The 222,255-nt window shown below is 66.3% G+C and carries 215 protein-coding genes, 1 tRNA gene and 1 pseudogene (1 of these 217 only partly in view); 116 read left to right on the top strand and 101 right to left on the bottom strand.

The annotated features are described in order from the left end of the window. A protein-coding gene (locus AC1RP5_RS20575; RefSeq protein WP_493113792.1) for a hypothetical protein crosses the window boundary here: on the top strand, positions 1 to 1,672 show its 3' portion. 170 nt of this gene lie to the left of the window's left edge; the window shows 1,672 of its 1,842 coding nt (coding positions 171–1,842); the start codon falls outside the window, past its left edge; the stop codon is at positions 1,670 to 1,672. 68 nt (positions 1,673 to 1,740) lie between these two features. On the opposite strand, the gene AC1RP5_RS20570 is transcribed toward AC1RP5_RS20575, so the two are convergent. Continuing rightward, positions 1,741 to 2,475 carry a class I SAM-dependent methyltransferase gene (locus AC1RP5_RS20570; RefSeq protein WP_493113790.1) on the bottom strand — a complete coding sequence of 245 codons (735 nt, stop codon included), beginning with the start codon at positions 2,473 to 2,475 and terminating at the stop codon, positions 1,741 to 1,743. A 180-nt stretch (positions 2,476 to 2,655) separates the two neighbouring features. On the opposite strand from AC1RP5_RS20570, the gene AC1RP5_RS20565 reads away from it, so the two are divergent. From AC1RP5_RS20565 to AC1RP5_RS20535, 7 genes are all read left to right on the top strand, one after another. Next, positions 2,656 to 3,129, top strand: coding sequence for an RrF2 family transcriptional regulator (locus AC1RP5_RS20565; protein ID WP_493113788.1), 474 nt, complete (start codon positions 2,656 to 2,658; stop codon positions 3,127 to 3,129). A 137-nt stretch (positions 3,130 to 3,266) separates the two neighbouring features. Then, on the top strand, positions 3,267 to 4,313 hold the full coding sequence (locus tag AC1RP5_RS20560) for a sulfate ABC transporter substrate-binding protein (RefSeq protein ID WP_493113786.1): 1,047 nt from the start codon (positions 3,267 to 3,269) through the stop codon (positions 4,311 to 4,313). Next, entirely contained in the window at positions 4,310 to 5,170 is an 861-nt protein-coding gene (gene cysT / locus AC1RP5_RS20555; protein ID WP_493113785.1) for a sulfate ABC transporter permease subunit CysT, read from the top strand. The genes AC1RP5_RS20560 and cysT overlap by 4 nt, the downstream gene beginning before the upstream one ends. Beyond that, on the top strand, positions 5,163 to 6,005 hold the full coding sequence (gene cysW, locus AC1RP5_RS20550; RefSeq protein WP_493113783.1) for a sulfate ABC transporter permease subunit CysW: 843 nt from the start codon (positions 5,163 to 5,165) through the stop codon (positions 6,003 to 6,005). The genes cysT and cysW overlap by 8 nt, the downstream gene beginning before the upstream one ends. Before the next feature lie 40 nt (positions 6,006 to 6,045). Beyond that, complete coding sequence (locus AC1RP5_RS20545) at positions 6,046 to 7,086, top strand: sulfate/molybdate ABC transporter ATP-binding protein (protein ID WP_493115231.1); 1,041 nt, start codon at positions 6,046 to 6,048, stop codon at positions 7,084 to 7,086. A gap of 59 nt (positions 7,087 to 7,145) precedes the next feature. Continuing rightward, positions 7,146 to 8,528: an FAD/NAD(P)-binding protein gene (locus AC1RP5_RS20540; protein ID WP_493113781.1), complete on the top strand. Its 1,383-nt coding sequence runs from the start codon at positions 7,146 to 7,148 to the stop codon at positions 8,526 to 8,528. A 25-nt stretch (positions 8,529 to 8,553) separates the two neighbouring features. Next, the gene (locus AC1RP5_RS20535) at positions 8,554 to 9,144 is read left to right on the top strand and encodes an NUDIX domain-containing protein (protein ID WP_493113780.1); all 591 of its coding nucleotides are present in this window, start codon (positions 8,554 to 8,556) and stop codon (positions 9,142 to 9,144) included. Here the strand turns inward: AC1RP5_RS20535 and rfbB are convergent. Further along, positions 9,137 to 10,201, bottom strand: coding sequence for a dTDP-glucose 4,6-dehydratase (gene rfbB, locus AC1RP5_RS20530; protein WP_493113778.1), 1,065 nt, complete (start codon positions 10,199 to 10,201; stop codon positions 9,137 to 9,139). The genes AC1RP5_RS20535 and rfbB overlap by 8 nt on opposite strands. A gap of 168 nt (positions 10,202 to 10,369) precedes the next feature. Here rfbB and yghU point away from each other — a divergent pair, with 168 nt between their 5' ends. From yghU to AC1RP5_RS20465, 13 genes are all read left to right on the top strand, one after another. After that, positions 10,370 to 11,245 (top strand): glutathione-dependent disulfide-bond oxidoreductase, encoded by an 876-nt coding sequence (yghU, locus tag AC1RP5_RS20525; RefSeq protein ID WP_493113776.1) that lies wholly within the window; start codon positions 10,370 to 10,372, stop codon positions 11,243 to 11,245. Positions 11,246 to 11,349: 104 nt separating this feature from the next. Continuing rightward, complete coding sequence (locus tag AC1RP5_RS20520) at positions 11,350 to 12,357, top strand: asparaginase (protein ID WP_493113774.1); 1,008 nt, start codon at positions 11,350 to 11,352, stop codon at positions 12,355 to 12,357. Between the two features lie 34 nt (positions 12,358 to 12,391). Continuing rightward, a complete protein-coding gene (locus AC1RP5_RS20515; RefSeq protein WP_493113770.1) occupies positions 12,392 to 13,294 on the top strand; it encodes a LysR family transcriptional regulator in 903 nt (300 codons plus the stop codon). A 131-nt stretch (positions 13,295 to 13,425) separates the two neighbouring features. After that, positions 13,426 to 14,409, top strand: coding sequence for a Bug family tripartite tricarboxylate transporter substrate binding protein (locus tag AC1RP5_RS20510; protein WP_493113768.1), 984 nt, complete (start codon positions 13,426 to 13,428; stop codon positions 14,407 to 14,409). A gap of 15 nt (positions 14,410 to 14,424) precedes the next feature. After that, positions 14,425 to 15,510, top strand: a complete 1,086-nt coding sequence (locus AC1RP5_RS20505) for a hypothetical protein (RefSeq protein WP_493113766.1) — start codon at positions 14,425 to 14,427, stop codon at positions 15,508 to 15,510. Between the two features lie 16 nt (positions 15,511 to 15,526). After that, positions 15,527 to 16,045, top strand: a complete 519-nt coding sequence (locus tag AC1RP5_RS20500; RefSeq protein WP_493113765.1) for a UGSC family (seleno)protein — start codon at positions 15,527 to 15,529, stop codon at positions 16,043 to 16,045. Between the two features lie 66 nt (positions 16,046 to 16,111). Then, positions 16,112 to 16,441, top strand: a complete 330-nt coding sequence (locus AC1RP5_RS20495; RefSeq protein WP_493113763.1) for an ArsR/SmtB family transcription factor — start codon at positions 16,112 to 16,114, stop codon at positions 16,439 to 16,441. Beyond that, on the top strand, positions 16,438 to 16,926 hold the full coding sequence (locus tag AC1RP5_RS20490) for an SRPBCC family protein (protein WP_493113761.1): 489 nt from the start codon (positions 16,438 to 16,440) through the stop codon (positions 16,924 to 16,926). Before AC1RP5_RS20495 ends, AC1RP5_RS20490 begins: the two co-directional genes overlap by 4 nt. A 12-nt stretch (positions 16,927 to 16,938) precedes the next feature. After that, positions 16,939 to 17,700, top strand: coding sequence for a DUF899 domain-containing protein (locus AC1RP5_RS20485; protein ID WP_493113760.1), 762 nt, complete (start codon positions 16,939 to 16,941; stop codon positions 17,698 to 17,700). A gap of 66 nt (positions 17,701 to 17,766) precedes the next feature. Beyond that, complete coding sequence (locus tag AC1RP5_RS20480; protein WP_493113758.1) at positions 17,767 to 18,744, top strand: tripartite tricarboxylate transporter substrate binding protein; 978 nt, start codon at positions 17,767 to 17,769, stop codon at positions 18,742 to 18,744. An 8-nt stretch (positions 18,745 to 18,752) separates the two neighbouring features. Further along, the gene (locus tag AC1RP5_RS20475; protein ID WP_493113756.1) at positions 18,753 to 19,286 is read left to right on the top strand and encodes a hypothetical protein; all 534 of its coding nucleotides are present in this window, start codon (positions 18,753 to 18,755) and stop codon (positions 19,284 to 19,286) included. Between the two features lie 77 nt (positions 19,287 to 19,363). Further along, positions 19,364 to 19,717 (top strand): ArsR/SmtB family transcription factor, encoded by a 354-nt coding sequence (locus AC1RP5_RS20470; protein WP_493113754.1) that lies wholly within the window; start codon positions 19,364 to 19,366, stop codon positions 19,715 to 19,717. Further along, entirely contained in the window at positions 19,692 to 20,183 is a 492-nt protein-coding gene (locus AC1RP5_RS20465; protein WP_493113753.1) for an SRPBCC domain-containing protein, read from the top strand. Before AC1RP5_RS20470 ends, AC1RP5_RS20465 begins: the two co-directional genes overlap by 26 nt. 9 nt (positions 20,184 to 20,192) lie before the next feature. On the opposite strand, the gene ogt is transcribed toward AC1RP5_RS20465, so the two are convergent. Both ogt and AC1RP5_RS20455 read right to left on the bottom strand, forming a co-directional pair. Next, positions 20,193 to 20,711 carry a methylated-DNA--[protein]-cysteine S-methyltransferase gene (gene ogt, locus AC1RP5_RS20460; protein ID WP_493113751.1) on the bottom strand — a complete coding sequence of 173 codons (519 nt, stop codon included), beginning with the start codon at positions 20,709 to 20,711 and terminating at the stop codon, positions 20,193 to 20,195. Further along, positions 20,704 to 21,756, bottom strand: coding sequence for a bifunctional transcriptional activator/DNA repair enzyme AdaA (locus tag AC1RP5_RS20455; RefSeq protein WP_493113749.1), 1,053 nt, complete (start codon positions 21,754 to 21,756; stop codon positions 20,704 to 20,706). The genes ogt and AC1RP5_RS20455 overlap by 8 nt, the downstream gene beginning before the upstream one ends. Before the next feature lie 126 nt (positions 21,757 to 21,882). Between AC1RP5_RS20455 and AC1RP5_RS20450 the strand changes: the two genes are divergently transcribed. The 5 genes and pseudogenes from AC1RP5_RS20450 to AC1RP5_RS20430 all read left to right on the top strand — a co-directional run bounded on the left by AC1RP5_RS20450 (position 21,883) and on the right by AC1RP5_RS20430 (position 26,802). Further along, the gene (locus AC1RP5_RS20450; protein WP_493113747.1) at positions 21,883 to 23,298 is read left to right on the top strand and encodes an MFS transporter; all 1,416 of its coding nucleotides are present in this window, start codon (positions 21,883 to 21,885) and stop codon (positions 23,296 to 23,298) included. After that, positions 23,298 to 24,359: pseudogene (locus AC1RP5_RS20445) on the top strand (serine hydrolase domain-containing protein); the annotation flags it as partial. The gene AC1RP5_RS20450 and the pseudogene AC1RP5_RS20445, both read left to right, overlap by 1 nt. A gap of 157 nt (positions 24,360 to 24,516) precedes the next feature. After that, the gene (locus AC1RP5_RS20440) at positions 24,517 to 24,846 is read left to right on the top strand and encodes a DUF3471 domain-containing protein (RefSeq protein WP_493115229.1); all 330 of its coding nucleotides are present in this window, start codon (positions 24,517 to 24,519) and stop codon (positions 24,844 to 24,846) included. A gap of 77 nt (positions 24,847 to 24,923) precedes the next feature. Then, positions 24,924 to 26,393, top strand: coding sequence for a DUF2252 domain-containing protein (locus tag AC1RP5_RS20435; protein WP_493115227.1), 1,470 nt, complete (start codon positions 24,924 to 24,926; stop codon positions 26,391 to 26,393). Positions 26,394 to 26,478: 85 nt separating this feature from the next. Further along, a complete protein-coding gene (locus tag AC1RP5_RS20430) occupies positions 26,479 to 26,802 on the top strand; it encodes a putative quinol monooxygenase (protein WP_493113746.1) in 324 nt (107 codons plus the stop codon). Positions 26,803 to 26,834: 32 nt separating this feature from the next. Here AC1RP5_RS20430 and AC1RP5_RS20425 read toward each other — a convergent pair whose 3' ends face one another. Together AC1RP5_RS20425 and rpmE are read right to left on the bottom strand one after the other, a co-directional pair. Next, positions 26,835 to 28,877 carry a molybdopterin-containing oxidoreductase family protein gene (locus AC1RP5_RS20425; RefSeq protein ID WP_493113744.1) on the bottom strand — a complete coding sequence of 681 codons (2,043 nt, stop codon included), beginning with the start codon at positions 28,875 to 28,877 and terminating at the stop codon, positions 26,835 to 26,837. Between the two features lie 63 nt (positions 28,878 to 28,940). Further along, positions 28,941 to 29,204: a 50S ribosomal protein L31 gene (rpmE, locus tag AC1RP5_RS20420; RefSeq protein ID WP_493113743.1), complete on the bottom strand. Its 264-nt coding sequence runs from the start codon at positions 29,202 to 29,204 to the stop codon at positions 28,941 to 28,943. A gap of 129 nt (positions 29,205 to 29,333) precedes the next feature. On the opposite strand from rpmE, the gene cyaY reads away from it, so the two are divergent. Both cyaY and AC1RP5_RS20410 read left to right on the top strand, forming a co-directional pair. Next, complete coding sequence (gene cyaY / locus AC1RP5_RS20415) at positions 29,334 to 29,639, top strand: iron donor protein CyaY (RefSeq protein WP_493113742.1); 306 nt, start codon at positions 29,334 to 29,336, stop codon at positions 29,637 to 29,639. Continuing rightward, complete coding sequence (locus AC1RP5_RS20410; protein WP_493113740.1) at positions 29,636 to 31,390, top strand: ABC transporter transmembrane domain-containing protein; 1,755 nt, start codon at positions 29,636 to 29,638, stop codon at positions 31,388 to 31,390. The genes cyaY and AC1RP5_RS20410 overlap by 4 nt, the downstream gene beginning before the upstream one ends. A 211-nt stretch (positions 31,391 to 31,601) precedes the next feature. On the opposite strand, the gene AC1RP5_RS20405 is transcribed toward AC1RP5_RS20410, so the two are convergent. After that, positions 31,602 to 33,239, bottom strand: a complete 1,638-nt coding sequence (locus AC1RP5_RS20405) for an AMP-binding protein (RefSeq protein ID WP_493113738.1) — start codon at positions 33,237 to 33,239, stop codon at positions 31,602 to 31,604. A gap of 71 nt (positions 33,240 to 33,310) precedes the next feature. On the opposite strand from AC1RP5_RS20405, the gene AC1RP5_RS20400 reads away from it, so the two are divergent. After that, the gene (locus AC1RP5_RS20400) at positions 33,311 to 33,877 is read left to right on the top strand and encodes a D-sedoheptulose-7-phosphate isomerase (protein WP_493113736.1); all 567 of its coding nucleotides are present in this window, start codon (positions 33,311 to 33,313) and stop codon (positions 33,875 to 33,877) included. Here the strand turns inward: AC1RP5_RS20400 and AC1RP5_RS20395 are convergent. Continuing rightward, positions 33,874 to 34,515 carry a D-glycero-alpha-D-manno-heptose-1,7-bisphosphate 7-phosphatase gene (locus AC1RP5_RS20395; RefSeq protein WP_493113734.1) on the bottom strand — a complete coding sequence of 214 codons (642 nt, stop codon included), beginning with the start codon at positions 34,513 to 34,515 and terminating at the stop codon, positions 33,874 to 33,876. The two genes, AC1RP5_RS20400 and AC1RP5_RS20395, sit on opposite strands and share 4 nt — an antisense overlap. Positions 34,516 to 34,527: 12 nt before the next feature. After that, the gene (locus AC1RP5_RS20390) at positions 34,528 to 35,796 is read right to left on the bottom strand and encodes a hypothetical protein (RefSeq protein ID WP_493113733.1); all 1,269 of its coding nucleotides are present in this window, start codon (positions 35,794 to 35,796) and stop codon (positions 34,528 to 34,530) included. Positions 35,797 to 35,876: 80 nt separating this feature from the next. On the opposite strand from AC1RP5_RS20390, the gene AC1RP5_RS20385 reads away from it, so the two are divergent. Continuing rightward, positions 35,877 to 37,988, top strand: coding sequence for a molybdopterin-containing oxidoreductase family protein (locus tag AC1RP5_RS20385; RefSeq protein ID WP_493113731.1), 2,112 nt, complete (start codon positions 35,877 to 35,879; stop codon positions 37,986 to 37,988). Continuing rightward, complete coding sequence (locus tag AC1RP5_RS20380) at positions 37,985 to 38,923, top strand: division plane positioning ATPase MipZ (RefSeq protein WP_493113730.1); 939 nt, start codon at positions 37,985 to 37,987, stop codon at positions 38,921 to 38,923. The genes AC1RP5_RS20385 and AC1RP5_RS20380 overlap by 4 nt, the downstream gene beginning before the upstream one ends. On the opposite strand, the gene AC1RP5_RS20375 is transcribed toward AC1RP5_RS20380, so the two are convergent. Then, entirely contained in the window at positions 38,841 to 40,097 is a 1,257-nt protein-coding gene (locus AC1RP5_RS20375) for an MFS transporter (RefSeq protein ID WP_493113728.1), read from the bottom strand. The two genes, AC1RP5_RS20380 and AC1RP5_RS20375, sit on opposite strands and share 83 nt — an antisense overlap. Before the next feature lie 63 nt (positions 40,098 to 40,160). Between AC1RP5_RS20375 and AC1RP5_RS20370 the strand changes: the two genes are divergently transcribed. The 3 genes from AC1RP5_RS20370 to AC1RP5_RS20360 are packed head-to-tail and all read left to right on the top strand — an operon-like array spanning position 40,161 to position 43,343. Further along, on the top strand, positions 40,161 to 40,865 hold the full coding sequence (locus AC1RP5_RS20370; protein WP_493113727.1) for a VWA domain-containing protein: 705 nt from the start codon (positions 40,161 to 40,163) through the stop codon (positions 40,863 to 40,865). Continuing rightward, positions 40,862 to 42,061, top strand: a complete 1,200-nt coding sequence (locus AC1RP5_RS20365; RefSeq protein ID WP_493113725.1) for an acyl-CoA dehydrogenase family protein — start codon at positions 40,862 to 40,864, stop codon at positions 42,059 to 42,061. Before AC1RP5_RS20370 ends, AC1RP5_RS20365 begins: the two co-directional genes overlap by 4 nt. After that, complete coding sequence (locus AC1RP5_RS20360; RefSeq protein ID WP_493113724.1) at positions 42,054 to 43,343, top strand: alginate O-acetyltransferase AlgX-related protein; 1,290 nt, start codon at positions 42,054 to 42,056, stop codon at positions 43,341 to 43,343. The genes AC1RP5_RS20365 and AC1RP5_RS20360 overlap by 8 nt, the downstream gene beginning before the upstream one ends. Here AC1RP5_RS20360 and AC1RP5_RS20355 read toward each other — a convergent pair. Then, a complete protein-coding gene (locus tag AC1RP5_RS20355) occupies positions 43,340 to 44,101 on the bottom strand; it encodes an SDR family NAD(P)-dependent oxidoreductase (protein WP_493113723.1) in 762 nt (253 codons plus the stop codon). The genes AC1RP5_RS20360 and AC1RP5_RS20355 overlap by 4 nt on opposite strands. A 2-nt stretch (positions 44,102 to 44,103) precedes the next feature. Further along, the gene (locus tag AC1RP5_RS20350) at positions 44,104 to 45,354 is read right to left on the bottom strand and encodes a hypothetical protein (protein WP_493113721.1); all 1,251 of its coding nucleotides are present in this window, start codon (positions 45,352 to 45,354) and stop codon (positions 44,104 to 44,106) included. Between the two features lie 99 nt (positions 45,355 to 45,453). Here AC1RP5_RS20350 and AC1RP5_RS20345 point away from each other — a divergent pair, with 99 nt between their 5' ends. Next, positions 45,454 to 46,338 carry a YicC/YloC family endoribonuclease gene (locus AC1RP5_RS20345; protein WP_493113720.1) on the top strand — a complete coding sequence of 295 codons (885 nt, stop codon included), beginning with the start codon at positions 45,454 to 45,456 and terminating at the stop codon, positions 46,336 to 46,338. Next, the gene (gene gmk, locus AC1RP5_RS20340) at positions 46,328 to 46,978 is read left to right on the top strand and encodes a guanylate kinase (RefSeq protein WP_493113719.1); all 651 of its coding nucleotides are present in this window, start codon (positions 46,328 to 46,330) and stop codon (positions 46,976 to 46,978) included. Before AC1RP5_RS20345 ends, gmk begins: the two co-directional genes overlap by 11 nt. Here the strand turns inward: gmk and AC1RP5_RS20335 are convergent. From AC1RP5_RS20335 to AC1RP5_RS20320, 4 genes are read right to left on the bottom strand one after another with little or no spacing between them, the layout of a single operon-like run. Continuing rightward, positions 46,953 to 47,756 (bottom strand): lysophospholipid acyltransferase family protein, encoded by an 804-nt coding sequence (locus tag AC1RP5_RS20335; protein WP_493113717.1) that lies wholly within the window; start codon positions 47,754 to 47,756, stop codon positions 46,953 to 46,955. The genes gmk and AC1RP5_RS20335 overlap by 26 nt on opposite strands. A 21-nt stretch (positions 47,757 to 47,777) precedes the next feature. Continuing rightward, the gene (rsmA, locus tag AC1RP5_RS20330; RefSeq protein WP_493113716.1) at positions 47,778 to 48,611 is read right to left on the bottom strand and encodes a 16S rRNA (adenine(1518)-N(6)/adenine(1519)-N(6))-dimethyltransferase RsmA; all 834 of its coding nucleotides are present in this window, start codon (positions 48,609 to 48,611) and stop codon (positions 47,778 to 47,780) included. A gap of 2 nt (positions 48,612 to 48,613) precedes the next feature. Beyond that, positions 48,614 to 49,612, bottom strand: coding sequence for a 4-hydroxythreonine-4-phosphate dehydrogenase PdxA (gene pdxA / locus AC1RP5_RS20325; protein WP_493113714.1), 999 nt, complete (start codon positions 49,610 to 49,612; stop codon positions 48,614 to 48,616). 10 nt (positions 49,613 to 49,622) lie between these two features. Further along, complete coding sequence (locus AC1RP5_RS20320; protein ID WP_493113712.1) at positions 49,623 to 50,954, bottom strand: peptidylprolyl isomerase; 1,332 nt, start codon at positions 50,952 to 50,954, stop codon at positions 49,623 to 49,625. 162 nt (positions 50,955 to 51,116) lie between these two features. Between AC1RP5_RS20320 and AC1RP5_RS20315 the strand changes: the two genes are divergently transcribed. After that, a complete protein-coding gene (locus tag AC1RP5_RS20315; RefSeq protein ID WP_493113710.1) occupies positions 51,117 to 52,157 on the top strand; it encodes an FkbM family methyltransferase in 1,041 nt (346 codons plus the stop codon). A gap of 15 nt (positions 52,158 to 52,172) precedes the next feature. On the opposite strand, the gene AC1RP5_RS20310 is transcribed toward AC1RP5_RS20315, so the two are convergent. Both AC1RP5_RS20310 and AC1RP5_RS20305 read right to left on the bottom strand, forming a co-directional pair. After that, complete coding sequence (locus AC1RP5_RS20310; RefSeq protein ID WP_493113708.1) at positions 52,173 to 53,441, bottom strand: FkbM family methyltransferase; 1,269 nt, start codon at positions 53,439 to 53,441, stop codon at positions 52,173 to 52,175. Positions 53,442 to 53,458: 17 nt separating this feature from the next. Further along, on the bottom strand, positions 53,459 to 54,604 hold the full coding sequence (locus tag AC1RP5_RS20305; RefSeq protein ID WP_493113707.1) for a class I SAM-dependent methyltransferase: 1,146 nt from the start codon (positions 54,602 to 54,604) through the stop codon (positions 53,459 to 53,461). 244 nt (positions 54,605 to 54,848) lie between these two features. Here AC1RP5_RS20305 and AC1RP5_RS20300 point away from each other — a divergent pair, with 244 nt between their 5' ends. From AC1RP5_RS20300 to AC1RP5_RS20285, 4 genes are all read left to right on the top strand, one after another. Then, positions 54,849 to 55,982 carry an FkbM family methyltransferase gene (locus AC1RP5_RS20300; protein ID WP_493113705.1) on the top strand — a complete coding sequence of 378 codons (1,134 nt, stop codon included), beginning with the start codon at positions 54,849 to 54,851 and terminating at the stop codon, positions 55,980 to 55,982. Between the two features lie 160 nt (positions 55,983 to 56,142). After that, entirely contained in the window at positions 56,143 to 57,279 is a 1,137-nt protein-coding gene (locus AC1RP5_RS20295; RefSeq protein ID WP_493113704.1) for a tetratricopeptide repeat protein, read from the top strand. A 33-nt stretch (positions 57,280 to 57,312) separates the two neighbouring features. Next, on the top strand, positions 57,313 to 58,890 hold the full coding sequence (locus AC1RP5_RS20290; protein WP_493113703.1) for a hypothetical protein: 1,578 nt from the start codon (positions 57,313 to 57,315) through the stop codon (positions 58,888 to 58,890). Between the two features lie 77 nt (positions 58,891 to 58,967). Next, positions 58,968 to 60,023, top strand: coding sequence for a radical SAM family protein (locus AC1RP5_RS20285; RefSeq protein ID WP_493113702.1), 1,056 nt, complete (start codon positions 58,968 to 58,970; stop codon positions 60,021 to 60,023). A 17-nt stretch (positions 60,024 to 60,040) separates the two neighbouring features. Here the strand turns inward: AC1RP5_RS20285 and AC1RP5_RS20280 are convergent, their stop codons facing one another. The 3 genes from AC1RP5_RS20280 to AC1RP5_RS20270 form a co-directional block, all read right to left on the bottom strand. Further along, positions 60,041 to 61,759, bottom strand: coding sequence for a hypothetical protein (locus AC1RP5_RS20280; RefSeq protein ID WP_493113700.1), 1,719 nt, complete (start codon positions 61,757 to 61,759; stop codon positions 60,041 to 60,043). Positions 61,760 to 61,810: 51 nt separating this feature from the next. Continuing rightward, positions 61,811 to 63,535, bottom strand: coding sequence for a DUF1295 domain-containing protein (locus tag AC1RP5_RS20275; protein WP_493113698.1), 1,725 nt, complete (start codon positions 63,533 to 63,535; stop codon positions 61,811 to 61,813). A 97-nt stretch (positions 63,536 to 63,632) separates the two neighbouring features. Then, complete coding sequence (locus AC1RP5_RS20270) at positions 63,633 to 64,964, bottom strand: UDP-glucose dehydrogenase family protein (protein WP_493113696.1); 1,332 nt, start codon at positions 64,962 to 64,964, stop codon at positions 63,633 to 63,635. A 155-nt stretch (positions 64,965 to 65,119) separates the two neighbouring features. Here AC1RP5_RS20270 and AC1RP5_RS20265 point away from each other — a divergent pair, with 155 nt between their 5' ends. Then, positions 65,120 to 66,610: a leucyl aminopeptidase gene (locus AC1RP5_RS20265; RefSeq protein ID WP_493113694.1), complete on the top strand. Its 1,491-nt coding sequence runs from the start codon at positions 65,120 to 65,122 to the stop codon at positions 66,608 to 66,610. Between the two features lie 7 nt (positions 66,611 to 66,617). Then, positions 66,618 to 67,070, top strand: a complete 453-nt coding sequence (locus AC1RP5_RS20260; protein ID WP_493113693.1) for a DNA polymerase III subunit chi — start codon at positions 66,618 to 66,620, stop codon at positions 67,068 to 67,070. On the opposite strand, the gene AC1RP5_RS20255 is transcribed toward AC1RP5_RS20260, so the two are convergent. Beyond that, positions 67,067 to 68,152 carry a class I SAM-dependent methyltransferase gene (locus AC1RP5_RS20255; protein WP_493113691.1) on the bottom strand — a complete coding sequence of 362 codons (1,086 nt, stop codon included), beginning with the start codon at positions 68,150 to 68,152 and terminating at the stop codon, positions 67,067 to 67,069. The two genes, AC1RP5_RS20260 and AC1RP5_RS20255, sit on opposite strands and share 4 nt — an antisense overlap. 13 nt (positions 68,153 to 68,165) lie before the next feature. Next, positions 68,166 to 69,203, bottom strand: coding sequence for a cyclase family protein (locus AC1RP5_RS20250; protein ID WP_493113689.1), 1,038 nt, complete (start codon positions 69,201 to 69,203; stop codon positions 68,166 to 68,168). Between the two features lie 136 nt (positions 69,204 to 69,339). Here AC1RP5_RS20250 and AC1RP5_RS20245 point away from each other — a divergent pair, with 136 nt between their 5' ends. Continuing rightward, positions 69,340 to 70,569, top strand: a complete 1,230-nt coding sequence (locus AC1RP5_RS20245) for an MFS transporter (protein ID WP_493113687.1) — start codon at positions 69,340 to 69,342, stop codon at positions 70,567 to 70,569. Between the two features lie 3 nt (positions 70,570 to 70,572). On the opposite strand, the gene AC1RP5_RS20240 is transcribed toward AC1RP5_RS20245, so the two are convergent. Further along, positions 70,573 to 72,450 (bottom strand): ATP-binding cassette domain-containing protein, encoded by a 1,878-nt coding sequence (locus AC1RP5_RS20240; protein ID WP_493113685.1) that lies wholly within the window; start codon positions 72,448 to 72,450, stop codon positions 70,573 to 70,575. 126 nt (positions 72,451 to 72,576) lie between these two features. On the opposite strand from AC1RP5_RS20240, the gene ndk reads away from it, so the two are divergent. Next, the gene (ndk, locus tag AC1RP5_RS20235) at positions 72,577 to 72,999 is read left to right on the top strand and encodes a nucleoside-diphosphate kinase (protein ID WP_493113683.1); all 423 of its coding nucleotides are present in this window, start codon (positions 72,577 to 72,579) and stop codon (positions 72,997 to 72,999) included. Positions 73,000 to 73,072: 73 nt separating this feature from the next. Here the strand turns inward: ndk and AC1RP5_RS20230 are convergent, their stop codons facing one another. The 3 genes from AC1RP5_RS20230 to purM are packed head-to-tail and all read right to left on the bottom strand — an operon-like array spanning position 73,073 to position 75,062. Further along, positions 73,073 to 73,276: an aa3-type cytochrome c oxidase subunit IV gene (locus tag AC1RP5_RS20230; RefSeq protein ID WP_493113682.1), complete on the bottom strand. Its 204-nt coding sequence runs from the start codon at positions 73,274 to 73,276 to the stop codon at positions 73,073 to 73,075. A 41-nt stretch (positions 73,277 to 73,317) separates the two neighbouring features. Then, positions 73,318 to 73,968, bottom strand: a complete 651-nt coding sequence (purN, locus tag AC1RP5_RS20225) for a phosphoribosylglycinamide formyltransferase (RefSeq protein WP_493113680.1) — start codon at positions 73,966 to 73,968, stop codon at positions 73,318 to 73,320. Further along, the gene (gene purM / locus AC1RP5_RS20220; protein WP_493113678.1) at positions 73,956 to 75,062 is read right to left on the bottom strand and encodes a phosphoribosylformylglycinamidine cyclo-ligase; all 1,107 of its coding nucleotides are present in this window, start codon (positions 75,060 to 75,062) and stop codon (positions 73,956 to 73,958) included. The genes purN and purM overlap by 13 nt, the downstream gene beginning before the upstream one ends. Before the next feature lie 44 nt (positions 75,063 to 75,106). On the opposite strand from purM, the gene AC1RP5_RS20215 reads away from it, so the two are divergent. The 5 genes from AC1RP5_RS20215 to AC1RP5_RS20195 are packed head-to-tail and all read left to right on the top strand — an operon-like array spanning position 75,107 to position 79,260. After that, positions 75,107 to 76,195: a hypothetical protein gene (locus AC1RP5_RS20215; RefSeq protein ID WP_493113676.1), complete on the top strand. Its 1,089-nt coding sequence runs from the start codon at positions 75,107 to 75,109 to the stop codon at positions 76,193 to 76,195. A 23-nt stretch (positions 76,196 to 76,218) separates the two neighbouring features. After that, positions 76,219 to 77,301, top strand: coding sequence for an AI-2E family transporter (locus tag AC1RP5_RS20210; RefSeq protein WP_493113674.1), 1,083 nt, complete (start codon positions 76,219 to 76,221; stop codon positions 77,299 to 77,301). Between the two features lie 8 nt (positions 77,302 to 77,309). Further along, positions 77,310 to 77,993 (top strand): P-loop NTPase family protein, encoded by a 684-nt coding sequence (locus AC1RP5_RS20205; RefSeq protein ID WP_493113673.1) that lies wholly within the window; start codon positions 77,310 to 77,312, stop codon positions 77,991 to 77,993. A gap of 13 nt (positions 77,994 to 78,006) precedes the next feature. Then, complete coding sequence (locus AC1RP5_RS20200; RefSeq protein ID WP_493113671.1) at positions 78,007 to 78,465, top strand: DUF2147 domain-containing protein; 459 nt, start codon at positions 78,007 to 78,009, stop codon at positions 78,463 to 78,465. A gap of 15 nt (positions 78,466 to 78,480) precedes the next feature. After that, positions 78,481 to 79,260, top strand: coding sequence for an SDR family oxidoreductase (locus AC1RP5_RS20195; RefSeq protein ID WP_493113669.1), 780 nt, complete (start codon positions 78,481 to 78,483; stop codon positions 79,258 to 79,260). A 4-nt stretch (positions 79,261 to 79,264) separates the two neighbouring features. On the opposite strand, the gene AC1RP5_RS20190 is transcribed toward AC1RP5_RS20195, so the two are convergent. Further along, positions 79,265 to 79,798 carry a SixA phosphatase family protein gene (locus tag AC1RP5_RS20190; protein WP_493113668.1) on the bottom strand — a complete coding sequence of 178 codons (534 nt, stop codon included), beginning with the start codon at positions 79,796 to 79,798 and terminating at the stop codon, positions 79,265 to 79,267. Positions 79,799 to 79,905: 107 nt separating this feature from the next. On the opposite strand from AC1RP5_RS20190, the gene AC1RP5_RS20185 reads away from it, so the two are divergent. Next, the gene (locus AC1RP5_RS20185; RefSeq protein WP_493113667.1) at positions 79,906 to 82,065 is read left to right on the top strand and encodes an RNA degradosome polyphosphate kinase; all 2,160 of its coding nucleotides are present in this window, start codon (positions 79,906 to 79,908) and stop codon (positions 82,063 to 82,065) included. Between the two features lie 73 nt (positions 82,066 to 82,138). Next, positions 82,139 to 83,644, top strand: coding sequence for a Ppx/GppA phosphatase family protein (locus AC1RP5_RS20180; protein ID WP_493113665.1), 1,506 nt, complete (start codon positions 82,139 to 82,141; stop codon positions 83,642 to 83,644). Between the two features lie 152 nt (positions 83,645 to 83,796). On the opposite strand, the gene rnd is transcribed toward AC1RP5_RS20180, so the two are convergent. Beyond that, positions 83,797 to 84,963 (bottom strand): ribonuclease D, encoded by a 1,167-nt coding sequence (gene rnd, locus AC1RP5_RS20175; protein WP_493113663.1) that lies wholly within the window; start codon positions 84,961 to 84,963, stop codon positions 83,797 to 83,799. A gap of 125 nt (positions 84,964 to 85,088) precedes the next feature. Here rnd and aspS point away from each other — a divergent pair, with 125 nt between their 5' ends. Continuing rightward, entirely contained in the window at positions 85,089 to 86,894 is a 1,806-nt protein-coding gene (gene aspS / locus AC1RP5_RS20170) for an aspartate--tRNA ligase (RefSeq protein WP_493113661.1), read from the top strand. A gap of 142 nt (positions 86,895 to 87,036) precedes the next feature. Next, positions 87,037 to 87,519 carry a hypothetical protein gene (locus AC1RP5_RS20165; protein WP_493113659.1) on the top strand — a complete coding sequence of 161 codons (483 nt, stop codon included), beginning with the start codon at positions 87,037 to 87,039 and terminating at the stop codon, positions 87,517 to 87,519. Here the strand turns inward: AC1RP5_RS20165 and AC1RP5_RS20160 are convergent. Further along, entirely contained in the window at positions 87,479 to 88,456 is a 978-nt protein-coding gene (locus AC1RP5_RS20160) for a 2-hydroxyacid dehydrogenase (RefSeq protein ID WP_493113658.1), read from the bottom strand. The two genes, AC1RP5_RS20165 and AC1RP5_RS20160, sit on opposite strands and share 41 nt — an antisense overlap. A 58-nt stretch (positions 88,457 to 88,514) precedes the next feature. On the opposite strand from AC1RP5_RS20160, the gene AC1RP5_RS20155 reads away from it, so the two are divergent. Further along, the gene (locus AC1RP5_RS20155; protein WP_493113656.1) at positions 88,515 to 89,429 is read left to right on the top strand and encodes an EipB family protein; all 915 of its coding nucleotides are present in this window, start codon (positions 88,515 to 88,517) and stop codon (positions 89,427 to 89,429) included. Continuing rightward, positions 89,423 to 90,232: an EipB family protein gene (locus AC1RP5_RS20150; protein WP_493113654.1), complete on the top strand. Its 810-nt coding sequence runs from the start codon at positions 89,423 to 89,425 to the stop codon at positions 90,230 to 90,232. The genes AC1RP5_RS20155 and AC1RP5_RS20150 overlap by 7 nt, the downstream gene beginning before the upstream one ends. Positions 90,233 to 90,356: 124 nt before the next feature. Here the strand turns inward: AC1RP5_RS20150 and AC1RP5_RS20145 are convergent, their stop codons facing one another. Genes AC1RP5_RS20145 through AC1RP5_RS20135 form a run of 3 tightly spaced genes read right to left on the bottom strand, consistent with a single transcriptional unit; the run spans position 90,357 to position 93,431 of the window. Continuing rightward, entirely contained in the window at positions 90,357 to 91,262 is a 906-nt protein-coding gene (locus tag AC1RP5_RS20145) for an ROK family protein (RefSeq protein ID WP_493113653.1), read from the bottom strand. Positions 91,263 to 91,266: 4 nt separating this feature from the next. Next, the gene (locus AC1RP5_RS20140) at positions 91,267 to 92,367 is read right to left on the bottom strand and encodes a linear amide C-N hydrolase (protein ID WP_493113651.1); all 1,101 of its coding nucleotides are present in this window, start codon (positions 92,365 to 92,367) and stop codon (positions 91,267 to 91,269) included. Positions 92,368 to 92,405: 38 nt separating this feature from the next. Next, on the bottom strand, positions 92,406 to 93,431 hold the full coding sequence (locus tag AC1RP5_RS20135) for a patatin-like phospholipase family protein (RefSeq protein ID WP_493113650.1): 1,026 nt from the start codon (positions 93,429 to 93,431) through the stop codon (positions 92,406 to 92,408). Between the two features lie 130 nt (positions 93,432 to 93,561). Between AC1RP5_RS20135 and AC1RP5_RS20130 the strand changes: the two genes are divergently transcribed. Together AC1RP5_RS20130 and AC1RP5_RS20125 are read left to right on the top strand one after the other, a co-directional pair. Continuing rightward, positions 93,562 to 94,731, top strand: coding sequence for an MFS transporter (locus tag AC1RP5_RS20130; RefSeq protein ID WP_493113648.1), 1,170 nt, complete (start codon positions 93,562 to 93,564; stop codon positions 94,729 to 94,731). A 67-nt stretch (positions 94,732 to 94,798) separates the two neighbouring features. After that, the gene (locus tag AC1RP5_RS20125; RefSeq protein ID WP_493113647.1) at positions 94,799 to 95,530 is read left to right on the top strand and encodes a tellurite resistance TerB family protein; all 732 of its coding nucleotides are present in this window, start codon (positions 94,799 to 94,801) and stop codon (positions 95,528 to 95,530) included. A 19-nt stretch (positions 95,531 to 95,549) separates the two neighbouring features. Here the strand turns inward: AC1RP5_RS20125 and AC1RP5_RS20120 are convergent, their stop codons facing one another. After that, complete coding sequence (locus tag AC1RP5_RS20120) at positions 95,550 to 96,656, bottom strand: LLM class flavin-dependent oxidoreductase (RefSeq protein WP_493113645.1); 1,107 nt, start codon at positions 96,654 to 96,656, stop codon at positions 95,550 to 95,552. 144 nt (positions 96,657 to 96,800) lie between these two features. Between AC1RP5_RS20120 and AC1RP5_RS20115 the strand changes: the two genes are divergently transcribed. After that, a complete protein-coding gene (locus tag AC1RP5_RS20115; RefSeq protein WP_493113644.1) occupies positions 96,801 to 98,375 on the top strand; it encodes a bifunctional AfsR/SARP family transcriptional regulator/alpha/beta hydrolase in 1,575 nt (524 codons plus the stop codon). 12 nt (positions 98,376 to 98,387) lie between these two features. Here the strand turns inward: AC1RP5_RS20115 and AC1RP5_RS20110 are convergent, their stop codons facing one another. After that, entirely contained in the window at positions 98,388 to 98,960 is a 573-nt protein-coding gene (locus AC1RP5_RS20110) for an OsmC family protein (RefSeq protein ID WP_493113642.1), read from the bottom strand. 41 nt (positions 98,961 to 99,001) lie between these two features. Beyond that, positions 99,002 to 99,958 carry a hypothetical protein gene (locus AC1RP5_RS20105; protein WP_493113641.1) on the bottom strand — a complete coding sequence of 319 codons (957 nt, stop codon included), beginning with the start codon at positions 99,956 to 99,958 and terminating at the stop codon, positions 99,002 to 99,004. A gap of 142 nt (positions 99,959 to 100,100) precedes the next feature. Between AC1RP5_RS20105 and AC1RP5_RS20100 the strand changes: the two genes are divergently transcribed. Then, the gene (locus tag AC1RP5_RS20100; protein ID WP_493113639.1) at positions 100,101 to 100,667 is read left to right on the top strand and encodes a cysteine hydrolase family protein; all 567 of its coding nucleotides are present in this window, start codon (positions 100,101 to 100,103) and stop codon (positions 100,665 to 100,667) included. A 5-nt stretch (positions 100,668 to 100,672) separates the two neighbouring features. Here AC1RP5_RS20100 and AC1RP5_RS20095 read toward each other — a convergent pair whose 3' ends face one another. The 9 genes from AC1RP5_RS20095 to AC1RP5_RS20055 all read right to left on the bottom strand — a co-directional run bounded on the left by AC1RP5_RS20095 (position 100,673) and on the right by AC1RP5_RS20055 (position 112,869). Next, a complete protein-coding gene (locus tag AC1RP5_RS20095) occupies positions 100,673 to 101,479 on the bottom strand; it encodes a transglutaminase-like domain-containing protein (protein ID WP_493113638.1) in 807 nt (268 codons plus the stop codon). Between the two features lie 145 nt (positions 101,480 to 101,624). Next, positions 101,625 to 103,124, bottom strand: coding sequence for an aldehyde dehydrogenase (locus AC1RP5_RS20090; RefSeq protein WP_493113637.1), 1,500 nt, complete (start codon positions 103,122 to 103,124; stop codon positions 101,625 to 101,627). Positions 103,125 to 103,223: 99 nt separating this feature from the next. After that, a complete protein-coding gene (gene rpmG / locus AC1RP5_RS20085) occupies positions 103,224 to 103,391 on the bottom strand; it encodes a 50S ribosomal protein L33 (protein ID WP_020696277.1) in 168 nt (55 codons plus the stop codon). An 81-nt stretch (positions 103,392 to 103,472) separates the two neighbouring features. Then, entirely contained in the window at positions 103,473 to 105,011 is a 1,539-nt protein-coding gene (locus AC1RP5_RS20080) for a S41 family peptidase (protein WP_493113635.1), read from the bottom strand. Between the two features lie 110 nt (positions 105,012 to 105,121). Next, positions 105,122 to 105,526: a DUF983 domain-containing protein gene (locus AC1RP5_RS20075; protein ID WP_493113633.1), complete on the bottom strand. Its 405-nt coding sequence runs from the start codon at positions 105,524 to 105,526 to the stop codon at positions 105,122 to 105,124. Between the two features lie 23 nt (positions 105,527 to 105,549). After that, a complete protein-coding gene (rnr, locus tag AC1RP5_RS20070; protein ID WP_493113632.1) occupies positions 105,550 to 107,823 on the bottom strand; it encodes a ribonuclease R in 2,274 nt (757 codons plus the stop codon). Further along, positions 107,816 to 110,515 carry a type I DNA topoisomerase gene (topA, locus tag AC1RP5_RS20065; RefSeq protein WP_493113630.1) on the bottom strand — a complete coding sequence of 900 codons (2,700 nt, stop codon included), beginning with the start codon at positions 110,513 to 110,515 and terminating at the stop codon, positions 107,816 to 107,818. Before topA ends, rnr begins: the two co-directional genes overlap by 8 nt. A gap of 52 nt (positions 110,516 to 110,567) precedes the next feature. After that, the gene (dprA, locus tag AC1RP5_RS20060; protein WP_493113629.1) at positions 110,568 to 111,623 is read right to left on the bottom strand and encodes a DNA-processing protein DprA; all 1,056 of its coding nucleotides are present in this window, start codon (positions 111,621 to 111,623) and stop codon (positions 110,568 to 110,570) included. A gap of 67 nt (positions 111,624 to 111,690) precedes the next feature. Further along, on the bottom strand, positions 111,691 to 112,869 hold the full coding sequence (locus AC1RP5_RS20055; RefSeq protein WP_493113628.1) for an MFS transporter: 1,179 nt from the start codon (positions 112,867 to 112,869) through the stop codon (positions 111,691 to 111,693). Between AC1RP5_RS20055 and AC1RP5_RS20050 the strand changes: the two genes are divergently transcribed. After that, positions 112,868 to 113,977: a putative 2-aminoethylphosphonate ABC transporter substrate-binding protein gene (locus AC1RP5_RS20050; protein ID WP_493113626.1), complete on the top strand. Its 1,110-nt coding sequence runs from the start codon at positions 112,868 to 112,870 to the stop codon at positions 113,975 to 113,977. The two genes, AC1RP5_RS20055 and AC1RP5_RS20050, sit on opposite strands and share 2 nt — an antisense overlap. Here AC1RP5_RS20050 and plsY read toward each other — a convergent pair whose 3' ends face one another. The 6 genes from plsY to AC1RP5_RS20020 form a co-directional block, all read right to left on the bottom strand. Next, positions 113,978 to 114,586, bottom strand: a complete 609-nt coding sequence (plsY, locus tag AC1RP5_RS20045) for a glycerol-3-phosphate 1-O-acyltransferase PlsY (protein WP_493113624.1) — start codon at positions 114,584 to 114,586, stop codon at positions 113,978 to 113,980. 9 nt (positions 114,587 to 114,595) lie between these two features. Further along, positions 114,596 to 115,387 carry a hypothetical protein gene (locus AC1RP5_RS20040; RefSeq protein WP_493113622.1) on the bottom strand — a complete coding sequence of 264 codons (792 nt, stop codon included), beginning with the start codon at positions 115,385 to 115,387 and terminating at the stop codon, positions 114,596 to 114,598. Positions 115,388 to 115,451: 64 nt separating this feature from the next. Beyond that, complete coding sequence (gene pyrC / locus AC1RP5_RS20035) at positions 115,452 to 116,798, bottom strand: dihydroorotase (protein WP_493113620.1); 1,347 nt, start codon at positions 116,796 to 116,798, stop codon at positions 115,452 to 115,454. Further along, entirely contained in the window at positions 116,795 to 117,760 is a 966-nt protein-coding gene (locus AC1RP5_RS20030) for an aspartate carbamoyltransferase catalytic subunit (RefSeq protein ID WP_493113618.1), read from the bottom strand. Before AC1RP5_RS20030 ends, pyrC begins: the two co-directional genes overlap by 4 nt. Positions 117,761 to 117,834: 74 nt before the next feature. After that, the gene (locus AC1RP5_RS20025) at positions 117,835 to 118,374 is read right to left on the bottom strand and encodes a cysteine hydrolase family protein (protein ID WP_493113617.1); all 540 of its coding nucleotides are present in this window, start codon (positions 118,372 to 118,374) and stop codon (positions 117,835 to 117,837) included. A gap of 11 nt (positions 118,375 to 118,385) precedes the next feature. Then, entirely contained in the window at positions 118,386 to 119,591 is a 1,206-nt protein-coding gene (locus AC1RP5_RS20020; RefSeq protein WP_493113615.1) for a citrate synthase, read from the bottom strand. A gap of 83 nt (positions 119,592 to 119,674) precedes the next feature. Between AC1RP5_RS20020 and AC1RP5_RS20015 the strand changes: the two genes are divergently transcribed. After that, a complete protein-coding gene (locus AC1RP5_RS20015; protein ID WP_493113614.1) occupies positions 119,675 to 120,757 on the top strand; it encodes a citrate synthase/methylcitrate synthase in 1,083 nt (360 codons plus the stop codon). 9 nt (positions 120,758 to 120,766) lie between these two features. Here AC1RP5_RS20015 and AC1RP5_RS20010 read toward each other — a convergent pair whose 3' ends face one another. Both AC1RP5_RS20010 and AC1RP5_RS20005 read right to left on the bottom strand, forming a co-directional pair. Continuing rightward, positions 120,767 to 121,321, bottom strand: a complete 555-nt coding sequence (locus AC1RP5_RS20010; protein WP_493113612.1) for a hypothetical protein — start codon at positions 121,319 to 121,321, stop codon at positions 120,767 to 120,769. A gap of 30 nt (positions 121,322 to 121,351) precedes the next feature. After that, entirely contained in the window at positions 121,352 to 122,242 is an 891-nt protein-coding gene (locus AC1RP5_RS20005) for a phytanoyl-CoA dioxygenase family protein (RefSeq protein ID WP_493113611.1), read from the bottom strand. Positions 122,243 to 122,288: 46 nt separating this feature from the next. Between AC1RP5_RS20005 and AC1RP5_RS20000 the strand changes: the two genes are divergently transcribed. Genes AC1RP5_RS20000 through AC1RP5_RS19985 form a run of 4 tightly spaced genes read left to right on the top strand, consistent with a single transcriptional unit; the run spans position 122,289 to position 125,310 of the window. Next, complete coding sequence (locus tag AC1RP5_RS20000; RefSeq protein ID WP_493113610.1) at positions 122,289 to 122,921, top strand: TIGR02466 family protein; 633 nt, start codon at positions 122,289 to 122,291, stop codon at positions 122,919 to 122,921. Positions 122,922 to 122,930: 9 nt separating this feature from the next. Beyond that, a complete protein-coding gene (locus AC1RP5_RS19995) occupies positions 122,931 to 123,743 on the top strand; it encodes an amidohydrolase family protein (protein ID WP_493113608.1) in 813 nt (270 codons plus the stop codon). Further along, a complete protein-coding gene (locus tag AC1RP5_RS19990; RefSeq protein ID WP_493113606.1) occupies positions 123,740 to 124,141 on the top strand; it encodes a hypothetical protein in 402 nt (133 codons plus the stop codon). The genes AC1RP5_RS19995 and AC1RP5_RS19990 overlap by 4 nt, the downstream gene beginning before the upstream one ends. Next, complete coding sequence (locus tag AC1RP5_RS19985) at positions 124,138 to 125,310, top strand: cytochrome-c peroxidase (protein WP_493113605.1); 1,173 nt, start codon at positions 124,138 to 124,140, stop codon at positions 125,308 to 125,310. Before AC1RP5_RS19990 ends, AC1RP5_RS19985 begins: the two co-directional genes overlap by 4 nt. On the opposite strand, the gene ruvX is transcribed toward AC1RP5_RS19985, so the two are convergent. Both ruvX and AC1RP5_RS19975 read right to left on the bottom strand, forming a co-directional pair. Further along, a complete protein-coding gene (gene ruvX / locus AC1RP5_RS19980; protein ID WP_493113603.1) occupies positions 125,307 to 125,783 on the bottom strand; it encodes a Holliday junction resolvase RuvX in 477 nt (158 codons plus the stop codon). The genes AC1RP5_RS19985 and ruvX overlap by 4 nt on opposite strands. After that, entirely contained in the window at positions 125,784 to 126,542 is a 759-nt protein-coding gene (locus tag AC1RP5_RS19975; RefSeq protein ID WP_493113602.1) for an alpha/beta hydrolase, read from the bottom strand. Between the two features lie 74 nt (positions 126,543 to 126,616). Here AC1RP5_RS19975 and AC1RP5_RS19970 point away from each other — a divergent pair, with 74 nt between their 5' ends. The 5 genes from AC1RP5_RS19970 to AC1RP5_RS19950 all read left to right on the top strand — a co-directional run bounded on the left by AC1RP5_RS19970 (position 126,617) and on the right by AC1RP5_RS19950 (position 132,651). Then, a complete protein-coding gene (locus tag AC1RP5_RS19970; RefSeq protein WP_493113600.1) occupies positions 126,617 to 129,130 on the top strand; it encodes a cation:proton antiporter in 2,514 nt (837 codons plus the stop codon). Between the two features lie 77 nt (positions 129,131 to 129,207). Further along, entirely contained in the window at positions 129,208 to 129,525 is a 318-nt protein-coding gene (gene gatC, locus AC1RP5_RS19965; RefSeq protein WP_493113598.1) for an Asp-tRNA(Asn)/Glu-tRNA(Gln) amidotransferase subunit GatC, read from the top strand. Positions 129,526 to 129,528: 3 nt separating this feature from the next. After that, on the top strand, positions 129,529 to 131,001 hold the full coding sequence (gene gatA, locus AC1RP5_RS19960; RefSeq protein ID WP_493113597.1) for an Asp-tRNA(Asn)/Glu-tRNA(Gln) amidotransferase subunit GatA: 1,473 nt from the start codon (positions 129,529 to 129,531) through the stop codon (positions 130,999 to 131,001). Positions 131,002 to 131,017: 16 nt separating this feature from the next. Further along, the gene (locus AC1RP5_RS19955) at positions 131,018 to 132,514 is read left to right on the top strand and encodes a glycosyltransferase family 2 protein (RefSeq protein WP_493113595.1); all 1,497 of its coding nucleotides are present in this window, start codon (positions 131,018 to 131,020) and stop codon (positions 132,512 to 132,514) included. Next, entirely contained in the window at positions 132,511 to 132,651 is a 141-nt protein-coding gene (locus AC1RP5_RS19950; RefSeq protein WP_493113593.1) for a hypothetical protein, read from the top strand. Before AC1RP5_RS19955 ends, AC1RP5_RS19950 begins: the two co-directional genes overlap by 4 nt. Here the strand turns inward: AC1RP5_RS19950 and AC1RP5_RS19945 are convergent. From AC1RP5_RS19945 to AC1RP5_RS19930, 4 genes are read right to left on the bottom strand one after another with little or no spacing between them, the layout of a single operon-like run. Continuing rightward, entirely contained in the window at positions 132,627 to 133,247 is a 621-nt protein-coding gene (locus tag AC1RP5_RS19945; protein WP_493113591.1) for a histidine phosphatase family protein, read from the bottom strand. The genes AC1RP5_RS19950 and AC1RP5_RS19945 overlap by 25 nt on opposite strands. After that, a complete protein-coding gene (locus AC1RP5_RS19940; protein WP_493113590.1) occupies positions 133,235 to 134,203 on the bottom strand; it encodes an ATP-grasp domain-containing protein in 969 nt (322 codons plus the stop codon). The genes AC1RP5_RS19945 and AC1RP5_RS19940 overlap by 13 nt, the downstream gene beginning before the upstream one ends. A gap of 49 nt (positions 134,204 to 134,252) precedes the next feature. Continuing rightward, a complete protein-coding gene (locus AC1RP5_RS19935; protein ID WP_493113589.1) occupies positions 134,253 to 135,371 on the bottom strand; it encodes a PIG-L family deacetylase in 1,119 nt (372 codons plus the stop codon). A 7-nt stretch (positions 135,372 to 135,378) separates the two neighbouring features. Further along, positions 135,379 to 136,650 (bottom strand): tetratricopeptide repeat protein, encoded by a 1,272-nt coding sequence (locus AC1RP5_RS19930; RefSeq protein WP_493113587.1) that lies wholly within the window; start codon positions 136,648 to 136,650, stop codon positions 135,379 to 135,381. Between the two features lie 300 nt (positions 136,651 to 136,950). On the opposite strand from AC1RP5_RS19930, the gene AC1RP5_RS19925 reads away from it, so the two are divergent. Together AC1RP5_RS19925 and AC1RP5_RS19920 are read left to right on the top strand one after the other, a co-directional pair. Next, positions 136,951 to 137,907: a Bug family tripartite tricarboxylate transporter substrate binding protein gene (locus tag AC1RP5_RS19925; protein WP_493113585.1), complete on the top strand. Its 957-nt coding sequence runs from the start codon at positions 136,951 to 136,953 to the stop codon at positions 137,905 to 137,907. Positions 137,908 to 137,959: 52 nt separating this feature from the next. Next, positions 137,960 to 139,675: an N-acyl-D-amino-acid deacylase family protein gene (locus tag AC1RP5_RS19920; protein WP_493113584.1), complete on the top strand. Its 1,716-nt coding sequence runs from the start codon at positions 137,960 to 137,962 to the stop codon at positions 139,673 to 139,675. A 34-nt stretch (positions 139,676 to 139,709) separates the two neighbouring features. Here AC1RP5_RS19920 and AC1RP5_RS19915 read toward each other — a convergent pair whose 3' ends face one another. The 4 genes from AC1RP5_RS19915 to AC1RP5_RS19900 form a co-directional block, all read right to left on the bottom strand. Next, positions 139,710 to 140,672 (bottom strand): Bug family tripartite tricarboxylate transporter substrate binding protein, encoded by a 963-nt coding sequence (locus tag AC1RP5_RS19915; RefSeq protein ID WP_493113582.1) that lies wholly within the window; start codon positions 140,670 to 140,672, stop codon positions 139,710 to 139,712. A 3-nt stretch (positions 140,673 to 140,675) separates the two neighbouring features. Beyond that, entirely contained in the window at positions 140,676 to 141,659 is a 984-nt protein-coding gene (locus AC1RP5_RS19910; RefSeq protein WP_493113581.1) for a Bug family tripartite tricarboxylate transporter substrate binding protein, read from the bottom strand. A gap of 66 nt (positions 141,660 to 141,725) precedes the next feature. Continuing rightward, complete coding sequence (locus tag AC1RP5_RS19905; protein WP_493113580.1) at positions 141,726 to 142,199, bottom strand: GNAT family N-acetyltransferase; 474 nt, start codon at positions 142,197 to 142,199, stop codon at positions 141,726 to 141,728. Further along, complete coding sequence (locus tag AC1RP5_RS19900; protein WP_493113578.1) at positions 142,196 to 142,522, bottom strand: VOC family protein; 327 nt, start codon at positions 142,520 to 142,522, stop codon at positions 142,196 to 142,198. Before AC1RP5_RS19900 ends, AC1RP5_RS19905 begins: the two co-directional genes overlap by 4 nt. Before the next feature lie 91 nt (positions 142,523 to 142,613). Between AC1RP5_RS19900 and gatB the strand changes: the two genes are divergently transcribed. Both gatB and AC1RP5_RS19890 read left to right on the top strand, forming a co-directional pair. Next, a complete protein-coding gene (gatB, locus tag AC1RP5_RS19895; protein WP_493113577.1) occupies positions 142,614 to 144,062 on the top strand; it encodes an Asp-tRNA(Asn)/Glu-tRNA(Gln) amidotransferase subunit GatB in 1,449 nt (482 codons plus the stop codon). Positions 144,063 to 144,064: 2 nt separating this feature from the next. Next, a complete protein-coding gene (locus tag AC1RP5_RS19890) occupies positions 144,065 to 144,832 on the top strand; it encodes an N-acyl homoserine lactonase family protein (RefSeq protein ID WP_493113575.1) in 768 nt (255 codons plus the stop codon). A 2-nt stretch (positions 144,833 to 144,834) separates the two neighbouring features. On the opposite strand, the gene AC1RP5_RS19885 is transcribed toward AC1RP5_RS19890, so the two are convergent. The 3 genes from AC1RP5_RS19885 to AC1RP5_RS19875 form a co-directional block, all read right to left on the bottom strand. Then, complete coding sequence (locus AC1RP5_RS19885; protein WP_493113574.1) at positions 144,835 to 145,938, bottom strand: hypothetical protein; 1,104 nt, start codon at positions 145,936 to 145,938, stop codon at positions 144,835 to 144,837. Next, positions 145,935 to 147,062, bottom strand: coding sequence for a cache domain-containing protein (locus tag AC1RP5_RS19880; RefSeq protein WP_493113572.1), 1,128 nt, complete (start codon positions 147,060 to 147,062; stop codon positions 145,935 to 145,937). Before AC1RP5_RS19880 ends, AC1RP5_RS19885 begins: the two co-directional genes overlap by 4 nt. Before the next feature lie 125 nt (positions 147,063 to 147,187). Further along, a complete protein-coding gene (locus AC1RP5_RS19875; protein ID WP_493113570.1) occupies positions 147,188 to 147,940 on the bottom strand; it encodes a VOC family protein in 753 nt (250 codons plus the stop codon). Between the two features lie 77 nt (positions 147,941 to 148,017). Between AC1RP5_RS19875 and AC1RP5_RS19870 the strand changes: the two genes are divergently transcribed. Then, positions 148,018 to 148,644 (top strand): glutathione S-transferase family protein, encoded by a 627-nt coding sequence (locus tag AC1RP5_RS19870; protein ID WP_493113568.1) that lies wholly within the window; start codon positions 148,018 to 148,020, stop codon positions 148,642 to 148,644. Between the two features lie 10 nt (positions 148,645 to 148,654). Here AC1RP5_RS19870 and AC1RP5_RS19865 read toward each other — a convergent pair whose 3' ends face one another. Beyond that, positions 148,655 to 149,044 (bottom strand): SRPBCC family protein, encoded by a 390-nt coding sequence (locus AC1RP5_RS19865; protein ID WP_493113566.1) that lies wholly within the window; start codon positions 149,042 to 149,044, stop codon positions 148,655 to 148,657. 73 nt (positions 149,045 to 149,117) lie between these two features. Further along, a complete protein-coding gene (locus tag AC1RP5_RS19860; RefSeq protein ID WP_493113565.1) occupies positions 149,118 to 150,158 on the bottom strand; it encodes a CobW family GTP-binding protein in 1,041 nt (346 codons plus the stop codon). A 116-nt stretch (positions 150,159 to 150,274) separates the two neighbouring features. On the opposite strand from AC1RP5_RS19860, the gene AC1RP5_RS19855 reads away from it, so the two are divergent. The 6 genes from AC1RP5_RS19855 to AC1RP5_RS19830 all read left to right on the top strand — a co-directional run bounded on the left by AC1RP5_RS19855 (position 150,275) and on the right by AC1RP5_RS19830 (position 155,254). Then, positions 150,275 to 151,357: a cyclase family protein gene (locus AC1RP5_RS19855; protein WP_493113563.1), complete on the top strand. Its 1,083-nt coding sequence runs from the start codon at positions 150,275 to 150,277 to the stop codon at positions 151,355 to 151,357. Positions 151,358 to 151,468: 111 nt separating this feature from the next. Then, entirely contained in the window at positions 151,469 to 152,758 is a 1,290-nt protein-coding gene (locus AC1RP5_RS19850) for a serine hydrolase domain-containing protein (protein WP_493113561.1), read from the top strand. A 117-nt stretch (positions 152,759 to 152,875) separates the two neighbouring features. Then, positions 152,876 to 153,562 (top strand): DUF2076 domain-containing protein, encoded by a 687-nt coding sequence (locus tag AC1RP5_RS19845; protein WP_493113560.1) that lies wholly within the window; start codon positions 152,876 to 152,878, stop codon positions 153,560 to 153,562. A gap of 40 nt (positions 153,563 to 153,602) precedes the next feature. Further along, positions 153,603 to 154,229, top strand: a complete 627-nt coding sequence (locus tag AC1RP5_RS19840) for a glutathione S-transferase family protein (protein ID WP_493113558.1) — start codon at positions 153,603 to 153,605, stop codon at positions 154,227 to 154,229. Further along, positions 154,230 to 154,661, top strand: a complete 432-nt coding sequence (locus AC1RP5_RS19835) for a DUF3574 domain-containing protein (RefSeq protein WP_493113556.1) — start codon at positions 154,230 to 154,232, stop codon at positions 154,659 to 154,661. A 74-nt stretch (positions 154,662 to 154,735) separates the two neighbouring features. Next, a complete protein-coding gene (locus AC1RP5_RS19830; RefSeq protein ID WP_493113554.1) occupies positions 154,736 to 155,254 on the top strand; it encodes a Dps family protein in 519 nt (172 codons plus the stop codon). Positions 155,255 to 155,276: 22 nt separating this feature from the next. On the opposite strand, the gene argE is transcribed toward AC1RP5_RS19830, so the two are convergent. Continuing rightward, the gene (gene argE, locus AC1RP5_RS19825; RefSeq protein ID WP_493113552.1) at positions 155,277 to 156,437 is read right to left on the bottom strand and encodes an acetylornithine deacetylase; all 1,161 of its coding nucleotides are present in this window, start codon (positions 156,435 to 156,437) and stop codon (positions 155,277 to 155,279) included. Positions 156,438 to 156,585: 148 nt separating this feature from the next. Here argE and AC1RP5_RS19820 point away from each other — a divergent pair. The 3 genes from AC1RP5_RS19820 (at position 156,586) to AC1RP5_RS19810 (ending at position 157,993) form a co-directional block, all read left to right on the top strand. After that, positions 156,586 to 156,678: transfer RNA gene (locus tag AC1RP5_RS19820), tRNA-Ser, on the top strand. Positions 156,679 to 156,877: 199 nt separating this feature from the next. Beyond that, positions 156,878 to 157,456, top strand: coding sequence for a hypothetical protein (locus tag AC1RP5_RS19815; RefSeq protein WP_493113550.1), 579 nt, complete (start codon positions 156,878 to 156,880; stop codon positions 157,454 to 157,456). Positions 157,457 to 157,579: 123 nt separating this feature from the next. Continuing rightward, positions 157,580 to 157,993, top strand: a complete 414-nt coding sequence (locus AC1RP5_RS19810; RefSeq protein WP_493115225.1) for an FKBP-type peptidyl-prolyl cis-trans isomerase — start codon at positions 157,580 to 157,582, stop codon at positions 157,991 to 157,993. A 132-nt stretch (positions 157,994 to 158,125) separates the two neighbouring features. Here the strand turns inward: AC1RP5_RS19810 and AC1RP5_RS19805 are convergent, their stop codons facing one another. Continuing rightward, complete coding sequence (locus AC1RP5_RS19805; RefSeq protein WP_493113548.1) at positions 158,126 to 158,722, bottom strand: acyltransferase; 597 nt, start codon at positions 158,720 to 158,722, stop codon at positions 158,126 to 158,128. 148 nt (positions 158,723 to 158,870) lie between these two features. Between AC1RP5_RS19805 and AC1RP5_RS19800 the strand changes: the two genes are divergently transcribed. Together AC1RP5_RS19800 and AC1RP5_RS19795 are read left to right on the top strand one after the other, a co-directional pair. Continuing rightward, complete coding sequence (locus AC1RP5_RS19800) at positions 158,871 to 160,148, top strand: acyl-CoA dehydrogenase family protein (RefSeq protein WP_493113546.1); 1,278 nt, start codon at positions 158,871 to 158,873, stop codon at positions 160,146 to 160,148. A 79-nt stretch (positions 160,149 to 160,227) separates the two neighbouring features. Further along, a complete protein-coding gene (locus AC1RP5_RS19795) occupies positions 160,228 to 160,590 on the top strand; it encodes a hypothetical protein (RefSeq protein WP_493113544.1) in 363 nt (120 codons plus the stop codon). Positions 160,591 to 160,603: 13 nt separating this feature from the next. On the opposite strand, the gene AC1RP5_RS19790 is transcribed toward AC1RP5_RS19795, so the two are convergent. From AC1RP5_RS19790 to AC1RP5_RS19780, 3 genes are read right to left on the bottom strand one after another with little or no spacing between them, the layout of a single operon-like run. Beyond that, the gene (locus tag AC1RP5_RS19790; protein WP_493113543.1) at positions 160,604 to 161,047 is read right to left on the bottom strand and encodes a hypothetical protein; all 444 of its coding nucleotides are present in this window, start codon (positions 161,045 to 161,047) and stop codon (positions 160,604 to 160,606) included. Positions 161,048 to 161,058: 11 nt separating this feature from the next. Continuing rightward, positions 161,059 to 162,663, bottom strand: a complete 1,605-nt coding sequence (locus AC1RP5_RS19785; RefSeq protein ID WP_493113541.1) for a GMC family oxidoreductase — start codon at positions 162,661 to 162,663, stop codon at positions 161,059 to 161,061. Between the two features lie 13 nt (positions 162,664 to 162,676). Then, complete coding sequence (locus AC1RP5_RS19780) at positions 162,677 to 163,717, bottom strand: SGNH/GDSL hydrolase family protein (protein ID WP_493113540.1); 1,041 nt, start codon at positions 163,715 to 163,717, stop codon at positions 162,677 to 162,679. Positions 163,718 to 163,765: 48 nt separating this feature from the next. On the opposite strand from AC1RP5_RS19780, the gene AC1RP5_RS19775 reads away from it, so the two are divergent. Together AC1RP5_RS19775 and AC1RP5_RS19770 are read left to right on the top strand one after the other, a co-directional pair. Then, entirely contained in the window at positions 163,766 to 165,265 is a 1,500-nt protein-coding gene (locus AC1RP5_RS19775; protein WP_493113538.1) for a flavin-containing monooxygenase, read from the top strand. Positions 165,266 to 165,308: 43 nt separating this feature from the next. Further along, the gene (locus tag AC1RP5_RS19770) at positions 165,309 to 166,565 is read left to right on the top strand and encodes an MFS transporter (RefSeq protein ID WP_493113536.1); all 1,257 of its coding nucleotides are present in this window, start codon (positions 165,309 to 165,311) and stop codon (positions 166,563 to 166,565) included. A gap of 23 nt (positions 166,566 to 166,588) precedes the next feature. Here the strand turns inward: AC1RP5_RS19770 and AC1RP5_RS19765 are convergent, their stop codons facing one another. From AC1RP5_RS19765 to AC1RP5_RS19750, 4 genes are read right to left on the bottom strand one after another with little or no spacing between them, the layout of a single operon-like run. After that, the gene (locus AC1RP5_RS19765) at positions 166,589 to 167,566 is read right to left on the bottom strand and encodes a Bug family tripartite tricarboxylate transporter substrate binding protein (RefSeq protein ID WP_493113535.1); all 978 of its coding nucleotides are present in this window, start codon (positions 167,564 to 167,566) and stop codon (positions 166,589 to 166,591) included. Then, complete coding sequence (locus AC1RP5_RS19760) at positions 167,563 to 168,534, bottom strand: NAD(P)-dependent oxidoreductase (RefSeq protein WP_493113533.1); 972 nt, start codon at positions 168,532 to 168,534, stop codon at positions 167,563 to 167,565. The genes AC1RP5_RS19765 and AC1RP5_RS19760 overlap by 4 nt, the downstream gene beginning before the upstream one ends. Before the next feature lie 11 nt (positions 168,535 to 168,545). Then, positions 168,546 to 169,511 (bottom strand): peptidyl-alpha-hydroxyglycine alpha-amidating lyase family protein, encoded by a 966-nt coding sequence (locus AC1RP5_RS19755; RefSeq protein ID WP_493113532.1) that lies wholly within the window; start codon positions 169,509 to 169,511, stop codon positions 168,546 to 168,548. 9 nt (positions 169,512 to 169,520) lie between these two features. Continuing rightward, complete coding sequence (locus tag AC1RP5_RS19750; protein ID WP_493113530.1) at positions 169,521 to 171,224, bottom strand: GMC family oxidoreductase; 1,704 nt, start codon at positions 171,222 to 171,224, stop codon at positions 169,521 to 169,523. A gap of 121 nt (positions 171,225 to 171,345) precedes the next feature. Here AC1RP5_RS19750 and AC1RP5_RS19745 point away from each other — a divergent pair, with 121 nt between their 5' ends. The 5 genes from AC1RP5_RS19745 to AC1RP5_RS19725 all read left to right on the top strand — a co-directional run bounded on the left by AC1RP5_RS19745 (position 171,346) and on the right by AC1RP5_RS19725 (position 177,542). After that, on the top strand, positions 171,346 to 171,771 hold the full coding sequence (locus AC1RP5_RS19745; RefSeq protein WP_493113528.1) for a nuclear transport factor 2 family protein: 426 nt from the start codon (positions 171,346 to 171,348) through the stop codon (positions 171,769 to 171,771). Continuing rightward, positions 171,771 to 173,489 (top strand): N-acyl-D-amino-acid deacylase family protein, encoded by a 1,719-nt coding sequence (locus AC1RP5_RS19740; RefSeq protein WP_493113526.1) that lies wholly within the window; start codon positions 171,771 to 171,773, stop codon positions 173,487 to 173,489. The genes AC1RP5_RS19745 and AC1RP5_RS19740 overlap by 1 nt, the downstream gene beginning before the upstream one ends. A gap of 111 nt (positions 173,490 to 173,600) precedes the next feature. After that, positions 173,601 to 174,317 carry a class I SAM-dependent methyltransferase gene (locus AC1RP5_RS19735; RefSeq protein WP_493113524.1) on the top strand — a complete coding sequence of 239 codons (717 nt, stop codon included), beginning with the start codon at positions 173,601 to 173,603 and terminating at the stop codon, positions 174,315 to 174,317. A gap of 10 nt (positions 174,318 to 174,327) precedes the next feature. Next, positions 174,328 to 175,383 carry a glycosyltransferase gene (locus tag AC1RP5_RS19730; RefSeq protein WP_493113522.1) on the top strand — a complete coding sequence of 352 codons (1,056 nt, stop codon included), beginning with the start codon at positions 174,328 to 174,330 and terminating at the stop codon, positions 175,381 to 175,383. Beyond that, positions 175,380 to 177,542, top strand: a complete 2,163-nt coding sequence (locus AC1RP5_RS19725; RefSeq protein WP_493113520.1) for a hypothetical protein — start codon at positions 175,380 to 175,382, stop codon at positions 177,540 to 177,542. The genes AC1RP5_RS19730 and AC1RP5_RS19725 overlap by 4 nt, the downstream gene beginning before the upstream one ends. Here the strand turns inward: AC1RP5_RS19725 and AC1RP5_RS19720 are convergent. Next, entirely contained in the window at positions 177,539 to 178,570 is a 1,032-nt protein-coding gene (locus tag AC1RP5_RS19720) for a 5-methyltetrahydropteroyltriglutamate--homocysteine methyltransferase (protein ID WP_493113518.1), read from the bottom strand. The genes AC1RP5_RS19725 and AC1RP5_RS19720 overlap by 4 nt on opposite strands. A gap of 67 nt (positions 178,571 to 178,637) precedes the next feature. Here AC1RP5_RS19720 and AC1RP5_RS19715 point away from each other — a divergent pair, with 67 nt between their 5' ends. Together AC1RP5_RS19715 and AC1RP5_RS19710 are read left to right on the top strand one after the other, a co-directional pair. Continuing rightward, positions 178,638 to 180,434: a phospholipase D-like domain-containing protein gene (locus AC1RP5_RS19715; protein WP_493113516.1), complete on the top strand. Its 1,797-nt coding sequence runs from the start codon at positions 178,638 to 178,640 to the stop codon at positions 180,432 to 180,434. Then, positions 180,431 to 180,703, top strand: coding sequence for a hypothetical protein (locus AC1RP5_RS19710; RefSeq protein WP_493113514.1), 273 nt, complete (start codon positions 180,431 to 180,433; stop codon positions 180,701 to 180,703). The genes AC1RP5_RS19715 and AC1RP5_RS19710 overlap by 4 nt, the downstream gene beginning before the upstream one ends. A gap of 12 nt (positions 180,704 to 180,715) precedes the next feature. On the opposite strand, the gene AC1RP5_RS19705 is transcribed toward AC1RP5_RS19710, so the two are convergent. Genes AC1RP5_RS19705 through AC1RP5_RS19695 form a run of 3 tightly spaced genes read right to left on the bottom strand, consistent with a single transcriptional unit; the run spans position 180,716 to position 183,359 of the window. Continuing rightward, positions 180,716 to 182,122 carry an amidase gene (locus AC1RP5_RS19705; RefSeq protein WP_493113512.1) on the bottom strand — a complete coding sequence of 469 codons (1,407 nt, stop codon included), beginning with the start codon at positions 182,120 to 182,122 and terminating at the stop codon, positions 180,716 to 180,718. An 11-nt stretch (positions 182,123 to 182,133) separates the two neighbouring features. Further along, positions 182,134 to 182,496 (bottom strand): VOC family protein, encoded by a 363-nt coding sequence (locus tag AC1RP5_RS19700; protein ID WP_493113510.1) that lies wholly within the window; start codon positions 182,494 to 182,496, stop codon positions 182,134 to 182,136. Next, on the bottom strand, positions 182,493 to 183,359 hold the full coding sequence (locus tag AC1RP5_RS19695) for a LysR substrate-binding domain-containing protein (protein ID WP_493113508.1): 867 nt from the start codon (positions 183,357 to 183,359) through the stop codon (positions 182,493 to 182,495). Before AC1RP5_RS19695 ends, AC1RP5_RS19700 begins: the two co-directional genes overlap by 4 nt. A gap of 100 nt (positions 183,360 to 183,459) precedes the next feature. Between AC1RP5_RS19695 and AC1RP5_RS19690 the strand changes: the two genes are divergently transcribed. Beyond that, positions 183,460 to 184,533: an NAD(P)H-dependent flavin oxidoreductase gene (locus tag AC1RP5_RS19690; RefSeq protein WP_493113506.1), complete on the top strand. Its 1,074-nt coding sequence runs from the start codon at positions 183,460 to 183,462 to the stop codon at positions 184,531 to 184,533. On the opposite strand, the gene AC1RP5_RS19685 is transcribed toward AC1RP5_RS19690, so the two are convergent. After that, positions 184,514 to 185,107, bottom strand: coding sequence for a TetR/AcrR family transcriptional regulator (locus AC1RP5_RS19685; RefSeq protein ID WP_493113504.1), 594 nt, complete (start codon positions 185,105 to 185,107; stop codon positions 184,514 to 184,516). The two genes, AC1RP5_RS19690 and AC1RP5_RS19685, sit on opposite strands and share 20 nt — an antisense overlap. A gap of 45 nt (positions 185,108 to 185,152) precedes the next feature. Here AC1RP5_RS19685 and AC1RP5_RS19680 point away from each other — a divergent pair, with 45 nt between their 5' ends. Next, positions 185,153 to 185,620 carry a VOC family protein gene (locus AC1RP5_RS19680; protein ID WP_493113502.1) on the top strand — a complete coding sequence of 156 codons (468 nt, stop codon included), beginning with the start codon at positions 185,153 to 185,155 and terminating at the stop codon, positions 185,618 to 185,620. Here the strand turns inward: AC1RP5_RS19680 and cutA are convergent. From cutA to AC1RP5_RS19655, 5 genes are read right to left on the bottom strand one after another with little or no spacing between them, the layout of a single operon-like run. Further along, on the bottom strand, positions 185,617 to 185,931 hold the full coding sequence (gene cutA / locus AC1RP5_RS19675; RefSeq protein WP_493113500.1) for a divalent-cation tolerance protein CutA: 315 nt from the start codon (positions 185,929 to 185,931) through the stop codon (positions 185,617 to 185,619). The genes AC1RP5_RS19680 and cutA overlap by 4 nt on opposite strands. Continuing rightward, entirely contained in the window at positions 185,928 to 186,962 is a 1,035-nt protein-coding gene (locus AC1RP5_RS19670) for a S1C family serine protease (RefSeq protein ID WP_493113498.1), read from the bottom strand. The genes cutA and AC1RP5_RS19670 overlap by 4 nt, the downstream gene beginning before the upstream one ends. Positions 186,963 to 186,991: 29 nt before the next feature. After that, a complete protein-coding gene (locus tag AC1RP5_RS19665) occupies positions 186,992 to 188,422 on the bottom strand; it encodes a glutamine synthetase family protein (protein ID WP_493113497.1) in 1,431 nt (476 codons plus the stop codon). 3 nt (positions 188,423 to 188,425) lie between these two features. Continuing rightward, complete coding sequence (locus AC1RP5_RS19660) at positions 188,426 to 189,757, bottom strand: aromatic ring-hydroxylating dioxygenase subunit alpha (RefSeq protein ID WP_493113495.1); 1,332 nt, start codon at positions 189,755 to 189,757, stop codon at positions 188,426 to 188,428. Between the two features lie 31 nt (positions 189,758 to 189,788). After that, the gene (locus AC1RP5_RS19655) at positions 189,789 to 190,853 is read right to left on the bottom strand and encodes a protein kinase family protein (RefSeq protein WP_493113494.1); all 1,065 of its coding nucleotides are present in this window, start codon (positions 190,851 to 190,853) and stop codon (positions 189,789 to 189,791) included. 63 nt (positions 190,854 to 190,916) lie between these two features. Here AC1RP5_RS19655 and AC1RP5_RS19650 point away from each other — a divergent pair, with 63 nt between their 5' ends. The 4 genes from AC1RP5_RS19650 (at position 190,917) to AC1RP5_RS19635 (ending at position 194,148) form a co-directional block, all read left to right on the top strand. Then, a complete protein-coding gene (locus tag AC1RP5_RS19650) occupies positions 190,917 to 191,783 on the top strand; it encodes an alpha/beta fold hydrolase (protein ID WP_493115224.1) in 867 nt (288 codons plus the stop codon). Beyond that, positions 191,780 to 192,799 (top strand): zinc-binding dehydrogenase, encoded by a 1,020-nt coding sequence (locus tag AC1RP5_RS19645; RefSeq protein WP_493113492.1) that lies wholly within the window; start codon positions 191,780 to 191,782, stop codon positions 192,797 to 192,799. The genes AC1RP5_RS19650 and AC1RP5_RS19645 overlap by 4 nt, the downstream gene beginning before the upstream one ends. Before the next feature lie 34 nt (positions 192,800 to 192,833). Next, positions 192,834 to 193,454 carry a glutathione S-transferase family protein gene (locus AC1RP5_RS19640; protein ID WP_493113490.1) on the top strand — a complete coding sequence of 207 codons (621 nt, stop codon included), beginning with the start codon at positions 192,834 to 192,836 and terminating at the stop codon, positions 193,452 to 193,454. Between the two features lie 115 nt (positions 193,455 to 193,569). Next, on the top strand, positions 193,570 to 194,148 hold the full coding sequence (locus AC1RP5_RS19635) for a hypothetical protein (protein ID WP_493113489.1): 579 nt from the start codon (positions 193,570 to 193,572) through the stop codon (positions 194,146 to 194,148). Here AC1RP5_RS19635 and AC1RP5_RS19630 read toward each other — a convergent pair. The 3 genes from AC1RP5_RS19630 to AC1RP5_RS19620 all read right to left on the bottom strand — a co-directional run bounded on the left by AC1RP5_RS19630 (position 194,120) and on the right by AC1RP5_RS19620 (position 197,426). Next, a complete protein-coding gene (locus tag AC1RP5_RS19630) occupies positions 194,120 to 194,785 on the bottom strand; it encodes an RluA family pseudouridine synthase (RefSeq protein ID WP_493113487.1) in 666 nt (221 codons plus the stop codon). The genes AC1RP5_RS19635 and AC1RP5_RS19630 overlap by 29 nt on opposite strands. A 74-nt stretch (positions 194,786 to 194,859) precedes the next feature. After that, complete coding sequence (locus AC1RP5_RS19625) at positions 194,860 to 196,281, bottom strand: amidase (RefSeq protein WP_493113486.1); 1,422 nt, start codon at positions 196,279 to 196,281, stop codon at positions 194,860 to 194,862. 8 nt (positions 196,282 to 196,289) lie between these two features. Then, positions 196,290 to 197,426 carry a fumarylacetoacetate hydrolase family protein gene (locus AC1RP5_RS19620; protein WP_493113484.1) on the bottom strand — a complete coding sequence of 379 codons (1,137 nt, stop codon included), beginning with the start codon at positions 197,424 to 197,426 and terminating at the stop codon, positions 196,290 to 196,292. Between the two features lie 76 nt (positions 197,427 to 197,502). On the opposite strand from AC1RP5_RS19620, the gene AC1RP5_RS19615 reads away from it, so the two are divergent. The 3 genes from AC1RP5_RS19615 (at position 197,503) to AC1RP5_RS19605 (ending at position 199,748) form a co-directional block, all read left to right on the top strand. After that, positions 197,503 to 198,444 carry a dihydrodipicolinate synthase family protein gene (locus AC1RP5_RS19615; RefSeq protein WP_493113482.1) on the top strand — a complete coding sequence of 314 codons (942 nt, stop codon included), beginning with the start codon at positions 197,503 to 197,505 and terminating at the stop codon, positions 198,442 to 198,444. A 222-nt stretch (positions 198,445 to 198,666) separates the two neighbouring features. Beyond that, positions 198,667 to 199,122 carry a GNAT family N-acetyltransferase gene (locus AC1RP5_RS19610; protein ID WP_493113480.1) on the top strand — a complete coding sequence of 152 codons (456 nt, stop codon included), beginning with the start codon at positions 198,667 to 198,669 and terminating at the stop codon, positions 199,120 to 199,122. 107 nt (positions 199,123 to 199,229) lie between these two features. Further along, positions 199,230 to 199,748: a hypothetical protein gene (locus AC1RP5_RS19605; protein ID WP_493113479.1), complete on the top strand. Its 519-nt coding sequence runs from the start codon at positions 199,230 to 199,232 to the stop codon at positions 199,746 to 199,748. A gap of 3 nt (positions 199,749 to 199,751) precedes the next feature. Here the strand turns inward: AC1RP5_RS19605 and AC1RP5_RS19600 are convergent, their stop codons facing one another. The 3 genes from AC1RP5_RS19600 to AC1RP5_RS19590 form a co-directional block, all read right to left on the bottom strand. Next, complete coding sequence (locus AC1RP5_RS19600) at positions 199,752 to 200,396, bottom strand: glutathione S-transferase family protein (RefSeq protein WP_493113477.1); 645 nt, start codon at positions 200,394 to 200,396, stop codon at positions 199,752 to 199,754. 122 nt (positions 200,397 to 200,518) lie between these two features. Beyond that, the gene (locus tag AC1RP5_RS19595) at positions 200,519 to 202,051 is read right to left on the bottom strand and encodes an acyl-CoA synthetase (protein WP_493113475.1); all 1,533 of its coding nucleotides are present in this window, start codon (positions 202,049 to 202,051) and stop codon (positions 200,519 to 200,521) included. Next, positions 202,051 to 203,610: an acyl-CoA synthetase gene (locus AC1RP5_RS19590; protein WP_493113473.1), complete on the bottom strand. Its 1,560-nt coding sequence runs from the start codon at positions 203,608 to 203,610 to the stop codon at positions 202,051 to 202,053. Before AC1RP5_RS19590 ends, AC1RP5_RS19595 begins: the two co-directional genes overlap by 1 nt. 60 nt (positions 203,611 to 203,670) lie before the next feature. Between AC1RP5_RS19590 and AC1RP5_RS19585 the strand changes: the two genes are divergently transcribed. Genes AC1RP5_RS19585 through AC1RP5_RS19565 form a run of 5 tightly spaced genes read left to right on the top strand, consistent with a single transcriptional unit; the run spans position 203,671 to position 208,686 of the window. Beyond that, on the top strand, positions 203,671 to 204,906 hold the full coding sequence (locus AC1RP5_RS19585; protein ID WP_493113471.1) for a cytochrome P450: 1,236 nt from the start codon (positions 203,671 to 203,673) through the stop codon (positions 204,904 to 204,906). A gap of 17 nt (positions 204,907 to 204,923) precedes the next feature. Further along, on the top strand, positions 204,924 to 205,631 hold the full coding sequence (locus AC1RP5_RS19580) for a PP2C family protein-serine/threonine phosphatase (protein ID WP_493113469.1): 708 nt from the start codon (positions 204,924 to 204,926) through the stop codon (positions 205,629 to 205,631). Next, positions 205,628 to 206,629, top strand: coding sequence for an asparaginase (locus AC1RP5_RS19575; RefSeq protein ID WP_493113467.1), 1,002 nt, complete (start codon positions 205,628 to 205,630; stop codon positions 206,627 to 206,629). The genes AC1RP5_RS19580 and AC1RP5_RS19575 overlap by 4 nt, the downstream gene beginning before the upstream one ends. Positions 206,630 to 206,648: 19 nt before the next feature. Next, positions 206,649 to 207,902, top strand: a complete 1,254-nt coding sequence (locus tag AC1RP5_RS19570; protein ID WP_493113465.1) for a class I SAM-dependent RNA methyltransferase — start codon at positions 206,649 to 206,651, stop codon at positions 207,900 to 207,902. A 16-nt stretch (positions 207,903 to 207,918) separates the two neighbouring features. After that, complete coding sequence (locus AC1RP5_RS19565; RefSeq protein ID WP_493113463.1) at positions 207,919 to 208,686, top strand: SDR family NAD(P)-dependent oxidoreductase; 768 nt, start codon at positions 207,919 to 207,921, stop codon at positions 208,684 to 208,686. 70 nt (positions 208,687 to 208,756) lie between these two features. Here the strand turns inward: AC1RP5_RS19565 and xth are convergent, their stop codons facing one another. From xth to AC1RP5_RS19545, 4 genes are all read right to left on the bottom strand, one after another. Further along, positions 208,757 to 209,545, bottom strand: a complete 789-nt coding sequence (gene xth / locus AC1RP5_RS19560) for an exodeoxyribonuclease III (RefSeq protein WP_493113461.1) — start codon at positions 209,543 to 209,545, stop codon at positions 208,757 to 208,759. Between the two features lie 40 nt (positions 209,546 to 209,585). Then, entirely contained in the window at positions 209,586 to 210,566 is a 981-nt protein-coding gene (locus tag AC1RP5_RS19555) for a Bug family tripartite tricarboxylate transporter substrate binding protein (protein WP_493113459.1), read from the bottom strand. 145 nt (positions 210,567 to 210,711) lie between these two features. Continuing rightward, positions 210,712 to 211,044 carry an iron-sulfur cluster insertion protein ErpA gene (erpA, locus tag AC1RP5_RS19550; protein ID WP_493113458.1) on the bottom strand — a complete coding sequence of 111 codons (333 nt, stop codon included), beginning with the start codon at positions 211,042 to 211,044 and terminating at the stop codon, positions 210,712 to 210,714. A 49-nt stretch (positions 211,045 to 211,093) separates the two neighbouring features. After that, complete coding sequence (locus tag AC1RP5_RS19545) at positions 211,094 to 211,990, bottom strand: DMT family transporter (protein ID WP_493113456.1); 897 nt, start codon at positions 211,988 to 211,990, stop codon at positions 211,094 to 211,096. Positions 211,991 to 212,062: 72 nt separating this feature from the next. Here AC1RP5_RS19545 and AC1RP5_RS19540 point away from each other — a divergent pair, with 72 nt between their 5' ends. Genes AC1RP5_RS19540 through AC1RP5_RS19530 form a run of 3 tightly spaced genes read left to right on the top strand, consistent with a single transcriptional unit; the run spans position 212,063 to position 216,384 of the window. Continuing rightward, complete coding sequence (locus AC1RP5_RS19540; RefSeq protein ID WP_493113455.1) at positions 212,063 to 214,306, top strand: CHASE2 domain-containing protein; 2,244 nt, start codon at positions 212,063 to 212,065, stop codon at positions 214,304 to 214,306. Next, positions 214,287 to 215,207 carry a glutamate cyclase domain-containing protein gene (locus tag AC1RP5_RS19535; protein ID WP_493113453.1) on the top strand — a complete coding sequence of 307 codons (921 nt, stop codon included), beginning with the start codon at positions 214,287 to 214,289 and terminating at the stop codon, positions 215,205 to 215,207. Before AC1RP5_RS19540 ends, AC1RP5_RS19535 begins: the two co-directional genes overlap by 20 nt. 10 nt (positions 215,208 to 215,217) lie before the next feature. Further along, the gene (locus tag AC1RP5_RS19530; RefSeq protein WP_493115222.1) at positions 215,218 to 216,384 is read left to right on the top strand and encodes an acyl-CoA dehydrogenase family protein; all 1,167 of its coding nucleotides are present in this window, start codon (positions 215,218 to 215,220) and stop codon (positions 216,382 to 216,384) included. Here AC1RP5_RS19530 and AC1RP5_RS19525 read toward each other — a convergent pair. The 4 genes from AC1RP5_RS19525 to AC1RP5_RS19510 are packed head-to-tail and all read right to left on the bottom strand — an operon-like array spanning position 216,381 to position 219,462. After that, a complete protein-coding gene (locus AC1RP5_RS19525) occupies positions 216,381 to 217,490 on the bottom strand; it encodes an aromatic ring-hydroxylating oxygenase subunit alpha (RefSeq protein WP_493113452.1) in 1,110 nt (369 codons plus the stop codon). The two genes, AC1RP5_RS19530 and AC1RP5_RS19525, sit on opposite strands and share 4 nt — an antisense overlap. A 22-nt stretch (positions 217,491 to 217,512) precedes the next feature. Next, the gene (locus tag AC1RP5_RS19520) at positions 217,513 to 218,139 is read right to left on the bottom strand and encodes an exopolysaccharide biosynthesis protein (RefSeq protein WP_493113450.1); all 627 of its coding nucleotides are present in this window, start codon (positions 218,137 to 218,139) and stop codon (positions 217,513 to 217,515) included. Next, a complete protein-coding gene (locus AC1RP5_RS19515) occupies positions 218,136 to 218,999 on the bottom strand; it encodes an HpcH/HpaI aldolase/citrate lyase family protein (RefSeq protein ID WP_493113448.1) in 864 nt (287 codons plus the stop codon). The genes AC1RP5_RS19520 and AC1RP5_RS19515 overlap by 4 nt, the downstream gene beginning before the upstream one ends. Before the next feature lie 7 nt (positions 219,000 to 219,006). Continuing rightward, positions 219,007 to 219,462: a MaoC family dehydratase gene (locus tag AC1RP5_RS19510; protein ID WP_493113446.1), complete on the bottom strand. Its 456-nt coding sequence runs from the start codon at positions 219,460 to 219,462 to the stop codon at positions 219,007 to 219,009. Positions 219,463 to 219,569: 107 nt separating this feature from the next. On the opposite strand from AC1RP5_RS19510, the gene AC1RP5_RS19505 reads away from it, so the two are divergent. The 3 genes from AC1RP5_RS19505 to AC1RP5_RS19495 all read left to right on the top strand — a co-directional run. After that, entirely contained in the window at positions 219,570 to 220,547 is a 978-nt protein-coding gene (locus AC1RP5_RS19505; protein WP_493113444.1) for an NADPH:quinone oxidoreductase family protein, read from the top strand. 15 nt (positions 220,548 to 220,562) lie between these two features. Next, a complete protein-coding gene (locus tag AC1RP5_RS19500) occupies positions 220,563 to 221,318 on the top strand; it encodes an SDR family NAD(P)-dependent oxidoreductase (RefSeq protein ID WP_493113442.1) in 756 nt (251 codons plus the stop codon). A gap of 596 nt (positions 221,319 to 221,914) precedes the next feature. Next, positions 221,915 to 222,255: hypothetical protein (locus AC1RP5_RS19495; protein ID WP_493113441.1), on the top strand; the 341-nt coding region annotated here is incomplete at its 3' end.

Below are 222,255 nucleotides of genomic sequence, written 5' to 3'. Positions count from 1 at the left end.
AGAGGACCTGCGCGGCGGTTGCAATGTCTTGCGGCCCTTGTCGTTCGCGATATCGGCGCTGTTCCGCGATTCGGCGGTGGACGAAGGCAACGCGGCGGTGGCCGAGAGCGTCGCGTCGATAGGGCAGGTGCTTCGCGGCGAAAGATATCGCTCGACAGAGAAGAAGGCCACGATCGGGGCCGCTGTCCCGCTCCATATGCTGGTCCGAACCTACTTCCTGTTCGGCACAAAGGGGGCCAAGGCGCCCGGCCGGCTCTCGGAGGCAAACCAGTCCTCGATCCGGGAAGTCCTCTGGGAATATGCGAAGGCGCGTTGTTCGCTGGCTTCCTCCAATGTCGACCGCGTGTGGGCAGTGCGAGGCAGCGAGAACATCAACTTGCTGGAAGAGACGCTGTGCTGGGGAGCGGCCGAGGTTCTCGCCAGCATGCCGTCGCGGCGGTACGACGACGGATCGACAACAGACCAGCAGAGAGCCGGGTGGACGAGGTACCTCAGGGAATACATCAGCCAGCGCGGCAAGTTCGGCGGGCTGACGGAATTCTTCTCGCCCTATTACAAGTACACTTTTATCGGGATCTACAACGTCGCGGATTTCGCTTCCGACGCTCATCTTCGGAAACTGACATCGAATTTTCTCGACGTCTGGATGGCGGACTGGGCGGAGGAACAGGTCGACGGCCAACATGGCGGCAGCAAAGCGCGCGTCTACGCCACGATCGGGGAACCGGGTCTCGTTGCGATCGAGCCGTCCTGGTTTTATTTCGAGATCGGTGGAATGCCCTCCGGGATCAGGCATCCGGCTTTCATTTTCATGCTGACGAGCGCCTATCGCCCGCCTGAAGTCGTCGAGAAAATCGCGACCAGGAAGGGCGCCGCGGCATATGTCGTGATGTCTCGCCGGCCCGGGTTGCTGGTGCCCGGTGGCGGCGATCAGCTGGACGCGAAAGCTGGAGGCATTCTCCGTTACACTTTCGTGTCGCCCGGTTTCGTCATGGGAACCAGCGTCATTGCAAGGAAACCGCTGAAGGACTGGTCGGCTGCGAGCTCACAGAACAGATGGAACGGTTTGGTGCTGCGGGGCAGCGGCCAGCGTTACCTCGGGGTTCGGCCGGCAGGCCTGGCCGGCAGCGTCTACAATTCGGAATGGGGCATCCAACTCGGCGGCACCCAGATCATCCAGAAGCTGGTGCAGCCCTTCGGCAGCAAGTCCGGTCCGATGACGATACAGTATGGACGGGACCTGAAGCCTGAGCCGGAAGGCGACTGGGTCTTTTTCAACTCAAGTGCGTACGTCGCGGTCCGCGCCGTTTTCGGAAAGCTTGAAAGCAAGACGGGGAGATCGGCTGGGCTGACCGCGACCGACGAACTTTCTCCAATCATCGTTTCGGCGGCGGAGAAGGGCGAATTCGCCAGCTTCGAGGACTTCAAGGCCAAGATGTTGCGGGCGCCTCTGTCCTCCGATGGCGATGCCGTGCAATTCACACCGCCACAGGGCCGTTCGATGATGAGATTCTTCTATCGCTCGGGACGTCTTCCGGAGATCGATGGAAGGCCGGTCGATATCTCGCCGAATTTCGGCTTCGAGAGCCCTTACATGAAATCCGTGTGGGGGCAGGGCGTCGTCACGATCAGCTTCGGCGATGCCCACGTCGTTCGTGACTTCGCCAACTGAGCGAGGTCACTTCTGGATCATGCGATCCGCCGTCTTGAATTCACGGCGGATCCCGCTGTCCTGACCGCTCAGGCGAGCGGCGGATTCGTCGGTCGGGCCAGCACTTCTTCCATGGCCTTGTCTTCAGGCATCGCGCGCATGAATTGGAATTCGCGCCGGAAGTCCATGAAAGTGAGCCGGCTCACGCTTTCCAGATTGTTGTACTTGGGCTGGAAATCTGTGCGCGGCTGACGCCAGACGATCGTCTGCGGATTGCCCAAGGTGATCGGCGTGCAATAGGACATCAACGGAAAGAAGTCGTGGATGGCATAGACGATCTTGTAGACATCGCCATGCCAGGTCCCGCCGACCTTCTCGCGCTTTGCATCGGCGCGTCGCTGGTTCACGGCCGCTCGCTGGTCAGGCCATGCGCTGTAGTAGTCGTTGGGGACCGTATCGTCGATGATCCAGACGGTGTTGGCGTGCGCCACGGACAGCGAATTGCAGAAATCGCGGTAGGTCTGCTCGAAAGTGTGCAGGCCGTCGAGGAAGATGATGTCGAAAACCTCGCCATGGCTGTGCTTCAGGAACCATTCGTCGGACGTCATTTCGAACAGCCGAAGACCTGGTGCGGCTTTCTCGGCCTTGTCGAACCGGAAGCGCGGATCCACTGCAGTGCGTTGCGCAATATCGACCGTAAACAAGGTCTTGCCGCCAGCCACCCCGATCTCCAGGTACCGGGTCGCCTTCATATGCTTGCCCATCATGTTGATGCGCCGGGCAGAGTGCTTCACCTCTACCGCATCTTCGGCTTCCACATCCATTTTCTGGCCTCATTGCACAAGGACTGGAGGGCAACTCGCCCACGACGCTCATTTATGGCTGAGCGGTATCCAGTAGGTCAAACACGCAATGTCGGCCTTGTCTTGGAGGCTGCCGACAATTCTTCTTGCTGCCTGACCCGACCGGTTTTCTAATCGGGCCAACCGAGGACAGCTTGGGTAATGATCTCGCAAAGAGCCAAGTACGCACTGAGAGCGCTGGTTGCATTGGCGAGAGCCGATGCCGATCAGACGATCATGATTTCGGATCTGTCGACATCCTGTTCGATTCCCAAGAAGTTCCTGGAACAGATCCTGCTCGACCTGAAGCATCACGATCTGGTGCGCAGCAAACGAGGCAAGCTCGGAGGATACCAACTCAACAAGCCGCCCTCCCAGATCACCTTCGGAGAGGTCCTGCGAATCGTCGATGGTCCGATCGCCTTGCTGCCGTGCCTGTCGAAGATTGCGTATCGGCGATGCAAGGATTGCTCGGACGAAGCGAGTTGTGAGATCCGGCGTGTCTTTGCGCAGGTCGCGAAGTCGAGCCGCGACATTCTGGACAACACGAGTCTTTCCGTTGCCATGGAAGGCGAGGGCCCGTGGAGCGAGCCAAAACGGAAAGAAATTTCCTCGCGCCAGGCGCAACTGGTGTGATTTTCGCCTGAGCGGATTTGGCTTGTGGACGGCCCTCGAAGGGCAAGTTGACAATCTCTACTGTATTAGTCGACATAACGAATAAGCGTTGTAGCCTGCTTTGGTTCAGCCGTTCGACTGACTGTTGGGGGGCCCCGATGATGAACTTGCGCCGTCGTTCGTTTCTCGCAGCCGGCACCACTCTCGGTGCAGTCGTTGCCTCCCGGCCGAGCTTCAGCCAGACACCGGCTCCGGTCGTGCTTACCAATGTCTCCTACGATCCGACGCGCGAGCTCTATCGCGCGGTGAACGATGCCTTTGCGGCTGAGTGGCTGGCCGGCGCGAAGCAGAAGGTGACGATCCGGACATCCCACGGTGGATCGGGCCGGCAAGCGCGCTCGGTGATCGATGGGCTGGAAGCCGATGTCGTGACCCTGGCGCTGGCCGGCGACATCGATGCGATTGCCCGCGAGTCGAAGCGTCTGCCGGAGAACTGGCAATCGCGCCTGCCCAACAATTCCTGCCCCTATACGTCGACGATCGTGTTCGTCGTCCGCAAGGGCAATCCCAAAGGCATCAAGGACTGGCCCGATCTTGCGAAGGCGGGCGTGTCGGTCGTCACGCCCAACCCCAAGACCTCGGGCGGCGCGCGCTGGAACTATCTCGCGGCGTGGGCCGATGAACTCGAGCGGACGAAAGGCGACAAGGAAGCGGCTCGCAAGCTTGTCGAAGCGATTTTCAGGAACGTACCGGTCCTCGATTCCGGCGCACGCGGTTCGACGACAACCTTCGCCCAGCGCGCGGTCGGCGACGTGCTGATCTCGTGGGAGAACGAGGCCTTCCTGATCTTGCAGGAGTTCGGCGCGAACAAGTTCGACATCGTCGTGCCGTCGCTGTCGATCCTGGCGGAGCCGCCTGTCGCCCTCGTCGATGCCGTGGTCGACAAGCGCGGCAGCCGCAAGGCGGCGGAAGCCTACCTCAACTTCCTCTATGCGCCGGCGGGGCAGAAGATCATCGCCAAACATTTCTATCGTCCGTTCAAGCCGCAGGATGCCGATCCGTCGGACATCGCGCGCTTCTCGAAGACCAGGCTGGTGACGATCGATCAGGTGTTCGGAGGCTGGGCGAAGGCGCAGGCCGAGCATTTCGCTGACGGTGGCATCTTCGACCAGATCTACAAGCCCTCGGGCAAGGCCTCTCCTTGAGCGTTGGTCCGGTGGTGGAACGCCGCTTTTCCTTCGTGCGACCGAGCGCATTGCCCGGCTTCGGCATCACGCTGGGCTTTGCCTCGACGTACCTGTCGCTGATCGTGCTGTTGCCGTTGGCCGTGCTCATCTGGCGGGCCGGAGCGCTGGGGATCGACGGCATCTGGCGCGTCGCCACGACGCCGCGCGTTCTCGCGGCCCTCGAAGTCAGCTTCCTCACGGCCCTGCTGGCCGCGCTGCTCAATGCGGTGTTCGGCACGCTCGTCGCCTGGGTGCTGGTGCGCTACGAGTTTCCCGGCCGGCGCCTGCTCGATGCCGCAGTCGATCTGCCGTTCGCCCTGCCTACCGCGGTCGCGGGCATCGCGCTGGCCGCGCTCTATGCGCCGAACGGCTGGATTGGCGCGCTTTTTGCGCCCCTCGGCATCAAGATCGCTTTCACGCCGTTGGGCATCTTCATCGCCCTGGTGTTCATCGGTCTGCCATTTGTCGTCCGCACAGTGCAGCCGGTGCTGCAGGATTTTGAACGCGAAGTGGAGGAGGCCTCGGCAACCTTGGGTGCAACCCGGATGCAGACGGTCTTCCGCGTCGTGCTGCCCGCGCTCGTGCCCGCCCTGGTGACGGGCGTGGCTCTGGCCTTTGCCCGCGCGGTGGGGGAATACGGCTCGGTGATCTTCATCGCCGGCAACATTCCGTTCGTCTCGGAGATCGCGCCGCTGCTCATCGTCACCCGCCTGGAGGAGTTCGACTACGCGGGCGCGTCGGCGATCGCCGTCGTGATGCTCGCGATCTCGTTCGTGGCACTTCTGATCATCAACTCGATCCAGGCCTGGAGCCGCCGGAGGTACGAGGGTGCGTGAGTCAGCCCTGAGCGAAGGCCGCCTGCTGCGATGGCTGCTGATCGCGACGGCCGTGGCTTTCCTGGCCCTGTTCCTGGTGCTGCCGCTGGCGGCGGTTTTCATCGAGGCCCTGCGCAAGGGCGTCGAGCCCTTCCTCGCGTCGTTCTCGGACGAGGACACGCTTTCGGCCATCTATCTCACGTTGCTCGTCGCGGCGATCTCGGTGCCGCTCAACCTGGTGTTCGGCGTGGCGGCGGCCTGGGCGATCGCGAAGTTCGAGTTTCGTGGCAAGAGCGTGCTGATCAGCCTGATCGACCTGCCGTTCTCGGTGTCGCCTGTGGTATCGGGCCTGACCTTCGTGCTGCTGTTCGGCGCGAAGGGGCTGTTCGGCCCGCTGCTCGACGACTGGGATATCAAGATCATCTTCGCCGTGCCGGGCATCGTGCTGGCGACGGTTTTCGTGACCTTTCCCTTCATCGCCCGCGAACTCATTCCCCTGATGCAGGAGCAGGGCACGGCGGAGGAGGAGGCGGCGCTCACCCTGGGCGCATCAGGCCTGCGGACGTTCCTCACCGTCACCCTGCCCAACGTGAAGTGGGCGCTGCTGTATGGCGTGCTGCTGTGCAACGCGCGCGCGATGGGCGAATTTGGCGCCGTGTCGGTGGTGTCGGGACACATCCGTGGCCTCACCAACACCATGCCGCTGCAGGTCGAGATTCTCTACAACGAGTACAATTTCGTCGGCGCCTTCGCCGTCTCCGCCCTTCTGGCGGGGCTGGCTCTGGTCACCCTTGCCGCCAAGTCGATCCTGGAATGGCGACACGGCGAGGCTCTCTCGACGGCGCGACGACACTGATATGGAAGACATGACCACCAGCGCAGGCAAGGGCACGCCCATTGCCATCACGGCCGAGGGACTGGCCAAATCGTTCTCCGGCGTTCCCGCCGTCAACGGCGTGGATCTGCAGGTGCGCCCGGGCGAACTGATGGCGCTGCTCGGTCCGTCGGGCTCCGGCAAGACGACCCTGTTGCGCCTGTTCGCGGGCCTGGAGACGCCGACGGCCGGCAAGATCCTCTTCGGGGACGAGGATGCAACTCATCTTCCGGTGCGGGAACGGCGCGTCGGCTTCATGTTCCAGCACTACGCGCTCTTCAAGCACATGAGCGTCGCCGACAATGTCGGCTATGGGCTGAGCGTCCGGCCTCGTCCTCTACGGCCGTCCGCGGCAGAGATCCGCAAGAGGGTCGAGGAGCTGCTGGAGCTGGTCCAATTGCCGGGACTGGGCAAGCGCTATCCCGCCCAGCTGTCGGGCGGCCAGCGCCAGCGCGTGGCGCTCGCTCGCGCGCTCGCCGTCGAACCGCGTGTGCTGCTCCTCGACGAACCGTTCGGCGCGCTCGACGCGCAGGTGCGTCGCGATCTGCGCCGCTGGTTGCGCGAGCTGCACGACCGCACCGGCCACACGACCCTGTTCGTCACCCATGACCAGGAAGAAGCCCTCGAACTCGCCGACCGTGTCGCCATCCTCAATCGGGGGCGACTGGAACAGCTCGGCGCGCCCGACGACATCCTCGATCGCCCGGCAACGCCGTTCGTGGCGGGCTTCGTGGGCGACGCGGTGCGGCTGTCGGTCGACGTTCAAGCGGGCTGGATCAATCTGGGGCGGGGCAAGGTGCCGGCGCCGTTCCAGTTTCCCAACGGCGCGGCCGAATTGTTCATCCGCCCGTCGGATCTCACGCTGGCGCATTCGACCGGGCACGGCACCTTTGCGGGCAAGGTCGTCGGCACGCGGCGTGTCGGCTCAGTGCGGCGCGCTGAGCTCGCCCTCGAAGATGGCCTGCCGTCGGTGGAGATCACGCTTCCGCTCGAGCACGCCGTGCGCAAGGGCGAGGAACTTCATTTGAACCTGCTCACCATGCGCCTGTTCCAGGCACGCTGAGGGAGAGACCCGATGCCAATACTTGCCTGTAGACGCCTGCCGATCCTGCGGTGCTGCAAATGAGCGAACCGGCGTTGCCCACCTTCGGTATCGTCGGAGGAGGATTCACCGGCACGATGCTGGCCGTCCACCTGATCGAGCAATCACAGGTGCCGATCCGGGTCCTGCTGTTTGATCGTGCGGCGGCGTTCGGCAGTGGCGTGGCCTATTCCACGCCCAACGACAAGCATCTCCTGAATGTCCGCGTGGGCAACATGAGCGCCTACGATTCGCGGCCGGAGCATTTCATCAAGTGGCTGGAGAGCTGCGCGACTGATTCCGGCGCCGAGCCGCGCGGCGCCTTCGTATCGCGTGGCCTCTATGGGCAATATCTCCGCACGACGCTGTCGGAATGTCTCGCGGCGCATCCCGCGTCGTCGATGATCGGCGTCGACTCCGAAGTCATCAGTCTCGCGACCGGTAACAAATCGGTCGAGCTGCAGACGTCGGACGGTACCCGGCACACGGTCGATCGCGTGGCGCTGTGCGTCGGAAACTTCCCGCCGGCGCTGCCGATCAAGGCGAAGGCAGATGCCGCGGGCGAGGGTCACTACATCGCCAACCCATGGAGCGGCGGGCTGTCGCGGATCGGCAAGAACGACCGTGTCATCGTGGTGGGCACCGGCCTCACCATGGTCGACGTCGCGCTCGATCTTCATTCACGCGGACATCGCGGGACCATCACGGCCATTTCCCGTCGCGGCTTCATGCCCTTGCCGCATCGCGACGTCGGTCCATATCTCGCCTTCCTGAAGCCCGAGGCCCTGCCGCGCACGGTGACCGAGCTGATGCAGACGGTACGTCGCGAAGTCGAAGCCGCGGCGGCCAAGGGCGTCGACTGGCGGGCCGTGCTCGATTCGATGCGCCCGCAGACGCAGGCGCTGTGGCGTGGTCTGTCGACGGTGGAGCGGCGGCGCTTCCTGCGTCATGTCCGGCCTTACTGGGAAGTGCATCGCCATCGCGTCGCGCAGCCTGTCGCCGCGGAGATCGAGACGCTGCAAGGCGCCAGTAAGCTGGTCGTGATGGCGGGGCGCATGCAGAGCGTCGAGCTGACCGCGGCAGGTGTGTCCGTCGAAGTGAAGGCGCGTGGCGATCAGTCCGTACACCGGGTCGAGGGCGACTGGCTGGTCAATTGCTCCGGCCCGCAACTCGACTACGACCGGATCGCGGATCCGCTGATCCGGTCGCTGTTCGATGGCGGCCTGGCGCGGCCGGATGCCCTGTCGCTCGGCCTCGATCTCGGCGACGATTATCGCCTGATGAGCAAGGATGGCGTTGCATCGGACGTGCTGTTCGCCCTGGGGCCGCCCATCCGCGGCAACCTGTGGGAGACGACGGCGGTGCCCGACATCCGCAAGCAGTGCGAGGCGGTGGCCCGTCACCTGACGGCCGCGCTGGCGTAGGAAAGCCGAACGCGAAGGGATTGCGATGAAGCCCGTGGACGAAGCCAATCCCTGGAAAGTGCTGTCGGAGGAGACCGGTTATGACTGCCGGTACTTCTCGATCCGCCACGATCGGGTGACCTTGGCCGGCGGAGAGCCGCGCAGCTATCACAGCGTTCGCATGAAGTACTACGGCGTATGCGTCGTGCCGGTCGATCACGACGGCAGCGTCACGCTGGTGGGGCAGTATCGCTACGTGCTGGATCGCTTCTCCTGGGAGGTCGTCGGCGGCGGCGCGCTCATGGGCACCGATCCACTGGAGACCGCGCGCAAGGAATTGCGCGAAGAGACCGGGTGCACCGCAGAGCATTGGCTCAAGATCACCGAAGGCGCGGTGTCGCCGGGGATCTCGACCGAGGTCACGCCAGTCTTCGTCGCCTGGGGACTGGAGCGCGGTGCGCCGCAACCCGAGGCGGACGAGCGGCTGGCGCAGCGTCGGGTGCCGTTTCAGGAGGCGGTGGCGATGGCGCTGAACGGCAAGATCGGCAACCTGCCGGGAATCTCGGCGCTGCTCGGCATCGAGGTGCGGCGTCAGCGCGGCGACCTGCCGCGCAGCCTGCTCGATCTGCTCAAGTAGAGGCGGGAGCCAGGCCGAGCCGCTCGCCGCGATAGGCGCCGCTCATCACGCGTTCCCACCAGCCGCGATTGTCGAGGAACCAGCGCACCGTGTCGCGCAGGCCGCTCTCGAAATCATGGCGCGGCGTCCAGCTGAGCTCGGTCGAGATCTTGGTGGCGTCGATGGCGTAGCGGGCGTCGTGGCCCGGCCGGTCGGTCACGAACTTGATGAGCGATTCGTGCGGGCGATGGGCGGCATCGGGTTGCATCTCGTCGAGCAGGCGGCAGATGCCGCGCACCACGTCGATGTTCCGGCGCTCGCTGTTGCCGCCGATATTGTAGGTCTCGCCGGGTCGTCCCTTGCGCAGCACCGTGACCAGCGCCTCGGCATGGTCCTCGACATGCAGCCAGTCGCGCACGTTCTCGCCCTTGCCGTAGACCGGCAGGCTCTCGCCGCGCAGGGCGCGGATGGTGACCAGCGGGATCAGCTTCTCGGGGAAGTGATAGGGGCCGTAATTATTGGAGCAGTTGGTCGCAAGCGTTGGCAGGCCGTAGGTGTGATGCCAGGCGCGGACCAGATGGTCGGACGCCGCCTTGCTGGCCGAATAAGGAGAGTTGGGCGCGTAGGGCGTGGTCTCGGTGAAGAGGCCGGTGGCGCCCAGCGACCCGAACACCTCGTCGGTCGAGATGTGCTGGAAACGGAAGCGGCCGCGCGCGGCTTCATCCAGCGTGCGCCAGTAGGCGAGGGCGGCCTCCAGCAAGGTGAAGGTGCCGTTGACGTTGGTCTCGATGAACGGGGCGGCGCCGGTGATGGAGCGATCGACGTGGCTTTCTGCGGCGAGATGCAGGACCGCTTCGGGCCGGAATTCCGACAGGACGGCATCGACGGCGGCGCGGTCGCAGATATCGACCTTGTAATGGCGATGACGGTTGCTGGTCTGGGCCTCGGCCAGCGATTCCAGATTGCCCGCGTAGGTGAGCTTGTCGACGTTGGCGACGGTCCAGTCGGTATCGCGGATGATGTGACGCACCACGGCAGAGCCGATGAAGCCGGCACCGCCGGTAACCAGAATTCTCATAGGGACATCATGGAGTGAGGAGGCTCGCTCTTCCAATGTTTCGGCAAATGCCGGGGATCGGTCGCTATTCCTGCATACCATATGTTCGGGCGCGCCCGGGCGGGCAAGACCAAAGAAAGGCGCTAAGATGGGCCCATTAACGAAGCCGTCATCAGAGGAAACCGGAGAATGAGTAACGCATCCGAATATACGCCGCCGAAGGTCTGGACTTGGAACAAGGCGAGCGGCGGTCGTTTCGCCAACATCAACCGTCCGATCGCCGGCCCGACCAGCGAGAAGGAGCTGCCGGTCGGCAAGCATCCGCTGCAGCTCTATTCGTTGGGCACGCCGAACGGCCAGAAGGTCACCATCATGCTCGAGGAGTTGCTGGCTCTCGGTCACAAGGGCGCGGAGTACGACGCCTGGCTGATCAAGATCGGCGAGGGTGACCAGTTTGGCAGCGGCTTCGTCGCGGCCAACCCGAACTCGAAGATCCCGGCGCTCGTGGATCGCAGCGGACCCAAGCCCGTGCGCGTGTTCGAATCGGGCGCGATCCTGCTCTATCTCGCCGAGAAGTTCGGCGCGCTGGTGCCGACCGATCCCGCCAAGCGCGCGGAATGCATGTCTTGGCTGTTCTGGCAGATGGGCAGCGCGCCCTATCTCGGCGGCGGCTTTGGCCACTTCTATGCCTATGCGCCGACCAAGATCGAATACGCGATCGATCGCTTCGCCATGGAGACGAAGCGGCAGCTCGACGTGCTCGACCGGCGCCTGGCTGAAGCCAAGTATCTGGGCGGCGACGATTACACGATCGCCGACATCGCGGTGTGGCCGTGGTACGGCGGCCTCGCGAAGGGTCTGCTCTACGGTGCGGGCGAGTTCCTCGCCGTGCACGAGTACAAGAACGTCAATCGCTGGGCCGACCAGATCGGTGAGCGTCCGGCGGTTCGCCGTGGCCGCATCGTCAATCGCCTGCAGGGCGATCCTGCGGCCCAGCTCCATGAGCGTCACGACGCCAGCGACTTCGACCTGAAGACGCAGGACAAGATCGGGGCCAAAAAGTAGGAAGATCCCCAAAATCGCTGCGCGCAATGTCGCCGTTCGGCGACATTGCGACGGCACCGATTTTGCCTTCCTGCGGGCAGGCACGAACGACGCGGGAGAATTACGTGAGCAGCACGAAGCGGCCCAAGGTGGCCTTCATTGGCACGGGCGGGACCATGTCTTCGCTCGGCGTCCACCCGCTCGAGCTGCAGGATTACGGCATCCACGACAACAGGATGCATGCCAGCCAGATCGTCGAGCGGTTTGCGGTGGTCAACGAGATTGCCGAGGTGATCCCGGTCGATTTCCGCAACGTGCCGAGCCCCGAGATCTACTTCGCCGAATGGAAGGAACTCGCCACGCTCTGCCATCGCGTGGTGGCCGAGCATCCTGAGCTGGCCGGCATCGTCATCGGCCATGGCACGGCGACCCTCGAAGAGACCGCATGGGTCCTGAACCTCGTTCTGAAGGTCGACGTGCCCGTCGTGCTGATCGGCTCGCAGCGGCCGGCGTCGGGCCTGTCGACCGATGCCGCGATCAACCTGGTGAACGGCGTGCGGACGGCGGCCAGTCCCGACAGTCGCGGCCGCGGCGTACTGGTGCTGCTGAACGACGAGATCCAGGCGGCGCGCGAGGTCACGAAGACCTCGAACTGGCGCATGCAGACCTTCCGCACGCCCGACTTCGGCATCCTGGGCCACGCCGACGGCGACAAGATCGCCTACTACCGCAAGCCCGAGCGGCGGCACATGCCGGATACCGAATTCAGCATCACCGATCTCGAAGCGCTGCCAAGGGTCGACATCGCCTATGCCTACGCCGGCTCCGACGGCAGCGCGATGCGCGCTTTCATTGCGGCGGGAGCAAAGGGCCTCGTCTCGGCCGGATTCGCGCCCGGCATGCCACCGGCCGCCGATCTCGCGGCGATGGAGGAGGCGGTGCGCCAGGGCGTCGTGGTCGTGCAATCCTCCCGCGCCGGCTCGGGCCGCATCTATCGCAGCCAAAAGCTCGCCAAGGCGGGCGTCCTGGCAGCGGATAATCTCAACCCGCAGAAGGCGCGGCTGCTGCTGGCGCTGGCGCTCACCCGCACCAGCGATCCGGCCGAAATCGAACGGATCTTCGCGACCTACTGATTGCCGGTGCGTCGTGGCCTGATACCTTGCCGCGATGGAGCTGAAGCAACTCGAGCATCTCGTTGCCGTCTGCAGTGCCGGCAGCTTCAGCGGTGCGGCCAAGCGGCTGCGAATCTCCCAGCCCACCTTGAGCAAGAGTATCGCGCGGCTGGAAAAGCAGCTGGGCCTGAAACTGTTCGACCGCAGTGGCGGCAGCGCCCGGCCCACCGTCTATGGCCACGCCGCGGCAGAGCATGCGGCGGGGCTGCTGGCCGGCGTCGCGCGGATGAGCCAGCAGCTCGAGCAGCTCGCCAAGGGCGAGACCGGCAGCCTGCGCATCGGTGTCGGCCCCGCGACTCGCATCAAGCTGCTGCCGGAGGTCGTGCGGCAGGTGGGGCGCTCTTTCCCCGAACTGCAGCTCGAAGCGCGCTACGACGACATCCAGACGCTGATGAGATCGCTGCGCATGGGCAGCCTCGATCTGGTCTTCTGTTATTTCGAGGCGCCGGACGAGCAGTCCGATTTCCTGCGCGTAAAGATCTGCGACGACCTCAGGATTGCCGTCGTGCGGCCGCGCCATCCCGCGCTGAAGCAGGCGCCGCTCGCGCCCGAGATGCTGCTGAAGTACCCGATCGCCAGCGTCGGCGCGGTGCCGAGCTTCCGCAAATGGCTGGGCGCGGTGAGTGCGAAAGCGGCTCGCAACATGAACGCCTTCGTCTCCGACGATTATGCGCTGGTGAAGAGCCGCCCGCTCGACTCGGACTTCGTCGCGGTCGGGCCGCGCTTCGTGTTCGAGCAGGAGCTCCGCGACGGGACGCTGGTCGAGCTGAAGCTGCACGTCGAGATCGGCTACGAGTGCTGGATGCTCACGACCGAGGCTAAATGGCGTTCGCCGGTCGTGAAGAAGGTCGCCGACTTCGCCCGCGCCGCCATGCGTCGCAAGGGGAGCCGACGCTAGGCCCATGCCTGCAGGCTATGGGGCATGCCGATTCGGGCGGTTGCCCTGGAGCCCCCAACGGGCGTTTCTGTTTGCAGAAGAAAAAGACCTGCCGGTGAGGACCCATGGCTTTGGCCGAGACGCGCCACGCGATGACAAGACGCCGCCTTTCCGGGCTGTGCGGAACGCTGCTTCTGGCGGCGGTTTCCGTTGCCGGTCTCGTGAGCCCGGCGGCAGCCGAGTATCCGGACAAGCCGGTGCGCCTCATCGTGCCGTTCACGGCCGGCGGCTCGCCCGACACGACGGCCCGCCGCGTGGCGCAGCGACTGACACAGGAGCTGAAGCAGCAGTTCATCGTCGAGAACCGGCCCGGCGCGGCGGGTAATATCGGCGCGGAAGCGGCGGCCCGCTCGGCGCCCGATGGCTACACCCTGATGATGATGGCCAACAGCCACGTCATCAATCCGGCGCTCTATTCCAAGATCACCTACGACGTCGTTAAGGATTTCACGCCGATCTGCCTGATCCTGCGCGGCGGCTCGATGATGGTCGTGCCGGCCGACAGTCCGGCCAAGACGGTGAAGGAATTCGTCGAGCTGGCGAAGGCCAATCCCGGCAAGCTGAACTTCGGCTCAGGTGGCGCCGGCAGCCCCGCGCATCTCGCGGCCGAAGCGTTCCGCCAGGCCACCGGCATCGACTATGTCCACGTGCCCTACAAGGGCGCGCCCGAGATCGTGCGCGGGCTCCTGTCCGACCAGGTGCAGGTCGGCTTCCCGACCTTCGAAACGGCGCTGGGACAGGTGCAGCAGAAGACGCTGCGAGCGCTCGCGACCACCGGCTCCAAGCGCTCGCGCCTGCTGCCCGATACGCCGACTCTGTTGGAAGCGCTGCCCGACGGTTTTAGCCTCGAAGGCTGGCTGGGTCTCGTCGCGCCGGCGGGAACACCGCCTGAAGTCGGTAAGGCCATCGTTGCCGCCATGACCAATGCGCTAAAAGATCCGGTCTTTCGCGAGCAGCTCGAAAGCGGCGGCTCGGACATCGATTTCAAGCCGGGCCCCGAGTTCGGCGCGATCCTGCCAGGCGAGCTCGTGAAGTGGCGCAAGCTCGTCGAAGGCGTCGGCGCCAAGGTCGAGTAGGGAAGGAGCATCGCCATGGCCGTTGCCGCCAAGCCCCGCATCCACGAGGTGCCCGACGACCTGCTGGCCGCGATCGACTGGTGCTACGAGCAGGGATGGACCGACGGGCTGCCCGTCGTGCCGCCGGTCGTCGCCCGGGTCGATGCCATGCTGGCGGCCGAGGCGCGTCCGCGCGAGACGGTCATCGCACACCATCCCGCGACCGGCCTCGACCTGTCGCTGCATGCCGCCGCCGTGAATGCGGTGATGGCAGGCTGCCTGCCGGAGTATTTCCCGGTGATCGTCGCCGCCTTCGAGGCGATGGACCGGCAGGATTTCAACTTCCACGGCTCGACCGCCAGCACCGGCGGCTCGGCGCCGCTGCTGGTCGTCAGCGGTCCCTATGCCGAAGAGATCGGCATGAACTCGGATGTGAACCTGTTCGGTCCGGGCAACCGCGCCAACGGCACGATCGGCCGCGCGACACGCCTCATCCTGCGCAACGTCTTCCAGATGCTGCCGGGCATTTCCGACAAATCCACGCAGGGCAATCCGGGCAAGTACAGCTTCTGCATCGCCGAACGGTCGCGCGGCAATCCCTGGCCGTTGCTCTGTGAGGCGCAGGGCTACGACAAGGGCGTGTCGAGCGTCACCTGCTATGCCGGCGGCGGCTTCTTCAACGTCGAGAACCACGGCGGCAACACGCCCGAGGAAGTTTTAGGCTCGGTGGCCGACTCGATGGCCAACTATGGTTGCATCAGTCTCGGCCAAAGCGCGGTGATCCTGGCGCCCGAGCACATGAAGATCGTGGCCGATGCCGGCTGGTCGCGCGAGAAGGTGCAGGAGTTCCTGTTCGTCTCCGCCAGGCGTTCGGTCGAGGGCATGAAGAGCGCGGGCAAGTACCGCGATCGCGAGTACGACGCGCAGCACGGCGAGAACGCGCATGCGCTCGCCATGGAAGGCTTCATGCATCGCGGCATGCGGCCGGACGACATTCTCGTGACCATGGGCGGCGGCGATGCCGGCGGCCATTCCTGTTTCATCCCGTCCTGGAGCCGGGGACGGGCGTCGATCATGCAGCACAAAGCCATCACGCCGCCGCCGGCCGGCGTGCGCACCTGAACGGAAGGAGTTTCCGATGCAGCTCTATTCACCCATGTCGACGACGCCCAAGCGCAAGGCGTTCCGCGCGCCGCCGCTCGCCAGCCTCGAGGGCCTGCGGATCGGCCTGCTGGAGAACGGCAAGCTCAACGCCGACGAAATGCTGAAGGAAGTCGCCGCGCTCTTCGTCGAGCGTCACGGCTGCACCATCCGCACCGTCGCCTCGAAGAGGAATGCCAGTGCGCCGGCGCCGGCGACGACGCTCACCCAAGTAGCGCAGGAGGTGGATTTCCTCATCACCGGCTTAGGCGATTGAGGGTCCTGCTCAACGTGCAGTCTGCACGACAGTATTAGCTTCGAACAACACGGCAAGCGCGCCGTGGTCATCTGCACCACACCCTTCGAGGTGACGGTGAGGAACATCGCGCGCGTCCTCGGCATTCCCGATTATCCGTTCGTGAAGGTCCAGCATCCGATCGGAAGCTGCACCCTCGACGAGCTCAAGGTGCGGGCCGAGGTGGCCTATAGCCAGGCGGTGGCGATCCTCCAGCAGTGAGGATCGCCGGCCGTAGCCTACGTTTTAGCATTGACTAATGCATTAGTGAAAACTAATGTATTGATCATGAACCAGCCTGCTCCCATCGATGCCGTCATGCGTACGCTCGCCGACCCCACGCGGCGGGCGGTGTTCGAGCGCGTGGTCGGCGCTTCGGAAATCACCGTCGGTGAACTCACGCGGGGAAGCGGGGTGACGCAGGGCGCCATCTCGCAGCACCTCAAATCGCTGAAGCAGGCCGGGCTCGTCGTCGAACGTCCCGAGGGCCGCAACGTCTACTACCGCGCCGAGCCCAAGGGGCTGGAGCCGTTGGTCGACTGGATGAGCCTCTACGGCGTCTTCTGGCGCGAGCGCTTCGACAATCTCCGTGCCCTCCTGAAGGAAATGGACCCATGAGCAACGCTGCCGCCCGCAAGCCCGATACGCACGACATCGTCGTCGAGGACATCTTCCCGCATGCGCCCTCGGCGATCTGGAAGGTACTGACCACCGGCGCGCTCATCTCGCGCTGGCTGAAGATGCCGATCGCCGGCTTCGAGCCGGTCGTGGGCAGTCGCTTCACCTACAAGACGACGCCGGCCGGCGGATGGGACGGCACGATCCACTGCGAGGTCCTCGAAGTGGTCGAGAACCGCCGCTTCGTCCATTCGTGGAAAGGCGGGCACGAATCCAACGTGGGTTACGGCGCACCGCTCGACACGCAGGTCACCTGGACGCTGACGCCTGTAGAGGCCGGCACGCGCCTGCGGCTCGTCCATTCCGGCTTCGTGCTGCCACGCAACGAGACCGCCTTCACCGGCATGGGCCACGGCTGGAAGCAGGTGGTGAAGACCATCGATGCGCTGTCGGCGGAAGAGACCTCTGCCCGCAAGCCACACTGAAGGGAGGTTCGCATGCAGCATCGAGTTGTCTCGCGCGATGAATGGATGAAGGCCCGCCTCGACCTGCTCGAGGCGGAGAAGGAGCTGACGCGCCGTAGCGACGAGCTGGCGCAGCGCCGGCAGGAGCTGCCCTGGGTGCGGGTCGACAAGACCTACACGTTCGACACGGAGCAGGGGAGCGCCACCTTGCCCGATCTCTTCCAGGGCCGTTCGCAACTGCTCGTCTATCACTTCATGTTCGGACCCGATTACAAGGCGGGATGCCCGTCCTGCTCAGGTGTCGCCGACGGGTTCGACGGCAGCGTCGTTCATCTCGCCAACTACGATGTGACGCTGATGGCCGTGTCGCGCGCGCCGCTCGCGAAGCTGCTGGCCTACCGGCAGCGAATGGGCTGGAGCTTCCCCTGGGCCTCGTCGGGCGACAGCGATTTCAACTTCGACTTCAACGTTTCTTTCACCGAGGCGCAGCAGCGCGATCGCACGGTTCAATACAATTACCGCCAGGGCGGCCACGCGCTGGACATCGACCCGCCGCCGGGTCCGGTCGTCGAGTTCGCGGGCATGTGCGGCGTCGATGCCTCGACCTACGGCCGCGACCGGCCGGGCGTCAGTGCCTTCGTGATGGAAGAGGGCGCCGTCTATCACACCTATTCGACTTATACGCGCGGCGTCGATGGGCTGTGGTCGATGTACCAGTGGCTCGATCGCGCGCCCAAGGGCCGCAACGAACAGGCGCCGAGGTTCCGCCGCCACGACGAGTACGGTAGCCGCTGATCACACGATGGCACGGCCGCTCGCCGGGAGGTTCGGCTTGGCACGAAGTGTGATTAACTCCGTGCCATGACAGCTGTATCCCGACGCGCTCTCCTCGCCGCCAGCGCCGCCGCCGGCCTCGTAGGCACAGCCGCCCGTGCACAGGCCGCTTACCCGTCGCAGCCGATCCGCCTCGTGGTGCCCTATGCGCCCGGCGGCGGCTCGGACTTCACCGGGCGGCTGGTCGCCCAGAAGCTGCAGGAGCTGGGCGCCGGCTACAATTTCATCATCGACAACAAGCCCGGCGCCGCCGGCATGCTGGGCACCGAGATCGTCGCGCGGGCGCCGGCCGACGGCTACACGCTGCTCTATGCCGACGTGGCGCACGGCATCAATCCGGCGGTCTATTCCAAGGCACGCTACGATCCGATCAAGAACTTCGTGCCGATCACGCTGGTGGCCGCCTCGCCGCAGGTGCTGGTGGCCAATCCGTCGTTCCCGGCCAATTCGCTGAAGGAGCTGCTCGCGATGCCGCGCGATCAGCTTCAGAAGATCGCCGTCGGCACGCCGGGGCAGGGCAGCGGCCCGCATCTCACCTACGAGCTGCTGCGCGCCAAGGTCGGCTTCGACCTGGTCCACGTGCCCTACAAGGGCGGTGGCCCGGCGCTGAACGACGCGATCACCGGCCAGATCCCGCTGGTGATGAATGCGATGGCGCCGGTCATGCCGCATCTCCAGTCGGGCAAGCTGAAGGCGCTGGCGATCGCCACGGCGGAGCGCCATCCGCGACTGCCCGACGTCCAGACCTATGCCGAGAGTGCGCCGGGCGTCGTCGTCTACAACTGGTATGGCTTTCTGGCGCCGGCCGGAACGCCGGCCGCGGTCGTCGACAAGTTGGCGGCGGGCATTGCCCGCGTGCTCGTCCTGCCGGACGTAAAGGAGAAATTCGAGGCCGCCTTCCTCGACCCCATGCCGCAGGGCAGCGCCGAGATGGCGCGCTTCCTCGACGGCGAGGTGAAGCAGTGGAAGACTGTCGCGGTGGAGACGGGTATCTCGCTGGATTGAGGGTTATGATGAACACCAGCCGCGGACTCCTCGTTATCGCCCTGTCGGCTCTGGTGTTTGGATTGCCGCCGGGCATCGCCCGCGCCGACGATGCGGCCTGCCAGGCCGTACTCGACGCCGTCATCAAGCAGGCCGGCGTGCCGGTCCGGCAGATCATCACCATCGAGAGCGCGTCGGCGCCGAACAAGCCGTTGAAGAGCGAGATCGTCCGGCTGGGCGACACGCTCTACATGCAGATCGGCAGCCAGTGGGTCGCGCGGCCCTATGACAGCCAGAAGGCCGTGAACGACTCCCGGCAATCGATGCAGAAGGCGGCCCATACCTGCACGAAGCAGCGCAGCGAGACGGTCGATGGCAAGCCGGCGACGCTCTACAGCGTCCAGACCAAGGGCGAGCAGGGCACCACCGAGGCGGAGATCTGGATCGGCACTGACGGGCTGCCGATCCGCCAGCACACCGAGATGCAAGGCGCCGCCAAATCGCGGCACGACGTGCGCTTCGAATACAGCAACGTGACGGCACCGACGAACGTCCGACGCTAGAAGGCGGCGGGCGGTTTGACTCTGCGCACTCACCTGTATATCGATAATAGGCAATATAGCCATTTGACGATATAAAGATGCAGCACCTCGACATGGTTTTCTCAGCGCTCGCCGATCCGACGCGCCGCGCGATCCTGGCGCGGCTCGCGAATGGCGAGGCGACGGTCAACGAGCTGGTCGAACGATCCGACCTCAGCCAGCCCACGATCTCCAAGCACCTCAAGGTGCTGGAAGGGGCGGGGCTCGTCTCCCGCGGTCGCGAGGCCCAGTTCCGGCCGGTCCGCCTCAATGCCGCGCCGCTCGAAGCGGCGTCGCAGTGGATCGGCGACTATCGCCGCTTCTGGGAGGAGAGCTTCAACCGGCTCGACGCTTACGTGAACGAATTGCATGCCAAGGAGAACGCCAATGTCCGCAAGCGCCGCCGCAAGTGACAATCCCGCCGACCGTACCGTCGTCATCACGCGCAGCTTCGATGCGCCGGCCCGCATCGTCTTCCTGGCGATGAGCAAGCCCGAGCATGTGATGAAATGGTTCGGCCCGGTGGGTTGGCCTCTCACCCTGTGCGAGATGGATTTCCGTGTCGGCGGCAAGTTCCGCTTCGCCATGACCGGATCGAGCGGCGTGCAGAACATGCCGTTCGGCGGTACCTACCGGGAGATCGTGAAGGATCGCCGCATCGTCTACGACAACGGCTTCGAGATCGCCGGCGCAGGCCGGATGATCGTCACGATCGATCTCGTCGAACGCGACGGCAAGACCACGCTCACCATGAGCACCGAATTCGACACGCCCTCGATGTACAAGGAGCATGTCGGCATGGGCTTCGTGCAGGGCGTCAATTCCGGCTACGACCAGCTCGGCGACGTCGTGGACGCGTTGAAACGCGCCGAAGGTTGAAGCGGGCGTCTACAGCGCGCCCTCGTGCTCCAGCAGCCACTGCTTGCGCGGCAGGCCGCCGCCATAGCCGGTCAACGTGCCGTTGCTGCCGATCACCCGGTGGCAGGGCACGACGATGCTGATCGGGTTCTGGCCGTTGGCGAGGCCGGCGGCGCGGATCGCCTTGGGCTTGCCGATGCGCTTGGCCAGCTCGGCATAGCTGATGGTCGTGCCGCGCGGGATCTTGCGCAGCGCTTGCCAGATGCTGCTCTGGAATGCGGTCCCGTTGGTCGCAACGGGAAGCTTGTCGATGATGGCGAGATCGCCTTTGAAGTAGGCCCGCATCGCCTTCGTCAACCCGCCGGGATCGCGCGCCGGCCGCAGCGTGTAGCGGCCCTTGCCATAGTAACGATCGAGCAGGACACGCATCCGCGCCTCATGGTCCGTCCAGTCGATGCTCCGCAGGCGGCCCTCCGTGTCGGCCATGATCAGCAGCTCGCCGACCGGCGTCGGCAGGCGGTCGACGACGAGGTCGATGATGTCAGCCATGGTTTGCCATCCTGAGATGCTGGGCGGCGTAGGCGTGCCACGGCCGCCATGCCGGGGGTGCCTCGTCGTCCACGGGGATTCCGGGCGTTTCATGTTCCCAGTCACCGGGTGCGCGCAGGCCGGGCCGGCGGGCAATCAGCGGGGCGAGCTTGGGATCGCGGGCAAGATGGCTGTCGATCGTCGCGATGTCGGCGCCGAGATCGAACACGCGGCGCACGCGCGCCACGATCGCGGGCAGGGTCTTCACACAGGGGAAATGGATGGTGACGGCGACGGCATTGCGGTCGGCCAGGTGGGCGACCGCGACGGTGCCCTGTCCGTCCTTGAGATCGATCTGTCGATGCCAGACATCCTGCTCGACCCATTCGGTGTCCGGCGTGGCGCGCGCGGCAAGGGCTGCCAGCATGCCGGGCCAATCGTAGGGCGGGCGATAGGCAAGCTTCAGCGTGACGCCGTCGCGCGCCGAGGTGTCGGCGCCGTTCTTCCGGCGCAGCTCGCTCGGCGGCCGCTTGAACAGCGTGCGGAACGTCTCGTTGAAGCGACGCACGCTGCCGAAGCCCGAAGCCAGAGCCACTTCGGCCATCGGCAGGTGCGTATCGTGCAGGAGCTGCTTGGCGAACAGTACGCGCCGCGTCTGCGCCACGGCGACGGGCGAGGCGCCGAGATGGCGCTGGAAGAGGCGGCGGAGTTGCCGGCCGCCGACGCCCAGCCGTTCGGCCAGCGCCTCGACGCCGGCATCGTCGTCGTCGAGGGCGCCGTCGGCGATCAGCGCCAGCGCGCGGCTCACCGTATTGGCAGTGCCGCGCCAGGAGGCGAAGTCGGGGGCGATCTCGGGCCGGCAGCGCAGGCAGGGGCGGAAGCCGGCTTCCTGAGCCGCCGCAGCCGAAGGATAGAAGCGGCAATTCTCGAACTTCGGCACGCGCGCGGGGCAGACCGGACGGCAATAGATGCCGGTCGAGGTAACGCCGACGAAGACGCGGCCGTCGAAGCGGGCGTCATGGCTCTGGAAAGCGCGGTAGTGGGTTTTGCGATCAAGCAATTCCATGGATGGATATTCCCACGCTGATGCGAGGGGCGCTCGCGGTTTTCGGACCTGGAAGTCGGCCGGATACTCACACGCCATTTGGGGCCATCGTTTGACCGCGCCACCGGAAAATGATCACTCGCCACCATGTCTGCAACGGTCGGCTGGTCGGCGCTTCTCAAGCGCGAATGGTTGCCTCTTCTGGTGGCCCTGGTAGGCGGAGTCCTGCTGCACTCGATGAACGTGCTGATGCTGGCGACGGTATTGCCGAGCATCGTCGAGGATGTCGGCGGCACCTCGATGATGAGCTGGCCGACCACGGCCTTCCTCGCCTCGTCGATCGTCGCGGCGACCTGTACCGGCCATCTTACGGCGCGGCTGGGCGCACGCACGGCCTTCTGCGCCGGCGCGTTCGTGTTTGGCGTCGGTGCCCTGATCTGCGCCCTGGCGCCTTCGATGGGCGTCGTGGTGGCGGGGCGCTTCGTGCAGGGCTTCGGCGGTGGCGTGCTGTCGGCCATGGCGTATGTCCTGGTGGGCAATGCCTTTCCCGAGCCGATGTGGCCGCGAGTAGCCGCGCTGCTGTCTGGCGCGTGGAGCATGTCGGTGCTGGTCGGCCCGATGGTCGGCGGCGCGTTCGCGACCTGGGGAAACTGGCGTGGCGCCTTCTACGCCGTGACCGGACTGGCGGTGGTGCTGACGATCGTCGCCGCACGGTCACTGCCACGGGCGCGGGCGGAGCGGGGCGGTCCCATCCGGGTGATGCCATTGGGAAGGGTCGCGATGATCTGTCTGGCGATCGCGGTCATGTCGACCGCCAGCGTCGTAGTCCTGCCGCTCACCAAGCTCGGTCTCTTCTTGGCAGCCGTCGCCTTGCTGGTCGGGATGATCCTGCTCGACCGGCGATCGAAGGCGCCGCTCTTTCCGACCGACGCTTTCTCCCTGGCGTCGATGACCGGCGTGGCGATGTGGTTCGCGCTGCTGGTGTCGATCGCCTACAGCCCGCTGTCGATCTTCGTGCCGATCTTCCTGCAGAGCCTGCACGGCTTCGATCCGCTGGCCGCCGGCTACACGGTGGCGGGCGCCTCGATGGGCTGGACCGTGTCGTCGATCATCGTCTCGGGCTGGTCGCCACGCGCGGCGGGTCGGATGCTGGTCGTCGGGCCCGTCGCAATGGCCGTGGGTCTTGCGGGGGTGGCCTTGCTGATGACGACGCAGCCGGTGCTGGTCCTCCCGGTCCTGATCGCGCTGGTCGGCCTCGGCATCGGTGCCTGCTGGGGATTCGGCGTCCAGCGCCTGATGGGTGGGGCAAAGCCGGGCGAGGTCGATCTGGCCGCTTCCTCGGTCGCGACCGTGCAACAGACGGGCTTCGCCCTGGGCGCTGCGGCGGCCGGCATCGTCGCGACGCTGACGGGTCTTTCCCGCGGGCTCAGCACGCACGGCGTCGCCAGCGCAGCCTTCTGGGTGCCTGCGAGTTTCGTTCCCGTTGCCTTTGTCGCTATCCTCGTCGGTGGACGTCTGGCGCTGCTTGCATCTCGTGCCGGTGATAAGAAGCGGGAGGCCTGATGAAGAGACACGACATGATGCGATTGCTCCCGGTACTGATCCTTGCCTGCCTCCTGTCCTTCACTGTCCAGGCACAGACCGTCACGAAAGAGAAAGTGACGGCAGCCCTTCCCAAGTTGAGGGAGCTGGCGCGGCAGGTCGTGGCCAAGGGCGAGGTTCCCGGCCTGTCGATCGGCATCGTCTATCGCGACGAGGTCGTCTTCCTGGAAGGCTTCGGCATTCGCGAGGCCGGTCAGCCGGAGACAGTGAGCGCGGACACTGTCTTCCAACTCGCCTCGGTCTCCAAGCCGCTGGCCGCCACCGTCGTGGCGGCCCTGGTCAGCGACGGCGTCGTGACGTGGGATACGCGCATCCGCGACCTCGATCCGGACTTCGCCTTGCCCGACGCCTATCCGACCGCGCAGGTCACGATCCGCGACCTGCTCTCGCATCGCAGCGGCCTGGCGGCCAATGCCGGCAACGACATCGAGGATCTGGGTTTCAGCCGCGAGGAGATCCTGAAGCGCATCCGCTACACCAAACCGGGCGGCAGTTTCCGGGCGAGCTACGCCTACAGCAACTTCGGTTTCACCGCGGGCGCGATCGCGGCCACCAAGCCGACCGGCAAGGATTGGGAGACGCTGGCGGAAGAGAAGGTCTACCGGCCGCTCGGCATGCAATCGACCAGCTCGCGGGCGCGCGACTTCCTGCTGCAGCCCAACCGCTCGTCGCTGCATGTGCGGATCGACGGCAAGTGGACGCCGCTGGTCAAGCGCAACGCCGATGCCCAGGCGCCGGCGGGCGGCGTGAGCTCGAACGCCAAGGACATGGTGCAGTGGCTTCGGCTGGAACTCGGTAATGGCCGCTATGCCAACCGGCCGCTGATCAAGGAGTCCGCGCTGGAGCAGACGCGGCTGCCGAACATCATCCGCAGCATCGATCCCAAGACCGGCGTGGCTGGCTTCTACGGCATGGGCTGGAACGTCGATTTCCGCGATCGCGGCGTCGAGTGGAGTCATGCCGGTGCCTTCAGTGCCGGCGCCCGCACGCTTGTGCATCTGCTCCCGGCGGAGAAGATCGGCATCGTGATCCTGAGCAACGCGTTCCCGACCGGCGTGCCCGAGGGCCTGGCCGCGACCTTCCTCGACGAGGTGTTCACCGGCAAGGCCTCGCGACTGGGTCGCGTACTGGAACGAGGTCTACGACAACAACCTGGGCGCCGGCGCCCAGAAGGCGGCCATGGCGCCTTATGCCGCGCCGCCGGCCACGCCGTCGCCGGCGCTGCCGCCCGGCGCCTATACCGGTTTCTACAACAACGACTATGTCGGCGACGTCCGGATCACCGAGTCGGGCGGCGCGCTCTCGGTGGCGCTGGGGCCGGCCGGCAAGCGTTTCCCCCTGAAGCATTTCAACCGGGATCTCTTCCTCTACGCACCCTATGCAGAGAGCCCGAGCTGGATGGTGGGCGTAGCCTTCCTGATCGGTCCGGACGGGAAGGCGTCCCAGGTGACCCTGGAGAATCTCGACGAGGACGGGATGGGGACGCTGAAGCGTTCGAAAGGCCGGTAGGCTCCGGCACCGTCAATTGCTTTGACCGAAGCGGGGCCGCGACGTTGAATGGCGGCTGGAGAAGGCGGGGGAATGCCATGACAGTGGTTAAGATCGACGCAAACATCGATCGCACGTTCGAGCGCATGAACACGGCGATCGAGAACCTGACGCTGCGCGACAGCTTCATGGCGCAACGGCCGTCGGTCGAGGAGCGCCTTCAGGCCGGCAAGTCGATCCGCACGCGGGTCCCGCGCACGTCGCATGCACAGTTCGAGAAGTCGGCGGACCGGCCCGATCCCGTCGCCATCCTCGAGCAGCAGAACGTTAGCCGGGTCCAGAAGCTGATACCGGTGCGCTTTGCGCGCATGCTCGCGTCGCCCTTCGCCTTCCTGCGTGGCTCGGCGGCGGTCATGGCCGCGGACCTGTCGACCACGCCGGTGACCGGGATGGGCGTCGGTGCGTGCGGCGACATGCACGTCTCGAACTTCGGCGTCTTCGCGTCGGCCGAGCGCAACCTGATCTTCGCCATCAACGACTTCGACGAGGTCCATCCCGGCCCGTGGGAATGGGACCTGAAGCGCCTTGCCGCCAGCGCCGCCGTCGCGGTGCGCTTCATGGGCGGAGACAAGGTGGCAGCAGAAGAGGCGGCGCAGGCGATCGTGCGCTCCTACCGCAAGCGCATGCGCCGTTATGCCGACATGGGCTATCTCCAGATCTGGTACGACAAGATCGACGAACGCGCCGTGCTCGACACGCTGTCGCCCCGCGCGCGACGCGGCGCCGAGCGCCTGATGGACAAGGCCCGCGCCAAGGGACATGTCAGCGTGCTCGAGAAGCTGACCGAGGAGGTCGACGGCGAGCCCAGGATCATCGAGGAGGTGCCGCTGATCGTGCGCGAGACGCATACGGCGGCGGGCACGCCGGCCAATGAAGCGCTCGACATCATGCTGCAGGCCTACATCGAATCGCTGTCGATCGACCGGCGTATCCTGCTGTCGCGCTATCGCATCGTCGATTCGGCGCGCAAGGTCGTGGGCGTCGGCAGTGTCGGCACGGGCTGCTGGGTCATCCTGCTGCAGGGCATCGACCAGGACGATCCGCTGTTCCTGCAGGTCAAGCAGGCGCAGGCCTCGGTTCTCGCACCCTATGTCGATCACAAGCTCAGGTTCGAGAATCAGGGAAGGCGCGTCGTCGTCGGCCAGCGCCTGGCGCAGGGATCGCCCGACATCTTCCTCGGTTGGGGCCACGGGGACGGCAAGGACTTCTACATTCGCCAGCTTGCCGACATGAAGGGCAGCGTCAAATTCAACGAGAGCGATCCGAGCAGCATCGACGGCTTCGTCGAATACTGCACCCTGTGCGGCTGGGCGCTTGCGCTCGCCCATGCGAAGTCGGGCGATCCGGCGATGATCGCGGGCTATTGCGGCAACAGCGACGCGCTCGACGAGGCGATCGGCAAGTTCGCCATGACCTATGCGAAGCAGACCGACCAGGATTACGAAACGCTCGACAAGGCCCGCCGCACCGGCCGCATCAAGGTCGCGTCCTCCGACATGGTGAAGTAGCGGCGGGGTCGCTTCGACCGCGACCGAAACGACGGCACGGCCTGACGACCTAGAACCCTTCCGTCAGCAACCACGGGAGCACCACATGGTCGATCTTCATTCCCTCAAAGACGGGCTCATCGTCACGGCGTTTTGGGAGGCCAAGCCCTCCGAGGCCGACGCCGTCGCGGCAATCGTCCGCGAGTACCTGCCGCAGGCCCAGCGCGAGCCCTGGGTGCACGCCTTCCAGATCCACCGCTCGATCACGGAGCCCGAGAAGTTCTTCTTCTACGAGGTCTTCCACGACGAGGCGGGCTTCGCGTCCCACCAGGAGACGCCGCACTTCAAGGCGCTGATCGTCGGGCAGGCGCTGCCCAAGCTCGCCAAGCGCGAGCGCACGCAGCACCGTTTCGTGCAGTCGGCAACGTAAGGGCCGGAGCGTAGGGTAGGGACGGCGGCGGCTCAGGCCGCCGCCGTTTCCTTCCAGAGAGCGACCTCGAGCCAGGTGCTCTGATAGGTCGCGCCTTCGCCCATGTCGGTGTAGCGGTCCGAGCAGAGCATGTTAATCGTGCCGGACACGGCTTCACCGACCGGGCGCTGGCCGGGCACCAGAAGCACGCCGGGCTGGACCTCGTCGGCGACCTTGAGCACGAGGCCGCACTCTCCACGATCGTTGAACAGGCGAACCTGATCGCCATCCTTGAGGCCACGCTTCGCGGCGTCCTCGGGATGCAGGATGCAGAAGGGCTTGCCCTCGCGGCCGCGCAGGAAGCCGACGCCGGAGAAGGCCGTGTGCGCCTGGAAGTATCCCGGCGCCGTCAGCAGCCGGAGCGGCCACTTCGCGGCCTCCTCGACCTCGACCGGATCGGGTTCCCAATCCGGCATCGGCGGCAGGCCCTGGCGGGCGAGCTGCTCGGAATAGAATTCGAGCTTGCCCGACGGTGTCGCGAAAGGCTGGCCGTCGCGCTCGTGCGCGATGTTCATCGGCACGCCGGCGAAGAGCTTTTCCCGATCGACCTTCGAGGCCGGGCCGGTCGAGCCCTTGAAGAACTCGTTGGCCGCTTCGCGCGGCGTCAGGCTGAAAATCCGGTCGGTGACGCCCATGCGCTGGGCCAGCGCCTGCGCGACGTGGAAGTTGGAGCGGGCCTCGCCGGCCGGCTCGACCGCCTTCTGGCCCCACTGCATCCAGTAGGCGCCATAGGCGCGATAGAGATCGTCGGTCTCGAGATAGTTCGCGGCCGGCAGCACGATGTCGGCATAGCGCGCCGTGTCGGTCATGAACGGGTCGTGCACCACGGTGAACAGGTCCTCGCGCATCAGGCCCTTCTGGACCTTGTGCACCTCGGGACAGGTCACGACCGGATTGTTGGCGGCGACGAACAACGAGCGGATCGGCGGGTCGTTCATGTTCAGCAGTTCTTCGCCGAGGCGCAGGTGGTTTACCATGCGCGCCGTCGCCGGGCCGGACGGCTTGCGGACCGCCGCGTAATTGAGATCGCACGAAGCCGCCGTCAGCAGCAACGCGCCGCCGCCATTGACGCCGTAGTGACCGGTGACGCCCGGCAGGAGCGCCACGGTGCGCAGCGCCTGGCCGCCATGGGTGAGGCGGGTCATGCCTTCGCCCAGGCGGATCAGCGCGGCCTTGGCCTTGCCGTACATCGCCGCGAGCTTCTCGATGTCGGAGACAGCGAGGCCGGTGATTTCGGCCGTGCGCACCGGGGTGAACTTCGGCAGCACGTCGCGTTCGACCTTGTCGAAGCCCAGCGTGTGGCTGGCGATGTAGTCGCGATTGGCGAGACCGTCGCGCACCAGGATGTGCATGACGCCGAGCGCGAGGGCTGCGTCAGTGCCGATCCTGATGGGCAGATAGAGGTCGGCGGCCTTGGCGCTGCGCGTGCGGCGCGGGTCGATCACGACGATCGGCATGCCGGTCTTCTTGCGCTGGGTTTCGGCCAGCGCCCAGAAATGCACGTTGGTGGCGGCGAGGTCGGCGCCCCAGGAGATCATCAGGTCGGAATGCACGACCGATTCGGGATCGGCGCCGCCCACCGGACCGACCGTCATTTCCCAGGCGGTCTCGCAGCAGGTGTCGCACACCGTGCCAGCTTGCAGCCGCGAGGTGCCCAGCGCGTGGAACAGGCCGTTCACGAGGCCACGGTTCATCAGGCCCTGATGGGCGGAGTAGGCGTAGCCCAGGATCGAATGCGGGCCGCTTTCCGAGATGATCGCTTTCCACTGGTCGGCGATCTCGTCGAGCGCCTGGTCCCAGGTGATGGATTTGAACTGGCCCGAGCCCTTCGGGCCGGTGCGGCGCAGCGGCGTGGCGATGCGCTCGGGGGAGTTCACCAGGTCGCTGTCGCGGTTGACCTTGCCGCAGGCGAATCCCGCCGTGTACGGATGATCGGGGTCACCCTGGACGCGCACGACCTTGCCGCCGTCGACATGCGCAATGAGGGAGCACATGTCGGGACAATCGTGAGCACAGACTACTCGAACGGATTTCACTACGCCGCCTCCCGATGGGTATCGCGGCGATAGTTTAGCAGAAGTCGAAATAAGGAGCGGGTGCTACTTCTTCTCTTCGGCCTTGGCCGCGACCGGCGGGTCCTTCTTGTCGTTGCCGATCATGCCGAAGCGATCGCGGAAACGCTGGACGCGGCCGCCACGATCGATGCTCTGGCGCACGCCCGTCCAGGCCGGATGCGTCTTCGGATCGATGTCGAGGCGCAGGCTCGCGCCTTCCTTGCCCCAGGTCGACTTCGTCTCGAAGGACGTGCCGTCGGTCATCACCACGGTGATGGTGTGATAGTCGGGGTGGATGCTGTCTTTCATAATTCTCTCTCCAGCGCTTCAGGGCCGATTCCGACCGGCCGGCGCAACAGGGGCGGGGATATACAGTCCCCGGGGCGCGGCGACAAGCAGGTTGTACGGCCCTGCGGCGGCCTGTAGACCGGCCCGGCCATGAGCGATTCAGCCTTCGAGACCCTTGCCGACAGCCTGCTCGAGACGCTCGAGGAGGCCCTGGCCGACCATGTCGACGCCGAACTCCAGGGTGGAATCCTGACGGTCGAGGGCGATGCGGGCACCTGGATCGTCAACAAACATGCACCCACCAAGCAGATCTGGTTGAGCTCCCCGGTCAGCGGCGCCCGGCATTATGCCTTCGAGTCCGGCACCGGCCAGTGGCAGGACACGCGCGGCGGGGACGACCTGCTGGCGGTTCTGGCGGCCGAGCTGGGCGTCGGCCTGAGCTGGCAGGCGCCATGAAGCGCTTCGGCGGCCTGGCCCTCCTTGGGCCCTACCTGAAGCCCTATCGCGGCCGCGCCGTGCTGGCGCTGCTGTCGCTGCTGGTGGCGGCCGGTACCGTGCTGGCCTTCGGCGCCTGCCTGCGTGCCCTGATCGACCGGGGCTTCGCGCAAGGGCGGCCGGATATCCTGAATTACGCCCTGGCCTCGCTGCTGGTCGTGGCCGTGGTGCTGGCGATCGCCTCGGGCGCGCGCTTCTACCTGGTTTCGTGGCTGGGCGAGCGGGTAGTGGGCGACCTGCGGCGCGATCTCTTTGCCCATGTCGTGCGATTGGGGCCGGCCTGGTTCGAGGTGAAGCGCTCGGGCGACGTCATGAGCCGCATCTCGGCCGACGCCCAACTGATCGAGCAGGTGATCGGCTCCTCGGCCTCGGTGGCGCTGCGCAACACACTGATGTGCATCGGCGGCATCGTCATGCTGGTCGTCACCAACCCCAAGCTCGCGATGTGGACCCTGGCGGTGGTGCCGCTCACGGTCGTGCCGATCATCGTATTCGGCCGCCAGGTCAAGGCGCTGTCGCGCGAGGCGCAGGCGCGCATGGGCGAGATGGTGTCGGAAGGTGCTGAGACGCTCGATGGCGTGCGCACCGTCCAGGCCTTCGCCCAGGAAGACCGCGCGGCGCGGCGCTTCGGCGAGGCGACCGAGCGGGCTTTTACCGCGGCGACGAAGCGGGTCTCGCGGCGCGCCATCATGACCACGCTGGTCATCTTCATCGTGTTCTCGGCCGTGGGCTTCCTGCTGTGGATGGGCGGCCACGACGTGCTGACCGGCCGTATCAGCGCCGGCGACCTTTCGGCTTTCGTGTTCTACGCCGTCCTCGTCGCCAGCTCGGGCGGCGCCATCAGTGAGACGATCGGCGACCTCCAGCGCGCGTCCGGCGCGGCCGAGAGACTGGCCGAGCTGCGGGCCGAGCCCCCGTCAATCGCCGAGCCGGCCAATCCGAAGCCCCTCCTCAAGCCGGCGCAGGGGACGGTGTCCTTCGAGGACGTGTCGTTCCGCTATCCCACGCGGACCGATGCACTGGCCCTCGATCACTTCGACCTCAAGGTCGCGCCGGGCGAGACGGTGGCGATCGTCGGCCCGTCGGGCGCGGGCAAGACGACGGCCTTCAACCTGCTGCTGCGCTTCTACGACCCGGAGCGGGGCATCATCCGCCTCGACGGCATCGACATCAGGCAGCTCGCGCTGGGCGATCTGCGGCGGTCGCTGGCGATCGTGCCGCAGGATCCGACGCTGTTCAGCACGACCGTGGCCGACAATATCCGCTACGGCCGGCCCGATGCCAGCGACGCCGAAGTCAGGGCGGCAGCCGAGGCGGCCTCGGCGCTCAGCTTCATCGAGGCGCTGCCGCAGGGCTTCGCGACCGATCTCGGGGCGCGCGGCGTGCGGCTGTCGGGCGGCCAGCGCCAGCGCATCGCGATTGCCCGGGCGCTGCTCTGCGACCCAGCCGTCCTGCTTCTCGACGAAGCCACCAGCGCCTTGGACGCGGAGAGCGAGCTGGCCGTGCAGCAGGCGCTGGACCGGCTGATGCACAAGCGCACGACCCTGGTGATCGCCCACCGGCTCGCCACCGTGCAGAAGGCCGACCGCATCCTGGTGATCGATCACGGACGGGTGGTCGATGTCGGCACCCATGCCGATCTGGTGCGCCGGGGCGGGCTCTATGCCCGGCTGGCCGAACTGCAGTTCAACCTGTCGGCGGCGGCCAGCTAACGGGCCACTTTAAGTGGCGAGACTATTGTGTTGAGAATCAATGCAATAGGAGATATATTTAAACTATATTACGAACTCAATTTCGCGTGCCCACAGGTTTTCCCATGGTCCATGCCCCTCTCAGCCGCCTTGCCAGCTGGTGGCCCGCCGCCCTGATCGGCCTCGTTACCCTGCTGAACGGCTTCGTCGAAGGCGTCCGGACCCTACTGACCTAGAGACGCCCGGCCTTTCGTTCGGCATCCAGCCGCCGCAGCTCGCGGCGCAGGATCTTGCCGGTCGTCGTCAGCGGCAGTTCCGGCACGAACTCGACTTCGCGCGGATATTCGTGCGCCGCCAGCCGCGTCTTCACGAACCCGGCCAGGTCGGCCTTCAGCGCGTCCGTCGGAACGATCTCGGGCCGCAACTGGACGAAGGCCTTCACGATCTCGGTGCGGACCTTGTCCGGCACGCCCACGACCCCGACCATCGACACAGCCGGATGCTTCATCAGGCATTCCTCGATCTCGCCCGGGCCGATCCGGTAGCCCCCCGAGGTGATGACGTCGTCGTCGCGGCTCTTGAAGAAGACGTAGCCGTCCTCGTCGATCGTGCCGATGTCGCCGGTCAGCAGCCAGTCGCCGGCATACTTGCGCGCCGTGGCCTCGGGATTGCGCCAGTATTCCAGCATCACGATGGGATCGTGCCGCCAGCCTGCGATCTGGCCTTCCTGGCCGGGCGGCAGGACGTTGCCGTCGCCATCGACCACCGCAACCTTGCGGCCGGGGCAGGCGCGGCCACAGGAGCCGGGCCGGACCTCGAACCAGTCGGGCGAGTTCAGCAGCATCAGGTTCATCTCGGTCTGGCCGTAGCCTTCCGAGATGGTCGTGCCGAACGTGTCACGGCCCCAGCTCAGCAGCTCCTCGCCCATCGCCTCGCCGCCGGTCGAGATCGCGCGGATATTGTAGTTCCAGCGGTCCTGCGGCTTGTGGACCTGGCGCATCATCTTGAGCGCGGTCGGCGGGATGAAGCTCACGCCGACGCGATGCTTGGCAAGCATCGCGAAGGCGCGCTCGGGGTCGAACTTGGCGAAGCGATGCGCCAGCACCGGCGTGCCGTAATACCAGGCGGGGAACAGCGCATCGTAGAGGCCGGCGATCCAGGCCCATTCGGCCGGCGTCCACATCACCTCGTTGCCGCGCGGCCAGTGGCCGAGCCATTGCTCCACGGCGGGGATGCAGCCCAGCATCATGCGGTGCGCGTGCAGCGCCCCTTTGGGTTGGCCGGTCGTGCCGGAAGTGTAGATCAGCAGCGCGGGATCCTCGGCGTGCGTATCGACCGTGGTGAACTTGTCGGAGGCGGCGCCCAGCAGGCGATCCCAGTCGAGGAAGGCGCTGCCATGCGCGCCGGCACCGATCACGATCACCGTCTTGAGATGGGGCAGGCGATCGCGCACGGCCAGCAGCTTCGGGAGCTGACTCATGTCGGTGATGACGGCCGAGGCCTCGGCGTTGGACAGCCGGTATTCGATCGCTTCCTCGCCGAACAGGGTGAAGAGCGGCAGCACGACCGCGCCCATGCGATAGCCGGCGAGATGGCAGAGCGTGAGCTCCGCGCCCTGGCTCAGGAACACCGCAACCCGGTCGCCCTTGTTAATGCCGCGCGCGACCAGCGCGTTGGCGAGCTTCGAGCTGGCGGCGAGGAGCTGTCCAAACGTCCAGTTGCGAACCGAGCCGTCCGCATTCTCGACGATCATCGCCAGTGTGTCGGGGGCGTGACGCTCGCAGACGGCGCGTCCGATGTTGAACCGCTGGGGCGTGGGCCAGCGGAACTGCTTCATGGCGTCGTCGTAGGAAAGACCGCGGGGAATCATGCCAAAGTAAACCTGCACTTGTATGCTAGAGCAGCGGGGCGGGAGTGGTTCAACGTGAGGCCGGACATTCAATGAGTATCGCCGGATACCTTCAGGCGTCCATCAGTCTGCTGCAAGACTGTATCGAGCACGCCTCCCTCCAGAATGTGGATCGCGCCATCGCCGAGATCAGCCGCACCTTCGATGACGGCAAGCCGCTCCTCGTCTGCGGCAACGGCGGCTCGGCGTCGGATGCATCGCACATCGCGGGCGAACTCGTGGGGCGCTTCCTGAAGGAGCGGCGGGCGCTGAACTGCATCTGCCTTTCCTCCGATTCCGCAGTGCTCACGGCGTGGGCCAACGACTACTCCTACGATACGGTCTTCGCGCGCCAGGTCGAGGCTTTCGGTGTCGAGGGCGCGACGCTGCTGGGCCTCAGCACCTCGGGAAACTCGAAGAACGTGGTCGAGGCCTTCAAGTCGGCCAAGGCGATGGGCATGAGCACCATCGCCATGACCGGAGCGGGCGGCGGCCTGTTGGCCCAGCATGCCGATATCCTCATCGACGTGCCCAGCCGCAGCACGCCGCTGATCCAGCAGGCCCATGCCTGCCTCTATCACTACATCTGCGAACGGGTCGAAGCTGGCCGGCCGAGTTAGATAACCGCTTCCAGCCAGCGCAACGCGCCGGCGGCGTCCGGCGCGACGGCGACGTTCATTCGGTTGAACGAAGCGCCTGAAAAACTCTCCACGGCGCTTTCGCCGTGGCCGGTCCTGACCAGAAGGCCGTTGCCGATCCCGGCGCTCTGGCCGGCCTCGAGATCGCTCAGCTTGTCGCCGATGATCAGCGAGCCTTGCAGGTTGGCGTTCAGTCTTTCCTGCGCGAGCAGGATCATGCCGGGACTGGGCTTGCGCCACCTGTGCGCCTCCGACGCGAAGACACCGTCGCCCTTGTCGTGATGGGCGCTGGCGATGACCAGATCGATCTCGGCGTCGGATCTGGCGAGTTCCTCGACGATCCGGCTCTGGACGGCGCAGAAATCCTCCCAGCCGTAATAGCCTCGTGCGATGCCGCTCTGGTTGGTGACGACGACGACCCGGATGCCGAGATCGTTGGCGGCTCCGATCAGGGCCGCGGCTGCCGGAATGATCCGGACGTCCTCGGGCTTTCCGAGATAGCCCACTTCCTCGACGATCACGCCGTCGCGGTCGCAGAACAGCGCCGGCCGGCCGTTCGACACGCGCGACGTTAGTTGCTCGCACCACAGGGCCACCCCATCGATCAGCCGGCTATCCACGATCGGCCTCCGTCAGCGGTTGACGCGCTGGACGACGCGACCGGCCAGCAACTCCTGCGGCGTCGGAGTCCAGATTTCTTCGGGCGGTACGTCGATCACGCGTTGCGCGAACTCCGGCGTGACGCCGCTGGCCACCAGGAAGCGGCGCATGTCGCGGTTGCTCTCGTACATGTCGTTGGTCCCCATGCCGGGGAAGCTGCCCTGATGGAAGCCGAGCCGGCCCGAGGGAGAGATCGAACGGTCGAGGCCGCCCAGGAACGCGATGGTGCAGGCCGACGCGCAGCCCGTCTCGACTCGCGTCGCCAGACGGCGGTTGCGGATCATCCTGTTGATCTCGAAGGCGGTGCCGATGCGGCCGCCGGGGCCCGCCAGGACGACGGTGCGGATCGACGGATTCTTCTCCAGTGCTCGCCGCACCGAATCGGCACTGCCGGTGCCGTAGGCGCCGGCGATGTTGAGCACCGAGCCGTCGGCGCTGGTCGAGACCGCGAGCGTGTCGAGCGCTTCGTCACCGGTGTAGATGTTCCAGAGTTCGGCCGTCGCGGGCATCGCCCGGTCATAGAAAAGACCGGCGATCCCGGCGATCGCGAGGGCCGCTGCGGCAAGGGTAGCAAGAGCCACCATGGGCGACGCTCTGCGTCGTGCGGCCAGCGCGATGAGGCCGACCTGCCAGATCGCGAACAGGGAGGCGACGACGCAGAGCAGGCCGGGGCCCACGACGTGCACCAATGTCACGTCGCCGGAGCCGAAGACCGCCAGCGTGATGCTGCCGAAGCCGAGCAGCAGAGCCATCGCGGCCCAGACGCCGCGATAGTAGAGCGTCATGTCGATGGGCGCGGTGCCGTCCTGCCACAACGGCACGCCGATCGCCTCGAGATGATCGATCATGCGCGAGAGCTTGCCGATCCGGATGCGCTTCGTGCCGTTGGGATAACCCAGCGCCGCGACGAGATCGGGTGCGAGAGTGCCGGGCGCTAGCCGTAGCTCGCGCAGGCCGATCGCGCGGGCCGTGATCTCGGCAAAGGCGATCAACGCTCTCGCTACCTCGTCATGTTCGCCATCGGACGCGATCGCCAACTGTGCGACGGCAAGGTGATCCACAGCCTGCTCCAGCAGCATGACGCCGAGCGGACCGGTCTCGCCGTCGATCAGGAAGGCTGCACGCGTGTCGTTCATCGAGGAGAGGGGCGGGAAGCTGGGGAAAAGTCTTGCGATGCCCTCGGCGTCGGCGGCAGTGGCGCGCCGTACCGCGCCCACGGAGACCCGATCCTGAGAAAACACGGCGACTTTCCACTCCCTGAGGCCGCTTTCATGGCCGGTGACCGGCCTGTATGCTGCGGCACTTCTCGCGGAGCGTCCACATGTCACCCGACGATCATGCCTACCCGCCGGTCGCCCGTGCCAAGCCGCACGAGTCCGGCATCACGACTGTCCCGTCGGTGTGCCCGCACGACTGCACCAGCACCTGCGCGTTGGATGTCGAAAGGCTGAGCACTACCAAGATCGGTCGTATCCGCGGTTCAATGCGGAACGATTACACGGCGGGCGTGATCTGCGAAAAAGTCGCACGCTACGCCGAGCGTATCCATCATCCCGATCGGCTGATGAAGCCGATGCGCCGGGTCGGTCCGAAGGGTTCGAAGCAGTTCGCCGAAATCTCGTGGACCGACGCGCTCGACATCGTGGCCGAGCAGTTCATCGCCAAGGCGCGGCAGCACGGCAGCGAGACGATCTGGCCCTATTACTATGCCGGCACGATGGGCCTCGTGCAGCGCGACGGCATCAACCGCCTGCGCCACGCGATGAAGTATTCGCGCTGGTTCTCGACCATCTGCGTGACCCTGTCCGATACGGGCTGGATCGCCGGCGTCGGCGCCAAGCGCGGCGCGGACCTGCGCGAGATCGACGCCCATGCCGAGCTGGTGGTGATCTGGGGCGGCAATCCCGTGAACACCCAGGTCAACGTGATGACCCACGCCATGAAGGCGCGGAAGCGCGGCGCGAAGATCGTCGTCGTCGATCCCTATCGCACGGCCACCGCCGACCAGGCCGACATGCACCTCGCGGTGCGTCCCGGCACCGATGGAGCGCTGGCGGTCGGCGTCATGCATGTCCTCTTCAAGGAGGGCTATGCCGACTGGGATTACCTGCGGAAATACACCGACGCGCCGGACGAACTCGCCGCGCATGTCGCGTCGCGCACGCCGGAATGGGCTTCCAAGATCACCGGTCTTCCCGTGGAGGAGATCGAGGCCTTCGCGCGTCTCTACGGGCAGAGCAAGGCGTCGTTCATCCGCTGCCATCATGGTTTCAGCCGCAGCCGCAACGGGGCGGTGAACATGCATGCCGTGACCTGCCTGCCGGCCGTGACCGGCGCCTGGCAGTACAAGGGCGGCGGCGCGCTCTACGGCCATAGCGGCATGTACCCGATCAACAAGACGCTGATCGACGGCCTCGACATGGTCGACACCTCGATCCGCGACCTCGACCAGTCGCGCCTCGGGCCAATCCTGACCAACGATGCCGCGGCGCTGAAGAACGGCCCGCCGGTGACCGGCATGCTGATCCAGAACACCAATCCGGCGATGGTCTGTCCGGAGCTGGAGCTGGTGCACAAGGGTTTCAAGCGCGACGACCTGTTCGTCTGCGTGCACGAGCAGTTCATGACCGAGACGGCGGCCTTCGCCGACATCGTGCTGCCGGCGACCATGTTCCTCGAACACGACGACTTCTACACGGCGAGCGGCCACACCTTCTTCCAGGTGACCAAGGCCGTGATCGATGCGCCGGGCGAGTGCCGCGAGAACCACTATGTGATCTCCGAACTGGCCAAGCGCCTGGGCGCGAAGCATCGCGGCTTCGACATGACGCCGTGGGAGATCATGGACGAGACGCTCAAGGTCTCGAACATGTGGGATGCCGAGACGAACTGGCAGAAGGGCGGCCAGGACTTCCATCTGGGCTTCGAGACGTCGCACTTCCTCGACGGCTTCGCCTGGCCCGACAAGAAGTTCCGCTTCAAGCCCAAGTGGGAGAGCTATGGCGGGCGCGGCAAGGACATGCCGGAACTGCCGGACCATTTCGACGTGATCGACAATGCAACGACCGACAAGCCGTTCCGGCTGGTCGCGGCCCCGGCGCGCACCTTCCTCAATTCGACCTTCACCGAGACACCCAGCTCGCAGAAGCGCGAAGTGCGGCCGACCGCGCTGATGAATCCCGACGACTGCCTCGCCATGGGGATCGTCGAGGGCGAGCGGCTGGAGATCGGCAACGAGCGCGGCAAGACCGTCGTCAACGCCAAGCCGCGCGAAGGCCAGCAGAAGGGCGTCGTCGTGGTCGAGGGCATCTGGCCCAATCGCAATTTCGAGACCGGGATCGGCATCAATGCGCTGACCTCCGCCGATCCCGGCTGGCCCAACGGCGGCGCGGTGTTCCACGACACCGCCGTCTGGATCCGTAAAGCAGCGTGAGCGAGGGATTCCAACCGGCGCCCAATCCGAGCATCGCCCAGACGCAGGCGCCTCGGATCGAGGGCCGCGGCCACGTCCTCGTCATCGGCAACGAGAAGGGCGGGTCGGGCAAGTCGACGACGGCATTGCACATCGCCGTATCGCTGATGCGGGATGGCGCGCGCGTGGCGACGCTCGATCTCGATGCGCGGCAGGGCACGCTCAGCCGCTACATCGAGAACCGTGCGGCCTATGCGGCGAAGAAGGGCATCGACCTGCCGATGCCGCTGCACACGCCGGTGATGATCTCGACCCTGAACGATCGCCGCGAGGCCGAGGCCGACGAGCGCGCGCGGCTGGCGGCGGCGCTCGAACCCGCGGTCGGTGCAGCCGACTTCGTGATCGTCGACACGCCGGGCAGCGACACGCATCTCAGCCGGCTGGCCCATACCTGGGCCGACACGCTGCTGACACCGCTGAACGACAGCTTCATCGATCTCGACCTGCTGGCGAGGGTCGATCCCGACACGCTGAAGATCGTGCAGCCTTCGATCTATGCGGAAGCCGTCTGGAAACAGCGCCAGATCCGCGCCGTCGAGGGTGGCCGTCCGGTCGACTGGATCGTGATGCGCAATCGCCTGTCGTCTCTGGCGGCACGCAACAAGCGCGACATGGGCAATGTGATCGAGGCGCTGGCCAAGCGGATCGGTTTCCGCGTCGCCGCGGGCCTCAGCGAGCGCGTCATCTACAAGGAGCTCTTCCTGATGGGGCTCACTCTGCTCGACCTGAAGCGCGGTGCCAGCGGCGGTGGGCCATCCCTGACCCTGAGCCATGTCGCGGCGCGCCAGGAAGTGCGCGACCTGGTGGCGTCGCTCAACCTGCCGGGGGCCGCTCCTGCGCCAGAGGCCGAGCCCGTGACAGAAGAAGCCACGCCAGCCCTGCCGCCTGCAGGATGAACATCAGCGCGAACGACCAGCTGTAGCCGTCCGGCGAATAGCCGGTCGCGGTGCGAGGCCACTGGTCGACGACTTTGCCGATCGCCCATTGGCCGGCGAAGATCACCGTGAAGACCACGAGATTGGAGCTGGTGCTGACCCGGCCGGCATATTGCGGCGGGAAGGAGCGCGCCAGCAGCGGCATGAACTGGATGGGATAGGCGCCCAGGAATCCGAACAGCATCCACGCCGCGGCCGGATGGAACGAGGGCAGGAAGGCGAGCCAGGCGCAGACGATGGCGAACAGCGCGCTGACGAAGGTCGCGCCGGCGAAGTCGCTGACGCCGACGCGGCGGAACGCGCCCGCCAGCACGCCGCTCAAGGCAAAGCCCGCGGTCATCACCGCGGTCGTGTAGAGCTGTATGTCGGCGCGGGTCTCGGTGCTGGTGAAGCCGCCGACATCGCGCAGCCACGGCCCGATCCATAGCGTGATCGAGGCGATGAAGGCCATCTGCTGGAAGGTGAGCAGCGGCTGGATGCGCCAGAAGAAGCCGTTGGTCAGCACGATGCCGGTGATGCGGAACTGGTCGCGCAGCGTGCCATGGGCGGCGCCGCTGCTGCGTTCGGGGACGACGACGAACAGGATCGCCGAGGTGACGAGGCAGAGGCCGGCCAGCCAGAAAAACAGGCCCTGCCAGCTGATCACCGAGAGCGACCACTGGATCGGCAGGGTCGCGGCCATCGAGCCCAGGCCGCCCGCCATCATGTGGAAGCCTGTGATCAGCCCCCAGCGCTCGGGCGGATACCAGAGCGTGATCGCCTTGATCGCGGCCATCAGTCCGCCGGCGAAACCCAGCCCGATCAGCACGCGCGCCACGATCAGCTCGCCGAGCGACAGGCTCATGCCGAACAGGGCCGACCCGATCGCCGCCATGGCAAGCAGCACGGTCTGCACGCGGCGCGGCCCGTAACGGTCGAGCATGACGCCGAGGATCGGCTGGCAGCCGGCGAAGAACAGGAAGAAGGCCGAGGTGAGGAGGCCGAGGTCGCCCGCGGTGATGCCGACATCCCGTTCGAGGTACGGGAAGATCACCGCGTTCACGCCACGGAAGATGTACGAAAGAAAATAGGCGAGCGCGAACGGTACGAAGACGCGCAGCAGCAGCGTGGCGAAGGAGGGGGCGTTTCCGGTCATGCTTCGTGTTGGCGCGAACGCGCGGCTGCACCATATTGAACGCATCGCAGAGGGTCAAAGGACATGGCCGAAAAACCCGTTGTGCCGTCTACCGCAGGTGCGAACGCCGTCGATGCGTTCGTGCGCGAAGTCGGCAACCTGCCGGCCAATCGCACGCCGGGCGGACGTGGCCGCCTGCTGTTCGCGATGGATGCGACGGCCAGCCGTGAGCCGACCTGGGATCATGCCTGCGCCATCCAGGGCGAGATGTTCGTCGCCGCCGATACACTGGGCGGCCTCGACGTGAGGCTCGCGTTCTATCGCGGCTTCGAGGAATTCAAGGTGAGCAAGTGGACGTCGGAGGGCCGCGAACTCGCGCGCCTGATGGGCAGCGTGCGCTGCGCCGCCGGCCGCACGCAGATCGCGCGCCTGCTGCGGTACGCCGGCGAGCAACGCCGCGAGAGCCGGCTCGATGCCGTCGTCTTCGTCGGCGATTGCTGCGAGGAGGATGTCGATGCGGTCGGTCACGAAGCCGGCCAGCTCGGATTGCTGGGCCTGCCGGTGTTCGTGTTCCAGGAAGGCGACGACCGCACGGCCTCGCGCCTGTTCCCGCAGATCGCCAAGCTGACGCGTGGCGCCTACTGCAAGTTCGACCGGTCGAGTGCCGACCAGCTGAAGCGCCTGCTGGGCGCCGTCGCGGCCTACGCCGCCGGCGGCCGTGCCGCGTTGCTGAAGTACGGCAAGGATCAGGGCGGCGTGGCGGCCCTTCTCACGAACCAGATGAAATGACCGCGGATCTGCTGGCTGCCGTCGAAGCCTTCTTCGACGCGGAAATCCTGCCACGCCATCGCGAATGGGCGGCGCATGTCTCGACGCAGAAGGGCACGCCGCCGTTCATGGCCGGCCTGCAGGCCAAGGCGCGCGCCGCCGGCCTGTGGAATCTCGGCCTGCCGGACCGCATGAGCAATCGCGCCTATGCCCCGATCGCGGAGATCACGGGGCGTCTGCCGTGGGCGCCGGAAGTGTTCAACGCTCAGGCGCCCGACGTTCCCAACATGATCATGCTGCAACACGTGGCCAACGAGGAGCAGAAGAAGCGCTGGCTCGAGCCGTTGCTGGAAGGGCGCACGCGCTCGGCCTTCGGCATGACCGAGCCCGACGTTGCCTCGTCCGATGCGACCAACATCGCTACCACCCTGCGGCGCGACGGCGACGACTGGGTCGTCAACGGGCGCAAATGGTTTATCACCGGCGGCGCTCATCCCGATTGCGCCTTCGTGATCGTGATGGGCGTGTCGCGCCCGGAGGCATCGCGCACCGGCCGGCACTCCTGCGTGATCGTGCCGATGCCGTCGCCGGGCCTGCGGGTCGTGCGCGAGCTGCGCTTCCTGGGCTGGGAAGACAGCATCGCGCCCATCGCCGAACTCGATTTCGACAATGTGCGCGTGCCGGCCGGGAATCTTCTGGGCGAGGAGGGCGAGGGATTCGCCACGGCGCAGGTGCGGCTGGGGCCGGCGCGGCTGCATCACTGCATGCGCGCCATCGGTTCGTGCGAGGTGCTGGTCGAGCTGATGATGGCGCGCGCCGCCGAGCGGCGGACCTTCGGCCGCGCGGTCATCGACTACGATTCCACGCAGCAAGCGATCGCGCGCTCGCGCATCGAGATCGAGCAGGCCCGCCTGCTGGTGCTGCGGACGGCCGAGCGCCTCGACAGCGACGGGCATCAGGCGGTGTGGCGCGACGTGTCGATGGTCAAGGTCGCGGTCCCGGAAATGGCCCAGAGGATCGCCGACCGGGCGCTGCAGCTCTTCGGCGCCATGGGCGGCAGCGACGATGCACCGATCCATCGTGCCTATGCAGTCGCGCGCATGCTGCGGATTGCCGACGGCCCGGACGAGGTCCATTTGCGGCAGATTTTCCGGCAGGAGAGGGCGGCCCGCTGGACCGTTTCCGAATCCCCCTATATTACGCGGGGCGATGACTGAGAACGGCCGCAAGCGAATCTACGCGATCGTATTTGGCCTGATCCTGTCGGGCATCACGCTCGCAGGTCTCGAACTGCTCGCGTCGCTGGAAGCGCCGCCGTGGCCCGCGCGGGCCCTGCGCTCGACGCCGCCGGTCAACGTACAGTCGACCGATTTCACCGGTCTTGCCGACAAGCCGTGGATCTTCGAGCCGTACAATTCTTGGGGCATGCGCGACAAGGAACGCAGCATCGCCAAGCCGGCGGGCGGCGGCTATCGCGCGGTCTTCATCGGCGACAGCTATCTGGAATTCCAGCTGACGCGCCTCACCGTGCCGGGCGAGGTCGAGAAGCGCTTCATCGAAGCGGGGCAACCCAGGGCCGAGATGATCAACCTCGGCATCTCCGCCACGGGCCCGCGCAGCTACTACTACCGGATGCGCGACGTGGCCTTTGCCCTGTCGCCGGATGCGCTGGCGGTGTTCTTCTTCTCGGGCAACGACTTCCTTTATGACGGGCAGGGCTACGGCCAGGGCATCCTGCCCAGCCTGGTCAGCGAGGCGCCCGGCGGCTCGATCCTCGGCAATGTCATGCCGAACGCCAACTGGGTGCTGGTCAACCGCCTGCGCCTGTCGGAGATGCTGACGACGAACAAGCCGGTGCCGCAGGAGTTCGACACGCTGGCGAAGATCGCCCGCCTGCCGGCGGCCGAGCGCACGCCGGCACTCGTGCGTCATGTGAAGCGTTACTACTACCCCGATCTGAGCGAGCCGCAGATCGCGGCCATCTTCGGCCGCGACGGCGATGCGTTCTGGCAGGCTTATGCTTCGGGCAAGGTCGACGACGAATCGCTGCAGGGCTGGCTCCTGAACCTCATGACCAAGTCCGAGGTCGAGAAGTCTCCCTATTTCGAAGCGACGACGAAGGAACAGGCGGCGCGTCTGGTGACGGACGGTGACATCCAGGCGACCTTGTCCTGGCTGACGGCGATGGATCGCGCCGCCCGCGAGCGTGGCGTGCCGCTGGTCCTGTTCATCGTGCCGCCGGGCACCGTCGATCCCGACTATGTCGCCTACTGGAAACCGTGGCCGCGCTTCTATGCCTTCAACGTGATTGCCGACTACCGGCAGGACAGGCTGCTCGAGGCGTTGGCCAAGACGCAGGTCCGCTACGTCGACCTGCGCAAGGATTTTGAGGGCGTGCGGGGCGCTTACAGGCGAAGCGACGCGCACTGGACCGACAAGGGCGTCGAGATCGCCGCGACCCGCGTCTACGAGGAACTGCGCAAGCTCGAGAAGCGCTAGCCGGCGCCCAGTATTCGGGCCGACCAGCGGCCGGGCAGTGTCGTGCCGAACCAGACGGCGGCCTTGGTGCCGATCGGGAAGGCGATGCGGGGCTTGTTGGCGGCAAGGCCGCGGCGGATGATCTTCGAGGCCTGGGCCGAGGTCATCAGGAAGGGCATCGGGAACGGCGCCTCGGCGGTGATGCGGCTGACCACGAAGCCTGGGCAGATGACGCTCACGCCCACACCGTCCTTCTTCAGCACGTAGCGGATGCTCTCGCCCCAGACGCGCACCGCGGCCTTGCTGGCATTGTAGGACGCCGAGTAGGGCAGGCCGATGAAGCCCGCAAGCGAGGATACGATGCCGATCTGGCCACGCTTGCGGGCGATCATGCGGCCCATCAGCGGCTCGACCGTGTTCAGCACGCCGTTGATGTTGACGTCGAACGTCTTGCGGATGATCGAGAAATCGTCGAGCGAGGAATTGTCCTTGTCGATCGAGATGCCGGCATTGGCCAACACGAGATCGACGGGATGCGCATCGTCGAAAGCCGTCAACCACGGCAGGAAGCGTTCGCGGTCGACGACGTCGATCGTGTCGGCGACGACGGTCGCGCCCTTCGCGCGGCAGGACGCGGCGACGGTTTCGAGCCGCGCGGCGTCACGGCCGGTGAGGGCGAGCGCCACACCGGGGGCGGCATAGTCGAGGGCGAGCGCTTCGCCGATGCCGCTCGACGCGCCGGTGATCACGATGCTGGAGAAGGTCTTCAGGTGCGCCATGTCTACTGCGCCTTGGCCTGCCAGCCCCAGCCGGCAGCCATTTCCCGCGCCATGCGGGCGGCCATCAGCGAATAGCCGCGGCTGTCCATGTTCTCGCGCCTGGGATGGATGTCGTCGACGTAGATCGTGCCTTTCTCGTCCTTGAACACGTCGAGCATGCTGCGGACCTCGATGTTGCGTTGGCGGAGCGCGAGGAGGCGCTTGACGATCTCGGCGTAGCGTTGAGCGTAGGTCTTGTCGGGCGTGTTGCGGCTCTCTTCGGGCGTCAACTGCTTGTCGATGGCGGGGACCGGCTGCAGGAAGAACATCGACTTGATGCCGAAGTCGCGGGCCATCAGGTCCATGACGCGGATGTACTTGGAGTACTGCGCGGTCTGCCAATCGAGAAAGGCCGACGGCGAGGAGGCGATATCCTTGGGCAGGCCCATCATGGTCGCGTAGGTCTTCGCACCGAATCCGGAATTGTCGTCGGGCGGCTTGCCGGCGAGCGCGACGGCCAGCAGGTAGGCGGCATGGGAGTTCGCGGTGACGCCCTGGCTCAGCCAGCCCGCGATCCGGCCCATGAACCAGCTGACCGCCAGGTTGCCGAACCCGTCCTTGGCGATGATCGGATTTACGCCGAGATAGTTCGCGGCCGGCATCTCGAAGCGCACGCCGAGGCCCGGCGTCATCAGGTATTGCTCGTTGTAGCCGTCGAGCGTGACCATCGCGTCGATGAAGTCGCCATAGATCGAGAACACGATCATCTGCTGCGGCTGCTTCCAGGCGCCCAGCGCGCCGTTCAGGACCTGGAATGGCTTGCCGGTGGGGCTGACATAATTGCGGTTCAGCTCCTCCTCGAGAAAGCTGCGCCGTGCGGGATCGTAGACCTGGCCGAGCTGCGAGGCGACCGATCCGCCGGAGATCATGACGACATAGCGGTCGGGGTTGCGGGCAACGGGAAAGTCGTCGCCGAGCAGGCCAATATTGTTGGCGCCGGGCACGCCGCAGGGATCGTCGTGATGATGCACGAACGCCAGGTACGGGTGCGGATACATCGTATCGACGTAGCGGCAGTTGCCGCCGTCGGTGAGGTCCTGGATGTAGGAATTGCGCGTGGTGGCGAAGAGTTGCTTGGCCGGCGTGTAGTGGCCGTCCCGGATCGTCAGCCACGCCGTCGAAAGGAGTTCCAGGCCGATGAAGGCGACCGCGAGACCCACGAACAGCGCTGCTGCCTTGAGGCCCGCCTGTCGTCCCCAACTCCTTCCTGCCATGGTCGACGCTCGCCTCAATAGCCGATTGAATCGAAATGCCGATCCACTTATGGATTGACGGTGCCCAAGAATGGGGCAGGGGGCAATTTGATAGCAAGTATGACGGGATACGCCCGGACGCAAGGGTCGGATGACCGGCGGCGCTGGGTTTGGGAAGCGCGCAGCGTCAACGGGCGAAATCTCGAAATCCGTTGTCGCGTGCCGCAAGGCTTCGACCGCCTGGAGAATCCGGCGCGAGGCGCGGTCGGCGGACGCATGAAGCGCGGCAACGTCTCGCTCAGTCTCACCATCACGACCGAGCAGCAATCCAAGCCGCTCACGATCAATCGTACCCTGCTGGCCGAGTTGGCGACGCTGGTCGACGAGGTGCGCAAGAGCACCGGCGCTGCGCCGCCATCCGCGGATGGATTGCTGCGCGTGCGCGGCGTCATCGAGGAGGAAGAAACCGGCGTCGAGTCCGAGGAGGCACTGGCCGTTCTCGACAAGGCGCTGCAGGCGTCGCTCGACGAGGCGTTGAAGGCGCTCGTCGCGTCGCGCGCGGCCGAGGGCAAGGCGCTGGCGAAGGTCATCGACGGCCATGTCACCGAGATCGAGAGCCTGTGCGGCCGCGCGACCGAACGGGCGCTGGCGCAGATCGGGACCGTGCGGGCGCGCTTCGAGGCGCAGCTTGCCGAGCTGCTCGGTCGCGTGCCGGCGCTGTCGGAGGAACGCTTCGCCCAGGAAGTCGCGCTGCTGGTCGGCAAGGCCGACGTGCGCGAGGAACTCGACCGTCTTGCCGCGCACATCGCGCAGGCGCGGACGTTGCTGGCCGAGGCGCGGTCGGACAATCCCGTGGGGCGGAAGTTCGACTTCCTCTGCCAGGAGTTCAATCGCGAGGCCAACACGGTCTGCTCGAAGTCGGCCGACATCGAGCTGACGCGCATCGGCATCGATCTCAAGGGCGCCGTCGAGCGCATGCGGGAGCAGGTGCAGAATGTCGAATGAGATGGATGCGGGCGCGATCAAGCGCCGTGGCCTGATGCTGGTCCTGTCCTCGCCGTCGGGCGCGGGCAAGACGACCCTGTCGCGCCAGTTGCTCGACAACGACAAGCAGATCCAGCTCAGCGTCTCGGCGACGACGCGCGCGCGCCGGACCAGTGAGAAGGATGGCGTCGACTATCACTTCGTCGACACCGCCACGTTCAACGGGATGGTCGAGCGCGGCGAGTTCCTAGAACACGCCCGCGTGTTCGATCACTACTACGGCACGCCGTTCGCGCCGGTGGAAGCAGCCCTGATGGAGGGCCGCGACGTGCTGTTCGACATCGACTGGCAGGGCACGCAGCAGCTCAAGGAGAAGGGCGGCGGCGACCTGGTGACGGTGTTCATCCTGCCGCCCTCGACGCGCGATCTGGAGCGCCGGCTGATCACCCGTGCGCAGGATTCGCCGGAAGTCGTGCAGAAGCGGATGGCCAAGGCCGCCGACGAGATGAGCCACTGGGCCGAATACGACTATCAGATCATCAATCGCGATATCGCGACGAGCCTGATGGAACTGAAGTCGATCCTCACGGCCGAGCGCCTGAAGCGCGAGCGTCAGGTCGGCCTCTCGGCCTTCGTCAAGGCGTTGCGCGAGGGGCGGTGATCGGCGCGCCGATGCCAGTCTGTCCCTGCGAACGCAGGACGAGCTGGCTGGGCGTGTAGGGGCGGCTCGAGAACTCCGCGATCAGCCGGTCGCTGTTGGTCTCGATCGTTTCTTCCAGACGACGCATGAAGGTCTGCTTGTCGAGACCGGTCTCGATCGCGGGCAGGAACTCGATGGCGGCACGGCCGGCTTTCTTGCGCCAGTCACGGCGGTTCCACAGCAGGCCGACAGAGGTAGCTACCGGCGTCACCGGCAGGTTGAGGTCGCGATAAAGATAGTAGATGCCCGAGCGATAGCGCTCGCGTTCGCCCGGCGCCATCAGGTTGCCTTCGGGATAGATCGCGATGTGGCGGCCGCTGTCGCAGGCGCGCTTGGCGAACTGGGCGAGGTTCTCGCGCTCGCGACCGCCGCCGCACGTGTCGACGCGGATCATCTGCAGGCGATAGAGGATCGCGCCGATCAGCGGGTAGCGGAAGAGCTCCTGCATGGCGACGAACGCGATGCCGCGGATCTTCGCGGCCAGGAGAATGCCGTCGCTCTCACTGTGATGCTTGTTGGCCAGAAGCACCGGGCCCTGCGTCGGCAGGTTCTCCATGCCCCGGAATTCGATCTTCATGCCGCCGATCCAGCGCATGCCCCACACCACCGCCCGAGCCCAATGGAACAGCAGGCCCCGCAGCAGCGTCGGCGTGGGAATCGGGACGAGCACGATGCCGATCACGGCCGTCAGCAGGGTGCCGAGGTAGAAATAGAGATTGAACGCGAGCGAGCGGATCATGGGGCAAATAATAGTGAGCGCTCACTCACTGTCAAGGGTGCCCGCTAATCGCACGAAGTCGTCGACGCTCAATTCCTCGGCCCTCGCGGTCGGAAGCAAACCCAGGCCTTCCAGCACCTTGGTGGGGTCGGGGAACAGGCTCGCCAGGGAGCCCCGGAGCATCTTGCGGCGCTGGCCGAAGGCGGCCGCCGTGACCCTCTCCAGGGGCCGCAAATCAGTCAGGCGGGCGCCCGAGGGCCTGGGGGTAAGTTGGGCCACGGCCGACGTGACCTTGGGTGGCGGTACGAACGCCGTGGGCGCCACGTCGAACAGGCGGCGGACTTCGCAGACATGCTGGGCGAGCACCGACAGCCGGCCATAGTCCTTCGTCCGCGGCACGGCGACCAGCCGGTCGACGACCTCGCGCTGGAACATCAGCACCATGTCGGCAATGTCGTCGGCTTCGTGCAGCCACCTGACCAGCAAAGCCGTCGACACGTTGTAGGGCAGGTTGGCGACGATCCGTCGGGGCGCGGGACCCAGGTCTCGCGCCTGGACGCGAAGGGCGTCGGCCTCGATCAGTTCCAGTCGACCGTCGGCCGCACCCTGTAGTTCGAGCAGGGGACCGAAGGCACGCGAGTCGACTTCGATGGCGACGACGCGCGCCGCGCCTTCGAGCAGCAGGGCGCGCGTGAGGCCCCCCGGGCCGGGACCGACCTCGATCACCGTGCCGTCGCCGAGCGGCGCGGCGGCCCGCGCGATGCGGCGCGTCAGGTTGAGATCGAGCAGGAAGTGCTGGCCGAAACGCTTCTTCGCATCGAGCCCATGCGCCGCGATGGTCTGGCGCAGGGGCGGCAGGGCTTCGACGCTGTCCATGCTCAGTGCTGGCGCCGGCGCGCCATGTCGTCGGCCATGTCGATCGCCGCCAGCAGGCTCGCCGGATCGGCGCGGCCGGTGCCGGCGATGTCGAGCGCGGTGCCGTGATCGGGCGAGGTGCGCACGAACGGCAGGCCGAGCGTCACGTTCACGCCGCCGGCGAAGTCGATGGTCTTGATCGGGATCAGCGCCTGGTCGTGATACATGCAGAGCGCGACGTCATAGGCGGGACGCGCCGCGGCATGGAACAGCGTGTCGGCCGGCGCCGGCCCGTGCGCGGCAATGCCTTCGCGTCGCAGCGCCTCGATGGCCGGCACGATGATGCGGCTCTCCTCGTTGCCCATGGCGCCCTGTTCGCCGGCATGAGGATTGAGCGCTGCCACCGCGAGGCGGGGCTGCTCGATGCCGAACAGTGCACGCAGGCCCGCGGCCGCGATCCGCCCGGCGCGTACGATCGCCTCGGCGTCGAGCACGCGCACGGCATCGGCCAGTGAAAGATGGATCGTGACCGGGATCACGCGAAGCTGGGGACAGGCGAGCATCATCGCGACCTCGACGCCGCCCGCGAGTTCGGCCAGGAATTCTGTGTGGCCGGGATGCGGGAAGCCGGCATCCTGCAGCGTCTTCTTCTGGATCGGATTGGTGACGACACCCGCGATCGTGCCCGCCTGCGCAAACCGGGTCGCCCGTTCGATCGCCTCGATGGTCGCGGGAGCGTTTGCGACATCCGGCCGGCCAGGCACAACAGGGGCGGCGAGAGGAACGGGCAGGACCGGAAGCGCGGCCGCGAAGACCGTCGCTGCTTCCTCCGGCCGGGCGATGGTGCGCACCGGCACATCGAGGCCAAGTTGCTTAGCGAGAGCCGTCAGGCGCTCGGGATCATCGAGGACAAAGAAAGGGCGGGCGCTCGTATGTCTCGCCAGCCAGGCCTTGAGGCTGAGTTCGCCGCCGATACCGGCCGGCTCGCCCATCGTGATGGCGAGCGGCGCGGCCGTAGTCATTGCGGACACATCACGACTTGATGTCGATCGTGGCCTGCCGGCGGAGATCGCGCATGTAGCGCCGTCCGGCCTGGTCGAGCTTCTGGATGAGGAGCTGCTGCTGGATCGCGTCGCGCGTCGGCAGGCCATCGCCTCCCGCCTTGCTGCACAGGGCCACCACCTGAAGGCCCTCGGCGACGCGGAACGGACCGGCCGTGCCGCCGATCGGCAGGCGCGGCAACTGCTCGTACATCTGCGGATTGCCCGCGAGGTCGCCGACGCGCACGCCGTTGAGATCGCCCGAGGTGCTGCCCTTCACCTGACGCGCCTGGACGTGAAGGTCGCTGCACTGGCGAACGCCGGTCATCGCCTTCTGCGCTTCGACGGTCGCGCGGTTGGTCTCATCCGGTGAGGCGTTGGTCGGCAGGGCCAGGGTCATCTGGACGAGGTTGAGCTTCACGTCGTCGGGCCGGGCCGCGGCGAAGGGACGGCGTTCGACGACGTAGAGGATGTGCCAGCCCGAGCCCGAGCGGACCGGTTCGGAATAGCTGCGCGGCTGGACACGCTCGAGCGCGGCATCGAGCGAGGGATCGAGCGCACCGGGCAGGACCCAGCCCAGATCGCCACCCGCGGCGGCGGAAGTGCCCTGCGAGAATTGCTGCGCGACGGCGCCGAACGGCGCACCGCGACGAAGCTGCTCCATGATGCGGTCGGCGCTGCGCTTGCCTTCTTCCACCGACTCGGCGCGATCGACCGGCACGAAGATCTCGGCGACGCGGGTCTCGGTCTTGCCGACGTTCGTCCGCATGCGGCTCATCGCGTCGTCGATCTCGGCCTCGGAGACGTCGACCTGGGAACGGACCTTGCGACGGATGATCTTGGTCCAGGCGATCTGCGCCTCGATCTGCTGCAGGGCGATCTCCGGCGCGACGCCGACGCTCTGCAGGTATTGCTTGAACTGGCCCTGTTGCAGGCCTGCCGCGCGCTCGATCTCGCCGTAGCGGGTCGCGATCTCGGACTCCGACGGCCTGACGCCGAGGCGGCGGGCATCCTGGACCTGCAGGCGCTCGTCGACCATTTGCCGCAGCATCTGGCCCGACATGCGCTGGCGCAGTTCGGGACTGTCCTGCAGGCCCGAGGTGCGGATGGCGAACAGGACCCGCTGTGACAGATCGAAGTCGGTGATGGCGTCGTCGTTGACGCGAGCCACGACACGCAGGCCCTGGCTCGGCGCGGTTTGCGCGGATGCGCCCTGGGCGGCCGCAGGCCTCTGGGCCGGCTGTCTCTGCTGTTGGGCAGACACGGCGGCGGGCAGCAGCATGATCGTGGAGACGACGAGGGCGCGGAGGAGGGGCGCGGACATTTCACCAACGGAGCTTGAGAGGGACATTCATTATATTCCGTAGCAGGGTTGCTGCAACGCAAGCCACTAAGGACAGAAAGTGGCAACACACAGGCACGCTTGACGCTTGGCGGTGCGTACCTTAACCGAACCCACGTAGAGTTGGGGGCGGACAGTTCAGGCATGACGACGGCCCGTCGGTCGATCAGCGTCGCAAGCGCCTGGGAACGGGTGTGCTCCGGCGTTGGCTATCATCTCGACAATATGGGGCGCTGGCTGATCGTCCGGGCGCCCGCGATCGGTGCTGCCTACGCCGGAATTCTGGCGCCGCGCCTGCCGCGGCTCGAGGCCCGGCCCGGCTGGCGGTTCGCCGAGGAATATTACGACCAGCGCCGCTGGCTGGCCTGTCGCCGGGGCGCCCTGTGGGAAGCCGCCCGCGAAAAGGAACTCGCAGTGCCTCTGACGGTGCGCTGGCACGGCGGCACTACGGTCGACGTGACCCTGGGCAACGACAACAGTCTCTGCCTCTATGTCTGCGGCTCCTTCGAGCCCAACGAATTCGCCTTCGTCGACCGCGTGCTGAAGCCTGGAATGGTGTTCATCGATGTCGGCGCCAATGACGGCTACTACTCGCTCTTCGCGGCGCGGCGCGTCGGCCCGGCCGGCAAGGTGATTGCCGTCGAGCCCAGTTCGCGCGAGCGCGCGCACCTGCAGCGCAATCTTGGCCGCAACGGCCTCGAGCATGTCCAGGTCGTTGCCGCGGCCCTCGGCGCCGAAGCGGGCTTCGTCGACCTGCACCTCGCGCATGGCGTCCATGCCGGTCACAACACTCTGGGCGATTTCGCCCATGACGATGTCGTCCGAGCCAGTTCAGAGCGTGTGCCGCTGGAAACCCTCGACTCGGTGGTCGCCCGTCATGGTTTGACGCGGGTGGACATGGTCAAGATCGACGTCGAAGGCGGAGAGGCGGGTGTCGTCGCCGGCGCGCGGACCGTGCTGACGACGATGCGGCCGCTGCTGCTCATGGAATTGAACGAAAGCGCCCTGCAGGCGCAGCACCAGAGCGCGCTCGCCCTGTTGCGCACGCTGCGTGAGGATCTGGACTACGAGGTCCTGGTCTTCTCGCACATCACCGGCCGGCTCGAGCGCGCCCAGACGGGCACGCCGCTTTCGCCGAACATCATCGCCGTGCCGTCGGACAGGGTCGCGGAGTTCGTCGGCTAAGGATTGTCCGGGGCGCTATCGCGCCGCGGGCTTCGCCTTGGCCTTGACGTCGATCACCGAGAAGACCGTGCGCGAGCCGTCGGCTGCCGTGGTCCGGAACACCATCGATCGAACCTTGGCGGCCGGCGCCGACACCAGCACCCGCTGCACGCCGCCCATGGACGACAGGATGCGCTCCGGGGCGATGAAGGCCGACGGGTCGTCGCCGCCAAGTGTGATGCCCAGCCGGCCCTGGCTCACCTCGACGGTAACTTCGAGAACCAGCGTTGTTCCGTCCGCCGGGAGCGGCGGCGCGCCGGCATCGGCCGTGACCACCAGCGCGTAGCTCCAGGTCCGGTCCGAAGTCTCGATCGTCTGTCCGGTCAGCGACGATAGGCTGACCGACTTGGCGAAGCCCCGGTCGCCGTCGCCGCGGCCCAGGATGCGACGTCCGAGGACGCGCAGCCGGTCGCCCAGGCCGGCCCCGCCGGCCGATGCGTTGGCCGAGTGACTGCCCCCAAGCGACGAGCCGGGCTGAACGGCGGCGAGGCGCAATGGGGAAGGGATTTCGCGTCCGGCGACAGTATCGAGCGATTCATCGAAGCGAAGCGGCGGCGGAAACACCAGCGAGAGGGCTGCCTCGCCTGCGTGATCGCGGTCGCGCTGGAGGACGAAATTGTCGTTATCCAGCACGAGCGCCTGGCGATAGCCCTGACGGGCGAGCCACGCGAGGGCTTCACCAGCGCTCTGGTTGCGCTTGGCGAGGGCGTGGTTGAGTTCGATCACGATGAGTGGATTGTGCGTCCGCAACGTCTCCTCGGCGCCGCGCAGCACTTCGAAGTCGAAGCTGTCGACGTCGATCTTCAGGCAGTCGATGCGGGCAGGACGATGCTCGGCCACGAAATCGTCGAAGCGATAAAAGGGATATTCCTGGACGTCGCCGTCGCCGCCCCACAGGCGGAAAATGCGATCGCGCTGCACGCCGGTCGTGGCGCCGAGCGCCACCTGATGGACGTCGGCATTGGTGATGCCGTTGTGGGCGAGATTGGCGCGCAGCATGGTCGCCGTCGATGTCGGCTCGAACGAGAACACGCGGCCCTGCGGCGCCAGTTGGGCGAACAGCACGGAGTAGTATCCGACGTTCGCGCCGATATCGAAGATCCACCAGTCTGTCCGCACGTTGTCGACGAACCAGCGCTTGGTCTCGAGTTCGCACAACGGATAGTAGTCGAGGAACTCGTCGTAGAAGGCGACGAGCTCGATGGCCGCGCGCCCGGGGATGATGGTCTCGATCGTCTTTGGCATGTCTGATCCTGGCGGCGCTACTTGCGGCCGAGCCCGATCAGGATCCAGCTCTTGCGGATCCAGACCAGGCGCTCGAAGGCGGCTGCCCAGGCCGCGAAGTTTTCCACGACCGCCTGCACCACGCCGAGCGGCGCGAGGTTGTGGCGCAGGGATTCCGGATCGGGACAGAAATCGTGCCACACGCAGGTCCCGCCGGGACGCAGCACGCGCAGGGCCTTGGCGGTGTCGCTGGCGACAACATCCGGCGTGTGTCCGCCGTCGATGAGGACGGTGTCGAAGGGCTGTGCCTCGAAAGGCGCAGTGTCGAATTCCCGGCTGTCACAGAGAATTTGATGCACGCGCTCGCCGTAGCCGGCCTGACGGTAGATCCGGCCGATGAATGAGCCGGTATCCGTCGCCGCGTAGAGGGTCGAACCGTCGCTGCCGGTCTCGCCCTCGGGAAGGTTCATCGTCCAGATTTCGGCATCGGTGACGCGGGCGATCAGCGCGGCGCCGAAACCCTCCCAGGTGCCGAACTCGAGGTGCCGGCGCGGCGCCAGGGCCCGCCACACGGCTTCGAGGAGCGGCGCGTCGTCGGTCTCCATCTTCCAGTCGGTCAGCGACTTGGTGGCGGCATCCGGCGGAAGACTTGGCGAGGCCGTGGGGCCGAGCAGGGCCGGCAGCCGGTCGGCGTCGACGATCTCGATCGTGCCCGCGGAGCTCGCCGGCGGCCGGCCGTCGAACGGATCGTCCCAGACGGTCTGGGCCCAGCCGAGCGCCCGGCCCAGCTCCTCCATCGGGATGGTGGCGCTGTTGCCGAGCCAGGAGACGGGGAACGCGCTGCCCGACTTCATGATCTCAGCCGACAGGTCGAACAGCTCGAACTCGGTCGCGGTGCCGTCGGGCGCGGTGCTGCGAAAGACGAGGGCGCCGGCCTCGGCCGGCTGGCCGACCCAGAGACGGACGCGCTCGATGGACTCGCCGGGGGAAAGCACGCGCTCGTGCGAGAGGAAGTTACCGCCGTCCGACGAGGCGACCACGATGCCCAGGCGCCCTTCAAGGACGCGCACGCGGCAGTCCACGATCAAGGCGTCCCCTTGGGACAGCTGGCCGAGCCGCGCCCGGTTGAGCTGGCACCAGAGCGCATAGGTCCACTGGTGCGGCGTCGTCCGGACGCGCGCCATCGCGGTCTCGCCGAACGCACTGCGAAGCAGCCGCAGGAGGGGCCACGTCGCGTGAATCTGCGAACCATTGATTGATTTCGGACGGTGCCGAAAAAGCCCGCGGATCGTTGCGTCCATGACCAAGAGGGGTGGAAGTTGTGGCCCGCTATCAACCATCGTTGGGCGTTGGCGTCAAACATCGCTACCAACAGGACCCGATTAGGGCCTCGCCTGTCTGATGAATGTATGGCAAGGAAAGCCGCCGATGATCGATAAGCTCGCCGGACTGTGGCGCAGCGCCGGGCGCCCCCACGAGGCGCACGAAAGTGCCGCCGGCTTCGACCTGCGCCGATTCACCAAGCATCAGGGTGTCAAAGCCAGCGCGTCGCGCGGCTTGCGGCTCACCGGCTCGGTGCCGGCATGGTCCTATCTGGCGACCTGGAGCAATACCTGTCCCGTCCACCGCGCGAGCGCGGGCGGCCTGCATCTCGACCTCGATGTCGTGGTCCGCGCCGGCGATCTCGAGGTCGCTCTGGTGGCGGCCGACGGGATGACGCTGCTGTCCCGGGCCGAGGTTGCAGCGGGCGAAAGCCGGGTCGTCCTGGAAGCGCGGCGGGCGGTCGACGTGGCGTCGCTGGTCCTGCGGAGCCGCAGCGAGATCGCCGTCGACGTCGAAATCCGCTCGTTGGCCGCCACGATCAGGTCGGTGGCCACGGTGAGCGAGCGCGGCTTTCTCTCCAAGAACGCGATCGACGATCTGGCGGGCCGCCTGGGCTCGCCCGAAGTCACCATCGTCGATGTCGGTGCGAATCGCGGCGACACGGTTGCCGCCTTCCTGGATCGCTTTCCGGCCACCCGGATCTGGGCCCTTGAGCCGCATCCCGCGACTTTCGCCGGCATGGCGTCGCGATTCACCGCGGACGGGCGGGTGCGCGCGCGCAACCTCGCGCTCAGCGAGAAGCGCGGCCAATCGGTGATGCACGCCTATTCCAATGCGGCGATCAACTCTTTGTCACCTGTCGCGGCCGGAGCGGAGTGGTTGATCGACGGTTCGGTTACCGCCGAGGCGCCGATCCTGGTCGATCATCTCTCGCTCGACGAGTTTTGCAGCGCCGAACAGATCGATCGGATCGACATTCTCAAGCTCGATACCCAGGGTCACGAGCTGGAGATTCTGCGGGGGCAGGTCGAGCTGCTGCGGAGCGGACGTATTCGCTACATCCTCGCCGAACTGCTGTTTGCCCCCCTCTATGCGACGCAGGCGAGGGCGGGCGAGGTGATTTCCTTGCTCGAAGGCTGCGGATATCAGGTTTTCGATTTCTATGACTTTGTGTATGACGATTCCTCGGGCCTCAAATGGGGCGACGCTCTCTTTGCCTTCGAGGGTGCCGTCGCTTGACGACGGTGAGACCGTACGTTAGCGGGTCGCGTTGGCCCTTTGGGTGGGCGTCAGGCCTCGACATGCGTCATGTCTGCGAATTGTTGAGGGTGGGTTTTTTGTCCGCGAAAACGGCGGCTGCGGCGATCGATGCGCGATATCGCGCTACGGGAGCAAATTGGTGAGCGACGTAAGTATCTTGGCGAAACTTTCGGAAGCTCTGCGCGTGAAGTGGCTCGACCGCCAGGGCGCCATGCGCAAGTTGAGCGAAGGGCGGCGGGCCTCCGACGCCAGATCGGACCGGCTTTTTCTTCAGGCGCGAAGCGTGGCGCGGAGCGGCGACATCGAAGCGGCGCTGACTCTCTACGACGAAGCCATCGCCTTGGCACCCGATTTCGTGGAAGCGATCGAGAGCCGGGCCGAACTGCTCGACATGGTGGGTTCGCCCGAGCGGGCCGGAGCGGGCTACGCGGAGGCGCGTCGCGTCAAGTCGTCGGTGCGACAGGGGCCGCCGGATCGTCCGTTCGCGGTGCGCCTGCGCGGCAACTTCCTGATGGAAGTGCGGTCCTACGACGTCGTGCTCTGGTCGCTGAAGAAGAACACGCTGCCGTATCTTGCCCGCGGCAACGCCTATCTCGCGAACGGTCAGCCGGACAAGGCGCTCCTCGACTACGAAAGTGCTCTCAAGGTGAAGCCAGGCCTTGCGGATGCGATTGCGCCCAAAGCCGAAGCCTTGATGCGCCTGGGCCGCTACGACGAAGCGCTCGCGGCCATCGATACCGTGCTGACCGCCCGCCCGGCGGACACCGAAGCGCTGAGCAGCCGTGCCGTCATCCTGATGGCGCTGGGCCGGCTCGATGCCGCCAATGCCGATCTCAACCGCCAGCTCGCCCTGCTGCCGACGTTCCAGGCGGCCGCGAGAGGCTGCGTTGCGCTGCGCCTCGCGGCCTACGAAGTGGCGGCGGCCGAGTTCGAAAGCGCGCTGCTGCGGCATCCCGGCGATGCCTACTGGCACCTCTATCGCGGCGTCGCCCAGATCCGGCTCGGCCGGCCGACGGGTCGCGCGACGGCGTTGGACAAGAACCAGGAATGGCCCGAGCTGCTCCTGGCTTTCCAGGCGGGGCAGGCGAGCGAGCAGCAGGTGATCGCGCAGGCCGAGACCGACGATCGCCGCGCCGAAGCCTGGTTCCAGTTCGGCGTGCGCGCGATCGGCCAGGATCGCGAGGCTGCACGGCGCCACTGGCAGCAGGTCGTCGATCACGGCGCCCCGTCGCTGATCGAGCACGCGGCCGCCCGCAACGAACTGGCACGCAGCTGAACGCTGCCCTGACCCATCACGAGGAGGATTAGGATGTTCTCCGTCATCCTGTACGGCCGCAACGACAGCCACGGCTACAATCTGCACAAGCGGGCGGCGATCAGCTTCAATGCGATCGCCGAAGTCATGTCCGATCCGGACGACGAGATCCTGTTCGTCGACTACAACACGCCGGACGATCACCCGACCTTTCCCGAAGCGATCCACGACACGCTGACCGAGAAGGCCAAGAAGCACATGCGCATCCTGCGCGTGCGCCCCGAGCATCACGTTCACCTCAAGTCGAAGACGCATCTGGTGGCGCTCGAGTGCCAGTCGCGTAACGTCGCGCTGCGCCGCTCGAACCCGAACAACCGCTGGATCCTCTACACCAACACCGACATGCTTCTGGTGCCGAGGGTCGAGGGCGAATCGCTCAGCGAGATCCTCGGCTCCGTGCCCGACGGCTTCTACCAGATCCCGCGCTTCGAGCTGCCGGAGATGCTGTGGGAGGCCGCTTTCGATCGCCGCGATCCGGTGGGCAACCTGAAGCTGCTGCGCGACTGGTCGGTGCGCTTCCACCTGAACCAGGTGGTGCACAATTTCATGCCCATGAAGTACGACGCGCTGGGCGACTTCCAGGCGGCGCTGCGCGAGGACATGTTCGCGATCCACGGGTTCGACGAAGAGATGCTGCTCGGCTGGCATTGCGATTCGAACCTGGCGGCCCGGCTGGCGCTCTATCGCGGCCGCATCGACACGCTGATCGACAAGCTGTTCGGCTATCACTGCGACCACACCCGCGTGGCCGCCGCCAACAACAAGGGTCGCCAGACCAAGATGAACGACCAGGATCGCTTCATCTGGGACGTCACCACGCCGTACCTGCCGGCCCAGGCCGAAACCTGGGGATGGCCCGACGTGACGATCGAGGAAGTCCGCCTCGACCGCGAGACCTCGTACCAGCGCTTCACGACCGGTCTGGACGCCGCCATCGAGCCCGCGACCGTTCCCTACGTGACGACCAGCCTCGAATGGCAGCTCTATGACGACCTGAGCTACGACCTGCCGCACACGCTGCCGTTCGTCTGCGACCAGGTGCTGACCTATCCGCGCGGCACGGCGGTGATGATCGGCGCGGCGCGCGCCGAGTTCGTGACCCGGTTCGCCAAGGCGTGGCAGGCGATGGGTTTCACCGGCCCGCTGCTGGTGCCCGACGAGTTCGAGGGGCTGCCGACCGATCTGCCCGGGGTCAAGCGTGGCCCCTTCAAGGACCTGATCAACCAGGCCCAGTTGTTCATCTTCGAGTTCGGCCTCGCGACGCAGCGGCCCGACGAGCCGGTCCGGCGTGGCCGACTGGCCGGTCCGGTCGACGAGAAGCGGCTCAAGACGATCGCGCGCCTGTTCCGGCTGGCCGCGTCGACCGAGAAGGAGACCCGGCCGGCGGGACGCCGGTTGCCGCGCCGGTTCATCGGCGTCAACGTGATCTACAACAAGTACTGGCCGCTCTTTACCGACTATGTCGGCGCCAACATCAATCCTTTCTGCAGCCAGGTTCTTGCCGGCATTCCGCGCGAGGATCCGTCGCTGCGCGGCAAGGTCCTGCGTTTCCGCGGCCGACGTGCCGTCTGAGGACTGTGGGCAAGCTGAGAATCTCGTCCAGGCGATCGCATTGCGCTCCCGCATAGCGACACTTACTATTGGGCACCATGGCTGAACCATCGAAGAGTTCGAAGCGGGCGACGGAACTCGAGGCGCTGCAGCGTGTGACGTCTGCCGACTTCAAACCGAATGCCAACCGCACGCCGGTCATGGACTTCAATGGCTTCGCCACGACCGAGACCTGCGAGCTGAGCTGCGTCTTCTGTCACTTCAACGGTCCCAACGCGACCAAGAAGGCGCGCACGCTCGATCCGGAGATGGTCGAGAAGGGGTTGGAGCAGGTGCCGGCCGGCAGGAAGGTCCACTTCGCCGCCACCGGCGACTTCTTCCAGGATCCGCACGCGATCGACCATCTCCGCAAGAGCATCGGCCTTGGGCATCCCCCGGCCGTGCTGAGCCATGGCCAGTCGATGCCGCCCGAGCGGCTGGACGAGATGCTGGCCATGGGGGTCCGCGAGTTTCGCTTCAGCGTCGACCACATCGATCCCCGCCAATACGCCAAGATCCGGCGCGGCGGCGACCTCGAGAAGGTCCTGTCGACCATCGCTTACTTGCGCGAACGCAAGGCCGCCGAATTTCCCGAGCTGGTGATCGAGGTCAATTGCATCCTGATCGGCGATGCGCGTGATCGTCTGGAGGAGTTCGCCGACTTCTGGTCGACCCGCGTCGACGCGGTGCATTTCCACGCCGAGTACTACGACGTCCTCAAGTTCCGGAACCTCTTCTTCGTTCCGGAGAAGCGCAACGACTGCCACATCCAGCTCTACGTGCTGCCGTCCGGCCAGATCACGCCGTGCTGCGCGATGATGGTCCAGGCGCACGAAGGCGATGCATCGTGGCTGCCCAACATCGCCGACACCCCGTTGCAGGAAGCCTACGACAAGCTCTGCGACATGTACGAGGACCCCAACAGCGAGTTGGGCAAGGTGTGCGCGAAGTGCGACTGGTGGGTCATGTGGTCCGACACGAAGGACGGCTGCTCGCCCTACGTGAAGTCGGTGCGCTTCGACGAACCGCCGCCGCCGCCGCCCGTGGAGCCCGTCACGGTGGCCAGCCTCGTGCGTCGTGCGCGCGAGGCGTTCGCGTCCTTCGTTCGCGCCTGATCCCGGCGATCGCGGCTTTAGTCCGCGCGCCGCAGCCGGAAGAACGCGCCGGCGGTAGGATCGACGAAGATCTGCGTGCCCGTGAATTTCTGATGCAGCGTCCTGTAGACCGTCTGGGCCTTCGACGCGTCGGCGACGGTGGCCATGTAGGCCGTGAAATTGGCCTCGGATAGCTCCCAGACATTGTCGGCGACGACGTCGTAGCCCAGCTCCATCGCATGGAGGATCTGCCGGGTCAGTTCGGCGGCAAGCTCCTCACCGGTCGCCGACGGCTGATGGATCGGCCCGTTCACGAAAAGCAGCAGCTTGGCCTTGGGTTTCGACGAGGGGGCGGGGCCCAGCTTGCTGAAATAGTTCCATTCGCCGTGCCATTCGTAGAAGGTTTCGGCGACGAACTGCTCGAAGCCATGGACGAGGAACACGGTTCGCGTCGGATCGGCTTCGCGCTCGATGTGCCGAAGCGCGTTCCTCCACAGGCCGTCGGCACCTCGCTCCGGCACCATCCGATAGATGTTGTAGGACAGCATCACGCCCGACAGGGCAAGCGCGATGGCGGGCACGGCCCGGCCGTAGCGTTGGGTGGCAGCCGCCACGATGGCCGCCCAGCCGAGCGTCAGCCAGTTCATGACGTTGATCTGCATCTGCGGATCTTGCGGCTGCGAATAGAAGTTGAAGACTTCGCCCGCCACGAACGTGATGCCGAAGACCGCCGCCAGCACCTGCGTGTTCAACGACCTGGCATCGCGCCAGAGGAGCACCAGCGAGCCGATCGCAATGGCGGAGACGATGACGCTGGCGACCAGCATCTCGCGCCAGATGTTGATCACATAGGAGGCGTCGCCGACATTCCCGCCGCCCAGCAGGTATTCGGTGATCCCGATCCACATGAAGAGCAGCTTGCGGACGGTAAACCCGGCCCAGCCGGATTCGACGGCCTTGCCGGTCCACAGCAGGTCCCGCACCGTTCCGACATTGCCGTTGTGAGGGCCCCAGATCTGCATCGCCAGTTCCGCGGTGCCGACCATGGCCACGAGGAAGATCACCACCCTGAGGAGCCTCTTCCAGGGCGTGCCGGGCGCGATCAGCAGGCACGCCAGCAGGGCGGGCAGGGTGGGGAACATCAGACGCCATTCGAATAGCCAGGACAGCGCGAACAGGACGGCGACCAGCGTGACCCGCAGCGGCGTCGGGTTGACGAACCAGATGCTGGCGAGCGCCATCGCCCCCAGCAGGAACGTGTAGGACGGGATGATATCTTCGTTGCTGATCGACAGGTTGAGGAAGAAGGCGCCGGCCAGGTGGAACGCCACGGCGGCCCAGGCCACGGCGCGGCGGCCGGTGAAGGCGCGCACCAGCAGGTAGACGATGCCGAGGCTGAGGGCGCCGAACAGGCAGTTGATGAGCGCGATCTGCCGCCGCGGATCGCCCGCGAGCACGCCGACCAGATCGAGCACGCGGCAGAGGAAGGCGACGAACGGGTAGTAGTGGAAGTTCGACGGATCGAGTGGCGTGAGGGCGTAATCGTTCACCCAGTCGCGCACCGTCATCGCCTTGAAGACGCCGTTGCTGGTCGCGCGCTGGGGATTGTCCATCCAGGCGACGAGGCAGAGCAGTCCTATCAGCGATACGAGAACGATGATTCCGAGATCGAGGGCGCGATAAGCCCGGTCCGGCTGCCCCGCGAGCGGACGATCGCCGGCTGGCGTCCGGAATTCCTTAAGTATCTGTTTTTCCACAGTTTTATATTTGTGCCATAGAGCGCCGCGCATGCCAAGCAGCAGCGCGCGCTACCGATTGGCGTTGACCGGAGTGAGCCGGACGAAGGCGCCGGCAACGGGATCGACATAGATCGGCGTCGCCGTGAACTTGGTGTGGAGCATGTCGTACAGGGCGTCGGCCTTGCTGGCGTCGGCGACCGTCGACAGGGCGGACTCCATCTTGGGCTTGCTCCAGTTCCAGATATCGACCGCGACCACCTCATAGCCGAGCGACATCGCGCGCAGGATCTGCTCCTCCAGCTCGGCGGCCAGTTCCGGCCCGGTCAGGCGAGGGCGATTGACCGGGCCGCTGACCAGCGCCAGCACCTTGAACCTGGTGTTGGGTGTCGGTGCCGGGCCGAGCTTGTCGTAGAAATCCCACTCGCCGTTCCAGTGATAGAAGGTCTGCGCGATCAGGGCCTCGAAGCCGTGCATCAGCAGGAAGGTCTTTGCGGACGGCGCGTGATCCTCGATGCGCTGCAGCGTGTCGCGCCAGCGCGTGTCTTCGCCGCGCGTGGCCGCGAGCGCATGGACGTTGTAGGCGAGGATCGCCGCCGACACCGAGCCGAGGACGACCACGACCGCGCGCCGATGCGTCCGGGCGACCGACGCCGCGAGCAGGGCGGCGGCGACCGTCAGCCAGGCCATGACGTTGATCTGCATCTGCGGGTCCTGCGGCTGCGAATAGACGTTCATGACCTCGCCCGCGGCGAGCGTGCCGCCGAAGATCGCGAAGACGATCCAGGCCTGGGTCGTGAACCGGTTACGCCAGAACAGCAGCAGGGCGCCGATGGCGAGGGCGCCGATCAGCACGGTCGCGACCAGCATTTCGGTCCGGTGCAGTGGCAGGAAGGCGAGCTCGAACATGTTGCGGCCGCCCAGCAGCACCTCGGTCATGCCGGCCCACAGGAACGACAGCTTGGCGGCGGAGAAGCCGGCCCAGCCGGTGTCGACGCCCTTGGCCGTCCAGATCAGATCGATCAGCCGGTAGGGATTGCCGGCTTGCCCGCCCCACAGCAACTGCATCAGCGCGGCGACACCGACCGTCGTAAGCAGGAAGGTCGCGATCCAGCGCACGCGCGCCAGCGGTTTGCCGGGTGCGATCGCGAGCGCCAGCAGCATGGCCGGCAGCGTCGGGAAGATCAGCCGCCACTCGAACAGCCAGCCGAGGGTGAAGATCGCCGCCACGATGACCACGCGCTTCGTATCGGGCCGGACGAACCACAGGCTGCCCAGGATCATCGACGCCAGCATCAGCGTGTAGGACGGCATGATGTCTTCGTTGCTGATCGCCAGGTTGAGGAAGAACCCGCCGGCCAGATGGAACAGCACGGCGAGCCAGGCGATCACGCGGTCGCGCGTCAGATGACGGACGAACAGGTAGACCATCGTCAGGCAGCTTGCGGCGCTGGCGGCATGGATGAACGTCAACTGGCGACGCGGATCGCCGGGATAGAGGCCGACCCAGTCGAGCAGGGCGCACAGGCGGCCCATGACCGGGAAGTAGAGATAGTTCGAGGCATCCAGCGACGCCTTGGCCGGCGTCTGGATCCACGGCTTCAGCTGGACGGCCTTGAAGATGCCGTTCGCCGTGATGCCCTGGGCATTGTCGTACCAGAAGATCAGGCCGATCAGTCCGGTGAGCGACAGCAGCCAGATCAGGGCCGCATCCTGGGCCGCGCCGGGTCGTGCTTCAGTGTCCGACACCTGCCAGGTTGGCGTTGCCGAGAGGGGCGCGAGGTGCGGAGCCGACATGATCTGTCTCTGCCAGATTCGTTTTTCGCTGCCAACGTCGAGGCAGCAAAAAGCCCGCACGAGGCGGGCTTTTCAATGGGATTGATCTCGTTCGGCTTTAGCGGCCGGAGCCGAGATACAGAACGTCTGCAACCGCCTCGAACTTCTCGGCCGGCAGCGTGCGCCACAGGTCGAGCACCGTGAGGCGCTGGCCGTCGCGCTTGCACCAGGCCGGATCGATGTCCTTGTACTGCGGCCAGCCGGTGCCGACGATCAGCAGGTCGCATTCGCGCACCGCGCCCTCGAGCGAGGAGGCGCCGACGACCTTGTCGCCGAGCACGGCGAGCGCCGCGTCCTGCGCCAGCGGATCGTGCACGACGACCACGTAGCCCGCATCGGCGAGATGGGCGGCGAGCTTCACGCTGTGGCTCTCTTCCACCACGGGAGTCTGCGGCTTGTAGGACAGGCCGAGCAGCGCGATGCGCGTGCCGGCCTTGGCGAACTTCGCGACCAGGCCCGACAGGCGGTCGATCTGGTAGTTGTTGATGCGGTCGGTCGCTTCGGCGACGTCGGCGCGGGCGCCCAGCTTGCGGGCCAGCGCCGCGAACGCGACGTTGTCACGCGGGAAGCAGGGGCCGCCGTAGCCCATCGCGCCCTTGAGGTACTTCGCGCCGATGCGGGTGTCGGCGCCCAGCGCCTTGGTCACGACGTCGACGTCCGCGCCCGGCAGGCGGTCGCAGATGTCGGCCAGCATGTTGGCGTAGGAGATCTTGGTCGTGACGTAGGTGTTGACCGAGATCTTGGTCAGCTCCGCGCTCACCCAGTTCATCCGCTGCACCGGCGGCTTCTTCTCGCACATCTGCAAGTAGATGGTGGCAAGCATGTCGCCGGCCTTCGGGTCGCTCTGGCCGACCAGGATCGAGTCGGGGAAGAGCATGTCGCGCACGACGCTGCCCAGCGCGATGAATTCCGGATTGTAGCAGAGGCCGAGGTCCGGCCCGATCTTGCGGCCCGAGGCGGCCTCGAGGGCCGGCGCGATTTCGGCGGCCATGGTGCCCGGCATCACCGTCGAGGTGATGACGACCATGTGGTAGCCCTTCTTGGTCTTGAGGGCCTTGCCGAGGGTCTCCATCGCCTGGAGCACGAAGCGGTTCGAGAAGAAACCTGTGCTGTCGGACGGGGTCGGGACGATCACGAAGCTGGCGTCGCTGTTCTGGATCGCCTCGTTGGCGTCCATGGTCGCCTTCAGGCGCTCCTTGTTGGCGGCGATCAGCTCGTTGAGCTGCGGCTCGACGATCGGCATCTTGCCGGCGTTCATCGCGTCGACGAACGTCTTGTTCACATCCAGGCCGATCACGTTGAACCCGCGGCTGGCGAGAACCGCCGCGAGGGGGGCTCCGAGCTTGCCGAGACCGACGACCGAGACGCGAGGCAGAGTTGCTGAGGTCATTTCCATGTCCGTTTTGAGGGCCGGTACTGATACTGGTGCTGGCGGCCGGATGCCACCCCGATTTTGCAGGGTCCTGTAGGCCAAACACCGCTTGCGCGCACCCGTCGCAGGGGCGAAAAATCGCCGCCAATCAGGCGCTTAGCCAGGGGAATTGGATGAAAGTGGAATTTTCGGCCTTTCCGAAGGCCTTTGCGGGCAATGTCGCGGTGTTCGTGGGAGCCGACAAGCAGCTCCTGGCGACCGCCCAGGCTGTGGATGCCAAGGCCGGCGGCGCCGTCACCCGCGCCTTCGAGGGGGGCCGGTTCACCGGGGCGAAGGGTCAGACCCTGACCGTCCTGGGCCATTCCGGGGAAATCTCACGCCTGCTGCTGCTGGGCGTCGGCAAGGGCAAGGAACTCGACGGCCGCGCGGCCGAGGGGCTGGGCGGCGTGATCGCGGCCGAAGCCAATGCCGCGGGTCACACCGCCGTCACCGTCGTCGTCGATCCGGTGAAGGGCAGCAAGCTGACGCCGGGCCAGATCGCGGCCCACATCGCGCTGGGTGTCCGGCTGCGCACCTATCGCTTCGACAAGTACAAGACCAAGGACAAGCCCGAGCAGAAGCTGTCGCTCCAGAGCCTCACCATCGTGCTGGCCGGCCCCGCCGACGCACGGAAGGCCTACGCCCAGCTCGAGCCGGTGGTCGATGCCGTGTTCCTGACGCGCGACCTGGTGAGCGAGCCGCCGAACGTCCTCTACCCGGTCGAGTTCGCCCGCCGCGCCAAGGAGCTGACCAAGCTCGGCGTGAAGGTCGAGATCCTGGGCGAGACCGAGATGAAGAAGCTCGGCATGGAAACCTTGCTGGGCGTCGGGCAGGGCAGCGAGCGCGATTCGCAGCTGCTGGTCATGACCTGGATGAACGGCCCCAAGGGCCAGGCGCCGGTCGCGCTGATCGGCAAGGGCGTGTGCTTCGACACCGGCGGCATCTCGCTGAAGCCGGCTGGCGGCATGGAAGACATGAAGTGGGACATGGGCGGCGCCGGCGCCGTCACGGGCGCCATGGCCCTGATCGCCGGTCGCAAGGCCAAGGCCAATGTCGTGGCCGTCTGCGCGCTGGTCGAGAACATGCCCGACGGCAATGCCCAGCGTCCGGGCGACGTCGTGAAATCGATGTCGGGCCAGACCGTCGAGGTCATCAACACCGACGCCGAAGGCCGCCTGATCCTGTGCGACGCCATGTGGTACGCGCAGGAGAAGTACAAGCCGCAGGCGATGGTCGAGCTGTCGACCCTGACCGGTGCCATCATCGTGGCGCTCGGCCATGAGCGCGCGGGCCTGTTCTCCAACAACACGCAGCTCTCCAACCGCCTGCGCGCGGCGGGCGCGGCGATCGGCGAGAAGCTGTGGCGTATGCCGCTCGGGCCGAAGTACGACAAGCTGATCGATTCCGACATCGCCGACATGAGGAACGTCGGTGGTGGCCGCGACGGCGGCTCGATCACGGCCGCGCAGTTCCTGCAGCGCTTCGTGCAGGAGGGCGTGGCCTGGGCTCACATCGACATCGCGGGTGTGGCCTGGGGCAAGGGCGATGTCACCACGCCGAAGGGCGCGACCGCCTATGGCGTGCGCTTGCTCGACCGGCTGATCGCCGAGAACTACGAGCGCTGATCCGCCGATGGCGACCGAGGTCAATTTCTATCACCTGACCCAGTCGTCGCTCGAAGACACGCTGCCGCGCCTGCTGGCCAAGACCCTGCAGGCCGGCGAGCGGGCGGTGGTGTTGCTGGGATCGGTGGAGCGGGTGGACGCTCTGAACACCCATCTCTGGACCTACGATCCCAATGGCTTCCTGCCGCACGGCGCGGCGCGCGATGGCGAGGCCGATCGCCAGCCGGTCTGGCTGACGCATCTCGACGAGAACCCGAACGGCGCGGCTTTCCTGTTCGTCGCCGATCGTGCGAAGTCGGAGAAGGTCGGCGACTACAAGCGTTGCTTCGAACTGTTCGACGGTCGCGACGACACCGCCGTTGCCGACGCGCGCGAGCGCTGGAAGGCTTACAAGACAGCCGGTCATGCCGTGGCCTACTGGCAGCAGACCGACAGCGGCGGCTGGGAGAAGAAGGCCTAGCGCTTGTCGCGCGGCCTCAGATAGGCCCGCCACGCCGCGGCGAGCCGCTCGCTCAAGGGGATCGGTCCCTCGGGGCGATAGAAATCCGGAGGATCGGATTCGAAGCGGGCCATGTAGCGGCGATAGTCGAGCGGCCGCGCACGCTCGCCCTGGGCCTGGGCCGCCAGCAGATCGAGCGCGCGATCGACTGAGACCACCGATGATGCCTTGTCGCGAAGTGCGAGCAGGAGTTCGGCCGCGGTGTCGGGCACGTCCCAGGCCGAGAGGATAGCGGCCAGTTTCGCGACTTTCTCGGCACTGAGGTTCCCGAGCTTCGTGGCGCCCTGAGGACCGAGCAGATCGAGCGCGTAATAGGCCTCGCCCTGGAAGGGGCGGCCGGAATGCGTCTCTGCCGGCGTTGGCCAGATGTAGCGGGCGGGCAGGGCGCGCGAGGAATAGTTGCGGACGTCGAGGCGGAAGAGATCGAAGCCGTGACGCCGCAGGAAGCGATCGGTGTTGTGGAACGAGTGTTCCTCGTCCGAACCGTCGCCGACGAAGTTCACTTCCATCTGCACGGCCAGCAGGTTCTTAGGCAGGCGTCCCCTGAAACTCTGCAGGATCTGCCAGTCGATGCCGTCGGTATCGATCTTCATGTAGTCGAAGTCGGTCCAGCCGCGCTCGGCCAAAAGATCGGGAACCACGACCGGCTTGTTCGGATCGGCGAGGCCTGTCAGCTCCCAGGCATTGTGCCGGAACTGCTCCTCGGCTGAGGCCTTCTGCAGGCGGGCCTCGCGGATCTCGCGCGTGCGCATAAAACTCATGCGGTCGCGCATCTTCATGATCAGCGGCGCCGCCGGTCCGGCCGACAGGTCGATCGGCTTGTCGGCGCGGGGGCTCACGAAGGCCGCCACGTAGGAGACCTCGGGGTTCTTCTCCTCCGCGGCAAGGCGCTTGCACTCGCTGGCGCTCGCGTCGATGCCCAGCGCCTTCAGCCTGTCGCCGAAGGCACGCCATTTCGGATCGATGCCGCCCGAGCAGCCGATGTCCAGCAGTGCGAAGGGCTCCGCCTTCAAGCCTTGGGCAACCAGCGTCAGGAGCGACATGACGGCGGTGGACCTAGACGGTCGCGACCGGCGTGGCCGGCGAACCGACCGCGCCCGGCAGGCGCAGCGGCGGCGCCGTCAGCAGGAAGCGCGAACGCTTCTTGTCGCGCAGCCACAGCGCCAGGTCCTTCAGCCACCAAATCTCGCCGAGATTGAGTCCCAGCTTGAACAGGCAGTGATTGTGGATCGGCAGCGAGGGATGCTCGGCATTCTCCGGGCCGGGCTTCGCGGGCACCGCCTCGACGCCGTAATTGTCGGCGATCAGTGCGGAGATCTGGCTGTCGGTGATCCACTGCAGCAGGCGCTTGTCGCGGCCGTCGAGGACGCAGCACATCGAATGCGCGCGCGCCGGATCGACGTTCTTGTTCATCGCCATGATCTCGTCGGTGAAGCCGGTATAGAGCAGCAGCATGTCGCCGGGCTCCACGACCACCTTGTCGGCGTCGAGCACGCGCTTGAAGTCGTCGTAGTTCACGTACTTGTGGTCGCGGCCGTAATGCTTCTCGAGATCGACCAGCACCGCGCGGCCCTGGATCGCCTTGGCCGCCATGTTCTCGACGCCGAGCTTGTGGGCATAGGAGAGATGACCGCAACCGTCGCGGCCGGCGTCGGGCTGCGGGCCGACCACATCGGTGCCGGGCTTGAAGCCATTGTAATAGAGCGGCTCGGGCACGCCGTCGCCGTCGGCATCGAACAGGCCGCCGACATGGGCCAGCGTGTCCCACTGCGTCGAATACTGCAGCGTCAGGATCACGCGGTCGTCGCTCGCCACGTCGACGAACAACGGATTGATGCTGTTGGTCAGGAAGTTGAAGCGCCAGCCGTTCTCGTCGCCGGTGGGCGAGAGGACCGGGGGCAGGCGGCGGGAGTTGAGTACGTTGCCGCCGGGAAAATCGAGCGGCAGGCTGAGGCAGAACGAGAGGCCTTCCTTCACCTCGGCGATGCCTTCCAGCACCTTCTTCGGGGTGATCAGGTTCAGGCGGCCGAGCTGATCGTCGTCGCCCCAGTCTCCCCAGGTCGATCCTTCAGGGCGATGCTTCCAGCGCTTCATGATGCGTTTCTCCCTCTTGCCGGCGGGGACACTACAAGGGCCGCCGCAGCCCGTCATCACGTGCGCATGGCTCCCCCGCGCAATTCCCCAAACGCATCGCACTGCGGATCGCCTATGATCGTGGGACGAGGTGCTCATGTCCGCTGCAACCACGACGCCGCTTCAACATGATTTCCGGGTGATCAGCCTGATCGGCATCGCCCATGGCGCCAGCCACTATTACCAACTCGCCTTCGCGACGATGCTGCTGATCGTCCGCCAGGAAGTGGGGCTGACCTACGCCGATGTCGGCCTGCTCGCCGGCACCTTCTATGGCGTCTCGGGGCTGGCGCAGACGGCGGCCGGCTTCGCCGTCGACAAATACGGTGCGCGGCCGATCCTCGCCGGCGGATTGTTCGTGGTCGGTCTTGGCCTCGCCTGCATATCGGTCGCTCACTCCTTCGCGGGTTTCATCTGCATCGCGGTGATCGCGGGCCTGGGCAACTCGGTCTTTCATCCCGCCGACTTCGCGCTGCTCAATTCCTCGGTGAACCCGAACCGTCTCGGGCGCGCCTTCAGCATTCACGGTCTGGGCGGATCATTGGGCTGGGCTGCCGCGCCGGTAATGTATTTCCTCGACAGCATGTTCGGCTGGGTGGGCGCCGCGCTGATCGGCGCGCTGCCCGGGTTGCTCCTGTCGGGCCTCGTGCTGATGCATCGCGAGGAGCTGGTCGATCATCGCGTGAAGGTGAGGGCGGCCGCCGCCCAGCATGGGTCAAAGCCTGCGCTGGCGCTGTTCATGCAGCCGGCTCTTCTGCTTTGCGTCGCTTATTTCGCGTTGATCGCTGCCAACACCGTCGGCATCCAGCAGTTTGCCGTGCCGGCCTGGAGCACCATGTTCGGCGTCACCGAGAACTATGCGGCCTTCTGCCTGATCGTGTTCATCGTCGGCTCGGCCAGCGGCATGCTGGTGGGCGGCTACTTTGCCGACCGCGTGCGCCGGCACGATCTCGTCGCGTCGTTCGGCCTGCTGGCCGCGGCCTGCCTCACGATACCGGTCGCCACGCAGACGGTGCCGCCGACGCTGTTGCCGATCCTGCTGGCGCTCGCCGGCGCTGCGGGCGGGGCGACCAATCCGTCGCGTGACATGATCGTGCGCAACGCCACGCCGCCGGGCGCCTCGGGCAAGGTCTTCGGCTTCGTCTACTCGGGCCTCGACATCGGCTCGTTCCTGGCGCCGCCGCTGTTCGGTTTCCTGATGAGCGTGGGCGTGCCGGCCGTGATCTTCTGGATCGCCGTCGGGCTCTACACGTTCAATGCCGGCATGGTCATGCTGATCCGGCACAACAGCGTGTCGAAGCCGGCCTATCCGGCGGTCGCCGAATAGGCGTCAGGCGGCAGCTTCCAGCGCTTCCTGGGCGTTGAGCCAGCGCTTCTCGGCGTTCTCGACCTCGCGCTCGAGGCGGGCCTTTTCCTTCTGCAGGTCGGTCACGACGCTGCCGGGGCCGGAATAGATCTTCGGATCGCCGAGCTTGGCGAGGACACCATTCAGCTGCTCGGTGAGGCGCGCCAGCATCTTCTCCGCGCTGTCGACGGCCTTCTTGAGTGGCGCCTTGTTGCTGCGGTTGTCGGCGTTGGCCTTGCGCTGATCCTTCTTGCTGGCGGCGTCGGCCGGCTTCTCGGCCTTGGCCGGACGCGTGCCGCGCTCCTTCAGGAGCTTGGCCTGGTACTCGTCGATGTCGCCGTCGAACGCCTTCACCGTGCCGCCCTGAACGACCCAGAGCGCGTCGGCGACCATCTTCACCAGATGCGTGTCGTGGCTCACCAGCACGACGGCGCCCTCGAAGTCGTTGATGGCGTCGACCAGCGAGGCGCGCGCATCCATGTCGAGATGGTTGGTCGGCTCGTCGAGCAACAGCATGTGCGGCGCGGTGCGGGTGGCGAGCGCCAACAGCAGGCGGGTCTTCTCGCCACCCGACATGACGCCGACCTTGAGGTTGGCGCGGTCGCGCGAGAAGCCGAAGCGCCCGAGCTGGGCACGGACCTTGGCCTCGCCGGCGCCGGGCCCGAGCGCGCGGGCCATGTGGTCGAACGGCGTCGCCTCGAAGTCGAGGCTCTCTTCCTGGTCCTGCGAGAAGTAGCCGACGCGCAGCTTCGGGGTCTTCTTGAGGTAACCCTCGCGCGGCTCCAGCCGCTGCGAGATCAGGCGGATGAAGGTCGACTTGCCGTTGCCGTTCTGGCCGAGCAGGGCGATGCGGTCTTCCATGTCGATGCGCAGGTCAAGGTTGCGCAGCACCAGCGGCCCGTCGGGATAGCCAACGGAAACCTGGTCGAGCGTCTCGATCGGAGAGGCGAGGATCTCGGGCGAGGGGAAGTTGAACGAGATGCGTTCGTCGATCGGCACCGACGCGACGGGGCCGAGCTTCTCGATCATCTTCATGCGCGACTGTGCCTGGCGCGCCTTGCTGGCCTTGGCCTTGAAGCGGTCGACGAAGGCCTGCATGTGCTTGCGCTGCGCTGCGACCTTGGCCTGCTGCGCGGCGTCGTTGGCCAGGCGCTCGGCGCGCGTGCGCTCGAAGAAGTCGTAGTTGCCGGTGTAGGCGACGAGCTTCTGCTGGTCGATGTGCACGATGTGGTCGCACACGTCGTTCAGCAGGTCGCGGTCGTGGCTGACCATCAGCACGGTGTTGCGGAAGCGCTTCAGATGCTCGGTCAGCCAGATCATGGCTTCGACGTCGAGATGGTTCGACGGTTCGTCGAGGATCAGCAGGTCGGGATCGCTGAACAGCGTGCCGGCCAGCGCCACGCGCATGCGCCAGCCGCCGGAGAACTCGCCGCACGGGCGGGACTGCTTCTCGTTGTCGAAGCCCAGGCCGTTCAGGATCGAGGCGGCGCGCGAAGGCGCAGAGGCCGCGCCAATTTCCTCGAGCCGGGCATGGATTTCGGCCAGGCGCACGCCGTCCTGGCAGGTCTCGTCCTCGGCCAAGAGCGCGCTGCGCTCGACGTCGGCCGCCAGCACCGCGTCGATGACGGCGATGTCACCGCCGGGCGGATCCTGCGGCACGGAGCCCACGCGGGTGCGGCCCATCAGATTGATTTCGCCGCTGTCGGCTTCGATCTGGCCCTGGATCAAGCGCAGAAGCGTGGATTTGCCGGCGCCGTTGCGGCCGACGAGGCCGACCTTCCAGCCGTCGGAAAAGGCCGCGGAAGCGCGGTCGAAGAGCACACGCTCGCCGTGGCGGAAGGAGATGTCGCTGATGTGGAGCATGGGCGGCGGGCATTTACCATGCGATTTGGCCGCAAACCAAGCTGATTGGCCGCGCTTGCCCGGCCTAAACGTCGCGTCTATAAGGCGCGCCCACACGCTGAAATCACGGACAGCACGAGGGAATTCATGGCCGTCGAACGTACTTTCTCGATCCTCAAGCCGGACGCGACCCGCCGGAACCTGACCGGCAAGATCAATGCGCGCTTCGAGGAGAAGGGCCTGCGGATCGTCGCCCAGAAGCGCATCCACATGAGCCGCCAGCAGGCCGAGCAGTTCTACGGCGTGCACAAGGCCCGTCCGTTCTTCGGCGAGCTGTGCACGTTCATGACCTCCGGTCCGGTCGTTGTGCAGGTCCTCGAAGGCGAGAACGCCATCGCCAAGAACCGCGAGATCATGGGCGCCACCAACCCGGCCAACGCCGACGCCGGCACGATCCGCAAGGATTTCGCCGAGTCGATCGAAGCCAACTCGGTGCACGGCTCGGACTCGGCCGAGAACGCCGCCATCGAGATCGCGTACTTCTTCGCGGGCTGCGAGATCGTCGGCTAACGCCGAAGCATCCCAGAGACGAAAAAAGCGGCCCTCGCGGGCCGCTTTTCTTTTGGGCGTCTGCCCCGGAGCGTCAGCTCAGGATGGCAAAGGCAATCAGGAGGGCGATCGAGCCGCCGATGCCCATGACGAGGGCCAGCAGCGACATGTGGCCGACGAGGCCGACCGCCATGGAGACCAGCAGCAGGACGATCCAGAGGATCGTGAAGGTCACCAGCTTGTTGAACGACGTGTAGGTCGCCAGGTGGGCCGGATAGTCGTCCTGCGCTTCAGCCATAACTCATCCCCGTTTGAAATCGTTGGCGATTTTATATCCGACTAGGGTTCAGGGGAAAAGAGCAGCATGGCGTCGCATGCTATGCCCCGGACCGCGACGCGATCGCCTTCGACGCTGACCCGGTCTTCGGCAAACCAGCGCACGACCAGCGGATAGAGCCGATGCTCCTGCCGCAGGATGCGAGCAGAGAGCGTTTCCTCGGTATCGTCTGCCAGTACCGGCACAGCTGCTTGGGCGATGATGGGACCGGAATCGAGATCGGGGGTCACCAGATGGGCGGTGCAGCCGCTCAGCCTGACGCCAGCCTCGAGCGCCTGCCGCTGCACGTGCATTCCCTTGAAGGCCGGCAGCAGGGAGGGGTGGATGTTGATCAGCCGATCGGCCCAGCGCGTCGGGAACCACGGGCTGAAGATGCGCATGAAGCCCGCCAGCACCACCAGTTCGACGCCGTGGCGTTCGAGCTCGGCCGAAACGGCGCGGTCGAAACTTTCACGATCGGGATGGGCGCGGTGGGAGACGGTGAAGGTCGGGATGCCGGCGGCCGCCGCGATGGCGAGCCCGGCCGCATCTTCCTTGTTGCTGACGACGCAGCCGATCTCGGCGGGATAGTCGGCGGCCCTGGCCGCGGCGATCAGCGCAGCCAGGTTGCTGCCGCGGCCGGAGATGAGAACTCCGACCCTCAGCTTCGCCATAGGCTTTCGGCGTGGTCGACGACGCAGTCGGCTTCGTCGGTCGGCGCCTTCTCGATGACGCCGATCTCGCTCACCGTCTCGCCGGTCTCCTTCAGCGCCGCGGCGACGCGCGCGGCATCTTCCTTCGCGACGACGACGATCATGCCGAGCCCGCAGTTGAAGGTGCGTAGCATATCGTCGGTCGGCACCTGGCCGACCTGCTGGAGCCATTTGAAGACGCTCGGCGCCGTCCAGGTGCGGGCATCCAGGCGCGCGCGCAGCCCGTCGGGCAGGCAGCGCGGCACGTTGCCGGGCAGGCCGCCGCCGGTGATGTGCGCCAGGCCCTTGATGGCGCCGGTGCCGCGGATCACCTGCAGGAGCTGCTTCACATAGATGCGCGTCGGCTCCAGCAGCGCCTCGCCCAGGGTCGCGTCGGCGAAGGGCGCGCGATCCGAATACTTTAGCCCGCTGCGCTCGACGATACGACGCACCAGCGAATAGCCATTGGAATGCGGACCGCTCGACGCGATGCCGAGGACCGCGTCGCCGACAGCGATGTCGGGGCGCGGCAGCAGGTCGTTGCGCTCAGCGGCGCCGACGGTGAAGCCCGCGAGATCGTAGTCGCCGTCGACATACATGCCGGGCATCTCGGCGGTCTCGCCGCCGACCAGCGCGCAACCGGCGCGGCGGCAACCCTCGGCGATGCCGGCGACGAGGCGGCGGCCGACATCGACGTCGAGGCGGCCGCTTGCATAGTAGTCGAGGAAGAACAGCGCCTCGGCGCCCTGGACCACGATGTCGTTGACGCACATCGCCACCAGGTCGATGCCCACCGTGTCGGGCACGGCGGCCTCGATCGCGACCTTGAGCTTGGTGCCGACGCCGTCGGTGCCGGAGACCAGGATGGGATCGGTGAAACCCGCCGCCTTGAGGTCGAACAGCCCGCCGAAGCCGCCCAGTCCGCCCATCACGCCGGGCCGGTTGGTGCTCTTGGCCAGCGGCTTGATGTGCTCGACGAGGTTGTCGCCCGCGTCGATGTCGACGCCGGCGTCCTTGTAGGTGAGGGGGGGCCGATTGTGGCCGGGGGCGTCGGGCTTCAAGCCAAGCTCATTCATGCTAATAGGGGTGCGCGAACATAGCCAAAAACCGGACCCCCGCAATGCCGATAGGCCGCGTCTTTTCCACGATTGCTGCCGCGCTCCTGGCGGTCCTCGCCGCCAATATCGCCCTGGCGCAGTCTCCCGCCCAATCTCCCGGTGGCACCGGCTACGACGTGACGGGCGTCGATGTCGACGTCACCGGCGCCGATGCCGTGCAGGCCCGCGCGCAGGGGATCCGCGAAGCGCGTCGCCGGGCGCTCGGTCTCCTCGTGAGCCGCATGGTCTCGGCCGAGGATCGCGCACGGTTGCCGCAGGTAGACGATGCGCAGCTCGAAAACATGGTGCGCGGCGTCGAATTCGTGCGCGAGCGCTCGGCGCCCGGGCGCTACATCGCCACGCTGAACGTCGTCTTCGCCCCCGACGCGGTGAAGTCGTATCTCGGCGGCGCGGGCGCCAAGGTGGTCGAAACCGTGTCCCGGCCCGCCCTCGTGATCCCGCTGTGGAAGGGTCCGGCGGGCGTCGAAGCCCTCAACGACAACAACGCCTGGCGCCAGGCCTGGCAACAGCTCGACAGCGCCGGCAGCGCCGTGCCGGTCACCGTGCTGCGCGGCGACCCGACCGACCAGGGCGCGCTCTCGGCGGAGCAGGCCTATGTCGGCGACGTCTCCGCGCTGGCGAGGTTGAATGAGCGCTACCGGGCGCCGACGATCATCGTGGCCACCGTCGAGGGCGACAAGAACAGCGGCGGCCTCACGGTCGGCGGCCTGCGCTACGACACCCAGACCGGCGCGCGCAGCGAGATCCCGCGCGTTCCCGTCGCCAGCGCCGCCGATCTGCCGGCGGCGGTGAAGGCGATCCATGGCAAGGCCGACCAGGACTGGCGCGGCATCGGCACGGTGCGCCGCGATTCGCAGGATGCGCTCGACGTCGTGGTGCCGATCCGCGCGCTCAGCGACTGGGTGCAGGTCCGCCAGCGGCTCGGGACCATCCCGGCCGTGAAGTCCGTGACGGTGAAGACCCTGGAATCCGACCGCGCCGAGCTGCGCCTGGACTATTTCGGATCGCCCGAAGAGTTGCAGCGCACGCTGGCTCAGGTCGGGCTCAACCTGTCCCAGGAGGCGGGGCAGTGGCAATTGCAGGCGCGCTAGGCGCACCTCAGGGAGTTTGATTGATGGGGCAGACCCTCACGACGGGGCGCTGGATCTTCTGGGTCGCGGCAGCCGCGACCTTCCTGGTGTTGATGTGGCTGCTGAACGACATCCTGCTGCCGTTCGTCGTCGGCATGGTCGTGGCCTATTTCCTCGACCCCGTCGTGGCGCGCCTGCAGCGGGCGCGCATGTCGCGCGCCATGGCGACCACGGTCGTCACGATCGTCGCGGTGCTCGTCAGCGTCGGTGTGATCATGGCGATCCTGCCGCCGCTGTTCGGGCAGGTCCAATCGCTGATCACCAATGCGCCTCAATACCTGATGAAGGCACTGAGCCGCATCCAGCCGCTGATCGAGCCGCTGCGCGACAGGCTCGGCCTCGACCCTCTCAGCATGCACGACCTGCAGTCCGAGGCGACGCAATGGGCGGGCAAGGGGCTCGCCTTCGCCGGCGGACTGGCGGGCGCTCTTGCACAGCGCGGCTTCGCGATCATCAATCTGCTGGGTCTGCTGTTCATCACGCCGGTCGTGACGTTCTATCTGCTGCGCGACTGGGAGAAGGTGCTGGCGGCGATCGACAGTGCCTTGCCGCTCGATCACGCCGACACGATCCGCAAGCTCACGCGTGAATCGAATGCGGCCATCGCCGGCTATGTGCGCGGCCAGGCACTGGTCTGCCTGGCGCTTGGCTCGTTCTACGGCATTGGCTTGACGCTGGTGGGATTGCAGTTCGGCCTGGTGATTGGCCTGATCGCGGGTGCGATCTCCTTCATTCCCTTCGTCGGCACGTTCGTGGGCGCGGTCATGGCGCTGGGCATGGCGCTGGCGCAGTTCCCGCCGGAATGGATGGGCGTGGTCAAGGTCGCGGCGGTGTTCCTGGTGGGGCAGATGCTGGAAGGCAATTTCCTGTCGCCCAAGCTGGTCGGCGACCGGGTCGGCCTGCATCCAGTCTGGATCATGTTCGCGCTGCTGGCCGGCGGCTCGCTGTTCGGGTTCACTGGGGTGCTGATCGCTGTTCCCGTTGCCGCCGTGCTCGGCGTGGTCGTGCGTCACTTCCTGGCGCGCTATCGCGAGAGCGCGTTGTATCGCGGCGGCACGCAGGCGTGAGCCGGCCGATGGCAAACCAGCTCGTCCTGGATCTCGCGCTGCCGCCGCCGACCTACCTGCGGGACGACTTCGTCGTGGCCGAGGGAAACCGCGAGGCGCTGGCCTGGATCGATCGCTGGCCCGACTGGCCCGCGCCGGCGCTGTCGCTGAACGGTCCGACGGGATGCGGCAAGACGCATCTCGGTCGCATCTGGGCGGTGCGCAGCGGCGCGGTCCTCATGAGCGGCGTCGACCTGGAGGGCAAGAGCGTTGCCGATCTCACCGACCTTGCGACGTCTTCACCGGCCATCGTGATTGAGGATGCGCAACGCGCGCCCGAGCGCGGTCTCTTCCATCTCTACAATTTGATGCGCGAGCGCGGCGGCTTTCTTCTGCTGATCTCGCCTGAGCCGCCGGCCCGCTGGTCGATCGCCTTGCCGGATCTCGCCTCGCGGCTGCGTGCGGCGCCGGCGGTTGCGGTCGCATCGCCCGACGACGAATTGCTGGGCTCGATCATCCTGAAGCAGCTTGCCGACAGGCAATTGCACGCGGGCGCGGGCGTCGTGCAGTATCTCGTCGCGCACATGGAGCGGTCGGCGGAAGCGGCCCGCCTGGTCGTCGCGGCGCTCGACCGGCGCGCACTGACGGAACGACGCGAAATTGACCGCCGGCTTGCGGCGGATGTGCTGGCGGATCTCGCTGGCGCATCGTGACAGGGAGAAAGCGATGAAGACGATTTTGACGGCGCTCGCGCTCAGCCTGGTGGCCTCGGCGGCCTCGGCCCAGCAGGGAACGGTGATGGGCACCTGGCTCTCGGAGTCGGGCCTTGCCCAGATCAAGATCGGCCCATGCTCGGATGCCGCCAGTGGTCCGATCTGCGGCTATGTCGCCAACCTGATCAATCCCAAGGGGCCCGACGGCAATCCCGTCGCACCCGATGCCGCCACCGACTATCGCAACGAGAACGCCTCGCTGCGCACGCGCAAGGTGATCGGCATGCCGTTGATCTGGGGTTTCAAGAAGACGGCCGACAACACGTTCGAGGACGGCAAGATCTACAACGGCGAGGACGGCAAGACTTATAGCGCCAACATCACGCTGCAGCCCGACGGGAAGCTGCGGTTGCGCGGCTACGTTGGCTCGACGATGTTCGGCAAGACCCAGGTTTGGACACGAGTGAATTAACGGGGGAAACGCGAAATGGATATGGGCATCAAGGGCCGCAAGGCCATCGTCTGCGCGGCGAGCAAGGGACTGGGGCGCGGCTGCGCCGAGGCATTGGCGGGCGAGGGCGTCGATCTCGTGATCAACGCGCGCACCCAGTCTGAGCTCGAGGCGACGGCGGAAGCCATCCGCAAGAAGTACGGCGTGAAGGTCACGGCGGTCGCCGTCGACGTCACCACCGAAGCGGGCCGCAAGCAGGTGCTGGCCGCCTGTCCCGAGCCCGACATCATCGTGAACAACGCGGGCGGCCCGCCGCCGGGCAACTTCCGCGACTGGAACCGCGAGGACTGGATCAAGGCGCTCGACGCCAACATGCTGACGCCGATCGAGTTCATCAAGGCGAGCGTCGACGGCATGATGAAGCGCGGCTTCGGGCGCATCGTGAACATCACCTCGAGCTCGGTGAAGGCGCCGATCGACATTCTGGGCCTCAGCAACGGCGCGCGCTCGGGCCTCACCGGCTTCGTGGCCGGCGTGGCGCGCACGACGATCCGCCATGGCGTCACGATCAACGGCCTGCTGCCGGGCCCGTTCGACACCGACCGCCTGCGCGGCACGACCAAGGCGCGCGCGGCGAAGGCCGGCCGCAGCTTCGAGGAAGAGTACGCAGCGGGCGCCAAGGCGCATCCGGCCGGCCGCTTCGGCACCGCCGAGGAGTTCGGCATGATGTGCGCGTTCCTGTGCAGCGTTCACGCGGGCTACATGACCGGCCAGAACATCCTGATGGATGGCGGCCAGTACCCCGGCACTTACTGAGCCGTCAGCGACCGTCGAAGTCGCGCGGCCGGACGAAGGCCAGAAGTTCGCAACTCCCCGGAGCAAGGCTGCTCCAGGGAGCCGGCGGCAGGCGAAGCGTCGCCAGTGCGCCGGTCGGATACTTTTCCCGCAGACGCTCGAGGGCGGGCGGGGGCCCATGCCCCGCGAGCGCGGCCGCGAGCTGGCCGATCCCGTCGTTGTGACCGATCAGCATCACGGTCTGTATGTCGTCTGGCACGGCCTGCAGGCGCTCCAGGAGAGCCTCCTCGGAAGCCAGATAGAGATCGCTCTCCAGCAGGATTTTCGGCGCGGGCTCGCCCAGCGCCTTCACCAGAGGCGCCATCGTCTGGCGCGTCCGCATAGCCGTGGAGCACAGGATCAGGCCCGGACGCAGGCTGTGGCTGGCAATGTGATCGGCCATCGTCTTGGCCGCGCGCTCGCCGCGCCGGTTCAGCGGCCGGTCGTGGTCGATCTGGTGCGGCGCATCCCAGGCCGATTTTGCATGTCTCAGGAGGAGAATGGTCTTTGCGCCGGTCATTCCAATAAACCTATTTGGAACAATGGTTTAGTTAATTGCCATGACAGGGTCATGTAGAGGCGTTACCGTCCTGTGAATAACTCAGGGAGAGTACCCGCAGGGGTCACATGGACGCGCTCAACTCTGCCGACCCGGCCTCGCTGGAAGTAACAGCCGACAGTCCCCGACGCTTCATCAATCGTGAACTGTCCTGGCTGGCGTTCAACACGCGGGTGCTCGAGGAAGCCACCAACAAGCGCCATCCGCTTCTGGAGCGGGTGAGGTTCCTGTCGATCTCGGCGGCCAATCTCGACGAATTCTACATGGTCCGTGTCGCGGGCCTGGTCGACATGCTCCAGACGAGGTCGACGCTGCTGAGCGACGACGGCATGACTCCGGGCGAGCAGCTCGCGGCTATTCGCGACCGCGCCTCGGCGCTGATGGGCCACCAACAGGACGTCTGGGCCGCGTTGCAGGACGATCTGCGCGAAGCCGGGATCGCGGTGCTCGATTCGGGCGAGCTCACCGACGCTGAGCGTAATTGGCTCGATACCTACTTCATCGACCAGGTGTTCCCGATCCTGACGCCGCTGGCGATCGATCCCGCGCATCCGTTTCCGTTCATTCCCAATGGCGGCTTCTCGGCCATCCTGAAGCTGCAGCGCCGCGACGATCGCCGGCCGCTGATGGCCCTGCTGCCGCTGCCGCCGCAGGTCGATCGCTTCATCCGCCTGCCGGGTGCCGAGATTCGCTTCCTGCCGCTCGAAGACCTGATCGACATCTACCTGCCGCGCCTGTTCCCGGGCTACGACGTGATCGAGCGCGCCTTCTTCCGCCTGATCCGCGACAGCGACGTCGAGATCAACGAGGAGGCCGAGGATCTCGTGCTGCTCTACGAGAGCGCACTGAAGCGTCGCCGCCGCGGCGATCTCATCTCGATCTCGGTCAACAGCGCGATGCCCGCCGAGCTGCGCGACTTCCTGTTCGACCAGCTCGAGATTCCCGAGCAGACCCAGACCGTTCACGTCTTCCATCTCGACCGCATGTTGAACATCGTCGACGTGAAGGCGGTGATCGTCGACGACCGCGCCGACCTCAAGTTCGAGCCCTACAATGCCCGCTTTCCCGAGCGCATCCGCGACTTCGGCGGCGACTGCTTCGCCGCGATCCGCGCCAAGGACATCGTCGTCCATCATCCCTACGAGAGCTTCGACGTCGTGGTGCAGTTCCTGCGCCAGGCGGCGCGCGATCCGGCCGTCGTGGCGATCAAGCAGACGCTCTATCGCACCAGTGCCGATTCGCCGATCGTGAAGGAGCTGATCGCGGCCGCGGAAGCGGGGAAGACCGTGTCGGCGCTGGTCGAGCTCAAGGCGCGCTTCGACGAGGAAGCCAACATCCGCTGGGCACGCGACCTGGAGCGCGCGGGCGTGCAGGTCGTCTACGGCTTCATCGATCTCAAGACGCACGCCAAGGTCTCGATGGTGGTGCGCCGCGAGGCGCAGTCGATCCGCACCTATGTGCATTTCGGCACCGGCAACTATCACCCGATCACCGCGCGCATCTACACCGACCTGTCGTTCTTCACCTGCGATCCGGCGATGTGCCGCGATGCCGCGCGCCTGTTCAACTACATGACCGGCTATGCGCGGCCCGAGCAAATGGAGAAGATCGCCTTCGCGCCGGTGACGCTGCGCCCGACGCTCTACAGCCTGATCGATGCCGAGATCGACAATGCCAAGGCTGGGAAGCCGGCGGCGATCTGGGCCAAGCTCAACTCCCTGGTCGACCCGGCGCTGATCGACCGGCTCTACACGGCGTCGCAGGCCGGCGTGCAGATCGACCTGGTCGTGCGCGGCATCTGCTGCCTGCGGCCCGGCGTGCCGGGGCTCAGCGAGCATATCCGCGTCAAGAGCATGATCGGCCGCTTCCTGGAGCATGCGCGCATCATCTGCTTCGGCAACGGCAAGGCGCTGCCGTCGCTCGACGCCAAGGTCTTCCTGTCCTCGGCCGACTGGATGCAGCGCAATCTCGATCGCCGTGTCGAGCTGCTGTGCCCGGTCGAGAACCAGACCGTACGCGAGCAGGTCCTCGACCAGATCATGGTCGCCAACCTGAAGGACGACGGCCAGAGCTGGCTGCTGTCACAAGACGGTAACTATCGGCGGCCTCCGACGGGCAAGGAACCTTTCATTGCCCATCATTATTTCATGACGAATCCGTCGCTCTCGGGCCGCGGCAGCGCACTGAAGCTGAGCGGCGCGGTGCCACGGTTGGTGTTGAGCTCCTGAAACCGCCAGCGGCGTCGGGTCGCGCCCATTCCGGCGCTGTAATCCCTCGCGGTTTCGGCTAGACGGATCGCGCATGGACGGCCATCCGACCGCAGGCGCCTCCGCCGCGCGTACCCCTCTCGAAAAGGGCCGCGTCGGCATCATCGACGTCGGCTCGAACTCGATCCGCCTGGTCGTCTACGAGCGCGCAAGCCGTGCGCCGTTGCCGGTCTTCAACGAGAAGGTGCTGTGCGGCCTCGCGCGCGGCCTCGACGCCACCGGGCGTCTCAATCCCGAAGGCGTCGAGATGGCGCTGTCCAACATCGATCGCTTCGTCACGCTCGCCCACAACATGAAGGTCACGTCGCTCGACCTGCTGGCGACCGCCGCCGTGCGCGACGCCGCCGACGGCGCGGACTTCATGCGCAAGCTGGCGAGCCGGCCCGGCATCGTCGCCCATACGGTGAGCGGCCAGGACGAAGCGCGCTTCTCCGGCTATGGCGTGATCTGCGGCATTCCCGATGCCGACGGCGTGATGGGCGATCTGGGCGGCGGCAGCCTCGAACTCGTGTCGCTGGCCCAAGGTCGCCTCGGCGCCTCCAGCACGCTTCCGGTGGGGCCGCTGCGCCTCATGTCCTCGGGCAAGGGCGATCCGCGCAAGATCGTCACCGATGCGATCGAGAGCGTTCCGTGGCTGCGCGAGGAGCAGGGCAAGACCTTCTATGCCGTGGGCGGTGCGTGGCGCTCATTCGCACGCTTGCACATGGAGCAGGCGGGCTATCCGCTGCACATCATCCATCAGTACGAGATCTCGGCCGAGGAAGCGCGCGCGGTGGCGCGGCTGATCGCCGTGCAGAGCGCCAAGTCGCTGGAGAAGATGCCGGGCGTGTCGCGCCGGCGTGTCGACACGCTGCCGCTCGCCTGCCTGGCGCTCGACAAGCTGCTGGTCGCGCTGAAGCCGAAGAGCGTGGTGTTCTCCGCCTTCGGCCTGCGCGAGGGTTTCTACTATTCGCGCCTCAGCGAGACGGAGCGGGCGACCCATCCGCTGATCGCCTTTGCCGAGGAGCAGGGCGAAGGCTGGCGACGCTTCGACTTGTCGCCGCAGGAAATCTTCGACTGGCTGACGCCGGCGTTTGCCGATGAAAGCGAGAGCGATCGCATCCTGCGGACCGCGGCCTGCCACCTGAGCGACATCTCGTGGGACGACCATCCCGACTATCGCGCCGACCAGGCCTATTTCCGCGTGCTGCACCTGCCGGCGCCCGGCATGGGGCACCGCGAACGGGCGATCCTCGCGATGGCGCTGACCTATCGCTACAAGAGCGACCTCAAGGCCGCGATGATCGACACGGCACTGCGCCTGACCGACAGCAAGGGGCGCAGCTTCGCCAAGCGTCTCGGGGCCTGCCTGCGGCTGGCCTACAATCTGAGCGGCGGTGCGCCCGGCCTGTTGCCCCAGCTGCAACTTCGCCGGACCGACCGGGAACTGCGCCTGCTGGTGCCGACGGCCCTCAAGCGCAGCCTCGGCGACGTCACCGCGCGTCGCCTCGAGGCGGCGGCGCAGGCTTTCGAACTCAGGCCAATGATCGTGTCGGCCTAGGCCGATACGATCATTGGCCAGCAAGCGTCAGGACATCGCGAAGCGATGTCCGGGAGCGCCGAAGGCAGAACGATCAGAAGAAGCTCTTGACCCCTCCGTCGGCGCAAGACGCCGACACCTCCCCATTCGAATGGGGAGGAGCTTGAATCTGCCTAATCCGCCTGCGAGTCGGGCGGGAGCTGGATGAGCTTGGGCTGATCGCCGGCCAGAGCCAGGGCAAGCCGGCCCTCGATCAGGTTGACGGCGTCAGCGCCGAACACTTCCTGCCGCCAGCCCTTCAGGGCCGCGATGTCGCGCTTGCCGGCGGCGAGGCGGTCGAGTTCGTCGGCGCTCGCGACCAGGCGGCCGGCCACGCCGGCCTGCTCGGCCTTCAGGCGCAGCAGGGTGCGCAGCAGGTCGACGATGGCGCCGGGGGCGCGAATCTGCTCGGGGGCCTTGTCGCGGACCGGCAGCTCCGATTCCGGCAGCGCCCGGGCCCGCTCGATGGCTTCCATCAGTTCACGGCCCTGCCAGCCCTCGGCGAAGCCGCGGCCGAGGCCGCGGGTGGCGGCCAGCTCCTCGATCGACTTCGGTGCGTGGCTGGCGATCTCCAGCAGCTGCTCGTCGCGCAGCAGGCGCTGGCGGGGAATGTCGATGCGCTGGGCCGTGCGTTCACGCCAAGCCGCGACCTCCTTGAGGATCGCCATGACCCTCGGGGAGGCGCCCCGCGGCTTCAGCCGGCGCCAGGCCTGCTCGGGGTCGGCCCGGTAGGTCGCGGGATCGTTCAGGACCGCCATTTCCTCGGCGATCCAGGAGAACCGGCCGGTCTTGTCGAGCTGCTTCTTCAGCTTCTCGTAGACGACCCGGAGGTGGGTGACGTCGGACAGGGCGTAGGTGATCTGCCGTTCGCTGAGCGGCCGGCGGCTCCAGTCGGTGAACCGGCTCGACTTGTCGATCTTGGCCTTGGCCAGCCGGGTGGCCAGCGATTCGTAGGAGGCGGCCTCGCCGTGGCCGCAGACCATGGCGGCGACCTGGGTATCGAACAGGGGGCCCGGCACCTTCTGGAGGCGCAGGTAGAAGATTTCGAGGTCCTGCCGGGCGGCATGAAAGACCTTGAGAACCTTGGGGTTGAGCATCAACTCGTCGAGCGGGGCGAGGTCGATGCCTTCGGCCAGCGTGTCGATCGCGGCCGCATCTTCGGGGCCGGCGACCTGGGCCAGGCAGAGCTTGGGCCAATAGGTCCGCTCACGCATGAACTCGGTGTCGACGGCAACAAACTCGGTATCGGCGAGGGGCTTGCAGAACGCCGCCAACTCGTCGGTCGTTGTGATGAGCTTCATTGGGGACGATCTATAGACCTCGCGGCGGCTTCGGCAAAGTTGCCGCGAACGGAAAGCGGCCATTCCCTTGACTTGGCTGTGCTTTCGGTGCCTTTTGCCGGGCCTCAAAACCCGGAAAATACGTAATGTCTTCAGTCTACCGAACCCATACGTGCGGCCAGCTGCGGCCAGAGCATGTCGGCCAGCAGGCCCGTCTTTCAGGCTGGGTGCAACGCAAGCGCGACCACGGCAATCTGCTGTTCATCGACCTGCGCGATCACTATGGCGTGACCCAGGTGGTGGTGGACGTCTCGAGCCCGGTCTTCAAGACCGCCGAGGCCGTGCGCAACGAGAGCGTCATCACGGTGACCGGCAAGGTGGTCGCCCGCGAGCCCTCGACCGTGAACGCCAAGCTGGCGACCGGCGCCGTCGAGCTGGATGCCGCCGAGTTGGTCGTGCAGTCGATGGCCGATCCGCTGCCGATCCCGGTCTACCAGGAGAACGACACGACGCCGGAGGAGCTGCGGCTCAAGTACCGCTTCCTCGACCTGCGCAAGGACAAGCTGCACAAGAACATCATGCTGCGCAGCCAGGTGATCGCCAGCCTGCGCCGCCGCATGATCGACCAGGGCTTCACCGAGTTCCAGACGCCGATCCTGACCGCCGACAGCCCCGAGGGCGCGCGCTCGTACCTGGTGCCGAGCCGCATCCATCCCGGCAAGTTCTACGCGCTGCCGCAGGCGCCGCAGATGTTCAAGCAGCTGCTGATGGTCTCGGGCTTCGACCGCTACTTCCAGATCGCGCCGTGCTTCCGCGACGAGGATGCCCGCGCCGACCGTTCGCCGGGCGAGTTCTACCAGCTCGACTTCGAGATGAGCTTCGTCACCCAGGAAGACGTGTTCGAGGCGATCGAGCCGGTGCTGGGTGGCGTGTTCCGGGAGTTCGCCGGGTTCAACCGCGAGGCGCCGCGCAAGGTCTCGGCCTTCCCGTTCCCGCGCATTCCGTTCGCCGAGGCGCTGCTGTCGTTCGGCACGGACAAGCCCGATCTGCGCAACCCGCTGCGCATCTTCGAGGTGGGCGAGGTCTTCGCCGGCTCGGAGTTCAAGGTGTTCGCGGGCATCGTCGCCAAGGGCGGCGTCGTCCGCGCCATCCGCGCGCCCAAGGCCGCCAGCCAGCCGCGCAGCTTCTTCGACAAGCTGAACAGCTGGGCGCAGGGCGAGGGCAAGCCGGGCCTGGGTTACATCACGCTGGAGGCCGGGGCCGGGAAGGGCCCGATCGCCAAGTTCGTGGCCGACGAGCGGCTCGCCAAGCTCAAGGAACTCACCGGCGCCGAGGACGGCGATTCGGTGTTCTTCGTGGCCGACACCGCCGACACGGCATGGAAGTTCGCCGGCCAGGCCCGCACCAAGATCGGCCAGGAGCTGGGCGTGATCGACGAGGACCAGTTCGCGCTGTGCTGGGTCGTCGACTTCCCGATGTTCGAGTACGACGACAAGCTGAAGAAGATCGACTTCAGCCATAACCCGTTCTCGATGCCCCAGGGCGGCCTCGAAGCGCTGGAGACGCAGGATCCGCTGACCATCAAGGCGTGGCAGTACGACATCGTCTGCAACGGTATCGAGCTGTGCTCGGGTGCGATCCGGAACCACAAGCCGGAGATCATGTACAAGGCCTTCGGCATCGCCGGGTATAGCAACGAAGAGGTCGAGGCGCGCTTCGGCGGCATGCTGAACGCCTTCAAGTTCGGCGCCCCGCCGCACGGCGGCGCGGCTCCCGGCGTCGACCGCATCGTCATGCTGCTGGCCGACGAGCCCAACATCCGCGAGATCATCACCTTCCCGATGAACCAGTCGGCGGTCGATCTGATGATGGATGCGCCGGCCGAGGTGCCTGCCGAAAAGCTGCGCGAGCTGCACATCGGGTTGCGTCTGCCGCCGCCCAAGAAGGACTAGGTCTGGTACGGGGAGTGCAAATTGACTGAACCGGAAAGGTTCAGTACGCTCAATGAGTTATAGTCTTTTTATAAAGAAGATTATGAGCTCATTTAAGCTCCCCGTTTTCCTCGTCCTGCCGCTCGTGGTGGGGCAGGCCCTGATGACAGGCGCTTGCGGTGTGCCCGTCGCCGTTTCGGCGGCGAGTTATGCGGCGGATGGCGGCTTGCTGGCGACGTCGGACAAGACCTCGACCGATCATGTCGTCTCCGTCGTGACCAAGCAGGATTGCGCGATCTGGCGGGCCTTCAAGGGCCGGCAGATGTGCGTCGAGCGGGCCGACGGCAAGGATCCCTACAACACCGATTACACCGAGCCGCAGCGTTCGGTATCGGAGAGTGGCGTCGAATATTCCGCGCCGCTGCGGCCGGCTGCGAATGCGCCTGCCGCGAGCTGGGATCCCGCAGTCTACAAGACCGCGCCGGCGACGCCTCCCGCAGCGGAGGCGCCGATGACGGCCAGCGTCGAGCCCGCGCCTCAGCCGGCGCCCGCCGTCGCGGCCGCGCCCGCCAAGCCGAAGAAGGCCAAGGCGAAGCAGCGTTCGGCTAAGAAGCCTTCACGAGGTCCGGCGGCGACTGCCCCCTGAGCAGGAAAGCCTCGAGATTGTCGAGCGCCTTGAAGCCCATCGCATTGCGGGTCTCGACCGTGGCCGAGCCCATGTGCGGCAGCAGGAACGCGTTCTCGAGGTCGTAGTAGCCCTGGTGCATCCGCGGCTCGCCGTCGAACACGTCGAGACCGGCCGAGGCCAGATGGCCGCTCTTCAGCGCCGCGATCAGTGCCTCATCGTCGACCACGCCGCCGCGCGCGGTGTTCACCACGATGGCGCCCTTGGGCAGCTTGGCGATGCGCTCGGCGTTCACCCATTTGCGCGTCGCGGGCGTCATCGGCGCATTGATCGACAGGAAGTCGCAGTGGGGCAGCATGTCGTCGGGATTGGCGTGGAAGATCGCACCTTTCTCGAGGTCGGGCGCCAGCCGGCTGCGGTTGGAATAGTGGATCTGCATGCGGAAGGCGCGGGCCCGGTCGGCCGTCGCCTGGCCGATGCGGCCCATGCCGAGGATACCAAGTCTCTTGCCGGTAACGTGCGTGCCCATGAGCTGCGTCGGCGTCCAGCCCACCCAGTTGTGGGTGCGCAGCATGGTCGCGCCCTCGTGCGCCCGGCGTGCGGCGCCAAGCAGGCAGAGCAGGGTGATGTCGGCGGTGGCGTCGGTCAGCACATCGGGCGTGTTGCTCACCACGATATTGCGCTTGGCGGCGGCGGCGACGTCGACATGCTCGTAGCCGACCGAGAAGGTGGCGATCATGCGGACCGAGGCAGGGAGGGCCGCGATCGTCTCGGCGTTCAGCGCGTCGCCCGCGGCGCACATGATGCCGTCGAAGCCGGCGGTCGCCTTGGCCAGGGCCGGGCCGTCGTAGAGGCGATCCTCGGGGTTGAGCTGCGCATCGAAGTTCGCCGCGAGACGGGCTTCGACGTCGGGCGGGAAGTGACGGGTGGCGAACACCCTGGCCTTACCTTTGGTCATTGACGATATCCTCCCTGTGCAGCCCTGACGCAGGCGATCATTCTGGTATTCCGCGCGCATGGATATTACGCTTGGCAGCCCGGCTACAAGGCCTAGCCTCTCAAGCCATCGTCAGTTGACCACGCATAGTATTCGCCGTCCTCGCGTCCAAACAGCGGCCCTCATCGCCGCCGTCGGCGCTCTTGTGTTGCTGGGGCTGTGGATAAACGGCGCCGACGCCCAGCAGCAGGATTCGCCGTTGGTGCCTCACCGGGCGACCTACGACATGAAGCTGTCCGTCGCGCGGCCCAACAGCGGGATCGTCGAGGTCGGCGGGCGCATGGTGCTGGAGACCGTCGAGGCCTGCGAGGGCTGGGAGGTCAAGCAGCGCATCAAGCTCAAGTTCCTGCGCAACGACGGCGACGAATTCACCACCGATTCCAGCTTTACGAGCTACGAGACCAAGGACGGGCTGGCGCTGCGCTTCAGCGTCCGCAACATCCAGGACGACGAGGTCGAGGAGGAACTGCGCGGCACGGCCGACCTCGATGCGCCCGGCGGCAAGGGGCGGGCGAGTTTCTCGCTGCCCGAGGCGCGCAGCTTCGAGCTGCCGGCGGGCACGCTGTTTCCGACCACGCATCTCGCGCTGATCCTTCGTCACGCCCGCGACGGCGACAAGTCGGCCTCCTACCTGGTGTTCGACGGCGCCCGCCTCGACGGCGCCTTCCAGGTGAACGCCGTGATCGGCAAGCCGCCGCGGCAGACCGGCTCGCCGGTGGTGCGCGGCGACGTGGCTCTCCTGCGCAACCAACCCGCATGGAGCGTGCGCTTCGCCTTCTTCGCAACCGGTGACCAGGGGGCCCATCCGGAGTACGAATTGGCCCTCGACTTGCTGGGCAATGGTATCGCCCGCTCGATGCTGCTCGACTACGGCGAGTTCGCCGTGGATGCCCGTCTCGTTCAACTCCAAGCCCTGCCGAGGCCTAGATGCTGAATCGCCGCCTGCTGCTCGCGCCCGTTGTCGTTCTTTCCGGTTTCGCCGTCCCCGCGATGGCCCAGGAGATGGCGCCGCACCGTGCCGTCTACGAAGTCGGCTCGATCGAGAACGGCAAGCCGACGGGCGGGACGCCGGGCACCTACGCCTACGAGCTGAAGCAGACCTGCGACGGCTACGTCATCTATCAGCGCCTGCGCCTCGAGGCTGCCGGCCAGCGCTCGGCGGTGGTGAGCGAACAGCAGACCCAGATGACCGAGAGCAAGGACGGCAAGAAGCTGAGCTTCGAGCACCGCTCCGTGTCGGGCGGCAAGCAGACGAGCCTGATCAAGGGCGAGGCCGTCATGTCCGACGACGGCACGGGCCAGGCGCGCTTCACCGATCCGGAGGGCCAGACCGTTTCCCTGCCGGCGGGCACGCTGTTCCCGGTCGCGATCGCCCGCGCCACCATCCGCGCCGCCAAGAACGGCGACAACAGCTTCGACGCGCTGTTCTTCTTCGGTGACAAGGTGAAGCCGCCGCAGCAGGTCAACGCCGTCATCGGCAAGGTGCCGAGGCGCCTCGCCGACGTGAAGATCCCGGAAGGGGCCGAGGAGCTGGTCGACGGCCGCATGCGCATCTACTACCGCGCCGGCTTCTTCGACGCCGAGGCCAAGGGCCAGGGCGAACCCGCCTTCGAGATGAGCAGCATCACGCTCGACAACGGCATCGAACTCTACGGTACCCACGAACAGGGCGAAGGCGGCATCGAATACCGCATCACCCGCCTCGAACCGATCCCCAAGCCCGACTGCAGCAAGTAGGCGCTTCCAGGCTCACTGCCGAACGCCGTCGTCCCGAGCGAAGCGAAGGACCTGACGGGCCGACCAGGGAACTCCGTAGCGAGCGCGAGATCCTTCGCTTCGCTCAGAATGACAAAATCGCGCGTCAGGCCGGCCAGAGCCACGCGGCGCCGCGGACGCCGCTGGAGTCGCCGTGCACGGGCGGGCGCAGCTTGGTCGCGATCTTGTCGCGTTCGGAGAAGATGTAGTCCTTCCAGAGTTCGGGGACGCGCTCGTAGAGCTGCGGGATCTTCGACAGGCCACCGCCCAGGACGATGACGTGCGGGTCGAGCAGGTTGACGACGTTGGCGAGAGAGCGTGCCAGCCGGTCGCAATAGCGTTCGAAGCACTCGGTCGCGACTGCATCTCCTTTCGCGGCAGCCTCCGCGATGTCGGTGGCGCGCAACTCGTGGCCGGCGGCGCGCGCGTACTGTCCCTGGAAGGCCGGTCCGCTCAGCCAGGCTTCGACGCAGCCCTTGCGGCCGCAATAGCATTGCGGGCCGGGGCGCTCGTCGTCGCGCGGCAGGGGCAGGGCGTTATGGCCCCACTCGCCGCTGATCGCCTGCGCGCCGACCAGCGGCTTGCCGTCGATGACGATGCCGCCGCCGACGCCGGTTCCCAGGATCACGCCGAATACGATCTGCGCGCCGGCGCCCGCGCCGTCGGAGGCTTCGGAGACGGCGAAGCAGTTGGCATCGTTGGACAGGCGCACGTCGGCGCGACCGAGCCCGTGCTTCAGGTCGACGTCGAGCGGCCGGCCGTTCAGGCGCGTCGAGTTGGCGTTCTTGACCAGTCCCGTCGCCGGCGAGAGGGCGCCGGGATGGCCGATGCCGATGCGGCAGCGCACGCCGACCTTCGCTTCGAGTTCGCGCACCACGCCGACCACGGCGCCGACCGTGGCCTCGTAACTGTCCTGTGGCGTCGGCACGCGCAGCCGCGCGCGCTCCGTGCCGTCGTCGCCGAGAACGAGTCCTTCGATCTTAGTGCCGCCGAGATCGATGCCGATGCGCATGTGCCTACTTCGGAGTTGCCTGTGAGGGATTGGCCGGCAGGAACTTGAAGGGTTCCGCCGGCTTGAAGGCGCCGGAGACCTCGCCGGAGAAGACCTCGCCGTTCTGGATGGTGAGCTTCTTCACCGGCGCGCCGGGCTTGAGATCGAGCTTGGCGAGCGACACCCAGAAGGTGTTCGGCCGCGTCGCCGAGTCGAAATAATAAATAAGGTTCTTCTGGTCCGAGACCGAGCGCCAGATGGTCGAGGAGATGTTGGGCTCGTTCGGCGTGGCGATGCCCAGCGGCACACTGACGGCGCGCTGCACGCTCATCACGCCGGCTACCGCCTGGAAATCGTAGGACTCGTTCGGCACGCTCTTGATGTAGTGCTTGTCGAGCTTGCGGGGTAACGCGCCCAGCAGGAACGAGGCGCGCACGAAGCGGTCGGCGGCACGCGAGGTGCCGGGCAGGAAGGTCGTGCCGCCGATGCCCTTCCAGTAGTCTTCAAGCGCGAGCTGCTGGTCGTAGACAGGCGAGTTCGTCATCACGGTGTATTGCTTCCCGTGATGGATCACGAGCCGGCCGCCGACATATTCGAAGATCGCCGAGTCGCCGGACGAATCCGAGATCGCGAGATGCAGTGCCGCCGGTGAACCGTCCGGCAGGGCGGGCGCCAGCAGGTTGAACGGCCCGGGCCGGAGGCCTGCCACGGCTTCGGCAACGGTTGCATAGTTGTCGAGCACGAACTGAGGCCAGGCGGCGATGGAGAGATTGGGCTTGCCTTCGACCGGGCTGCCATAGTCGGACTCCGCCAGGTAGAGCATGTTGGCGACGAGGCCTTTTTCGTTCATGCCGTCGGTGCTGCCGACCTCGTAACCCGAGGTGACGACGCTACCGTATTTGGCTGTCCATTCGATCGATTGCGGACCGGCGGCGCCATTGCGCTTGAGGCCGGCAGGGAAGGACCACAGGTTGGAGAACATGTCCTCCTGCCAGTCCATGTTGCGGCCGGTGAGAACGACGTCGTTGGTGCCGACGTAGAGGGTGCGCGTGCAGGCGAGCGCCGATCCCGACAGGAGGACCGCCGAAAGCGCTAGAGCCGTCAATCTGGAGCGCTGCCGCGTCATGATGTTCCCTCCTGTTATTGTTTTGTCATGCGGCAATCTCACAGGAAACGTGCGTGGATGTCGACGCTGTTCTCCTTTCCGACTCTGTCGAACGTGGAAGCCAGCCATTGGGTTGCGGAAGCGCGGCCCGCCTTGAACAGGTGGTCGAGAAACGCCGGCTCGACGTTGAACTTGCTGACGGCGCCGAGCGGCGCCAGCGTCGCGGGATCGCTGATCGAGTGGATCAGCAGCTTCCTGAGGCGCTTGGCGAATTCGCCGGTGAGGGCGCCATTGTCGATCAGTTCCTGCACGAAGGCGACGGCGCGCATCTCTGCCATCAGTGCGCCGCCGAAGGTGATCTCGTTCAGGCGGTCGGCGATCTCTGCATTGGAGCGCGGCACGGCCTCGCGGCCCGGCGGATCGACCTCGATGATCACCACGTCGGCGCTCTCGCTGTTGTAGATGAACGGCCAGATCGGCGGGTTGCCGCGGAAGCCGCCGTCCCAGTAGGGCTCGCCGTCGATCACCACGGCCTCGTGGATGCTGGGAAGGCAGGCCGAGGCCAGCAGCGCGTCGATCGACAATTCCTCGCGCGTGAAGATGCGCACCTTGCCGGTGGCAACGTTGGTCGCCGCGATGAAGGCCTTGATCTGGTGGCAGGCGCGGACGGCGTCCTGGTCGAAATGCTTGGTCAGGAGATCGCGCAACGGATCGAACTTCAACGGATTGCGCTGCCACGGCGTGAGCGTGCGCTGGATCAGGTCCGCCCACAGCGCGCCGGGCGAATCGTCGAGATTCCAGTTGCCCTGCAGGCGGTCGAGCGGCGTGCGCTGGATCGGGCTGGCGATCGACATTTGTCCGAGGTCGCCCCAGAAAGCCGCCAGTGATGCGCGCGCGCCGGCAGGGCCACCCTTGGCCCAGCCCTGCAGGAAGATGGCGGCGTTCATCGCGCCGGCGCTGGTGCCGCTCACCGCTTCGAACTCGAGCCGCCCGTCCTCGATCAGCGCATCGAGCACGCCCCAGGTATAGGCGCCATGGCTGCCGCCACCCTGCAGAGCGAGGTTGATGCGCTTGGTGTCGGTCATGCGTCTATCCTCGCGGTCAATGCAGCGTTAGGGTCATCGTTCTGTAAAAGAAACGGGCGGAGCCGGCGGCATTATGGCGAAGGAGGGAGCAACGGGACCGTGGCGAAAGCGCCCGTCGACAATCCTCTGGATGCTTTCGCTGGGTCAGCTCGTGACCTGGGGCATCGTCTACTACACGTTCCCGCTGTTCGTCGTGCCGATGACGCAGGAACTCGGCTGGACGCGAAGCGCGATGTTCGGCGCTCTCTCGGCGGGGCTCCTCACGGCCGGTCTCTGCTCGATTGCCGTCGGTGCGTGGATCGATCGCGGTCATGGCCGCCTGCTGATGACAGGGGGCTCAGTGCTGGCGGCGGCACTTCTCTTCCTGTGGTCGAGGGTCGATTCGCTGCCGGTGTTCTATGCGCTGTGGATCGGGCTCGGTGCCTGCCAGGCCGTGACGCTCTACGAGCCCGCCTTTGCGGTGATCACGCGCGTCTACGGTCCGCGTTACAAGCAGGCGATCCTGCTGATGACCTTTCTCGGTGGATTGGCCAGCACCTTCGGCATTCCTCTCGCGCAATACCTGATCGAGCAGATCGGATGGCGGCCGGCGCTCGACGTGATGGCCGCGATCATCCTGGCCGTCGCCGTCATGCACTGGCTTATCGTGCCGGGCCCGGCGGAGAAGCCGGTGCCGATCGCCGCGCCGAAACCGGCCGAGGAAGGCGTCGCGAAGAGGAGTCCGCTCGCCACCGCGATCCGGGTGCCGGCGTTCTGGGGACTCGTGGTTGCCTTCGCGGGGTACGGGCTCGCCTTCTCGGCGATGAGCTTTCATCTCATCCCGCTGCTCGACGATCGCGGCGTACAGATGGGGGTGATCATGGCGATCATCGCGCTGATCGGTCCGATGCAGGTCGTGGGCCGCGTGCTCCTGTTGGTCGGGCAGCGCCACATCACCACCATCCAGCTCGGCGCGATCATCTACTTCGCGTTTCCGCTCTCGATGGCCTTCCTCGCGACCGGCATCACCGACGTCTATCCGCTGATCCTGTTCGCCATCGTCTACGGCGTGGCCAACGGCCTTGTTACCATCCTGCGTGGCATGGCAGTCCCTGAGTTCATCGGTCCGGAAGGCTATGGCGTCGTCTCCGGCGCGCTCACCATGCCCACCAATGTCATGCGCGCCGCGGGGCCGCTGATGGCCTCGCTGGCATGGGGATATTTCGGCGGCTACACGCCGGTCCTGTGGGGACTGGCTGCGATCATGCTCATCGCGGCGCTGGGATTTGCCGCCGCGGCATTTCTGTCGAAAAGAGCCTGAACGCCAGCTTTTGCCACAATTGCACATCAACTGAACCGCGTCTTTTGACCAAAGAAGCGGAGGCGTCATGTTGGATGCAAAGCGGTTGTTGGAGCAGTTCATGGGAGGCCAGGGCGACGGCCAAGGCGGCAATCAGCGGGGCGGCGGCGGGTTCCTGAGCGGGGCCGGCGGCGGCGCGCTGGCGGGCGGCCTGGCGGCGCTGCTGCTCGGCAGCAAGACCGGGCGCAAGATCGGCGGCGAGGCGCTGAAGCTGGGCGGCATGGCTGCGGTCGGAGCGCTTGCCTACAAGGCCTACAACGACTGGCAGGCGGGGAAGCAGGCCGCGCCGGCGACGCAGGCGCCCCATCAGGTGCCACAGGCTCCCGTCCCGATGCTGCCGGCGCCCAGCGGCACGCCGTTCAATCCTTCGACCGAGGCCGGCCAGCAGACGCTGGCGCGCCATCTGCTGCGCGCCATGATCGCCGCGGCCAAGGCCGACGGCCATATCGATGCCCAGGAGCAGGCGCGCATCTTCGCCGAGATGGATAAGCTGCCGTTCGGTGCCGACGACAAGGCCTTCGTGATGGACGAGCTGCGCGCCAAGCTCGACGTCGACGCGGTGGCAGGCGCGGCCGCGACGCCGGAGGAAGCGACCGAGATCTATGCCGCCTCGTTGCTGGCGATCGATGTCGATAACGCCGCCGAACGCGGCTACCTCGCGATGCTGGCCGCGCGGCTGAAGCTCGACGACGCGCTGGTGGCGCATCTGCACGGCAGCGTCGCCTCCGCGACCGGCAAGAGCGTGCCGATCGCGGCCTAGCCCGGGGGAAGCGGCGGAGTTACTCCGCCGCCATCCGCGCCATCTTCGGCTTGAGGTGCTGCACCTTCGGCATCACCTCCTTCGACAGAAGCTCGAGCGAATGGCGCCAGGCCTTCGGGTTCTCGACATAGTCGAAGCCGAAGACCAGGAGCTGCCCGAAGCCGCCGACCTCGTCGTAGATCTTCTCGATCTTCTCGACGACCGTCTTCGGCGAGCCGACGATCCAGTTGTGCTTGGCGCAGTATTCCGGCGTCACGTCGGAATCGGCCGCGCTCGGATCGTGCTTCAGGTATTCGAAGAAGCCGAACTGGGCGAGCAGGGGCAGGAAGTATTCCCGCATCATGCGGCCCATGTGCGAGCCGACGGAAAGGCGCATCGCCTCTTCGTCGGTGTCCGCCACGAAGACCTCGCGCACCATGCGCCACTGGCCGCGATCGGGCGTGCGGCCCGACTTGGCCGCGCCCATCTCCACCGACTCCCAGTGGCTCTTCACATAGGCCGGATTAAGATTGAGGCTCATGGGAATGTAGCCCTTCTCGCCGGCGAGCTTCAGCGTGTCGGAGCCCTTGGAGAGGCCGGCAACGCCGATCGGCGGGTGCGGGGCCTGTAGCGGCTTGATGTGCGGCTTCAAGAAGCCGAACATCGTGTCGGGCTTGGTGACGTGCCAGTACTTGCCCTTGTAGTCGAAGGGTTCGGTCGACGACCACAGCTTCAGGATGATGTCGAGCGCCTCGCGCGTCATCTCGCGGTTGGTTCCTGACATGCCGTCGACGTTGAACATCGCCCAGTCGCTCGGCAGGCCCGAGGCGGCGACGCCGAAGTTCAGGCGCCCGCCCGAGATGTGATCGAGCATGGCGACCCGGTTCGCGAGCTCGGCCGGATGGTGATACGGCAGCAGGAAGCCGCCGGGGCCGAGACGGATGTTCTTGGTCTGCATCAGCGCCTGCGCGACCAGCAGGTCGGGCGAGGGGTGAGGCTCCCAGGGTGCGGTGTGATGCTCGCCGATCCAGGCTTCGGTGAAACCCAGCTCGTCGAGCCAGCGGATCACCTGGAGATCCCATTCGTGGCCGTCCTTCAACGACCGCTCGGGGGGATGAGACGGCATGGTGAAATAACCGAACTGCATCGTTTCCTCCTGCTTTGTTTCGAGAAAGTCGACTACCATCCGGGCAGGAGCGCAAGGGAGATCGGTGCATGTCTCGCCGGACAGTGTTGGTGTGGTGCGATGGCCTGAGGCGGCACAACCGGGCACCGCTGCCGTCGGCATGACATGATCGCGATCCGGCTCATGGGCAGTGTCGCGCTCGCACGCGACGGCCACGACATCGCGCTGCCGAAATCGCGCAAGACACGCGCGCTCCTGGCTTATCTGGCGGCGACTGGCCGGCCGCAGCGGCGCGAGCATCTGTGCGAACTCCTGTGGGATGTACCCGACGATCCGCGTGGCGCCCTGCGCTGGAGCCTCAGCAAGCTGCGCGCGCTCGCCGGCGAGGAAGGTGACGCGCTGCTGCGGGCCGATCGCGCGACTGTCGGGCTCGACATGGCCGTCCTGTCGGTCGATCTCGCCGCGGTACGGACAACGGTCGCAAAGGGGATCGATGCTGCATCGACGGAAGCGCTGACTGGCGCGGCGGCTCTGTTTGCCGGGCCGCTCTGCGCCGATCTCGATATGTCAGATTGCCCGGCGTTCCACGCCTGGCTGGTCAATGCGCGCGAGGAGGCGCGCAGCCTGCAGCGTCAGATCCTCGACACGCTGGCCGATCGGCTGGCGGCCACGCCCGAGCGCGCGCTGCCGTTCGTGCGGGCGCGCGTCGGGCTCGACCCGGACAGCGAAGCGGCCTGGGCCCGGCTGGTCGGACTGCTGGTCGAACTGGGCCGGCACGACGAGGCGCACGCGCAACATGCCGCCGCGCTGGGGATGCTGGCGGAAGTCGGTGGCGCCACGCATGTGCTGCATCGCGCGCTGCAGAAGACCGCGACGGCGACCGACCGAACCGGACCCGCGCTTCATCAGGAAATCAGGTTCTGCCGGGCGATGGGCGGCGTCCGCATCGCCTATGCCACGGTGGGCAAGGGGCCGCCGCTGGTGAAGGCGGCGAACTGGCTGAACCATCTGGAATACGATTGGGAGACGCCGATCTGGAGTCACCTTCTGCGCGGCCTGGCGCGTGAGCATACGGTGCTGCGCTACGACGCGCGCGGCAATGGCCTGTCGGATTGGGACGTCGGCGAACTCTCGCTCGAAGCCTGGCTCAGCGATCTCGAGGCGGTGATCGACGCGGCGGGCCTGGAGCGTTTTCCGCTGCTGGGCGTATCGCAGGGCTGCGCGATCTCGATCGCCTATGCCGTCCGTCATCCCGAGCGGGTCAGTCATCTCGTGCTCTATTCAGGCCAAGCCGCCGGCGCCTACGCGCGCAACGAGGATGCGAACGAGATCGAGACGCGCAAGGCGATGTCGACGCTGGTGCGGCTGGGCTGGGGCCAATCCAATCCGGCGTTCCGCCAGCTCTTCACCACGACCTTCATCCCGGGCGCGACCCAGGAGCAGGCGGAGATCTTCAACGAGCTGCAGCGAAGGACCGCCTCGCCGGAGAGCGCGGCACGCTACCTCGAAGCAACGGCGCATCTCGACGTACGACCCTTGCTGGCCCAGGTGCGCGTCCCCACGCTGGTCATGCACACGCGCGGCGACGCGGTCACGTCGATCGAGCAGGGACGGCGGATGGCAGCCGGGATTCCGGGCGCGCAGTTCGTGCCACTGCCGGGCCAGAACCATCTCTTCCTCGAAGGCGAACCGGCGGCCCAGCGCTTCTTCGAAGAGCTGGGCCGCTTTCTCATGTCCTGAGCAGTCACGCCGTCAGTCGACGAACAGCGTCGGCTCCAGGGCGATCGGCCGCGTGATGTTGTGCACGTTGGGCGAGGTCGAAAGCATGGCGGCAAAGATCTCGCGGAACCTGGCCTCGCTGGCCGAACCCTTCACGCGGAAGGTCGTCCGCAGGGAATCGTAGCCGGGCGACACGCCGGCATCGAGGCCGAAGAAGCCACGGAGGTCGATCTCGCCTTCGGTAACGATCTCTAGCTTCTCCAGCGTGATGCCGTTCAGGGCGCAAAGCGCGGTGAAGCCCACCGTCATGCAGGCGTTGAGGGCGGCCAGCAGGTACTCCTGCGGATTGGCGGCGGTGTCGGTGCCTCCGAGTTCATGCGGCTCGTCGACATCGAGAGCAAAGCGGCGCTTCACGGTGGCGCCGCCGATCGCGAAGCCGTCGACGATGGCATGGCTCTTCGTGCCGCCGCGCCAGGCGCTGGACACGCGCCAGCTGGTCATTCCCCTGGCGGGATCGGCCTGCACGGCTCCGATCAGGGCGGTCACGTCCTGCACCGGAATGCCGTTCACGTCGGTGGCCGGCTTCGTCATGGTCTGGGTGGTCATGGTCATTTCTCTTTCGGGATTGTTTGGGCGAGAAGGATGGATCAGGTGAGCGAGGCAAGGGCGGCCATGATCCGGCCGCCCTGGGCGTCGGTGACGAGTTCGCCCAGCACCTTCAGGAAATGGCGGTGCTGAGCGCCCGACAGGATGTATTGCCAGCGATAGGCCTTCAGAACCGAAGCCTCGACCGCGGCACACTGGGAGGCGTCCAGCCGGATCGTCGCGGTCCCGGCGAAGTAGCCGGCATCGGCTTTGGCTTGGGCCTGCAGGATGCCGTCGACCGCGCCGACCAGGGCGATGAACTCGTCGACGGCGGTATCGCGCGCGGCATCGCCACAGACACCATCGATCCGGCGCCATTCGAGCTCGTCGAGCACCGCGTGCTGGCTCTCTTCGCGCCAATGGTACAGCAGGATGTCCTTGAACAGCGGTGACAGACCGTCGTCCGGCGCTACGCTCTCGCGATAGTGGGATTGCGTGAACAGCTCGATGTGCAGCGTCAGTGCCATCACCGCCCAGCTGCTCCTGGCCAACACGGCACGGGCGACGTCATTGGCATCCCACGGAAAGCTGTAGCCTTCCGGCATGGCCTCGCCGGCCATGAGCTCGATGCGGCGGAACAGTTCCTGGTGCTTCAGCTCCTCATCGCCGAAGCGCACCAGCGCCTCGAGCGCGACCTGGTCGCCGAGCCAGTGATCGCGGCTGACCTCCAGGACCTTGGCGCCGATGAAGCGCTCAACCAGGCCGAACATGTTGGCGTAGGTCCGGCCCTGAATCTGGCTCAGCCAGGTCCGGTCGGAGGCTCCGAGGAAGGCGATCTCGTCGACCAGACTGAGCCCGTCGGGCAGGTACTTGTGCATGAGATCGAAGCGGCGGCCGCGAATGACGTCGGTGTCGATGTCCCAGCGCACGCGCCGCGAGGCGGCGATGCATTTGGCATAGGCACTGGGGAAATGGGCCTCGTCGGAAGGTGCCGGCGAGACCAGGGCAAGGGATGCCATTGTCTGTCTCCTGTTGATCCGCTCGGGAGGAGCGGGCGGGCGAAGACATAGTCGGAGGCCGTTTGAGCGACCGTTTGAACGAGCGTGGAAAAGGACGAGGCGGACGCCTACCATCGCGTCCACGGCGCAAATGTGGGGATGTATGGCTGACGACGTTTTGATCCTGATCGACCAGCAGAAGGCCATGGATCACCCCAAGTGGGGCCCCCGCAACAATCCCGGCGCCGAGAACAATATCGCCCGTCTGCTGGCCGACTGGCGCCGTCGCGGGGCGCCGATCGTCCATGTGAAGCACGACGGCACAAAGCCGGAGTCGCCCTTCCGTCCGGGGCAGGAGGGCAACGATTTCCTGCCGCTTACCGCGCCGCTCGCAGGCGAACTGGTGGTAGCCAAGAAGGTGCACAGCGCCTTCATCGGCACCGAACTCGCGGCAGGCCTGCAGGCGATGGCGGGCGGTGGCGGGGAGAAACCGCCGCTGGTGATCTGCGGCGTCCTGCTCGCCAACTCGGTCGAGGCCACGGTGCGGGTGGCCGGCAATCTCGGCTTCAAGGTGCGCCTGCCGGGCGACGCCTGCTGGTCGTGCGACAAGCGCGATCTCACCGGCAGGCTATGGCCGGCGGAGGACGTGCATCAACTTACGCTTGCGCTGCTGGACGGCGAGTATGCCGAAGTCACGACAACGGATGAGATCCTTGCTGGTGCGCGGTAAGGCGATCAGGACATTTCGTCCGTGAAGACCTGGAAGCTGACTAGCGTGTTGGGCCCGAACGTGTGGGTGATCGGTACATCGGCGGCGTCGCGGCCACGGCCGATCAGGACACGACCGATGCGCGGCGTGTTGTTGCGCGGGTCGAACGTGTACCAGCGGCCCCCGAGATAGGCTTCGAACCAGCCGGCGAAATCCATCGGAGCATCGACCGGCGGTATCCCGATATCGCCTAGATATCCGGTGCAATAGCGCGCCGGGATGTTCATGCAGCGGCAGAAGGCGATGGCGAGATGGGCATAGTCCCGGCATACCCCGTTGCCTTCGTTGAAAGCCTCCCAGGCCGTCTTTGTGGGGCGGGCGAATTCGTAGCCGAACGTGATGTGATTGTGGACGTAGTCGCAGATTGCCTGGACGCGCGGCCAGCCTGCCGGACTGTTGCCGAACAGAGTCCACGCGATCTCGGACAGGCGATCGGTCTCGCAATAGCGACTGCCGAGCAGATAGACGATCGCGTCATCCGGCAGATCCTCGATCGCATGTTGCTTCGCGGACGGGACGACTTCGTCCGGCCGGCCTGAATCCCGCACGATGCCGCGGCCGCGCAGTCGCATGCGCCCGGCGGGTGCGACGAGGCGGCTGCACCAGTTCCCGAAACCGTCATAGTAGCGCGTGACGGGGACGGCGGGCTCGGTGGTCAGGTAGTCAGGCTCAATGACGTCCGGCGCGCGCGTATGGTGGGCCCCCAGTGTCATGATCATCGGGGTTGGCTGCGGAAAGTCGTAGACGATCTCGTAGCCGATACGGATCTTCATCCGGATGCTCCTCAAAGCGGGTGCCGAGCCGGGATCGCGCGCGACCGCCACCGTAACGATACAGCCGTTCCGAAGTTGCCGTTGCTGTAGGGCAAAGAAAAAGGCGGCCCGCGGGCCGCCTTGTCCTTGTTCGCTTCGAAACAGATCAGCCGAGCTGGATCCAGGTCGTCTTCATCTGCGTGAACTTGTCGAAGGCGTGCAGCGACTTGTCACGGCCGTTGCCCGACTGCTTGTAGCCGCCGAACGGCGTGGTGATGTCGCCGCCGTCGTAGGTGTTCACCCACACCGAGCCGGCGCGCAGCGTCTTGGCGAACTTGAAGGCCTTGTTGATGTCGGCGGTGAAGATCGCCGAGGCGAGGCCGTAGATCGTGTCGTTGGCGACGGTGAGGGCCTGCTCCGCATCCTTGACCGGGATGACCGAGAGGACCGGTCCGAAGATCTCTTCCTGGGCGATCTTCATCTTGTTGTCGACGTTGTCGAACACGGTCGGCTCGATGAACGAGCCGGCATTGTCGATGTGCACCTGCTTGCCGCCCATGGCGAGCTTGGCGCCTTCCTTCTGGCCGGCGTCGATGTAGCCCATGACGCGCTTGGTCTGGGTCTCGTCGACCATGGCGCCCATCTGGGTCTTCGGGTCGAGCGGGTCGCCCGGCATCATCTTCTGGCCGATCGCCATGACCTTGGCGAGGAACTCGTCCTTGATCTTGTCCTCGACGATCAGGCGCGAGCCGGCGGTGCAGACCTCGCCCTGGTTGAACCAGATGCCGAACGCGGTGCGGCGGGCGGCGATGTCGAGGTTCGGGGCGTCGGCCAGCACGATGTTCGGCGACTTGCCGCCGCACTCGAGCCAGACCTGCTTCATGTTGGATTCGCCGGAATAGCGGAGGAAGTACTTGCCGACCTCGGTCGAGCCGGTGAAGGCCAGCACGTCCACGTCCATGTGACGGCCGAGCGCCTGGCCGGCGGTCTCGCCGAAGCCCGGCAGCACGTTGAACACGCCCTCGGGGATACCGGCCTCCGCCGCCAGTTCGGCGAGGCGCAGCGCGGTGAGGGGAGACTGCTCGGCCGGCTTCAGGATCACCGAGTTACCGGCGGCCAGGGCGGGCGAGATCTTCCAGCAGGCCATCAGCAGGGGGAAGTTCCACGGCACGACGCAGGCGACGACGCCGGCGGGTTCGCGGGTGATCATGGCGATGACGTTGCCCGCGGTCGGGGCGACTTCGTCATAGATCTTGTCGATGGCTTCGCCGAACCACTGCACGGTGTTGGCCGAGCCCGGGATGTCGACGGTGGTCGAGAAGGCGATCGGCTTGCCCATGTCGAGCGTCTCGAGCAGGGCCAGTTCCTCGCGGTTCTTCATCATGAGGTCAGCGAGCTTCAGCATGATGCGCTTGCGCTGGGCCGGGGCCATGTTCGCCCAGGTGCCCTTCTCGAAGGCGGCGCGCGCGGCCTTCACGGCGGCGTCGACGTCGGCCTGCTCGCAGGCGGCGACCTTGGTCAGCACCTGGCCGGTCGCGGGATTGACGCAGTCGAAGGTCTTGCCGGTCTGGGAGGGGACGAACTTGCCGCCGATGAAGGCCTGGTTCCGGTAGCTCAGACCGCCGATGCGGCCTTTCCAGTCGTCGCGCGAAAGCTGGGCGCTCATGTCGTTGTCTCCTCCTTGTTGGATCGGGCCGGACCCTAGCCCACGAAAAAGCCGCCCGGAAGGGCGGCTTGGTCGTCGAACCTGCAGAGCGGCAGGCTGTTACTTGATCTTGGATTCCTTGAACACGACGTGCTTGCGAGCGACCGGGTCGTACTTCTTGAGTTCGAGCTTCTCGGTCTTCGTGCGCGGGTTCTTCTTCGTCACGTAGAAGAAGCCGGTGTCGGCGCTGGAGATCATCTTGATCAGGATCGAGGTCGGCTTGGCCATGGCAATTGTCCTTAAGCCCCGGGGGGCGAATTCGCAGAGGCGGGCAAAGTAGTCAGCACGGCTGTCATGTCAACCCCCGAGCTAGGGGCGGGCAGCGGCCTGGTAGGTCGCCGATTGCACGGCATGGGCATAAAGCGCCCGGTCGCGGATCAGGCGGACGGCGAGGTCGACATCGGCTTCCGGCGCGGATTCGCCCGGCGGGCAGATCTTGCGCAGGTCCGCGACTTCCTGCGAGGTCGGATTGCGCAGCGCATGCCAGCGCATCAGCTGGCCCTGGTTCGAATCGACCGACGCGGTACCGAGCTTGCTCGCGTCACCCACCTTGGAGGTGCAGATGTTGGGCAGCACGCCCAGCTCGTTCCAGGTGTAGCCGGACGGCGCCTGCAGGCGCGACCAGGTCAGGATCAGTTCGCCCTCGTTGGCGAGGCGTACAACGGTCTGGACGGTGCCCTTGCCGTAGCTGGTCGTGCCGACCACGACGGCGCGGCCGCGATCCTGAAGCGCCGCCGCCACGATCTCGGCCGCCGAGGCCGAGCCGCCGTTCATCAGCACGACGATCGGGAGCTGCGAGCCGTTGGCGCGGCTGTTGGAGCTGCGGTAGGTGCGCTTGCTGTCGGGATGGCGGCCGTTGGTCGAGAAGATCGTGCCGTCGGCGATGAACACTTCCGAGACCGTCTGCGCCTGGTCGAGCAGACCGCCGCGGTTGGAGCGCATGTCGATGATGACGCCGGCGAGGTCCTTGCCGATATCGGCCTTGGCCTTGTCGAGGGCAGCGCGGAGATTGTCGGTCGTCGCGGTGTTGAAGCCGGTCAGGTGGATCAGGGCCACGTCGCCGCGGCGCTCGTAGACGACCGTGGTCGGGACGATCCGGCCGCGCTTCATCGGCAGGGTGAGTTCTGCGCCCTGGGAGGCGCGGAGCACGGTCATGGTGACCGGCGCGCCGACCGCGCCGCGCAGCTTGGCCACCACGTCGGACAGCGGGCGGTCGATCATCGAATCGCCGTCGATCGACAGGATCTGGTCGCCGATCTGGACGCCGGCCTTGGCGGCGGGCGAACCCTCCTGCACGGCGCGGATCAGGATCTTCTTCTCGTCGGTGCGTTCGACCGTGATGCCGATGCCGCCGCCGCCGTCGCGCTGGAAGCGGTTGTCCCGGGCTTCGTCGGGGTCGGCATAGCGGCTGTTGCGGTCGAGCTGCTTGGTGGTGGCGGTCATCGCCTGGCGGATGAGGGCCTGGCGATCGGCCTGCTGCAGAGCAGGTGAAGCGTCGATCGAGCTCGTCATCAGCTCGACGAGGGTGGTTCCCCAGGCGCGACCGTCGGTGGTGTCGGACGGGGCCGGGCGGATGATGATGTCCTTGCCGTCGCGCTTCACGGCCAGGGTGCTGTCGCTGGCCTCGAGCACAAGGGTGGAATCGCTGCTGGCGAAGCCGCGATAGGCCTCGACCGACAGGTTACGGAAATTGGGTTCGTAGAGGTGGCGGTCGCCGATCGCCCGGTAGGCCTGGAGGACGACCCTTTCGATGCCGACATCTGCGGCAGCGGCCGAACTACGGCCATCGGCCTGGTTGTCCGGGGTTTCGGGCGACGTGGCGCAGGACACCACGAGGCACGCGGCCACGAGCGAAACGGCCGCGCGCGGCAGCATCAAGCGAAGAAAAGGGAACTGAGGCAATTCCATACCCGTCGGCAACCACAGTAGCACAGGCCGTCGGCGGGCGGCCACGTCGATCAGGCTGAGGGGTCGAGGCTCTCGCTCGCAGCCTTGGGAGCACCCATTTTCTGGGCCCAAAGCAGCGCAATTACGGCGCCTTTTATTCGAGGCAGGAGATAAAGGGCAAGTGCGACAGAGAGTGGCAGCCACAGCAGGGCGTGCACCCACAGGGGCGGTTCGGTGCCCCAGCGCTCGACCAGGAGCAGCAGAGGCACCACGATGTGGCCGACGATGAAGATGGTGAAATAAGCGGGGGCGTCGTCGGCGCGATAGGGCTCGAGCGCCAGATCGCAGACCTCGCAATGGCCCTTCATCTTCAGGTAGGAGCTGAACAGCCGACCCTGGTTGCAGCGCGGGCAGCGGCCGTGCCAGCCCCGCATCAGGGCAGTCCAGAAATCGACAGGAGCGTGCTCGCCATCCATGGATGGCAAGATGGGCCCGGCACCTACTTACGTCGGCGTGACCCTTTGTCCCGTGGCGGGCCGCGATGCGCGACCGGACGACGCGGCGGTCCGTTGCCGTCTCGGCCATGTGGCGAACGAAAGCTCCGGGGCGCGGCCTGGCGCTCGACCCGCTCGATCACGTCGACGATCTCGAACAGCAGCCCGCCGGTGGCGGTGTCGGCTTCGACCAGCTTGATCTGCAGCCGGTCGCCGAGCCCGAAGGTCTCGCCGGTGCGCTCGCCGATCAGCACCTGCCGTCCCTCGTCATGGCGGAAGAATTCCTGCCCGAGCGAGCGGACGGGGATCAACCCATCGGCGCCGGTGCCTTCGAGCGTGGCGAACAGGCCGAAGCGGGTCACGCCATTCACGCGGCCGGGGAAGGTGGCGCCGACATGGCCGGCCATGAAGGCGGCGACGTAGCGGTCCATGGCGCCGCGTTCGGCGGCGACGGCGCGACGCTCGCACATGGAGAGATGCTCGCCGAACTCGGTGAAGCGGCCCTTGTCGTCGGCGACGAGCCCGCCTTCGCCCAGCCCATAGGCCGCGATCAGTGCGCGATGCACGATCAGGTCAGGGAAGCGGCGGATCGGCGAAGTGAAGTGGGCGTAACGCGCCAGCGCGAGGCCGAAATGGCCGAGATTGTCCGGACTGTAGATGGCCTGGCTCTGGCTGCGCAGCACCGTCTGGCTGACGAGCTGGGAGACAGGCTTGTCGGCGACGTCGTGCAGGATGCGGTTGAGGTCAGCCGGGCGCAGCCGCTGGCCGGTCGGCACCTTGAGGCCGAGGGTGCCGAGGAATTCGCGCAGCGCCTCGAGCTTGGCGAGGTCGGGCTGGTCGTGGACACGATAGAGGCAGGCGGCGTGGCGCTGCTCCAGCGCCTGGGCGGCCGCCACATTGGCCAGCACCATGAATTCCTCGATCAGCTTGTGGCTGTCGAGGCGTTCGCGCACGCCGATCGTGGCGATGTGGCCGTCCTTGCCCAGGGTCACCTGCCGTTCCGGCAGGTCGAGGTCGAGCGCACCACGTGCTTCGCGGGCCGCCAGCAAGACGCGGTAGGCGCCGTAGAGCGGCTTCACCACGCCGTCCATCAGCGGCTCGATCTCGGCGTCAGGCGTGCCGTTCATGGCGCGCTGCACCCGGTTGTAGGTGAGGCGCGCGGCCGAGCGCATCATCGCGCGGTGGAACTTGTGGTGCTTGAGATGGCCCTCGGCGTCGATCCACATCTCCGCGACCAGCACCGGGCGATCCTCGTGCGGGACCAGCGAGCACCAGTGGTTGGAGAGCTGCTCGGGCAGCATCGGCACGACGCGGTCGGGAAAATAGACCGAGGTGCCGCGACGGTAGGCGGCGCGGTCGAGCGGCCGGTCGTGGCGCACGTACCAGGCGACGTCGGCGATGGCGACGAGGATGCGCCAGCCGCCGGGATGATCTGCATCGGGCTCGGCGAACACCGCATCGTCGAAGTCGCGGGCGTCCTCGCCGTCGATCGTGACCAGCGGCACGCCGCGCAGGTCGAGCCGCTGGCCCATCGGCGCGGCCTTGGCCTTGTCGGCTTCCTCGATCGCAGCTTCGGGGAAATCCACGGGAATGTCGTTGGCGGCGATCGAGATCAGGCTGACGGTGCGCGGATCGCTCATCGGCCCGATGCGCTCGACGATTCGGGCGCGGCGGGCGAGGGCGCCGCCGATTTCCTCGATCCAGACGATGTCGCCCGGCAGCGCGCCGTTCTTGTCGGTCGGGCGCACGTCGAACTCGCGACGCAGCTTGCGGTCCGTCGGGGTCACCATGCCGAGGCCATGGCGGCCGGGCGGCTCCTCGTAGAGGCCGAGTATCTTCTTCGGCCCGCTGCCAAGGCGGCGGACAATCTTCGCCTCATAGCCCTTGCCGCGACGCTTCAGGCTGGCCAGCACACGATCGCCGACCGCCGGGGCGGGCACGTTGCGCGAAGCCGGAGCCACGACTTCGATACGAGGCGGCGGGCCGTCCTTGTCGTCGTCGTGGCGGCGCGGCACGGCGAGCAGATGGCCGTCGCCATCGACCGACACGATCTCGAGCACGGCCATGTCGCTGAGCGACTCCGGGTGGCGGAAGGTCTTGGCGCGGTCCGGCGTGATCTCGCCGCTGTCGCGCAGGTCGCGCAGCATTTCCTTGAGCTGGATCCGCTGGTCGCCCTTCAGCCCGTAGGCGCGGGCGATCTCGCGCTTGCCGACAGGCGTTTCGCTGTCGCGGATGAAGGCCAGCAATTCGTCGCGGGTCGGGACTTCGCCCTTAGCCATCGGTACCCGTACGGGGTGGCGGCTCGTCCGTCTTGGCCTTGGCAGCCTTCTTCTTCGCGGCAGGCTTCTTCTTGGCGGCGGCCTTCTTCGCCTTGGGCTTGGCGCCGGCGTCGTTGGCGGCTGCGGGCGCGGCCTTCTTGGCCTTGGCAGCCTTCGGCTTCTTGCCCCCGCCCTTGGCGGCGCGTTCGGCCAGCAGGGAGATCGCCTGGTCGAGCGTCAGCTCCTCCGGCTTGATGTCGCGCGGGACCGTGGCGTTGATGCCGCCATGCTTCACGTAGGGCCCGTAGCGGCCGTCGTAGAGTTCGACCGGAGCTTCGTCGCTCGGATGATTGCCGATGCTGCGGATCGGCTTGGCGGCGGCGCGCCCGCGCGGGTTCTTGGCTTCCGCGAGCAGCGCCACGGCACGGTTCATGCCGATGTCGAGCACGCTCTCGTCGGACGGGATCGATTTGTACTTGGGGCCGTGCTTCACGTAGGGCCCGAAGCGGCCGACGCCGGCCAGGATGACTTCGCCATCCTCGGGGTGCGGTCCCAGCTCGCGCGGCAGCGCCAGCAGCGCCAGCGCCTTTTCGAGCGTCAGGTCGGCCGGCGTCATGTCGCGCAACAGCGACTGCCGCTTGGGCTTCTCCTTGCCCTCGGGTTCGCCAAGCTGGACGTAAAGACCGTAGGGACCCTTGCGCAGGGTGACCTGCTTGCCGGTGACCGGATCGATGCCGAGGATCTTCGGCCCGTCGAGATTCTCGCCGCTGGCGGCATCGGCGTCGGCATCGACGATGCCGAGCTTCCGCGTGAAGCGGCATTCCGGATAGTTCGAGCAGCCGATGAAGGCGCCGAACTTGCCGAGCTTCAGGCCGAGGCGGCCATTGGCGCAGGACGGACAGTCGCGCGGGCTCTTGCCGCCATTGTCGTTGGCCGGGAAGAAGTGGGGGCCAAGCTCCTCGTCGAGCTTGTCGAGCACTTCCTTGACGCGCAGATCCTTCGTCTCGCCGACGGCGGCCGAGAAGGCCTTCCAGAACTCGCGCAGCACCTCGTGCCAGTCGATCTTGCCGCTGGAAATATCGTCGAGCTCTTCCTCGAGATGGGCGGTGAAGCTGTATTCGACGTAGCGCGGGAAATAGGTCTGAAGGAACGCCGTGACGATGCGGCCGCGATCCTCGGGAATGAAGCGCTTGCGGTCGATGCGCACGTAATTGCGGCGCTGCAGCACCTCGATGATGCTGGCGTAGGTCGAGGGACGGCCGATGCCGAGTTCCTCGAGCTTCTTGACGAGGCTAGCTTCCGAATAGCGCGGCGGCGGCTCGGTGAAGTGCTGCTCCGGCACGACCTCGCGCCGCTCCATCGCCTCGCCCTCGCTGACGTCGGGCAGGATGTTGCCGGTCTCGTCGTCGTCGGACTTGTCGTCCTGGCCTTCGTCGTAGAGCGTGAGGAAACCGTTGAACTTCACGACCGAGCCGGTGGCGCGAAGCTGGACGGTCTTGTCGCCGCTGGCGATGTCGACCGTCACCTGGTCCAGCACGGCGCTTTCCATCTGGCTGGCGACGGTGCGCTTCCAGATCAGCTCGTAGAGGCCGAGCTGGTCCTTGTCCAAATACTGCGCGACGTCCTGCGGCGTGCGGAAGAGATCCGTCGGGCGAACCGCCTCGTGCGCCTCCTGGGCGTTCTTGGCCTTCGACGTGTAGACGCGCGGGTTGGCCGGCACATAGTCGGCGCCGTACTTCGTCTCGATCAGGCGGCGGGTCTGGCCGATCGCCTCGGGCGCGAGCTGGACGCCGTCGGTACGCATGTAGGTGATGAGGCCGACCGTCTCGCCGCCGATATCGACACCTTCATACAGGCGCTGGGCGACACGCATGGCGGTGGCGGCGCTGAGGCCGAGCTTTCGCGAGGCTTCCTGCTGAAGGGTCGAGGTGATGAACGGCGGCGGCGGGTTGCGGCGGACCTGCCGGCGGTCGACCGAGGAGACGGCGAAGGCGCGGCGCTCGATCTCGCGCTTGGCCTGCTCGGCGCGCTCCTGCGTGTCGAGGTCGAACTTCTCGAGCTTGCGGCCGTCGAGATGGGTGAGGCGGGCCTTCAGCACCTGCTTCTTGGCGGTGCCGAAATGGGCGTCGACCGTCCAGTATTCGCGGCTCTTGAAGACCTCGATCTCGGACTCGCGCTCGCAGATCAGGCGCAGCGCCACCGATTGGACGCGGCCGGCCGAGCGGCTGCCCGGCAGCTTGCGCCACAGGACGGGAGAGAGATTGAAGCCCACCAGATAATCGAGGGCGCGGCGCGCCAGGTAGGCGTCGATCAGCGGCTGGTCGAGGTCGCGCGGATGCGCGACGGCGTCGAGGACCGACTGCTTGGTGATGGAATTGAACGTGACACGCTTCACGTCGACGCCGACCAGCGCTTTCTTGTGCTGGAGGATGTCGAGCACGTGCCAGGAGATGGCCTCGCCTTCGCGATCCGGGTCGGTGGCGAGGTAGAGCTTGCCGCCCTTGCTGACCGCCTGGGCGATCGCGTCGATGCGCTTCTGCGACTGCGCGTCGACTTCCCAGTCCATTGCGAAGTCTTCGTCCGGCCGGACCGAGCCATCCTTGGGTGGAAGGTCACGGACATGACCGTACGAGGCCAGCACGGTGTAGCCGGGGCCCAGATACTTCCCAATGGTCTTTGCCTTGGCCGGGGACTCGACGACCAGTACGTCCATCGCCGGATCATGCTCCAGTTTCAACATTAACAACCGGAGCTAAATCACTGAATTAAATCAGAGATACGCGGTTACCCCGGTGCCTCTCCAGGCGGCCCTCCAGCTCGAGAGCCAGGAGGACCTCCGCTACGGAGGCGGCGGACACTTGGCATCGGCGTACCAGTTCGTCAACCGCAGTGGGTGCGGCGCCCAGTGCCTGCACGACCCGTGCGGTGGTCTTGTCAGGTGAAATTTGGGCTGATTCTTCAACGGTTTGGAGCGCCGCTGCCGGCCTGTCCAGCACACCTATAATATCGTTCGCGTCACGGGCCAGAATGGCCCCATCCCGGATGAGGCTATTGGATCCAGCATAGCGCGGGTCGATCGGCGAGCCCGGGACGACGAAGACCTCGCGGCCCTGTTCCGCCGCGCGCTGCGCGGTGATCAGGGAGCCCGATCTGGTGGCCGCCTCGATGACCACGACGCCAGACGACAGGCCGCTGACGATGCGGTTGCGCCGCGGGAAGGCCCGGGCGACGGGCGGCGCGCCGAGGGGCACCTCGCTCAGGATCAGGCCGTGGCGCGCGATCTCCTCCTGCAGGGAGGCGTTCTGCGGCGGGTAGACCTGGTCGACGCCGCAGGCCAGCACGGCGACCGTCCCGGTGGGCAACGCCGCCCGGTGGGCCTCCGTGTCGATGCCGCGGGCCAGGCCCGAGGCGATCACGAAGCCCGCCGAGCCCAAAGTTGTGGCGAAATCCGCGGCGATGCGGCGGCCGGCCAGCGAAGCCTCCCGCGCGCCCACGATGGCGATCGTCGGCCGGCCGAGCAGGGCGGGATCGCCAAGGGCGGAGAGAACCGGCGGCGCATCGGGCAAGGCGGCCAGCGCGGCCGGGTAGAGCGGATCGCCGATCACGAGGAACCGCCCGCCGAGAGCTTTTAAGGCTGCTTCCTCGCGCTCGATCGCGGCGTCGGAGACCGTCCCCAGCCTCACGCAGGCGGCCCGGGCCGATCCGCATTCGGCCAGCGCCTCGTGGAAGGTGACGGGGCCGACCCGCGCGCTGCGCGCCAGTCTCAGCCGGGCGCGCCGCTCCGGGGGCGAGAGATCGATATCGTGCGGTCCATCGAACATGGGCCCGACACTAGGAGAGCATTAAAAGGTTGTAAAACAACTATGGGTGGCAATCTGTGGATGCCGTTCAGGCTGCCCGGCTGCGCCGACTGATCAGAGCGCCCACGGAACCGAGCAAGGCCAGCAAGGCGGTGAGCGGGCCGAAACCCTCGAAGCCCACCGAGCCGATCATCACCGCGCCCAGCGCTGCAGCACCGATCCAGCCCACGCTGGCGGAGGTGCCGTTCAGGCCGAGCACGGTGCCGCGCACGTCCTCGGGCACGGAGGCGAGCGAGGCCATGTAGGACGGCCGTCCGAGCGCGTTCAGCAGCACATAGACGAAGCCCACCGCAACCGAGACGGCCGGGCCAGGATGCCAGGTGAAGAGGACGAGGGCCGCGATGCCGGAGAGCGCCATCGCCACGGCGAAGGTCAGGAGCCGATCGCGCAGCCGGTCCGCGAGCTGGCCGCCCAGCACGGTGCCGGCGATGTTGCCCAATGCGAACACCGCGAGCGGAACGGCGAGTTCGATCAGGGTCATGTGATAGGTGACCTGCATGAAGGTGGCGAAGTAGACCACCGCAAGTCCGTAGCAGATGCGTTCGGCGACGCCGGTGCTGAGGAGGGCGAGCACCCGCGGCGACAGGGCCGAGCGCATCGAGGGACGCGCCGCGCCGCCGCGCGTGTGGCCGGCGCTGCCGCGGCCGACCGTCAGGAACAGGCTCAAGACGGCGACGATCGAAAGTCCGGCGACACAGAGCAGCCAGCCACGCCATCCGATGATCGACCCGACGGCCGCCGCCATCGGCACGCCGACCACCAGGGTGAGCGATTGCCCGCTCATCACCCAGCCCAGGGCCCGGCCGCGCTGGCTGTCGGGCACATGCGAGGAGACTTCGGCGAAGACGACACCGGTGAAAGCGCCGGCGCAGCCGCCGCCCACGGTCGCCCACACCGCGACCCAGAAGAAGGATCCGGCTGCGGCCTGCGCCACCAGGGCAAGGGCCAACGCAAAGGGCGCGATAAGCAGGACCGGTCGGCGCCCGATCACATCCGACATCCAGCCGCCCAATGCAGACGTCACGCCCCACGCCATCGCGGTCAGCGAAACCAGGTTGGCGACCAGCGGCATGGTGACGTCGAGATCGTGCGACATCTCCAGCAGGAACGGTGCCCGCGTGGTGCCGCTCGAGGTCGCGGCGAACGACCCCAGGCAGGCGGCGCCGATCAATGCCCAGGGCAGGCTGCGGGACGAGGAAACGCTCATGCGCCGCTGCTATGACAGGAATGGCGGCGACCTGCACCGGCCGGATGGATATATGAGCCATGTGAGGTCGAAGGAAAAAGCGATGACGAAATGGTGGACGGCAGCGGTCTGCATGCTGGTGACGTCGACGGTGACGTTGGCGGCGACGGCGCAGGATCGCACGCGGTTGGAGGTCTATTCGACGCTCGAAGTCGAAAACATCACTGACTTCAAGAAGGCCTTCGAAGCGGAAAATCCCGACATCGAGATTCTGTGGAATCGCGATTCGACCGGCGTCGTCACGGCGAAGATCCTGGCCGAGCAGGGCCAGCAGCGGGCCGATGCGATCTGGGGGCTGGCGGTCACGTCGATGCTGCTGATCGACAAGAAGGGTCTGCTCGAGCCTTACGCGCCCAAAAACCTCGCGGCGATCAAGCCGGCGTTCCGCGATCCCGCCAATCCGCCCGCCTGGGTCGGCATGGAAGCGTGGGTCGCGGCGGTATGCTTCAACACTATCGAGGCGCAGAAGCTCTCGCTGCCCAAGCCACAATCGTGGTTCGACCTGCTGGACCCGCGCTTCAAGGGCAAGCTCACCATGCCGCATCCGGCATCGTCGGGAACCGGCTACTTCCACGTCTCGGCCTGGATCCAGATGTTCGGCGAGGCCAAGGCGTGGGAGTTCATGGACAAGCTCCATGAGAACATCGCCGTCTACGAACATTCCGGGACACGGCCGTGCCGCCAGGCCGCGTCGGGCGAATTTCCGCTGGGCATCTCCTACGAGCTGGCGGCCGCCAGCGCCCGCCAGAAGGGTGCGCCCATCGAAGGGCTGATGATGAAGGAAGGCGGCGGCTGGGACATGGACGCCGCGGCCATCCTGCGCGGCACGAAGAAGCCGGAAGCGGCGCGCCGCCTCATGGACTTCGCGGCCAGCCGGAAGGCCAACGAACTCTATGCGTCGTTCGTCAGCCAGGTGGCGATGGAAGGGGTGACGGGCAACATTCCCGACTATCCCGCGGGCGTGGCGGCCTCGATGATCAAGAACGACTTCGCCTGGGCGTCGGAGAATCGCACGCGCATCCTCGCGGAGTGGACGAAGCGCTACGAAGGCAAGGCCGCCAAAAAGTAATCAGGCGGCCGGTTTCTTGGACTGGCCGATCTTGGGTTCCGTGCCCTTGAGCAGGCGCGCGATGTTCTCGTGGTGGCGCACCCAGACCAAGGGCACCAGCAGGGTGAGCAGCATCGCGGCATAGCGATCGGTCAGGAACCAGGCCGCGAGCGCGGCGATGACGACACTGAGCAGCGCGGCCAGCGACGAGTACTTGAAGGCGGCGGCCAGCAGCAGCCAGGCCGCGCAGGCAATGGCGCCGATCTGCCAGGACAGACCCCACATGATGCCGAGCGTCGTGGCGACGCCTTTGCCGCCCTTGAAGCCCAGCCACACCGGGAACATGTGGCCCAGCACGGCGCCCGCGGCGGCGCCGACCGCGGCAAGCTGGCCGACCTGATCGGCGATCAGCACGGCCACGACGCCCTTCAGCGCATCGAGCAGCAGCGTCGCCGCCGCCAGCCCCTTGCGGCCGGTGCGCAGCACGTTGGTGGCGCCGATATTGCCCGAGCCGACGTTGCGGATGTCGCCCAGCCCGGCGGCGCGCGTCAGCAGCAGGCCGAACGGGATCGAACCCAGCAGGTAGCCCACCAGGAACGGGCCCGACATCACGATCAGCGTGGAGAGCATCGCGGCGGCCTACGGGCTGAGCAGCCTGCAGTTCGTCGAATCGACATAGGCCGTGGTCGGCGGTCCGATCAGTTCCGTCGTGATCTGCTCGCCGGGCTGGATCGATACCGGGCCGTAATAGGCATCCTCCAGCGAACGGCTGCCGTTCATGAAGGTGCAGACCGCCTGGGTGTCGACGGCGCGCTGCGAATTGGACTTCAGCACGATCGTGACCTGCCAGTAGCGCGAGGCGCCGTAGGTCAGGTTGTTCGCGCCGATGGTGACCAGCGGCTGTGGCGTCGAGAAGGTCGGCACGGGGTGCGGTCCGCTGCGGCGCGCCTGGGGTTGCGGCTTGGGACCGATCGCTTCCGGCGGCCGGTAGGTCGAGGCGCTCGGGTCGAAGGCGGCGTTGGGATCGTAGGGCGCGGCCGCTGGACCGGTGGGCGCGGGTGCGCCGAGCGGTTGCGGGGCGCCCAGGCTCGCGGTACCGCCGCCGGGCACGCCGAGCGGCTGGGGCGTGAGCGGCGCGGTGCTGATCGACGAACCGGTGCTCGGCATGGGCGACAGCGGTGTCGGCGTGGGCGCCGCCTGAATCGGCGTCGGTGTTGCGGCGGGCGCCGCCGGCGACACGCCGCCGACCTGCGTCTGGAGGCGGTCGTAGCAGGACAGGCGCGCCTGGGTTTCCGTCAGTTCGCCGCAGATCTGGATGTGCCGCGTCAGCGCGTCGAGCAGGTCGTCACGCGATCCGCCACGCTGCTGCGCCTGGGCCGTGCCGGCGAGCGCGACTGTCGCGACGCCGAGAAGAAGTGAGTGCCGGAGCATCATCGGTTCCCCGTTGAAAGACGAAACGACCATATCAGACCAAATGGCCGTTTGAAGGCGTCCGTTAGGCCGCCACGGCGGCCGTAAAGCTATCGTCACGATAGATCGTCCGGCCGCCCACGATCGTCGCCATGACGCGGCCCTGGACCGGGCGCTCGTCGAACGGCGAGTTCTTGGTCTTGCTCCAGAGATCGTCGCGATCGATCTTCCAGGCATAGTCGGCATCGAACAGGACGAGATCGGCCGGCGCGCCCTTGGCCAGCTTGCCCGCGGGCAGGCCGAACAGCGATGCCGGCGTGCTCGACAGGAGCTGGAACAGGCGCGGCAGGGTGAGATGCCCGCCATGCACGAGTTCCAGCGAGATCGGCAGCAGCGTCTCCAGCCCGATGCCGCCCGGCTCGGCCTGCGCGAAGGGCACGCGCTTGCTGTCCTGGTCCTGCGGCCGGTGGTCCGAGATGATGGCGTCGATCGTGCCGTTCTTCAGCCCCTCGACGACCGCCATCCGATCCTTCTCGGCCCGCAGCGGCGGCACGAGCTTGCCGAAGGTGCGGTAGTCGCCGACCGCGAGGTCGTTCAGCGCGAAGTAGGGCGCGGCGGTATCGCAAGTGATGCGCAGGCCGCGCGCCTTGGCGGCGGCGATCACCTCGACGGATTCCGCCGTCGAGATCTTGGTGAGATGCATACGGCCGCCGGTCATCTCGGCCAGCCGGATGTCGCGCTCGACCATCATCACCTCGGCCAGCGGCGGACTGCCCGACAGACCGAGCCGTGTCGCCATCGCGCCGCTCGTCATGGTGCCGCCCGAGAGGTTCGGCTCCTGCGGCAGGTGGACGATCAGCGCGTCGAAGGTCTTGGCGTAGTAGAGCGCGCGACGCATCACCTGGGCGTTGCCCACGGCATGGTCGGCATCGGTGAAGGCCACGGCGCCGGCTTCCGCCAGCAGGCCGATCTCGGCCAGTTCCTTGCCTTCGAGGCCTACGGTCAGCGCGCCGTAGGCATACATGTTCGCCAGTTTGACCTGGCGGGCGCGTCGCGCGACGAACTCGATCAGCGAGGCGTCGTCGAACGGCGGCTCGGTGTCGGGCAGCAGCACCATCGAGGTGATGCCGCCGACCGCGGCCGCGGTGCCGGCGCTCTCCAGCGTCTCCTTGTGTTCCTCGCCGGGTTCGCCGGTATGGACGCGCGTGTCGACCAGGCCGGGCGCGAGATGCAGGCCGCGACAGTCGACCGACTGGATGCCGTAGGGCGCGCCGGACGCGAAGAGGTTGGGGCCGAAGTCGGCGATCTTGCCGTCGCTGATCAGGATGGCGCCGAGATATTCGGTGCCGGCCGTCGGATCGACGATGCGGGCGTTGATGTAGGCGGTCGAGCCGGCGTGCGGCGGCGCGAGCTTGTCGATCTTGCCGCTCATTCGCCGTTTCCGATCTGGTTGCGGTTGCCGCCGATCAGCGCGTCGAGGCAGGCCATGCGGACGGTGACGCCCATCTCGACCTGCTCGTGGATGACGCTGCGGTCGAGGTCGTCGGCGACTTCCGAGTCGATCTCGACGCCGCGGTTCATCGGGCCGGGATGCATGATCAGCGCGTCGGGCTTGGCGTATTGCAGCTTGGCGCGGTCGAGGCCGAAGAAGTGGAAGTATTCGCTGATCGAGGGCACGAACGAGCCCTGCATCCGCTCGGTCTGCAGGCGCAGCATCATCACGATGTCGACGTCCTTGAGGCCGGTCTTCATGCTGGAGTGGACTTCGACCCCCATCTTGTCGACGTCGGTCGGCATCAGGGTCGGCGGGCCGACCACGCGCACGCGGGCGCCCATGATCTGCAGCAGGTGGATGTTCGAACGCGCGACGCGGCTGTGCATGATGTCGCCGCAGATCGCCACGAGGAGACCCTGCAGGCTGCCGCGTCGTCGCCGGATGGTGACCGCGTCGAGCAGCGCCTGTGTCGGATGCTCATGCTGACCGTCGCCGGCGTTGATGACGGCGCAGTTGACCTTCTGCGACAGGAGATTGACGGCGCCCGACTCGTGATGGCGCACGACGATCGCGTCGGGCCGCATCGCGTTCAGCGTCATCGCCGTGTCGAGCAGCGTCTCGCCCTTGCGCACCGACGAGGTGGCGACGTCCATGTTGATGACGTCGGCGCCCAGCCGCTTGGCGGCAACCTCGAAACTCGTGCGCGTGCGCGTCGAATTCTCGAAGAAGAGATTGATGATCGTGCGACCGGCCAGCACGTCCCGCCGTTTGTCGGCGGACCTGTTCTGGTCGATGTAGGTTTCAGATAGGTCGAGCAAACCCGAAATTGTTTCAGGCGAAAGACCTTCGATGCCGAGTAGGTGGGGCAACCTCGGCACGCCCGCGCGATTGTTTGTCACTAAAGCGCGACGTTAAGCACGCACGGTCGGCGGTCGCAAGGTAACCTTTTGGTGGATAACCGGCGCAGCAGAATTCAGGCGTCCTGCAGCTCCGCGCAGAGGCACACGATGGCCGGTCCGCGCGGTGCGATGAAGTCGGCCCAGATCGCGTTGTGATGCTCGATGATCTTCACGGCGGGCAGGTGAGGGCGGTCCGATGCCGTGTGACCATCCGAGGGCACGATCGTCGCATGGCCGCGCGCCAGGGCGCTCCGGACCGTGGTGTCGACGCAGTAGTCGGTGGCCCATCCGGTGACGATCAGCCGGTCGATTGCGTTGCCGCGCAGAAAGTCTTCCAGCGCGGTCTGGAGGAAGGCGTCACAGGATGTCTTGCGGATCACGGTATCGGCGGGCTGGCGGACCAGCTCGTCGATCAGCGGCCAGCCGGGACTGTCCGGATGGAAGGGATCGCCCGGTGGCCCGTCGTGCTGGATGAAGACCACGAGGCCTCCGCGACCGCGCACGGCGGCGGCAAGCCGGTTCAGCCGGTCGATCAGTCCCACCGCATCGTGCTTGGGCGCCGCGTCGACAAACGCGGCTTTCTGCATGTCGATGACGATCAGGGCGTCTTTCATGCTGCGGTGTCTCAGGCTCCAGGTCGCGGACCCGTATAACGGGCGCGCGGACGAATCAACGCGCCATGGGCGGCCTGCTCGATCGCATGGGCGATCCAGCCCACGGTGCGGCCCAGCAGGAAGAGCGCGAGCGCCGAATCCTTCGGCAGGCTGAGCACGCGTTCCAGGGTCACCGTCGCAAAGTCGACGTTGGGTTTGCGGTCGATCTGGTGTTCGACCGCCGTTGCGACGCGCTCCGCGAAGGCGAGCTCCGCAGAGTCGGGCGCGAGTTCGCGCATCATGGCGAAGAGGGCGACCGCCCTGACGTCGCCGTCCGAGTAGAGCTGGTGGCCGAAGCCCGGAATGTAGATCCGGTCGTGCACGCGGCGGGCGATCTCGGCGTCGACGTCGGCGGCCTCCTTGAGGTCGAGGAACAGGTGCGCAACTCGACGAGTCAGGCCGCCGTGGCGCGGGCCGTTGATCGCCACTAGCCCGGCCATCGTCGAGGCGTAGAGATTGGCGCCGGTGGAGGCGACGACGCGGGCGGCGAAGGCGGATGCATTGAACTCGTGATCGGCCGAGAGGACGAGGGCGGCGCGGATCAGTGGGGCATGATCGGCCGGCACGTTCCACGCTTCGGCGACCTGTTCGTGGATCGGCCGGTCGGACAGCGGCTGGCCGGTCACGGCCGCCGTCAGCAGGCGCAGGATGCGCACGCCCGTCTCGAGCATGGCGGTGCGATCCTCGACCCAGCTCGGATGGTCCCAGCGGGCCGCGGCCGGCAACAGGACGAGACAGGCATCGACTGGAGGCAGGGCGGATGCGGCCTGCCAGGCGCTGCGCAGCGCCGCCGACATCGGCGGCAGGTTGCGCGGACTGAAGGGGCGGTCGTCGCAATCCCAGAGGAGCTGCGCCACCTGTTCGAGCGAGCTGTTGCGCGCGAGCCGGGTCGCCTCCTGGCCGCGATAGAAGAGGCGGCCGTTCTCGATGAGGGTGAGCGAGGATTCGAGGACCGGCGTGCCGAAATCGAGCGCATTGGCCGCGATCGACTCGGCCTTGCGGCCTACGTCCCGCCGGCGCTTGAGCTGCGCGACATCGTCGGCCCTGTAGCGCCGTTCACGCTGCCCGTTGGTGCCCTCGGAGCGCAGCAGGCCGCGACTCACATAGGCGTAAAGCGTGGCGGCCGAGACGCCGAGGCGCTGCGCCGCTTCCTTCGAGTTCAGCCATTCGGTAGCCATTTCTTATTATGTATTAACTCAGTCAATATTGACAATATATACACTCAACCGAATGTTCGCCGTGAAACAACGAGGGTTTTGCGATGCTTCAGACACGGGTGGACAGCGGTCTCGACGGTGTGGTCGTGGCCGATACGGTGATGAGCGAAGTGGACGGGGAGGCCGGCCGGCTGATCGTCCGCGGGCAAGCGATCGAGGATCTGGTCCGCAGTCGCGGCTTCGAGGGCGTGGCGGCGCTGCTGTGGGAAGGCTTTGCGCAGGGCGGCGGTGACGAGGCGGCGGTTCGCGCCGGCATGGCTGTGGCCCGCGTGCGGGCCTTCGCCGAGGTGCCGAAGCTGCTGACGGCGACCCGGGGGCTCAACCCAGTGGAGGGGCTGCGGGTCGGGCTCGGCATGCTGGCCGATTCCGAGCCCATGCCGCACCACTATCTGGTCTGCGGCGCCCTGCCGGTCTTCCTGGCGGCGCTGCTGCGGGCCGCGGAATCGAAATCGGCCTTGGCGCCGGACCCGGCGCTCACGACGGCGCAGGACCTCTTGCGCATGATCCGCGGCAAGCGCGCCGACGAGGCCTTTGAGAAGGGGCTCGACACCTATCTGGCCACGGTCACGGACCACGGCTTCAACGCTTCGACCTTCACCGCGCGGGTTGTCGCCTCGACCCGTGCCGGGCTGATCTCCTCGGTGCTGGCGGCGCTGTGCGCGCTGAAGGGGCCGCTGCACGGCGGCGCGCCCGGTCCGGTGCTCGACATGTTCGACGAGATCGGCACGCCCGATCGCGCCGAAGCGTGGCTGGACGATGCCTTCGCCAAGGGCACGCGGCTGATGGGCTTTGGCCATCGCGTCTACAAGAAGCGCGATCCGCGGGCGGACGTGCTGAAGAACACCGTCGCGACCCTGCCGCAGACCGCGGGGCGTCTCGCTTTCGCAGTCGAAGTCGAACGCAGCGCCATCGCGTCGTTGCGCAAGCACAAGCCCGACCAGCGGCTCGATACCAACGTGGAATACTACACCGCGCTCCTGCTGGAAGCGCTGGAAGTGCCGCGCAGCGCCTTCACTGCGCTGTTCGCGGTCGGCCGCGCCGCGGGCTGGTGCGCTCATATCTTCGAGCAGGAGAAGGGCGGGCGGCTGATCCGGCCGCAGTCGACCTATGTCGGGCCGCGCCCGTAAGGGCGCGCGTCAGGCACGTCGCACGGTCGAGCCGCGCCAGGTGCGGGCGCGCGTGCCGGTGGCGTCGAATACCCAGAGGATCACGTCGGCGCCGGCCGACGTGAAGGTGGCGGTGAAGTGCCGCCGCCAGAAACTGCCGTCGGAGTGGACGAACAGCGCCTCGGTGCCGAGCTGGTTCGGCCGCACGGTGAGCGTCGCGGAACGCGGCATCGCACGGGCATCGGCGGAACTCAGCAGCGCCACGCCGTCGGTCACGGCGCCGAAGCTCAGCGTCTCGCCGCGCTCGTCGGTCTGCATCGGGCCGCCATCGATGCGCAGCCAGACGGCCGGCATTCCATCGACGGCCTGGATGGCAAAGTGGAGGGCGAACGGCGTGCCGTCGTCGTAATCCTGCCACGGCGTCTTGGGCGGCGGGATAATGTCTTCAAGGGGGATGGAGCGGTAGAAGCGGGCGGCACCAGCGTAGGTGCCGAGCCAGTCGGCCCATTGGATGGTCTGGGCCTGCGCGGCAGGAGCGGCGAGAAACGCACCGGCAGCAACCAGCGCGCTCCGCCGTGTGATCATCCCGGCAGCCGGTCGTGCGAGAGGGCGGCCCTAGTTCGCAACGGCGGGCTGCTCCTCGTAGGTCGCGAAGAAGCGGCGGCCCGAGCCGCGCTGGTTCTCGTAGATCGAACCCTGATGGTCGGCGGCTGGCAGCGGCATGCGCACCGGCGCCGGACGCACGCGCGGCTCGATCGTCGGCTCGCCCAGCACCATGCGGCTGTTGAATTCGTCGAAGTTGGCGACGCCCATCAGCGGCCACGCGTCGGCCGCTGCGTATTCGTGCAGCAGGAGCCGGCGCTGGCGGTTGGAGCGGTTCAGCGCCGAGCCATGGACGAGACGCGCATGATGGATGGTCATCGAGCCGGCCGGTCCCATCAGCGGCACCGCCTTGGCGACATCGACGCCGCCCGCGACGGGATCGAACGCGCCACAGAAGCGACCGTTGGCATGATGATCGTGGACCGGCCCGTGATGCGTGCCCGGCACGACCATCAGCGGGCCGTTGGCCTCGTCGCAATCGTCGAGATAGATGCCGATCGCCAGCACGTCGTCGTTGCTGTGCGGATAGAAGGCCCAGTCCTGGTGCCATTCGACCGGCGAGCCGTAGCCCGCCGACTTCATGTTGAGCTTGCCGCCGTGCAGGCGGATCGCGGGCCCGATCAGCTGCGAAAGAAGCGACGTGATCTTGGGATCGCGCGCCAGGTCACCATAGAAGGCATGGCGCTTGAACATCGCGGGCTTCAGCCGTCGCACCCGGGGCATCGTGGCGCTGTGGCTGGGCTCCAGATCGTAGAGATCGTCGTTGGCGGACACGCCGCGCGCCTCGGCGACGAGCTGGTCGGTCAGCCGCCGCAGTTCGGCAAGCTGGGCGCCTTCGATCAACCGCGGGATCACCAGGTAACCGTCGCGGCGATAGGCCTCGATTTGTTGTTCGGTCAGCATGGAGAAACAATAGCACGGCCGGGCCGCATCATCGATAATCGGCGCCATGACCAGCCGTGCCCTGTTTCCGACCCTTGTCTATCGCGAGTCGCTGGTCGATCGCAGTTGGCAACGCTTCAATCAGGATCTCGAAGACGAGTGCCAGTCGCTCGCGGCCTCGGATGCCGCGGGCCAGCGCTGGTCGGAGAAGAACTATCTGGGCGGCTACACCTCTTACGGCTCGCTCGACCGGCTGCATCTGGTGTCGTCACTGTTCGACCGGCTGCGGCGGAAGATCGACGGCCATGTGAAGACCTTCGTGCGCGACCTGCACTACGATCTCGCCGGGCGCACGCTGGGGATGACCGACTGCTGGGCCAACGTCATGCCGGCCGGCACGGTGCATTCCATGCACCTCCATCCGACCTCCTTCATCAGCGGCACCTATTACGTGTCGGTGCCGAGAGGAGCGGGGGCGATCAAGTTCGAGGACCCGCGCCTTGCCCACCAGATGGCGGCACCGCCACGCCGGATCGATGCGCCGGAGGCCTACCGGTCCTTCGTCAACCTGGCCGCGCACGACGGCGACCTGGTGCTGTTCGAAAGCTGGCTGCGCCATGAAGTGCCGCCGGCGCACTTCTCCGGCGAGCGCATCTCGATTAGCTTCAATTACGCCTGTCCGCCCAAAGCGGGCCGCTGAAGGACCTTTATGCGCTTCGTCTCCCTCGTCATCGCCCTGATCACCATCGCGACCGTCGCGAGAGCCGCCGACGAGCTGCCGATCTTCGACGCGCATATGCACTACAGCCACGATGCCTGGTCGGTCGTGCCACCCAAGGAAGTCGTCGAGATCCTGAAGAAGGCGGGCATCAAGCGCGCCATGGTGTCGAGCTCGAACAACGAGGGCACCAAGATGCTGCAGGACCTGGCGCCGGGCACCATCGTTCCGGAGCTGCGGCCCTACCGTTCGCGCGGCGAGATCTCGACCTGGGCCAAGGATCCGACGTTGATCCCATATCTCGAGGACCTGCTGTCGAAGCGCAAGTACATGGCGATCGGCGAGTTCCACATCTATGGCGCCGATGCCGACCTGCCCAACGTGCGACGCGTCGTCGAGCTGGCCAAGCAATACGGGCTCTTCCTGCATTCGCATTCGGACGCCGATGCCGTGAACCGGCATTTCCAGCAGGATCCGACGGCCAAGGTCCTATGGGCGCATTCGGGCTTCGAGCGGCCGGAGAAGGTGCGCGAGATGCTGCGCAAGTATCCGACCCTGTGGTGCGATCTGGCCTTTCTCACGTCGCACGTCTCCAACGGCAAGGTGGCGCCGGGCTGGCGCGAACTGTTCATCGAGTTTCCCGACCGGTTCGTGCTGGGCAGCGACACCTTCACGCCGGAGCGCTGGCACTACGTGATCGAGAACGCGCGCTGGTCGCGCCAATGGCTCTCCGACCTGCCGATCGAGGTGGCGCGCAAGATCGCCTACGAGAACGGCGACCGCCTGTTCGGAGGGTCGCAATGAGGTTGCCGGCCGCGCTGCTGGGCCTCGTCCTGGCGACGCCGGCGCTGGCAGACTGTCCGCTCGATCTCGGCCGCGGCACCGGCTGGGTGGTGTTCTCCGATCACTACATGCTGGCATTCCGCCCCGATCCGCTGCGCATCGAAGTGGGTGAGCCTTTTGCGCTGATCCTGAACGTCTGCACCAAGCGGGGCGAGCCGGCCGAACTCGTGGCGGTCGATGCGCAGATGCCGGACCACCGCCATCTCATGAACTATCGCCCCAGCATCAAGCCGGGTGGCGACGGCCGCTTCAGGGCCGAGGGCATGCTGTTCCACATGCCCGGACGCTGGGAGATCACCTTCGACGTGCGCTCGGGCGAGGAAAGCGAGCGCCTGACGCACGACATCATCCTCAAGTGACCCGGCTCCTGCTGCTCCTGTCGTTACTGGCCGCGTGGGCCGGCAACGCCCCTGCGCAGCAGTTGCTCGAATGGTCACCGGAGGAGATCCGGACGGTCGGCCAGCACGGGCCGTGGCCGCCGCCCGCCGTGCGTGATCCGTCGAACCGGGTGTCGGGCACGCCGGCGGGGATCGCGCTCGGCGAGCATCTGTTCAACGAACCGCGCCTGTCGGGCGATGGCCGCATGAGCTGCGCCACCTGTCATCAGGCCGGCCGCGAATGGAGCGACGGCCTCGCCAAGGCGCGCGGTGCGATCGAACTCGATCGCCGCACGCCGTCGCTGTGGAATGTTGGCTACCTGCATTGGTTCGGTTGGGACGGGGCCGGCGATTCGCTGTGGGCACAGAGCATCCGTCCGTTGCTCGATCCGCGAGAGATGAATGGCGGCCTGGCGCGCCCCGCCGAGGTGCTGCGCGGCGACGCGAAGCTCGCCTGCGGCTACGAGAAGGCGTTCGGCAGCCAGCCCGGCGCCGACGACGAGCGATTGATGGTCGATACCGCGAAGGCGCTCGCGGCCTTCCAGGCGACACTTGTCAGCCCGCGCACGCCGTTCGACGATTTCCGCGACGCGCTGGTGGCGGGCGACCGCGATCGCGCCTCGCGCTATCCGCTCGCGGCGCAGCGCGGCCTGAAGCTGTTCATCGGCGAGGCCAACTGCAATCTCTGCCACCTCGGCCCGCGCTTCACGAGCGGCGAGTTCGGCGACATCGGCATTCCGTTCTTTGTGCGACCGAGCGAAGTGGATTCGGGCCGGCTGGGTGGACTGGGACGGCTGTCGGCCAGCCCGTTCAATCTGCTCGGCAAATACAACGACGACACGACGGGCAACAGCACGCGGCGCACGCGGCATGTGCAGCGGCAACATTCCAACTTCGGCGAGTTCCGCGTGCCTGGCCTGCGCCAGGTCGGCCGCGGCGGGCCGTACATGCACAATGGCAGCGTGCTCACGCTCGAGGATGTCGTGAAGCACTATTCGGAAGTGAGTCCCGATCGCCTGCACAGCGATGGTGTGCCGATCGTGCGGCCGCTTGGCTTGTCAAAGGAGCGAAGCGCCGATCTCGTGGCCTTCCTGCGTTCCCTCGACGCCGAGCCGCCGCCGCGCGAAGCGCCGCCGCCGCTCTGCCCCTAGCGCAGTCGCGCGATCGCGCTTTCGAGGATCCAGGCAGCCGCTGCCGCGTCGACCCGTTCGGCACGCTTCGAGCGCGTCATGTCGTAGTCGTCGATCATGCCACGCGTTACGGCGGCGGTGCTGAGGCGCTCGTCCTGGAAGATGACGGGGAGGGCGGCGAGGGCAGGCGTGCCGTGGTTCTGGATGTTGGTCACGAACTGCCGCACCGACTGGCAGCGCGGGCCCTCGGTGCCGTCCATGTTGAGCGGCAGGCCGACCGCCAGCGCCTTCACCTCGTGCTTGCGCACGAGTTCGTCGAGCGCGGCAAGGTCGGCTGCGAGCTTGGTGCGCTTTACGGTGGTGAGCGGCGTGGCGAGCATGCGCAGAACGTCCGACGTGGCGATGCCGATGGTCTTGCTGCCGAGATCGAGCGCCATCAAACGGCCATCACGGACGAGCAGCGTCTTGAGCTCAGAGAAGTCGACGACGGGCATTCAGGAAGCCTTTCCGGCAAGCCAGGTCTCGGCCTGGTCGGCGATGCGATCCCAGCCGGGTTGGCCGAGCACCCAGTGTCCTTGATCGTCATATTCGACAAAGTCTGAGACGTGAGCGAACTGTTTTGACGTACGGCGAACTACATCGGGCGGCACGAGCTTGTCCTTCTTGGCGGCGACGAAAAGGAGTGGCACGGTGACCCTGCGTGGATCGACAGTTGCGGCGTTCGTTCGATCGAGCCATGGCAACGCGATCTCGAACAGGGCGCGTCCCGATTCGTGGACGAAGCCTTCGTGCTCTTCCGTGCCCATGACGCGGTCCGAGGTATTGAATGTGTAGGAAAGTGCTTCGCCCAGAGTCGCCCGGTGCGGCTTGCGCCACCAACCCCAGCGCGCCTGGATCCGGGCGAAGGCCATCAGGTTGGAGGGACGCAGCGCAACGACGCTCGACGGCGGGGCAGGCGTGAGCAACACGCCGGCCCGCGCGAGTCCCTTGGCGCAAAGCAGAAGCGCCAGCAGTCCGCCCATCGAGTGACCGATGACCACGGGCTTTTCCGGCAGCGAGAGGATGGCAGCCTCCAGGTCGGCGACATAGTCGTTGAGGCTCGTTTCACCCAAGCCAGCCGGCGGTTCATCCGCTGGCGAATCATGGAATCGCAGTGAGTGTGCAATCGTGTGCCACCCACGGTTTTCGAGGAACGGACGCCAGTGACGCCAGACGTCGGATGTTCCCCACATGCCGTGAATCAGGACTGCCAAGCGGGCCATCGCAAAGGTTATAAGGCGTGCAATGGACCGGGTCGACACGGCCCGAGAGTAGGGTTCAGGTAAAAGTGACAGACACTCTCTACGCCCTGTTGGCGATCGCGATGGTCCTGACCGTCGTCAGCGTCCTGGTGCCCCTCGCCGAACGGTTCCGGCTGCCGCACACCGTGCTGTTGGCCATCGCCGGCATGGGCATGGGCTTCCTGGGATCGTGGATCATCAGCGGCGACATCAAGCTGGGGGTCCTGAGCGACGCGTTCGTCGGCCTCGACAAGCTCGAGGTCGGGACGGAGTTGTTCCTGCCCATGTTCCTGCCACCGCTGCTGTTCACGGCGGGCCTCACGATCGACGTGCGGCGTCTCATGGACGAGGTCCATGCCGTCCTGCTGCTGGCGATCGTCGCGGTCCTCGTCTGCATCGCCTGCGTGGCGGGCGTGGTGCACCTGGCGACCGGCATGGACATCGTGGTCTGCCTGCTGCTGGGCGCCGTCGTCTCGACGACCGATCCGGCGGCGGTCATCGGCATCTTCCGCGACGTCGGGGCGCCCAAGCGGCTTTCGATCCTGGCCGAGGGCGAATCGCTGCTGAACGACGCGGTGGCCATCGCGGCCTTCGGACTGTTCATGGGCATCCTGGTCGCGCGCGCCTCGACCGATGGGGGAGGCATGCCGGCCGATCCTACTTCGGCCATCGGCGTGTTCCTGCGCGAGTTCGTGGGCGGCATCGTGCTGGGCTTCGCCATGGCGCGGGTTGCCATGATGATCCTGCCGCGGCTGGGCGAATCCGATGCAGCCATCGCCTCGGTCACGGTGAGCCTGACCTATCTCAGCTTCATCATCGCCGACCGCTATCTGCACGTCTCGGGCGTCGTCTCGGTGGTGATGGCCGCACTCACCGTGGCGGCCTATGGACCGACGCACCTCCATCCGCGCCAGTGGACGGCATTGCGCCAGGTCTGGGCCCAGCTCGAATTCTGGGCGAACTGCCTCATCTTCGTGTTGGCCTCGATGATCGCGGCCGACGTGCTGCTGAAGATCACCTGGCTCTACGCCTGGGGTGTCGCCGCCGTTGCGGTCGGCGCCTTCTCGGCCCGCGCGCTGGTGGTGTTCGGCATGCTGCCGGTGCTGGAGACCTTCAAGCTCGTGCAGCCGGTGAGCGGCCGCTACAAGGCGATCCTGGTGTGGGGCGGACTGCGCGGCGCGGTGACGATCGTGCTGGCCATGGTCGCCGCCGGCAATCATCAGCTTCCCGAGCAGGTCCGCGACTTCATCGCGATTTCGGCCGTCTTGTTCGTGCTGTTCACCCTGTTCGTGAACGCCACGACCCTCGGCCTCGTCATGCACCTGTTCGGGCTCGACAAGCTCAGCCGCCTCGAGCTGGCGTTGCGCGACCGCGTGCTCGCGCTGTCGCGCATCAACGTCGACCGGCACCTGCAGCAGATCATGCGCCAGCACAACGAGCGCACGGACGGCTTTGCGGTCGATCCGGCTTCGATGGGCGATCCCGGGGCGGAACCCGTGCCGCCGGACCTGGCGCTCGACCTCGAAGAGCGCGTCAAGATCGGGCTGGTGACGCTCTGCACGCGCGAGAAAGAGCTCTATCTCGAACTGTTCGAGCAGCAGATCCTGTCGCGCCGCATGGTCGCGATGCTGGCGGCGAGCGCGGACCGCTTGATCGACACGGTGCGCGACAAGGGCGTGAAGGGCTACGAGGAGTGGCTCGAGGAGATTTCCAAGCCCGATCGCGGTTTCCGCCTGTCGCTGTGGCTGCACCGTCGCTTCGGCTTCGAGCGGATGCTGACCGACCGGCTGGCCGATCGTTTCGAGATCCTGATGGTCTCGCTCAGTGTGCTGGGCGAACTCGCCGTCTTCAACGCGAACTCGATCGCCGACCTGCTGGAACACGATGCCGAGGCACGCCTTGCCGCGGTGATCAGCAATCGCCAGCTCGGTGTGGAGGGTGCCCTCAAGGCGCTGACGCTACAGTATCCGGGCTATTCGGAATCGGTGCAGCAGCGCCAGCTCGAACGCGCCGCCATCCGCTTCGAATCGGCGGAATATGTCCGGCGTCTGCGCGAAGGCATCATCAGCCGCGAGGTCTACAACAACCTCCGCGACAAGCTGGCCGAGCGGCGCGGTGCGGTGAGCCAGCGGCCAGCGCTCGACCTCGGCCTCGAACTGCGCGCCATGATCGCGCGGGTGTCGCTCTTCGCCTCGCTCGACAAGGATGCGATCGGCGAGGTCGGCAAGCGGCTAAGGGCCCTGGTCGCGCTGCCGGGCGAAAAGATCGTCGAGATCGGCGAGCCCTCGGACGCCATGTACTTCGTGGCGGCGGGCGAAGTGATCGTCCACGTCCAGGCCATCCAGGTGACGCTGAAGGAGGGCGACTTCTTCGGCGAAATGGGACTGCTCACCTCGCAGCCGCGCAGCGCCGACGTCATCGCCAACGGCTATTGCCACCTGCTGATGCTCGACAAGAGGGACTTCAACAAGATCCTCGCGCACCGGCCCGAGGTCCGGCATGAGGTCGAGGCCGTGGCAGCCCGCCGCAGCGCGGAGAACCAGGCGAAGGCGGCCTCCTAGTCGGGTTGCTCCTGTAAGGCAAAACGGCTACCAACCCCGGTTACTGCGTTGTTTTCTGGGCGTTTTGGAGTGCTGGAATGTCGCTCGACAAGGACACGGTGGCGCGCATCGCGCGACTGGCCCGTCTAAAAGTTCCCGAAGAGGAACTGGCCCCGCTGGCCGGTGAGCTTTCGGGCATTTTTGCCTGGATCGAGCAACTGAACGAAGTCGACACGAAGAATGTCGAGCCGATGTCGTCGGTCTCCGACGTGACGCTGCCGATGCGCGCCGACAAGGTCACCGACGGCGGCGTCGCGGCCAAGGTGCTGGCCAACGCGCCGGGCGGCGCTGTCTATATCGATCCCTCGGACAAGAACGCCGGCGGCTTCTTCACCGTGCCGAAAGTGGTGGAGTAGGCGATGACGTCGCTGACCGATCTCACCATCGCACAGCTCTCCGCGACTCTGGCCAAGAAAGAGGCCAGCGCCGTCGAGGTGGCTGACGCGCACCTGAAGAAGCTCGACGAGCATCGCGGGCTCAACGCCTTCATCACCGAGACGCCCGACAAGGCGCGCGAGATGGCCAAGGCCTCGGACGCGCGCCGCGCCAAGGGCGAGGCGGGGCTGCTCGAAGGCGTGCCGCTCGCGATCAAGGACCTGTTCTGCACCGAGGGCGTGCAGACGACGGCGGCCTCGAACATCCTCAAGGGCTTCATCCCTCAGTACGAGAGCACGGTGACGGCGAACCTGTGGAAGTCGGGCGCGGTGATGGTCGGCAAGACCAACCTCGACGAATTCGCGATGGGTTCCTCGAACATGACCAGCCATTTCGGCGGCGTCGAGAACCCATGGAGGCGCAAGGGCGACAATCGCAAGCTGGTACCGGGCGGCTCGTCCGGCGGCTCGGCGGCGGCCGTCGCGGCCTACATGGTGCCCGGCAGCACCGGTACCGACACCGGCGGCTCGATCCGCCAGCCGGCGGCCTTCTGTGGCATCGTCGGCCTGAAGCCGACCTACGGACGCTGCTCGCGCTGGGGCGTCGTTGCCTTCGCCAGTTCGCTCGACCAGCCAGGCCCGTTCGCCCGCACCGTCGAGGACACGGCTCTGATGCTGCAGGCCATGTCGGGCCACGACCCGAAGGATTCGACCTCGGCGCCGCTGCCGGTGCCGGATTTTGCCGCCGCGGCGCGCAATCCCGACATCAAGGGCATGAAGGTCGGCATCCCGAAGGAGTACCGGGTCGACGGCACGTCCGAGGAGATCGTGGCGCTGTGGGCAAAGGGCATGGAGATGCTCAAGGCAGCCGGCGCCGAGCCGGTCGAAGTGTCGCTGCCGCACACCAAGTACGCGCTGCCGGCCTATTACATCGTGGCCCCCGCGGAATGCTCGTCGAACCTGGCGCGCTATGACGGCGTGCGCTTCGGCCAGCGTGTGCCGGGCAAGGACCTGACCGAGCTCTACGAGAACACGCGCGGTGCGGGTTTCGGCAAGGAAACGCGCCGGCGCATCCTGATCGGTACCTACGTGCTCTCGGCCGGCTACTACGACGCCTATTACAAGAAGGCGCAGCAGATCCGGGCGCTGATCGCGCGCGACTTCAAGGAAGCCTTCGAGAAGTGCGACGTGCTGCTTACGCCGACCGCGCCGACGGCGGCCTTCGCGGCCGGCGACAAGATGGACGATCCAGTGACCATGTATCTCAACGACATGTTCACGATCCCCGCGTCGATGGCGGGTCTGCCGGGCATCTCCGTGCCGGCCGGCATGGACAAGGATGGCCTGCCGCTCGGACTGCAGCTCATCGGTCGTTCCTTCGACGAGGAGACTCTCCTGCGCGCGGCGGCCGCTCTCGAGAAGGCGGCGGCTTTCAGCGGCCGGGCGGCGGGATACTGACCGGTCGGGCCATGGCATGAGCTCGATCGAGCCGACGGACCCGCTCGCAGCGCTTTTCCTGGTGCTCATGATGCTGGGCATGGTGCCGACGGTCGCGTCGCTCGTGCAGTACCTCATCATTGGCTGGCACAGCATTCGCAACAACTACGCGAAGTGCGAGGACTATACGCCGCGCGTTGCCTTCGTCCTGCCGGCCTGGAACGAGGCCGACGTCATCGGCTCCAGCATCGATTCGCTGATGGACATGCACTACCCGGACGGTGCATGGCGGATCTACGTCGTCGACGATGCCAGCACCGACAATACGCCCGAGGTCATGCGCGAGAAGATGGCGCAGTATCCCGGACAGGTGTTCCATCTGCGGCGTGAGGTCGGCGGCCAGGGCAAGGCCCATACGCTGAACCACGGCCTGAAGATCATACTCTCGGAGGACTGGGCCGAGGCGATCATGATCATGGACGCCGATGTCTTGTTCGAGCCGGTCACCTTGCGGCGCATGACGCGCCATCTGGCCGACCCGACCGTGGGCGGCGTCACGGCCTACGTGAAGGAGGGGAGTTTCCCCGGCAACCTCGTCACGCGCTTCGTGGCCTTCGAATACATCACCGCCCAGGCGGCGGCCCGGCGGGCGCAGAACGTGCTGGGCGTGCTGGCCTGCATGGCGGGCGGCGCCCAGCTTCACAGTCGCGAGAACCTGCTGGCGATCGGTGGTCAGATCGACACGAGTTCGCTGGCCGAGGACACGTTCACGACCTTCAAGACGCAGCTCGGCGGGCGGCGAGTGGTGTTCGACGGCAACGCCATCGTCTGGGCTGAGGAGCCGGATAGTCTGGCAGCGTTGTGGAAGCAGCGGGTTCGCTGGGCGCGCGGCAACCTGCAGCTCACGGCGGCTTTCCGGAAACTGTGGTTCCGGCGCAGCCAGCATCCGAAGCTGGGCGGATTCACCTTCGGTATCCTGTGGTTCAGCGTGGCGCTCCTGCCGATCTTCATGGTGGCGGGATCGATGGGCGTCATCGGCCTCTACTATCTGAGGCCGGCCTGGGCCTGGTCGGCGTTCACGGCGCTCTGGAGCGCGACCCTCGTCGTCTACCTCTTCGAGACCCTGTTCTCGCTGATGATCGATCCGGCGACGGCCAAGAGGGCATGGCTGGAGGGGCTGCTCTTTCCCGGGGTGGTGTCGCTGGTCATCATGATGCTGATCCTGGTGCCGCCCTCGGTCAGCCCGCTGTTCAACGGACCATACTGGTCGGGCCATATCGGCTGGTCGTGGCGAGACATCCCGGTGCAGATGATCCTGGCCTGGCCCGGCATCTCGACGTTCTTCGCCTGGATCGTCTTTCGCATCGACCGGGCGGGGGCGTGGCGATGGTTCCGCAACATCCTGCTGATCCTGATCGGCTACGGTCCGGTGATGTGTGCCATCTCGTTCGGCGCGATGGTCGCCCAGTACAGGAATGCCGACCTGCGCTGGGACAAGACGGTCAAGTCGGGGAAGGCGAGGATCCTGAAATGACGTCCGACGAGACCGAGTACGAAAAGCTGATGAAGATCGACAAGAGCGTCGAAGCCAGGCTGATCTGGAGCGAGCTCCTGGCCTTCGTGTTCGTCGCCGGCCTGGTCGCCGCCTACGTCCTGTTCTTCCCGGCGTAGGCCAGCACTTCGCCGCTCAACTCGACGATCTCGCCATTGGCGAGCGGTGTCGCGACCTCGGTGGCGCGGTAGCTGCGCATCCAGTCGGGCGTGGGATCGAAGCCGGCGGTCAGGCCGATCATGTAGGCGCGGAAGAACTGCCCGTGTCCGACCGCGATAACGAAGCCGCCGTCGAGCTTCATCAGGCGCTCGTGGAAATCGCGCAACCGGCCCATGAAGCTGCCGAACGACTCGGCATCGGGACCGTCGGCGTAGTCCGGGTCGCAGCGCTGCCAGTACGCATCGATCATCGGCTTGCGCGTCGCCGCCGTCGTGCCGCGGCAGCGCTCGGGGCTGAGATAGGTCAGCTCATAAATGTCCCAGGTCTCGCTCGGTGCCTTGGGCCAGCGCGCCTGGATGGGCGCGCAGGTCTGCTGGGCGCGCAGGAAGGGCGAGACGATCAGGAGATCGGGTTGCCGGTCGACGCGGCGCGCGACGGCAAGGGCCTGTTCCTGGCCCAGTTCGGTCAAGGGGATATCGCCGTGGCCGGTGGCCGGCAGGCCGGCGTTTGACGTGCTCTGGCCGTGACGGACCAGCCAGGCGGCTACCGGCGGCACAGCCTCTCCCATTCGGCCGAATCGAAATAGTGTTCGGTCCAGTAGCGGACGACCATGATCTCTTTGAACGGCAGCAGGCCGTCCGGCATCTTCTTGCCGGCCACGTCGTCGATCATCAGCTTGGGCATGTCGACGCCGGCTTCCGTGGTGAGCGGCAAGGTGCCGGGGAAGCGCGGATTGATCTCGAGCAGCTTGAAGACGCCGTCCGCCGCCCGTTTGAACTGGATGTTTGAGACGTAACGGATGCCGATCACCTCGGCGACTCGAACGGCTGCGTCGATCAGCTCCTGATTCCTGAGTGTGCGCGCGGTGACCGCGACGCCCGAGTCGGTCTTCATGCGCTCGCGCGGCACCGCGGCCATGACCCGGCCGTCGCTGTGCACGTAGACGTCGACGGAATATTCCTCGCCCGGCAGATACTCCTGCAGGAGCAACGAACCGTCCTTGGGCAGCGCATCGAGTTCTTCGCGGTTGCCGATCTTGACCGCGCCACGCGAACCGGCGCCGAGGCGCGGCTTCACGAAGCGAGGGAAGGCCGAAACCCGTGCGGCGGCCTCCGGTGTGAGAGGCTCGCTCTCGGGAACGGGTGCGCGGCCGCGCAGCGCATCGATCAGCAGGTTCTTGTCGCGGCAGACGCGCAGCGCTTCCAGCGGGGAGATCGGCATCGCGATGCCGAGCGCCTCGAACTGGTCGCGCACCGAGGCCAATGGCACGAATTCGGCATCGACGGTCGGCAGCAGCAGCTCGATGGAGCGGGCGCGGCAGGCGGCGAGCAGGGCCGGCGCCAGGTCGGGTGAATCGCCGCGCGGAACGATGATGCGACGCTCCTCCGGCACGAGATAGAGACCGGCAGCGCAGGGGTCGATGTCCGCCATGTGGATCTCGTGGTCGGCAGACAGGCTCTTCCACACGCTGATGGCGGAAGGGCCACCGGCGCCGGTGATCAGGATACGCATCGCTCGAACCTCGTCGCTGGTGTCGTCGCTCGTGTCTTGGCGGGCGCGGCTACTCTGCCGCCGTCGGCTCGGCCTGTGAAGGCGACCAACGATCCTCTTCCGCGTTGCCGATAGAGCCGTCACGCTGGCGCACGACGTTCATCGGCTCTGCGAGGACATGGCCGGCATAGCGGCCCCAGTAGCGCGCCGTCGCGACGATGATGTCGTCCTGCAGGAGCGGGCTGCGGCTGACCTGGCTGTCATAGGCGCCGATGGCGCGCAGCTTGCCCTTCATGAACGCGGTGATGTCGATGAACAGGTTCGGCCGGAAATCCACGGTCGAGGAGGGCGCCTGATAGCAATAGACGTTGGGCACGCCACGCGCGGCGACCAGCGTCGCCGCGTGCACGGCGCGATGGTCCTGGTGCGTGTCCTCGGACGCATGGGTGTAGACATGGGTCGGCTTGAACTCGCGGATCGCGGCCTCGATCAGCTCGATCGTCTCGGTGCCTTCGGAGATGTAGGTGTCGGTGAAGTTGCCGAACTCCAGCTTGGCGCCGAGAAGGGACGCGGCCTGTTGCGCCTCGCGGCTGCGGGCGTTGATGTCGCCGCCGGCCGCACCACGGCTCAAGGTCAGGATGTTGACGATATCGCCATCGGAGCGATGCTTCAGCAGGGCGCCGCCGCAGCCGATCTCGACATCGTCGGGATGGGCGCCGATCGCCAGCACGCGCCGCTGGCTCCGCTGCCGGCGCAGGCGCGCCTCGCTCGCGAGCTGCAGCACCTGCTCGGTGAAGTGCGAGAGGTCGACCGGCTTGAACATCAGGCATTCGATCCGGCATTGCACCGCCAGCTCGATGAACTGCGGGCTGTGCGAGCGCGCCACCACCAGGGTCGAGCTGTAGCGGTTGAGCACCTTGGTCTGCTTCAGGAACTCGAAGCCGCCGTCGGTACCCGGATCGACCGCGACGAGATCCCATTCGCGCTCCGCCATGAGCTGGGCTGCGTCGGCCGTCTGGGTGGCGTAGCCGATATGGATGTTGCGGTCGGTCTCGAGCCGCAGCTTGGTCAGCGACGTTCCCGAAGCGTCATCGTCGACGAACAGGATGTTGAGCGGCTCCTCGGAGGGGGACCTCACCACACGGAGCTGCTGCTTCTGCTGCAATGGTTTCTTCATGGCCTGGGTCATTTGAGCATCACCAGTTGATTCGAAGGCCGGCACTGGCGCGCGTGTCGGCATTGACTGAGTTGTAGGCAATCGAACCCGTCACCCCGAAACGCTCGGTCACCGGTACGATGGCGCGTGCGTGAAGGTCGACGTTGTTGAAGACGGGGCTGTAGCCGACGCCGAACACGACCAGGAGATTCTCCGGGCCGCGATAGGTGACGTCGAACACCCAGCTGAAGACGTTCTGATAGTTGGCGTAGATGTTCTGGGCCGAGCTGAAGACGCTGGGGCCGACTTCCCACGAGTCCGACAGGATGAGGCCGAGCCCGGTCCTGATCAGGCGGCCGTTCCATTGCGGCGCGCCGAGAGCCTGGCGATAGGTGCCGAACCACTTGATGCGGTCGGTAACGTAGAAGCCGGCGCCGCCCTCGATCCAGTGCTCGGTCGGCAGGTTGGCGTGCGAGCGGTAATCGTAGGTGAGCGAGAAATTATAGTAGGTCGGCACCGTGTGGTAGAAACCGAGACGCACGTCGTTCGACGGCAGCACGGACACGCCGGCCGAGGTCACCGTCTGGAGTTCGTTGGTGTAGTGGTATTCGCCGATTTCGATCGTGTTGAACGCATCGAGACCGATCAGCGCCGATGCGCCGAAGCCCGCCGAGCTGCCGCTTTCCGTGGATACGTAGGTGCCGCTGGTGTCGAAGACGTACTTGTAGACCTCGTCGACCTTGGTGAGTGCGATCTTGGCCTCGTCGTTGTTCGGATCCGCCGCCAGCACGACCTGGAACTCGGAGCGAGCTTCCTCGCGGTTCCGGTTGGAGAGCTGCAGCCAGGCAAGCCCGTTCAACGCGTCGGCATCGCGGGGATTCTTCTGCAGCAGCCTGTCGTAGATGAGCCGGGCATCCTCCAGCCGCTGCTGGGATCGATCGACGCGCGCGAGGCCGAGGAGGGCGTGCCGCTCGTCGGGATCGCGGGCGAGGACCTCACGGTAGACCTTTGCCGCTTCGCTGCGGTGCTTCACCTCGAGCGTGAAGCCGAGTTCGAGGGCGGGGTTCAGCTCGTTGGGCGCCAGCTCGTAAGCCTTGCGCAGTTGCGCGATGGCTTCCTTCTGGTCGCCGGCGTCTCGCGCCATGACGCCCAGGAACATGTAGACGCGATAATCCTTGGAGTTGGCGCGCACGCATGCGGACAGCAGCTCGTTGATCCGAGCGAGCGGCTTAGGCTGCTCGCCGAACAAACGCTGTGCCTCATCGATCTCGCAGACCTGCTGGGCCCCTGCGGTCCCGACGGTCGACGACAATAGACAGGCTGCCAGGACGACGCTTTTACCGCGACGCACCATTTCCCAAGCACCCGGGGCCGGCCAATCATAGCCGATCCCGCCCAACGCCGCCCCACACGGCTTACGCTACACACAAAAGACGCGTCCCCACGCGTCTTTCCACACAGTCGCGGGGTAGCATGAAAGCTTAGGGAAGTTAATCTCAATATTAGTGCAATTTATTCATCTTGCCGTAAGCCTGATCACAGATTCGACATAAGTTTCGGGGGCTGGAAGGCGATTTTTCGTTCGATTTCCAACGCATGAGGGGGCTTATCGATGATCACGCGGCGAAGCGCACTGGCGGGGGCGACCGCCCTCATTTCGGGCGGCGCGCTCGCCCAGGAGGAGTTTCCCTCCCGGCAGATCACGATCGTCGTGGGCTTCGCGGCCGGCGGAGGCGTCGACATCTCGGCGCGCTGGATGGCGGACTATATCCGCGAGAAGTGGAAGGTAACGGCGGTCGTCGACAACAGGCCCGGTGCCGGCGCCACCATTGCGATGGCCCAGGTCGCCCGCGCCACGCCCGACGGCTACACGGTGGGCGTCGTGACGACCAGCCCGGTGGCCGTGGCGCCATATTTCCAGCCCGTCCCCTATGCGACCGACAAGGATTTCACGTTCCTCTTCCAGTACCTCGTGAGTGCCCAGCCGCTGTTCGTGCGCGCCGACAGTCCCTTCAAGACGGCGCAGGAACTCGTGGCCTGGGCAAAGGCCAATCCCGGCAAGCTCAACTGGTCGACCGCCTCGACCAATGGCGGGCCGCATATCGCCACGGAAGCGGCCTTCCGCCATCTCGGCGTCCAGGCGCAGTACATTCCCTACAAGGGCGGCGCCGACGCGATCCTCGGCCTGCTGAGCGGCCAGATCGATGCGCTGGTAGCCGCCGAGTTCCCGCCCTACGCGTCGAGCGGCAAGGTGCGGCTGCTGGCTGAGAGCGGGCTGGAGCGCATCGCTGGGTATCCCGACGTGCCGACCTACAAGGAAGTGGGCTGGCCGGTTGGCGTGCCAATCTTTTATGGGCTCGTCGCGCCCGCGGGCGTGCCGTCGCCGGTCATCGCGCGCTGGGAAGCGCTCGGTCGCGAGATGCAGACCGCGCCCGGATACGCCGATCTCATGGGCAAGCTCAGCTCGTCGGCTTCGTTCAAGGACAGCGCGGCGTTCACGTCGACCGTTATCACCTCGTATCGCGAAATGGGCGTGCTGATACCGCAGCTTGGATTGAAGCAACCGTAGAGACCGCGTCGCTCAAGGGGTAATCTCATGCAAACCCCGGGAGTGAACGAACATGGCGGATTTCGATCTTGTAGTGCGTGGCGGCAACGTGGCGGATGGCACCGGTGCTGCGATCAAGGAAGCCGACGTCGCGGTGAAGGACGGCAAGATCGCCGCCGTCGGCAAGGTGAGCGGGCAGGGCAAGGAAGAGATCGACGGCAAGGGCATGTTGGTCACGCCCGGCTTCGTCGACATTCACACCCATTATGACGGCCAGGCGACCTGGGATTCCTACCTTCAACCCTCGAGCTGGCACGGCGTCACCACGGCGGTGATGGGCAATTGCGGCGTGGGCTTCGCGCCGGTGAAGATCGAGGACCGCCAGCGCCTGATCGAGCTGATGGAAGGCGTCGAGGACATTCCCGGCGCCGCGCTCGACGAAGGCCTCAACTGGTCGTGGGAATCGTTCGGCCAGTATCTCGACGCGCTCGACGCCAAGCCGCGCGACATGGATCTCGGCGCCCAGCTCCCACACGGCGCGCTGCGCGTCTTCGTGATGGGCGAGCGCGCCGCGCGTCTGGAAGAAGCGACCTCGGAGGAGGTGGCGCAGATGCGCGCCCTGACCACGCAGGCGATGCGCGATGGCGCCATCGGCTTCTCGACCTCGCGCACGCTGAACCATCGCACGGTGAAGGGCGATCCGACGCCGTCGCTGCGCGCCTCGGAAGAGGAACTGCTCGGCATCGCGCTCGGCATGAAGGATGCCGGCCGCGGCGTCATCGAGTTCATCTCCGACTTCAACACGCCGAACCCGGAGAGCGAGTTCGAGATGCTCGACCGGCTGCTGACCGCCTCGGGCCGCCCGTTCTCGGTCTCGCTGGCGCAGCGTCATTCGCGGCCCGACGGCTGGCGTCGCCTGCTCGGCCTCGTCGAGGGCCTGGTCGCCAAGGGCCACAGCGCCAAGGCGCAGGTCGCGCCGCGGCCGATCGGCGTGCTGCAGGGCCTGCAGGCGAGCCGCATCCCGTTCTCGATGTGCGCCGCCTACAAGGAAATCCAGCACAAGACGGTCGAGGATCGTCTGGCGATCATGCGCGATCCAGCCTTCCGGGCACGCATCCTGAAGGAGAGCCAGGAGCCGATGCGCTCGGAGATGGCCGCGCGCCTCACCGACTTCGATCGCATGTTCCCGCTGGGCGATCCGCCGAACTACGAGCCGCCGCAGGAGACTTCGTTCGGCGCCCGCGCCGCGCGCGAGGGCCGCGATCCGCGCGAGCTGATCTACGACTACCTGATCGAGGGCGAGGGCAAGAACTTCATCTTCGCGCCGTTCGCCAACTACGCGGCCTACAATCTCGACTGCTGCAGCGAGATGATGCAGAGCCCGCATACGCTGATCGGCCTCGGCGACGGCGGCGCGCATGTCGGTCTGATCTCCGACGGCTCGTACCCGACCTACCTGCTCCAGCACTGGGGCCGCGACCGCAAGCAGGGCCGGCTCGACGTGTCGTGGCTTGTGAAGCGCCACACGCAGGACAATGCCCAGGCCGTCGGTCTCGGCGACCGCGGTATCGTGGCGGTCGGCAAGAAGGCCGACCTCAACGTGATCGACTTCGACAAGCTCCGCGTCGAAGCGCCAATCATGAAGTGGGACCTGCCGGCAGGCGGCAAGCGCCTGCTGCAGCGCGCGACCGGCTACCGCGCGACGATCGTGAACGGCCAGGTCACGTACCGTGACGGCGAGGCGACCGGCGCGCTGCCGGGCCGCCTGGTTCGCGGCGCACGAGCCTAACGACCGGCCTGCAGAGGACCAACATCGAGAGCGATCAATCGCTCTTGATGTTGTTGTCCTTGATCACCTTGAACCAGCGTTCCTGCTCACTCTTCTGGAATGCGGCGAAGGCCTCGGGCGAACTGGCGACGATCTCCATGTCGATCAGCTCGGCGAACTTCTGTGCGACGTCAGGCGAGCCGGCCGCCTTGGTGAATTCGACGTTCATGCGATCGACGATCGCGCGCGGCGTGCCGGCCGGCACATAGACGCCCCACCACGAATAGGTCGGATAGGTCGTCAGGCCCTGTTCGGCCAGGGTCGGCACGTCCGGCAGGCTCGGTGCGCGCTTGTCGCCGGTGGTCGCGAGCGGCCGCAGCTTGCCGCTGCGGAAGTGCGGCTGCAGGGCGCCCAGCGTGGTGACGGTGATGTCGGTGACGCCGGCCAGCACGTCCTGCACCGTCGGGCCGCCACCCTTGTAGTAGATCTGGTTGAGTTCGAAGCCGTTGGCCTTCTGCAGGTAGGCCGTCAGCAGCAAGGCGCCACTGGCCGACAGCAACCCGACGCTCACCTTGCCCGGACGCGCCTTCGCGTCGGCGACGGCATCGCTCATGGTGCGGTAGGGGCGGTCGGGATGGCAGGCGACGGCGAGCGGCGCCCGGCCGACCAGCGTCACGCCGAGGAGTTCTGAGTCGCTGTAGGGCAGGTTCGGCGTGAAGGCAGGGCTCAGGATGTGGCTGTCGAACGTGATCATCCAGGTCAGCCCGTCCGGCGGCGCCTTCGCCACGATGCCGGCGCCGATCGCACCCGCGGCGCCGGGCTTGTTGTCGATCACCGTCTGCCAGCCGGTGTTCTCGCTGACCTTCGCGGCGAGGAGACGCGCCACCGGATCGGTGGTGCCGCCGGGCGGGAAGGGTACGACGACACGGATCGAACCCCTCGGCCAGTCCGAACCCTGCGCCCGCGCGACGGCGGGCATGACCATCAACGGGAGCAGCGTTCGCCGGCGGAGGGTCATGGATCAGTCGCCCTTGATGTCGTTTTCCTTGATCACCTTGAACCAGCGCTCCTGTTCGCTCTTCTGATAGGCAGCGAACTCCTCGGGCGAGGTCGTCAGGATCTCCATGTTGAACTGCTCGATGAACTTCTGCGTCACATCGGGCGCAAGCACGGCCTTCTTCAGCTCCGCGTGCATGCGGTCGACGATCGGGCGCGGGGTCCCGGTCGGCGCATAGACGCCCCACCATGAGTAGGAGGGGAAGCTCTTCACGCCTTGCTCGATCAGCGTCGGGGTGTCGGGCAGCGCCGGCGTGCGCTTCTCACCGGTCACGGCGAGCGCGCGGACCTTGTTTGCACGGACGTGCGGACTGAAGGACGTCAGGCTGCCGATGGCGACATCGGTGACGCCGGCCAGGATGTCCTGGTTGAGCGGGCCGCCGCCCTTGTAGGGGATCAGGTTGAGGTCGACGCCGTTCTCTTTCTTGATGAGGGTCATCAGCACCAGCGCCTGGCTGGCGCCCAAAACGCCGACATTGACCTTGCCGGGCCGCGCCTTCGCGTCGGCGATCACCTCTGCAAAGGTCTTGTAGGGGCGGTCGGGGTGAGCGCAGATCGCCTGGGGCGTACGGCCGATCAGCATCACGTTAAGGAGCTCGGAATCCTTGTAGGCCAGGCCGGACGCGAAGGCCGGGTTCAGGATGTGACTGTCGAAGGTCAGCATCCAGGTCTGGCCATCGGGTGGCGACTTGGCGGCGATGGCCGAGCCGACCGCACCGGTGCCACCCGGCTTGTTGTCGATGAGGATGTTCCAGCCGGTATTCTCGATCATCTTGGCCTGGATGATGCGCGCCACCGGGTCGGTCGAGCCGCCGGGCGGGAACGGCACGATCACCTTGATGGCGCCCTTGGGCCAGTCGGCCGCGTTCTGGGCGCGCACGATGGCGGGTGCCGTCAGCGTCGTTGCGGCGGCGCCAATGAGCAGCGTGCGGCGCTTGAACGTCGTCATGTGATCCTCCCTGCGGATACGTCTTGTTGTGGGCGACCTTGCAGCGGCCGCTCCTTGTTCATGCTTTTACTTCAGCACCTTCCGCATCGGAAAGCCCGATGTTGTGCCGAAATTGTGGCGCGGGGAGCCGGCTTCCTCGTAGCCGTTCGCAAAGTAGAAGCGGCGTGCCGTTGCCGTGCTCGACAGGGTGCAGACGGCGTTGCCGCGCTCGGCCGCACGCCTTTCCAATGCGGCGAGGAGCGCCCGGCTGACGCCGCGGAAACGGGCATCGGGGGATACATAGTTGAGAGTGATTTCGCCGCTGTCGGTGACGGCGCCAACGGCGATGATCGCTCCCTCCTGCACGGCGACCATCAGGGAATTGCCCGGCTGGGTGATCCAGCTCCTGAAGACATCGGGAGTCTTGTTGCCGAGCCAGCGCGCCAGGATCTCGGGATGGCCCTGGTGATCGAGGACGCAGAGTTCGCGAATGGAGCGCCGCATGACCTCGCAGCCCTGAGCGGCATCGGCTTCCGTGGCGTCGCGTATGTGGATCGTCATTCGCGGTCGGAAATCATGAAGGGGTTGCCGTCCGGGTCCTTGCCTTCACAGCGTACGAGGCCGGGACCGGACATGAGTTTGGACATCCGGGCGCCGCGGGAGATCAGCTCCTGGCGGGCGGCTTCGATGTCGGGAGCCCAGAAGGCGATCTTGGGCGGGCGCCGGCCGACTTCGGAGGTGCCGTTGTGCAGGGCGATGACGCAGCCGTTGGCGTCGAATTCCTTCCACCCTTTTTCGTCCTTCTGCAGGCGCAGGCCGAGTACGTCGCGGTAGAAGGCGGTCATTCGCGGCATGTCCTTGGTGAAAAGCACGACGCGGCGCATGGAAAGTTTCATGGTGGCTCCCCGATCTGGAGGGAGCAGGCCACGGATCGATTTTTTTGCCAAGCGGGGCGGTATTGGCTATTTACCGGCCATGTCGCTCATCAAAGGTGAAACCGGCGAGTGGGAGATCGTCCTGGGGCTGGAAGTGCATGCCCAGGTGGTTTCCGACGCCAAGCTCTTCTCCGGCGCGCCGACCACGTTCGGCGCCGATCCCAACACCCAGGTGTCGCTGGTCGACGCCGCCATGCCCGGCATGCTGCCCGTGATCAACGAGCGCTGCGTGGAGCAGGCGATCCGCACCGGTCTCGGGCTCAATGCGCAGATCAACCTGCGTTCGATCTTCGACCGGAAGAATTACTTCTACCAGGATCTGCCGCAGGGCTATCAGATCTCGCAGTACAAGGATCCGATCGTGGGCGAGGGCGTGGTCGAGATCGACCTGCCCGACGGCAAGACGCGCACCATCCGCATCGAACGGCTGCATCTCGAGCAGGATGCCGGCAAGAGCCTGCATGACCAGCACCCGAGCCAGACTTATGTCGACCTGAACCGGTCGGGCGTGGCGCTGATGGAGATCGTCAGCAAGCCCGACATGCGTACCTCCGACGAGGCTGCGGCCTATCTCGCCAAGCTGCGCTCGATCGTGCGTTACCTCGGCACCTGCGACGGCAACATGGACGAGGGCTCCATGCGCTGCGACGTGAACGTCTCCGTGCGCAAGCCGGGCGACGAGCTGGGCACACGCTGCGAGATCAAGAACGTGAACTCGATCCGCTACGTGAAGCAGGCGATCGAGTACGAAGCGCGCCGCCAGATCGAGGTCATCGAGGGCGGCGGAAAGATCACCCAGGAGACGCGCCTGTTCGATCCGGGCCGCGGCGAAACGCGCTCGCTGCGTTCCAAGGAAGACGCGCAGGATTATCGCTACTTCCCCGATCCCGACCTGCTGCCGCTGATTTTCACGCAGGAGTATGTCGACCAGATCCGCGCGACCCTGCCGGAACTGCCGGATGCGCGGAAGAACCGGTACATCAAGGATTACGGCCTCTCGCCCTACGACGCGGGCGTGCTGATCGCGGAGAAGGAGACGGCCGAGTTCTTCGAGGCCGTCGCCAAGGGCCGCGACGCCAAGCAGGCCGCCAATCTGGTGATGGGTGACTTCTTCGCCATGCTGAAGCGGCGCGGCGCCACCTTCGAGACCTCGCCGATCAGCGCCGTCAACCTCGGCAAGCTGCTCGACCTGCAGGCCGACGGCACGATCTCGGGCCGCATCGCCAAGGACCTGTTCGTCGCCATGGAAGAGACGGGCAAGGACCCGGCCGTCCTGGTCGAGGAACGTGGCCTGAAGCAGGTGACGGATACCGGCGCGATCGAGGCCGCCATCAAGGCCGTCATCGACGCCAACCCGGGCCAGCTCGCGGCCTACAAGGCGAAGCCCACGCTGTACGGCTGGTTCGTCGGCCAGGTGATGAAGTCGACTGGCGGCAAGGCCAACCCGAAGGTCGTGAATGAGTTGCTGAAGAAAGCGCTCGACGCCTGACGATGACCGCCAAGCTCTACGCCATGACCTGCGGCCGCCTGGTCGGTCGCCTCAAGGACATGATCGAGGGCGAGGACGGGCAGGTGGCGCTGCCCATTCCTTCCTACCTGATCGAACATCCCAAGGGACGGGCGGTGTTCGACACCGGCATGCACCCGCAGTGCCGTACCGATGCGGCCGGCCGCATGGGCGCCGGCGTCGCACGCATTTTCGGCTTCGACCAGTACGGCCCAGACGACGATATCAAGTCCCGGCTGGAATCGATCGACCGCGATCCCGGCAAGATCGACTTCATCGTGAACAGCCACCTGCATTTCGACCATGCCGGCGGCAACGAACTGTTGCCCAACGCCACGATGGTGGTGCAGAAGCGCGAATGGGAAGCAGCGCAGGATCCCGAGCTGGCCACCAAGGTCGGCTTCTTCCGCGCCGACTTCGACCACGGCCACAAGCTGAAATTGGTGGAGGGCGAGCATGACCTGTTCGGCGATGGTTCCGTCGTCTGTATCCCGACCTACGGTCACACGCCCGGACATCAATCGCTGAAGATCCGGACCGAGGCGGGCGAGATCGTGATCACCGGCGACGCCTGCTACTTCTGCCGCACCTTGCGCGAACGCCGCCTGCCACGCTTCGTCTACGACCGCGAGCAGATGCTGGCCTCGCTCGACCGGCTCGAAGCCCTGGAGAGAGGCGGCGCCCGCCTGTTCTTCGGCCACGACCCCGACTTCTGGAAGGACGTGCCGCAGGCGCCGGTGCCGGCGTTCTAGCCTCACACCATTGCGACGAGGATCACCGAGGCGGCGGTGACGAGGACCAGCAGCGGCACCGCCCAGATCAGGAACAGGTAGAGCTGCTCCTGCGCGTAGCGGCCCAGCCAGCGGCCGACCAGGTTGAAGCGGAACAGCAGCACGTTGACCATCAGGCTGACGCCCAGGGTCAGGTAGTTGAGGGCGAACAGCCGGCTCACCGGATTGTCGCCGGCGCCCAGCACCTGATAGGTCGAGTTGACGGTGAAGTTGAGCGCGATCACGGCGAACAGTCCGCCGACGATCAGGTTCACGAACTCGAACGTCTCGATCTGGAAGACGCCGTCCTCGACCCGGTTGAGCCAGATGCCCAGCAGCGGGATCAGCAGCGAGGCGAACAACGGGATGAAAATCGTGGCGATGACGCTGCCGGGCTCGCGCGTGATTTCGAGCGAGGCGACCACGCGGGCATGCGATGCGCCATACCAACCCGGCATCGGCTCGCTGGCCAGTTCGACCGCGCCGATCTGCCAGCCATCGAGCTTTGCGCCGGCAACGGCGCGGCTGTAGTCGAGATCGCGCTGCTCGTACTCCAGGGTCACGGTGTCGGCCGTCTGGTCGCGCACGGCCAGCTCGACCTGCAGGTCCTGGTGATCGAAGGGGAAGCGGCCGATATCGACCGGCGTGGTGAACTCCGCCGAGATCCGGCGTGTCATCTCGACCTGGCCGTCGGGAAAGAGGCGCAGGCCGATCGTCGAGTAACTCGGCTCGTCGCGCTGGTTGACGATCTCGACCTTGGGCACCCAGAGCTCGTCGAGCTGGGCCTGGGCATCGGCGCCGCGCAGGACCCTGGGCGGGCCATTGGCTTCGGCATCCGGCTTGCGCAGGCGCGTATCGACCCAGCGCAGGCGCAGGTCGACCGTGCCTTTAAAGGAACTCGTGTTCTCGCTGAAGGATTCGACGGCGAGAAACGCGACCGCGACCTTGACCTGGATCGGCAGGCCCTTGCCGGTGGGAAGGCCGGGGCGCGGCGTGTCGGCGGCGATCGCCGGCACGAAAGCAGCCGCCAGCCAGGCCACCCAGGCGGCGACCAGGCATCGCGCCAGGGTTCGGAGCGAGGTCTTCACGGCGCGGCCTTCTCGCGCTCGACGATGCGTTCGCCGAAACCGGCGAGGCGGCGGATCTCCGGCGCGAATTTGTCCGCATCCTCGATCGCCCCGGTGCGCTCGCCAGCAGTCATGGCGGCGAAGCGTCGGTCCAGCACGTCGAGCGGTCGCAGCAGGAAGCCGCGCACCACCACGAGGATCGCACCGGCCAGGATCACGATGGCGAAGATCGCCAGGCATATCTGCCAGACCAGGGACTGGCCGGCGGCCGCGCGGGAACTGCTGAAGTCGCGTGCGACGGCGATGACACCCAGCGGTTCGCCGGCGCCGTCGCGCAGGGGCACCAGCAGCACGCCGTAGGGCACGTCCTTGGCGTCGCGCGTGTAGCGCGTGGGCTCGCTGGCGGCGGAGATGTCGGCGTCGCTGGCGAGATCGCGCATCAGCGTGCCGTTGGTCGTGTAGAGGCGGATGAAGCGGCCGACGCGATTTTGCTCGCTGAGCACCGCCGGATTGATGGCGCGCGCATACTGGCGCAGCGGCTTCTCCTCGATGAAGACCGAGAAGTCGAGCCCGTAGGCGGCCTTCAAGCCGTCGATGATCGGTGCGAAGGCGAGGCCAAACTCGAAGCTGCCGACATGCTGTCCCTGCGCGTCGAGCACCGGGGCGACGCCGAAGATCGCGGGACCGCCGGCGGCGATCGCCAGTCCCTTGCGGGCGGCGTGTTCGCGGTTGACGGCCACGACCATCGGCCGGAACTGCGAGAGATCGTCGCCGAATTGCGCCGGCGCCTGGAGCCGCAGCAGCGACTGGGCCGGCGGCACGTGGAACTGCGCCTGGTCGACGCCGCGCCGGTCGCGCTGGATCGCGAACATCTCGGCGTACTCGGCCAGCAGCTTGTCGCGATCCTTCGAAGCCAGGGCCTGCCGTGTCAGCGGCAGCGAGGCGATGATGTCGGCGCGCGCCAGGGCTTCGTCGCCTGCGTCCTTCAACGCGGTGTCGATGATCGACTGCATGAGCTGGAACTGGCTCTGTTCGACCGAAGTGGTGAGGCCGCTGAACAGCCGGGTCGACATGAAGGTCAGACCCGCGACGACGATCACCACCGCGGCGATCAACGCCGCCGGTGCGCTCCGGCGAAATGTCATGAAGTCCCCCGACTTTCCGGGCAATGCCCGATACACCCTGATGATACGTGTCGCAGGGTGCAGGCGAAAGCGGGAGCGATTGCCGGCCGACGCATACCTGCGCCAGCCGGTCGCCAAGGCTGGCGTCAGTTCTGCGGGATGAACTCGATCATCAGGCCGCCGGTCTGCTCCGGCGCGACCAGCACGCGGTCGCCCTCGGCCAGGGCGAAGGGCACGTTGTTGGCGCTGAGCAGGCCCTGCAGCGGGCGCGCCCGCTCGACGGCGACGGCGGCGCCGACGACCGCGGGCAGCTCGCTCGGCGGCATCATCTCGAGCGCCTTGTACTCGAGCTGGAAGGCCAGCGGCGACCAGATCAGCAGTTCGACGGAACCCGCTTTCACCATCGTGCAGCCGTCGAAGATCTCCTCGACCGTGGCGCCCCAGGCCGCCTTCAGCGCCTTGGCGGTCTCCTTGGGCTTCTCGGCAACAGCGTGGATGGCCATCATGCCCAGCGCGCCGTTGGGATGGACGATCCATTCCGGCTCCATGAAGGCGTCGGGCGTCTCGTGCTTCACCGGGAACCAGGGCAGGGGGCCCGCGCTCTCGCCGACCACGACGCCGGCATCGACCTCGAACCCGTCCTCGGTCTCCCAGGCATGCGTGCGCTCCTCGCCCTCGAGTTCGGGGACGTTGAGGGCCAGGGAGACCAGCGCCGGGTCGCCCTGCAGCAGCTCGATGTAGTTGGGGATGTCGTCGCGGTCGGGCTGGAAGCAGATGCAGCGCGGCTCGACGCCATCGGGGGTGAGATTGAAGCCGAGCTGGCCCAGCCGGTTGGCGATTTCCGCCGGGTCCGACGCCGTCAGGGAGAGGTGGTCGATATCGCGTGCTGAAATTTTCATGCCCGCTCATATAGGCTTACACCCACCCTGCTCAAGTGCGATGCTGAGGCACCTGAAATCAAAGGGAGAATCGAACCATGTCCAAGATGACGCTCTACGGTATCTGGCTGAGCGGCCCGACCTACAAGGCGGGTCTCGCCATGTCCCTGATGGGCCAGTCCTTTGCCTACAAGCATGTCGACCTGCGGGCCGGCGCGCACAAGCAGCCGGACTATCTCGCCATCAACCGCTTCGGCCAGGTGCCGGCGCTGGTCGACGGCGACCTCAAGCTCTGCCAGTCGGGCTCGATCCTGCTCTATCTCGCCGACAAGTTCGGCAAGATGGGCGGCAAGACGGCCGAGGAAAAGGCGCGCGTGCGCGAGTGGCTGTTCTGGGAGTTCGACCGCCTGGCCTCGAACATCTACCGGCCCCGGGCGATCAAGCGCGGCTTCATGAAGGCCGACGACAACGTCCACCAGATGTACGTCAACCAGGCGGGCGACGCGCTGAAGGTGCTCGACGGCGCGCTCGCCAAGTCCGACTTCCTGGTTGGCAGCGAGGCGACCATCGCCGACGTCGCCGTCTATGGCGACGTGGCCTATTGCGAAGAGGGCGCGATCGACCTCACGCCCTACGCCAACGTGAAGGCGTGGATGGCCCGGATGGAGAAGCTGCCGGGCTTCAAGAAGTACGAAGACGTTCTGCCCAAGCAGGACGCCGCCTAGTCGACCCGGTTCAGGCGGCCAACGTCTTCTTCAGGGCGGGGGCCGCCTGATCCATCATTGCGCCGACCACTGGCGCAAGCTCGTCCGGCAGCAGGTCGATCGTCCAGACGATCCGGCTGCCGTCGCCTTCGGGGAAGACCTGAACGGCGGCGTTGTAGTGGCTGGCCCGTCCCTCGACGACGGCATAGACCAGCCGGCAATTCTCCTCATCGCAGGTGATCAGACGTTCGCGTGCCACCATGCCGTTGAAAAACGTCACCAGCCGGTCGCCCTTGTCCATCTGCAGCGCCGTCAGGAAGCCCGGTGCCACCCGGGTGTGGACCGCGCCGAAATCGCGCAGCGCGTTCCAGACCTGGGTCGCGTTGCCCGTGACGGGAATTTCCTTTTGCAGCGTTGCCATCAAGTTTCTCCTTCGTGGAGGACAAACATGATGACGCTCGCCGCCGGCGTCTGGCGGTTTCCGGACATGGTCGTCAGGCCTCCTGCATCTCGGCCCAGCTCGCTTCCACGGTCGCACGGTCGAGGTCGCGGGTGATGAACACCAGCCTGGACCGACGGTCCGCGTCGGGCCAGCGGGCGAGCAGGGTGGGCGGATGGAAGGTCCGGTGCACGCCGTGGATCACCAGCGGCTGGCTTTCGCCGACGACGTCGAGCACGCCTTTTACGCGCAGCAGCCGGTCACCCCAGGCCGCACGCACGGCCATCAGCCAGCGATTGAAAAGATCCCAGTCCAACGGCTTCTCGAAAGTGAGGCAGAAGGAGCCGATATGGGCGTCGTGCCGCGACCGGTCGTGATGGTGCGCGTGATCGTGTCCATGATCATGGGCTTCAGCATTGAGCCACGCCTTAACCTTGTCGCTCTTGCCCGAGGGATCGAATGGGCCTGAGTCGAACAGCAGGGCCGGATCGACATCGCCCTGCACGATCTCGAAGAGGGCCGCACCGGGATTGAGACCTGTCAGCCGTGCGCGCAACCCGGCGCTGGCGGCGATCTCGGCGAGGTCGGTCTTGCTGATCAGCAGCCGGTCGGCGACTGCGGCCTGTTTCACCGCCTCGGGGTGCTCGTCGAGTTGCCGCGCACCGTTCACGGCATCGACCGTCGTCACGACACCGTCCAGGCGATAGTCGTGACTGATCATCGGGTTATTGAGCAGCAACTGCAGAATCGGCGCGGGATCGGCGAGGCCGGTCGTCTCCAGCAGCACGCGGTCGAAGGGCGGCGTCTCGTCCCGGGCGCGGCGACGCGCGATGTCGCGCAAGGTCTTGTCGAGATCGCCCTGGATGGTGCAGCACACGCAACCCGATTGCAGCAACACCATGTCGCCGCCGACCTGCTCCATGAAGAGATGGTCGAGCCCGACCTCGCCGAACTCGTTCACCAGCACGAGGCTTCTAGCCATGCGCGGATCGCCCAGGACGCGGTTGAGCAGGGTGGTCTTGCCGCTGCCGAGGAAGCCGGTGATCAGCGTCACCGGCATGCGCTCGGCCGACTTGTCACGGTCGAACAGGCTCATCGTGACATCCTCGTGATTTGCATATGTAACAAGATAACGATGGCGCTTCTGCCTTGACGCTACAACCTGAGGGTATGACGCTTCCCGGATCAACAAGCATAAAAGGAGGGGCGTCCATGGACTCGAGATATCTTCAGGACAAGGAAGAGCTCAAGCGGCCGCAGCAGGAGATCGACGAAGACCGTCGCTCCTTCCTGACGGCGGGCCTCGTGGGCGGCGCGGTTGCCGCCGGCACGCTGGCCGCTGGCGTCGCGCATGCACAGCAGGTCGCCCAGGCGCCTGCACTGTCGAGCGCGGCTTGGTGGCCGCATCCCAAGTGGGGCAAGGACGACCAGGCCGGCGCTTCCAACTACATGACGCCGACCAAGGTCCTCGACACGGTGAAGCTGATCAAGGACGGCAAGATCTATCGCATCGGCCGGATCTACGAATCGGCCATGCCCAAGTTCGGCGAGCGCGCCTTTACCTTGCGTATCCCGGGCAGCCCCACGGGCGGCCCATATGGCGCCAACAAGCTGATCTACAACGACGAGTTCCTGTCGACCGAGATCGGCCAGACCGGCACCCAGTTCGACGGCCTCGCCCATATCGGCATCCAGATGGGCAAGGACGGCGACAAGAACGAGATGCGTTACTACAACGGCGTAACCGATCAAGAAATGAACGGCGCCTATGGCATGAAGAAGCTCGGCATCGAGAACGTGAAGCCGTTTTTCACGCGCGGGCACCTGTTCGACGTCGAGGCGCTGAAGGGCGCACCCATGGAGGCTGGGCAGGAGATCACCGTCGCCGACCTCAAAGCCACGCTGCAGAAGCAGAACATGCAGGAAGCCGACATCAAGGAAGGCGATGCCGTGTTCTTCAACACCGGCTGGGGCAAGCTCTGGATGAAGAACAACGACAAGTTCAACGGCGGCGAGCCCGGCATCGGGATGGAAGCCGCCAAGTGGTTCATCGACAAGGGCATCGCGCTCACCGGCGCCGATACCTGGGCGACCGAAGTGGTGCCCAATCCGAACAAGGACCTGATCTTCCCGGTCCATGCCGAGCTGATCACCAAGAACGGCATCTTCAACCACGAGAACCTGGACTTCACGGCGCTGATCGCCGATCGCAAGTACCAGTTCGCCTACATCTTCTCGCCGGCTCCGATCCGGGGCGCGACGGGATCGAACGGCGGCCCGATCGCGGTGACCTGATCGGGCGCCACGCGGCGGCAGAACTCTCCCGCGAGGTGTGCGGCAGGTCGGGCTTGCGTTCGAGCACGGTCCGGCGCTTTGATGCCACAAAGTTCGGGAGGAGAGTTCAAGATGTCGATGGTTCGTCTGGCCGCCGCCGCGGCGCTCGGAGTCGTGCTTGCGTTGCCGGCCGGCGCGCAAGGAATCCCCAAGGTGCAGTCGCCCGAGGAAGTGGGTTTCCTCTCGACCCGCCTGAAGCGCCTCAGCGACCGCATGAACGAGGGCGTGAAGAACAACGAGCTGCCGGGCGCGGTCGTCCTGATCGCCCGCAACGGCAAGATCGTGATGTTCGAGTCCTATGGCTTCCGCGACAAGGACGCCAAGGTCGCGATGACCAACGACACGATCTTCCGCATCGCCTCTATGACCAAGCCGATCGTGACCCTGGCCGCGATGATGCTGATGGAGGAGGGCAAGCTCACGCTCGCCGATCGCGTGTCGACCTACATTCCGGCCTTCACCGACACCAAGGTCGCGGTGCCGAAGAAGAAGGATGACGGCACGGTCGAGATGGTGCTCGAGCCGCAATACCGGCCGATGACGGTGCACGACCTGATGCGCCACACGTCCGGTCTCACCTATGGCGCCGTCGGCGCCAACCAGGTGAAGCAGTCCTATCTCGACATGAAGGTCGCCGATCGCAACCAGACCAATGCCGAGATGGCCGACAAGCTTGGCAAGCTCGCGCTGCTCTACCAGCCCGGTACGACCTGGGAATATTCGATGTCGACCGACGTGCTGGGTCGCGTCGTCGAGGTCGCCTCCGGCATGCCGCTCGACAAGTTCATCGAGGAGCGGATCACCAAGCCGCTGAAGATGGGCGACACTGCCTTCGAGGCCAGCGCCGACAAGAAGGCGCGCGGCGCCAAGCCGATGAAGGAGGGGCCGAAGAACGAGCTGCCGGCGATCCCCGACATCACCGAGAAGTTCACCTGGCGCTCCGGCGGCGGCGGCATGGTCTCGACCGCGGCCGACTACGCCCGTTTCCTCCAGATGTTCGCCAATGGCGGCCAGCTCGACGGCGTGCGCCTGGTCTCGCGCAAGACCATCGACCTGATGACGGCCGACGCGCTGCCGCCCGACGTCAAGATGGGCGCCGACATGTTCCGCTTCGAGGCGCTGGAGCCCAGCGCCAACATGGGGCAGGGCTTTGGCCTCGGCTTCGCCGTGCGCAACGTGCAGGGCGTGAACCCGCTGCCCGGTTCGCCGAACGACTATTTCTGGGGCGGCGCCTACGGCACCTACTTCTGGCACGACCCGCGCGAGCGCATGTACGTGATCTTCATGATGCAGTCGCCGCAGGCCCGTCTGCGCTACCGCTACCTGATGCGCGACCTCGTCTACCAGGCGATGGTGAACTGACCGCAACAATAACTTCAATGAGAGGGCCGGCATCGTTCGCCGGCCGCCCTTGACGCTCCGCCAGCGGACAACCACGTTGGCGGAGCCCCAACCGTGTGCGGGGCAGGAGGCCTTGTCATGCAGCAGCAGGAACGCGACCTGATCTCGGGACTGTTCGATCGGCTGAAGCCGTTCGAGACGCAGCCGCGCGACGGCGAGGCCGAACAGTTCATCTGGGACCGGGCGTCCAAGCAGCCGGCTTCAGCCTATCTGCTGGTGCAGACCGTGTTGGTCCAGGAGCAGGCGCTGAAGGCAGCACAAGAGCGCATTACCGAACTGGAAGCGAAAGCCGCTGCCGCGCCGCAGGCGGGAGCCGGTTTCCTGGGCAGTGCGCCGAGGGTCGGACCGTGGGGCGCGCCGGCCGCTCAAGCCGCGCCGAACGGACCCGCGCCTTCGCCTGTTCCGTCCACACGCTCGCCGCTGCAGGCTGCCGTTGCGCCGCAACAGCAGCAGGCGGCGGGCGGCGGCAGCTTCCTGCGCACGGCCATGATGACGGCCGCCGGCGTCGCCGGTGGCGCGCTGCTGTTCGAAGGTATCCGTGGCCTGATGGGCAGCAATCCCGGGCCGTTCGGTCAGCAACAGGGGGCAATGGGAAGCGGCGCCACGCCGCCCGAATTGCTGCCGCCGGATGCGACGTCGCCGCAGCAGCAGGCCTATGCCGACGACCAGTCGGGAACCGACAATGGAGCCGACGACAATTACGACACCGCATCGCTCGACGATGGCAGCGGCGGCGGTGCTGGGGACGACGACAGCTGGGCCTGAACGGGCTTTCGATTTGTGTAAATAATGGGGGATGAGAGAGATGATCGAGCTTCACACGTGGGGCACGCCGAACGGCCGCAAGATTTCCATCATGCTCGAGGAGTGCGGGCTTCCCTACAGTGTGCACAAGATCGACATCTCGAAGGGCGAACAGCACAAGCCCGAGTTCCTGCGCCTCAGCCCGAACAATCGCATTCCGGCGATTCTCGATCCCGACGGTCCGGGCGGCAAGCCGTACAGCGTGTTCGAATCCGGCGCGATCCTGATCTATCTCGCCGACAAGACGAAGAAGTTCCTGCCGGCCGACGGCGCCAAGCGCTACGATTCGATCCAGTGGCTGATGTGGCAGATGGGCGGCTTTGGCCCTATGCTGGGACAGGCGCATCACTTCCTGCGCGCGGCTCCCTCCAAGATCGAATACGGCATCAAGCGCTACGTCGACGAAGCCAAGCGCCTCTATGGCGTGCTCGACAAGCAGCTCGCGGGCAACGCCTTCGTGGCGGGCGAGGACTACACCATCGCCGACATGTCGATCTTCCCCTGGGCGGCGCGCCACGAGTGGCACACGGTGAACCTGGCGGACTTCCCCAATGTGAAGCGCTGGTACGACATCGTGAACGCCCGTCCCGCCGTCACCAAGGGCATGGCCGTTCCGTACCTGAACTAGATGCCGGTCCGGTCCTGGCTCGGCGCGCTCGGGGCGGCTTCGCTCGCCCTGGCGCTTGCCGCCTGCGCGCAGCCGATGCCTCAGACGGCGTCATCCCCCTGTGCGGCATCGCTCCAGCCGGCGCTCGAAGTGAACCTGTACTTCGGGCGCGGCAAACCGTCGGGCGGCGAGGTCAGCGACCTCGAATGGGCGGCGTTCCTGTCCGAGACCGTGACGCCGCAGTTTCCGGCCGGCCTTACCGTGATCGATGCGAGGGGCCAGCACCGCGATCCGGCCGGCGTCATCGGCGCCGAGCGCACGAAGCTGCTGGTGATCGTCGTGTTCGATGCGCCGGCGCATCAGGCGAAGGTCGCTGCGATCGTCGAGACCTACAGGAAGCGCTTCGGTCAGCACGAGGTCTTCAGGGTCGAGCGGCCGGTCTGCGCCGGCTGACAAGCCGCGGTTCACGGGCTCGCCGAACCGCGTTAGATTTCAAACGGACAAGCCATCTCCAGGAGATCCAGCCCATGGCCAAGGACATCAAATCGCGCAAGACCGCCGCGCTCGCCACCCCGACAGACCTCGGCGCCAACGCCACGAAGGACCTGACCGGCGGCCTCAACATCCTCCTGGCTGATGTGGCGGCGCTCTACTGGAAGACCAAGAACTTCCACTGGCACATGTCGGGGCCGAACTTCCGCGACTATCACCTGATGCTCGACGAGCAGGCGACCGAGATCGACGCCATGACCGACGTGATCGCCGAGCGCGTGCGCAAGCTCGGCGGCACGACCCTGCGTTCGATCGGGCATATCTCCCGCCTGCAGCGCGTGCTCGACAACGATGCCGACTACGTGACACCGCTCGACATGCTCGCGGAGCTGCGTGAGGACAACAAGCAGCTCTGCGTCCACATGCGCACGCTCCATGAGCTGTGCGACGAGCACAACGACATCGCGACCGCGAGCCTGATCGAGAACTGGATCGACGAGACCGAGAAGCGCGTCTGGTTCCTGTTCGAGACGACGCGCCGCACTGAAGGCTGAGAGCGACGGAGAGAGGCGAGCGCTACTGGCGCTCGGCCCAGCCGATCATCTTCGAAATGAAGGCGTCGCAGGCATCCATCTGCGACTTCGCGACGAACTCGTTGGGCTGGTGAGCCTGCGAGATGTCGCCCGGGCCGCAGATGACGGTCGGGATGCCGTGGCTGCGGAAGATGCCGGCCTCGGTGCCGTACGGCACCGCGTAGGTGCGATTGCCACCGGTCCATTGCAGCGCGAGCTTGGCGGCCTCCTCGTTCTCCTGCGGCATCAGCCCCGGGACGAAGGAGCGGCGCTTGATCTTGATGTCGGCGTCGGGATGCTTGGCCTTCATCTTCGGCAGCAGCAGCTCGGCGACATAGGCTTCGGCACGGCGCTGCACTTCCCAGGGATCGTCGCCGGGTAGGGTACGATAGCCCCAGTTCAGCGTGCACTCGCGCGCGAGGATGTTGCCTGCCGTGCCGCCGGTCACGATACCGACGTTGATCGTCGTGTGGCCCGGCACGGTGTCGATGTCGGTGCGCTTGCGCCCCGAGAGCTCGACCTGCAGCTCGTTCAGCCAGTGGATGAAGTCGCCGGCGAAGTGGATGGCGCTGACGCCAAGATGCGTCATGGAGGAGTGGGCTTCGACGCCGGTGAAGGTGGCGATGATGCCGCCGCCGGCATTCTGCGCGTTCACGACGCCCATCATGGTGGGTTCGCCGACGATGACGGCCTGCGGACGCGGCACGTTGCCGACCAGCTTCTCGACCAGCGAATGGGCACCGAGGCAGCCGATCTCCTCGTCGTAGCTGAAGGCGAAGTGCATCGGCACCTTCAGCTTGGCCTTCTTGAGGGCAGGGACGTGGGCGAGGCAGGCGGCGATGAAGCCCTTCATGTCGCAGGTGCCGCGGCCGTAGAGATTGCCGTCGGCCTTCTCGGTCAAGGTCCACGGATCGGTGTCCCAGGGCTGGCCGTCGACCGGCACGACGTCGGTATGTCCCGAGAGGACGATGCCGCCTTCGCTCTCGGGGCCGACCGAAGCGAACAGGTTGGCCTTGGTGCCTTCCTCGTTGGGGACCAGCGTGCTCCGGATCCCGTGCTCGTCCAGGTAACCCTGGATGTACTTGATCAGGTCGAGGTTGGAATTACGCGAGGTGGTGTCGAACGCGACCAGGCGCTGGAGCATGTCGATCGAGGCAGATGTCATGGCCGGAGCGTCGCACGCTTCAGGCCAATGCGCCAAGGGCCTGTAAATACTTATGAAATCGCCCTGTCGTTTGACACTCCCGGTCGCCGCCGCTAGAACCGCCCGGCATCCGTCGTGGTTATGGTCGCCGGGGTCTTAACGGGTCTGCGGAGGGGTGGCCGAGTGGCCGAAGGCGGCGGTTTGCTAAACCGTTATAGGGAGATAATCCCTATCGTGGGTTCGAATCCCATCCCCTCCGCCATTCTCTGCCTCGCGAGCAGTCTCCGGCCCAATTGAGGACGCGAAAGCAAGTATTGGCGGGTATTTGCGACAGCACTTTCCGACCTCGCTCGCTCCTCGAATCCACTTTTCGTCTCTCTCAACGAGCGGCAGACTTCGCTCACCGTCTGGGGAATCCCGGATAGATAGAGAGACAGAATAACGAATAAGCGGAGCCTTCCATGCCCGATCGCGCGACTCTCCCGATTCTCGATCACGAACTGGCCGATGACGAGCTTCAGTGGATGAAGTCTGTTTACGAGGATTTCAGCAAGGCCCGCGCTTCGGCCGGCCCCGACTTCAACCCGAAGGACGCCTTGCGGGCCGTTCTGGCCCGAAAGGAATATCATTTGTCCGCCGCCCCGGATTTGACCGGGCCGGGCCCGTGGCGTTTGGGCCAGAACAAGCACGGCCGGGGCGTCGCGGCGGTGTTCCTGCCGAAAGTCGAGCTTCACGCACATAGCGCCAGCCGCACCGATCAGTTCCCGATGTATGTCGTGGGCGAGGCGGAAGGCTTTTCGATTGATGAAAGTGGCAAGGCGATGATGACGCCGGTGGTCGATGGCGGCCACTTCCACAACGCACCCGGCGCCCCGCATGCCTTCGTGCCGAAAGTTGGCGTGCCCAAACCTGACAACTGGGAGATTGCCTTCATCGCGATCACGCCGCGCAATCTGAAGGAAGATACCCAGCGCGTCTCGGACGAGGTGCGGGCGCTTTACAAGCAGATTGTCGGTCAGGACGCCCCTTTGGGTGTTTAACGCTACCCGAGGCGCAGGCACTCAAGATCGTCGTAATCGGGGTTGGCTTCGTCGCCCTTGTTTCGTATCGCTGTACACGCACGCGATCTTTTCGAGGACAAGCTCACGTCAGTGACCCGCCGCGTGATTATCGCGACCGCAACTTTCGCCGCGGCCGGCCCGGCTGGCGCGCAAACGCAAGGAAAAGCCATGACGACCGAGAGCGGCCTGAAAATCATCGACACGACCGTCGGCACGGGCGCGAGCCCCAAGACCGGCCAGACCTGTGTCATGCACTACACTGGATGGCTCTACGAAGGGGGCACGAAAGGCCGGAAATTCGATTCTTCCGTCGACCACGGCTCGCCCTTCGAGTTTCCCATCGGCATGCAGCACGTCATCGGCGGCTGGGACGAGGGTGTCGCGACCATGAAGGTCGGCGGCAAGCGAACGCTGATCATCCCTCCCGAACTTGGCTATGGAGGACGGGGCGCCGGTGGCGTCATACCGCCCAACGCCACGCTGATTTTCGACGTCGAGCTGCTGGGCATCAAGTAAGCACCTTCGTGTCGGGTTGATTTGCCAACCTCATGGCGCCATCGACGAGCTGTGCGACGCCTTTAACGCCAGCGGTGTTCGCCTGCAGCGGAGGTCGGGGCGCGAAGTTGCAGCAATGTCGAAGTTGCCGGCCTAGAGCAGCCGCGGGTCCCAGGTCACGCCGGTCTTCGTGACCTTGGCTGGAATCCCGACCGCCAGCGAATTTCCCGGAATGTGGCCGGCCACGATGCTGCCCGCGCCGATGATCGAGCCGGCTTCGATATGCGAGCCCTTGAGGACCATCGTGCGCTGGCCCAGCCAGACGCGGTCCTCGATGGTGACGTTGCGCGCCGGATTGATGCGCTTGCCGCTCTCGACTTCGACGATCGAGTGCATGTCGCTCACCGTAATGTCGATGTCGGCGGCCAACAGGCAGCCGGTGCCGATCTGGATCCGGCCCGGTTCGTGAAGCATCACCCGCACGAGGCCGGTGATGCCGGTTTTCTGCCCGATCACGACCTCGGCCTTTTCCTCGGCGTGGATGAAAAGCCCGCCGAGTGAGCAGCCCTTGCCGATGAGGACTTTGCAGTTGGAGCCGAGGTTCAGTTGGAGATTGTACGCCGCGGCGCCTGGTCCGATGGCGACGTGGTTTCCACTCCCGCGGGCTGTGATTTTGCCGTGAAGGCGCGAATCGTCCTTCGAGCAGGAGATGGTGTTGTGAACGCCCTGGTTCACGATGTTCAGGCTCATGGACGCCACATTACAGGTGCCCGCATTACTGCGTACTGACGGCAATTGCGTCGGCAGGCGGAACCACAGCGGGATTGACCGGAAATCTCAGGTCTGTAGGGATTGGGCGCACTTAAAAGCCCGATCGACTGAACCCGAGGAAACGTAAATGACCCAGAAGGCAGCGGCAGCGACCAAGAAGCCGGTCCGCCCCGATCTCGACGCCGAACTGAACAACCTTGCGATGTCGAAGGAGGCGCAGCCCCTGTTCGACGCCGTGAAAGCGCATATCGCCGAGAACGTCGCGCCGATCACCGAGGAGTTCTTCCGTCTGGGCGAGGGCCGCAAGGACCGCTGGAGCTGGGCGCCGGGCCAGCTCGAACTGCTCGAGGGCGCCAAGAACAAGGCCAAGGCTTCGGGCCTGTGGAATTTCTTCCTGCCGCATTCGGAGATCGGCCGCGGTCTCACCAATCTGGACTACGCCTACATCGCCGCCGAACTGGGCAAGTACCAGCTCGCGTCCGAGTCGCTGAACTGCTCGGCGCCCGACACCGGCAACATGGAAGTGCTGGAGAAGGTCGGCACGCCCGAGCAGAAGGAAAAGTGGCTGAAGCCGCTGCTGAACGGCGAGATCCGCTCGGCCTACGCCATGACCGAGCCGGGCGTCGCCTCTTCGGATGCCAAGAACATCGCCACGCGCGCCGAGCTGGTCGGCGACGAGTGGGTGCTGAATGGCGAGAAGTATTACATCTCCGGCGCCGGCGACCCGCGCTGCAAGATCATGATCGTCATGTGCAAGACCAGCCCTGACGCCTCGCCGCAGTTCCAGCAGTCGCAGATCCTGGTGCCGATCGGCACGCCGGGCCTCGAGATCGTCGGACCGATGACCGTGTTCGGCCATGACCATGCGCCGCGCGGCCACATGCACCTCAAGTTCAACAATTGCCGGGTGCCGGCCTCGAACATGCTGCTGGGCGAGGGCCGTGGCTTCGAGATCAGCCAGGTCCGCCTCGGACCGGGCCGTATCCATCACTGCATGCGGTCGATCGGCGCCGCCGAGAAGGCGCTCGACCTGATGGTCAAGCGTGGCTCGACCCGCACCGCGTTCGGCAAGCAGCTGATCGCGCTGGGCAAGAACCTGGAAGTGGTCAGCCGTGCCCGCATCGAGATCGAGGCGATGCGCCTCATGGTGCTGAAGGCTGCCAAGGCGATGGACGTGCTGGGCCATCGCGAGGCCCGCGTCTGGATCAGCATGGTCAAGGCGATGGTGCCGGAGAAGGCCTGCCTGATCATCGACCAGGCGATGCAGATCCACGGCGCCACCGGTATCTCGCAGTGGTCGCCGCTGTCGGAAATGTACATGAACCAGCGTCACCTGCGCTTCGCGGACGGCCCGGACGAGGTTCATCACATGGTCGTCGGCCGCGCCGAGATCAGCCGCCACTAGGACGGTGCGTCGGGTCCGGCCTTGACAGGCCGGACCCGACGTAATTTTGTTGCGTTAGTTGACGAGACTGGAAGACCGGATGAAGGCGACTAGGACATCCCTGCAAGCGGCCCTCGTGGCACTCCCGTTCCTGCTGGGCGGCTGCGAGGCGGCGACGTCTTTACGGGGTGCAGGCCTGTCTGATCCGAAGCTCATGAAGAGCATCGACGATGCCTACGAGGCTCGCGATAACTGCCTGGCCGCAAACGTCCATTTGGCGGATGCCTACAGCAACAGCGCGCAGTCGCTTGCGGCCAATGTCGCGGCGTCCTGTCAGACGCAGACCGATGTGCTCAATGCCCTCAGCAATCCCTACGGCGATCCGAGGATCACCGCGGCGATCCAGCGGGATTCGAGCTTCCGCGCCATGCGCTACGTGCTGAAGGCGCGCGGGCAGGGCTGACGGGCTTTCGCGCCTAGACGCGACGCCAGATCGGCGCGCGCTTCCTCACCTGATCGAGCAGCGACCAGTCGCCCTGGTCGACGACATGGCCCTTGGGGAAGGGCGAGCGCGGCTCCTGGCCGAGCGCGCGCATCACGCGGTCGTCGCGGTAGTAGCAGAGCAGCACCACGCGATTGAGCGCGAAGAGCGGTGCACCGCCTTCCTGCTTGAAGCGGCTGGCGATCTCGGCACGACGTTCCGCTGCGAGGTCGGCAAACGCGCCCTCCGACAGCGTGGCGAGCTGCTTCAGCGCCGTCTTTGCGTCGGCGGTATCGCGTTCCAGGCTTTTGACAATGTCCGCGAAGATCAGCTCGTCGTCGGCGCCGGGCACGCCATGAGTGCTGCTGGCGGGGATCATGATGCCGGCCAGCACGCGCAGGTCGCGGGCTTCGGCGTCGGTCAGGGTCTCGTATTTCATGTCGATCGGCCTCAGTCGAAGAGCGTGGCGTCGGCAAGGCGCCGCTTGATGTTGTCGGCGATGTAGAGCGCCAGCGCCTGGATGGTGGAGGTTGGGTTCACGCCGCCCGACGTGACCCAGATGCTGCCGTCGATGACGAACATGTTCTTCACGTCGTGGCTGCGGCCCCATTCGTTGACCACGGACCGCTCGGGATCGATGCCCATGCGCGCGGTGCCCATTAGGTGCCAGCCGGCATTGAGCATCGGGGCTTCGCCACCGATGTTCTTCGCGCCGGCGGCCTCCAGGATCTCCTTCGAGCGCGCGACGCCGTGGGCGATCATCTTCTTGGTGTTTTCGCTGAGCTTGTACTCGATCTTCGGCGCGGGAATGCCGTTGCTGTCCTTCAGCACCGGATCGAGCGTGACCCGGTTGTGCTCCTCGGGCAGGTCCTCGCAGATCGCCGAGAGGCCGAGCTTGCGATTGAAGATCGTGCGGTAGACGTCGTGATGGGCCTCGCCCCACGGCAGGAAGCCGCGCGCGGTGTTGGCGATCGCGTCGACAATCATGCCGGCGCCACGGTGGAGCTGCAGCGTGTAGCCGCGCACGAAGCCCCGAGCCCGGTCGGTCTCGTAGAATTCCTGGCTCCACAGCGAGAGCTGCGCGCCGGTGTTGCCGTCGATCGGTTCGTCGACATAGCCGTAGGTGTGGGCGAACGGATGGAACATCAGGTTCTTGCCGACGAGCCCGCTCGAATTGGCGATGCCGTTGGGGAATTTGCCCGAAACCGAATTGAGCAGAAGGCGGGGCGTGCCGATGCCGTTGCAGGCGACGATCACCATCTCGGCCGGCTGGAAATGCTCCTTGCCGTCCGCATCGTAGTAGATCGCGCCGGTCGCGAGACCATCGGGGCCGACCGTGATCTCGCGGACCCGCGCACGCGTGCGCAACTCGACGCCGGCGCGGAGTGCATGCTGCCAATAGGTGACGTCGGTGCTGGCCTTGGCGCCCTGGGCGCAGCCCGGCGTGCAGTGGCCGAGATTGATGCAGGGCGCGCGGCCGTCATATTCGGTCGTGGCGATGGCGGAGTCCGAAGGCCACCAGTGCCAGCCGAGCTTGTTCATCGCCTCGCCGAAGCACTTGCCGGTCTTGCCGAGCGGCAGCGGCGGCATCGGCAGGTCGTGATGGGGGTAGGCCGGATCGCCCGAGAGGCCCGCCACGCCCATCATGCGGTCGTTCTCGGCGAAGAACGGATCCAGGGTGGCGTAGTCGACGGGCCAGTCGTCGGCCACGCCGTCCAGCGTCTTCACCCGGAAGTCGGACGGATGCAGGCGCGGATAGTGCGCCGTGTACATGATGGTGCTGCCGCCGACGCCGTTGAAGTTCACGACCTGGATCGGCGAGGTGCCGTTGTTGATCGGGTAGTCGGTCTCGCGCGCCCGGCGGTTCGGATTGATGGCGAAGTCGCTGAACAGGCGGGCTTCCCAGTCGCGGCCGTTGGTCGGGTAATCGGTCGGCTTCACCCAGTCACCCTGCTCGAGGCAGAGGATCCGCATCTTGGTGTCTGCCAGGCTCCAGGCCATCGCGGCGCCCGAGGCGCCGGAACCGATGATGAGGACGTCGACCTTGTCGTGCATGAGCGTGTTTCCGTTAGCGGGCGAGATGCTGGCTTATGGCTTCGGCGGCAAGCGCGTGGCCCTTAGGGTTCCAGTGTCCGTCGTTGGCGAAGTGGTAAGCAAGCGGCGTTCCTTGTGCCTCCATGAGCGGCTGCAGGTCCAGCACGTCGATGCCACGACGTTGCAGGGCCACCACGAAGGCCGTGTGGATGCGGTCCTCGACGGCGCGGGAGTTGCCGACCCAGAGCGCGCGCGACGGGATCAGCACGACGAGCGTGCGATAGCGCTCGGCGATCGCCTGGAGCTTGTTGGCCGAGACTTCGATGACCGCGGGGGCGTACTCGTTCCTGGTGATACCCTCCAGGTTCGGGACGATCAGGCCGGCCTCGACCGCGACGGCCCGCAGCCAGGGCGTCTGGTGAACGACCGTCAGGGCGAAGAGATAGAAAGCTGAGTGGCCCGACAGCCAGTTCCGGAGCGAAAAGCCGCCAGAGGACGGCGCGGCGCCCGCCGGAGTACCACGGTAGGCGTGGAGGTCGTTCTCCATGCAGATGGCGACCACGACCCGGCCGGCCTTCGAGCCCAGGGTCCGGGCATAGGCCAGAAGGGCGGCGTAGCCGTCGAGGTCAGTTGGCGTCGACAGATTGAAGGTCTGCCGCCCGGTCAGCGCCTGGAGCCGGTCGGAGAACCGCTCCTTTGCTTCGACGCCCCAACCCCAGGTGAAGGAATCGCCCACGACGAGGATGTCGTCGCCCCCGGCGGTCGCGACGTTGCCAGAATCGCGCAGGCCGTGCGCGTTTATGCGGACCGAGACGTCGTAATCGCCGGTATTCTTGGCTTGTCGGGCATCGGTGCCAGGCTGGCCGAGCATGAGCGAACCCACCGGATAGGTGAACTCAAACCGCCCCGACGGCTCGAAGGCGGGGAGAAAGAGGCGCGTCAGTCCCTCCGCGAGACCCAGTCCCACGGCCAGGGCAACCACGACCAGGACACCCGCCAGGGCAGCCCGGATTTTCCGGGGCGCTTTCTGGCCGGTTTCGGATCGTGGCACCTGGGGGCTGGCTTCGACGCTCATGTTCAAGCAAGACTGGCGGCAGAGTATCAGCGAAGAAAGAGCGTTCCCATGCCGGATACCAGCCTCGCCAGGCCCGCCGCCACGAAGACCGAGCATTTCGACGTCCTTATCGTCGGCGCCGGCATTTCAGGCATCGGCGGCGCCTATCACCTGACGCATCAGTCGCCCGACCGCAGCTTCGTGATCCTGGAGACGCAGGAGAGCTTCGGCGGCACCTGGCTCACTCACAAGTATCCCGGCATCCGCTCCGACAGCGACCTGCACACCTTCGGCTATCGCTTCAAGCCGTGGAAGGGCAAGCCGATCGCGACCGCGCACGAGATCAAGACCTACATGGGCGAGGTCATCGAGGAGAACGACCTGGCGCGGCACATCCGCTATCGCCACCGCATCGACTCCGCCACATGGTCGAGCAAGGACAATCTCTGGACGATCGACGGCGTGCGCACCGACACGGGCGAGGCGGTCCGCTTCACCGCCAACTTCCTGTGGATGTGCCAGGGCTACTACCGCCATTCGGTCGGCTACACGCCGGAATGGAAGGGCATGGAGAGCTTCAAGGGCCAGACCATCCATCCGCAGAACTGGCCGGAGACTCTCGACTACGCGGGCAAGAAGATCGTCGTGATCGGTTCCGGCGCCACCGCCGCGACGGTCATCCCGGCGATGGCCGACAAGGCCGGCCACGTCACGATGCTGCAGCGGACGCCGACCTATTTCATTCCCGGCCGCAACGCCATCGAGCTCGCCGAGACGCTGCGTCAGCTCGAGGTCGACGAGGAGTGGATCCACGAGATCGTGCGCCGCAAGATCCTGCACGACCAGTCGGTGTTCACGCGCCGCGCCTTCGAGGAGTCCGACAAGGTCCGGGGCGAGCTGCTGGCCGGCGTCCGCGCCCATGTCGGCCCGGACTTCCCGATGGAGCCGCATTTCACGCCGAGCTATCGGCCATGGCAGCAGCGCATCGCGTTCGTGCCCGAGGGCGACCTGTTCAAGGCGATCCGCGCCGGCAAGGCCTCGGTCGAGACCGACGAGATTGACCGCTTCGTGCCGGAGGGCATCCTGCTCAAGTCGGGCAAGGTGCTGGAGGCCGACATCATCGTGACGGCAACCGGCTTCCACCTGTCGGTGATGGGCGACATCGCCTTCACCGTCGACGGCAAGCCCGTCGATTTCGCAAACACCGTGACCTATCGCGGCATGATGTTCACCGGCGTGCCCAACATGGCCTGGGTGTTCGGTTATTTCCGTGCGAGCTGGACCCTGCGCGCCGACCTCGTCGGCGACTTCGTCTGCCGCCTGCTGGACCACATGGACAAGCATCAGGCCCGCAAGGTCGAGGTCGCGCTGCGCCCCGAGGACAAGGACATGGCGCTGCTGCCCTGGATCGATCCGGAGAACTTCAATCCGGGCTACCTGATGCGTGGCATGCACCTGCTGCCCAAGCGCGGCGACAAGCCGGAGTGGCAGCACACGCAGGATTACTGGAACGAAAAGAACGTCTTTCCGGCCATCGACCTGGAGGATGGGGCGTTCGTCTACGGCTGATCGGCCGGCGCCAGGAGACAGACTGCAAGCTCGGGGGAGCGGGATGGAGCGGGGGAATACGCGCAGGGTCATTGCGGCCGGCGCCATCGGCAACGTGCTGGAATGGTACGATTTCGCGGTCTACGGCTACTTCGCCGCCGCGATCGGGCGGGCCTTCTTTCCCAGCGAAGACCCCGTCGCGCAGGTCCTGGCGGCGTTCGGCATCTTTGCCGTCGGCTTCCTGATGCGGCCCGTCGGCGGCGCGGTGATCGGCGCGATCGGCGACAGGCTCGGCCGCCGCGCGGCGCTCACATTTTCGGTGGCGGCCATGGCCATCCCGACTTTTCTGGTCGGCGTGCTGCCGGACTACCAGACGCTGGGCATCGCCGCGCCGATCCTGCTGACCCTCCTGCGCATGGTGCAGGGTCTGTCGGTTGGCGGCGAATACACGACCTCGATCATCTTCATCATCGAGCAATCGCCGCCCAACCGACGCGCCTTCGTCGGCGCCCTGGGCTGCTGCGGCGCCGTCGCGGGCATCCTGCTGGGCTCGGCGACCGGCGCGCTGCTGGCCTCGGTGATGTCCGAGCAGGCGCTGCAGAGCTGGGGCTGGCGCATGCCGTTCCTGCTGGGACTGGTGGTCGGCATTGCCGGCGTAGTCCTGCGCCGTCATGTCCATGAGGCGCCGCGCGGGGAAGCCAAGACGCGCTCGCCGCTGCTCGACACGATCCGCAACCATGGTCCGCTGCTGGGCAAGCTCGCGGCACTCTCGGTGTTCAATTCGGTCGGCTTCTACCTGATGTTCGTCTACATCGTGAGCTGGCTGCAGTTCGCCGACGGCGTCGCACCGGCCACGGCGCTCGCCATCAACTCTGCCAGCATGGTCGTGATGCTGCCGATCATGGTCCTGATGGGTTGGCTGTCGGACCGCTACGGACGGCGGCCGATGATGCTGAGCGCGGCGGCGCTGGGCTTCGTCGGTGCGCTGCCGTTCTTCTGGCTGATGCATCAAGGCCATCCGACGCTGATCCTGCTAGGGCAGCTCGGCTTCGTGCTGTCGGTGGGCGCCTTCATCGGCGGCCAGCCGGCGCTGATGGTCGAGGCCGTGCCCGCCGAGATCCGCTGCACGGCGATCGCGCTGGGCTACAACGTGACCCTGGGCATCCTGGGCGGCTTCAGCCCGCTGGTCGCGACCTGGCTGGTGCACCGGACGGAGAACGATTTCAGCCCGGCCTTCATGATCATGGCGGCCGCCGCCATCTCGTTTGCCGCCATCCTGAAATTCGACGAGACCTACCGCCTGAAGCTGCAGGCAGCCTAGGCTGCCTGCAGGGTCTCCCGGCTTTACTGGAGCTTGATGCCGGCCTCGGCGATCAGCTTGCCCAAAAGCTCGCGCTGGCCGGTTAGCCAGGTCTTGAACTCGGCTGGCGTCGTGGAGACGAGGTCTGCTCCCGTCGGATCGAGCCGTTCCTTCACCTTCGGGTCCTTGATCGCCTCGGCCACCACGGCTTGCATACGATCGACCAGGGCCGGCGGCGTGCCGCTGGCAGCGAACAACCCGTTCCAGTCGTTCAGGTCGAAGCCCGGATAACCGCTCTCGGCCAGGGTCGGCACGTCCGGGAAAGCCGCGGAGCGCTTGATGCTGGTGACGGCCAGCACGCGGGCGCGGCCAGCGGCGACCGGGGGGCGGATCGAGTTGGTGGTGATGATCACTGAATCGACGGCGCCCGCACCGATGTCGCGCGCGGCGTCGGCGCCGCCACGGTAGGGCACGTGGATCAGCTTGATTCCGGCCCGGCGTTGCAGCTCTTCACCCGCCATATGGGCCATGCCAGCCGCGGGCGGCGTGCCGTAGCTGATCGTGCCGGGCTTGGCCTTGGCCGCGGCGATGTATTCCTGAATGGTCTTCGACGGGAAATCCTGCTTCACCGCGACGACCTGCGGGAAGGTCGAGAGCAGCGACACCGGCATCCAGGTCTGGATGTAGTCGAACGGCAGGTCCTTCATCAGGAACGGGTTGGTGATCTGGTTGGCGGCGTCGACCAGGAAGGTCTGACCGTCGCGCGGCGCCTGCAGCACCGCATTGGCCGCGACCACGGCATTGCCGCCGGTGCGGTTGTCGATGATCACCTGCTGGTTGATGATTTCGCCGACCCTCAGGCCGATGTTGCGTGCCACCGTGTCGGCGGCGCCGCCGGCGGCGAAGGCCACGACCCAACGTACGGGGCCCTTGGGCCAGTCGCCTTGGGCAAACCCCTCGCGGGCGATGAAGGGAGCGGCAAGCGCCGCTCCCAGAAGCGTTCTACGGGCAATCCGGCTCATTTCTTTGGTTCCAGTAGTTCAGGCACCACCCAGAGCGCGGGCTCGCCGCGGGCAACCCTCTGGACGTTGTCGAAGCCGTTGCGCAGGCGGGTGATGTTGCTCTCGAACGTCGGGCCGGCGAGGTGCGCGGTCAGGATGACGTTGTCGAGCTTGAGGAGGGGATTGTCCGGCGGGGTCGGCTCCTCGTCGAACACGTCGAGGCCGGCGCCGAACAGGTTGCCGGCCGAGAGGGCGGCGGTCATCGCCTTCTCGTCGATCACGGGACCACGCGAAGTGTTCACGATGATCGCCGACTTCTTCATGGCGGCCAGCTCGTCCTTGCCGATCATGTGCCGGGTCGAATCGTTCAATGGCACGTGCAGCGAGATGATGTCCGAGTGCTTCAGGATCTCGGGCAGCAGGCGGAAGCGGACGCCGAGCGCGTCTTCCTCTTCCTCCTTGAGGCGGGCGATGTCGTAGTAGTGGACGATCATGCCGAAGGCGAGCGCCAGCTTGGCGACCTTCTTGCCGATCGTGCCGAGGCCGATGATGCCCAGCACGCGGTTGCGGACCTCATGGACGGTCGGCGGGGAGTTGCCGTGCCAGCGGCCGGCGGTGACGTTGCTGTGCTGGGTGATCAGCCGGCGCGAGACCGACAGCATCAGCAGCATCGCATGCTCGGACACCGCGACCGAGTTGGCGCCGCCGTTGGCGCACAGCGGCACGCCGCTCTTGCGGGCCGCGTCCAAATCGGCGCGGTCGTAGCCGGCGCTCAGCATCTGGATCAGCTTGAGATTCGGCGCATCCTTGAAGAGCTGCGGCGTCACATACTGCTGGATGAAGCCCACGAAATAGTGGGTGCCGGGCAGGGCAGCCTTCTGCTCCGGCGAATTGTGCAATGCCTTGACGATCTCGTAGCCCTTGGGGGCGAGGTCGTCGACCATCGACAGGGTGTCTTTGGGTCCGACGACGAGTACGCGTTCAACCATAACCATTCTCCTCAGACGACTTTCTCGAGTTTCTGCAACGAGCGCAGGTGCTTCGGCACGGGAGTGCCAGGGAAGGTGCTCGGCCAGTTGGTGTAGCTCACCTCGCCGACATAGATGTCGCCGCGGGAGTCGACGGCCAGCCCGTGCGGCGAGAGGAAACGGCCGGTCTGTTCGCCGGGCCCTTCCTGTCCGCCGAGGCGGGCGAGCGTCTTGCCCTTGCTGTCGACGATCGACAGCCGCGGGCCGAGATTGGTGTGATGGGTGTTCACCGGCATGCCGGGGCCCAGTTCGCCGATGATGAAGGTCGGGTTCTTCGCCCCGCCGCAGCAGTAGAGTGCACAAGGCCGGTGCATGTTGTTCCACTGGGCCTCGTACTTGCCGTTGCCGTCGAACACCTGCACGCGGTGGTTCTCGCGGTCCGCGACATAGACCCAGCCATCCTCGTCGGTAGCGATATTGTGCGCGATATTGAACTCGCCCGGATCGGTGCCGGTGGTGCCCCAGCACATCAAGTGCTTGCCGTCGGGCGAGTATTTGTGGACGCGGCTGTTGCCGTAGCCGTCGGAGACGTAAATCTCCCCCTTGGGCGAGAGGGCGGTGTGGGTGCAGCGATTGAACGGCTTGCCGCTCAGGAAGGGCGCGGGCTGGTTGGGCACGCCGATCGTCATCAGGACCTTGCCGTCGGTGCTGACCTTGCGGACCGTGTGGTCGCCGTCGTCGGTGCAATAGAGATTGTCGTCGCTGTCGATGTGGAGGCCGTGGGCCCGGCTGAACAGGCCTTCGCCCCAGGAGCGCAGGAAGTTGCCGTCCTTGTCGAACACCATCATCGGGTGGGCGCCGCGGTTGAAGACGTAGACGCGGTCCTTGCTGTCGCACGCCACGGCGGCGACGTCGCGGAACTCCCAGCCGTCGGGCAGCTTCGCCCAGTTCTCGACCACTCGATAGCGATACTCGCCAGTACCCAACACGACCGACATGACTGCTCCTCAGTGACCGGCGAGCATGGCGTCCGAGATTTTCTCGGCCGACATCAGCGTCGGGAAATTGGTGTTGGCGCAGGGCACCACGGGGAAGATCGAAGCGTCCACCACGCGCAAGCCCTGGACGCCACGGACCCGGCCCTGCGTATCGACCACGGCCATCGGATCGTCGTCGCGGCCCATGCGGCAGGTACACGAGGCGTGCCAGACGCCGATCGCGGCTTTGCGCACGAAGGCTTCGAGCGCGTCGTCGTCGTTCAGCACCTGGTCGAAGGTGAAGCCCTCAACCACGTAATTGTCGATCATGTAGCGCCGCAGGGCCGCCGGCCCGTCGAGCAGCGTGGCAACGAGGCGGGTCAGCCACTTGTTCTTGGTGTTGACCACGCCGATCTGGCGCACCCGGTCGCTGTAGGCGGCCGGGAAGGGCGCGTCGGTCACCGCGCGCAAGGCATCGGTCATCTGCACCGCGGCCATCATCTTGAAACCGCTCATCAGCCGGTCGAGGTCGCGCTTGTCGGACAGCAGGTTGAACTCGACGATCGGCTCGCTGCGCCAGTCACGCGAGGCGAGCTTGACCTGGCCGGTCTCGGAGTAGGTCTTGTTGATGAACGTCAGCAGCGAAGCGATCTGCTCGCCCACCGCATGCCAGGCCGACTTGCTGACCACGGCCACGAACATGTCGCCCTTGGGAATGCCGGGCAGGTTCGACGAATAGCGCAGGCCAACATGGATGTGACGCCGCGTATGCTCGCGCAGGCGGGCGCTGCGCTTGATGAAGGACGACAGCGCGATCGAGGGATGATCCATCAGCCGCTGGCCGACGCCGGGCAGGGCGGAGACCACGGGAATGCCGAGCTCGGCGAGCTGGCCCACGGGACCGATGCCGGCGCGCATCAGGTGCGCCGGCGAATGGATGGCGCCGCTGGAGAGGATGATCTCGCGGCCGCGGAACTCCTGCTCCTTGCCGCCGACGCGCGCCATGACGCCGACGCAGCGCGTGCCCTCGAACAGCAGCGAGGTGACCTGCGTGTCGGTTGAGATCGTGAGGTTCGAGCGCTTGCGGGTCTCGGCGTCGAGATAACCCATGGCCGCCGAAACGCGGCGTTCCTCGGCGTTGGAATGGGTGACCGGGAAGTAGCCGTCGACGAACTCGCCGTTCTGGTCGGGCAGGTACTTGAAGCCCTTGGCCTCGAAGGCCTTGCCGACGGCCTGGGCGTGACCGGCCCACTTCTCGCGCGGGATGCGGCGCACGGGAATGCGGCCGTCCTTGCCGTGCAGCGGTCCGTCGAAATCGAGATCGCGCTCGACCTTCTTGAAAAAGGGCAGGACGTCGTTCCAGCCCCAGCCCGAGGCGCCACGGCTTTCCCACTCGGCATAGTCGGTGGGTGCGCCGCGGTTGGCCATCTGGCCGTTGATGGAGGAGCCGCCGCCCAGCACGCGCGCCTGCTCGTACTTGCGCAGTGGCGGCCGGGCCTCGTGCGGGTTGTTGTGACTGATGACCTGAGTATGGACCTTGAGTTCGGTCCAATGGAAACGCGGATCGAAGTAGGCCGTGCCCGAATAGCTGTCGGCGATTTCCTTGGGCTCCTGGCCCGGCGGCGTGTCCTGGCCGGCCTCGCACAGCAGCACCTTGTTGGCGCTGCGGGCGGACAGCCGATTGGCCATGACCGAGCCTGCCGACCCTCCGCCGACGATGATGTAGTCGAACACTTGGCGCTTCCCCGTTCTTATTGAGACCACGCTAGCACGGTTGAGGCCGGTTGTGGTGGCCGGCTTGCCGGGCCCGGTGAAGCCTGCAATCGTCGGCAAAAGTCAGAAGGGGAGGTTTCGTATGCCGGACGTTACAGCCGCAAATCCCGCTGCCGATAGTTCAGACACCGCCACGCCGGAGCTCATGAAAGCGATCTCGGCCGCCTTCAACAGCCGCGACGTCGACCGCATCGTTTCCCATTTCACCGACGACGCCACCTTCTGGCTGGCGCGCGGGCCCGAGCCGGTCGGCCGGACCCTCAAAGGCAAGGAGACGATCCGCAAGACGCTGGCCGAGCGTTTCAAGGTGATCCCCGACATGCGCTGGGACCACAAGGAGTACATTTACGCCGGCAACCGGGCGATCTCGGTCTGGACGGTGAAGGGCAAGGGCGCCGACGGCGAGGACCTGAACTACCAGGGCTGCGACATCTACACGTTCCGTGGCGGCAAGATCTCCGCCAAGGACACTTACTGGAAGATCGTCGAGAACAAGGATCGCCTGTGATGGCCCACGATACAGTCATCCGCGGCGGCACGGTCGTCGACGGCTCTGGCAAGAAACGCTTCACGGCCGATATCGGCATCAAGGACGGCGTGATCGCGGAGATCGGGCGGATCACCGCGCCAGCCGCGCGCACGATCGATGCCGACGGGCTGATCGTGTCGCCGGGCTTCATCGACGGCCACACGCACATGGACGCCCAGGTCGCCTGGGATCCACTCGGAAGCTGCTCGTGCTGGCACGGCGTCACCTCGGTGGTGATGAGCAATTGCGGCTTCGCCCTCGCGCCCTGCAAGCCCGAGGACCGCGACCTCTATGCGCGCTGCCTCTCTGCCGTAGAAGATATCCCGACCGAGGCGATGGCCGCTGGCATCGACTGGACCTGGGAGACGTTCCCGGAATATCTCGCGACCGTCGAACGCCTGCCCAAAGCGATCAATTACGGCATGTATATCGGCCATTCGGCGCTGCGCATGTACGCCATGGGCAAGCGCGCCTTCACAGAGAAGGCGACCGAGGACGAGATAGTCCGCATGGCCGATCTCGTGAAGGAAGCGCTGCGGGCAGGGGCCATGGGCTTCTCCAGCTCTCGCGCCTCCACGCACGTGACGCCGGACAATACGCCGGTCGCCAGCCGAATCGCCGAATGGGAGGAGATCGACCGCATCGTGGCGGCGATGGCCGAACTCGATGCCGGCATCTTCCAGGTCGGCCCCGACATTGCGAGCGGCGCGGCGCATCGCGCCTTCCTCGCGCGCCTGCGCGAAGTGGCGCTGGCCTACAAGCGCCCGATCATGTTCGGCGTGCTGGCCACAAAGCAGGGCGACGATCCGACAGGCTGGGCCTACCAGACGCGCTACATCGACGAGACCGTGGCGGCCGGCGGCCGCATGTTCGGCCAAGGCACGACCCGCTCGATCAACGCGATCTTCTCGCTGAAATCCTATCTGCCGTTCGACGTCCTGCCGGCCTGGCGCAAGGTGCGCGACCTGCCGATGGCGGAGCAGAAGCGGCGCCTGGCCGATCCCGAGGTGCGCCGCGAGCTGGTCGCGGCCGAGGAGCGGATGAAGCCGCGCGACAACGTCTTCCAGGGCGGGGGAGCGGCGACCACCGATCCACGCAAGCCCGACTATTCGAACCTCTATGCGCTGAACGGCGTCGACTGGGACGATCCCACGGTCGACCAGCTCGCCAAGGCGCGCGGCAAGCATCCGGTCGAGGTCATGATCGACCTGTCGTTGGCCAACGAGAACCAGGTCTACGTCCAGCCGCTGGTCAACGAATCGCCGGAAGATGTGCTGGGCATCCTGAAGCACGATCGCACCTTGGCGACCTTCTCGGACTCCGGCGCCCATGTGGCGCAGGAAATGGGCTCGTCGTTGCAGACGCATCTCCTCAGCTACTGGGTGCGCAAGCGCCGCGCCTTCACGCTGGAGGAGGCGGTGAAGAAGATCACCCACGACAATGCCGTCGCCTGGGAGATGACCGACCGGGGTGTGATCCGCGAGGGGTTCAGGGCCGACCTGAACCTGTTCGAGGAGGACCGTATCCGGCCGAACCTGCCGACCGTCGAGCGCGACCTGCCGGGTGGCGCGCGCCGCCTGGTGCAGAAGGCGGAAGGCATCCGGGCGACCCTGGTGAACGGCGCCCTGGCCTTTCAGGACGGGCAGGCGACCGGCGCCTATGCCGGCACGGTCCTCAAGGGGAAGGCTGTGGGCTGAGCGCCCTTGCGACTTTACCTGCCGCAGTCCAAGAGAAACGCCTATGGCCGCTCCGCAGAACGGCCTTGCAGTTCGTCTGAAGGGAAGGCCGTGGGGGCTCTTTAAACAGCAATGGAAGAAGCCGTCTACGACTATGAAAACAGGATTCCGGCGGGATTCTACGACAAGGTCTATCAGCGGAAAATCGGCGTTCGCTTTTGCTGGCACGATCTGAAGTTCCGGGCCGTGGCGGCCCACCTGGGCAATCCGCGCCGGCTTCTCGATATCGGCTGCGGCCCCGGTACCTTCATCGGCAATTATCTCCCCGGGATCGAGGCGCTTGGCCTCGACCTCAGCGCCTCGCAGGTCGACTACGCGAGCCGGACCTACGGAAGCCCGCAGCACCGGTTTTCGACCCGGTCGCTGGCAAGTCTCGCCGAAGCAGGGGAGCGGTTCGACACGATCACGATGGTCGAGCTCATCGAGCACCTGCCGCCCGAAGCCGCCATCCGTCTGCTGTCCGAAGCGCGTGCGCTGCTGTCGCCCGAGGGCGTGCTTGTCGTGACGACGCCCAATTACCGGTCGCTCTGGCCGATCATCGAACTGGGCGTCAACGCCATGTCGCCGGTGAGCTACATCGAGCAGCACATCAACAAATACCGGCGCGGCCTGCTTGCCGCGCACCTCTCCGCCGCTGGCTATCGCGACATCTCGGTCAAGACGGCGGTGGGATTTGCCCCCTTCGCCGCGGTGTTCGGGCTTGGCACGGCGAACGCCATCGAGGCGATCGAGAGCGGCATGAAATATCTCGGCGCGGGCAACCTGCTTCTCGCCACGGCGCGGCCGTGACGGTGGGGCGATGACCGAACTGTCCATCGTCGTGCCGACCTTCAACGAGGCCGGCAACGTCGCGCTCGTCCTCGACGAGCTCGCGAAGGCGCTGGGAGAACGGGCGTGGGAACTGATCGTCGTCGACGACAATTCGCCCGACGGGACGGCCGATCTGGTGCGCGGGCTGGCGAAGGACCGGCCCAATGTCCGCTGCCTGCAGCGCATTCAGGATCGTGGCGCCTCGTCGGCGGTCCACTGGGGCGTCCAGGCCGCCCATGGTGACGTCGTTGTGGTGATGGATGGCGACCTGCGGGACGACCCGGCGCTGATCCCGGCCATGCTCGATGCCCTGGAGCAGGGCAGCGACATTGCATCGGGCTCCCAGCCCTTGGCGCCGGGCATCGGCCGCCGGCTGGTCAATCTCTATCTCGGTCGCCAGCTCGTCGATCCGCTGACTGGCTTCTTCGCCACCTCGCGCACTCTGTTCCTGCGGTCGATCCCGCGCATGCAGGGCGACGGCTTCAGGGTCTTCTTCGACCTGGCCCATCTCAACCGCCGAGCCAGCATCAAGGAACTGGAAGCGAGCGTCCGTCCCTCGCGACACGTACCGCCGGTGCGGCAGCGCCACATCCTGTGGGCGCTGCTGTGTGACGTGATCTCCAAGCTGGCGGGCGGTCTGGTGCCCCCACGGCTGGTGAGCTTCGTCGGCGTCGGCGTGATCGGCTCGAGCGTGCACTTCTCCATGCTCTATGCTTGCCTGGCGGCCGGCGCTGCCTTCTGGCTGTCGCAGGCGCTGGCCACCATCACCGCAATGGTCTTCAACTTCACGATCAACAACATCCTGACCTACCCGACGACGCGACTGCGGAACGCCAGCTACTACAAGGGCCTGCTGCTCTACAGCGTCATCGCCTCGTTCGGCATCGTGGCCAATGTCAGCACCGCCCAACTCACCTACGAGCACTTCAAAGGCCATACCTTCATCGCCGCCTGCATGGGCATCTTCATCGACGTGATCTGGCGGTTTGTCGTCTCGAACCGGCTGATCTGGGGACGGTCGTCCGTCTTCAGGAAAACGCCGTGACGGCGCGCGAACGCCTGATCTGCCTCGGCGCCACGGTGCTGATGCTGGTCGAGGTCGCCATCCTCGATTCGCGAACCCTGTTTCTGCTCACGGGCCTGGTCACGGTGCTCGGCGCACTGGCGCTCGTGCACCTGGGCGCCCGGCGGCGCGGGGAGGGCAACGGCCCGCTGCTCTACGCCGTGGGCGTGCTGGGCGCCGTCGTGGGCTACTGCTATCTGGCGCTGGCGCCTTCCGGTGCTCTGTCTCCGACCGACGAGATCGTCGACTGGGGGCGCATGGACAAGCGGGCGCTCATCTTCGCCTATCTCGCTGTTCCGGCTTTCATCGCCTTTCACTGGCTCTGGGTGGCCTACGACCGGGGCCTGCCGCCGGCAGTCGCGCGGCCCGCGACGGCCGTACCCTGGTCGAGATGGATGCTGCGGATTCTCGGCGCGCTGGTCATCGCGGTCCTCGCATATTTCTGGCTCGGCGTGCCGGCACTGCGCAGTGTCGTCGTCCTCAACGACTTCGACCTGATCCGGTCCTACGACATCCACTCGCATGTCCATCTGAGCTCGCTGCAGCAGATCAAGCTCGGCGCGATCCCTTACCTGGAGGCCCAGACCCAGTATGGGCCGGGCAACCAGCTGCTCCTGAGCGGCCTCGTCGAACTGGTGCACTTCAGCAACCACGGCTTCTTCGCCGCCAATGTCCTCCTCAACGTCGCCTGTGTCGTCGTCTTTTTCGTCGTCGTGCAGCAGTTCCTGGGATTCGGTTGGGCTCTTGCCGGCCTGATCGGCTGGGCGCTGCTGCCCAGTCCGGCCGGCGCGATCGACCTGGCGGGCTGGGCCGTGTTCACGCGCTGGCTGTCGATCCCGATCCTGTCGCTCTGGCTTGCCTGGCTGCTGCTCGGCCCGGGGTCGGCGCGGCGCGGTTGGTTGGCACCTGTGGCGGCGGGCGTGTTGTGGGGCGTGGGGGGCTTTCTCAGCCAGGAAAGCCTGACCGGCGGTTTCTTGGTCTTCGCCTTTTCGCTCGCCCTGTTCGGCCCAGCCTCCGGCATGACGCTGAAGGCGACGGCGCGATTCGCGGCGCTGTTCCTCGTCACCGGGATCGTGCTCTTCGTCGCGCTCATCTCGGCATTCGTGGGACCGTCGCACTTCTTCGAGGTCGCGGCGCTCGCCAATGCCAAGTCGAGCCTGGTGATGGCCGGCCTTTCCAACTCGATCTGGTCGGACAGGATCGACTTCGAGATCGTCCTGAAGGTCGTGCATGGCCGGCTGCAGTCGGGCTTCACGGCGTCCGGCGACTTCCGGGAACTGCTCTACACTTATGGGCTCGTGCCGCTCTTCCTGCTGACCGTGGGCATCCTCGCGGCATTCCTCGCGCGGCGGGGACGGGCGGGCGACGACGCGGCGAGAAGCTTCGTCGTCAAGTTCGCCGGCGTGCTGGTCGGTGCGCTGGTGTTGCACCTCTTCGCGCTGCTGCGATCCGACACGTCGCATCTCTACGGCCCGTCCTTCCTGCTGCCGTTGTTTGTCGTGATGCTGCCGGTGTTCGTCTGGCATTGCCTCAGGCGGGGCGCGGCGCGCAACGCCCTGCTGGTTCTGTCGTTGGCGCTGATCGCGGAAGCCGTCGTTGCCGAACCGGCCGAGGTCGAGAAGAGGGTCGTGGGAATGGGCGGCGCGTGGCGCGACTCGGTCGAGGTCGCCAACCTCTATCGTGAGCTGCGCAGCCACAGGGGCGAGACGCCCGACCTGGCCGCGCTCTATTCGCCGATCCCGCGCTACCAGACGGCCTTCCGCAATCAGCCGGACTTCCTTGAAGTGGAGGAGCTGTTCGGCCTGCTGCGGGATCGCCTGCAGGGACGGCGAGTCGAGCTGGGCTCCTACGGCATCAACGGGCTGATCGCCCATCCCGACACGTTCTACTTCCTGGCGGGCCTGCGTTCGGTCTCGGGCATCACCTCGCCGAAGAACAGCATCTGGCTGCGCTCCGAACAGGACGCGTGGATCGCCAGGGTCGCCAGCGCCCGCAGTGGCTGCCTCTTCTTCAACGCCGATTCAAACAAGAAGCTGGTCGATGCCTGGATGCAGTCGGTGAAACCGCCGCAGACGATGGTGGTCGAGCAGATCGCCGGCAAGCGCGCCTACGGCACGCTTGCCTGCAAGGGCGGTTCCTAGGCCAGTTCCTTCCGCACGATCGCGGCCCCGTCGCTCAACGCCTTGAGCTTTCCAAACGCCGTGGCGCGCGGCAGGTACTTCATGCCGCAATCGGGCGCGGGCAGGAGCTTGTCGGGGCCTATATGCTTCAGGCCGGCGCGGATGCGGTCGGCGACCTTTTCCGGCGTCTCGATTGCAGGATCGCTGAGGTCGATCACGCCCAGCATCACCTTCTTGGGCGCCAGATCCTTCAGCACGCCGAGGTCGATCTTGGGCTGCGCCGATTCGATCGAGATCTGCTGGGCGATCGTGTCGGAAAGCTGCGGCAGGAAGGAATAGCCGGTGGGCTTGAGGCCAGTCACGACCGCGGCATAGCCGAAGCAAAGGTGGATCACCGTGGGCACGGTCAGTCCCTGCAGGGCGCGGTTGATGACCTTCACCGCATAGCGCTGCGCTTCCTCGGGATTGTTGCGCAGCCAGGGCTCGTCGAGCTGGATCACGTCGGCGCCCGCCTTGACGAGATCATGCGCTTCCTCGTTCACGGCCTGCGCATAGTCCATGCACATCGCCTCGGCGTCCTTGTAGAACTCGTCCTTCACCTGCTGGCCCATGGTGAAGGGGCCGGGCAGGGTGATCTTGGCGAGGTGCCCCGTGTTGGCGCGCAGGAACTGCATGTCGCGCAGTTCGACCGGCCCGGTGCGTCGGATCTTGCCCACGACCCGCGGCACCGGCGTGCGGTTGCCCGTCCGGTTCACGATCTCGGCCGGGTTCTCGTTGTCGACGCCTTCGAGCGCCGTCGCGAAGCGGTTCGAATAGCTTTCGCGCCGCATTTCGCCATCGGTGATGATGTCGATGCCGGCGCGTTCCATGTCGCGGATGGCAAGCAGGGTGGCGTCGTCCTGCGCCTGCTCAAGCCACGGCTCGGAGACCCGCCACAGCTCCTTCACGCGCGTGCGCGGCACGCCCTTGCTCAGCATCTCGCGGTTCACCAGCCAGTCCGGCTGGGGGTAGGAGCCGACGACGGTGGTCTGCAGGAGCATTTCGCCCATTGTGAAATCCCGTTTCTCGCGAAGCTTTGATTGCACGGCAGTCTGGGACCCGATTAAGTCCCTGTCCATGTTCAGACGCCTTGCCTTGTTGCTGATACTCGCCGCGGTTGGCTCCTGCAGCGGCGACCTGCCGAGCAGTTCGGTAAATGACAGTCAGGCCCAGAGCGAACGCGCCTTCGGTCTGCTGCGGCCCTCTACTTCGATCCTGGCCCTGATACGCGATCGCGATATCCGTTCACCCGACCTTTCGGCACCCGATCCGCTGCAGCAGCTCCAGCGCGAGCTCGCGAAAAGTGATCCAGCGGGTGCCTTCGCCGGCATCACCTACGACCTGACGCGCGGCAACAGCCTGGTCGTCGACTGGCTGGTGCAGACGCCCAATCGCTGGGGCCGCAAGGCCGACGACCTCACCTGGTTCGCGATGGGCTGCAAGGATTGCGAACCCGATATCTCGCTGCCCGCCTGCAGCACCGATGCCGACTGCCACGGCGGCACTTGCACCGCGATCTGGCCGCGCACGCCGGGCCTGCGGAGCGCCGCGCGAAAAGTCTGTCTCGGCCATTCCGATGCGCTGCCCATCCGAATCCACGACCTGGTCGCCAGCGCCCGCCAGAGCGTCGACATCGTGGCGCTACAGCCCGCGCCGACCGGGCGGTATGTCGCCGCGCTAAGGGCTGCCATCGCCGAGCTGGCGTTCAGCCGCCGCCAGATCGAGGTCCGCGTTCTGATCGGGCAGTTCCCGCCCAAGGGCGTCGACGCGGCGGCATTCCTCAACGAGCTGGTCGAGACCGCGCGCACCATTCCGGGATCGCGTGTGACCGTCAGCGTCTCGGCGATGCGCAGCTGCACGGTTCTGGAATCCTGCAACAGCTTCTCGTGGAACCACGGCAAGTTCATCGTCGTGGACGGCCGTGAGGCCATCGTTGGTGGGCACAATCTATGGACCGAGGACTATCTCCTCGACAATCCCGTGCACGATCTGTCGATGCAAGTGAGGGGGCCCGCCGCGGCCAGCGCGTCGCGCTTTGCCGACCGGCTGTGGAGCTTCGTCTGCGGCAATCTCACCTACAAGGAGTCGATCTCCCTGGTGACATACGTGCCCGGCGAGAGCGAACCCAGCCAACGCTGCCCGGCCGCGCTTGCGACCCGCCGTGCGCCGGCCGGCACGGGAGGCGTCGAGATCATGGGGATCGGCCGGCTGGGCTCCGGCATCACCGAAGACTTCGCCAACCAGAGCGAACTGGCGCGCGACCTGATGTTTGGCGCCGCGCGCAAGACGATCCGCGTCGCCCAGCAGGATCTCGGCTTCCGGCTCGGTCGCTCCGACACACTGTTCCCCGAAAGCTCGTTCGACGAGATGATCGACCTGATGGAGCGCGATGGCGACGTCTACGTCGTGCTGTCCAATCCCGGTTCGATCGGCAACGGCGGCAGCCCTTACTACAACGACGTGCCGCTGCGGGCGGTGGCGAAGCGGATCAAGGACATCGTGCAGAAGCGCATCGACACGGCCGATCCGCGGTCGCGCTACGCCGTCCGCAAGGGACCCGATCCGGTGAACGCCATGCTGTGCAGCCGCTTCCACCTGGCGCCGTTCCGCTTCGGGCCCGACGATTCGTGGCCCGGCGGCAAGACCATCGCCAATCACTCCAAGCTCTGGATGGTCGATGACCGGATTTTCTATCTCGGCTCCGACAACATGTATCCGGTGAACCTGCAGGAGTTCGGCTTCATCGTCGACGATCAGAAGGCCGCCGAGACCTTGCTCGATTCGTACTGGAAGCCGCTCTGGCAATGGTCGAGCCGTGTCGCCGTCTCAGGCGAGGGCGTCGAAAACTGCATCTTCCGGGAGCTGATCAAATGAAAAACCGGATCAAGTTGCTGATTCCCGCCCTGGCCCTGTGGCTGCCGATCACGGCTTCGGCCGCACCCGGCGACGCGGCCTATTGCAGCGCGTTGGCCAAAAAGTACGAGGACCTCGTGGTCAATCGGGGCGGTGGGCGCGGGACAACGCAGAGCGGGGTCGAGACCGCCGTGGCGCTCGACCAATGCAAGAACGGAAATCCGGCAGGCATTCCCGTCCTCGAGCAGAAGTTGCGCGACCTCAAGATCGAGTTGCCGCCGCGCAATTGAGGTTTTAGGCGCCTAGGCGCCCGCGGGATCGACCGGCTTCACGATCCCTTCGCACGCTTCGATCACCTCGCCGGCGTCGAGGCAGAGATCCTCACGGTTGCGCATCGACATGATCTGGACGCCGGTGCGCAGCTTGCCGTGGCTGCCGACCGGCACGGCGAGGCCGGGCAGGCCGAGCAGCGGGGCGATCAGGGCGGAGCGCATCGATTCCAGCACGCCGCGCTGGCCCTCGACCGTGATGTCGGCCACCTGCTTGGGCGGCAGGTCGCAGAGGGTCGGGAAGATGACCAGTGGCCATTGCTGGAAGAACGTCATCCAGCGGAAGGCGAGAGCCTCGCGCTCGGTGAGCGCCGCGACGTAGGTCGCGATATCGACCGGCTTGTGAACGGAGAGCCAGGCCTGCATGGCGGCGATTCCGTCGGGATCGCCCATCTTCTGCATCGTCGGCCACAGGCCGCCCAGCACGTCGGTCACGCAGATCTGGTGCCACAACTCCACGCCACGCTCGATGTCGGGCGGCAAGACTTCCTCGACGACGTAGCCGGCGGCCTTGAGATGCTTGCCGGCCTGCCGCACCGCCGCGACCTGGGCGGAATGGCTCTTGCCGCCGGGCACCTCGGGCACGATCGCGACCTTGATCGGTCGCGCCGGCGGCGTGCCGCGCATCGGCACGTCGTTCCAGCGCCAGTCGCGCCGGTCGCCGCGCGCCATCACCTCGAGGGCGAGGCGGGCATCGCGCACCGTGCGGGTATGGGGGCCCTGCGTCGCCATCAGGACGGCGCCGATCGGGCGGCCTGCAGCGGCGCCGGTCGGGTTGAAGGAGGGCACGCGGGCGAAGCCGGTGCGCAGGCCGACGACGCCGTTGCAATAGGCGGGGACACGCACCGAGCCGCCGATGTCGTTGCCGTGGGCGATGGCGCCGATGCCGGTCGCCGTCGCAGCGCCCGCGCCGCCGCTCGAGCCGCCCGGCGTCACGCTGGGGTCGAGCGGGTTGAGCGTGCGGCCATGCAGGGCATTGTCGGTGAAGATGCGCATCGAGAAGGCCGGCGCATTGGTGCGGCCCACGATGATCGCGCCGGCATGCTTCAGGTTGGCGACGACGGGGCTGTCTTCCTGCGCGATCAGGTCTTTTAGCGGAATGACGCCGTTGTCGGTCGGCAGGCCCGCCTGGTCGACGTTGATCTTGGTCGTGATGGGCACGCCGTGCAGCGGCGGCAGGGCGTGGCCGCGCGAACGGGCGGCGTCGGCCGTCTCGGCCTCGGCGCGGGCTTCGCTCTCCAGAACACGCACGACGGCGTTGATGGCGGGGTTGACCTTGTGCAGCCGGCCGAGGACAGAATCGACCGCCTCCCGCGCCGAAGCCTGTCCCGTGCGGATCAATCGCGCCAGGTCGGTCGCGTCGTACTGCCAAAGCTCCATGACACCCTCGCTTAACTCTTTTTCAGTTCCGTGCCGAAGAAGATCATGTTGCCGTCTCCGTCCGCAATGCCGAAGTCACGCAGGCCATAATCCTGGTCCTTGGGCGCATTGAGGATCTTCGCGCCGCGACGGACGAGATCGGCGTGCAATGCATCGACATCGTCGACGTAGATACTTACCGCGCCGTGGCCGGGCGGCCGTGGCGCCTTTGCCGCCGAGATCAGATGCAGGGAAACTTCGCCCGAGCACAGGCCGACATAGAAAGTCGGCGTGCCGTACTCGAAGGCGACGTCGAAGCCGACACGATCGCGATAGTAGGCGAGGCTCGCAGCGGAGTCCTTGACGGTGAAGATCGTGGTGCTGCCGCGCATCATTTGGTTTCTCCCTTGGTCACGTGTTTCTGGAAGGCGAGCAGGGCGCTGGACGGGAGCATGTCGCGCCGGCGAACGAAGACGGTCTGCACCCGCGCCTCGTTGGCCGGCAGCCGGTGCGCACGCACCGCGCCGCCGCGCCAGACGGGGCCGATCAGGGTGCGCGGCAGCAGGGTGACTCCTAGGCCTGCAGCGACGGCGCCTAAAATGGCTTCGAGGGTGCCGAATTCCAACCGGCGCAGACCGACCACGCCCCGCCGAGCCAACACTTCCTCGAGCCGCTGCCGGTAGGAGCAGCCAGCCCGCAGGATCACGAGCCGCAGGTCCGGGCGCCGAAGCACCGCCGCCAGTGAGGTTTCGGCCGGCGCGCTGAGCAGGGCGAGTTCCTCGGTGAAGGCCGGTGTCGAGACGAGTTGCGGGTGGACGACCGGTCCGCAGACGAAGGCACCTTCGAGGTCACGGGCCAGCACGCGCTCGACCATCTCGGCCGTCGTCCCGGTGCGCAACACGACATCGACGCTCGGATGGGCGCGCACATAGGAGGCGAGCAACGGTGAGAGTCTGAGAGCTGCCGTCGTTTCCAGGGAGCCGACGGTGAGCGTGCCGCGCGGTGCGCCATCGTCCCGCGCCGCCCGACTGGCCTCGTCGAGCAGCGCGCCAACACGCGTCGCATAAGGCATCAACCGCTCGCCGGCCGGGGTGAGGCGAGCACCGGCGCGGCTGCGTTCGAACAGGGAGACGCCGAGCGCTTCCTCGAGGCGCCGGACGCGCTGCGTGACGTTCGATTGCACGGTGTTCAATTCGAGCGCCGCGCGGCCCATACCGCCCAGGCGCGCCACCGCCTCGAACGTGGCCAGGTCCTTCATGTCCATTGCATCAGAATATCAGATGGCATCGATTAGTATAAATCGCTGATTGGAATGCCGCCGCGCGGCTTAGAGTGCGGGCACAACAAGGAGAATCGCCATGAACTGGCAGGACCGCCGCCTTCTCGACCTTTTCGGCATCGAGCATCCCATCCTCCAGGCGCCGATGGCCGGCGTGACCTCGCCGCAGATGGCGATCGCCAGTTCCGAAGCCGGGGCGCTGGGCTCGATCGCCGGCGCGATGCTGACCCTGGATGGCCTGCGGCAGGAATTCCAGATGGTGAAGCAGGGAACGGCCCGGCCGTTCAACGTGAACTTCTTCGTGCACAAGCCGCCGACGGTCGATGCGGCCCGTGATGTCGCATGGCGCCAGAAGCTCGCGGGTTATTACGAAGAGCTGGGCGTGGCCCCGGGCACCAAGGGACCGTCGCGCGCCGCGTTCGACGGGGCGGCCTGCGATCTGGTGCTGGAGTTCAAGCCCAAGGTCGCAAGCTTCCACTTCGGCCTGCCTGACAAGGCGCTGATGCTGCGGCTCAAGACGGCCGGCATCCTGGTCATCGCTTCGGCGACGACGGCGGAGGAGGCGCGCTGGCTGGAGGGCGAGGGCGTCGATGCGGTCATTGCCCAGGGCGCGGAGGCGGGCGGTCATCGCGGCATGTTCCTGGTCGACGATGTTGGTCGTCAGGCCGGGACGATGGCGCTGGTGCCGCAGGTCGTGGATGCGGTGAAGGTGCCGGTGATCGCCGCCGGCGGCATCGGTGACGGCCGCGGCATCGCGGCGGCGCTGGCCCTCGGCGCCGCGGGCGCGCAGATCGGCACGGCCTTCATGCTGACGCCGGAAGCGCGGACGGCCGCGTTGCATCGCGCAGCGTTGAAGCAGGCTAACGACAACAGCACCACACTCACCAACGTGTTCACCGGTCGCGCCGCGCGCGGCATCGTGAACCGCCTCGTGAGCGAGGTTGGGCCGATGAGCCCCGACGCGCCGACCTTCCCGCTGACAGCGGAGGCGAGCCAGCCGCTGCGCGGGCCAGCCGAGGCCAAAGGCTCGACCGACTTCACGCCGCTGTGGAGCGGACAGGCGCCGACCCTGGCCCGCGAGATGGGCGCCGGTGAGCTGGTGAAGACGATGGTGCGTGAGACCGAGAGCGTTCTCAGCCGCGTGCGCGGATGACGGTGCCTAAAAGCTGATCGACGAAGCCGCGCGTGATCGGCGCGTGGCCCATCAGCAGCCGGTAGAAGAGGGGCCCGAATACGAGGTCGAGCGTGACCTCCATGTCCTCGGGCGGCTCGATCGCCTTCTCGGCCACGCAGCGTTCCAGCAGGGCACGCGTGGCGTCTCGGTTGCGGGCGATGAACTCGTTACGGAAGGCCTTGGCGAGCTCGGTCTCGGACTGGGCCGCGGCGACCATGGCGGCGACGCTGCGCCCGGCGGGCGCCGCGAAGGCATCCGCGAGCGCGTGGAGTTGCGCGCGTAGCGCCGAGAGAGCGCTCTTCGGTGACCGGGCGGCCTCGGCCGCGCCCGTCGTCTCCAGGAATGCAGCCATCGCCACGGCGGGGGCGTTTGGCCAGTAGCGATAGATCGTGGGGCGGCTCACGCCGGCCTTTTGCGCGATCGCCTCGATGGTGACGGCCGTCAGTCCGCCGCGTTCGAGCAGGGCACGCGCAGCGACAAGGATGGCGGCGCGGGTGCGGGGATCGCGCGGACGGCCGCGCACCGAAACGGGTGGAGGAGCTTGACGGGGCATCTATTAACGTTACGATACGTAATGTAATATAACACAGGTGATGCCATGACCGCAAAGACCGCGACTTCGGGTCAGACCGTGCAGGCGCACATGACCGTGCACGACGCCAAGGCGGCGATCGATTTCTACGTGAAGGCGTTCGGCGCCGTGGAACTGTTCCGGCTGGTCGAGCCGGCCGGCCGGATCGGCCATGCCGAGATCCGGATCGGCGACACCGTGCTGATGATGAACGACGAGTATCCCGACTTCGGCGCGAGAAGCCCCGGCGCCATCGGCGGCTCGCCGGTCGCGTTCCACATCAGGGTCCCCGACGCCGACAAGGCCGTCGACCGCGCCGTGGCGGCCGGCGCCACGTTGGTGCGGCCAGTTCAGGATCAGTTTTATGGCGACCGATCCGGCATGGTCGCCTGTCCCTTCGGCTACCGCTGGTTCCTCGCCGCCGTGAAAGAAGTGCTGAGCCCGGACGAGCTACAGAAGCGCTGGACCGAGATGCTGGAAGCCGGCCAGACCTAAACCGCCACACTCTCCTCGATCCACGCCGCGTAGGCGGGGGCGACGTGCATCATCGGGAAGGCATGGATCGCCGGTACCTCGTAGGGATGCAGGTCGAGGATCGCGCGCTCGACGGCGCTGTAGTGTTCGTCGAGCGTCTTGAACAGGATGCGATACTCCTTGCCGGTCTCGATCGAGCCCTTCCAGCTGTAGACGCTCTCGATCCGCGAGATCTGGGCGCAGGCGGCGAGCTTCGCTTCCACCAGCGCCCGCGCAAGCGTTCGGGCATCCTTGCGGTTGGCGACGGTCGTGACGACGGCAATGGCGGTCATGTCTCGCGTTCCTCGATCCTCTCGACCGGCATCACGGTGATGCGGCGCAGCGCAGCGCCGGCGATGACGGTCAGCACCGTCTCGATACCGATGCGCGCGCCGCTCAGCAATCGCACCAGATCGTCGGCGCCCGTGACCGGCTGGCCGTCGAGCGCGATCACGATGTTGCCGGTCTGCAGGCCGGCCCTGGCCGCGGGGCCCTCGGCCTCGACGGCATCGAGTACGACGCCACGCGCCTGCGCAAGGCCCAGCGCCAGGGCAAGCCGGCGCGGCAGGACCAGGGTCTGGCCAGAGACGCCGATGAAGGCGCGTCGCACGCGGCCGTGACGCACGATCTCGCTCACGACGTGGCTGGCGGTGTTGCTGGCGACGGCGAAGCAGATGCCCTGGGCGCCGGCGATGACGGCGGTGTTGATGCCGATGACCTCGCCGCGCGAGGAAACGAGCGGCCCACCCGAGTTGCCGGGATTGAGAGCGGCGTCGGTCTGGATGACGTCGTCGATCAGCCGGCCGGTTTGTGCCCGCAGCGAGCGGCCGAGCGCTGAGACGACACCGGCCGTCACCGTCGATTCGAAGCCCAGCGGATTGCCGATCGCCACCACGAGCTGGCCGCGCTTCAGCTCCTTGGAATTGCCGAGCCGGGCGGCCGGCAACGAGACATCGTCGATCACGCGCAGCAGCGCGAGGTCGGTGTGCGGGTCGTTGCCCATGACCCGTGCCTTCACGGTGCGCGCATCGGCGAGCGCCAGTCGCACGGACGAGGCGCCCTGCACGACGTGGCTGTTGGTCAGGACCAGCCCATCGGGCGAGATCACGACGCCCGAGCCGGTGCCGCCGCGGCGGCGGGCCTCGGGATCGGCCGGCGTCTCGACCCGGACGACGGAGGGGCTGACGAGGTCGACGACATCGACGACGGCGCGCGAATAGGCGTCGAACAGCGCGGCGTCGTCAGCGGTGGTTTCGACGGGGATACCAGGTATCTCCACATCGCGGCGCTCGTCATCGACGAGCAGGGGATCGAAGTCGAACATGCCCGCTATATGGGGAGCGGACCGGATTTCTAGAACAGGGAGAAATACTCCCGCTGCTCCCAGTCGCTGACCTCCAGCTCGAAGCGATCGATCTCGGCCTGCTTCAGGCGCAGGTAATAATCGACGAAGAAATCACCCAGCCCAGCGCGCAACACCTTGCTCTCCTTGAGCGCCGCCAGAGCTTCGCCGAGCGAACGCGGCAGCAGCGGCGCCTTGGCCTCGTAGGGCGTGTCGGCCGAGGGGCCGGGATCGAGCTTCCGTTCCAGCCCGTCAAGGCCACAGACGATCTGGCTTGCCATATAGAGATAGGGATTGGCGGCAGGCTCGCCGACGCGGTTTTCGAGATGGGTCGCGGGATCGCCGGGACCACCCAGCACGCGCACCATCACCCCGCGATTGTCGCGGCCCCAGATGGCGCGGTCGGGTGCCAGCGAGAAGGGGCGGTAGCGCTTGTAGCCGTTCAGCGTCGGCGTGCTGAAGGCGGCAGCCGCACGCGCATGCTCCAGCAGGCCCGCCATGTAGTGGCGGCCGGTCGGAGACAGTGGCTCGCCGGCATCGGTGAAGGCGTTGGCGTGCGTCTTCCGGTCGGTCAGCGACTGGTGCAGGTGCCAGCCGCTCGACATCACGTTGGCAAGCTTGGGCCGGCACATGAAGGTTGCGTGGAAGCCGTTGCGCTGGGCGATCTGCTTGGTGGCACTGCGGAACAGCACCATTGTGTCGGCGGGATCGAGGCCCGTGCCGGTGCGGAAGGTGAACTCGACCTGGCTGGGGCCAAACTCGACTTCGAGCGAACGCAACGGCAGGCCGAGATCGACGAGGTTGGTGCGCAGGATCTCCAGGATGGGGTCCATCTCGTCGTAACGCTGCTCGGTCAGGTACTGGTAGCCCTGGTTCAGCAACGACACGTCGGGCGGTTCGCCAGGCTGGCCCGCATCGGTCGTGCCGAGCTTCGCCTTCTCCAGCTTGAACAGATGGAACTCGACTTCGAGGCCGGCAACGAAATCGTAGCCGCGATCGGCCAGCACCCCGAGCGTCTTGCGCAGGACCTGCCGCGTGCAGAGCGGCATCGGCCGGCCGTCGGCGAAGTAGATGTCACACAGCATCCAGCCGGAATGCGGCGCCCAGGGGAGCGCGCGGAAGGTCGTGGGATCGGGCAGCATGACCACGTCGGCCGCGCCCTCCAGTTCCTTCATGCCGAAGCCGCCGCCCGGCTGCCAGACGGGGAACACGGTGCGATGCGACGTGTCCTTCAGCAGCATGGTGGTCGTGAAGCCGACGCCGTTCTTCAGCGCCGCGTCGACCTCGGACGCAGCCAGCGTCTTGCCGCGCAGGATGCCGTGCTGGTCGGCGAAGGCCAGCCGCACGACCGACATTTCGCCCGCCTTCATGCGCCGCTCGGCCTCGCGTGTCGCGGCCTTGCGGTCCTCGGTCCAGAGGCCCGCGCGCTCGACCAGCGTCATCGTCTACGCGACCAGCGGCGGGATGGTATCGGCCGCCCAGCTCGAGGATTGGCGGCGGCGCACGTCGACATCCTTCCAGTAGGCTTCCCAGCCCTCGGTCGGTCCCATGCCGTCGATGGCGACGGGACCTCGGATCGCGGCGGCGCGCTGGCGGTCGAGCCACATGATCGGTCGCTCGCCGTTGCCGACCTGGCCGATGGCCGACAGCAGCATGCGCCGATAGGCGACGATCGCCTTGTCGGTCGTGCCGAGATGCTCGCGCGTGCGATCCTGGATGCGGCCCTGGCTCTCGACGGCCCACTGGTCGTGGACGTTGATGTCGAAGCCCATGCCGGTGAAAGTCTGGTTCTTCTGTTCGGCGACGTTGTAGCCGTAATCGTTGTGGCGGCCGATCAGGGGGCGGTAGTCGGGGAGCTGATAGAGTTTCAGCCGTTGCTCGCGCATCGAGGCATGGTCGACCGGCTTACCGAAGCTGGTGAAGATCGCGTACCAGTAGCAACTCGTATCGTCGATCGGCACGTGCCACTGCGTGATCGTCATCTCCGCGCTCATCGGGATCACGAAGGCGTAGGGGAAGACGAGGTTGGTCACGCGCACATGCGTGTGCTGTTCGTTCAGCTTGCGCAGCGCGAAGAGGCGCAGGCCGTAGTCGGTCGCCTCGACATCGAGCTTCGGCCGCGGGAACTCGCGCAGCAGGCGCGTCATCGGGATCTCGGAATCGGCGGAGGCAGAGCGGAACTGCTTGCCGTAGGCCGCACCGGTATCCTCGTCCTCGTAGAAGCGATGCAGGTAGGAGGCGTGCGCCGGATCGATGCCGACCTCCAGCGCCTGCAGCCAGTTGCACTCGATCAGGCCCTTGAAGGCGAAGGCATGCGTGCCGGGCGCGAGGAAGCAGTCGAAGTCGGGGAAGGCGGGCGCTTCGCCTTCACCCAGGTAGGCGAAGACGATGCCGTTCTTCACGACGACCGGATAGGAGCGCTGGCGCACCCGCTGACAGAGCACGCTGCCCTCGGGCTCGGCCGGCGTCTCCAGACACTTGCCGTCGACGTCGAACAGCCATCCGTGGAACAGGCAGCGCAAGCCGCCATCTTCCAGGCGCCCGAAGGCGAGGTCCGCGCCGCGATGAGGGCAGTCGCGGTCGAGCAGACCGTGCCGGCCGCGCTCGTCGCGGAACAGCACGAAATCCTGCCCCAGCACGCGCACCGGCTTGGCCGGCCGCTCGGCGGGCAGTTCGTCGGCGAGGGCCACGGGATGCCAGTAGTGGCGCATCAGGACGCCGCACCTGGTGCCCGGACCGACGCGGGTCATCAACTCGTTCTGCTCGGGGCTCATCATGCGCAAACTCTCGCGCAAATGCCCCTACGTGTCACGCGGACAACAGCTCGCGGCAATCGAGATCGGCGGCGGCCAGGTGAATGCGCTCGAGATGGTTCCACCAGATCACGGGGGGAATCCCGGCGGACTGCATCCAGATCGGCCGGGTGGTCGCCCAGAGGACACACAGTCGATAGTCGTCCTGCAGCGAGGGCCGGTCGTACCCCGTCACGCCGCGCGCCGTCAGTTCGGCGTGGAAGCAGTCGAGCAGATGGCGCTCAGCCCGCTGGCGCAGGTCCGGATACCAGTGCATCGCCATCATATAGGCGAGATCCTCGGCACCGACGGTCGGCCGCCAGCCATCCCAGTCGAACAGCCTCACCGTGTCCGACGAGGCGTCGCGCGGCAGGAAGCAGTTCCATGTATGGGAATCGCCCTGGATGAGGGTCACGTTGCGGCGCGCGCGGTAGCGTTGCAGCAGGCGAGGCGCCTGATCGAACAGCCGGTCGTAGAGGGTGCGGCGGTCAGTCGGCAGGCGGTCACCCAGCAGGTCGGCGAACTTCACATAGGAGCCGACGAGGCTCTTCAGCCAGTCATCGACGGCCTTCGATTCGGGCCATGCGCCGACCGTCACGCCAAGGCGCGGATCATCCCACCAGGCGGCCTGGAAGCGGGCATGGGCGCGAACGATCGCCTCGCTCTGCTCGATCGTCGGCGGCAACGGCCACTGCGTGGCAATCATGTGCGAATCGGTCAGGTCCTCGAGCAGCAGATGCCATTTGCTGCTGGCCGGATCGTGGTGCGCCTCGAAGCAGCGCAGCAGCAGGCCTGCCGGCGTTGCCGGGGCGACATGGGTGTAGAAGGCGACTTCCTTGCGGCCGCTTTCCCAATTGGCACCAGGCCGGTTCGGCAGGTCGGTCTTGAAGATGATCGTCGCCGGTGCGCCGTCGGCGGCACCTTCGTAGGTAAGGCGCAGCCTCTGAACCAGGGACAGGATCGTGGGAAACTGCTTGTCGACGGCGACGGCGGAAACCCGGCCACCCGCCAGCACACCGCTGCGACGAAGCACCTCCGTAAGGTGGTCGGCACTGGCCGCTTCGGGCGTCGGGAGCGTCATTGTCCTCCATTGTGCCGGAGTGACCGCAGCCGGTAAATTGCCCGGATGAATACATTGAACGGTATGCCCGGCCCCACCTCCCGGGTTTTCTTCTCACAGCGTCTGCGTCTGCATTATGTCGACTGGGGCAATCCCGAAGCGCCGCCGCTTCTGCTCGTCCACGGCGGCCGCGATCATTGCCGGAACTGGGACTGGGTGGCGCAGGCGCTGCGCAAGGACTGGCACGTCATCTGCCCGGACCTGCGCGGACACGGCGACAGCCAGTGGTCGCCCGACGGCAACTATTCGATGGCGGCCTACATCTACGACCTGGCGCAGCTCATCCATCAGCAGAACCTGGCGCCGGTGACGATCGTGGCGCATTCGCTGGGTGGCAACATCTGCCTGCGCTACACCGGCATCCATCCCGACAAGGTGCGCAAGCTGGTGGCGATCGAAGGTCTCGGACCGTCGCCCAAGGTGATCGCCGAGCGCGGCAACAAGCCGATGAGCGCGCGCATGACCGACTGGATCGACGAGCAGCGCAAGCTGTCGGCCCGGGCGCCGCGCAAGTACCCGACGATCGAGGATGCCTTCAAGCGCATGCAGGACGAGAACAAGCACCTCTCGGCGGCGCAGGCGCGCCACCTGACCGAGCAGGGCGTCAACCAGAACGAGGACGGTACCTACAGCTGGAAGTTCGACAACTATGTGCGCGTCAACCAGCCCTACGACATGAGCTACGAGGCGATCGAGGATCTGTGGTCGCAGATCACCTGTCCGACCCTGCTGGTCTACGGCAAGGAAAGCTGGGCCTCCAACCCGGAGAAGGACGGCCGCATAAAGCACTTCAAGACGGCGAAGGTCGTGGAGTTCGAGCGCGCTGGCCACTGGGTCCAGCACGACCGTCTCGACGACTTCGTCGCGACGACGCGCGAGTTCATCAAATGAAGGCGGCGGTCCTACGCGGCGGCGACATGGTCGTCGCGGAAGTGCCCGAGCCCGTGCCGGCGGCGGGGCAGGTGCTGGTCAAGACGCTGTGCTGCGGCATCTGCGGCTCGGACCTGCACTATGCCAAGCACGCGCCGCACATGGTCGAGCTGTCGAAGCGCATTCCCGGTCGCGTGCCGCTCGACCTGTCGCGCGACGTCGTGTTCGGGCACGAGTTCTGCGGCGAAGTGCTGGACTACGGTCCCGGCACCGAGCGCAAGCTGAAGCCCGGCACCCTGGTCTGTTCCATGCCAGTGATCCCGCAAGCGGACGGTCACCGCACCGTGGGTTACTCCAACGACTTCCCCGGCGGCTACGGCGAGCGGATGGTGCTGGCAGCGCCGCTGCTGCTCGAAGTGCCGAACGGCCTGTCGGCCGATCACGCCGCGCTCACCGAGCCACTCGCGGTCGGTATCCATGCGGTCGAGAAGGCGGCGCTGCAGGAGAACGACGCACCGCTGGTCGTAGGCTGCGGACCGGTGGGGCTCGCGGCCATCGTCGGCCTGCGCTTGAAGGGCATTCACCCCATTATCGCGGCCGATTTCTCGCCCAAGCGGCGCGAGCTGGCGGCCAAGATGGGCGCCGACATCGTGATCGATCCCAAGGTCGAATCGCCCTACGCCAAGCTCACGCCCGGCAAGCGCGCGGTGATCTTCGAATGCGTCGGCGTACCGGGCTTGCTGCAGCAGGTCTTCGAGGCCGCACCTCGCGATTCGCGCATCGTGGTGGCCGGCGTCTGCATGGAGCCGGACCGGATCGAACCGCTGTTTGGAATCGTGAAGGAGCTCTCGCTCCAGTTCGTGTTGGGCTACACGCCCGAGGAGTTCGCGCGCTGCCTTCGCCTGTTGGCGGAAGGCCAGGTCGAGGCGGATGCGCTGATCACCGGCAAGGTCGGCCTCGCCGAAGTGAAGGGGGCGTTCGCGGAACTGGGCAATCCCGAAAATCACACCAAGATTCTCGTGGAGCCGTGGCGCTGACTTTGATAGCGCTGCAGGGACTTCAAGGGAGGAAATGAAAGTGAAATTCTATAATTCGGTCGGCCCCAACCCGCAGATGGTTCGCATCTTCATGGCCGAGAAGGGCTTCGACGTGCCGAAAGTCGAGGTCGACCTGCGCGGTGGCGAGAACCGGCGCGAGCCCTATCTCAAGATCAATCCGGCCGGCCAGTGTCCAGCGCTCGAACTCGACGACGGCACGGTCATCGCCGAGATCACCGCGATCTGCGAATACGTCGACGAGGTGAAGAAGGACACGCCGTCGCTGATCGGCGACACGCCGGAAGAGCGCGCAAACACCCGCATGTGGGTGCGTCGCATCGACCTCAACGTGCTCGAGCCCGCGCTCAACGGCTTCCGCTTCTCGCAGGGGCTGAAGTTCTTCCAGGATCGCGTTCATTGCATTCCCGAAGCCGCCGACGGTCTCAAGGAAACGGCGAAGAAGAAGCTGGCCTGGCTCGACGGACTGCTCGGCTCGAAGCCGTTCATCGCCGGCGACAAGCTCACCATGGCCGACATCCAGCTGTATCCGTTCCTCGAATTCCTGGGCAAGGTCGGGCAGCCGCTCGATCCGGCGAACAAGAACCTGACGGCCTGGATGGAGCGCATGAAGGCGCGCCCCAGCGCGTCGGCTTGATCGCAGGCTTTCAGCAGGAAGAGGTAAACACCTGAAGGACTGGACCCTCCAAGCTGCTCTCAACAACGCACACTGGTGCGACGCGGTCTGCCGCGCGCACGGCCATGCCGGGCGCATGCTGCCGCATATGTGGGTGAACGCGGCGACCGTGCCGCGTTTCTATCCCAACGCGGTCACCCTGGCGGTCGGCGACACTGCGTTGGACGAGCAACGAAGCACCGTCGAAATCCTGCAGAAATCGAACCTGCCGGGCCGCTGGAGCGTGAAGGACAGTTTCAACACGCTCGATCTGTCGCGGCGTGGTTTCGATCTGCTGTTCGATGCGCAGTGGATCCGCGGCGGCATGCCGGCCGCGGGACCGGAAACGGACATCGTCTGGCAGCGAGAGGAGAAGGGCACCGAGCAGTGGCCGTTCGACGACCCGAACTTCGCGATGTTCAAGGGACGGCGCGGCTTCAAGGTCGTGGCGGGCTTCATGCTCTATCGTGCCGAGGACGTGGTCGGCGTGACCAACGTCGTCGCCGAGACGCCGGATGCGCCGGCCGTCTGGCGTTCGCTGACGTTGCTGGCGGCGCAGACGTTCCCGCGACTGCCGCTGGTCGGCTACGAATCTGGTCGCGAGCTGCAAGCCGCGGTGGATGCCGGCTTTGAGGCCGGCGACACGCTCAGGGTGTGGGTGACGGCTCGGGACTGAAGCCGCAGGCTTTCAACGCGGTCAGCATGTGCGGCGGTGGAGGGGCCGTGACGACGACCGGCGGTTTGCTCTTCGACAGCGGCAGAACGATGCCGTGTGACTGCAGGTGAAGCTGGTTGTTCGGCTCGGCCCGGCCGTAGAGCCGGTCGGCGATCACGGGGCATCCAGCCGCAGCGCAGTGCACACGGATCTGGTGCGTGCGGCCGGTTTCGGGCTTCAGCTCCAACCACGTCATGCCGGGAGCTCGGCCCATCACCTTGTAGCGCGTCACCGAGGGCTGGCCCTTGTCGGACACCTTCACCGACCAGCCGCTGCGTGTGTTGACCTTGAGCAGCGGCATGTCGAACACGCCTTCGTCGGCGGGCGGTGCGCCCTCGACCACGGCCCAATAGGTCTTCTCGGTGTCGCGGCCGGAGAACAATCGGCCGAGCTTGGCGAGCGCCTTGGGATGGCGCCCCAGCACCAGCACGCCGGCCGTGTCGGCATCGAGCCGATGGGCGAGCGCCGGCGGTCGTGGCAGGCCGTAACGCAGATCGTCGAAGCACTCTTCGAGGTTTGGCGCACCGCTGGGGCCGGCATGTACGGCGAGGCCCGCCGGCTTGTCGATCACCAGGATCAGGCCGTCGCGATGAAGCACCCGGGCCTGGATCTGTTCGGCTGTCAGCGGCGGCGCTCTCCGGGGCGGGGGCCGCCTCGGCGGCTGGTGCGGCTTCACAGCTCTGGCCGCCGGTCGAGCCAGCTTTCGCTCGCTTCGTAGAGGGCGGCAGCGTGCAGCACCGAGGCCTCGTCACGGAAACGGCCGACGATCTGCAGGCCGATCGGCAGGCCTTCGGAATCGTAGCCGTTGCACAAAGTGAGGGCGGGGTGGCCGGTGATGTTGAACGGCATCGTGTAGGGGAACCAGTTGCGCCGCAGTTCACCCGCTTCCGCGCCGTCGATGTGGATCGGGTCGAACAGGTCCTGGTCGATCGGCAAGGCGGTGCGCGAGATCGTGGGCGTCACCAGATAGTCGGCCGTCTCGAACCAGCCCTGCACCATGCGGAAGAGGTCGGCGCGCTGGAACATCGCCCGCTGATAGTCGGCGCCGGACCAGTCCGCGGCCTCGGCCACCTGGCGCACCAGCGAAGGAGTCATGCGATTGCCGTCACGGCGGATCATCTCGTCGAAGCGCGCCTTCCAGGTTGTGTGATTGATCACCTTCCAGGCGGTGCCCATGTCGGGGAGCGTATCCGAAAGCTCGACGAGCTCGGCGCCCAGCTCGCGCAACTTCGCGAGCGACGCCTCGAAGGCCGCGCGAACGTCCTTCGCGACCACGCTGTTGCCCAGGGTCGTGCTGTAGAGGATGCGCTTGCCCTTGAGATCGCCCTCGGCGCGAGCCGCGGCGAGATAGTCCTGCGGCTCGACGCCGATCGACCATGGGTCGGACGGATGGGGACCGGCCATGGCCTGCAACATCAGGGCCGTGTCCATCACCGTGCGCGTCATCGGCGTCACGTAGGTGTAGTTGCCGAACGCGTCGGCGACCTGGCTGTGCGGAATGACGCCGTTGCTCTGCTTCAGCCCGACCATGCCGTTGACCGCGGCGGGAATGCGCGTCGAGCCGCCGCCGTCGGTCGCGATGCCGATCGGACCGATGCCCGCTGCGACGGCTACCGCCGCGCCGCCGCTCGATCCGCCGGACGTGTGCTTTGCGCTCCAGGCGTTGCGCGTGCGTCCGAACAAGGGCGCGTCGGTCAGCGCCTTGTGCCCGAACTCCGGCGTCGTGGTCTTGCCGAACAGGATGCCGCCGGCGGCCTTCACGCGCGCGGCGCAGACCGCGTCGTCCTTCGGCACGTTGTTCTCGTAGAGCAGCGACCCGAAGGTCGTGCGCACACCCGCTGTGTTGACGAGGTCCTTGGCCGCGAAGGGAATGCCGTGCAGCAACCCCAGCGGCTTGCCCTGCATCACCGCGTCTTCCGCCACCCTGGCCGCCGCGCGGGCCTGATTGGGCACCAGCGTGATGAAGCAGTTCAGAACCGGCTGCAGTCTGTCGGCGCGCGCCAGCACGGCGTCGGTCAACTCAACGGGCGAGATTTTCTTTGCCGCGATCTGTTCACGCAGTTCGGAAGCAGGCAGGGAAGTGAGGTCGGTCATGCTCCCGTTTACCGCAGCAACCCTCGTGCCGCGAGGTTTCGCATCAAGGCGCCCGCACCAAAGGTCCACGGCGCAATCTTGTCGCAATGGGCCACCTTGTTGGTGAGCGTGCCGAGCTTCGGTGAACGGATGGAGACGAGGTCGCCCACCATGTGCGTGAAGCCGGTGCCGCCGGGCTTGCGTGGCTCGGTCGGCGCGAACAGCGTGCCGGTCATCAGCGCCATGCCGTCGGGATACTGATGCGCGCTCATGGCCTGCGCCACGAGGTCGGTGGGATCGCGGCTGATCCGTGAAAGATCGCTCGAACCGCGAAGGCGGAACTGGTCGGGACCGGTCACTTCGAGGTCGACCTTGGCCTTGCGTACGTCGTCGAGCGAGAAGGTGTCGTCGAACAGGCGGATGAAGGGGCCGAGCGCGCAGGAGGCGTTGTTGTCCTTGGCGATGCCCAGCAGGAGCGCGCTGCGGCCCTCGATGTCGCGCAGGTTCACGTCGTTGCCCAAGGTCGCACCGACGATCTTGCCCTTGGCGCTGACGATCAGCGTCACTTCGGGCTCGGGATTGTTCCAGTCCGAGTCCGGGCGGATGCCGATCTCGGCGCCGTAGCCCACGGCGGCCATGGGCGGGGCCTTGGTGAAGATCTCGGCATAGGGGCCGATGCCGACTTCGAGGTAGGGCGACCACGCGCCGCGCGCCATCAGCGTCTTCTTCAACGCCTCGGCCTCGGGCGAGCCTGGCTTGATGGCGCTCACATCGGCGCCGATGATCGAGTTCAGCTCTCCGCGCACCTGCTCGGCGCGTGCAGGATCGCCCTTGGCATGCTCCTCGATCAGTCGCTCCAGCAGGCTGACGGCGAAGGTGACGCCCGCGGCTTTCAGGGCCTGCAGGTCGACCGGCGCGAGCAGGCCGCCCATGCAATCCTGCAAAGTGCCGATGCGCTCGCCCGGCGTATTGCGTGCCAGCCCCGTGGGATCGGGCGCATTGCAGAGGTCGGCCATGGTGGGGACGGTCGCGGAAAGGTCGAATACCCCGTCCTTGCGTACCGCGACGACGGCAGGGCCGGCCGGACTTCCGGCGCGCCAGAGGCGGCCGACCAGGGTGCCGGCCGTGCCGTCCTCGGGGAGAATCTCGTCGATCGAAGCTGCCACCTGAACCACCTGACTACTGGACGTTTCCGGCGCTTCGTTGCAGAAAAGGCGCGCCATTCCCGGGAGAAATCAAATCATGGCCGCAGCGCGGATCAAGGGCGTTCTTTCGCCCGTCGTTACCCCCTTCAAGCGCGACCTGTCGCCGGATGTCGGCCGTTTCATCGCGCACTGCAAGTGGCTGATCAGCCAGGATTGCGGCCTCGCGGTCTTCGGCACCAACTCGGAAGCCAATTCGATGTCGGCCAAGGAGCGCATGAGCCTCCTCGAAGCCGTCGTGGCCTCCGGCGTGCCGGCCGCGCGCATGATGCCAGGCACCGGCGCCAGCTCGATCACCGAAGCCGCCGAAGTGAGCGCGCATGCGGTGAAGCTCGGTGTCGGCGGCGTGCTGATGCTGCCGCCGTTCTACTACAAGGGCGTTCCGGAGGAGGGGCTGTTCCGCTTCTTCTCGGAAGTCGTGCAGCGCGTCGGTGACGACCGCCTGCGCGTCTATCTCTATCACATCCCGCCGGTCTCGGCCGTGCCGATCACGCACAAGCTGGTCGAGCGCCTGATGAAGGCCTACCCGAACCAGATCGCCGGCATGAAGGATTCGTCGGACGATTGGCCCCACACCAAGAGCATGATCGAGGCGTTCGCCAAGGACGGCTTCGATGTCTTCTCCGGCAATGAGAAGCCGATCCTCGAGAACCTCAAGGCGGGCGGCGTCGGCTGCATCAGCGCGACGGCCAACATCAACCCGGGCAAGATCGCCGAGACGATCAAGGCCTACGGCACGCCCGAAGGCGACAAGCTGCAGGCCTGGATCAACGAAGTCCGCGGTGTGATGCAGGGCTACGTGATGATCCCGGCACTGAAGTACGTGATCGCGCACTACGGCGCCGATCCGCAGTGGAACCCGGTGCGTCCGCCGCTCGTCGAGATCGACGAGAAGACCGGCAAGGACATGATCGAGAAGCTCGACAAGCTCGGCTTCACGATGCCGGGCCTCAAGCAGGCGATGGCCGTCGCGGCTGAGTGACATGAGTTGTGTCGGTGGGCCTGTCGCCGTTGACAGGCCCACGATCCGAGGCTTATAAAATCGCCATGCTCAAGACCCTGTCCCACAACGCTTGGTATTTTACGCCCCTGACATAGGCGGCGCGAAGGGTCATGACTCAACGAAGCCGCCGTATCCCGGCGGCTTTCGTGTTCTAGGACTAGGCCTCCGGGCCGCGGCGGAAACCGCAAACTGGAGGACGATATGTCGATCATCGAAGCAGAACTTGAACCGCACCAGGCACCGCTCGCCATCCGCGTGAGGCTGGCGGGCCCGCGTGACATCGAGGATCTCACCGATCTTCTCGATGCCGGGGAAAGCTCCCGAGAGCAGGTCCTGACATGGCTCGAAACGCCCGGCACGACGTTGCTGGTGGCGCAGAGTGAAGTCGGTGTGCTGGCCATCGCGGTGCTGGTGACACGACTGGTGCCGCTCGAAGGCGGCAGCGTCCATAAGGTCATCGAGGTCGATAATCTCGTCGTGCGCGCCGACCAGCGCGGCCGCCGGATCGGCCGTCGTCTCCTGGCCGCCGCCGTCGAATGGTCCCGCCAGCGCCGTGCGGTCCAGGTCGAAGCGGTTGTGGGCGAGGGGCCGGCCAAGCGGTTCTACGAGAACTTCGGCTTCGCGGTCGCCAACGACCGGCTGGTCTTGGCGGCCTGACATGGCTGATTTTCGCGTCGTGAACGGACGGGTTGCAGGTCGAACAATGTGATATGGTGGCATTTCTTGCACACACAGTGCTGGACATATGTGCAGGAGTAAGCCCCGTGGCAAAGCGTTCAACGAAGCATAACAACGTGCCGGCCGAGAAGGCACCTGTTGCGATCAAGCAGACGATGGCCAAGCCGATCGAAAGCTATACGGATCCGGCGCAACTGCGGACCCTGATGCAGAACGCCAGGCGGATGGGCCGTGAGGACATCTGGCGGCAGGCGTTCGACCAGCTTTGTTCGCTCGAAGGCGCGGCGCAGACCGATCCGCTCGACCGGGCTTTCTACCGGACGCTGGCGGCCTACGAAGAACTGCTGACGCAGAAGAACCGTCGCGCCACTCGCGCCAGCCGCACGCGCCTCAAGCTGAAGAGCAAGGGCGTGGTCGCGTGCCTGGAGGATTGGGCCCGCAGCAAGGAAGCACCGGAATCGTTCGATCTGCTGGTGGCGAACGGCATGGTCGAACTGACGGGTGAGCAGCTTGTGCTGACCTATCCCGACAGGTTCTCCCCGGAGGCGATCGCGGGCGCCACGGCGCGTCTGGCGACGGCGACGAAGGCAGCGCCCGCGAGTTGACCGCTACGCCGGCTCGGCGTCGCGGTCGGCCCACATCTTCTTGAAAGCGGGACGCGCCTGGCAGGCGGCAAGCCATGCCTTCACGCGCGGCGCGGCTTCGAACAACTCCGGCGCGGCCTGCGCATAGCGCACGATCTCGGCGGCGTTGATGTCGGCCACGGTGAAGCGGTCGCCGACCAGCCAGCCGCTCTTAGCCAGCGCCTTCTCCAGAACCGCGAACGGACCCTTGAGCGCCTCGACGGCGGCGTCGGCGATCTTGGGATCCTTCACGCCGGTCGGGTTGCCGAGGCGATGATAGAGGATGTTGATGGCGTGCGGCTCGACGCCGGTCGCGGCCCACAGCGACCACATCGCGATCTGGCCTTCCTCGGCGACGTTCGCGCCGGCGACCGGGCCGCCATGCTTGCGCGCAAGGTAGAGGTTGATGGCGAGCGACTCGTGCAGCACTACGCCATCATCGTCGATCGAGGGGATGAGGCCGTTCGGATTGATCTTCAGGAATTCCGGCGACTGCGTGTGCAGCATCCCGGCCGGCACGGTGCGATAATGCTGGATCACCGGCACCTGCTTGAACGGGATGCCAAGCTCCTCGGCGAGCCAGATGTTGCGGGACGCGCGCGAGCGGTAGACGCCATAAATCGTAAGCATGGAATTCCTGTTTAGCCGACGGTACTCGTAACGAAGTCTCGCCCGTTCTTAGGGCTTGCCGACTTCGCGGCACAGGGAAAATCCGGCACCAGCAAGTATGATTACTTGTCTCTCGCCCGAGCCTAGCTAATCGCCGGCGCGCTCTGTCCCACATACTGGACCCGCAGCTCGCGCTTGAGCACCTTGCCCGTCGCGTTGCGGGGCAGGACGTCGACGAAGGTCACGGACTGCGGGACCTTGAATTTGGCGAGCCGGCCGAGGCAATGCTGGATCACGTCGCCTTCGGCCAGATCCTGGTCGGGCTTGCGCACGATGATCGCCATGCCGACCTCGCCCCAGCGCTCGCTGGGCACGCCGATGATCGCGGCGTCGGCGACACCCGGAAGCTGGAACAGCACGTTCTCGACCTCGGCGGGATACACGTTCTCGCCGCCTGAGATGTACATGTCCTTCCAGCGGTCGACGATGTAGACGAAGCCTTCCTCGTCGAGCCGCGCGGCGTCGCCGGTGTGCAGCCAGCCGTCGGTGAAGCTCTTCTCCGTTGCTGCGGGATTGTTCCAGTAGCCCGGCGTGATGTTGGGCCCCTTGATCAGCAATTCGCCGATGCCGTTCACCGGCGCATCGTTGCCCTCGTCGTCGACCACGCGGATGGCCGTGTGCATCATCGCCTTGCCGGCGGAGCCCAGCTTGCGGACCGCGTCGGCGGCATCGAGCATCGTGCCGGCGGGACTGGTCTCGGTCATGCCCCAGCCCTGCACGAGCGGCACGCCGCGGGCGGCCCAGGTCTCGATGATCGCCAGCGCACAGGGCGCGCCGCCGACGCCGGCAAGCCGCAGGCGCGAGAGATCAGCATCCGCGAACTTCGGATGTTGCATCATGAACTGGTAGGGCGCGGGCACGGCGAAGACGTGGGTGATGCCCAGCGAGATGTCAGAGATGCAGTCGAGCGCCTGGCCGGGATCGAAGGTGCGCATCACGACGATCGTGCCGCCGGCATGGAGCACCGGGTTGGCGTAGCAGTTGAGGCCGCCAGTGTGGAACAGCGGCAGCACGACGAGCTGCACGGTCTCGGGCGTGATGAAGGCTGGAATGCCGAGGTTCACGCAGTTCCAGAAGACCATGCCATGCGTGATGATCGCGCCCTTGGGATGGCCCGTCGTGCCCGACGTGTACATGACCATGCCGATGTCATCGTGGCTCAGGGCGGCGGCCGGCGGCGGGGTTCCCGCCAATGCGAGTGCCTGTTCGTAGGCGCTGTCGGTCCGGTCGTGGTCGATCTCCAGCAGGCTCTTCGAAAGAGCCGCGGCCTGTCCCGCGAACGCCTTGTCGTGCACGAGCAGCTTGGGTGTCGAATCGCCCAGGATGTAGTCGAGTTCCGGCACGGTGAGCCGCCAGTTGAGCGGCAGCATGATCGCGCCCAGCCGACCGCAGGCGAATTGCAGCTCGAAGTATTCGGCGCAATTGGGGGCGAGCAGGGCCACGCGATCGCCCTTGCCGATTCCCCGGCCCGCAAGCGCCGCGGTCAGCTTCGCCGTGCGCGCGTCGAGATCCGCGTAGGTGAACTTCCGTCCGGTCTGCAGGTCGTGGATGGCAAGCTTGGCAGGGCGTCGCCCGGCATGGTGGGCGATCCAGTCATAGTAGGGAATGGTCGACATCAGTTCACGGCTTTGGTGAAGCCCTTCCAGTAGGGTTCGCGTAGCTCGCGCTTCAGGACCTTGCCGGCGCCCGAGAGCGGCAGCGGCGTATCGCGGAAGTCGACGCTGCGGGGACATTTGTACCCTGCAATCTGGCTGCGGCAATGCTCGATCACATCCTCGGCGCTGAGCGACGCGCCGGGCTTCGGCACCACGATGGCGTGGACCCGCTCGCCCCACTGCTCGTCGGGAACGCCGATCACCGCGACTTCGGCGACGTCGGGGATCAGCGAGATCGCGTTCTCGGTCTCGGCTGAATAGACGTTCTCGCCGCCCGAGATGATCATGTCCTTGAGGCGATCGACGACGAAGACGAAGCCTTCCTCGTCCATGTAGGCGCCGTCACCGGAATAGTACCAGCCGTCCTCGAGAACGGCCTCGGTCTCGACAGGCTTGTTCCAGTAGCCCTTCATCACGTTGGCGCCGCGCACGGCCAGTTCGCCGGCCGTGCCGCGCGGCACTTCCAGCCGGTCGGCGTCGACAATCCTGACATCACAGGCAAGCACCGCCTGGCCGCACGATTTGAGGCGTCCGGCGAAAGGGCCGTCGAGCGTGGTGTAGCGCGGGTCGAGCAGGGTCACGATGGGCGAGGCCTCGGTCATGCCGTAGCCGTGCATGAGACGGACGTGCGGCATCATCTCGATCGCCTTGCGCACGACGCCCTCGGGCATCGGCGATGCGCCATAGAGGATGAACGACAGCGAGCCGATGTCGAACTCGGCGAAGCGCCCGTGGTTCACCAGCATGTTGATCATGGTCGGCACGAACTGCGCGTGCGTGACCTTCTCGGTCTGGATGGTGAGCAGCACCTCGACCGGCTCGAAGCGCGGCACGAAGGCGTGGCGGCCGCCCGACAGGGTGACACCGAAGGTCGAGGCGCCGTCGGCCAGGTGGAACATCGCACCGGAATGGAGATAGGCGGTGTCCGAGGTGAAGCCCATGCCGGCCACGCCGTTCAGCGCGTTCACGACCAGATTGGTGTGGGTGAGCATGACGCCCTTCGAGCGTCCCGTCGTGCCGCCGGTGTAGAACAGACCGGCCAGGTCGTCGTCACGGGCGCCGACATCGTCCATCGCCTCGTAGCTGGTGAGATCCTCGTAGTGGAGGATGCCCTCGGGGCTCGCGAGGTCGTCCAGCCAGATGACCTCTCGTACCGCAGGTGTCTTGCCCTCCAGCGCCGTCAGGTGATGCGACATGCCGGTGTCGACGAACAGCGCCACGGCGCCGGAGTCGTTCAGGACGTACTCGATCTCCGGCGCGGCCAGCCGCGTGTTGATCGGGACCATCACGGCGCCCAGCCAAGGGAGGGCGTACATGAGCTCGAGGTAGCGGTCGGAGTTGAGTGCAAGAATGGCGACCCGGTCGCCGCGACGCACGCCCAATGCGGAAAGGGCGCCTGCCACCCGGCTGATCCTGTCGGCGCTCTGCTGCCAGGTCCGGCGACGGCTGGCGAAAGAGGTCGAAAGCCCGTTGGGGCGTGTCTGGACGGCGCGGCGAAGTCCCTGGGTCAGTGCAAACATGGGGTGATGCTAGGGGCTCGTTCGTTCGCGCGGCAAGGGGCTTCGTGGTAGAGGGTGAGGATGGACACCATCGCCCAGCCCGCCGCATCCGCGAAGGACCTCGCGTTCAACCCGCTCGATCCGGCCTTCATCGCCGATCCTTACTCGTTCTATCGACGGCTGCGCGAGGCGGCGCCCGTCCTGAAGACACCGCAGGGCTTCTGGCTGATCACGCGCTACGAGGATATCGCGCTCGTCCTTCGCGACAGGCGCTTCGGCAAGGACTTCGCCGGCAACATGCGCCGCCGCTACGGCGATGACCGCCTGAACGAGCCCGCCGTCGCGAGCCTGGCGAACACGATGCTGGTGCAGGATCCGCCCGATCATACCCGCCTGCGTGGGCTGGTCACGAAGGCCTTCACGGCCCGTCGCGTCGCCGACATGCGCCCGCGCATCAAGGCGCTGGTCGACGAACAGCTCGATCGGGTCGCCGGCAAGGGCGAGATGGATGTGATGCGGGACCTGGCTCATCGCCTGCCGGTCATCGTGATCTGCGACATGCTGGGAATCCCCGAGGAGCATCGCGCGCCGTTCCTGGCCGGCAGCAACGTCAACGGTCGGATCCTCGAACCGGTTCCCATGAGCCGTGAGGAACTCGACCAGGCCAACCACAACACGCAGATGGCCGGGGTCTATTTCAACCAGCTCTGCGAGCTGCGCCGCCGCGATCCCCAGGACGACCTCACCAGTGAACTGGTGAAGGCGGAAGAGGCTGGCGACAAGCTTTCGGCCGAAGAGCTGCAGGCCAATATGGGCCTGCTGTTCGGCGCCGGGCACGAGACGACCACCAACCTGATCGGCAACGGCCTGCTGGCCCTGCATCGCAATCCCGACCAGTGGGAAAAGCTGAAAGCCGACCCGTCGCTGATCCCCAATGCCATGGATGAGCTGCTGCGCTACGATTCTTCGGTCCAGCTCACCGGTCGCGTAACCCACGCCGAAGCCGAACTGAGCGGCGTGAAGATCGGACCAAAGGAGAGCGTGGTCTGCCTGTTGGGCGCGGCCAATCGCGATCCCGCGCAATACCCCGATCCCGACCGTCTCGATGTCGAACGGCAGAACATACGGCCGATGTCGTTCGGCGGCGGCATCCACTATTGCCTGGGTGCCCAGCTCGCGCGCCTGGAAGCCGAGCTGGTCTTTACCGCCCTGATCGAGCGCATGCCCAATCTCAGGCTTCCCGAAATCGACAAGCCCGCCTGGCGGCGCAGCTTCACCCTGCGCGGCCTCAGCAAGCTTCCGGCGGTCTGGCACTAGAGGATGCGGCACTAGTCATGGCGACGCGCTGGCGGGGCGAGGGCGACCAACATCAGGGTGCCCGCCCGTATCAAGAAGACAGTTGGCGTCTGGTGACGCTCGGAGACGGATCGCTGCTGGCGGTGGTGGCTGACGGCATGGGCGGTCATGCCGGCGGCGCGGTCGCCAGCCGGCTCGCGGTCGAGGCGTTCATCCACGCGGTCGAGCAGGGCGGCGGCCTTTCCGACGGCCTTCACGACGCCAACGAGGCGGTCGGCAAGGGGACGGTCGGCAAGCCGGAACTGAACGGCATGGGCGCGACTTTGGTCGCCGCCCATCTGCGCGGCGACGAGGTGCGTTGGATCAGCGTCGGCGATTCGCCCTTCTATCTGGTCGAAGCCGGGAAGATCGAACGCCTGAACGCCGATCATTCGATGGCGCCGCAGATCGATGCGCTAGTCGCGCGCGGTATGCTCACCGAAGAAGAGGCCGAGCATCATCCGGGGCGGCACACGCTGCGTGAGGCGGTGATGGGTGAGCCATTGACCCTGATCGACAAGGGAAGCCGCCGGCTCGGGCCGGATGCCAGGCTCCTGGTGTGCAGCGACGGCGTGCAAAGCCTGACGATGCCGCAGATCCTGGCGCAGGCCGCCCTACCGGCTGACCGCGTCATCGCGGCGGTGCTGGCGGCGGCTAAGGAACATCAGGACAACATCACAGTGGTCAAATTGGAGCGAGCGCGATGAGCCGGGGTCCTGTTGTCATTGAAGTCACGCGCGGCCCCGTCGTCGAAAGCCGGCACGAAGGCATTGCCGCCGTCGTGAAAGCCGACGGCACCGTTGTGGAGTCGTGGGGCGACATCGATTCGGTGATCCTGCCGCGCTCGGCCAATAAGCCGATCCAGGCGATGGCGTTCGTCGAAAGCGGCGCCGTCGAGCGTTTCGGGCTCGGCGATGAGCATGTGGCGCTGTCCTGCGCCTCGCACAGCGGCGAGACGCGGCATGTCGAGACGGTTCGTGCGTGGCTCGCCAAGGTGGGCTTGAGCGAAGCCGATCTCGAATGCGGCACGCATGCGCCGCGGCTGCAGACGAGCATCGAAGCGCTGGCCCGTGCCAACGCCCTGCCGACGGCCGCGTTCAACAACTGCTCGGGCAAGCACAGCGGCTTCCTGACGACCGCCGTCCAGTACGGCGAGCCGACCAAGGGCTACATCAAGTACGACCATCCGGTGCAGCGCCGCCTGCGCGAGACGATGAGCGATCTTTGCGGACTTGACGCCAACAGCTTCGCCCACGGTACCGACGGCTGCGGAATCCCGACGCTGGCCACGCCACTGAAGAGCCTGGCTCAGGCGATGGCATCGATGGCCGATCCGTCGCGCCTGTCGAGCAAGCGGGCCGATGCTGCCAATCGCATCCGTAAGGCGATGAACGCCGAGCCCTTCATGGTCGCCGGCAGCGGCCGCTTCTGCACGCGCATCAACGAGGCCGCGCCCGGCGTGATCCAGGTGAAGACCGGCGCCGAAGGCGTGTTCTGCGGCATGCTGCCGACCTTGGGTCTCGGCGTCGCGCTCAAGGTCTGGGACGGCGCGGGTCGTGCGGCCGAGGTCGCGATGGCGACCTTGCTCGATCATCTAGGCGTCCTGCCGGCCGGGCAGAAGGACGAGGTCCTGCATCCGCCGATCAAGAACGTGGTCGGCCTGCTGGTCGGCGAGATGAGGCCAGCGAAGAGCTGGCTGGGCTGAGGCCCGCCGGGATCACATTGTGAGCATCACGCTCGACATCCTCGAAGTCGGTGCCCGCGGCGACGGCGTTGCCGACCTCGAGGGCAAGCGCTTCTTCGTGCCGTACTGCCTGCCGGCCGAGACGGTCGAAGCCGAACCGCGCGACAAGCGGGGCGACGGCATCGTCTGCGATCTGCTCGAAGTGCTGGCGCCGTCGCGGCACCGCGAGACGCCGCCTTGCGCCCATTTCGGAATCTGCGGCGGCTGTGCCCTGCAGCACTGGCGGCGCGACATCTACACGGGCTGGAAGAGCGAGCTGATCGCCAAGGCGCTGGCGCAGCGTGGCGTAAAAGCGCCGCGCTTCGAGGCGCCGGTGACCTGCGAGCCCGCCGCGCGCCGCCGCGCCGACATCGTGCTGCGCCGCCAGGGCAAGCGGGTGGTTGCCGGCTTCCACGAACGCGCGAGCCAGGACGTCGTCGACGTCGGCACCTGCGTCGTGGCCCGGCCGAAAATCAACGCCGCGATCGCCACCCTGAGATCGGCGATGGCCGGTATCCTGCGCGATGGAACATCCGCCGATGCCATCATCAACGAGTCCGACACCGGCCTCGATGTCCTGATCCGCCCGCACAAGCGCTTCGAGGCGACGCTCGCCATTCGCGAGGCGCTGATCGCGATGGCCGAGAGTGCGGACTTTGCCCGCGTGAGCTGGGGCGACCGCGCCAAGGCCGAGCCGATCGTCGTGCGCCGCGCACCGCTGCTGGTGCTGGGCGACACGAGTGTGGAGCTGCCGCCCGGTGTCTTCCTGCAGGCGACCAAGCGGGCTGAGCTGGTGATGCGAGCGGGCGTCACGGCCTGGGCGGGCGAGGGCGCGCACATCGCCGATCTGTTCGCGGGCATTGGCGCGCTGTCGCTCGGCAAGTCCGGCAAGGCGAGCCTGTTCGAGAGCGACAAGCCGGCAGTCGCCGCCGTCGATGCCGCGGTGCGCAAGACCGCCACCAATCGCGTGACCGCGCATTTGCGCGATCTCTTTCGCAATCCGCTGACGGTCAAGGAACTCGAAGCCTTTGACGCCGTCGTGCTCGATCCGCCGCGCGCCGGTGCGGCGGCGCAGTGTGCCGAACTCGCGGCGTCGAAGGTGAAGCGGGTGGTCTACGGCTCCTGCGATCCCGGCAGCTTCGCCCGCGATGTCCGCGCCTTGCAGGATGGCGGGTACCGACTGGAGAAACTCATGCCTATCGACCAATTCCTCTGGTCGGCGCATGTTGAGCTCATTGCGTTGCTGACCAAATGAATCGAGGAGACGACCGATGATGTTCGACCTTTCCGGCAAGGTGGCCGTTGTGACCGGCGGCAGCCGCGGCATCGGCCGCTCGATCTGCGAGCAGATGGCCGCGCACGGCGCCAAGGTCGTCGTTTCCAGCCGCAAGCTTCCGGCCTGCGAAGAAGTGGTGAAGAGCATCAAGGCCAAGGGCGGTGAAGCGACCGCCGTCGCCGCCAGCATCTCCGACAAGGCCCAGCTTGAGAACCTCGTCGCCGAGGCTCGCAAGGCCTATGGCCGCATCGACATCATGGTCTGCAATGCCGCGTCCAACCCGTACTTCGGCCCGCTCACCGGCCTGAAGGACGAGGTGTTCCAGAAGATCATGCAGAACAACGTGATGTCGAACCTCTGGCTGATGAACATGGTCGGTCCGGAGATGGCGGAGCGGAAGGACGGCGCCTTTATTATCGTCTCGTCGATCGGCGCGCTGGTCGGCTCGGCTCATATCGCGGCCTACAACATGAGCAAGGCGGCCGACCTCTCGCTGGTGAAGTCGCTCGCCATGGAGTGGGGCAAGCACAACATCCGTGTGAACGCGATCGCGCCCGGCCTGATCCAGACCGACTTCGCCAAAGCGCTGTGGGACAACCCGCAGATCCGCGCGGCGCAGGAAGGCAAGGCGGCGCTGAAGCGCATCGGCCAGCCCGACGACATCGGCGGCGTGGCGGTGTTCCTGGCCTCGAAGGCCGGCAATTTCGTCTGCGGCCAGTGCATCATCGCCGACGGCGGCGTGATCGGCGCGGGCGCGGAGTAGGGCTCATTGGACCGCGGGCCTCCAGGCCCGCTCATGAGGCGGGTCTGGAGACCCGCGGTCCGAAGACCAATTAAGCCGCGACGTCCAGTTCGCACCAGACGGGGACGTGATCCGACGGCTCCGTCTTGCCGCGCTCGGCCTTGTCGATGCCGACCGCGGTCAGGCGGTCGGCGGCCTGCGGCGACAGCAGCAGGTGATCGATCCTGAGGCCGTGGCCCTTTGGCCAGGCGCCGGCCTGATAATCCCAGAAGGTGTAGCACTCGCTGTCGGCGTGGAAGGCGCGCACGGCGTCGGTCAGGCCGAGATTGAGCAGGCTGCGCAGGGCCGCGCGCGACTCTGGCTGACAGAGCGCATCGTTGGCGAAGGCCTTGGGATCGTAGACGTCCATCTCGGTCGGGCAGACATTGTAGTCGCCGCACAGCGCGAACATCTCCTCGCGCGCCAGCAGCTCGCGGGCGTGCTTCTGCAGTCGCTTCATCCAGTCGAGCTTGTAGGTGAACTTCTCGGTGGTGATCGGATTGCCGTTGGGCAGGTAGATCCCACCGACCGTCAGCGGCCCGCGCGGCGTGTGAACACGGCCCTCGACATAACGCGCCTGTTCGTCTTCGGCGTTGCCGGGCAGGGCACGCGCCGTCACGTCGAACGGATGCCGTGACAGGAACGCGACGCCGTTGAAACCCTTCTGGCCGACGATCGCCGCCTTGTAGCCGGCGGCCTCGATCTCGAGCGTCGGGAACGTCGCCTCCTGCGCCTTGATCTCCTGCAGCACGACGATGTCCGGCTGGGCGCTTTCGAGCCACGAGACCAGATTGCCGGTGCGCTTGCGGACGGAGTTTACGTTCCAGGTCGCGATCTTCATCGGTTCGGGCTGCCCTCTGTTCCCGCCCTCATAGCACGCCTCAGTCCTGCGGCTCGATCTTCGCTTCCAGCACGACCTGCCGCCATTTCTCGCTGTCGGCGCGCACGAAGGCCGCGAAGTCGGCCGGCGTGTGGGTCTCGAAGGCTTCCAGCCCCTGATCGCGCAGGCTGGACTGCGCGGCGGGGACGATGACCTGGAAGGCGCCGTTCATTCGGTCGACGACGGGTGCCGGCGTGTGGGCGGGACCGAACAGGCCGATCCAACCGCCGGCATCGACATCGCGCAGCTCAGGAACGCCCGATTCGGCGAGCGACGGCATGTCGGGAAGAACGGGCGAGCGCTTCAGGCTCGAAACCGCGATGCCCTTGGCCTGTCCGGCCTTGATGCGGGCGAGCGCGCCAGGGGCGCCGTCGAACATGAATTGGATGCGACCGGCGGCAAGATCGAGCTGCGCCGGGCCGCTGCCGCGATAGGGAACGTGGATCATGTCGAGGCCGGCGCGCAGTCGCAGCATTTCCATGATCAGGTGGTTGAGATTGCCTTGGCCGAACGAGCCGTAGCTCAGCTTGCCGGGATTGGCGCGGACGTAGGCGATGAACTCGGCGGTGTTGCTGACGGGCACGTCGGACGCGGCGAGCAGGACGAGGGGGCCTTTCGCAATGCCGGCAATCGGCGTGAAGTCGCGCTCGATGACATAGGGCGCGTTCTTCGTGACCCAGGGGCCGCTGGCGATCGGCGAGTTGGAGGTGAGAAGGAACGTGTAGCCGTTGGGGGCGGCGCGGGCGACCGTCGTGCTGCCCATGATGCCCGAGGCGCCGGCGCGATTGTCGATGATGAAGCGCTGGCCGATCTGCGCTGCCAGTGGTTCGAGCAGAATGCGGCCGCTGACATCGGCGGCATTGCCCGGCGGATAGGGCACCACCAGCGTGATGGGCCGCGACGGCCAGGTCTCCTGCGCACTGGCAGGGGCGGCGAGAAGGCTTGTGGCCGAGAAGGTGAAAGCGCGTCGTCCGACGTTCATGGGAACTCCCTGTCGGCCGGACGCTATCAGCCGGTCCGTCAGGGCAGAAGAAGGCGCAGCCGCCACGCGGACACAGGGCTTCCTTCGGCGCTCCCGGACATCGCTTCGCGATGTCCTGACGCTCGGCAGCCGAGCTTTACTCGGCTTAAACGCTAAACGAGTTGCCGCAGCCGCAGGAGGAGGTGGCGTTCGGGTTCTTCACCTGGAACGCCGAGCCGACCATTTCCTCGACATAGTCGAGCTGGCTGCCCTTCAAGAACTCGAGCGAGGTGCTGTCGACCAGGACGGCGGCGCCGTCGTGCTCGATCACGAGGTCGTCCTCGTTGCGCGCTTCCTCGAAGGAGAAGTTGTACTGGAAGCCCGAGCAGCCGCCGCCCAGAACCGCCACCCGCATCATGACGGGCTTGGGCTCCTTGGAAGCCAGGAAGGCGATCCGCTTGGCCGCGTTGGGGGTCACGGAGAAGGTGGTGTCGGTCATACCCACAAGATGTGGTTGGCGGGGCGATTCGTCAATCCCGACAAAAACCCTAGGAAATCAGGGCCTTATGGCGCTCCCGGGCCCTGACGCGCTCGCGGTGCAGGATGTAGAGGCCCGATCCCATGACCAGCGGCAGGCCGTACCAGATGGTCCAGGAGGGCTGCTCCTTGAACCACAGGTAGCCAAAGGCGACGGCCAGGATGATCGAGGAGTAGTCGAAGGGCGCGAGGATCGCAGCCGGCGCCAGCCGCCAGGCCCGGGTGATCAGGATCTGGGCGACGCCGCCCAACAGGCCGAGGGTGATCAACCAGACCCAGTCGATCAGGGGCGGCCACTTCCACTCGGGGATGGCGCAGGCGAGCGAGATGGCGCTGCATACCAGGGCGAACCAGAAGAGGGTCACAACGTCGAGATCGTACCGGCTCAGCAGGCGGACCATCACGGTCGAGAGCGAGTAGCAGAAGGTCGCGGCCAGGATGACCAGCGAGACGACGTGGAACTCGATGCCCCAGGGATCGAGCATGATCAGCACGCCGGCAAAGCCCACGCCGACAGCGGTCCAGCGCCGCCAGCCGACCGGCTCGCGAAGGATCAGGACGGACAGCGCGACCATGAACAGCGGGGCGGAGAAGGAGATCGCGTAGGCGTCGACCAGCGGCATGCGCGGGAAGGCATAGAAGTAGCCGAACATGCTGCCGAAGCCGATGCCGACCCGCAGCGCCTGCAGCCAGGGCCGGTTGCTGCGCACCATCTTCAGTCCGCCAGCATGCCAGATCATCACGGCAACGGGGATCAGGGCGACGCCGCTGCGGAAGACCATGAGCTGGAAGGAGCCGTAGGTGCCGCCCAGACCCTTCACCATCGCGTCCATCGTGCAAAAGAGCACGAGGGCGCTCATCTTGAAGTAGATGCCGTGCAGTGCGGTCTGGCTGGGAGCGTGCGGCAAGGTTGCGCTATTTGGCTCGCGCATCATCCCCTGTAAAGTGAACTTCTTGGGGGACTGGGGGATCACGGGCGCATGAGTTGGTTGTTGCGCTGCATCAATGCGCCGCGTGCGCCGGTATTCATCGCGTTCATCGCCCTGCTGGGCGCTCTCACGCTGCGTTACATGGACCCCGCGGCGGTCACCCGTATCCGCGACTTCGCGTTCGACAGCTACCAGCGCATCGAGCCGCGCACTTACAATCCCGAGACGCCGGTGCGCATCGTCGACATCGACGAGGCCGCCCTCCAGGAATACGGCCAGTGGCCGTGGCCTCGCACGATCATCGCGCGCCTGGTCGACAAGCTCACCGAGAAGGGCGCCGTCGTCGTGGCCTTCGACGCCGTCTTCGCCGAGCCCGACCGCTCCTCGATCAGCCGCATGGTGCGCGACCTGGTGGCCTTCACCGATCCCGAGACGGTGCAGAAGCTCGCCGCGGCGGTGCAGGACAACGACAAGGTGCTGGCCGACGCCATGGCCCAGTCGAGGGTCGTCACGGGCTTCGGCTTCGATGTGAAGGGTGGCGGGAAGCCACCTCGCACCTTCCACGGCGTCGCTTTCGCCGGTGACCAACCCAGCCAGTTCCTGCCGCAGCAGGGCGGCACAGTAAAATCCATCGACATCCTCGAGGCCGCGGCCAAGGGCAATGGCAGCGTCAACACCGACGTCGACAGCGTCGTGATCCGCCGCGTGCCGATGCTTTTCCGGGTGGCCGGATACGATGGCCTCTTTCCCGCGCTGTCGATCGAATCGCTGCGGGTGGCGCAGGAGGCGTCGTCCTATCTGATCAAGTCGTCGGGCGCGAGCGGCGAGATGTCGTTCGGCGAGAAGACCGGCATCGTGGCGATCAAGACCGGCAACCTCGAAGTGCCGACCGACGGGCGTGGCAGGCTCGTGGTCTACGACACCGGCCACAAGGAGGAGCGCTTCATCTCGGCCCGGGCCGTCATGAAGGACGAGATCCCACCGGAAAAGATCGAAGGGCACATCATTTTCGTCGGCACCAGCGCGATCGGCTTGAAGGATCTGCGCAACACGCCGGTGCAGGATGCGGTCCCCGGGGTCGAGCTTCACGCCCAGCTTGCCGAGCAGATGCTGGAGCAGAAGTTCCTGGCGCGGCCCGACTATGCCGACGGTGCGGAGTTCCTCTATCTGGCGGTCGTCGGCCTGCTGCTGGTCGTGCTGCTGCCGCGGCTGTCGGCCGGCAAGATGGCCGTCGTGGCGGCGATCTTCATCGCCATCGGGCTGGTCGTGCCCTGGATCGCCTACTCGAAGTATCACCTGCTGTTCGATCCGATCTATCCGCCGGTCACGTTCGCCGCGATCTATGTCGGCGGCACGGCGCTTGCCTTCATGCGCACGGAGCGGGAGCGGGCGGAGATCCGCGGCGCCTTCGGCATGTACCTGTCGCCCGACTTGGTGGAACAGCTCGCCCGCAACCCGAGCCTTCTCCAGCTCGGCGGCGAGCAGCGCGAGATCACGGTGATGTTCACCGACGTGCGCGGCTTCACGACGATCTCCGAGCAGTTCGACCCGCACGGTCTGACCCGGTTCATGAACCGGTTCCTGACGCCGATGACGGACCTGATCCTCGGGCTCAAGGGCACGATCGACAAATACATGGGCGACGCCATCATGGCGTTCTGGAACGCGCCTTTGCCGGTCGAGCGCCATGCCGCGCGCGCCTGCGACGCGGCGCTCTCCATGCAGGCCCGGCTGGCCGTGCTGAACGAGGAATGGAAGGCCGAGGCTGAAGCTGAAGGGCGCAAGCACATACCGGTGAATATCGGCGTCGGCCTGAACACCGGCCTCGCGTCGGTCGGCAACTTCGGCTCGACCCAGCGTTTCACCTATTCGTGCCTGGGCGACGACGTGAACCTGGCGTCGCGCCTGGAAGGCCAGTGCAAGACCTACGGTGTCGGCATCATCATCGGCCGCAAGACGCGCGAGGAGGTCGAGGATTACGCGACCCTGGAGATCGACCTCGTCACGGTGAAGGGCAAGACCGAGCCGGAGCGCGTGTTCGTGCTGCTCGGTGACGCGTCCGTGTCGCAGACGCCTGCTTATCGTGCGCTGCTCAAACAGCAGGACGAGTTCCTCGCACTTTATCGCACCGGCGGTTTCGCCGAGGCGATCGAGATGATCGCGGCCTGCGAGGCGGCGGCCGCGGCGGCAGGATGGCGGCAGACCTATTATCAGATGATGCGCGGGCGGCTCGACGACCTGATCGACGATTCGCCGGTGGACTGGAAGGGAGTTTATGTCGCCAAGGACAAGTGAGCAGGACCGCCGTATCGCCGCGATCGAGGCCCTGGTGTGCCGCGATGTCGGCCGCAAGACGCAGGAACTGATCGACGCCAATCGCGGCGGGCTGGCGGACGCCGCGACGTCGCTGGCCGCGGCGACGAGGGTCGGGCTGATCACTGGCTTCTTCGTGCCGCGCGGTGACGTGGCGGCACCTGAGACAGATGGTCCGGTGGGAACGGCCTTGCTGGCGGCGGCTCTCGCGGCCTGCGGCGTGCCGGCGCGCATTGCCGTCGACACGCCGAGCGTCGGCGCCGTTCGCTCGGCCGTGAAGGCGACCGGCGAGGACGTGACCGTCGACGAAATCGTGCTCGGCGACGACGGCGCGATCGACGCGCAGGTCAACATCTGGCGACAGGACAAGCTCACCCATGTCGTGGCCATCGAACGTTGCGGGCGCAGCGCCGACGGCAAGCCGCGCAACATGCGGGGCGTCGACGTCTCGCCCTGGACGCTGCCCCTGGACTCGCTGTTCGAGGGCGGCGACTGGGCGAAGCTCGCGGTCGGCGACGGAGGCAACGAAGTGGGCATGGGCAAGCTGCCGGCCGGTCTGATCGCGAAGCACGTGCCGAACGGCGCGGAGATCGCCTGCGTCACCTCGTGCGACCATCTCGTGGTCGCCGGCGTCTCGAACTGGGGCGCCTACGGGCTGATGGCGGCGCTCGCCGTCCTGCGGCCGGATTGGGCGCCGACCATCGCGAAATTCCTGACGGCGGAACGGGACTTCTTCGTAACCGACACGATCGTCAAGGAAGCGGGCGCGGTGGACGGGGTGACGGCGCTGCGCCAGGCCACCGTGGACGGTTTCGGACCGGAAATTCACGGCCCGCTGGTCGACAAGCTTGGTCGCATTGCACGGGGAGAAGGCGCGGACTAGCTTGCGCGCCATGGAAAATCCCTACGCTCCGACACATCCCGAAATCCGCGACGCGGTCCGCCAACTCTGCCTGAAGTTCGACGGCGCCTACTGGCGCGAGCTCGACCGCGAGCGCGGCTATCCGACCGCCTTCGTGAAGGCACTGACCGAGGCGGGCTGGCTGTCGATCCTGATTCCCGAGGAATACGGTGGCGCGGGCCTCGGCATCTCGGCCGCGAGCGCGGTGCTGGAGGAGATCCACAAAGCCGGCTGCAACGCCGCCGCCTGCCACGCCCAGATGTACATCATGGGCACCGTGCTGCGGCACGGGAACAAGGAGCAGAAGGAACGTTACCTGCCGAAGATCGCCACCGGCGAGCTGCGCCTTCAGGCCTTCGGCGTCACCGAGCCGTCGAGCGGCACCGATACGCTCAGCCTTCGCACCACGGCGGTGAAGAAGGACAACAGCACCTACGTCGTGAACGGCCAGAAGGTATGGACCAGCCGCGCCGAGCATTCCGACCTGATGCTGCTGCTCGCCCGCACCACGCCGCGCGACCAGACCAAGAAGAAGACCGATGGCCTGTCGGTGTTCCTGGTCGACATGCGCTCGGCGCTGGGCAAGGGCCTCACGATCCGGCCGATTCGCACGATGATGAACCACAACAGCACCGAAGTGTTCTTCGACAATATGGAAGTGTCGGCCGAGAACCTGATCGGCGAGGAGGGGCAGGGCTTCCGCTACATCCTCTCCGGCATGAACGCCGAGCGCGTGCTGATCGCCTCGGAGTGCATCGGCGACGGCAAGTGGTTCATCGAGAAGGCGGTGAATTACGCCAAGGAGCGCAAGCTGTTCGGCCGGGCGATCGGCCAGAACCAGGGCGTGCAGTATCCCATCGCGCGTGCCTACACGCAGATCGAGGCCGCGGACCTGATGGTGCGCAAGGCGGCCTCGATGTACGAGGCCGGCATCAATGCCGGCGCCGAGGCCAACATGGCCAAGATGCTGGCGTCGGAAGCCTCATGGGCCTGCGCCGAGATGTGCGTGCAGACCCATGGCGGTTTCGGCTTCGCCGAGGAGTACGACGTCGAGCGCAAATTCCGCGAAGCGCGCCTCTACACGGTGGCCCCGATCTCGACCAACATGGTCCTGAACTTCGTCGCGGAGCATGTGCTGGGGCTGCCGCGGTCCTACTAGCCGCCGACAGCCTCGACGATCATCCGCTGGAAGTGGATGACGAGATGCTCGCTGTTGGTCAGGAACCGGCCCGTGTCGGGAATCCCGCCCAGCAGCCCACGCTGGACCGAGTCCGTCAGCGCATCGTCCTCAGCCGCGACCTGCTTGTTGAAGGCGACGAGCGACTTGGCGAAGTCGTCGCTGACGCCCGGCCCGAAGAACTGCTCGGAGAAGCCCTTGGTTGCATTGGGGCCGTCCGGGGTCCAGACGTCGATCGACAGGTTCGGGAAACCCGGATTGATGTTGATCGTCACGTTGGGCCACAGGAAGTGATACTGCGACTGCGCCACCGCGCCTGAGACGTCGTACAGCTTGATCTTGCTCTTTCCCTCGAGCGCCGCCGGCCGCACCTCGCCGGTCTGGCTCGAGAAGTAGCCGTGCGTCTTCAGCGTGTAGACGTCGGGCCGCACGTCGATCGCGGCATTGAAGCCGGGATGGGCCACGGCGCAGTGGTAGCATTCGAGATAGTTCTCGAGCATCGTCTTCCAGTTGGAATTCGACTGCCACTCCTCGCGGCTGTAATGCACAAGCGTGTCGAGCACGACGCCGCTCTCGGCGATCAGGTCGAGCACCGGCCCGTAGCAGGACTTCACGCTCGGCGCCTCGGCATCGAGATTGACGAACATGAACGGTCCCAGTGCTTCGGCGCGGATCGGCAGCAACGGGAAATCGGCAAGATTGAAGTTTGGCTCCGATTGCGAGCGCGGCACGCGTCGCAGCCCGCCTGTCAGATCGTAGGTCCAGGCGTGGTAGCCGCACTGCAGGCTCTTGGCATTGCCACGGCCTTTCATGACTTCGTGGCGGCGATGACGACACACGTTCACGAAGCCGGCGAGGCCGTTCTCGTTGCGCACGACCGCGACGGGCACGCCGCCAGCATAGCCGGTCACGTAGTCACCGATCTCGGTGAGCTGCGACAGTGGGCCGACATAGTTCCAGCTCTTGCGGAAGACGTGCGTGATCTCGCGCTCGGTGACTCCAGGATCGGTGTACCAACGGGCCGGAAGGGACTCACCACGACCGAGGGCGGCAAGCAGGCTGGGGGAGGTATCAACGATCAAAGTCATGGCGGCAGCTCTTGGTTGGTAGCTAGCCGAAGATAATCCCTCGCAGCGTCGAAATTGCGGCCGTGATTGCGGCATGGCCGACCATCAATAAAAACACGGTCCAGCAGGCAGTTACGGCCGTCAGCAGCCATCCCAGCATGGCCATTAAACCGTCATCTTCGATCAGGGCAAAACAGAAGAAGAGGATCGCCCAGGCGGGGAAGAAATTGTCGAAGGGAATCGGCAACGCGAGGATCAATATGTCGACCGCCCACGCGAGCAACAGCAGCCGGCGCGGCAAACCGTTCACCCACCATTCGTAACGCGCGTGGACGGTGTTCTCGAGCCACTGAATGAAGCGGCGCGCACGGGCGAGGAAATGCTGCAGCTTGCCACGCGGCAGACCACGCTTGCCGATCATCAGCGGCAGCGATGGAACCGGCCGTCCGGCAAAGTATTGCGCAACGATGTAGAGCATCGGCACGCCAGTGATCGTCGACAGCCACGGAATGCCGGTCGGAATGATGTTCGCGATGTTTATCGCGAGGACGGCGAAGGCGAATGAACGGCCCGCAAACCCTTCGAGGAACTCGTTCAACGTGAGAACCGAATTGCGGTCTCCGCTGAACAGTTCGTCGAGCGTTGTTAAAAGGCCGAAATTATCCTTCATCCACCCTTCCGCGAGACCAGGCGGCGGGCCAGCACCAGATGCGGCTTGTCGAGCATCTTGCCGTCCATGGTGAGGACGCCGGCGCCGGGATTGCCCTCGAACGTCGCGATGACTCGGTTGGCCCAGTCGATCTCGGCTTCGGTCGGCGTGAAGACGTCGTGGATGATTGCGACCTGGTCGGGATGGATGGCGATCTTGCCGCCATATCCCATGCGGCGCGCATCCTGTGCCTCGGCGCGCAGGCCTTCGACGTTACGGATGTCGGGATAAACCGTGTCGTAGGCTGTGACGCCTGCCGCGACCGAGGCCATCAGGTTGACCGTGCGTGCGAGCTTGAACGTGTCGTCATAGACGCCGGGCGAGGGGCCCTTCGCCAGCGCGCCGAGATCTGCCATCAGATCCTCGCCGCCCCAGGAATGGCCCATCAGGCGGGCGTGCTTCGCGGGCGCGGCGGTGAGCGCCAGGATCGCGGCGGCGCTCTCGGTGGCGATGGTGAGGATGCGGGTTGCGCCGCGCTCGATGCCCTCGCGCGCTTCGAGTGCATCGAGATAGTTCGACATCAGGTCGAGATCGGCCTGGCCGACGCACTTCGGAAACACGATGCCGTCGGGCTTGCCCTGCATCACGACAGCGAGGTCGCCCAGGGTGAGGCCGGTGTCGAGTGCGTTGACCCTCACATAAAGCTTGGGACCGGCGCGGTTTGCGCTCTTGAGATAGGCGAGCGCCATGTCGCGCGCGACCATCTTGCGATCGGTGGCGACGGAGTCCTCGAGGTCGAGGATTAGACCGTCGGGACCGGAGGCGGGACCCTTGGCGAGCTTGCGCTCTGAATCGGCAGGGACGAACAGGAAGGAACGCATCTGTCTCTCAGCTCCTGGGCTTCTTGCGCATCAGCGCCTGGCGAGTGCACTCAGCCACGATCTCGTCGCGCTGGTTGATGGCGGTGTGGGCGAACTCGACGATGCCGGCGTCGGGCCGCGACTTACTCTCGCGCAGGCTCACGACCTTGGTTCGCACCCTCACCGTGTCGCCGTGGAAGACCGGCTTGGGAAAGCGCACGTCGGTCATGCCGAGATTGGCGATGGTCGTGCCGAGCGTCGTGTCGTTCACGGTGATGCCGATCATCAGTCCGAGCGTGAACAGGCTGTTCACGATGCGCTGGCCGAATTCGGTCTTGGAGGCGAATTCCTCGTCGAGATGCAGCGGCTGCACGTTCATGGTGAGCGAGCTGAACAGGACATTGTCCATTTCGGTCACGGTGCGCGTCCATTCGTGCTCGAACACGCGGCCGACGGTGAAGTCCTCGTAATAAAGCCCTGCCATCTTTCTCCTCGCGGAAGTCGATCCTTCCTAGCATGGATGGACGCTGGCCGGCTCGCCATCGTATCAATGACGCCACAGGACGAAACACCGAAATGGGGAGTGAGACGATGCGCGCGATGCTGAGCGAAACGCCGGGCGGACCGGAAAGCCTGAAGCTGGTCGAACTGCCGTCCAAGCCGGTCGGCAAGGGCCAGGTGCGCGTCGCCACGAAGGCGGCGGGCGTCAACTTCCCCGACACGCTGATCATCCAGGACAAGTACCAGTTCAAGCCGCCGCGCCCGTTCGCGCCCGGCCACGAGATCGCGGGCGACATCACCGAGATCGGCGAGGGCGTCACCGGCTACAAGGTCGGCGATCGCGTGATCGGCATGATCGGCAGCGGCGGCTACGCCTCCGAAGCCGTAGTCGACCAGATCCAGCTCCTGCCGATGCCGAAGAACATGAGCTACGAGGATGGTGCGGCGTTCACCATGACCTACGGCACCTCGTACTATGCGCTGAAGCAGCGCAGCAGCTACAAGCCCGGTGAGACGCTGCTGGTTACCGGCGCCTCGGGCGGCGTCGGCCTCACGGCGGTCGAGCTGGGCGCGCTCATGGGCCTGAAGGTCATTGCCGCCGTCGGCTCCGACGAGAAGATGGAGATCTGCAAGAAGTACGGCGCGACGATGTTCGTGAACTACGCCAAGGAGAAGATGCGCGACAAGGTCAAGGAGCTGACCGGCGGCAACGGCGCGGACATCATCTACGACGCGGTCGGTGGCGACGCCTTCGATGAATCCGTGCGCTGCATCGCCTGGTACGGCCGCCTGCTGGTGGTCGGCTTCGCGGCGGGCCGCATCCCCTCGCTGCCGGCAAACCTCGCGTTGCTGAAGAGCTGCGACGTGCGCGGCGTGTTCTACGGTGCCTGGCGTGGCCGCGAACCCGCCGAGGCCCGCAAGAACTTCGACGAGATGCTGGCGTGGTACGGCGAAGGCAAGCTGAAGCCGCACATCTCCATGCGCTTCCCGCTGGAGAAGGCGGCCGACGCCATGAACGCCCTGCTGTCGCGCAAGGCGACCGGCAAGGTCATCATCGAAGTCGCCTGAGGGCAGGAGGCTCGCGTGGGTAGACTGTCCGGCAAGATCGCGATCGTGACGGGCGCCGCTTCGGGCATCGGCGAGGCCTCGGCCAAGCTGTTCGCCGAGGAGGGCGCACAGGTACTGGCAGTCGACCGGCCGGAATCGGCGATCGACACGGCGCATGCCGGCAACAAGTCGATCGCGTCGTTCGCGGCCGACATCACGGGCGACGATGCGCCGAAGACGATCGTCGCCGCCGCGCTCGAAAAGTTCGGCGCGCTCGACATCCTGTTCAACAATGCCGGTGTCAGCGGCCGCGCCTTCGTCGAGGAGATGACCGACGACATGTGGGACCGCGTGAACGCCGTCAACGTGCGCGGCATGTTCCGGCTCTGCCGCGAGGCTATTCCCGCCCTGAAGCTCAGGGCGCGGGAAAGGGGCCGGGCGCGCATCGTCAACACGGCCTCGGTCATGGCCTTCGACACGGATTACGGCCTCGCGGCCTATTGCGCTTCCAAGGCCGGCGTCGGCGGGCTCACGCGCACGCTGGCGCTGGAACTGGGCAAGTTCAACATCACCGCCAACTATGTCTGCCCGGGCGCCATCTACAGCGGCATGACGCGGACCAATTTCGACAAGCCGGAAATCCGCGAAGTCTGGGAGAAGAAGGCGGCGCTGCGCCGGCTCGGCCAGCCCATCGACATCGCCCGCGGCGCGCTGCTGCTGGCCTCCGATGACGCCGACTTCATCACCGGCCACGAGCTGGTGGTCGACGGCGGCCTCACCTTGCGCACCTGAGACGCAAGCCAGCCTGAAGTCTCCAAGCCGGGCGGGCGTGAGAAGCCGCCTGGGCAGCATGTTGGAACAGACACAGTCGCGGATAGCGGAGGATCATTTCGCCGTCCTTTGTCCATTTGCGGAAGTCCCTCCGGCTACGAGTGTGGCGAAGCTTTTTTTAAGAATCTGCTGCGCTGTTTCATTCGCTCATCGAGGCAGCGCCACCGGTTACGCCATGGAGGGCTGGGGCGGAACCCGCAAGCAACAGAGCCTTCACGTCCTTCAGCCGACGATCCGTTCCGCAGGCTAGCCATCGCCAGGCTCCGGCCGTATCGATTCCAGTCGGCGGTTCTCTTCAGATTTCCCGCTTGCAAAATCAAAGTCCGGTTCATCAGCAACCTGAGGGCTCGCTTCTCACAGGAGAGATACCCTTGGGATCATTTGATGGCCGTGGCGGTGATACTGCCCATCCTTCGTTGTCGCCGGCCCTGTTGCCGCGTGCCTTGTCGCGGCCATTGAGCGCCGACCGCCCGGAAGGTTGACCCCGCGGCGAGCGTCGGCCGCTTCCCTTTTCGACGCGACCGCCGGCACCGATGGGCCGCGGAACGGAGACCGACATGGCAAGTATCGAGACAGAAGGGCTGCCTTCGGCAGCGCCTGCCGCGGAGTCATGGCCGCGCAACGAGCTGGGCGACGACCATCCGCTGGGCCTTCAGGCCGACGAGATGGTCGCGCGGCAGCTTGACACCCGGTTCGCGGGCGAGGTGCGCGGCCTGGTGACCGACCCGGCGACGGGCCTCGCGGGCCGCGACCCCGAGGCGGCGCTGGCCGGCATCGCCGGGACCATTCCGCTTCTGGCTGAACTGAAGGACCGGTACCTTGCGCAAGCGATCGGCCCGCGCCAGAAGGCGATGCTCGAGCCGCTGATCGACCGCCGCCTCGACCGCGCCGGCGGCGA

The sequence above is a fragment of the Reyranella sp. GW821-FHT12G01 genome, from assembly GCF_058806575.1.
The sequence above is the reverse complement of the archived record's forward strand: the minus strand, read 5'-3'. Positions and strand labels throughout refer to the sequence as shown.

Coding starts and splice junctions, on each gene's coding strand:
- AC1RP5_RS19625 (WP_493113486.1), bottom strand. CDS start 196,281: ATGACCGACCTCACTTCCCTGCCTGCTTCCGAACTGCGTGAACAGATC.
- AC1RP5_RS20270 (WP_493113696.1), bottom strand. CDS start 64,964: ATGACCTCAGCAACTCTGCCTCGCGTCTCGGTCGTCGGTCTCGGCAAG.
- AC1RP5_RS20110 (WP_493113642.1), bottom strand. CDS start 98,960: ATGACCACCCAGACCATGACGAAGCCGGCCACCGACGTGAACGGCATT.
- pdxA (WP_493113714.1), bottom strand. CDS start 49,612: ATGACTACGGCCGCGCCGCTCGCCATCACGATGGGCGAGCCGGCCGGT.
- AC1RP5_RS20370 (WP_493113727.1), top strand. CDS start 40,161: ATGGCCGAAAAACCCGTTGTGCCGTCTACCGCAGGTGCGAACGCCGTC.
- AC1RP5_RS20260 (WP_493113693.1), top strand. CDS start 66,618: ATGGCGACCGAGGTCAATTTCTATCACCTGACCCAGTCGTCGCTCGAA.
- AC1RP5_RS20475 (WP_493113756.1), top strand. CDS start 18,753: ATGAACACCAGCCGCGGACTCCTCGTTATCGCCCTGTCGGCTCTGGTG.
- AC1RP5_RS20560 (WP_493113786.1), top strand. CDS start 3,267: ATGATGAACTTGCGCCGTCGTTCGTTTCTCGCAGCCGGCACCACTCTC.
- AC1RP5_RS20300 (WP_493113705.1), top strand. CDS start 54,849: ATGATCGATAAGCTCGCCGGACTGTGGCGCAGCGCCGGGCGCCCCCAC.
- AC1RP5_RS20465 (WP_493113753.1), top strand. CDS start 19,692: ATGTCCGCAAGCGCCGCCGCAAGTGACAATCCCGCCGACCGTACCGTC.
- AC1RP5_RS19590 (WP_493113473.1), bottom strand. CDS start 203,610: ATGTTTGCACTGACCCAGGGACTTCGCCGCGCCGTCCAGACACGCCCC.
- AC1RP5_RS19540 (WP_493113455.1), top strand. CDS start 212,063: ATGAGTTGGTTGTTGCGCTGCATCAATGCGCCGCGTGCGCCGGTATTC.
- AC1RP5_RS19755 (WP_493113532.1), bottom strand. CDS start 169,511: ATGTCGGTCGTGTTGGGTACTGGCGAGTATCGCTATCGAGTGGTCGAG.
- AC1RP5_RS19995 (WP_493113608.1), top strand. CDS start 122,931: ATGCGCTTCGTCTCCCTCGTCATCGCCCTGATCACCATCGCGACCGTC.
- AC1RP5_RS20145 (WP_493113653.1), bottom strand. CDS start 91,262: ATGCGCATCGGCATCGATCTCGGCGGCACTAAGATCGAAGGACTCGTT.
- AC1RP5_RS19555 (WP_493113459.1), bottom strand. CDS start 210,566: ATGAACGTCGGACGACGCGCTTTCACCTTCTCGGCCACAAGCCTTCTC.
- purN (WP_493113680.1), bottom strand. CDS start 73,968: ATGGCGAAGCTGAGGGTCGGAGTTCTCATCTCCGGCCGCGGCAGCAAC.
- gatA (WP_493113597.1), top strand. CDS start 129,529: ATGACGTCGCTGACCGATCTCACCATCGCACAGCTCTCCGCGACTCTG.
- AC1RP5_RS20490 (WP_493113761.1), top strand. CDS start 16,438: ATGAGCAACGCTGCCGCCCGCAAGCCCGATACGCACGACATCGTCGTC.
- AC1RP5_RS20140 (WP_493113651.1), bottom strand. CDS start 92,367: ATGACGCGGCAGCGCTCCAGATTGACGGCTCTAGCGCTTTCGGCGGTC.
- pyrC (WP_493113620.1), bottom strand. CDS start 116,798: ATGAGCGGCAAGATCGACAAGCTCGCGCCGCCGCACGCCGGCTCGACC.
- xth (WP_493113461.1), bottom strand. CDS start 209,545: ATGAAGATCGCGACCTGGAACGTAAACTCCGTCCGCAAGCGCACCGGC.
- dprA (WP_493113629.1), bottom strand. CDS start 111,623: ATGTTCGATGGACCGCACGATATCGATCTCTCGCCCCCGGAGCGGCGC.
- AC1RP5_RS19595 (WP_493113475.1), bottom strand. CDS start 202,051: ATGTCGACCATTCCCTACTATGACTGGATCGCCCACCATGCCGGGCGA.
- AC1RP5_RS20430 (WP_493113746.1), top strand. CDS start 26,479: ATGGTCGATCTTCATTCCCTCAAAGACGGGCTCATCGTCACGGCGTTT.
- AC1RP5_RS20135 (WP_493113650.1), bottom strand. CDS start 93,431: ATGACCGACACCAAGCGCATCAACCTCGCTCTGCAGGGTGGCGGCAGC.
- AC1RP5_RS19785 (WP_493113541.1), bottom strand. CDS start 162,663: ATGCACGACAAGGTCGACGTCCTCATCATCGGTTCCGGCGCCTCGGGC.
- gmk (WP_493113719.1), top strand. CDS start 46,328: ATGTCGAATGAGATGGATGCGGGCGCGATCAAGCGCCGTGGCCTGATG.
- AC1RP5_RS20355 (WP_493113723.1), bottom strand. CDS start 44,101: ATGGCGCACCTGAAGACCTTCTCCAGCATCGTGATCACCGGCGCGTCG.
- plsY (WP_493113624.1), bottom strand. CDS start 114,586: ATGCTCTCCACGCTGATCGTGATGTCGGGCCCGTTCCTGGTGGGCTAC.
- AC1RP5_RS20150 (WP_493113654.1), top strand. CDS start 89,423: ATGCTGAATCGCCGCCTGCTGCTCGCGCCCGTTGTCGTTCTTTCCGGT.
- AC1RP5_RS20400 (WP_493113736.1), top strand. CDS start 33,311: ATGAGTATCGCCGGATACCTTCAGGCGTCCATCAGTCTGCTGCAAGAC.
- AC1RP5_RS20450 (WP_493113747.1), top strand. CDS start 21,883: ATGTCTGCAACGGTCGGCTGGTCGGCGCTTCTCAAGCGCGAATGGTTG.
- AC1RP5_RS19850 (WP_493113561.1), top strand. CDS start 151,469: ATGTCGATGGTTCGTCTGGCCGCCGCCGCGGCGCTCGGAGTCGTGCTT.
- ruvX (WP_493113603.1), bottom strand. CDS start 125,783: ATGCCCGTCGTCGACTTCTCTGAGCTCAAGACGCTGCTCGTCCGTGAT.
- AC1RP5_RS19935 (WP_493113589.1), bottom strand. CDS start 135,371: ATGACCCAGGCCATGAAGAAACCATTGCAGCAGAAGCAGCAGCTCCGT.
- ogt (WP_493113751.1), bottom strand. CDS start 20,711: ATGGCTGACATCATCGACCTCGTCGTCGACCGCCTGCCGACGCCGGTC.
- AC1RP5_RS19635 (WP_493113489.1), top strand. CDS start 193,570: ATGCTGCCGCATATGTGGGTGAACGCGGCGACCGTGCCGCGTTTCTAT.
- AC1RP5_RS19685 (WP_493113504.1), bottom strand. CDS start 185,107: ATGCCCCGTCAAGCTCCTCCACCCGTTTCGGTGCGCGGCCGTCCGCGC.
- AC1RP5_RS19955 (WP_493113595.1), top strand. CDS start 131,018: ATGAGCTCGATCGAGCCGACGGACCCGCTCGCAGCGCTTTTCCTGGTG.
- AC1RP5_RS19650 (WP_493115224.1), top strand. CDS start 190,917: ATGCCCGGCCCCACCTCCCGGGTTTTCTTCTCACAGCGTCTGCGTCTG.
- AC1RP5_RS20410 (WP_493113740.1), top strand. CDS start 29,636: ATGAAGCGCTTCGGCGGCCTGGCCCTCCTTGGGCCCTACCTGAAGCCC.
- AC1RP5_RS20570 (WP_493113790.1), bottom strand. CDS start 2,475: ATGGATGTGGAAGCCGAAGATGCGGTAGAGGTGAAGCACTCTGCCCGG.
- AC1RP5_RS20405 (WP_493113738.1), bottom strand. CDS start 33,239: ATGATTCCCCGCGGTCTTTCCTACGACGACGCCATGAAGCAGTTCCGC.
- AC1RP5_RS20485 (WP_493113760.1), top strand. CDS start 16,939: ATGCAGCATCGAGTTGTCTCGCGCGATGAATGGATGAAGGCCCGCCTC.
- AC1RP5_RS20480 (WP_493113758.1), top strand. CDS start 17,767: ATGACAGCTGTATCCCGACGCGCTCTCCTCGCCGCCAGCGCCGCCGCC.
- AC1RP5_RS19660 (WP_493113495.1), bottom strand. CDS start 189,757: ATGATGAGCCCCGAGCAGAACGAGTTGATGACCCGCGTCGGTCCGGGC.
- AC1RP5_RS20315 (WP_493113710.1), top strand. CDS start 51,117: ATGACGACGGCCCGTCGGTCGATCAGCGTCGCAAGCGCCTGGGAACGG.
- AC1RP5_RS19940 (WP_493113590.1), bottom strand. CDS start 134,203: ATGCGTATCCTGATCACCGGCGCCGGTGGCCCTTCCGCCATCAGCGTG.
- AC1RP5_RS19645 (WP_493113492.1), top strand. CDS start 191,780: ATGAAGGCGGCGGTCCTACGCGGCGGCGACATGGTCGTCGCGGAAGTG.
- gatB (WP_493113577.1), top strand. CDS start 142,614: ATGTCGCTCATCAAAGGTGAAACCGGCGAGTGGGAGATCGTCCTGGGG.
- AC1RP5_RS19990 (WP_493113606.1), top strand. CDS start 123,740: ATGAGGTTGCCGGCCGCGCTGCTGGGCCTCGTCCTGGCGACGCCGGCG.
- AC1RP5_RS19640 (WP_493113490.1), top strand. CDS start 192,834: ATGAAAGTGAAATTCTATAATTCGGTCGGCCCCAACCCGCAGATGGTT.
- AC1RP5_RS20255 (WP_493113691.1), bottom strand. CDS start 68,152: ATGTCGCTCCTGACGCTGGTTGCCCAAGGCTTGAAGGCGGAGCCCTTC.
- AC1RP5_RS20105 (WP_493113641.1), bottom strand. CDS start 99,958: ATGGCATCCCTTGCCCTGGTCTCGCCGGCACCTTCCGACGAGGCCCAT.
- AC1RP5_RS19815 (WP_493113550.1), top strand. CDS start 156,878: ATGCCCGATCGCGCGACTCTCCCGATTCTCGATCACGAACTGGCCGAT.
- AC1RP5_RS19775 (WP_493113538.1), top strand. CDS start 163,766: ATGCCGGATACCAGCCTCGCCAGGCCCGCCGCCACGAAGACCGAGCAT.
- AC1RP5_RS20215 (WP_493113676.1), top strand. CDS start 75,107: ATGCCGATAGGCCGCGTCTTTTCCACGATTGCTGCCGCGCTCCTGGCG.
- AC1RP5_RS20240 (WP_493113685.1), bottom strand. CDS start 72,450: ATGCTCCACATCAGCGACATCTCCTTCCGCCACGGCGAGCGTGTGCTC.
- cutA (WP_493113500.1), bottom strand. CDS start 185,931: ATGACCGCCATTGCCGTCGTCACGACCGTCGCCAACCGCAAGGATGCC.
- argE (WP_493113552.1), bottom strand. CDS start 156,437: ATGACATCTGCCTCGATCGACATGCTCCAGCGCCTGGTCGCGTTCGAC.
- AC1RP5_RS20435 (WP_493115227.1), top strand. CDS start 24,924: ATGACAGTGGTTAAGATCGACGCAAACATCGATCGCACGTTCGAGCGC.
- AC1RP5_RS20290 (WP_493113703.1), top strand. CDS start 57,313: ATGTTCTCCGTCATCCTGTACGGCCGCAACGACAGCCACGGCTACAAT.
- AC1RP5_RS19720 (WP_493113518.1), bottom strand. CDS start 178,570: ATGGGCGAAATGCTCCTGCAGACCACCGTCGTCGGCTCCTACCCCCAG.
- AC1RP5_RS19740 (WP_493113526.1), top strand. CDS start 171,771: ATGGCCCACGATACAGTCATCCGCGGCGGCACGGTCGTCGACGGCTCT.
- AC1RP5_RS20275 (WP_493113698.1), bottom strand. CDS start 63,535: ATGTCGGCTCCGCACCTCGCGCCCCTCTCGGCAACGCCAACCTGGCAG.
- AC1RP5_RS20055 (WP_493113628.1), bottom strand. CDS start 112,869: ATGAGCGTTTCCTCGTCCCGCAGCCTGCCCTGGGCATTGATCGGCGCC.
- AC1RP5_RS19920 (WP_493113584.1), top strand. CDS start 137,960: ATGGCGGATTTCGATCTTGTAGTGCGTGGCGGCAACGTGGCGGATGGC.
- AC1RP5_RS19670 (WP_493113498.1), bottom strand. CDS start 186,962: ATGTTCGACTTCGATCCCCTGCTCGTCGATGACGAGCGCCGCGATGTG.
- AC1RP5_RS20535 (WP_493113780.1), top strand. CDS start 8,554: ATGAAGCCCGTGGACGAAGCCAATCCCTGGAAAGTGCTGTCGGAGGAG.
- AC1RP5_RS20155 (WP_493113656.1), top strand. CDS start 88,515: ATGGATATTACGCTTGGCAGCCCGGCTACAAGGCCTAGCCTCTCAAGC.
- AC1RP5_RS20025 (WP_493113617.1), bottom strand. CDS start 118,374: ATGAAAGACGCCCTGATCGTCATCGACATGCAGAAAGCCGCGTTTGTC.
- AC1RP5_RS20075 (WP_493113633.1), bottom strand. CDS start 105,526: ATGGATGGCGAGCACGCTCCTGTCGATTTCTGGACTGCCCTGATGCGG.
- AC1RP5_RS19910 (WP_493113581.1), bottom strand. CDS start 141,659: ATGACGACGTTCAAGCGCCGCACGCTGCTCATTGGCGCCGCCGCAACG.
- AC1RP5_RS19530 (WP_493115222.1), top strand. CDS start 215,218: ATGGAAAATCCCTACGCTCCGACACATCCCGAAATCCGCGACGCGGTC.
- AC1RP5_RS20540 (WP_493113781.1), top strand. CDS start 7,146: ATGAGCGAACCGGCGTTGCCCACCTTCGGTATCGTCGGAGGAGGATTC.
- rnd (WP_493113663.1), bottom strand. CDS start 84,963: ATGAAGCTCATCACAACGACCGACGAGTTGGCGGCGTTCTGCAAGCCC.
- rfbB (WP_493113778.1), bottom strand. CDS start 10,201: ATGAGAATTCTGGTTACCGGCGGTGCCGGCTTCATCGGCTCTGCCGTG.
- AC1RP5_RS19600 (WP_493113477.1), bottom strand. CDS start 200,396: ATGCTTACGATTTATGGCGTCTACCGCTCGCGCGCGTCCCGCAACATC.
- AC1RP5_RS19805 (WP_493113548.1), bottom strand. CDS start 158,722: ATGAGCCTGAACATCGTGAACCAGGGCGTTCACAACACCATCTCCTGC.
- AC1RP5_RS19830 (WP_493113554.1), top strand. CDS start 154,736: ATGGCCAAGGACATCAAATCGCGCAAGACCGCCGCGCTCGCCACCCCG.
- AC1RP5_RS19865 (WP_493113566.1), bottom strand. CDS start 149,044: ATGGCAACGCTGCAAAAGGAAATTCCCGTCACGGGCAACGCGACCCAG.
- AC1RP5_RS19950 (WP_493113593.1), top strand. CDS start 132,511: ATGACGTCCGACGAGACCGAGTACGAAAAGCTGATGAAGATCGACAAG.
- AC1RP5_RS19760 (WP_493113533.1), bottom strand. CDS start 168,534: ATGGTTGAACGCGTACTCGTCGTCGGACCCAAAGACACCCTGTCGATG.
- AC1RP5_RS20565 (WP_493113788.1), top strand. CDS start 2,656: ATGATCTCGCAAAGAGCCAAGTACGCACTGAGAGCGCTGGTTGCATTG.
- AC1RP5_RS19855 (WP_493113563.1), top strand. CDS start 150,275: ATGGACTCGAGATATCTTCAGGACAAGGAAGAGCTCAAGCGGCCGCAG.
- AC1RP5_RS19565 (WP_493113463.1), top strand. CDS start 207,919: ATGATGTTCGACCTTTCCGGCAAGGTGGCCGTTGTGACCGGCGGCAGC.
- aspS (WP_493113661.1), top strand. CDS start 85,089: ATGTCTTCAGTCTACCGAACCCATACGTGCGGCCAGCTGCGGCCAGAG.
- AC1RP5_RS20095 (WP_493113638.1), bottom strand. CDS start 101,479: ATGAAGATCCGTATCGGCTACGAGATCGTCTACGACTTTCCGCAGCCA.
- AC1RP5_RS20310 (WP_493113708.1), bottom strand. CDS start 53,441: ATGCCAAAGACGATCGAGACCATCATCCCCGGGCGCGCGGCCATCGAG.
- AC1RP5_RS20000 (WP_493113610.1), top strand. CDS start 122,289: ATGACCAGCCGTGCCCTGTTTCCGACCCTTGTCTATCGCGAGTCGCTG.
- AC1RP5_RS20265 (WP_493113694.1), top strand. CDS start 65,120: ATGAAAGTGGAATTTTCGGCCTTTCCGAAGGCCTTTGCGGGCAATGTC.
- AC1RP5_RS19890 (WP_493113575.1), top strand. CDS start 144,065: ATGACCGCCAAGCTCTACGCCATGACCTGCGGCCGCCTGGTCGGTCGC.
- AC1RP5_RS20130 (WP_493113648.1), top strand. CDS start 93,562: ATGCTTTCGCTGGGTCAGCTCGTGACCTGGGGCATCGTCTACTACACG.
- AC1RP5_RS20210 (WP_493113674.1), top strand. CDS start 76,219: ATGGGGCAGACCCTCACGACGGGGCGCTGGATCTTCTGGGTCGCGGCA.
- AC1RP5_RS19840 (WP_493113558.1), top strand. CDS start 153,603: ATGATCGAGCTTCACACGTGGGGCACGCCGAACGGCCGCAAGATTTCC.
- AC1RP5_RS19700 (WP_493113510.1), bottom strand. CDS start 182,496: ATGATGCGCGGCAGCACCACGATCTTCACCGTCAAGGACTCCGCTGCG.
- AC1RP5_RS19585 (WP_493113471.1), top strand. CDS start 203,671: ATGGACACCATCGCCCAGCCCGCCGCATCCGCGAAGGACCTCGCGTTC.
- AC1RP5_RS20200 (WP_493113671.1), top strand. CDS start 78,007: ATGAAGACGATTTTGACGGCGCTCGCGCTCAGCCTGGTGGCCTCGGCG.
- AC1RP5_RS20100 (WP_493113639.1), top strand. CDS start 100,101: ATGGCTGACGACGTTTTGATCCTGATCGACCAGCAGAAGGCCATGGAT.
- AC1RP5_RS19860 (WP_493113565.1), bottom strand. CDS start 150,158: ATGAGCCTGTTCGACCGTGACAAGTCGGCCGAGCGCATGCCGGTGACG.
- AC1RP5_RS20505 (WP_493113766.1), top strand. CDS start 14,425: ATGGCCGTTGCCGCCAAGCCCCGCATCCACGAGGTGCCCGACGACCTG.
- AC1RP5_RS19615 (WP_493113482.1), top strand. CDS start 197,503: ATGGCCGCAGCGCGGATCAAGGGCGTTCTTTCGCCCGTCGTTACCCCC.
- rnr (WP_493113632.1), bottom strand. CDS start 107,823: ATGGCTAAGGGCGAAGTCCCGACCCGCGACGAATTGCTGGCCTTCATC.
- AC1RP5_RS20360 (WP_493113724.1), top strand. CDS start 42,054: ATGACTGAGAACGGCCGCAAGCGAATCTACGCGATCGTATTTGGCCTG.
- AC1RP5_RS20385 (WP_493113731.1), top strand. CDS start 35,877: ATGTCACCCGACGATCATGCCTACCCGCCGGTCGCCCGTGCCAAGCCG.
- yghU (WP_493113776.1), top strand. CDS start 10,370: ATGAGTAACGCATCCGAATATACGCCGCCGAAGGTCTGGACTTGGAAC.
- AC1RP5_RS19505 (WP_493113444.1), top strand. CDS start 219,570: ATGCGCGCGATGCTGAGCGAAACGCCGGGCGGACCGGAAAGCCTGAAG.
- AC1RP5_RS19925 (WP_493113585.1), top strand. CDS start 136,951: ATGATCACGCGGCGAAGCGCACTGGCGGGGGCGACCGCCCTCATTTCG.
- cyaY (WP_493113742.1), top strand. CDS start 29,334: ATGAGCGATTCAGCCTTCGAGACCCTTGCCGACAGCCTGCTCGAGACG.
- rpmG (WP_020696277.1), bottom strand. CDS start 103,391: ATGGCCAAGCCGACCTCGATCCTGATCAAGATGATCTCCAGCGCCGAC.
- AC1RP5_RS19875 (WP_493113570.1), bottom strand. CDS start 147,940: ATGAAAATTTCAGCACGCGATATCGACCACCTCTCCCTGACGGCGTCG.
- AC1RP5_RS19905 (WP_493113580.1), bottom strand. CDS start 142,199: ATGACGATCCACATACGCGACGCCACGGAAGCCGATGCCGCTCAGGGC.
- AC1RP5_RS19780 (WP_493113540.1), bottom strand. CDS start 163,717: ATGAGCGTCGAAGCCAGCCCCCAGGTGCCACGATCCGAAACCGGCCAG.
- AC1RP5_RS19745 (WP_493113528.1), top strand. CDS start 171,346: ATGCCGGACGTTACAGCCGCAAATCCCGCTGCCGATAGTTCAGACACC.
- AC1RP5_RS20345 (WP_493113720.1), top strand. CDS start 45,454: ATGACGGGATACGCCCGGACGCAAGGGTCGGATGACCGGCGGCGCTGG.
- AC1RP5_RS20440 (WP_493115229.1), top strand. CDS start 24,517: ATGGCGCCTTATGCCGCGCCGCCGGCCACGCCGTCGCCGGCGCTGCCG.
- AC1RP5_RS19525 (WP_493113452.1), bottom strand. CDS start 217,490: ATGACTTTGATCGTTGATACCTCCCCCAGCCTGCTTGCCGCCCTCGGT.
- AC1RP5_RS19575 (WP_493113467.1), top strand. CDS start 205,628: ATGAGCCGGGGTCCTGTTGTCATTGAAGTCACGCGCGGCCCCGTCGTC.
- AC1RP5_RS19730 (WP_493113522.1), top strand. CDS start 174,328: ATGACCGAACTGTCCATCGTCGTGCCGACCTTCAACGAGGCCGGCAAC.
- AC1RP5_RS20455 (WP_493113749.1), bottom strand. CDS start 21,756: ATGGAATTGCTTGATCGCAAAACCCACTACCGCGCTTTCCAGAGCCAT.
- AC1RP5_RS19915 (WP_493113582.1), bottom strand. CDS start 140,672: ATGACCCTCCGCCGGCGAACGCTGCTCCCGTTGATGGTCATGCCCGCC.
- AC1RP5_RS19710 (WP_493113514.1), top strand. CDS start 180,431: ATGAAAAACCGGATCAAGTTGCTGATTCCCGCCCTGGCCCTGTGGCTG.
- erpA (WP_493113458.1), bottom strand. CDS start 211,044: ATGACCGACACCACCTTCTCCGTGACCCCCAACGCGGCCAAGCGGATC.
- AC1RP5_RS20190 (WP_493113668.1), bottom strand. CDS start 79,798: ATGACCGGCGCAAAGACCATTCTCCTCCTGAGACATGCAAAATCGGCC.
- AC1RP5_RS19765 (WP_493113535.1), bottom strand. CDS start 167,566: ATGAGCCGGATTGCCCGTAGAACGCTTCTGGGAGCGGCGCTTGCCGCT.
- AC1RP5_RS20160 (WP_493113658.1), bottom strand. CDS start 88,456: ATGACCAAAGGTAAGGCCAGGGTGTTCGCCACCCGTCACTTCCCGCCC.
- rpmE (WP_493113743.1), bottom strand. CDS start 29,204: ATGAAAGACAGCATCCACCCCGACTATCACACCATCACCGTGGTGATG.
- AC1RP5_RS20495 (WP_493113763.1), top strand. CDS start 16,112: ATGAACCAGCCTGCTCCCATCGATGCCGTCATGCGTACGCTCGCCGAC.
- AC1RP5_RS19770 (WP_493113536.1), top strand. CDS start 165,309: ATGGAGCGGGGGAATACGCGCAGGGTCATTGCGGCCGGCGCCATCGGC.
- AC1RP5_RS20230 (WP_493113682.1), bottom strand. CDS start 73,276: ATGGCTGAAGCGCAGGACGACTATCCGGCCCACCTGGCGACCTACACG.
- AC1RP5_RS19520 (WP_493113450.1), bottom strand. CDS start 218,139: ATGAAGGATAATTTCGGCCTTTTAACAACGCTCGACGAACTGTTCAGC.
- AC1RP5_RS19655 (WP_493113494.1), bottom strand. CDS start 190,853: ATGACGCTCCCGACGCCCGAAGCGGCCAGTGCCGACCACCTTACGGAG.
- gatC (WP_493113598.1), top strand. CDS start 129,208: ATGTCGCTCGACAAGGACACGGTGGCGCGCATCGCGCGACTGGCCCGT.
- AC1RP5_RS20050 (WP_493113626.1), top strand. CDS start 112,868: ATGCGCCGCTGCTATGACAGGAATGGCGGCGACCTGCACCGGCCGGAT.
- AC1RP5_RS20015 (WP_493113614.1), top strand. CDS start 119,675: ATGCTTCAGACACGGGTGGACAGCGGTCTCGACGGTGTGGTCGTGGCC.
- AC1RP5_RS20320 (WP_493113712.1), bottom strand. CDS start 50,954: ATGTCCGCGCCCCTCCTCCGCGCCCTCGTCGTCTCCACGATCATGCTG.
- AC1RP5_RS20185 (WP_493113667.1), top strand. CDS start 79,906: ATGGACGCGCTCAACTCTGCCGACCCGGCCTCGCTGGAAGTAACAGCC.
- AC1RP5_RS19690 (WP_493113506.1), top strand. CDS start 183,460: ATGAACTGGCAGGACCGCCGCCTTCTCGACCTTTTCGGCATCGAGCAT.
- AC1RP5_RS20090 (WP_493113637.1), bottom strand. CDS start 103,124: ATGAGCGCCCAGCTTTCGCGCGACGACTGGAAAGGCCGCATCGGCGGT.
- rsmA (WP_493113716.1), bottom strand. CDS start 48,611: ATGGACAGCGTCGAAGCCCTGCCGCCCCTGCGCCAGACCATCGCGGCG.
- AC1RP5_RS19515 (WP_493113448.1), bottom strand. CDS start 218,999: ATGCGTTCCTTCCTGTTCGTCCCTGCCGATTCAGAGCGCAAGCTCGCC.
- AC1RP5_RS20115 (WP_493113644.1), top strand. CDS start 96,801: ATGATCGCGATCCGGCTCATGGGCAGTGTCGCGCTCGCACGCGACGGC.
- ndk (WP_493113683.1), top strand. CDS start 72,577: ATGGCCGTCGAACGTACTTTCTCGATCCTCAAGCCGGACGCGACCCGC.
- purM (WP_493113678.1), bottom strand. CDS start 75,062: ATGAATGAGCTTGGCTTGAAGCCCGACGCCCCCGGCCACAATCGGCCC.
- AC1RP5_RS19665 (WP_493113497.1), bottom strand. CDS start 188,422: ATGACGCTGGTCGAGCGCGCGGGCCTCTGGACCGAGGACCGCAAGGCC.
- AC1RP5_RS20005 (WP_493113611.1), bottom strand. CDS start 122,242: ATGCTGACCGAACAACAAATCGAGGCCTATCGCCGCGACGGTTACCTG.
- AC1RP5_RS20350 (WP_493113721.1), bottom strand. CDS start 45,354: ATGGCAGGAAGGAGTTGGGGACGACAGGCGGGCCTCAAGGCAGCAGCG.
- AC1RP5_RS19580 (WP_493113469.1), top strand. CDS start 204,924: ATGGCGACGCGCTGGCGGGGCGAGGGCGACCAACATCAGGGTGCCCGC.
- AC1RP5_RS20515 (WP_493113770.1), top strand. CDS start 12,392: ATGGAGCTGAAGCAACTCGAGCATCTCGTTGCCGTCTGCAGTGCCGGC.
- AC1RP5_RS20020 (WP_493113615.1), bottom strand. CDS start 119,591: ATGGCTACCGAATGGCTGAACTCGAAGGAAGCGGCGCAGCGCCTCGGC.
- AC1RP5_RS19845 (WP_493113560.1), top strand. CDS start 152,876: ATGCAGCAGCAGGAACGCGACCTGATCTCGGGACTGTTCGATCGGCTG.
- AC1RP5_RS19695 (WP_493113508.1), bottom strand. CDS start 183,359: ATGAAGGACCTGGCCACGTTCGAGGCGGTGGCGCGCCTGGGCGGTATG.
- AC1RP5_RS20010 (WP_493113612.1), bottom strand. CDS start 121,321: ATGATCACACGGCGGAGCGCGCTGGTTGCTGCCGGTGCGTTTCTCGCC.
- AC1RP5_RS20375 (WP_493113728.1), bottom strand. CDS start 40,097: ATGACCGGAAACGCCCCCTCCTTCGCCACGCTGCTGCTGCGCGTCTTC.
- AC1RP5_RS20305 (WP_493113707.1), bottom strand. CDS start 54,604: ATGGCGCGCGTCCGGACGACGCCGCACCAGTGGACCTATGCGCTCTGG.
- AC1RP5_RS19610 (WP_493113480.1), top strand. CDS start 198,667: ATGTCGATCATCGAAGCAGAACTTGAACCGCACCAGGCACCGCTCGCC.
- AC1RP5_RS19510 (WP_493113446.1), bottom strand. CDS start 219,462: ATGGCAGGGCTTTATTACGAGGACTTCACCGTCGGCCGCGTGTTCGAG.
- AC1RP5_RS19880 (WP_493113572.1), bottom strand. CDS start 147,062: ATGACATTTCGCCGGAGCGCACCGGCGGCGTTGATCGCCGCGGTGGTG.
- AC1RP5_RS20120 (WP_493113645.1), bottom strand. CDS start 96,656: ATGCAGTTCGGTTATTTCACCATGCCGTCTCATCCCCCCGAGCGGTCG.
- AC1RP5_RS20040 (WP_493113622.1), bottom strand. CDS start 115,387: ATGCTCCGGCACTCACTTCTTCTCGGCGTCGCGACAGTCGCGCTCGCC.
- topA (WP_493113630.1), bottom strand. CDS start 110,515: ATGGACGTACTGGTCGTCGAGTCCCCGGCCAAGGCAAAGACCATTGGG.
- AC1RP5_RS19800 (WP_493113546.1), top strand. CDS start 158,871: ATGACCCAGAAGGCAGCGGCAGCGACCAAGAAGCCGGTCCGCCCCGAT.
- AC1RP5_RS19900 (WP_493113578.1), bottom strand. CDS start 142,522: ATGCGCCGCGTCGTGCTTTTCACCAAGGACATGCCGCGAATGACCGCC.
- AC1RP5_RS20195 (WP_493113669.1), top strand. CDS start 78,481: ATGGATATGGGCATCAAGGGCCGCAAGGCCATCGTCTGCGCGGCGAGC.
- AC1RP5_RS20125 (WP_493113647.1), top strand. CDS start 94,799: ATGTTGGATGCAAAGCGGTTGTTGGAGCAGTTCATGGGAGGCCAGGGC.
- AC1RP5_RS20510 (WP_493113768.1), top strand. CDS start 13,426: ATGACAAGACGCCGCCTTTCCGGGCTGTGCGGAACGCTGCTTCTGGCG.
- AC1RP5_RS19535 (WP_493113453.1), top strand. CDS start 214,287: ATGTCGCCAAGGACAAGTGAGCAGGACCGCCGTATCGCCGCGATCGAG.
- AC1RP5_RS20180 (WP_493113665.1), top strand. CDS start 82,139: ATGGACGGCCATCCGACCGCAGGCGCCTCCGCCGCGCGTACCCCTCTC.
- AC1RP5_RS19795 (WP_493113544.1), top strand. CDS start 160,228: ATGAAGGCGACTAGGACATCCCTGCAAGCGGCCCTCGTGGCACTCCCG.
- AC1RP5_RS20335 (WP_493113717.1), bottom strand. CDS start 47,756: ATGATCCGCTCGCTCGCGTTCAATCTCTATTTCTACCTCGGCACCCTG.
- AC1RP5_RS19790 (WP_493113543.1), bottom strand. CDS start 161,047: ATGAAATACGAGACCCTGACCGACGCCGAAGCCCGCGACCTGCGCGTG.
- AC1RP5_RS19715 (WP_493113516.1), top strand. CDS start 178,638: ATGTTCAGACGCCTTGCCTTGTTGCTGATACTCGCCGCGGTTGGCTCC.
- AC1RP5_RS20165 (WP_493113659.1), top strand. CDS start 87,037: ATGACAGGCGCTTGCGGTGTGCCCGTCGCCGTTTCGGCGGCGAGTTAT.
- AC1RP5_RS20365 (WP_493113725.1), top strand. CDS start 40,862: ATGACCGCGGATCTGCTGGCTGCCGTCGAAGCCTTCTTCGACGCGGAA.
- AC1RP5_RS19835 (WP_493113556.1), top strand. CDS start 154,230: ATGCCGGTCCGGTCCTGGCTCGGCGCGCTCGGGGCGGCTTCGCTCGCC.
- AC1RP5_RS20250 (WP_493113689.1), bottom strand. CDS start 69,203: ATGAAGCGCTGGAAGCATCGCCCTGAAGGATCGACCTGGGGAGACTGG.
- AC1RP5_RS20470 (WP_493113754.1), top strand. CDS start 19,364: ATGCAGCACCTCGACATGGTTTTCTCAGCGCTCGCCGATCCGACGCGC.
- AC1RP5_RS19735 (WP_493113524.1), top strand. CDS start 173,601: ATGGAAGAAGCCGTCTACGACTATGAAAACAGGATTCCGGCGGGATTC.
- AC1RP5_RS19705 (WP_493113512.1), bottom strand. CDS start 182,122: ATGGAGCTTTGGCAGTACGACGCGACCGACCTGGCGCGATTGATCCGC.
- AC1RP5_RS20245 (WP_493113687.1), top strand. CDS start 69,340: ATGTCCGCTGCAACCACGACGCCGCTTCAACATGATTTCCGGGTGATC.
- AC1RP5_RS19870 (WP_493113568.1), top strand. CDS start 148,018: ATGTCCAAGATGACGCTCTACGGTATCTGGCTGAGCGGCCCGACCTAC.
- AC1RP5_RS20205 (WP_493113673.1), top strand. CDS start 77,310: ATGGCAAACCAGCTCGTCCTGGATCTCGCGCTGCCGCCGCCGACCTAC.
- AC1RP5_RS19680 (WP_493113502.1), top strand. CDS start 185,153: ATGACCGCAAAGACCGCGACTTCGGGTCAGACCGTGCAGGCGCACATG.
- AC1RP5_RS20285 (WP_493113702.1), top strand. CDS start 58,968: ATGGCTGAACCATCGAAGAGTTCGAAGCGGGCGACGGAACTCGAGGCG.